Origin of the sequence: Pontibacillus sp. HN14 (genome assembly GCF_021129245.1) — a bacterium.
GTDB lineage: Bacteria > Bacillota > Bacilli > Bacillales > BH030062 > Pontibacillus.
Genome location: NZ_JAJOLR010000001.1, coordinates 1,322,880 through 1,553,565, shown reverse-complemented (window position 1 = coordinate 1,553,565; position 230,686 = coordinate 1,322,880). Strand labels below are relative to the sequence as shown.

Below are 230,686 nucleotides of genomic sequence, written 5' to 3'. Positions count from 1 at the left end.
TTGGAGAACTTTCCATACTCGATTTAGTGGTGTTCATCATGCTTGCTGAAATCGGTGTCTTCTCCATTGAAGAGCCGAAGGATGAATTCATCCATGCTGTCATTCCCATGCTCGTCCTTTTACTTATACAAAGATTAAGTGCATGGTTCTCCCTAAAGAGTCAATGGTTCAGAGAAACCGTTGATGGCAAAGCATCGGTCATTATACAGAATGGCAAAATTGATGAGAATGAAATGAGGAAGCAACGATATAATTTCAATGATTTGCTTCAGCAGTTAAGAGAAAATGGGACCTCCTCTGTTGAGGAAGTTGCTTTTGCCATATTAGAACCATCTGGAAAGCTTTCGATCTTAGAGAAACAAGACAATCCATCTCCCGATATGAACGGATTCCTCATGCCATTTATTACGGACGGAAAAATTCAAGAGGAAAACTTAAAGCGGAATGGAAAAGATGAGAAATGGTTGTTAGAGGAGATCCGTAAGAGAGGGTATCAACATCCTGACCAAATTTCATTGCTTAGTGTTGACCATAAAAATAAATGGTACATCGACGAATACGATGAAAAGAAGTAACATAAAGAGAAGGTGGCTCGAAGGAGCAACCTTCTTTTTTCATGATAAGGAGGGAGAAGAAATGAGCGAATCGTTTAATTGGCATAAAGCCGTTACAAAGAAATGGGATCAAAATGTGGCCTTTTGGAGCGAGAAGAGTCGTTCGATGTGGAATGAAGGGTCCAGGTCTGGAATTATCCCCTTTGTGAAAAGGTACGTGCCAGTTGGGAGCCAAATGGCAGATATCGGCTGTGGAGACGGATACGGAGCCTTCTTACTAAGTGAAGCAGGTTATGATGTGACAGGAGTAGATATTTCTCCGAAGATGATTGAACACGCAAATCAGATAAGCGGTGATCGATTAATCTTTAAACAAGGCGACCTAGCTGAACTTCCGTTTGAACAGCATACATACGACGGTCTAATGGCCATTAATTCTCTAGAGTGGACTGAAGACCCTAAACATGCTTTAGACGAGCTCTACCGTGTGTTAAAGCCAGGGGGGCGACTTTGTATAGCCGTACTTGGACCGACGGCAGGACCCCGTCAAAATAGCTACAGAAGGTTATACGGAGAAGATGTGATCTGCAATACGATGATGCCATGGGAATTTGAACAGCTAGCTAGTGAAACCGGATGGCGGACATTAGATGGGTACGGAGTATTTAAAGAAGGCGTAAAAGAAGATGTCAGCCATATGCCGAAACCTCTTCAGCAAGCACTGACCTTCTTGTGGGTGTTTATGTTAGAAAAACAATAGGCAAGCCTTAGTGCGCTAACGCCCATACAAAAAACCAAGCCAAGAATCACAAAGGTGATTTTTGGCTTGGTTTTTATTTTTACCTAAGTCTTACCGCTTCTTCTGGAAAAACGGAAGTTGTTGCAATTCTTCTTTCGTGATGAAGCGGAAGACGAAGAGGAAGATAATATAGACTACGGTGAAGGCTGTAATCAATAGCAAGAATGGGACAGGGGCCATCGTAGCTTCCTTGAAGAGTTCGTTCATTTTGTAACCTACAAACCATGTGATCCCCATTAGCATGATCATTTTCCCGATATCAACTAGTGGTATACGGAACTGGATCGCTTTCATTAATGTTGCAAGATGTAAGAATGTAACGAGAATAACGCCCACGACAATAGCAAGAGCTACGCCCATAATGCCAAACTCAGGTTGAGTGGCTAAAGAAAGTAAAACGGCAAACTTTACGACTGCACCGATCAGGCTGTTCCACATGGCAGCTTTGGCTAAGTCAAGGGCTTGCAAAGCAGCTTGTAAAGGAGCCTGGAAGTAAAGCATTAAGAAAAACGGCGCCATAATCAGTAAGAACCGAGAAGCATTTCCGTGTCCGTACATAAACGTTAAGATCGGTGTTGCAAAGATGGTTAATATGACAGTAGCGATGGCACCAGAAGCAAAAGACAAGCGAATGGCTTGATGGATTCTATAGTGTATAAGGGTTTGATCCCCTTTAGCTCCGGCTTCACTGATATTTGGCACAAGAGCGACAGATAGAGACTGGGTAATAAATGTCGGTAGCATTAGAAGGGGGAGTGCATACCCGGTTAATTCTCCGTACTGTCTTGTAGCCATGGCCGTTTGAACACCTGCCATAGCTAAGCTTTGAGCGACAAGGATAGGCTCTAAGAAAAAGGAAATCGATCCTACCATGCGACTTCCGGTCGTTGGTAGAGCGATGGACATGAGTTCATTAAAGGTTTCCTTCCCGTTCTTAATATACGTCATAAATTTCCTTCTTACTTTCACTCGTTTTTTCACTTTAAACATATGGAGCATATAAAGAAGTGAACAAAATTCTCCCAAAACCACAGAAATCATCGCGCCGGCTGCTGCATATTCCACACCATATGGGGCTAGCGCTTTCGTAAACAACGCCACAAAGCTAATTCGAACGATTTGTTCAATAACTTGCGAGTATGCTTGTGGCTTCATGTTTTGTCGCCCCTGGAAGTATCCGCGTAGCACAGAGGAAATCGCTACTATTGGAACAATAGGGCTGATGGCAAGGAGTGGATAGAGTGTGCGCTCGTCCGTCAACAAAGTCTGAGATAATAAAGGTGCTAATAAGACCATCCCTGTCGTGAAGATGATGCTCAGAACGCCTGTTACGCCAAGTGAGATAACAAGTATTTTCTTTACTTTCCGTAAATCTCCAATGGCCTCTGCTTCAGCTACTCGTTTCGAGATGGCTACAGGTAACCCGAACTGAGTTAGGGTGATGACCAGAATAAGAGTAGGTATGGCCATCATATAAAGGCCAACACCTTCTTCCCCCATAATACGTGCTACGACGATTCGATTGACAAACCCCAGAAAGCGAGTAATCATGCCTGCTGCGATTAAAATAAGTGTACCTTGTAAAAAGGTTTGCTTGGTCATTCATTACGACCTACCTTCTCAAAGAATTGAAATTCGTATACAATGAATATATGCAGAAAAGGTGGGCAAGCATGACAAGCATTCTTAAATGATTGAAACCATTTCGCTTTCTGGAAAACTGGAGCTTTAACGAGAGGGGCACTACAAATGGAAGAAGGCAAACCGGTAAAGCAGTGGAAGCCGATGATTTACCCTGTTTTACAGAGCAAGAAAGAAGAATTTCATCTGTTAGGCTATAGTAAGGCACATGAAGAAGATATTTGGAAATGCCTTGAGAAGAAAGTGTGGAAAGGGAACCCGGTTTTGCGCTTACATAGAGCAGTTCAGGATGTTTTCCATTTAAGTGTTGGCACCTATATGAGTTATCTAACGGTTCAAGCCTATCAAAGTGATGACCTGCTTGCTCAGATCGAAGCGTTACGAAATCATAACCCGAATGAAGAAGAAAATGAAACGTTGTATTGACAGTCGTTCCCAAAGATTTCTATAATTACAATATTGGAGTTAGGCGATAGGGTCGCCATAATATCTTCTTTATGCTTCGTACATAAAGAAAAGCTCATGTAGTTGTAGAGTGGTAGGTAAGAAGACCACTCTTTTACGCGTGGGAGCACTACACGATATCATAAATCGTCGTTGGAGAAGTCAGAAGGAGGCACTTATACTTATGGTAAAACGCGGTCGTATCGTTGCGTTTTTTCTGCTCCTGCTTATCTTTGCAGGTACAATCGGAACAACGGTACAAGGAATAACAAAGGATATTCGCCTTGGGCTTGATTTACAAGGTGGATTTGAAATTTTGTATCAGGTTACACCTATTGATGAAGACCAAGAGATTGACAGGGATGCTTTAGAAGCAACCGTAGAAACGATTTATCGACGTGTCGATTCACTAGGAATTAGTGAGACAAGCGTCAATATTGAAGGGGAGGACCGAATTCGAGTTCAGCTTGCTGGTATTGAAGACCAGAACAAAGCCCGGGAGCTCATTGGTACCTCTGCTCGTCTGTCGTTCAGAACAGTTGATGACGATGAAATCCGCATTAACGACGAACCTCTTTCACTTGAAATGGATGAAGAGGATAATAATGAACCAGACACAGAAAAAGGAGAAATCTTTAATGGATCAAATCTTGTAGAAGGCAGTGCTCAACAAGAATTTCATCCTGATACGAAGGCTCCGATTGTTACGTTAAAAGTAAAAGATGCGAAAGAGTTCCAAAGTGTAACCAAAAAAGTTTCTCAGTTAGGGAATGATCCATCGACCCCTTACAATGAGAATTCTATGGTCATCTGGATGGACTTTGATGAAGAAGATTCCTTTATAGCTGACTTTAACAATCCAGAAAAACAAGGGTACATTTCAGCCCCACGCGTAAGCGAACCATTACTTACGAAAGAAGTTATGATAACAGGGGACTTTACGGTCGACGGTGCTCAAGAACTTGCTAACATTTTAAATGCTGGTTCACTGCCTGTTGATATGAAAGAGCTTTACTCTACGTCAGTTGGTGCGCAGTTCGGTGAACAAGCATTAAACAAAACGATCTTAGCAGGTGCCATAGGCATTGCACTGATCTTTGTATATATGATGTTCTACTACCGTCTTCCTGGTGTAGTAGCCGTTATTACGCTGTCCACGTACATTTTCTTAATTCTACTTGTCTTTGAATTAATGAACGGGGTCCTAACACTACCTGGAATCGCCGCGCTTGTGCTCGGTGTTGGTATGGCTGTTGACGCCAATATTATTACGTACGAACGCATTAAAGAAGAAATGAAAGCAGGGAAGTCAACTTTATCTGCCTTTAAAGCGGGTAATAGTCGTTCTTTAGCCACCATTCTTGATGCGAATATCACAACAATCTTGGCTGCCATCGTTCTGTTTATCTTTGGTACGAGCTCTGTAAAAGGGTTTGCGACCATGTTGATTATCAGTATTCTGGTTAGTTTCTTAACGGCGGTTTATGGATCTCGCTTAATGCTTGGTCTCTTAGTGAAGAGCCGTGCATTAAACAAAAAGCCAGGACTCTTTGGTATTAAGCCAAGTCAGGTGAAAGACATTGAAAAAGGAGAAGAAGTCGAAGCAAAAGTCTTCGGTCGTTCCTTTGACTTTGTTAAACACCGTAAGAAATTCTTCGGAATCTCTATTGCCCTCATCCTTGCCGGTGCCATTGCTCTAGGGGTGATGGGACTGAACTTAGGTATCGACTTTACTAGTGGTTCTCGCGTACAAGTCTTAGCTGATGAACCTATTAGTGAAGAAGAAGTGAAAGAGGAATTTGAAGGACTGGGTTACACACCGAAGAAAGTGGTTATATCCGGTGAAGATGATGAAATAGGCGTGGCAAGATTTGCGAGCGTCTTAACAGAGTCTGAAATTGCAGACATTAAGAGTCACTTCAATGACCTATATGGAAGCAGTCCAAGTGTCAGCACGGTATCAGACATTGTAGGTAAAGAACTTGTGAAAAATGCGGTATACGCAGTAGCGATTGCGTCGATTGGTATTATCATCTACGTAACCATTCGATTCGAAATTTATTTTGCCTTAACGGCGATTGTTGCTTTACTACACGATGCGTTCTTTATTATAGCGCTGTTTAGCATCACCCAACTCGAGTTTGATATAACAATTATTGCTGCGATTCTTACCATCGTCGGTTATTCCGTAAATGATACAATTGTTACGTTTGACCGTATTCGTGAGAATCTGAAGCTGAAGAAGAAAGTGAAAACATTCTCTGAACTAGCAGAAGTCGTGAATAAGAGTTTAATGGAAACATTAGCTCGTAGTATTAACACCGTCCTGACGGTTGTATTCGCTGCCTTAATGCTTCTACTATTCGGAGCAACAGCCATTACAAACTTCTCATTTGGTCTTGTTGTTGGTTTAATAGCTGGTACGTATTCCTCCCTATTCATCGCAGCTCAGCTGTGGTTAGTATGGAGAGGTAGTATGCTTAAGCGTAAACCGATCGAGTACAAAGAGAAGAAACAAACTGGCGGCCCACAAGTATAAAAGTAAGAGCTCTCCCTACAGGGAGAGCTCTTTTTTACTTGACGGTGTAAGGCCGTTGTGTTTGTTAAGTGCTTGGGGGTGTCTGGGGAACGACTCGCTTTCCATGGCTCTACACGAGGTGGGGTCGTTCGACGTTCGTTAATTAAAGCAAACGGAAACACAACCTCAGCTTAAAGCCTACTGATATGGAGGGGGAGTTTTCAAGAAAGCCTCACTTGGGAATAGAAGAAGAAAGGAAGTGTAAAATAATTGAAAGGTTTTGAGAAAGGAGATGGGTTCTTTGAAGGGACAGAAGAATTTTATTTTGGCATTAGTATTTGCTCTTATTGTTGCAATATTCGCTGTGTTTAATGTCGATGCGGTAGAAGTGAATTACTTATTTGGTACGGGGCAAGCTCCATTGATCCTCATTATTTTAGGGTCCGTTTTAATGGGTGGCTTGATCGCAGGAATTTTTGGGACGGTTCGCAATTATCAGCTTCAACGAGATAATCGGGCTTTAAAAGAAAAGCTGAGACAATTAGGGGAAGATCCTGAACGGGTGACGGCCCGTAAGGCGGAAGAGGATAAGAATCAGGCGATTGAAGAAGAACGTGCTAAATAAAAACCAGGGTAGGATGAAATGAAATCATTTCATCCTACTTTTTTGTGGAAATCATTTTGTTTAAAAGGAGAGTTCCTCCTACCTTTTCCACCTGAAATTCATTTGCTACCCTTACTTGGCTCTTGTATAATGGGTCTGTTAGGGGTGAATCTATGTTACGGAGTAAAGCAAAATGGAATTTAACCCAAGAAGAGGAGCCAGCTCTCCCGATTGATCCATCTTTATCTTTATCTGATTTAACTCAAGAGTTATTAAGAAAAAGAGGGATTGAAACGAAGGAAGCGGCAAAGCTATTTTTATCTCCTCAACTGGAACAATTACATGATCCAATGTTAATGAATGATATGAACAAAGCCGTTGATCGCGTAAAACAGGCGATTGAACAGGAAGAATATATATGGGTGTTCGGCGACTATGACGCGGATGGTGTCAGTTCAACTGCGCTTATGGTTGAAGTCCTTCGTGAAATGGGAGCCTATGTAGAATTTTACATTCCGAATCGATTTACAGAAGGGTATGGCCCGAATGAAGAGGCTTTCCGCAATGCACATGCTGAAGGAATATCACTCATTATCACTGTCGATACAGGTATAGCGGCCAATCATGAAGCGGATGTAGCGAAAGAGCTAGGAATCGATTTGATTATTACAGACCACCATGAGGCTCAAAATGAATTGCCGGATGCTTATGCAATCGTCCACCCGAAGTTAGGTGGAACGTATCCGTTTAAGGAACTAGCAGGAGTTGGCGTAGCATTTAAATTTGCTCATGCTTTACTCGGTGATTTTCCAAAGCACTTGCTAGATTTAGTCGTCATTGGTACGATCGCGGACCTTGTCCCTCTCCATGACGAGAACCGAGTATTAGCTGCACATGGATTGAAAGCTATTTCTAGGTCCATCCGTCCAGGTGTCCAAGCTCTAAAGAAAGTGTGTAGTATTGAAGGGGATATCACGGAAGAAGATATTGGCTTTGCGATTGGGCCTCGTATCAATGCTGTAGGGCGATTACAGGACGCTTTTCCTGCTGTGGATTTATTGTTGACAGAGAGTGACGCTGAAGCAGATGCGTTAGCCAATCAAATCCATGCCCTTAATCAGGAGCGCCAAAAGATTGTCGCTGAGATTGCAGAAGAAGCCGAGCGAATGCTTGATTCTCAGGCTGATGATCTACCTTCTGTCATTGTCGTTGCGAAAGAAGGATGGAATCAGGGGGTCCTTGGGATTGTAGCTTCTCGTCTTGTTAATAAGTACGACCGACCAACGATTGTATTGACTGTTGATCCTGAGACTCAGACAGCCAAAGGTTCTGCCAGAAGCATTGATGCTTTTGATATGTTTACCAATTGTATGGAAGTACGAAGTCAATTCACCCATTTTGGCGGACACGCTCAAGCAGCCGGTATGACGTTGCCATTAGAAAATGTGGAAACGCTAAGAGAAGCGTTGAACGACCTAGCTGATCAAAAGCTTGCTCCTGAAGATTTCAAACAACTTTTAACCATCGATCGATGTGTGAGCCTAGAAGATATTACAATCTCAACTATTGAAGAGATTGCAAAGCTATCTCCGTTTGGAATGGGGAATCCGAAGCCACTCTTCCAATTAGAAGAAACGACCCCTGCTGAGGTCCGTCAGATTGGTAGTAAGCTTAACCATTTAAAAATGCGCTTTAAAGCAAATGGAAATGATCTCGACACGATTGGATTTGGGATGGGGGATCTTTATCCTCGTATTGCCCCTCAATCAGCTGTCACGATTGTAGGAGAGCTCTCTATTAATGAATGGAATGGGAAGAGAAAACCTCAAATTATGATGAAAGATTTAAGTGTGAACGACTGGCAACTCTTTGACCTGCGTGGCAATCGTCATCTCGAGAAGGCAATGCCGAGATTACCATTTGATCATACTGTTGCTATCTTCTTCGGCGAAGCGACAGAAGATCAGGCGTGGGTATTTGATTATTATCCGGTCATTGAATTGAATCACGACCCAGAACTAATTGGTGAACTGCCATTAGATGAAATTGAACATATGGTTCTTATGGACTTACCGAATTCTATGGAGCAGATCAAGTCCGTGATTCAAACGATGTCACCAAATAATATTTATGCCTGTTATCGGACCGATGATGCTGCTTTCTTAAAGACCTTACCAACGCGTGATCATTTTAAATGGTTTTATGGAATGCTGATGAAGAGAAAGAAATTCCATCTTGAAACAGAAGGACCGAAGCTGGCCGATTACAAAGGGTGGTCAAAAGATTCGGTGGAATTTATATCGCACGTGTTTTTTGAGCTAGAATTTGTTAGAATAGATAATGGACTTTTAACGCTGAATCCGAATCCTTCTAAGAAAGATTTGGCTGAATCAGCTTTATATCAACAAAAACACGAACAATTAAAAGTGGAACAAACGTTATATTTCTCATCCTATCCTCAATTAAAGGCTTGGTTTACCGAGCAAATGGATCGAGTTTCGGACGTTAAGGAGGAAATTAGTTAATGGATTATAAACAGTATATTACGGTTGTGGAAGATTGGCCTACAGAAGGCATTAAATTTAAAGATATCACAACCCTAATGGATAACGGCCCTGCATTTAAGTCAGCCATTGATGAAATTGTAGCATATGCAAACACAAGAGAAATCGACATTATCGTTGGACCTGAAGCACGTGGTTTTATTATTGGCTGCCCGGTTTCATATGCAATGGAAGTTGGATTTGCTCCTGTACGTAAGGAAGGGAAACTTCCTCGTGAAACGATTAAGGTCGACTATGGTTTAGAATACGGGAAAGATGTTCTGACCATTCATAAAGATGCGATTAAACCTGGTCAACGCGTTCTAATCACGGATGACCTACTAGCAACAGGTGGTACAATTGAAGCTACAATCAACCTTGTAGAACAGTTAGGTGGAATTGTAGTAGGTTGTGCATTCTTAGTTGAATTAACGTATCTTGATGGCCGTGAGAAGTTAGACGGTTACGATGTTTTAACACTAATGCAATACTAAACGGAAGAAAGAGTGCTCTCAAGATTTGAGGGTACTCTTTTATCATACGAGTACAAATCTAGCGAAATAATAGGTAAAATTTAGAGGATTTCGACATAAAATGAGTCTTTCCTCTTTACAATGTCTTCAGAATTCTCGATAATGAAACACATATATACGCTACGTCTATACCTATGACGAATTTCTAATAATCAGGTGATAGGATGTCTAAAGATAAAATTTTGACAGCTGATGAAGTAGTAGAACAGGCGAGCCAGTATCTGTCTAACGAAGATACTGAATTTGTTCGGCGTGCCTATGAGTTTGCTCAGGAAGCGCATAAAGATCAATACCGTAAATCTGGTGAGCCGTATATTATTCATCCTGTCCAAGTAGCGAGTATCCTTGTTGAACTGCAAATGGATCCTGTAACCATTGCCGGCGGTTTCCTACATGATGTTGTAGAAGATACGAATGTAACCGTTGAAGAATTGAAGGATCGGTTTAATGAAGAAGTAGCGATGCTCGTTGATGGTGTGTCAAAGTTAGGGAAAATTAAATATAAATCAAAAGAAGCACAGCAAGCTGAGAACCATCGCAAAATGTTTGTAGCGATGGCCAAGGATATTCGCGTCATTCTCATCAAATTAGCAGACCGATTGCATAATATGAGAACACTCAAGCATTTACCTCCTGAAAAGCAGCGTCGCATCTCTAATGAAACACTTGAGATCTTCGCACCGCTTGCTCATCGATTGGGGATATCTACGATTAAATGGGAGCTTGAAGATACAGCTCTTCGTTATTTAAATCCTCAACAGTACTATCGTATTGTGCATCTTATGAAGCAGAAGCGTAATGAGCGGGAGTACTATATTGGTGAAGTAATGGATGAAATTCATAACCAACTTGATGAGGTAGATATTACAGCCGAAATATCCGGCCGCCCGAAGCACTTATACAGCATTTACCGGAAGATGGTCCTGCAAAACAAGCAGTTTAATGAGATTTATGATTTATTAGCTGTACGTGTACAGGTTAACAGTATCAAAGATTGTTACGCAGTATTGGGGATTATCCACACATGTTGGAAACCAATGCCAGGTCGCTTCAAGGATTATATTGCTATGCCGAAGCCTAATCTGTATCAATCCTTGCACACAACGGTTATAGGCCCTAAAGGAGATCCTTTAGAAGTTCAGATTCGTACGCATGAAATGCATGATATCGCTGAATACGGAATCGCTGCTCACTGGGCTTATAAAGAAGGATTAAATGTAGAGTCAAATACGCAATCCTTTGATGAACGGTTAACGTGGTTTAGAGAAATATTAGAATGGCAGAATGAAACCCATGATGCTGAAGAGTTCATGGAGTCTCTTAAAGTAGACTTATTCTCAGACATGGTGTACGTCTTTACTCCAAAAGGGGACGTAATTGAACTTCCTTCTGGCTCTGTTCCAATTGATTTCTCTTATAAGATTCATACAGAAGTCGGGAACCAGACGATTGGAGCTAAAGTAAACGGAAAGATGGAGCCTCTGGATTATAAGTTGAAAACAGGGGACATTGTGGAAGTCATGACCTCGAAACATTCTTATGGTCCATCGAAAGACTGGATTAAGATTAGCCAGACGTCTCAGGCTAAGAACAAGATTAAGCAATTCTTCAAAAAGCAACGTCGAGATGAGAACATTGTAAAAGGGAAAGAACTGGTCGAAAAAGAGATCCGTTCTATGGAACTTGAGCCTAAAGAAGTCTTGAATGCAGACAACCTTAATCGCGTTGCGGAGAAGTTTAACTTTACAAATGATGATGACATGTATGCGGCGGTTGGATATCAGGGGATCACTGCAGCTCAAATTGCTACACGTCTAACAGAGAAGATCCGCCGTAAGCAAATTAAGGAGAAGGATCTCGAAGAAACACTTGAGGGTGTACAGAATGATATCAAACGACCTACACATTCGAAGAAAAAGAAAGACTCTGGTGTTCGTGTTAAAGGCGTAGATAACCTTCTTGTACGGCTTTCCCGCTGCTGTAATCCTGTCCCTGGAGACGATATTGTTGGTTATATTACAAAAGGGCGCGGGGTATCCGTTCACCGTTCTGACTGTCCAAATGTTAAAACAGATGATGTCAGAAACAGACTTCTCCCTGTTGAATGGGAAAACACCGGTGAAGATAGTAAGCAATACAGCTTAGACTTAGAGATCTCAGGATATGATCGCCGTGGGCTCTTAAATGAAGTCTTACAAGCCGTTAATGAAACAAAAACGAATATTACGGCTGTAACAGGTAGATCAGATCGAAATAAAATGGCTACCATTCATATGACTATTATGATTCAAAATATTAGTCATTTAAGAAAAGTCGTTGATCGAATTAAACAGATTCCAGATGTTTACACGGTTCGCCGTGTATTGCAGTAAGGAGAGTCAAAATGAAGGCAGTAGTCCAACGTGGTCGAAACGCAAAAGTTACAGTAGAAAATGAAGTTACAGGTGAAATAGACAATGGCCTTGTCATACTGCTTGGCGTGACGCATGAAGATACAGAAGAAGATGCGAAATATTTGGCAGATAAAATTGTAAACCTTCGTATCTTTGAAGATGACCAGGGGAAGATGAACTTATCTTTGAAAGATATCGAAGGGCAAATGCTATCCATTTCTCAATTTACTCTATATGGGGATACCAGAAAGGGTAGGCGCCCAAACTTCATGAATGCTGCAAAACCAGAGCCTGCTAATAAGTTATATGAGACATTTAATGGTTTAGTCAGAGACTTAGGTGTGCCTGTTGAGACAGGAGCATTTGGTGAAATGATGGACGTTCAGCTCACAAACGTAGGGCCTGTTACATTGATTTTAGAAAGCAAAGATCGTTAGGTGTTACCGTTTGAAGGTGAATGTTTTAATAGAAAAAAGTGCTCGAGAGGTAGGCTCTCGAGCACTTTTTTATTCTCCTAAGTAATCGATGATTCCTTGGACAATGCCGTTTGTTACTTTATTTTGAAATTCTTTTGAGTGTACATATTTCTCTTCCTGTTGATTGGATAGAAAACCAAGCTCTAGTAAAAGGGCTGGCTGACGGTTCTCGCGGATCACATGGAAGTCACCGAAGCGAGCTTGTCTATCATGTAAGCCTGTCGCTTTAACCATTGCATTTTGTACCGCTTCTGCAAAGGCTTTGTGCTGATTGTGATAGTAGTAAGTACCGATCCCTGACACGGTTGGGGATTGAGGGAAACTGTTGTAATGAAGAGATAAGAAAGCATCTGCTCCAAGAACGTTCGATTTCGTTGCTCTGGAATTAAGAGCAATGTAAGAGTCATCTGAACGTGTCAGAATGACGTTCGCTCCAGCGAGCTCTAATCGTTCTTTCAAACGTTGAGCTGTCATTAGGGTAAGTTTTTTCTCATAGTTTCCGTCGTGACCAATTGTTCCAACGTCTCGTCCTCCGTGACCAGCGTCTATAACAACGGTCTTGCCTGCGATGCTTTGTTCTTCATCAGACAATTGCTCAATAGTCGATTCACGACTTGCCACAATCCAGTCAGCAACATATGCTGAACCACCATTGTAGGAGATTTCATACCATTTGTTTTCATGGCCAATAACATTAAACTGCTGGCCTTTTGATCCTCTTCCTACAATCGGGTTAGCTGTGGAAGGTCCTTTTCGAATATTTGTTCCGTTATACAGCAACGTCACCGAGTGGGTTTCCTCAGGTTTGGATGCCACTTTTTTGACAAGCCAATTGGCTACCCACCCTGTTTTTCCTGAGCTGTATTTGATCTCGTACCAAGAACCTTTTTCTTGTATGTACGTATACTGTTCGCCTTCTTTTACTTGGCTTACAATTTTGCTACCTAGATTGCCTTCACTTCTCACGTTTAAAATCGGTGTCTTAATGACAATTTCTCCTTTGTCATTCCGATCAGTTGAAGGGGGAGACTCTTTTACTGATTCTTCAGGCTGACTTGTTGTGGCTACAGATTGATCTGTTGTAACAAATTGTTTAGAAACCCACCCGTTCTGATTCTTGTAGGAGAGTTGAACCCATTCCCCTGATGAACCTTTTAAGGGATAAGAATCGCCTTGGTCCATACTTCCAATGACACGGTAAGATGTACCTGCTCCACTTCTTATTCGTAGGTCATTCACAGAAGAGGTGACGTTAGATGAAGATGAAAGATCATCTTGCTCTAATTTAATGAGCCACTTGGCGACCCACCCCTTACTCTCTTCAAGCTGGATTTGTACCCAGTTATCTTTCTCTTGAAGAATAGGGAAGGTGTCCTCTTTATGTACTTCTCCAACTTTCTCATGGCTTAAGCCAGGGCCACTTCTCACATTTAGAGGCTCTACATTAATAACGGCTTTCTGTGCTGCGTTGATATCCGTGCTCAACCATAAAAATGAACCAATCATGATTACAAAGAGCATGGCGGTACTGCGTCGTATAAACAAAGTAATAATGCCTCCTTTTTTTTATAATCGATTACACGAGTATTTATGTTTCTTTCGACATCCTTATAAAAAAACCTTTCCTATCATGAAATTTTTATGCCGCTTTGGGGAAAATAGATAAAAAGCCACAAAGAGGTGTTCATTATGAGGCAAGGACGTAAGCATTTACATTCATCACAGGCAAGCAAGGACATATTTGGGGTTCAATTTCATGACTTCTTAGAGAAAGAACCCCATCTGACTCGAATGGAAATGGCTGAGGAATTCGGGGTTTCTTTGAAGGATGTAAAAAAACTAAAAGAAAGTATCGACCGTGCTTGACATTCGTTATCGTCAACATTATGATAATAAACAATTCCTTTCATACACACATATAGGAAAAAAGTGTTGAAATTATAAGGAACCCGTATTAAAATTCTTATCAGGCTAGTAAAAGTACTTTTTCACATACATTTATATTGATTACCGTTGATGGAAAGAGTAGCTAGGGAAACGTTTAGAGAAGAGAGGAGATACCATTTGGCTGAAAGTATCTCTGTAAATGACCTTAGCGAAAGACATTCCTTAGGTTCCGCATCGAAAGCGATTGTGAGTAGGTGATGGACGTGGCAGGCGTTAACTGTTTAAGCGGAAGCATTTTAATGCTTCAACTAGGGTGGCAACGCGGGTAAGATCTCCCGTCCCTATTCGATACCTATTTGTATCGAATATGGGGCGGGAGTTTTTATTTGCCTAAAGATGTGTGCCGCTGAAAAAAATAATGACAACATTCTATAGGAGGAGTGCACATGAGTCTAAAAGGACCTCGTGGTACCCAGGATATTTTACCTGGAGAAGTAGAAAAATGGCAGTTTGTTGAATCTGTATTATCTGACGTATGTCGTCGTTACAACTATAAAGAAGTGCGTACCCCGATTTTTGAACATACTGAGCTTTTCCAGCGCGGCGTTGGGGATTCAACTGATATTGTTCAAAAGGAAATGTACACGTTTGAGGACCGTGGTGGGCGAAGCTTGACGCTTCGCCCTGAAGGAACAGCTTCTGTTGTACGTTCCTTTGTACAGAATAAGGTCTATGGCTTACCGAATCAGCCTACCAAATACTATTATTTCGGACCGATGTTCCGATATGAGCGCCCTCAACAAGGCCGTATGCGTCAGTTCGTTCAATTTGGAATTGAAGCATTAGGTAGTGATGATCCTGCCATTGACGCTGAGGTCATTGCTCTTGCGATGAATAGTTATCAGGAATTAGGGTTACAATCCCTTAAGTTGGTGCTAAACAGTCTTGGCGACAAAGAAAGTCGTGAGGAGCACCGAAAAGCCTTAATCTCACACTTTGATCCTCACCGTGAAGAACTGTGTGAAGATTGTCAGCTGCGATTGGATCAAAATCCAATGCGCGTTCTTGATTGTAAGAAAGACAGGGATCATCCCGCGATGGCTACAGCACCATCTATTCTTGAATATTTAAATGAGTATTCTCGTACTTACTTTGAAAATGTGAAGAGCTACCTTGATAAAATGGGAATTGCTTATACGATTGACTCAAACTTAGTACGTGGCCTGGATTACTATAACCATACTGCTTTTGAGATTATGAGTGAATCAAAAGGGTTTGGTGCAATTACCACACTAAGCGGTGGTGGACGCTACAATGGACTAGTAGAAGAAGTGGGCGGACCTGAAACGTCTGGTATAGGCTTTGCTATGAGTATTGAGCGTTTGCTAATGGCTTTAGAAGCGGAAGGGGTATCACTTCCTATCGAAGAGAGTTTGGATTGCTATATCGTGGCCCTTGGCGAAGAAGCAGAGAAAGAAGCAGCAGGAATTGTATATCAGCTTCGTAAAGCAGGTATCCAAGTAGACAAAGACTATGCCGGCAAGAAGATTAAAGCCCAGTTTAAATCAGCTGATCGACTTCAAGCTAAATACGTATTAGTTCTTGGTGAGAATGAATTAGCGAATGGGCAAATTAATGTGAAGCGTATGACAACAGGGGATCAGGAAACCATCTCGCTCGCTGATGTGGTTGAACATATGAAGAATGAGTTTAAGGGGGAGCAATCATGAGTGAACATCGTCAGTTAAGTGGTGAAATACGAGAAAGTCATATTGGGGAAACCGTCCTTCTAAAAGGGTGGGTTCAGAAACGACGTGATCTAGGTGGCCTAATCTTTATCGACCTACGTGACCGCTCTGGATTAGTTCAAGTTGTATTTAATCCGGAAGATTCTACAGAGGCAATTGAAACAGCTGATAAAGTACGTACTGAGTATGTGGTTGAGATATCAGGCCAAGTTGTAGCTCGGGATGAAGCAACGATTAACTCTCAGTTAGCAACTGGTAAGGTTGAAGTATTAGCATCTGATATTACCATTTTGAATAAATCTAAGACGCCTCCATTTCAGTTACAGGATGAAACAGATGTAGCAGAGGATCTTCGTCTTAAGTACCGTTATATGGACTTACGTCGTAATCCTCTTCAAGAGACATTCAAGCTTCGTCATAAAACGACACAAGCTATCCGTAATTTCTTAAACAGCGAAGAATTCTTGGAGATGGAAACACCAATGTTAACGAAGAGTACCCCTGAAGGAGCGCGTGACTATTTAGTTCCAAGCCGTGTTCATAAGGGAGAATTCTATGCATTGCCGCAGTCTCCGCAGCTATTTAAACAGCTTATTATGGTGTCAGGCTTTGAGAAGTATTACCAGATTGCACGTTGCTTCCGTGATGAAGACCTACGTGCAGATCGTCAACCAGAATTTACCCAAGTCGATATTGAGACTTCTTTCATGTCTCAAGAAGAAATTCAAAGCATGACAGAGCGTATGATGAAGAAAGTGCTTAAAGAAACAAAAGGTGTAGAAATTGAAACACCGTTTAAACATATGAGCTACGATGAAGCGATGGACCGTTATGGTTCAGATAAGCCAGATACCCGATTTGGTCTTGAGTTAGTAAACCTATCAGAAGTTGTGAAAGACTCTGGTTTTAAAGTATTCAAATCAGCTGTTGAATCTGGTGGCACTGTTAGTGGTATAAATGTGAAAGGGAAAGCAAGTGACTTCTCTCGTAAAGACATTGATAAGCTAACAGAATTTGTGAAGATCTATGATGCGAAAGGTTTAGCGTGGCTGAAAGTAGAAGAAGGTGAGTTAAAAGGTCCAATTGCTAAGTTCTTTAGTGATGAAGAAGGATCGAACCTTCGAACAGCTCTTGCTGCTGAAGATGGCGACCTGCTTCTATTTGTAGCTGATAAAACATCCGTTGTGCACGATAGCCTTGGAGCACTTCGTCAAAAGCTAGGTAAAGAACTTGACCTCATTGATCAAAGCCAATTTAATTTCCTATGGGTAACAGACTGGCCTTTATTCGAATATGATGAGGAGCTTGGACGATACTTCGCAGCACACCATCCATTTACAATGCCTGAGCGTGAAGATATCGATAAGCTAGAAAGCAACCCACAAGAAGTTCGAGCGCAAGCTTATGACCTAGTTCTAAATGGTTATGAACTAGGTGGAGGAAGTCTCCGTATTTATGAAAAAGAAGTTCAGGACCAAATGCTTAAAGTGTTAGGTTTCTCCGAAGAAGAAGCACAGAGCCAGTTTGGTTTCTTATTAGAAGCTTTAGAATTTGGTGCCCCTCCACACGGTGGTATTGCACTTGGCCTGGATCGTCTTGTCATGATCTTAGCGGATCGTTCGAACTTAAGAGATACGATCCTTTTCCCGAAAACAGCTTCTGCATCCGATCTAATGACAGCAGCTCCGGGGCCTGTAAGTCAGGAACAGCTAACAGAACTGCATCTTGAGCTTAATGAGAAAGCAAAGCAAGAACAAGAGGACAAATAGGAAGAAATGTAATCATACTGTAACGTTCCTTTTTGTTGCTAAGATACATTAGGTATGCTATGATTTGATTACAAACTTAACAAACCGATCCTGATGTGTACGTCATCCAACAATCGTTTTGACCGAACATTTTGAACTACGGGAGCTTGAAGTTTCTGTAAGGCATGCAAGCCTTGTTTCACTTACTTAGAGGACGCATAAATTACAGAACAAAGCACCCACTTGCCAAGAGCGGGGTTCAAAACATTGGACTGTGACGGCACGATTGGGATTGGTTTTCTTTTTACATAAGCTTTATAAACCATCCTTAAGGGAAAGCCTTAAGGTTATTTTTATGTTTTCGTAAGCCTTTGATGTGTTTATGGAACTGCTAGAAAAGGAATACTGATCTTATATGATCGTGAAAGAGGAGTGAGCATTGTGCTTCATCAATTTTCAAGAAATCAACTCGCCATCGGACAAGATGGGCTCGACCTAATGAAAGGAGCGACTGTCGCTGTCCTTGGTATTGGTGGTGTTGGCTCTTTTAGTGTAGAGGCCTTAGCGAGAAGCGGAGTAGGTAAATTAATTCTTATTGATAAAGATGATGTGGATATCACGAATATTAATCGTCAAATTCACTCACTAATGTCTACCATAGGTCAATCTAAGGTTGACTTAATGGCTGATCGTGTAAAGGATATTAATCCTGACTGTGAAGTTGTTCGTTTACATATGTTTTATACCGACGAAACGTATGAGCGTTTATTCGAACACGACTTAGATTTTGTTGTCGATGCAAGTGATACCATTTCATTTAAGATTCATCTTATCAAACAGTGTATCGACCGCGATATTAATATTATCTCATCCATGGGTGCAGCGAATAAAATGGATCCTACGAAATTTGAAATCGCCAATATCTTTGACACGAGTTACGATCCGATTGCACGTGTCATTCGCACCAAGTTGCGAAAAGAAGGTTACAAAAAAGGCATTCCGGTTGTATTTTCTAAGGAACAGCCTATAAAAATACGTGAAGATGTTCGTCAAGAAATTACACCAGATAATCCAAACACCAGAAAAGCAGAGCAGCCTCCGTCTTCCAATGCATTTGTGCCTTCTGTTGCTGGATTAATCATGGCCAGTCATGTTGTACAAGAGATCTTAAAACCTATAACGATCGAACGCTATTAAAAAACCCGGCTTAGGCCGGGTTTTCGTTTTATCGAGCAACTTGTTCTAAGTTCCCGTTCTTTTCCATTCGAAAAGCAGGCTTAGAAGAAAATTGTTCGTCTTCATCAAATGCAATCATCTTACGAGCTCGGTCCATGACTTGCATTAGAACTTGATAGTCTTCTTGAATCATAAGGTATTGTTTTTCCATTTTACGCAACTTATTTTGTAGTTGGTTGTTTTCATCTTGTAGTTGTTGGTTCTCTTCTTCAAGTTGCTTGATGTGAGACTTAGAATGACTTGTGTTTTGAGTCTGGCGCTTTAATTCTCTTAATGAACGAATAATGTGATCAAAGGATACTACAGGGGCTTCTTCCTGGTAGACAGCTGCTGTATAATCTTGTGTCTCCATAGCCACGGTTTCGAACTCTTCTTCTTCAACAACGAGTGTAGAAGCAGGGGCAGGTAATTGATGGTCTTCCCGTGCAACTACAGGGGAAGCGGTCGTTGCCACCTTTTGTTGCTTAGCAAGGGCGCGTTTCTTTTCTTTGCGTTGACGCTTAGCTAAGTCAATAGCTTGATCATATTTCTTACGAATCTCTGCATTCCAGCGAAAACCACAGGCTGCAGAGGTACGGTTTAAATGGTCGCCCACTTCATCAAAAGCTCTTAACTGAGTACTTCCTTCACGGATATGACGAAGAACCGTTTCAGCTAATAATAAATCATCTTCATGAGACCAGGCATCTTGTCGAACTTTAACCATATTCAATCTCTCCTTTTCTAATAAACCAATGAAATTACTAGAACTAGTTTGTTAATGTTGTTTCTATTATGGGGAGGAGAGATTGAAAATATACCTGAGTCAATACAAATATTTACTTTTTCTTTTGTTTTTGAATCGTTTCGTATACTTGCGCGAGTCCTTTTTCAAATTTACCGGTCTTTTTCGGTGAATAGTAGAGGGCATTTTTAATAGAATCTGGTAGGTATTGCTGATCTACCCAGCTATTCTCATAGTTATGGGGATATTGATACTCTATACCCCGACCTAACTTTTCGGCTCCTTTATAATGAGCGTCCTTAAGATGGGCAGGAACTTCACCGCTTTTCCCTTTACGAATATCTCCTAAGGCCGCATCTAGTGCCTTATAGGCGGAGTTCGACTTAGGAGAAAGGCATAGTTCAACGATTGCGTTGGCTAACGGAATTCGTGCTTCAGGGAAACCGAGTCGCTCGGCTGCTTCAACTGCAGCCATAGCTCTTGGTCCGGCTTGTGGATTGGCCAGTCCAATATCCTCATACGCGGTCACAACCATTCTTCTTCCAATGCTATCAAGGTCTCCTGCTTCAATCAGTCTGCCTAAATAGTGCAAGGCCGCATTTACATCACTACCACGTATCGATTTCTGAAAAGCTGAGAGAACATCATAATGAGCATCTCCGTCTTTATCATGAGAGAAACTTTTCTTTTGCATGCACTGCTCAGCCGTATCAAGGTCAATTGTAATCTGACCTTTCTCATCTTCCGGGGTTGAAAAAGCTGCTAATTCCAAACCATTTAACGCCGCGCGAAGATCTCCATTTGCGGAATGAGCAAAGTGCTCCATGGCATCCTCTGAGACTTTAATATTTAAATGTCCCAGTCCCTCTGTTTCGTTTGCAATGGATCGGTGAATAGCGTCCTTTACATCTTCAATATCCAATCGCTCAACTTCAAACAAGTGGCAACGACTGCGGATAGCCGGATTAATCGAATGATAAGGATTACTCGTGGTGCAACCAATAAGAGTAATCAGGTTAGATTCTACATGAGGAAGCAGGAAATCTTGTTTCCCTTTATCGAGACGGTGTACTTCATCTAAAATGAGTACCAGTTGCCCAGACATTTTCGCTTCTTCTACAGCTATCTCCATATCTTTCTTCTTATCCACAACAGCATTTAATGTCTTAAAACGTAAATTTAAACTTTTGGCAAGGGCCATAGCCATAGATGTCTTCCCTGTGCCAGGGGGGCCAAAAAGAATCATAGAGGCCAAGCGATTGGCATCTACCATTCTACGAATCATTTTCCCTTCTCCGACCAGGTGTTTCTGTCCAATAATATCGTCAATATGTTTCGGTCGCATACGAAATGCTAACGGTTGTTGGCTCAAAGGGTGACACACTCCTTTACAATCTGAATTTACTCATCTATCAATTGTTCGATATTGTTACTGTATTATTCTTAAAGGGTAAAGATATAGGCGATAAAATGCAAGAAGGTTGCCATTCGTGCTATAATATCTAATGGTGTAAAAATAGGAGTGATAGGCTCTCTATATAGAAAGGATCATGAATTATGACAACAAAGAACAAACGCGCTCATTCATCAAGCTCGGTGAACAAGCAAACATTTACTCAACGTGCAACCCTTATACGTTGGTCTTTTTTTGTTGTAGGGCTTATTATTCTGGCGTTAGGAATTTCTTTGACAATTAAAGCTGATCGTTTTGGAATTGGTCCTTGGGACGTCTTCCATGTTGGTCTTAATGAACAATTTGGTTTAACGGTTGGGTCATGGTCAATCATTGCAGGATTAGTGGTTGTCGGTTTTACGTCAATTGTCACAAAATCATGGCCTCAAATTGGTACAATATTAAATATGCTTCTTATTGGTGTCTTTATTGATATTTTTATTTTCGTTCTTCCTACCCCTGAAACGCTTTTAAGTAACATCGTGGTCTTTTTATTAGGAATTGCGGTTTTAGCTTATGGAATTGGAATTTATGTAGCTCCTGGACTTGGCGCAGGCCCTAGAGATGGTTTGATGCTAGTCATTCGAGATCTAACAGGATGGAAAGTTCAGTGGGTTCGAAATGGCATAGAAGTGACCGTATTCCTATTAGGTTGGATGTTAGGTGGGCCTGTTGGTGTCGGCACAGTAGTCATTGCGTTAGGCCTTGGTACAATCGTTGGGTATTCTTTACCCCAAACTAAGAAATTATTAGACTATATGATACGAAGAGGTGAAGCTCATGAAGATCTCTACAAAGGGACGTTACGGTCTGACCATCATGATCGCACTAGCCAAGAAATACGGTGATGGTCCGATCTCGTTGAAATCAATCGCTCGAGAAAACAACTTATCTGAACACTATTTAGAACAACTTATTGCTCCGCTACGAAATGCGGGATTAGTTAGAAGTGTCCGTGGTGCTTATGGCGGTTACATGTTAACTAGAAATCCGGATCAAATTACTTCAGGTGACGTGATACGAGTCTTAGAAGGACCGATTAGTCCGGTAGAAGGTATTGAAGATGAAGAGCCGGCAAAACAAGCGCTTTGGATGCGGATTCGTGATGCTGTGAAAGATGTTTTAGATACAACAACTTTACACGATCTTGCCCAGCATGATGATTCCGACGAGCAAGAAGCGTATATGTTTTATATTTAAAGATGGAGAGGAGATCTCTAATGAATTCAATTTACTTTGACCATGCCGCAACAACTCCTATGAGAAGGGAAGTTATTGAGGCGATGGTACCCGTTATGGAAGAGACATTCGGAAATCCATCAAGTGTACACGCTTATGGACGAAAAGCTCGTAAGATTTTAGATGATGCACGACGTACAGTTTCTTCTTTCTTAAATGCCAATGAGAAAGATATGATCTTTACGAGTGGCGGTACAGAAGCAGATAATCTTGCTTTAATAGGTGGAGCAAGGGCTAATCAACATGCCGGTAAGCATATTATTACAACATCTATTGAACATCATGCTATATTACATGCAGCTGAATATCTCGAGACTGAAGGTTTCGAAGTAACGTATCTTCCTGTGAATGAATCAGGACGTATTTCTATAGATGATTTTAAACGTGAACTTCGTGAGGATACGATCCTTGTCTCTGTTATGTATGTAAATAATGAAACAGGTGTCATTCAGCCGATTGCTGAAATTGGTGCCCTTCTTGAAGAACACCAGGCATTATTCCATACGGATGCCGTTCAGGCGTTTGGAACCATGCCGATTGATGTAAGCACATTAAATATAGATATGCTTACATTCTCTGGTCACAAGATTAATGGACCTAAAGGGGTAGGGTGCTTATATGCCAAGGAAGGACTTTCTCTTGAAGCAAGACAGCACGGAGGAGAACAGGAACGAAAGCGTCGTCCGGGAACCGAAAATACAGCAGCTGTGGCAGGGCTCGCAAAAGCTGTTGAGCTTTTAGAAGAAGAACAACGCGCTAGACTGACGCAGTACAAGCTCTTTAAGAAGATCTTTATGGATACACTTAAAGAAAACGATGTTTCTTTCGAAGTGAACGGAGATCGTATTAACCTTCCAACTATTGTGAACGTCAGCTTTCAAGGTGCCAACGTCGAAACCCTGTTAACAAATTTCGACCTATCCGGTATTGCTGCGTCTAGTGGTTCTGCATGTACCGCAGGGTCCATAGAACCTTCGCACGTACTAAGTGCCATGTTTGGTGAAGGAAATGAGCGTACACGTAACTCGATTCGATTTAGCTTTGGCCTTCAGAACACAGAAGAAAATGTTCGTGAAGGGGCAGAAAAAGTTGCTTCTATTGTGAAGCGAGTAATAAAGACAACCTAGGGTGGTGACAACTATGAAAGAACCGAAAGACACAAGAGTAGTCGTCGGCATGTCAGGTGGCGTTGACTCATCTGTTGCTGCACTTCTACTGAAAGAACAAGGATATGATGTAGTAGGGATCTTTATGAAGAACTGGGATGATACAGATGAGAATGGTGTCTGTACAGCTACAGAAGATTACGATGACGTGATTCGTGTATGTAACCAGTTAGATATTCCTTACTATGCAGTAAATTTTGAGAAACAATACTGGGATAAAGTATTTACTTACTTCCTGGATGAATATAAAAAAGGCCGTACGCCTAACCCTGACGTAATGTGTAACAAAGAGATTAAGTTTAAAGCGTTTATGGACCACGCGATGTCTCTTGGAGCAGATTATTTAGCTACTGGTCACTATGCGCAAGTTCGCCACAATGGTGAACGCTACGAAATGCTTCGTGGTATTGATGACAATAAGGACCAAACGTATTTCTTAAATCAACTCTCTCAAGACGTCTTATCTAAAGTAATGTTCCCGTTAGGTCACATTGATAAATCCCGTGTTCGAGAAATTGCGAAAGAACACGATTTAGCAACAGCGACGAAAAAGGATTCAACAGGCATTTGTTTTATCGGAGAGCGTAACTTCAAAGAATTCCTTAGCCAATATCTCCCTGCTCAACCTGGAAACATGGAGACGATGGACGGAGAAGTTAAAGGCAAGCATGATGGGCTAATGTATTACACACTTGGCCAACGTCAAGGTTTAGGAATTGGAGGTCCAGGGGGGCCGTGGTTTGTCATTGGTAAAGACGTTAAAGAGAATATTCTTTACGTCGGCGAAGGCTACCACAACGATCATTTATACTCAGACGGTCTTGAAGCGTCTGAACTAAACTGGTCCACTGGTGTCGTACCTACTGAAACGTTCACGTGTACAGCGAAATTTCGCTACCGTCAAAAGGATAGCGGCGTAACCGTTACTCCCCTTGAAGGTGGACGAGTTAAAGTTGTGTTCGACGAACCAGAACGTGCCGTAACTCCAGGACAGGCCGTTGTGTTTTATGATGGTGAAGTTTGCCTGGGCGGAGGAACGATTGACCATATTGAGAAAAATGGTCAATACCTTACGTATGTAGGATAATGCTAAAGGATGTCCCAAAGGGAAACGTTCCCCTTTTATGGGGCATTCTTTTTTTTAGTGACTCTGTTACAATGTGTAGGGAAAGGGATTTGAATGGATATCCTTTAAGAAAAGCATTTATTAAATGTTTGAATTGTTTTAAGCAGTAGGAGGAATTAATGATGGATCATTTAACTCAAGGTATAGAATATATGCAAAATCAGAAATATGAGGAAGCAGCTCAATCTTTCACACAAGCAATTGAAGAGAATCCTACAGAACCGCTAGGATATGTGAACTTCGGAAACTTATTACTCCATATGAACGATCGTGATCGTGCTGAACGTTTCTTTAAGAAAGCCATTGAACTAAACGATGAGGTAGCAACGGCTCATTATGGGTTAGGAAATGTCTATTACGAACAAGAGCGGTTTGATGAAGCGGTTGAGCCGTTCCAAAAAGCCATTCAAAAAGGTCTGGAAGAGAGCGACGCCTATTATATGCTTGGACTGAGTTTATTGTATCAGGAACAATTTAAGTTTGCTTTGGCCTATTTACAACGCGCCACAGAGCTCTCCCCTGAAGACGCTGAAGTCCATTTTCAATACGGCCTTTGCCTTGCTCAGGTCGGAATGATTGATGAAGCGATTCAAACGTTTACAAAGGTGCTTACGTTAAACCACGAGCACAGTGACGCGCACTATAATTTAGGTGTATCCTTTCTTTATAAAGAAGACCCGGAACAAGCGTTAAAACATTTCGGATTGGCTATTGATATACAGCCAGATCACATGCTTGCGGCTAATGCGAAAGCCAAAGTAGAAGAGTTACTAGAGCAAAATCAGGGAGATTAAAGGAGTAGAACCCTTATGGCAATGGAGAAGCAATTAGAAGAAAATTTCGAACCCGAAAAAGGCTTCATCAAAGGGGAACCACTAAGAATGATTTACCATAATGATGAAGAACACTTTTCCATTGCACTGGTTAAAGTCATCGAGACCAATGAGCCTTTTGAGGAAAAAGAAATTGTGTTAAAAGGCCATTTTTCACCATTAGACCAGGGAGAGCACTATACGTTTTATGGAAAGGTGACCAATCACCCGAAATTTGGTGAACAGTACCACGTTGAGCATTACCAAAAAGAAGTGCCAACGAGTAAAGAAGGGATCGTTGGATACCTTTCTAGTGACCTATTTTATGGAATCGGGAAACGTACTGCTGAAAATATTGTTGGCATACTTGGGGAACAAACCATCAGCCGTATCCTGCAAGACCCTTCCGTACTAAAACAAGTCCCAGGTCTGAAGCAAGATAAAGCGGACAGGTTAGTGGCAGATTTAAAGCAACATCAGGGATTTGAGCATATTGTAATTGGTTTGTCTCAATACGGCTTTGGATTGCAAATGGCTCAAAAAATTTATGAAACGTACCAAGACCAAGCGCTTGAAATTCTGCAGGAAGATCCTTATCAATTTGTATTTGATATTCAGGGTTTTGGTTTTAAACGCGCCGATGAAGTGGCTTCACAGAATAATATTGCTTTTGATCACCCGACAAGAATTCAAGCAGCCTGTATGTACGCTTTAAATCAAGGGAGTAGTCATGGGCATGTCTATATGACTTTTGAAGCTTTAGAGGAAGAAGTGTTAAGCATATTACAAGGTTCATCTGGCCTTATTACCAAAGAGATTATTTCCCGAGAAATAGCGCAACTTGTCGAAGATGAGAAAGTACTAGTGGAGCAGGAAAAAGTTTATTTGCCATCGCTTTTCTTTGCAGAAGCCGGTTTCGCCAAACAAATGCACAGAGTTATGCTTTCAGAGCTCGAGGAAGAGTTTACTCAGGCTGAATTAATGAAAGTCGTTGGGGAAATTGAAGACGAAGAAAGCATAAGTTATGGGAAGGAACAGTTTGATGCGATTGAGAAAGCCCTTCATTCCAAAACGATGATTCTAACAGGTGGACCTGGTACTGGAAAAACGACAGTTATTAAAGGGATTGTCAACGCTTACGCCAAATTGAAGCGAAAGTCTCTCAAGCCTGCTGATTATGGAAAAGATGAACCGTTCCCATTCCTTCTGACAGCTCCAACGGGAAGAGCAGCCAAACGCATGAATGAATCAACAGGATTGCCAGCAGTCACCATTCACCGCTTGCTTGGATGGACAGGTGGTGAGTCATTTGATAAAGACCAAAACAATCAACTAAGTGGAAAGATATTAATAATTGATGAATTCTCTATGGTTGATATCTGGCTTGCGAATCAACTGTTTCGGGCCATACCTGATGATATGCAAGTGCTGTTAGTAGGGGATGAAGATCAGCTGCCATCTGTCGGACCAGGGCAAGTTTTATCTGACTTGTTAACGACTGATTACATACCAGCTACACAGCTCAAAGAGGTATATCGGCAAAAGGAAGGCTCGCAAATTATTCGATTGGCACACGACATGAAAAAGGGCAAATGTGACGAAGAATCATTAGCCAAATCTCATGACTTTTCATTCATTACATGCCCTGAACCCCAGGTGTTGCCTGTTATTCAGCAAGTTTATCAAAAGGCGATGGCAAGAGGCCATACTTTAAAAGATATCCAAATACTGGCCCCAATGTATCGGGCTAAGAATGGTATTCATCAGCTTAATCAGGAGATTCAAGCACTCGCCAACCCTCCTTCTAGACAGCGTAGGGAAATAAAGATGAAAGATGACCTCACTTATCGCTCTGGGGATAAAGTTATTCAGCTTGTCAACCAGCCTGAGTCAGGGGTCTACAATGGAGACATAGGTGAAATTGTCGCGATTTACAGAGCTGATGAGACGAAGGAACAAAAAGAGAAGCTTGTTGTGTCCTTTGAAGGCAAGGAAGTGGAGTACTTACGTAAAGATTTGAACCAACTGATGCATGCCTATTGTACATCCATTCACAAGTCTCAAGGAAGCGAATTTCCGATTGTTATTTTACCTGTTGTAAGAGGATACAGTCGAATGCTTCGAAGAAACCTGTTATACACGGCGGTTACACGTAGTAAGCAATCCCTTATTATCTGTGGAGACCAAGAAGCCTTTAAGCGAGGTGTAGACACAGTAGATACCAATCGCCGCTTTACGGATTTGCCTGATAAGATCAAGATTTACATGGAAGCTGAAGTGAAGGATGAAGAGGATCTCGATGAGGAAGAACTTTCCCCTTATGACTTCATGTGATTGGCACATACTATAACTGTTCCACGTTAATAAACGTTGTGGGACATACCATTGGGTGCCAGTAAATTCATCTCTACGTGTATGACTGATCTTTTTACGGGCAATAATGGCAACTAGATACTTACACAAGTAAGGAGTTGCCGTCATGCATTGTCCAAATTGTAAACGAAAAGATATCGGGAAAATTGGTAATAACCAATATTACTGCTGGACCTGCTTCATCGAGCTATCGACGACTAAAGGCAAGGTTCACGTACACCAAGTTGAAGAAGATGGCTCCCTAAGCTCTCTGGATGACTTGTTTGGAGACGAAGAGCAAACAGCCCAATGGTAAATCCATTTACGGGTGGTGAAGCGAATGAACAGGTTCTCTTCTCTAGTAGCACTTGGAGTAGGCGCTGCCGCATTTTACTCCAGATCGAAAAGAGGTCGCAAGAAAGACTTCTCCGATATGTTCTCAAAACGGTCAATGAAGCGTATGCGTAAGAGAGTAAGCAAAGCTTTCCGTTAAATAAAAAAAAGCAGGTCCCGCAACCGCGGGGCCTGCTTTTTTTGTCTGATGTGGAAGGGAGCTGTTTCTCTTTGCTTTAGCGTAAGGTGGTCTGAGCTAGCCCAAGCACTTTTTAGCAACGGACCTTTCCGACTTTACACCGATCAGAAAACCAGTTTATTAAATATGTGTGAGGAGGTATAAAACGTTCTCAAACCAATCACCCTAATATAAACAAGAAAAGGGAGGTGCGACTGTGGAAAATAAGTCCTCGACACTTCAATGGATTTACCGCTCTGTATTGGTTTTACTGGTATTATTAATTGTTTATTTGATTGTTAAGCTCTTCCCCTTTTATGAAACGTTTCTTCAAGTCCTGTTTCGTTTGTTTATTCCGTTTATTGTGTCCTTATTCATTGCTTATTTGCTCCATCCTGTAGTGGAAGGGTTATATCACCGTAATGTACCACGGTGGCTTGCCATTACGTTGATCTATATTTTGTTTTTTGGCGGCATAGGGTATGTGGTATATAAAGCGTATCCGCTATTTCTGAAGCAAATGAAGGGCTTAAGTGAAAGTTTGCCTGGATTTGTTGAAACATATAGACAGTGGATCTATGAGATCTATGAACGTACTTCCTTTTTGCCAGAAAGTGTTCATGATCGTATGGATGTCATGTTAACGAATGTGGAGCAGCTTGGTGAGGATTTTATACTATCTATAGGGAACCGTTTAACAGGGTTGTTTGATGTGTTTATCATTCTGGCGGTCATTCCTGTTTTGGTTTTTTATATGCTGAAAGACTATCCGATTATGTCGACAACTTTATACAAGCTGACGCCCAGGCGTTACCGTAAGGAGGGGCAGGAAGTTTTACATGAGATTGATAAAAGCTTAGGGAGTTATATCCGGGGCCAACTGCTAGTGTGTTTGTTCGTAGGCCTAATTTCTATGCTGGCTCTGTGGTTCATTGGAATGAGGTTCCCCCTTGTCCTTGGTGGAATAATGGGAGTGACCAATATTATCCCGTATTTTGGACCGATCATAGGAGCAGTGCCAGCGGTTGTTATAGCTTTTACGGTATCAACGAAGATGGTTTTGTTTGTGGTGGTGGCTGTATTTGTCGTGCAACTTATAGAAAGTAACTTGCTTTCGCCCTTTATCGTCGGAAAGAGTCTACACATCCATCCGGTCTTAATCATTTTTGCACTTCTTATTGGAGGGGAGATCGGCGGGATTATCGGGATGATTATAGCCGTTCCTGTTCTTACCATTATTCGTGTCCTGATTCATCATACGAAGTTGTTTCGGCAAGAACGTTGACATTTCGCTATTTGTTTTCTATAATTTTGGCATAAACAAGACTAAGAAACGGATACACAATACGTTGAAGGATCGAGTACATAGCAGTCCATCTGCTAGAGAGAAGCTCCCATTTGGCTGAGAGGAGTTTTAGATGAAGGGCTATGGAACGCTAATTCTGAGTGCAGGTAAAAACTGCCGGGTTTCGCTCCGTTACAGTGAAAGTGGAGATCGTTATGATCTCTTCGTAAAGTGATGGATTCTTAAGGAATCCGTAATCAGGGTGGTACCGCGACAACTCTCGTCCCTGCAGGTGATGCAGGACGGGAGTTTTTTTATGTCCAATTGTATGACTCGATCTATACGTCGTTGTATTCGTAATACCAAGGAGGCCCCTTCCATGAAAACATTAACGTCAGCACAGGTACGTCAGATGTTCCTTGATTTCTTTAAAGAAAAAGGACATAGCGTAGAGCCTAGTGCATCTCTCGTTCCACACGAAGACCCAACACTACTTTGGATCAATAGTGGGGTAGCAACTTTAAAGAAATATTTTGACGGTCGAGTGATTCCAGATAACCCGCGTATTGTAAACGCCCAGAAATCAATTCGTACGAATGATATTGAAAACGTAGGGAAAACGGCCCGTCACCATACGTTCTTTGAAATGTTAGGAAACTTCTCCATTGGAGATTATTTTAAGAAAGAAGCGATTGAATACGCTTGGGAATTCTTAACGAGCCCAGACTGGATCGGATTTGATCCTGAGAAATTATCTGTAACCGTACACCCAGAAGACGATGAAGCATTCAACATGTGGAAAGATGATGTTGGGGTACCTGAAGAACGCATCATTCGTCTTGAAGAGAACTTCTGGGACATTGGTGAAGGTCCAAGTGGTCCTAACACAGAGATCTTCTATGATCGTGGTGAAAAATACGGAAACGATCCAAAGGATCCTGAACTGTATCCAGGTGGCGAAAATGAACGTTACCTTGAGATCTGGAACTTGGTGTTCTCTCAGTTTAACCATAATCCAGATGACACGTATACTCCATTACCGAAGAAAAACATTGATACAGGTATGGGACTAGAACGAATTGTATCTGTTATTCAAGATACACCGACAAACTTTGAAACGGATTTATTTAAGTCGGTCATCGAACATACCGAAAAGCTTGCAGACACGACGTACGGCAAAGATGAAGAGAAAGATGTTTCCTTTAAAGTAATTGCAGACCACGTCCGCACAGTAACATTTGCAGTTGGAGACGGTGCTCTTCCTTCTAATGAAGGCCGCGGGTATGTTCTACGTCGTTTGCTTCGTCGCGCTGTCCGTTACGCGAAACAAATAGGCATTCATGAGCCATTTATGTATAAACTCGTAGGGCATGTGGCAGACGTTATGCAAGATTTCTATCCAGAAGTGAAGAAAAAGCAGGACTTCATTGAGACGGTAATGAAGAACGAGGAGGAGCGTTTCCATGAAACTTTAAACGATGGTTTAGCGATCCTTACAACAATCATCAAAGAAGAAACAGCTAAAGGGAAAAACGTCTTCCCAGGTACAGAAGTTTTCCGCCTTTATGACACTTATGGCTTCCCGAAAGAGCTGACAGAAGAGTATGTGCATGAAGCAGGTTTTACCCTTGACGAGGAAGGCTTCCGACAAGAAATGGAACGTCAAAGAGAACGTGCACGTAATGCTCGTCAAAAAGTGGATTCCATGTCTGTACAAGAAGGTGTTCTTGGAGAAGTAACGGTAGCAAGTGAATTTATTGGCTATGACCAGCTTGAAACCTATACAACGATTACAGAGCTTGTGAAGAATAAAGATTTTGCTTCTGAGGCACAAGCTGGCGAAGAAGTATATGTATTTCTTGAGAAAACTCCTTTCTACGCTGAGAGTGGAGGACAGGTTGCTGATAAAGGGTATATTCAAACGGAATCGGCTACCCTTGAAGTGCAAGATGTTCAAAAAGCACCAAACGGACAAAATCTTCACCGTGCTATTGTACAAGAAGGTACGATTCAAAAAGGTGAACAAGTAAAAGCGACGGTTGAGCGCGGCACTCGTTCTCACGTGGTGAAAAACCATACGGCTACACACTTATTACACCAAGCTTTAAAAGATGTGTTAGGAGAGCATGTGAACCAGGCTGGTTCCCTTGTAAGAGGAGACCGTCTACGCTTTGACTTCTCACACTTTGGGTCTGTATCAACAGAGGAAATAGAACAAATTGAAACAGCAGTTAACGAAAAAGTATGGGCTTCTATTCCGGTATCCATCGGCACTCATAGCTTGCAAGAAGCAAAAGACATGGGGGCTATGGCGCTCTTTGGTGAAAAATACGGGGACGAAGTTCGGGTTGTAAAGGTTGGCGATTACTCCATCGAGCTTTGCGGCGGTTGTCATGTTTACAACACAGCTGAAATTGGTCTCTTCAAGATTATTGCTGAGTCAGGCATCGGTGCAGGAACTCGTCGTATCGAAGCGGTAACAGGTAAAGGTGCTTATGAGTATATGAACGGGAAAGAAGTACTGTTAAACCAGGCTGCAGACTTGTTAAAGACAAAACCACATACGGTTCCTGAGCGCATCGAAGGACTTTATCAAGAAATGAAAGAAGTTCAAAGAGAGAAAGAGTCTCTATCAGCGAAATTATCTAACCTTGAAGCATCTTCTATTTTAGATCAATTTGAAGAGGTAGAAGGGGTTTCTCTTCTAGCTAAGCAAGTTGATGTATCTGATATGAACGCGCTTCGTAATATGTTGGATGATTTAAAACAAAAGGTATCTTCAGGCATTATTCTTCTTGCATCTGTTAACAATGGTAAAGTACAGTTAGTTTCTGGTGTCACGAAAGATTTAATGGATCAGGGTTACCACGCTGGTCATTTAATTAAAGAAGTGGCTACACGCTGCGGCGGAGGCGGCGGAGGTCGTCCTGATATGGCACAAGCCGGTGGTAAAAATCCTGATCAGGTAGAAGAAGCCGTTAACTATGCAAAAACCTATGTTCAAAACGTTGCGAATCAAGGATAATAGGGAATAGATCGAAAATATGGGTTGTATTCTCAAAATGAAGCTTACAAGTAAGCGGTATGTGGGTACATCTATAGAGAGGTGATTGTATGAGTTCCATGGATAAAACAATGAAATTCAATTTTCCAGAAGAACCGTTTGATGAAAATGTAAAAGAAGTCTTGCTTTCGGTTCACGAGGCTCTTAAGGAAAAAGGGTATAACCCGATCAATCAGATCGTGGGATATTTATTGTCCGGGGACCCGGCGTACATTCCTCGTCACAAGGATGCACGTAACCTCATTCGCAAAATGGAACGCGATGAACTGATCGAAGAACTAGTGAAATTCTATCTAGAACAACAACAAGAGGGTTAACATGAAAACAATAGCATTAGATGTAGGTGAAAAAACAATAGGACTCGCCGTAAGTGACGCACTAGGCTGGACAGCGCAAGGTTTAACCACCCTGCGCTGGACAGAGGGTGAGTATGAGGATGCGTTCAAACAACTAGAACCATACATGAAAGAGCATGAAGTGAGTAAACTAGTTATTGGACTTCCAAAAAACATGAATGGTACGATTGGTCCAAGAGGAGAAGCCTCTCAAGTATTTGCCGAGAAATCAGAGGCATACTTCAACGTGCCCAGCGTGTTATGGGACGAGCGACTAACAACAATGGCAGCTGAACGCGTTTTGATCGATGCGGATGTTAGTCGTAGTAAACGGAAGAAAGTTATTGATAAAATGGCTGCTGTTATGATTTTACAAAGTTATTTAGATGCTAATTCAAATTGAGGTGTTAATATGGGTTTAGAAGAAAAAGAACGAATTATTATTCCGGATGAAAACGGAGAAGAACATTTATTTGAAGTCTTATTCAGCTTTGATGTAGACCAAACAGGTCACTCTTACATTGCTGTAGTTCCAGCAGAGCAGCAGGAATCAGACGAAGAAGTTGAAGTATTTGCTTTCCGTTATGAAGAAAAAGAAAGTGATGACGACGACCTTGCTCTTTATCAGATCGAATCTGATGAAGAATGGGAAATGGTCGAAGAAGTCCTAAACACATTAGTAGACGAACAAGAATAAAAAAAGAGACCCTTTAAGGGTCTCTTTTTTTGTATCTTAAATGATTACCCATCTCATTTCAGGTTAAATAAACGCATTTTTCATAAACATCCTACAGCTGAACCAAAATCGAAAGATGTAAATTTTCAGCAAATGATAGAAAGACAAAGGGGAATTATAGTATAATATAGCGGATGGAAGGAGGAAATGTCATGTCTTCGTCGAATCATGATGATCCAATGAAAGATAACCAAAAAAAGCGCAGTGCGGAAGCGAAAACTGTTCGTAAAATCGTTGCCATTGTACTCGCTATTGTTATAACGGTAATAGCTGTTGTGGGTATAACTGGATACATATACATCAGCTCTGCTCTTGAACCGGTAGACCCGGATGACACGACAAAAGAAAAAGTTGATATTCCGATCGGTTCGTCCGTGTCTCAGATTGCCTCCATTCTTGAAGAAGAGAATGTCATTAAGGATAGCCGTGTGTTCCGTTTTTATGTAAAGTTTAAGAATGAATCAGGTTTCCAGGCTGGGGAGTACTCGTTTACTCAAGCCATGTCCCTTGATGAACTCGTGAAAGCTTTAAAAACAGGTAAAGTGGTAAAAGATCCATTGTTAACGGTGACCATTCCTGAAGGAAAAACGGTAGCACAAATTGCAGATATTTATTCTAGAAAGACCAGCATTGAGAAAGAAGACTTCATGGATAAAGTAAACGAGGATGCGTACGTAGAATCGTTGATTGACACCCATCCCAATTTATTATCAGAGGTTATTTTAGACCCTGAGATTAGAACACCTCTTGAGGGGTATCTGTTTGCTGCCACGTATGATTTTTATGTGGAAGAACCAACGATTGAACAAATCGTTGAAAAGATGTTATCAAAGACCGAAGAAGTGATTGCACCTTATATTCCTGCTATGAAAGAACAGGGTCTTACAGTACATGAAGCTGTTACAATGGCTTCTCTTGTAGAAAATGAAGCAAAGACTAAAGAAGACCGACAAAAGATAGCAGAAGTGTTTTACAACCGTTTAGAAGAAGGGATGCCTCTTCAAACAGACCCAACTGTGTTGTATGCCTTAGGAGAACATAAGGACCGTGTGTTATATGAAGATTTAGAAGTAGAATCTCCATACAACACGTATCATGTGAATGATTTACCGATTGGACCTATTTCTAACTTCGCTGAGAATGCAGTTGAAGCGACTGTGAATCCAAAAGAATCCAATAATCTATACTTTTTAGCCGCATCAGATGGTACAATTTACTATTCTGAGACGCTAGATGAGCACAACCGCAAGAAAAATAAATATATTAATTAAGATTTGTAGGGATGTGAGGGGAAAACCCCTCGCATTTCCTGCTTTTTTTATGCTAAAATAAGAGGGTTGTAATGAAAGCAGTAAAGAATGATTAATTCTATGTGGGGGATTAAGATATGATCGATCCGAAATTAGAGCACTATTTGATGCAAACTATTGACCAGAAAGAGGAAGACATTGTGGCAATAGAGTCTTACGCAGCTGAGCATCATGTACCGATTATGGAACCCTTAGGGATAGAATTTCTACAGCAAATGATTCGAATTAAACAACCGAAGCGGATATTAGAAATTGGTGCAGCCATTGGGTATTCAGCTATTCAAATGGCAAAAAGCGATCCGGAATGTGAAGTTGTTTCCATTGAACGTGATGAAGAACGATACAATGAAGCAATTCGCAACATAAACAAACTCGGACTAGAAAATCGAGTGCGTATTTTGTTTGGAGATGCCTTTGATTTAGCAGAGGAATTGAAAGCAAAAGGGCCTTATGATGTATTATTTATTGATGCAGCTAAGGGGCAGTACCAAAGGTTTTTTGAATTATTTACACCAGAGCTTGAATCAAATGGCATGGTGATTTCCGATAATGTTTTGTTTAAAGGGTTCGTCGCTGATGATCCGGCTGATGGTTCAAATATTGCCAAAATTGCTCGTAAAATACGCACTTATAATGAGTGGCTCATTCAACACCCTGACTACCAAACAACTATTGTGCCTGTAGGGGACGGAGTAGCGATAAGTGTAAAAAGATAAAACAAGCCAGCGCCAGAACGAACTAGAAGCTTTGCTTTACTAGTTGATATAAATGGCAGTTCTATTGCCTCATACCATAATGCGTACGAACAATCGAAAGGAGAAGCAGCATGAGTGATAAGCCCGTAGTCATAGGTGTTGCTGGAGGAACTGGATCAGGGAAAACGACTGTTACCCGTTCAATTATCCAGCAGTTCACTGACAAAACAATCTTGATGATGGAACAAGATTATTATTATAAAGATCAAAGCCATTTACCTTACGAGGAACGTCTGAAGACCAATTACGATCATCCACTCGCTTTCGATAACGATTTACTCATTGAGCATGTTCAAAAGCTCATAGAGAAAGAATCCATTGAGAAGCCAGTTTATGATTACAAAATGCATACCCGTTCAGATGAAGTGATCCCAGTGGATTCAAAAGACGTCATTATTCTTGAAGGAATTATGGTTCTTGAAGATCCTCGCCTTCGTGACCTGATGGATATTAAAGTATTTGTGGATACAGATGCGGATGTACGTATTGTTCGTCGTCTTTTGCGTGATATTAAAGAAAGAGGAAGAACAATTGATTCGGTTATAGAACAGTACATCAATGTTGTGCGACCGATGCACCTTCAATTCGTTGAACCTACGAAACGATATGCGGACATCATCATTCCAGAAGGTGGCCAAAACCATGTTGCAATTGATTTAATGGCTTCTAAAATCAAGACCATTATCCAAGAAAAGGGAAATTAGAGCATAAATAGATAAAATTGTTGAAAACGTATTAAAAATCTGCCATGATATGTGGTAGTAGTTCTAGAACACCCATTTCTTCTATAAAATAGTAACGATTCGTTTGAGCGCACAGTTCTTGTGCCGCTCATTTTTATATAAGGATTGGGGTATTTCTTTTCGTATTGTATGAAGGAGTGATTGAGGTATGTCTGAAGAAAAAAGTTATTATATGACCGAAGAAGGTTTACAAAAGTTAGAAGACGAACTAAAGTATTTGAAAACGGAAAAGCGTCAGGAAGTAGTAGAACGTATTAAGATTGCCAGAGGGTTCGGAGACCTTTCTGAGAACTCTGAGTATGACGCAGCGAAAGATGAACAAGCATTCGTTGAATCTCGTATTTCTCAAGTAGAAAATATGATCCGTAATGCAGAAATCATCGAAAGCGATTCATCAGACAGTGATGAGGTTGCACTTGGTAAGTCCGTTACTTTCCAAGAACTCCCTGATGGAGACGAGGAAACGTATACCATTGTAGGAAGTGCCGAAGCGGATCCGTTCGAAGGAAAAATCTCAAACGATTCTCCAATGGCCAAAAGTCTTTTAGGACATGTAGTTGGAGAAAAGGTAACTGTTGCTACACCTGGTGGCGAAATAAACGTTAAAATCGTTAGCGTTGAATAGGAATCAAGACAAGCTCATGGGAGGACAACCTCCTTTGAGCTTTTTTTATGGGTAACCGAAGGCATTCACACAGAAGAGTATCGTTCCTCATTCAGGTTTAGTGTTGTTTCTCAATGGAGATAATGATGCCAGAGGTGAGTGGTGTGGAAGCAAAGCGAACTAAGGTCATTGCGGTTTGTTTAATTTTTTTGTTTGGTCTTCTGTTATATAGATTAGCCACAATTCAATTAATTTCAACTGAGCGTTTTGGTAAGGAGAACGTTAACTTACTAGAGGCGAGTGTGGAACAGCGCACTCAGTCTGTATTATTACATAATGGACGGGGAAGTTTGCTTGATCGACATGGTGTACCCGTTACAAATCCAGCTACTTCCGATGTTGTCTTTTTCCCATTCTTAAAGGATATGGATGTTCCTTTAGAAGAAGTCGCGACCATCATTGATGAGCCTTCTTGGAAGATCGAGCAATGGATTCGTGTGAGTGAAGAACCTTTTTATTTGTCGGATCGTTTGGAACGTTCGTTAACAGATGAAGAGTTTAAGACGTTTCAAGAATGGAATTATCCTGGAATGGTTTCTGTAGGTCGGGCCACACCAGGTGACCCAGATATCGCCTCTCATTTCTTAGGGGTCGTTAGAGGGAAAGGGGCTTCAGGCCTCGAAGAAACGTTTGAAGAATTTTTAGCTGCTAAAGATGAGGAGAAACTCCTCTATCATGTTGATGGGAAGGGAGACCCTTTATTTGGCCTAAAGGTGAATTATTTAGGGCTGCAGGACCCCTATTACCCTGTTAGTGTAAAAACGACGCTTGATTTAGATCTCCAGAAGAAAGCTGAAGAGTTGATTGACGCTTCCGGTATGAAGGAAGGCGGTCTTGTCTTGTTAGATGTGGAATCACGAGATGTGTTGGCTTTAGTAAGTCGACCAGATATGAACCCAAAAGATCCAAATAAATATGAAAATAAAATGCTTACAAGCTACTCCCCGGGATCTGTTTTCAAAACCGTGGTCGCAGCAGCCGCTATAGAGAATCCGAATGTTAATACTCGAGAAACTTTTAATTGTGATTTGGGTATAAATGAAGGAGAAGAACCGACGCGTTCTTTAGGAGTGTTAACGTTTGAGGAAAGTTTTGCTCAGAGTTGTAATTATACATTTGCTAAAATAGCAAATGAAATGATGGCTCATGATGAGGACGTGTTAGAAAACTATGCGGCTAAGCTAGGGCTTACAGAGCAAGTTGGATGGAGAGGGGATGTATTTCGCCTGAAAGGTTTTAAACAGTTTGGGCGCGAGGACCGGAATCAAATTTGGGGGCCTGATCCGCAAAAAACAGTTCCTCTCGCGGTTTCACAAACGGCAATCGGTCAGCTTGATGTTCAGATTACTCCTCTTTCCATGGCGAACATGATGGCAACGATTGCAGCTAAAGGCGTAAAAAAAGAAGTTCGCGGGGCAACAGAGATTCTATATCGAAATGGTTCTGAATTTATAAGATTCCCAGAGCATATTGATACAGATAACCGTCTTTCTTCTTATAGTTCGTTGAAATTACAAGAGTTGCTACAAAAGGTTCCCACTTCAGAAGGGACTGCTAGTACATTACAAGGGTTAAAAATTGCCGGAAAATCGGGTACAGCGGAAGTGGAAAATGCTGATGGAGTGAAAGAAAATCAGTCTCACCACTGGTTCGCTGGCTATTTTCCTTATGATACACCCAAGTATGCGATGGTCGTCGTCACACTAAATAGTGCACAGTCTGGGCCAACATACTCTGTTTATAAGGACATGGTTTCTTATCTGTACCAACAAGAAGACATAAAAGAATTGAAAAGAAGGGACCCTGCTTTTTAGTAGGTTCCCTTCATGCATGTAACGGAGTTTGGTGGAAAGAGGTGCGATAACCCGATTTTAGTAAATCACGGATAAAAGTCTCTTTTTCCAAACTTATAATAAACTCAAAAACCACCTGTTCTTCTACGTTGTTTACTTCCATCGTAATCCCATTAAGGAAGTAGATGCACAAACGCTTTTCTTCTTTGCAGTAACCGACCTTGCTGAACCTAGATAAATTCCACGCCTTCTTGTTAAAGCTTGTCACGTTCAATTGCTCCACCACCTTTATTTTCTCTCTTCTTGTATACACTATATTATACATAAAGTGAGTTATTCCTCCATTTCAGCAAAAGTAGTAGACAATCGACAAAAAAACACAAAACCTTTTGTTGGATATATTGGTTCTACCTTCGTGTCATAGTATAATGAATCAAAGGGGGAACTAGGAATGAGTCGAACAAATCGTTATGAAAAGAAGCGAAAAAACACGAAGCTGATGACTGGCTTTAGCGTGTTAGCTGTTGTATTTGTGGTTGTTTTAATCGGTGTTATTGTATGGCCATTTGGAGGCAATGAAGCGAAAGAAGATGGAGATCCAGACACTGCAGAACAGGCTTCAGGTCAAATGGAAGAAACAGATTCTGAGGCTTCTGAAAGTGAAGAAGACACGAATGAAAATGTAGAAGATGAGAATACAGAAGAGGAGTCTGCATCTTCTGAATCAGATGAATCAATAGCTGATGAGGACAAGCAAAAAGATGTAAGCGAGTCTAATGATGAGGGTACAGAAACAGAAACTCAAGATGAAGATGAAGCAAAAGATGAAGAAGAGAAAGAGGAAATGGAATCTGAAGAGGAAACTGTAGCAAGTGATGAGTACATAGATATACCGTCTGTATCAAAGGAAGATAACGTCTTGGAAGTGTACGAAGGTAAATGGGGCGCGATTCGTACCGAACAAGAAGGAAAGCATGTGGCTACGTTTGATGATACAACTAAGGACTGGGAAGAAATGATGGACTCCATTTATCTTGGAGCTGGCGTTTCTGAGGACTCCACATTATGGAGGGTAAACAACGGTGGTAATAACCAAACGGCCGTTGCAACCATTTCAGATCAAACAGGCAAGAAAACGTACCGGGTATACACCGCATGGGTAGAAGGAAAAGGATGGAAGCCTATGAGGGTGGAAGTTTTAAAAGATAATGAATATAAAGCTCAGTATAACGAGCAAGATGACTCAGGCGAAGAAGAGTCTTAGATTAAAGGAGAGAAATCAGCATGACAATTGGTATTATTGGAGCTATGGACGAAGAAGTAGAATTATTAAAGAGTAACATGACCATCCATCAGGAAGAGACCGTTGCGAGTTGCACGTTTTATAGTGGGGAACTAGAAGGGAAAGAAGTTGTCCTTACAAAATCCAATATCGGTAAAGTAAATGCAGGGATGGCTACAACGATCTTGCATGAGCGTTATCAGCCAACACATATCATTAATACAGGTTCAGCTGGAGGTTTCGCCAAAGAACTAAAAGTAGGAGATCTTGTTATCTCTTCTGAGGTACGTCATCATGACGTCGATGTGACAGCCTTTAACTATGAATATGGACAAGTGCCTGACATGCCAGCTGCCTACCTTCCTAGCGAAGAACTCGTTCAGGTTGCAGAAAAGGCTGCAGAAGAGTTAGAAGAGCTCCATACAGTAAGAGGGTTAATAGCAACAGGTGATTCGTTTATGCAGGATGCCAGCCGTGTTGAGTTTGTGCGAGGTAAGTTCCCGCTATTACAAGCTGCGGAGATGGAAGCAGCAGCCATAGCGCAGGTGAGCCATCATTACGGAACTCCGTTTGTTATTATTCGATCTCTGTCTGACATCGCGGGTAAAGAATCGAATGTTTCTTTCGATCAATATTTAGAGACAGCAGGTAAAAACGCTGCTACTCTGATTCAAGGGATGCTTCGTCAGCTGTAATCCCAATAATTTACTAATCACCTCCCTCTTTATCCATGTTATGATGAACAACACAGGGGGAGGTTTTTACATGAATAAAGATGATTTGAAAGCAAGAATGGAAGACTATTCCCGTTTTATTGTAACGCTTTTAATTTTAAGTGTTTATTTTTATCTCGGTACAATTATTACAACGTATTTAACTGAATCGAACTATGAATTACTCATGATGGGACTTACCACGATAAGTATCAGTGCTGCCTTTGTGTATACAATGCGATGGAAGAAATGCAGTCAGAAATTACAAGATCAAGAAACCCAATAAAAACAGATTCAATGATCATTGAATCTGTTTTTTTGTATGGGCTAGCTTCATGTCTAGGCAAATCGATTATAATAGTATCCTCCACCTAGCACCAGTAATAAGATGAGCAATACGACTACTAAACCAAGCCCGTATCCTCCAAAAGGACGATAATATGGGTATGGTACTGGATAGGGGGTGTATGGGTATCCTGCATATCCGCAATACCCCATCGCTATTCACCTCTCTTATAGGTATTTGCTATACCTTATGAAGAGAGTGGTTTTTTTGTGTTATGATCTTAATGATTTTGAGAAGGGTTCTGATGTTCTTTTCTGTAAAACTCGTGAAAGATTTTCATGAGCGCTCTTTTTTCAATTCGCGATACATAGCTTCTTGAAATCCCGAGTGTTTTCGCAATCTCTCTTTGGGTCATTTCCTCTTTCAGTCCTAACCCATACCGTCCAATGATTACTTCTTTTTCTCGCTTATCTAAGATCTGTAAGTATTCCCTGATTTTCTCCACTTCCATATTTAATTGGATCAATTCTACCACATCTGCATTTTCTGCTTTTAAGATATCGATCAGGCTAATCTCATTTCCCTCTTTATCCTGCCCAATCGGATCTTGCAACGAAACATCCTTCTTGGTTTTCTTTAACGCTCTTAAATGCATTAATATTTCGTTTTCAATACAGCGAGCAGCATAGGTGGCAAGTTTCGTCCCTTTTCCTGGAGAGAAACTCTCAATTCCTTTAATTAATCCTATGGTTCCAATAGAGATCAGGTCTTCATTATCCTCTCCGGTGTTCTCAAACTTCTTCACAATGTGAGCAACGAGTCTTAAGTTATGCTCAATCAATCGGTTTCTTGCCTCTTCATCTCCTTCATGCATTTTTTGTAGACATTTGGCTTCTTCGTCTGGTGGAAGGGGTTGCGGGAAGGCATGATTTTTGACATAGGATACAAAGAAAAGGGTGTCTTTGATAAAGAGGGCAAGGGCAGACAGTAAACTAGACAAGCGCATACACCTCCACGTTAACATTTAGGCATTGGCCTATATAGTCACCTTATGCAGTCACGTGGAGAATAGTGTCTGTCCCTTAACAATTGCATACGCTCTTCCACTATAATAACTAGTTCAGGTTCATATTCAATAAAAAACCGTTCAGCTAACTTAGCTGAACGGTTTTTTCGTTATTGGTCGTCTGAATCTACGACTTTTTTGTAGTCATCTTTAATGCTGTGATCCCATAACTGAACGCCGCTACGGTAAGCAGCTCTTGAGATCATGTGACCAGACACAGGAGCTGTTAACAGGACGAATATAATACCTAATATCAATTTCCCGCTAATCATTCCATGTTCAATGTAAAGGAATAAGAAAGCTCCGATCATAATGCCGGCTACTCCAAGAGTAGCTCCTTTTGTGGCAGCGTGAAGCCTTGTGTATACGTCAGGGAACCTAATGATTCCGATAGAGCAGGAAATGATGAAGAAGGTACCTGCTAGCAAAAATACCATAATAACGAGGTCCCAAACGATTTCAATCCATGTCCCGCTCAATGATAACACCCTTTTCCAGGAATTTTGCGATGGCTACAGTACCGATAAACAACAAAATTCCTATTAGTAAAATAACATCGTTTAATTGTGTTGTAACAAGATAGATGGCAATTAATCCGGCCAGGGCCATAAGGTTAATACCGATTGTATCTAGTGCTACTGCACGGTCTGGGTTTGTTGGGCCTACAACAGCTCTGTATAACAAAAGGATAATGGATATGGATGTAACCACAATACAGAATTCGGTTACAATCTCAAGCATCTCTTTTGTCATTTCAACAGTTAGCATCTTATCTTGTCACCTCCTTAATCGCTCGCTCAAATGATTCTTTAATGGAATTAATCTCTGATTCTACGTCTTCAATGTTCATAGCATGAACGTAAATATAAGAATGATCATTGGAAATAGCAATAGAGAGTGTACCCGGCGTTAATGTGATGAGATTTGCTAACAACGTAATTTCCCAGTTGCTCTTAAGATCAACGGGTACGGCAAAGATACCAGGTTCCATATTTAAATTTGGTTTATATACCCATTTCAAAATGGTCACATTTGACAAGATGAGTTCTTTAATAAACAACAAAATCAGCGATATAATTTTGAAAAATCGCTTCATGTAGAATTCATCTGGAATAAAGCGCTGAAGCATAAACAACAACACAATCCCAAATAAGTATCCAGTGAAGAAGCTGCTAAATGTGTACGATTCCTGAAGAAACGTCCACATAATTGCAATAATAATATTTAAAACAATTTGAAAAGGCATGTGGGTTTACTCCTTTAACACGGACTCAATGTACTGAGAAGGATCCAGTAAGGATTGTGCGATCTCCTCAATAATTGGATAAACGGTTTCAGCTCCGACTCCTAAATAAATCGAGAAGAAGACAAGAAAAGCAATAGGCCATGTAAAGCCTCGAGCAACTTTTTTATCAGGTGTAAATGTTTCGTCTTTCTCTCCCCAGAAGCCTTGAATGAAGATGCGAATCATAGAGAAAAGGATAAGTAGACTGGTTAACAGTCCAATAATGACGACTACATATTGATCCTTTTCTAAACCGCCTTGCATTAAAAGAATCTTTCCAATAAATCCGCTAAACGGTGGAATTCCTGCCAGCGTAATACTGGCGATAAAGAAGAGCCAGCCAATAACAGGGTACTGGTGAATGAGTCCATTCATCTTTCTTAAATCACTTGTTCCAGCCAGGGTAGCAATTGCCCCGACAAGAAGGAACAGAGCTCCCTTTACAATCATGTCGTGAATTAAATAGTAAACGGTTCCGGCTATAGATGTTTCAGTAAATAACGCAATACCCATTAACATAAACCCGACAGCAGGAATGATGTTGTAAGCTACGATAAGCTTAATGTTATGAGTGGACAGTGCCCCAATTACGCCAAAGAGCATCGTCAATGCCGCTAACCATAAAAAGAATTGGTGAGTAATATCAACCTCGTGATGGAAGATGATCGTAAATGTACGAAGGATCGAATAAATTCCCACCTTGGTTAATAACGCCCCAAATAGGGCTGATACAACAGGGTTTGGCACGATATATGATTTAGGCAGCCAGTAATAAAGAGGGAAGACAGCTGCCTTGGTTGCAAATACAAAGAACAGTAGAATTCCGATTGTTGTTAAAATCCCTTTTTGTTCTGCTTCTTGAACGCGTTCTGCGACTTGGGCCATATTCACGGTACCCACTACAGAATATAAGAATGATATGACGGTTACGAAAAGCATAGAAGAGAATAGGTTTAATAGTACATATTTCAATGATTCTCTTAATTGAACTTTCTCCCCGCCTAGAACAATCAGACCGTAAGAAGCCATCAGAAGAACTTCAAAGAAAACAAATAGGTTGAATAGGTCACCTGTTAGAAAGGCTCCAGAGACCCCGGTTATGAGTAAGAAGAAGAACGTGTAAAAATAAAACGATTCTTTCTTGTCACTCAGAGATTTCGATGCAAAGAATACGCACGCAACTGCAATGATATTGGTGGTAATGACAAGCAGGATTGCTAGCATGTCTGCAACAAATACAATGCCATAAGGTGCTTTCCATCCACCCAATTCAAGTACGATGGACCCATTCTGGTAGACATCCCATCCGATATAAAGAACGACTACAAGGTTTATGAGTGCCACGATTCTTGAGAATAACCGAACAGTAGTTAATTTCGTATTGAAAAAGGCGACGATAATACCGGCTAATAGTGGTAGTAGGATTGGTAAAACAGCTAAATTACTCATTTTCGTTACCCCTTAACTCGTCCATATTATCAGTTTCATTCGTTTGGGCTGCTCGATAGGCCAGAACGAGCAAAAAGCTTGTCACACCAAAACTAATAACAATAGACGTTAAGATTAATGCCTGTGGTAAAGGATCGACATAGTTCTCGACCCCTTCCACAATAATAGGAGGTTTTCCTCGCTTTAACTTCCCCATTGTTAGAATGAAAAGGTGAGCTCCGTGAGAGATAAGAGCTGTACCAATAACAATGCGAAGCAACTGCTTTTGCAGTAAGTTGTAAATTCCTGTTGCGAACAGAATACCCGCTAACAGGGACGTAATAATTTCCATCTTATTCTTTCGCCCCTTTCTTACGGCGAAGCTTAATCATATTGAAGATTGCAAGTGCTGCAATGCCTAATACGGTAATTTCAAATAATGTATCAAGTCCACGCATGTCGACAAGGATTACGTTAACAACGTTATGACCGCCTCCGAGTTTTACAGACGTTTCAAGGAAATAATCTGAAATTGGCTCGAACCATTTGCTGTTATAGGAGGAGATCCCCACTATAGTCATCATAGCACCAAAGGAAATGGCAATGACCGCATTAATAATGATAGAGCCGGCGGATTCATGACGTTTTCTTAGTTCTGGCAAATGCATAAAGACTAATAAGAATAAAGCGACCGTAACCGTTTCAATAATGAGCTGGGTTAATGCTAAGTCAGGTGCTCGATATAGGACAAATAGAATGGATAATCCATATCCGACAACCCCAAGAATCAGAATAGCTGCAATACGATTATTGGTAAATATGGTGGCTAATGCTGCTAGCACCATCATAATGACGACAAGCATTTCAGGGAAAGTCACATCTGCCAGATTGGTTGCCTCTAATGCTAGTCCATTAGTCATAAGCATTGTACCAACCGTTCCAAGAAGGATGGCTGCTAGTAAGAGACGTACATAACGTCTTAAAGACCCATTCATATATCCATTTGTAATCGTGCTTGAATATTTCTCCGTTCGATCAACCAACCAATCGTAAGCTTTATTCAGACTTAAGATCCCTGGGACTGCTTTATAGACGCCAGCCCAATAAGGTCGGAAGCTAACCAAGAGCGCCCCTAATGCGACTACGATCAAGGACATATGGAGTGCAGGTGAGTCAAAGCCATGCCAGAACTTGATCTGTTTCTCCATCGGCTCTCCCTTTACTGCCTCGGCTACGTGGTCGATTAATGCGCTGTTGAATAACTCAGGAATTAATCCAATTGTAATGACCAAGAGCACTAGGATAATAGGGGAGATGAGCATCCCGATTGGTGCCTCGTGTGGCTTCTGAGGCAAGTCTTTTTCTTTGTATTCTCCCCGGAAAGTGCCGAAGAAAAGGTACATGGAATAGACAAAGGTAAAGATGCTACCAAAAACAGCCAGGTATGGAATGAGCGTAGCCAATGTATGCGCAAGCCCTTCTGCTTCTAAATGAAGTGCGGCATCAAAGAAGAGTTCTTTACTATAAAATCCGTTTAAGAACGGTAAAGGTACCCCTGCCATAGAAAAGGTTCCAAAAACAGCCAGTGTAGCTGTGATTGGCATAAGGGTCATGAGTCCGCCCAATTTGCGGATATCACGCGTCCCTGTTTCGTGGTCAATAATTCCGGCGACCATGAACAAGCTACCTTTAAATGTAGCGTGGTTTAAAATGTGGAAGACAGCAGCAAAGACGGCTACTTTTGTTCCAAATCCAAGCATGGCCATAATCATACCAAGTTGACTAATTGTAGAGAACGCCAAGATCCCTTTCAGGTCTGTTTGACGAACTGCCATATAGGAGCCCCAGCATAATGTCACAATTCCTACTGTGCTAACGATAATAAAGAACCATTCATTCATCGAGAAGATAGGTAAAAAGCGAGCAATTAAAAAGATACCGGCTTTAACCATCGTGGCTGAGTGAAGGTATGCACTAACAGGAGTAGGAGCTTCCATTGCGTCAGGTAGCCAGATATGGAATGGGAACTGTGCGGATTTTGTAAAAGCACCCAAGAAAACGAATCCTAAGATCCACCCGAATTGAGGGCTATTCACAATTGTTTCTTTCTGATCCATCATAGCTTGAATACTCGTGGTATCCGTGACAATGGTTAACAGTAATAGTCCACCCAGTAAACTAAGGCCTCCAAATACGGTAATCAACATTGATTTTAACGCCCCGTACCTTGAGCCCTTCCTGTGATTCCAGTATCCGATTAGAAGAAAGGAAGAAAGGGAAGTAAGTTCCCAAAACGTATAAAGTGCAAATACGTTATCAGAGAATACGACACCGAACATGGCTGCCATAAACATGAGTAAGTACACGTAAAAATGACCTAGTTGCTCACTTTTATGTAAATAGTAGATAGAGTACAGTACAACAAGTGAACCAATACCACTAATGAGCAAACCAAATAGTAAACTAAGGCCGTCTAAATACAAGTCAAAATTGATTTGTAGTGACGGGATCCAAGCGTACGATCGCTCAAAAGGGGAAAATTGTGTACCTACCTGAGTGATAAGGTAAACAAATATACTAAAGGGAATAGGTAGCACAAACCACCCTGTATGAATGGAGTTTTTCCATTTACTCAGGAATGGGATAAACAGTGCTAAAATCAGTGGTAAAAAAATAGCGGTTAACATTCAGTCTAAGTCCTCCCTCGATATGAATAAAAGAATGTACCCTTTTAACATACGGTTTTCAAGATGCTAATATCCACTCCATTGTAATAAAAAAAAGAGGTAAGAAGCAACTTTATACTATTTAAAAAGACTGTGACGATTTTGTGAATATAAAAAAAGCCCATTGCACGTAGCAATAGGCGGCTTGTTTAGCTTGTTCGCTTAATATTCTGAATGATTGATCGACGTTGTAATTCCTCTTCAATGAGCTTAATAAATTCTGCGCTGAGGTTAAGTTCTGTGGCTTTATAGTATGACTCTATGAGTAATTCATCTGATAAATGTTCCATAGCGATCACCAACAAAGTGTTGGCTGACACCTCCCGCGAATAATTTTACTTGCCTATGTAGATTCGTACTTATATGTGATAAGATTATGTTTTGTTTTAGTGTGAACTAAATGTATCATGAATCATATTGCCCCACAACACCATGCATATCCACACCCACCTGTATATAAGTTGTGGGTAAACTGGTAAATTTGTACACAAATAGGATGGGAACGTTGTGTGTTTTGTGTATAGAGTTATCCACAATCGAAATGTTGTAGGAATTTGTCGAACGGTTTTTCTTCTTCTTAAGCAAAAAAGGCATAAAATATGCTTTTCTTTTAATAAAAGTAAACTTTCTTTTGAAAGGGAATGATAAATTTTATATCATGGATAGGTGGTCCAAATGTACGGTAAATAGCAAAAGAAGAGGTGATTAAGAGGTGTTAAAAAAGTTTCTGCCAGATGAACACGTTCAATCTGTATTTGAAATCAAACCTTCAGAGCTAAAGGAACGTGGAATCAAAGGCATTATTACAGACTTGGATAATACGCTGGTTGCTTGGGATCAAGCTGATGCAACCCCAGAAATTATCCAGTGGTTTAAATTAATGAAAGAAAACGATATTCAAGTAACTGTTGTATCCAATAATAATGAAAGTCGTGTAACGTTTTTCTCTGAACCCTTAAATATTCCATTCATTCATAGTGCAAGGAAACCGTTAGGGAAAGCGTTCCGTAAAGCAAAAAGAGAAATGAATTTAAATAAAGAAGAGATTGTGGTCGTAGGGGATCAGCTTTTAACAGATGTGTTAGGCGGTAATCGGGCTGATTTCCACACAGTACTCGTTGTACCTATTGTTCAGACAGATGGATTATGGACAAAGGTGAATCGTAAGATCGAACGACAAATTTTAGGTTGGATGAGAAGTCGTGGAATGCTCAATTGGGAGGATAAAGAATGGAAAAAGTAATTTGTTATGGATGTGGAGCTGAAATTCAAACGGAAGATCCTAAAGCTCCTGGATATGCTCCTCCTTCTGCTCTAGAGCGAGAAGAGGTTATTTGTAAGCGATGCTTTCGTCTGAAACATTATAATGAAGTACAAGACGTAGATTTAACGGATGACGACTTCCTGCGTATGTTAAATCAAATTCGTGATACCGATGGAATGATTGTGAAAGTAATGGATATCTTTGATTTTAACGGAAGTTTCATTCAAGGATTGCCTCGCTTTACTGGAAATAAGCCGATTATATTGGTTGGCAATAAAGTTGACTTACTTCCTAAATCAGTCAATCACAACAAGGTAAAGCAATGGATGAGACGGCTTGCAAAAGAGCAAGGCCTGAAAGTGAACGATGTCTTCCTTGTTTCTGCAAAGACTGGTGAAGGAATGCAAGAAGCATCTGAAGCTATTGAAGAGCATCGTAAGAAGAAAGACGTTTATGTTGTCGGGTGTACGAACGTTGGGAAGTCTACGTTCATTAATCACTTAATACAAGATTCTACAGGGGAAAAAGAAGCCATTACGACGTCTTACTTCCCAGGCACAACGCTTGGCTTTATTGATATACCATTGGATGAGAGATCATCTCTATTTGATACTCCAGGTGTTATTAACCGACATCAGATGGCTCATTATGTCTCAGATAAAGATCTGAAAGTCATTACACCTCAAAAGGAAATTAAGCCGCGTGTTTATCAATTAAATGAAGACCAGACCTTATACTTTGGAGGGCTAGCGCGCCTCGATTTTAACAAAGGGGATAAGCACTCTTTCGTATGCTACTTCTCTAATCAACTGAATATTCACCGTACGAAGCTCGAAAAAGCGGATGAATTATATGAGAATCATTTAGGAGAACTCCTTTCTCCTCCGGACCAGGAAACAAAGTCTCAATTGCCTCCTTTAAAGGCTCACAGTTTTCAAGTAGTAGAAGATAAGACGGACATTGTATTCTCAGGTCTTGGCTGGATTACTGTGCCACATGGTGGCGTGACAGTAACGGCGCATTTACCAGAAGGGGTTCGTGTTTCTCTTCGATCCTCATTAATTTAATAGGTGGAGGGTTTATCTATGGGGTATTTATTTGGCCTCGTCGGCTATCCCGCTAAGCATTCTAAATCTCCTTGGATCCATGAACACTTTCTTCATCAGCATAGTCAACAAGGAGCTTACCGAATTTTCGAGACAAGCCCGGAATTATTAAGGGACCAGCTTCATGCTTTAAAATTGGTAGAAGTAGATGGGTTTAATGTAACTGTTCCTTATAAAGAAGAGATTATCCCTTATCTGGACGAAGTGGATGAATACGCGTCATCTGTTGGGGCAGTTAATACGGTTCATGTCAAAGACGGAAAGTGGATTGGTTACAATACCGATGGAAGAGGGTACGTTCGCTCTCTTCTTGAACAATACCCTGATACTAAATTAAACGAGACGCGTGTTTTGCTCCTTGGAGCAGGCGGGGCTGCCAGAGGAATCTACAGAGCATTAAGTGAGGTTGGTTGTCCTGTCATTGATATTGCGAATCGAACAGCATCACGTGGAGAAGCATTACTCAGCCTTCGCTGTGAAGGAACGCATTCTTCAGTTCTCTCGCTTGCTGAAGCTGAAAATGAGCTCTCAACATATGACCTCATCGTTCAGACAACTTCGGTGGGAATGAGTCCCAACGAGGATAACCAAATTATTTCTTTAAGAAATGTAAGAGATCGTGCTATTGTTAGTGATATTGTATACAAGCCATTTGAGACTTCCTTATTAATAGAAGCCTCAAGTAAAGGCGCTCGTGTTTTACACGGTCATGGTATGCTCATTTATCAGGCAGCATTAGCTTTTGAACAATGGACAGGAATGTCTGTTGAGGCAGACCATATTTTAACTAAATTTGAACAGCAACTGAAAGGTGATACAACATGTTAACTGGAAAACAAAAACGATTTTTACGCTCAAAGGCACACCATCTCAATCCCATATTCCAAGTTGGGAAAACGGGTGTAAATGAAAATATGATTGATCAAATCTCTGACGTATTAGAAAAAAGAGAGTTAATCAAGATCAGCATTCTACAGAACTGCTTTGAAGATAAAGATGAAGTAGCGAAAGAAATTGGTGAAGGAACCGAAGCGGAAATCGTTCAAATTATTGGAAATACGATCGTTATTTACAGAGAATCAGACGAGAACAAACAGATTAAACTACCGTAAAAAAGGAGTTTAGCATGAAAAAAATTGGATTGTTAGGAGGGACATTTGATCCTCCTCATATGGGTCACCTTCTTATAGCAGAAGAGGTGTACCAGCAACTAGGATTGGATGAGGTGTGGTTTATTCCTTCAAATGATCCCCCTCACAAAACAGCAACCGATACATTGGTAAATGATCGTCTTGAGATGACGCAATTAGCAATAGATTCAAATCCCCATTTTAAAGTAAATACCATTGAAATCGAACGATCTGGCATCTCCTATACATTCGATACAGTGAAAACGTTAATCGATGAATTTGAGGATATTCAATTTTACTTTATAATGGGGGGAGACATGGTTGAATACTTGCCCAAATGGCATAGGATTGAAGAGCTCGTTGAGATGATTACCTTTGTAGGTGTTAAGCGGAAAGGGCATGAACTATCCTCTCCATTTCCGATACAAACGATTGACATCCCTGTATTCGAAGTGTCTTCCACTGTAATACGAGAACGCATAGGTGAGGGACGATCAGCACGCTACTTATTACCTGAACTCGTAGAATCTTATATAAAGGAGAGGGGATTGTATGGATCAGAATGAGGCATTAGCTTTACTCAAACCTCACTTGAAACAAGAACGTTATGATCATACCGTTAGAGTGATGGAAACGGCTTTGGAATTAGCAAATCGATACGGGGTTGATGAGAAGAAAGCAGAACTTGCAGCCATCTTTCATGATTATGCGAAATACAGACCTCTCGAAGAAATGAAGAAATGGATTACATCCACTTATCTACCTAAGGATTTATTGCATTATCACCATGAACTATGGCATGGTCCCGTTGGTGCTTTATTGGTGGAGAAAGAAATTGGAATTACAGATGTAGAAATCCTGGATTCTATTCATTATCATACAACAGGACGTACACACATGACTCAACTGGATAAGGTGATCTTTCTTGCTGATTACATTGAACCTGGTCGTAAGTTCCCGGGAATTGATGAAGTGAGAGAAGCGGCTCAGGTGAGTCTTGATTACGGATGTTGGATGGCAACGAAGAATACCATCGGTTTTCTGATGAGTAAGAATCAACCTATTTATCCTGACACCTTTTATGCGTACAACGCTTTAACAAAGGCGAAGAATAACAAACACGAAGGGAAGTAAAAAATGGAAAGTAAGGAACTAATGAAGATTGCCGCACAGGCATGTGAAGATAAACGAGCAGAAGATATTATCGCTATGGATATGCAGAATGTTTCTTTAATTGCAGATTATTTTATTATTTGTCATGGTACAAACGAACGTCAGGTTCAAGCCATTGCAAGAGGGATTAAAGAAGCTGCGGAAGAGCAGGGAATGATTGTTAAACGTATGGAAGGCTTCGAGGAGTCTCGTTGGATTCTAGTCGATTTAGACGATGTAGTTTGTCACATCTTCCATAAAGATGAACGTAACTATTACAACTTAGAACGTTTATGGGGAGATGCGCCTTCATACAGCATGCAGGAAATTACTCCAGGCCAAGACCAGGTGTAATATGAGTTATGGCCGTTTTGCGGAAATTTACGACACCTTAATGGAAGAGGTCCCTTATCAAGACTGGGTACGGTTTACCCAGTCTGCCCTTAAAGTGACAGGTGCGCAAGTAGAAAGTGTCTTAGATCTTGGGGCAGGAACAGGCGAGATCTCTATTCGCTTAGCTCAAAAAGGGTATAACGTGACAGGTGTTGATCTGTCAGAAGACATGCTAACTATTGCGAATCGTAAATCGACAGAACAAAAAGCTTCTGTAGAGTGGTTGAAGCAAGATATATCCTCTTTAGATATGCCTGTCCAATACGACATGGCCATTAGCTATTGTGATGTGATCAATTACATGACAAATGAAGAAGACGTTCAAAACACATTCAAGAATGCCTATGAGGTGATAAAACCAGGTGGCTTGTTTTTGTTTGATGTTCATTCAATAGGGTATATTGATGGGTATCTCAGTGGCCAGACCTTTGGGACTGTTACGGATGAGATCAGTTACATTTGGTTCTGTGATGAAGAGGAAGAAGATCACTCTGTGACCCATGATTTAACTTTCTTTGTGCAAAAAGGCGATTTATATGAGCGATTCGATGAATATCATAGTCAACGAACATTCCCAGTTGCCACCTACGTAACATGGCTCCAGGATTGTGGCTTTAATGTATTAGGAATTCATAGCGATTTCAAAGAAGAAGCAGGCTATGATGAAGAAGAAAACGATCGAATCTTTTTTATCTGTCAAAAATCAACCGGACAAGAGTAAAGACTCTTCTCCGGTTTTTGTATTTTTTAGAGGGATTTTGTTTAATGATGGAGAATGATTACTATAAGAGTCCCATTCTACCAAAGAGGGATTAGTCCGCCTCTTTGTTTTTTTGTTCTTCCAACTCCCATTTATCTTGTTTGTACTTTCGGTGGGTCCTTTGAAATAAATGGTGAAACATTTTACCTGTCTCTGTTTCAAGCACTTCTATTCCTTCTCCAGTAACACCGCCTTTTACACAAACTTTCTCCTGTAATGTAGGTAATGAATAATGTCCTTCCTCGAGTAATTTTCCAAATCCAATGAGCATTTCAGTAACCATGGTTGTAGCTTCTTCTTCAGAAATTTTGGTTTCTTCACATGCGGCATCTATAAATCGTTGCAGTAAATAGCTGAAAAATGCCGGACCGCATGAAACGATATCTGATGAGACGCGCGTAACATTCTCGTGAATTTGTACGGGCCGTGAGTACCTTCTGCAACACTGCTCCACATAAGCCTTCATTAAAGGGGATACTCGTTCTCCAAACGTTAACAAGGTAACCCCTGATTGAGCTCTGTTTGTAATACTCGGAACCCACCGCACTACCTGACAAGGAACTTCGTTTTCAAGGTCTTCCACACTGTATGGACTTGTAATGGAAACTAAGCACTGCTGCTTAGTTAAATATGGCTGTATTTTCTGGAGAAGGGGGTAAATATCCAATGGTTTGACGCAAATAAAAAGCATGTCGACTTGATTTGCGAGTTCAGCCGCTTCTTCGCAAATGGTGATACCTGGATAGCTCGCTTGTAACGTCTTTGCCTTTGAAAGGGTTCGATTTGTTACATAAAGCTGCTCTTGATCAATCATTCCTGAATCGATCCAGGCCTCTGCTAAAATTCTTCCCATGTTCCCCGTGCCAATAATGCCCCACTTCATGTTAGGTCCCCTCCTTTACATGTTAATCTTTTCTTAATAACACTGTTCCGTTACCAAATATATGAGAGAAGGTAGATCGTTTATGATTCGAATCTACAAGTATTTTCTATCGATCGCTGTTTTAGTTGCGTTTGTTTTATGGATGCTATGGCCTCAAGAGCCTCCAACAGATGAGGTTCCAATTTTGCAAAAGGATAAGGAGGAATCAATAAATCTTAATCAACCTCAACAAGAAACTTCTCTCATGTATGTGGATGTAAAAGGAGAGGTGCACAGTCCAGGAGTGTATCAGATGAAAGAAGGGAGTCGTGTTGAAGATGCGATTGATCGTGCTGGTGGCCTGACGGTTCAAGGGGATCCTTTGTCCGTTAATCTTGCCCTCCGCGTGCAAGATGAAATGGTTGTTATTGTTCTGGAGAAAGGGGAGGGGCGTTTATCAGATGAGCGTCTTTCCGATAAAGTATTTGTTAACCAAGCTTCATTAGAAGAGTTAAAAACATTATCAGGAGTTGGGGAAGCCAAGGCGAAGGCCATTTTAGAATACCGGGAAACAAATGGTCCCTTTCAAAATGCAGATCAACTTCTTGACGTTAGTGGAATTGGACAGAAGACATTAGAAGGGTTTATTGAAGATATTCAGCTTCCTTAACTTGATTGACGGAAATAAGGACAAGAAGTACACTGAATGAAAATGAAGATTAGAAAAGGTGGATCGGTATGAATCGTATTTCCTGGGATCAATACTTTATGGCTCAAAGCCATTTATTAGCGCTAAGAAGCACGTGTGAGAGGTTAGCGGTAGGCGCAACGGTGGTGCGTGATAAACGAATGATAGCCGGTGGCTATAATGGAAGCGTCTCTGGAGGCGTTCATTGTATCGATGAAGGGTGTTACGTAATTGATGGTCATTGCGTCAGAACAATCCATGCTGAAATGAATGCTTTACTTCAATGTTCAAAGTTTGGGGTAGCGACAGAAGGGGCGGAGATTTACGTAACGCACTTTCCGTGTTTGCACTGTTGCAAGGCTTTAATTCAAGCTGGTATTCAAACGGTCTATTATGCGAAAGATTATAAAAATCATCCATATGCCATTGAGTTGTTCCGGGATGCTGGTGTACAGACAGTGAAAGTAGAAGTAGAAGAATCATTTGATCCAAGGTCCCTTGAGAAGCTTGAATACATCAATGGCCTGATTGAACGATTATCAAATGCCAGGTCGTCACAAGAAGAAATTAAACGCCTAAAAGAAGAGGCCATGAACCTATTCTCATCTACTCCATCTCAAGCTAACGGACCTAGACTGTGAAAGGAAACGGCTATTGGTTAGCCGGATTTTCAGCTCTTGGTGTTTACCTTGCACCATTGTCATATAGCTGGCTATTTGGATTTATTGGTTTGGGCGGTATCCTCCTATTCCGCCCTGCTAAACCAAAATTCTTAATGGTCTGTCTCATGCTCTATACTACGTGTTCACTCTCCGCTTCTCTCCAACCTGAAACGCCCCCGGCTGTTACCTCCTCAATCGAAATAGAAGGAACGGTTACAACGTCTCCTCTATTTGAAGAAAAGTACACCTCATTTATTATTCAAGACGAAGAAACGAAACAAAAATGGAGTGTTTTCCTTTTTACCTCTATGCCCGCTCATTCTATACAATTTGGTTCGACTTGTTCTTTCACAGGAAAGGTTGAACGCCACGCCATTTCAAGAAACCCGGGTGAATTTGATTATGAATTATTCATGCTTTACAAAGGGATACGAGGGACGATTATCGCTGATGCTTCTACATTAGGGTGTCTGGGATCGGGGTGGTATGCTGGGTTGTTTACTAAACGACAACAAATGCTCGACTATATAGATGATACGTTATCTCCTTATGTATCTTCTTGGGTGAATGCTCTTGTCCTTGGTGATGATCGTTATTTGGATGAGAAAACAGTGGTTCTGTTTCAGAAATGGGGTCTTTCTCATTTACTAGCTATTTCAGGTCTTCACGTCGGGTTATGCATCGCATTCTTCTCCTACCTTTCCCTTCGCTTATCCTTACTTACTAAACGAAAGTTGATCTTCGTACTCATGTTTCTTCTACCCATGTATATCTTCTTAGCAGGCGGTGCGCCGTCAGTTATAAGAGCCGTTTGTATGGCGGAAATTGCCATGTTCTTATCCCTTATTAAACAAAAATGGCCGATGACAGATAGTATCAGTTTTCTCTTTTGCAGTGTTCTTCTTCTTAACCCTTCCCTCATACACCAACTCGGATTCCAGTTTTCATTTCTTGTAACATTTGGGATCCTCGTGTCTCGAAAATGGATCGAGTCATCACAAAATCCTTTTGAGACATTGCTTCGTTTATCCTTGTTGTGTCAACTGATAGTCCTTCCTTTACAAGTTCATTCTTTCTATTTATTTAACCCTCTTTCTCTTTTAGCAAATCTTCTTTTTGTTCCCGTTATGTCCGTATTTCTGCTTCCTTTTTGTTTAGTCTTAGTGGCCTCAATATTTTGCTTACCGTCTTCAATCATTCAAATTTTGGATCATACGTTTCATACAATTACAGCATGGCTCATTAGGATCCTTGAAATGTTGGATGAAACCATGTATGTAAAATGGGTGATTGGTCAACTTTCGTTTATCAGCATTGTCATTTTTGTCGTCATGTTTGTCGGGATGATGGTAGCTTGGGAACGGAGTAATCGTAGGCGCGCCTTTTTATTTGGAATCGGGTTGTCTGTAGCGTTGATGTGCCAAGGAATCGCTCCATACATTCATTCGCCGGGGCGCGTGGCCATGTTAGATGTAGGACAAGGAGATTGTTTTATTATTGAATGGCCTAATCGACAACACATTATGATGATTGATGCTGCTGGTGTGTTAGACGAGGAGAATGATGAAACATTTACAAGGATTATTCAGCCTTATCTTCATGAACGGGGGATACAAAAGGTTGATACGCTGGTGCTTAGTCATGCAGATCAGGATCATATAGGGGCCGCAGAAGAAGTGCTTCAAGCATTTGGGGTGGATACAGTGCTGACTAGTCCATATTTTAAAGGAGAACTGCCTGTTGGTGATGTAATGTGGGAGAAAGTAAAAGGAGGGGATCGATTTGTTATAGAAGAGACAAGGTTTGATGTGTTATACCCGATTAAGGAGTCACAAGATAAAAATGAAAATTCCATAGTAATGAAGTTTGAAATGGGAGGATGGATATGGATGTTCACAGGGGACGTGGGAAAAGAAGGGGAAACGGAGATGGTTCGCCTGAATCCTGAACTGGATGTGGATATTCTAAAAGTTGGGCATCACGGTAGTGACACATCTACTGGAGAGGAGTGGTTAAAAGCTATAACACCTGAAGTGGCTCTCATTTCATCAGGCGTGGATAATCAGTACGGTCACCCACATGATTCGGTGATTAACCGCTTGAATAAGGAAGGAGTGAAGATGATACGGACAGATCAAAAAGGGGCCGTTATTTTTCAATTTTCTAAAGGGACAGGTACCTTCTATAGTCATTTGCCATAGGATATTCTGTACTAAGTAATCTTTCCTTTATATTAAAAAATGTGATCAACGTAAAAAAGAGACTGTTTTGGCAGTCTCTTTCATGGCTTACTCCTTGCTAGTTGCCGATAAGTCGTATCCCTGCGCCAATCGCGAAAATAACAAAGAAAAAGATGAACGAAAACGCGAATCCTTTGGCAGAGTCTACAACGTCGTTCGTTGGTGATTGAACTTCTTTTTTGAACTCGTTCACGTTTAACCCCTCCTATACCAGTTATTAGTATAAACGGTTTCATAAAAAAAATCTACAATGCATGAACATTTCGTTATTATACGGTTCCCTTTGTTGACAAGAGTTAACACCCATAGTTTTTTTCGTTTTGGCTAGGCTATAAGTATCGGTCAAAACATCGTTATCACCCGGCTTTCCTAGGGGCGCGGGTGATGCGTTTATATAGATGACTGGGGGGAATGGGAACCATTTCCCTCTTCTGTTTACTAAAGGAATTTATTACAAATTGATTATGGAATGATTCTACACTTGAAAGCCTTCCGTTTTCCATATACCATACTGTTAGACCCGAATGGAGGAAGGTACGATGGTATATTTTGACGCTCTTAAAGAAATAAAGAAAAAGCAGTTTGAACCAGTTTACCTGCTGTATGGAACAGAGAGCTATTTGATCCAGGATATTCAACAAGCACTTGTGAAACATGCTGTCCCAGATGATGAACAAGATGTAAATTTATCCGTATACGATCTGGATGAAGTTCCGATCCAAGAAGTGATGATGGATGCAGAAACCTTTCCTTTCCTCGGAGAAAGAAAGCTATTGCTATGCAAAAATCCAAGTTTCTTAAAAGCTAAACCAGATAAATTACAAATTGAACATGATGTCTCGGTATTGCAACAATACCTCGAACAACCGGCTGAGTATTCAATTGTTGTATTTATAGCACCATATGAAAAAATTGATGAACGAAAAAAAATCGTGAAGCAAATGAAAAAGTCTGGAAAAGTGATTCCGTGCCAATCTCTAAAGGAACACGAAATGGCCAGCTGGGTGCACAGCTTGGCAAAAGATTTACATATAGACATAGAATCTGCAGCTGTCGACGTTTTTATTCAAGAAAATGGGACAAACCTCATGTCTATTCAGAATGAACTGGAAAAGATGTCTTTGTATGTAGGAGATGGCGGTACGATCACCAAAGAAGTCGCGGATCTGTTAGCTGCCCACAACTCCCAATCATCGGCATTGAAGCTCGTTGATGCTGTGATGAATCAAAATGTTGAAAAGGCCATTTTAATCTATAAAGACTTAGAGAAACAAAATGAAGAACCAATTGCATTACTCGCATTGCTCGCATCTCAATTCCGCCTTATTTATCAAACGAAACTCTTACAGCAAAAAGGGTATACCCAGAATCAAATGACGCAACAAATCAAAGCCCACCCCTTTGCGATAAAAATGGCCCTTGGACGCGCCAGGGGCTTTAACGATAAACAACTAGGAACCATCATGCAGCTACTCACAGACACAGACGCAGCCATGAAACAAGGACGTATGGAGAAGAACCTCGCTTTCGAACTCCTCCTTTACCAACTTGTCCACGTAAAAAAGAAAAGAGCCTAACAAAAAAGCGATCTAAAAAGATCGCTTTTTTTGTTTTGGAATTTTGAACTTTGATCTAAGAAGTGAGAAAAATTTAGGCTGAAGGTCCGTTAAACAAATGATGTGGAGGCTAGATGGGGGATGGCGAGACTCCCGCGGGGTAAGGAGCCTAGGGGAGACCCCACAGAGAGCGATAGCGAACGAGGAGGCTTCCCAGCTCACCGCAGGAAAGCGAGCTGTCCCCCATCTAGCCTCAAGCACTTTTATCGTAACGGACCTCCTCTAAATTTTTACATAAAAAAACGACCCTCTTAGTAGGATCGTTTGTTGGTTGGTCATAAAAACGGAATGACGTATTTACGCTGTAACGGATTTAACGCGACGAGAAAGACGAGCTTTCTGACGGTTACCTTTGTTGCGGTGCATAAGACCTTTGCCTACAGCCTTATCGATCTTTTGTACAGCATCTTTGAAAGCTTCTTTAGCTTCCTCAGTTTTGTTGTTGTCAACTAGGTTGTCAACACGCTTCATTGCAGAACGAACATCAGATTTGAAAGAGTTGTTCTGAGCGCGCTGGTTGTTTTGTGTAATAACACGTTTTCTAGCTTGCTTGATATTAGCCATCTATTTTCACCTCCTGGAGAAATTGAACCTGCTTTAAAAGAGCATTTATTCGAACAAGAGACATTTTATCAGAGCACACAACAGTTTTCAACATAAATATAGGATCATAATCATTTTCACTCATGTATGAAAGAGAAAAGGGACGTGCATCCTAGTAAAAAAACGGAGGGTTTCGCATGTCAGTGAATCTAGATCATTTTCAAGTCCGAACCGATTTAGCTGTTGAAGCTAAAGACATGGCATCACAAAAAGGGAAGCAAGATTCTGAGCATCCTGAAGGGGTACGTGTCCAGGAGAAGAAGGAAGCTGAAGATATAAAAGTTACTTATGTAGAAGTGGATGAAAAAGGATCGGAACAAATCGGAAAAAAGCCTGGTTCTTACATTACGATTGAATCCCAAGGCATTCGTAAACATGATACAAGTCTAATGCATCATACGGCATCGGTAGTTGCTCGAGAGCTAGAGGAGCTGCTAACGAAAAGTAATGTAGCCCCGGATGCCAGATGCCTTGTTGTTGGATTAGGAAATGATGACGTAACCCCTGATGCTTTAGGGCCTATGGTGGTTGATAAGCTGCTTGTTACGAACCATATGTTTGAACTTCAACCTGAAACAGTGGACAAAGGGTTCCGTCCAGTATCTGCTATTACCCCAGGTGTTATGGGCGTAACGGGGTTAGAAACAAGTGATATTATCGTAGGCGTCATTGAGAAAGTAAAACCTGACTTTGTAATCGCTGTGGATGCTTTAGCATCTCGCTCCATTGATCGGGTGAATAGTACAATCCAACTATCAAATACAGGAATCCATCCAGGGTCAGGGGTTGGGAACAAGCGCAAAGAGTTAAGTGAACAAACGCTAGGAATACCTGTTATTTCTTTAGGGATCCCGACTGTTGTCGATGCGGTGACGATTGCAAGTGATACGATTGATTATATGCTTAAGCATTTTGGGAGAGAATGGAACGAAAAGGAGAAACCATCCAAATCGTTGACTCCTGCTGGCATGGACTTTGGTGAGAAAAAAGAGCTTACAGATGAGGATTTACCAAATGAAGACCAACGTAAAGCTGTATTAGGAATGATCGGAGGATTGTCAGATCAGGAGAAAAGAAAGCTTATCCGAGAGGTCTTGACTCCAATTGGGCATAACTTAATGGTCACACCTAAAGAAGTAGATGGGTTTATGAAAGATATGGCTCATGTCGTGGCGAGCGGATTAAATGCAGCTCTTCATGAAGATGTCGAACCAGACACAGAAGATTCTTTTACAAGATAAAAGATAGACAGAGGTTCTACTCTTTCTCTAGTTTTCATAGAGTTTACTAGAGTCAGGAAACAAGAGAAAGGGTGACCTTGCTTTGAGTTCTAAGGGATTACTACTTGTTCATAGAGAACTGAAGAGATGGTATAAACGTAGTGGAATTTATTTAATAGGCTTAGTAGGAGTCTTTCTGTTAATTGGGTTACTTACCTCTATTCAGCCTGCTTATCGCCTGTCTTCTTCTACCCTTCATACCTGGACGAGCCAAATTAGCGGTCCATCCTTTTTACATTTAATGAGTATGGAGAATCGGTTATTTGAAGGGGCATATCCAGAGGATTATGAACACATAAAAATGTCAGAAGGTCTGTTTCAAATGGCCACAAGCATTAAGCCAGATGACCCTCGTTCTTTCTTAGGTAGAGAGTTGCCCGGCTTTTCGGCATATGATGGTCAAATTGTTGTAGCAGGTGAAGGAACAGACTATACGACGATGGCGGTTGAATCTTCTCCACCTATGGAAATATTCGATCAGGAAGAAGAAGGGGTTGTACCAAAAGAAGGTCAATCTCCAGCGCAAGATAGTCCTCCTAAAGACCAAGCCTTGCCAACAACAGGCGATAAAGATGTAGTGTTGATCTACCACACTCATAATCGAGAATCTTATTTCCCTATTCTTCCAGATGGGGCAACAGATGCTTTTCATTCTAAAGCGAATATTACGCTAGTAGGCGATCGATTAGCTGAAAGTTTAAAAGACAATGGAATTGGAGCCAAAGTTGATAAGACGGATATAACGAAGCAATTGAAAGATAAAGGTATGGAATATTATGAATCCTATGATATGTCCAGAGCTGTTGTTCAAGAAGCGATGAGTTCAGAAAGAGAACTGCAATATTATTTTGATCTTCATAGAGATGCAATTGGTAAGGAACATACAACAGCCGAAATAGATGGTAAGACCTATGCCAGAATTTTCTTTATTGTCGGAGGAGAGTACGCTCACTATGAACAAAATTTAAAGCTAGCAAATGAACTTCATGAAAAGATGGAAGAGGCTTATCCTGGATTGAGTCGCGGCGTCATGACAAAGAAGGGCTCCGGGACCAATGGCAAATTCAATCAAGATTTATCTCAGAACGCAATGCTGATTGAGTTTGGTGGTGTGGAAAATACATTAGACGAATTATATCGAAGTGCGGATGCAGTTGGAGAAGTGTTTAGCGATTTTTATTGGCAAGCAGAAGATCAGTAAGGAGATGACCCCTATGGTACGCTTCACAGTGACGTTTCTAATTATGATTGTATTGTTCCTTGGTGGCGTATTAGTCGGAATGAATCAAGCAAGTATCGGAATGATCCAAATGCGAGGCTTTTCTAATGGAACTTTTCAAGAAGCGGTTCAAACGGAAAAGTTAGAAACAGGGGATTATGAAGTCCAGGTCCTTGGTAGAGATTTTCAGCAAGTCTCTGTTCAGGAAAAACAGCAACAGTACCAGGAACATAATGAAGCACGTGGTCTTCAGAAAGTAGCGGTTATGTTAGAAAAAGCGGTCAACTGGGCGTACAATACTGTTATTTATACCATTTATCACTTATTTCAGGTGTTCTTTTAATGCGTCGGCCCCACACGATGTGGGGTCGTTCGTCGTTGGCGGGTGACGCGGCGGTTTTAGTCGAACTTCCTCTTGTGCTTAGTGCGCCTGCGCTTTTCGGTGATGTTCAGCTCCGGGGGCTAGGACCTAGCGTCATAAGCAATCTGACTCCAGTTCGCTACGCGAACTTCTGTCAGCTTACTTATGCGTACGGGGCTGAACAGTCGCCTGCGCTTTTCGTATTGTCTAGCTCCGGCGGGGAGGGCCTAGCGTGATAAGCACCCCGCCTGCGCTTTTCGTATTGTCTAGCTCCGGGGGCTAGGACCTAGCGAGATAAGCAAGCGAACTCCAGTGGCTAATGCCACTTCCGTTCGCTTGCTTATCCGTACGGTCCTAAACAAGCCCCCTGCGCTTTTCGTATTGAAGTATTCCCTCTACATTGCTATAATCAAAGCTAGCTATGGTTTCGGATTAAAGTAGGAGTGATTAATGTGAGTAGCGACAAGATTAAACAAGAGAATGTGCGGAATTTTTCAATTATCGCTCATATCGACCACGGCAAATCAACATTAGCCGATCGTATTTTAGAGAAGACGAAAGCTCTGACGCAGCGGGAAATGAAAGAGCAGTTTCTAGATGCGATGGATTTAGAGCGTGAGCGTGGGATTACGATTAAATTAAACGCCGTTCAATTACGATATAGCTCTCCACATAAGGGAGAGGATTATTTATTCCACCTGATTGATACACCAGGTCACGTCGATTTTACATATGAGGTATCTCGTAGTTTAGCAGCGTGTGAAGGGGTTATCTTAGTCGTAGATGCGGCGCAGGGAATTGAGGCTCAGACATTAGCCAACTTGTATTTGGCATTAGATAATGATTTAGAAATTATTCCTGTTATCAATAAAGTAGACTTGCCAGCGGCTGATCCAGATCGGGTAACGAAGGAACTTGAGGATCTGCTTGGCGTGACGAAAGATGAGGTTATCTTAGCTTCAGCCAAAGCCGGAAAAGGAATTGAAGAGATATTAGAAGCCATTGTAGAACGAATTCCATCTCCGATTGGCGAACCAGAAGATCCATTGAAGGCGTTAATCTTTGACTCCTTGTATGATCCTTATCGTGGAGTTATTGCCTCAATCGCTGTAAAAGAAGGATCTGTTAAAGTGGGTCAGAAGATTCGCATGATGCAGACTGGAAAAGAGTTTGAGGTTAATGAGATAGGCGTATTCAATCCAAAGCCTACTCCTAAGAACGAACTAACTGTAGGGGATGTTGGGTATTTAACAGCGTCTATTAAAAACGTAAGTGATTCACGTGTCGGGGACACCATCACCCGTGTAGACAAACCGGCTGCAGAACCATTACCAGGTTATAAACGTCTGAACCCAATGGTATTCTGTGGAATGTTCCCGGTTGATGCGAATAATTACAACGATTTACGTGAAGCCCTTGAGCGGCTTGAGTTGAATGACTCTTCTCTCCAATATGAGGCTGAGACATCACAAGCGCTAGGATTTGGTTTCCGTTGTGGATTCCTAGGCCTTCTTCATATGGAGATTATCCAAGAGCGAATTGAACGCGAATTTAACATTCAACTGATCACGACAGCTCCAAGTGTTATTTATGAAGTTGAGCTTACGGATGGTGAAACGGTTACCGTTGATAACCCTTCTCTAATGCCTGATCCACAGTCAATTAATGAAGTACGTGAGCCATTTGTAAATGCAACGGTAATGGTACCGAATGACTATGTAGGTTCTGTTATGGAGATTTGTCAGAAGAAGCGCGGATCATTTGTAGATATGCAGTACCTAGATGATAATCGCGTCAATATTACGTATGATATTCCATTATCAGAAATCGTTTATGATTTCTTCGATCAGCTGAAGTCCCAAACAAAAGGGTATGCGTCGTTTGATTACGAATTAGCTGGATATCGTGCGTCTAATCTTGTGAAAATGGATATTTGGTTAAATGGTGATACAATTGACGCTTTATCCTTTATCGTTCACAGAGACTTCGCATTCGACAGAGGTAAGGCCATTACAAGTAAGCTAGTAGAGCTTATTCCGAGACAGCAGTTTGAGGTACCTGTTCAAGCAGCAATCGGAAATAAAATTGTGGCTCGCTCTACCATTAAGGCGATGCGTAAAAACGTACTTGCAAAATGTTACGGCGGAGATATCTCACGTAAGCGTAAACTTCTTGAGAAGCAAAAAGAAGGTAAGAAACGTATGAAGATGGTCGGATCTGTAGAAGTGCCACAAGAAGCCTTTATGGCTGTTTTAGAAATGGATTCTGACGACAAATAAGAGAGAACGATTAAAACCGCAGGAGCTTTTCTTGCGGTTTTTATACTTTCAACTTTGCGACCATATATGTTTAACTGCAGTAGGGAGTAAATGAGCCACCACAGAACTTTTAGTACTCTCTTTGCTTGAACAAAGCTAATTTATTTTAAAGGAACGTGACGATCATGATTACATCAGCCTATATTCATATACCCTTTTGCCACCAGATCTGTCATTATTGCGATTTCACCAAGTTCTTTTATAACCCAGAACTTGCTGATCAGTACTTAGAGGCATTAGAGAACGAAATTGTAACGGCAGTTGGGAAGCAAAAGAAACCAATGAAAACAATTTTTGTAGGAGGAGGAACTCCTACGGCTTTATCTTATGAACAACTTGAGCGTTTGCTAAAGATGATTGCAGAATCCTTTGATGTAGATGCGCCGCTCGAATACACGTTTGAAGCGAATCCAGGTGAATTTGATGAGAAGAAATTGGCTCTGTTAAAGGAATATGGGGTCAATCGAATATCGTTTGGAGTACAGGTGTTTGATGACGAACTACTTGAGAAACTAGGTCGAAACCATCGAGTACAGGATGTGTACGATAGTCTTCGTCTGTTTGAGAAGCAGCAATTTGACAATGTGTCTGTAGATTTAATGTATGGCCTTCCCGGCCAGACGTATGACCAGTTCAAGAAAACGATTGATGAAGCACTTCAGTTGGGTCTGCCCCACTATTCTTCTTATTCGTTGCAAATTGAGCCCAAAACGGTTTTCTATCTTCGACATAAAAAAGGCAAACTCCATAAGCCTGTCGAAGAAGAAGAGGCAAACATGTACGAATTACTCATGAGTGAGATGAACAAAAGTGGTGTATATCAATATGAAATTAGTAACTTTGCCAAACCAGGATATGAAAGCAAGCACAATCTGACATATTGGAACAATGATTACTATTATGGGTTTGGTGCAGGTGCACATGGGTATTTACCAGGGGAGCGCACCGTAAACATCAAGCCATTGAATCAATATACGAAGAAGGCTAAGGAAACGGGTGTCCCTCAACTTTATGTAGAACCTGTGCACCATAAGGAAGAAATGGAGGAGCAAATGTTCCTTGGATTACGTAAAGTTAAAGGAGTTTCTTTAGATGAATTCCAGAGACGCTTCGGCCGTTCCATCCACTCCCTATACTCGGGTGAATTAGATTATTTAAAAAGGAAAAACTGGATAACGGAAGCAGAGGATCATATTGCTCTCACTCCTCAAGGTAGACTCTTTGGGAATGAGGTTTTTGCTCAATTTTTAATTGAAGATGAAAAGCTTCAGTGAAATATCGTTGACAAGGAGCGAGGCATTTGATAATTTATTATTAGATTTAGCACTCGCATTCAATGAGTGCTAACAGAGGTGATCATCATGTTAACAGAGAGACAATTGTTGATATTACAAGTGATAATTGATGATTTCATCCAGTCTGCGCAACCTGTAGGATCAAGAACGATCTCAAAAAAAGAAAGCGTATCTTATAGTTCAGCTACGATTCGAAATGAAATGGCTGATTTGGAGGAGTTAGGATTTCTTGAGAAGACGCACTCCTCCTCAGGAAGAGTTCCTTCTGAAAAAGGGTATCGCTTTTATGTTGATCATTTGATGTCTCCATTTAACTTGTCAGGAAGAGAAATTTCTTTTGTGAAACAAGCTTTTGACAATCAAATGGTTGAATTTGAACAAGTCGTTCAGCAGTCTGCGCGGGTGTTATCCGAGTTGACGAACTATACGTCGATTATTCTTGGACCCGAAGTATACGAGACAAAATTAAAGCAATTACAAATCATTCCCCTATCGCAGATTTCTGCTGTAGCGATTCTTGTAACGGATACAGGTCATGTGGAGCACCGCTCGTTTACAATTCCTGTAGAAATTAAACCAGCTGATCTAGAGAAGATGGTCAACATATTAAATGATAGGCTTAATGGTGTACCGATTATTTATCTTCACCATAAGTTAAATACCGAAATTGCTACCTTACTCAAGAAGCACACAAGTGATTTTGAGAAGGCCTATCAGTATTTGCGAGCCGCTTTATTTGATGAACAACCAGCGAAGCTTTACGTTGGAGGTAAGACCAACATTCTTATGCAGCCGGAATTTAGAGACATTGATAAAGTGAGAACATTGTATTCGATGATTGAAGAAGAAACAGAAATTGCTCACTTACTCCGTCACAATTCAAGTGATATCAAAGTTTCTATTGGAACAGAGAATGAAGTGAGTGCTATGAAAGATCTCAGTATCATTACTGGATCCTACTCCATTGGGGATACGCAACTAGGAACAATCGCTTTGCTTGGTCCTACTCGGATGGAATACTCAAAAGTCATTTCTTTATTGAATTTACTTTCAGACCGTATGACAGAAACATTCCATTCTTGGTATCAAAAAGGTTCAACTGGGGAATAGATGATAAAGGCAATTTAGGACGTCTGTTCTCTTTTTTACTAGAGCTATTTGCTTGCATATAAGGTTGAACGGGCTTTTTATAAAAAATACCCAAAATTGAAGGGTTATCGGTTTAGTTTAGATTCAATTTCTGATATATTCTTAACCGGTGCAAAAGACCGAACGAGTTCTGGAGGAGGTGACAAACATGGACGAAAACAAACAACAAACAGAAGAAGTCGAACAAGAAGAGGTCGTTGAAAATCCTGAACAAGAAATCGTGGAAGAAGACGCTGGTGAAAATGATGAACTAGCTAAACTTCAACAGGAAAAGGATGAAACGTACCAACGTTTGTTACGCTTACAAGCAGATTATGATAATTTCCGTCGTCGAACGCAGAAAGATCGTGAGAACGACCGTAAATATAAATCTCAATCACTAATTGAGGAATTATTACCTGCACTTGATAACTTTGAACGTGCGCTCCAAGTGGAAGCACAGGATGAAAAGTATGCAGAAGGTATGAACATGGTTTATAAACAGCTAAAGAGTGCACTAGAAAAAGAAGGCCTAGAAGAGATTCCAGCTGTTGGGGAGGAATTTGATCCTCATATGCATCAAGCTGTTATGCAAGTAGAAGATGAAAACTATGAATCAAATGTTGTCGTAGAGGAGCTTCAAAAAGGTTATAAACTAAATGACCGCGTGATCCGACCATCAATGGTGAAGGTGAATCAATAAGCTCGCTCTACATATGAAGAAAAAGGAGGAAATTTGTCATGAGTAAAATTATTGGTATCGACTTAGGTACAACAAACTCTTGTGTTGCTGTAATGGAAGGCGGCGAATCTAAGGTAATTCCAAACCCTGAAGGTAGTCGTACAACTCCTTCTGTTGTTGCTTTCAAGAATGGTGAACGTCAGGTTGGTGAAGTAGCAAAGCGCCAGGCGATCACAAATCCTAATACAATCCAGTCTATCAAAAGACACATGGGTACAGACTACAAAGTAGAAATTGAAGGAAAAGAGTACACTCCTCAAGAGATCTCTGCAATCATCCTTCAGTATATCAAGTCTTACGCAGAAGACTATCTTGGTGAAACGGTTGAGAAAGCTGTTATCACAGTTCCAGCTTACTTCAACGATGCTGAGCGCCAAGCTACTAAAGATGCTGGTAAAATCGCAGGTCTTGAAGTAGAGCGTATCATTAACGAGCCAACAGCAGCGGCTCTTGCATACGGAATTGACCAAGAACAAGATCAAACTCTTCTTGTTTATGACCTTGGTGGCGGTACATTTGACGTTTCTATCCTAGACATCGGCGACGGTACATTCGAAGTTGTATCTACTGCTGGTGACAACAAGCTAGGCGGAGATGACTTTGACCAAGTAATCATCGATCACATGGTAGCTGAATTCAAGAAAGAAAACGGCATTGATCTTTCTAAAGATAAAATGGCTCTACAGCGCCTTAAAGATGCTGCAGAAAAAGCGAAGAAAGACCTTTCTGGTGTTGCTCAAACACAAATTTCTCTTCCATTCATCACAGCGGGAGAAGCTGGTCCACTTCACTTAGAAATGAACCTAACTCGTGCGAAATTCGAAGAGCTTTCTTCTAGCTTAGTAGAACGCACAATGGAACCAACTCGTCGTGCTCTTAAAGACGCAAGCATGTCTTCAAGCGACATCGATAAAGTTCTTCTTGTAGGTGGTTCTACTCGTATTCCAGCTGTTGTGGAAGCACTTAAGAAAGAAGTAGGTAAAGATCCTTCTAAAGGCGTAAACCCTGACGAAGTTGTAGCACTTGGTGCTGCTGTTCAAGGTGGCGTACTTCAAGGTGACGTTAAAGACGTTGTCCTTCTAGACGTTACTCCACTATCTCTTGGTATTGAAACAATGGGTGGCGTTACAACGAAATTAATCGAACGTAACACAACAATCCCTACAAGTCAGAAGCAAACGTTCTCTACTGCTGCTGATAACCAAACAGCTGTAGACATCCACGTACTTCAAGGTGAGCGTGAAATGGCACAAGATAACAAAACACTTGGTCGTTTCCAATTAACAGACATCCCACCAGCACCACGTGGTGTACCTCAAATCGAAGTATCCTTCGATATTGACGCAAACGGTATTGTGAACGTACGTGCGAAGGATTTAGGTACAAATAAAGAACAATCCATCACAATCAAATCTTCTTCTGGTCTTTCTGAAGACGAAGTAGAAAAGATGGTTCAAGAAGCAGAAGAAAATGCTGATGCGGACAAGAAGCGCCGTGAAGAAGTTGAGCTTCGTAACGAAGCAGATCAGCTAATCTTTACAACAGACAAGACGATCAAAGATCTTGGCGAATCTGTAACAGAAGAAGATAAAGAAAAAGCTGAATCAGCTAAATCTGAACTTCAAACGGCACTTGAAGGTGAAGACCTTGAACAAATCCGTGAGAAGAAAGATGCTCTTCAAGAGCAAGTACAACAACTTTCTGTAAAAATGTATGAGCAAGCACAACAAGCTCAAGAAGGCGCTGAAGGCCAAAGTGCAGAAGAAGACGTTGTAGACGCAGACTTTGAAGAAGTAAACGAAGACGACAAGAAGTAAATAAAGCATCCAAACCAGGATGATCCAGATAAAAAAAGTCAAAGTCAGGGGGTATCTTGGCTTTGACTTTTTTACTGTATGGATTTTGTTTGTTCGTGTATTGGGAATAATGTGAATGAATTAACTTTGAATCGGTTATGAAACCGTGTTAATATAAACTTTATGTGAGTAGAGAGTCGGGAGAGTGATCTTCAGTGAGTAAACGCGATTATTATGAGGTTTTAGGTGTATCGAAAGATGCTTCTAAAGATGAAATAAAGAAAGCGTATCGTAAATTAGCAAAAAAATATCACCCAGATGTCAGTCAGGAAGACAATGCGGAGGATAAGTTTAAAGAAGCCCAAGAAGCATGGGATGTTCTAGGTGATGAGCAAAAACGTCAACAATACGACCAGTTTGGCCATGCAGGTCCTAACCAGGGTGGTTTCGGAGGATTCGGTGGAGCCGAAGACTTTGGAGGCTTTGGAGACATCTTTGACATGTTCTTCGGTGGTGGAGGACGCCGTCGCGATCCGAATGCCCCTCGTCGAGGCGCCGATCTTCAATATACAATGACGCTCAACTTCGAAGAGGCCATCTTCGGTAAAGAAACAGACGTCCAAATTCCAAAAGAAGAAGAATGTGAAACATGTGATGGATCTGGTGCAAAACCTGGAACGAAGCCGGAAACTTGTCCACACTGTCAAGGTGCCGGACAACTTAATCAAGAACAAAACACTCCATTTGGCCGCGTTGTGAACCGCCGAGTATGTCATCACTGTGAAGGAACAGGTCAAATCATTAAAGATAAGTGTAATACGTGCGGTGGAGATGGAAGAGTTACAAAACGTAAAACAATTCATATTTCTATTCCAGCAGGTATTGACGAAGGTCAGCGTATTCGCGTATCTGGTCAAGGTGAACCTGGTGAAAATGGAGGACCGACTGGAGACTTATATGTTGTCGTTCAAATCCGTCCACACGAGTTCTATAAACGTGAAGGCGACCACATCTTCTGTGAGATGCCTCTAACGTTTACACAAGCGGCGCTTGGTGACGAAATTGAGGTTCCAACCGTACACGGGAACGTCAACCTTAAGATTCCAGCAGGTACTCAGAACGGTAAAACGTTCCGCCTGAAAGAAAAAGGTGCTCCAAATGTTCGCGGCTATGGTCATGGAGACCAGCACGTAAAGATTCGCGTAGTGACACCAACGAAAATGACAGATCGTCAGAAAGAATTACTACGTGAGTTCCATGATATTAGTGGAAACCAGCCAACAGAAGAACAACACGATAACATTTTCCAACGTGTTAAGCGCGCCTTTAAAGGCGAATAAGGAATCCAGAGTAAAGAGAGTTGATCCCATTGAAATGGTCTGAGATATGTATTCATACAACCAATGAAGCCATTGAGCCTATATCGAATATCTTGCATGAAGCAGGGGCTAGTGGGGTAGTAATTGAAGACCCACAAGACTTGTTTAAGGAAAGAGATACGTTTATGGGTGAGATCTATGAATTAAATCCAGATGACTATCCCACAGAAGGTGTGTATGTAAAAGCATACCTTCCTGTGAATAGTTTTTTAGGTGAAACGGTAGAAGAAATTAAGCATGCCATTAACAATTTGATTGAATTCGATATCAACATTGGGCGTAATCACGTGACAATTAGTGAATTGAACGAGGAAGATTGGGCCACCGCATGGAAGAAGTATTATAAGCCTGTTAAGATCTCAGAGAAGGTTACCATTATTCCTACCTGGGAAGAATACGAGCCGGTTTCAAGCGATGAGGTCATTATTGAACTTGACCCGGGTATGGCATTTGGAACAGGCACACATCCTACAACGGTGCTGAGTATTCAGGCGATCGAACAGTACATTCAAGAAAACGATGTAGTCCTAGACGTAGGAGCAGGATCTGGCGTTCTTAGTATTGCCTCTGTCTTATTAGGTGCTAAGCATGTCCATGCCTTTGATCTAGACGATATAGCTGTTAAGAGTACGACCATTAACGCTAAATTAAATAATGTAGAAGACCAGGTTGAATCACAGCAAAATAATCTTCTTCAAGGAGTAGACCTTGAGGCTGATTTGATTGTTTCGAATATCTTAGCTGAGATTATTGTTCAGTTTACGGATGATGCTTTCAATACGTTAAAGTCTGGCGGTTACTTTATTACATCAGGCATTATTATGAATAAGCGTCAATTAGTGAAAGATCAACTTATTGAATCCGGCTTTGAAATTGTAGAAATCAATCAAATGGAAGATTGGACATCTATTATTGCTCGCAAACCATAAAGAAAGCAGGTGCCCATTGTGCAACGTTATTTTGTTCCTTTATCAGGATGGAACGATCAGCATGTCGTCATAACAGGAGAAGATGTTCACCATATCGGAAAAGTTATGCGCATGAAGCCTGAACATCATATATTATGTTGTACACCAGAGGGTGACCTGGCTGAATGTGAGATCACAGAGATCACTTCAGAATCAGTAACATGTAAGATCGTAGAGTGGCTGGAAGAGGATAAAGAGCTTCCGGCTACCGTTACGATTGCTCAAGGGTTACCTAAAGGAGACAAAATGGAGCATGTGATTCAAAAGGGAACAGAGCTTGGCGCATCCAAATTTATCCCTTTTGAAGCAGAGCGTTCCATTGTAAAATGGGATCAAAAGAAATCTCAAAAGAAAATAGCAAGATATCAAAAGATTGCAAAAGAAGCGAGTGAGCAGTCTCATCGAACGATGATTCCGTCAGTCGTTAATGTACACTCTTTAAAAGATTTGTTAGCGCTTCAAGTAGAATATGATTGGGTAATCTTTGCTTATGAAGATGAGGCGAAGAGTCCATCATTCCACTCATTAAAGGAAGTCTTTACGAAGGTTCAAAAAGATGAGCGTATACTTGTGTTGATCGGACCAGAAGGTGGATTCAGTGAACAAGAAGTTCAGAGGTTGAAGGAAGCCGGGGCACTAGCGGTTCGGTTAGGTCCTAGAATTTTAAGAACAGAAACGGCTGCTACATATTTTCTTTCAGCTCTGTCCTATCAATTAGAGGAATTGGGGTGATCCTATGCCATCAGTTGCCTTTCATACATTAGGTTGTAAAGTAAACCATTATGAAACGGAAGCCATTTGGCAATTGTTCAAGGAAGAGGGGTATGAGCGTACAGACTTTGATCGCTCATCCGACGTATACGTCATTAACACGTGTACCGTAACAAACACAGGAGATAAGAAGAGTCGTCAGGTAATCAGACGCGCTATTCGTAAGAATCCAGATGCGGTTATATGTGTGACCGGATGTTACGCACAAACCTCACCAGCTGAAATCATGGACATTCCGGGTGTGGACATTGTTGTGGGCACTCAGGATCGTCGAAAAATGCTTGAATACATTAAACAATATCAAGAAGAGCGTCAACCCATTAATGGTGTAACAAATATTATGAAGACACGTACGTATGAAGAACTTGATGTACCTGCCTTTACGGACCGTACTCGAGCTTCTTTAAAGATTCAAGAAGGCTGTAACAATTTCTGTACGTTCTGTATCATTCCATGGGCGCGAGGGTTAATGCGTTCTCGTGATCCTGAGGAAGTGATCCATCAAGCCCAGCAGCTTGTGGATGCAGGATATAAAGAGATTGTGTTAACGGGTATCCATACAGGTGGTTATGGCGAGGACATGAAAGATTATAATCTCGCTATGCTATTGCGTGAATTAGATAAAAGGGTAAAAGGATTAAAGAGAATCCGCATTTCTTCTATTGAAGGAAGTCAAATAACAGATGATGTTATTGATGTGCTGCGTGAATCGGATAAGATTGTTCGTCACCTTCACATCCCTCTTCAATCCGGCTCGAACACTGTTCTTAAACGTATGCGTCGTAAATACACAACCGAGTTCTACAAAGAGCGTGTGGATCGTATTAAAGAAGCGTTGCCAGGACTTGCTATAACTTCAGACGTGATTGTTGGTTTTCCTGGTGAAACGGAAGAAGAGTTCAATGAAACCTATCGTTTCATTCAAGAAATTGGCTACTCTGAGCTTCACGTCTTCCCTTATTCCAAACGTACAGGTACACCTGCTGCGAGAATGGATGACCAGGTAGATGAAGAAGTGAAAAATGATCGTGTGCACCAACTCATTGAGTTATCGAACCAGCAGGCAAAAGAATATGCCTCTCAATACGATAGTGAAGTTCTAGAAGTGATACCTGAAGAGAAATTCAAGGATGACGAGAACGATAATCGTTACGTTGGTTACACCGACAACTATTTGAAAGTTGTATTTGAAGGCACGGAGGATATGGTAGGAGAAATCGTTCGTGTTAAAATCCTTCAAGCGGGCTATCCTTATAACAAAGGGCAATTTGTCCGTGTGATGGATCGACCAAGTTTAACAGACGAATCGATTGAGTTATCTTCTTAATTAGTAAAGGTCCTTGTTGGCTACACAACAGGGCCTTTTTCTATGTATGAGAAACTGGGGATTCTGAGATAATAAGGTAAGCGTTTTAATAGGGTATAGCATTTTTTTGGACATAATGCTAAGATAAAAGAGGTACGGACAACCCGAGTGAGAAAGGAAGATTATTAATGGATGCTAAATTAGCAAAAATGATTGATCATACACAGCTTAAACCAGATACAGCACAAGAAAAAATAGAGCAGATTTGCCAAGAAGCGAAAGAATATGGTTTCGCCTCTGTTTGTGTGAATCCTTACTGGGTACCATTCTGCTATGAACGTCTTCAAGATACAGATGTGAAGGTTTGTACAGTAATTGGTTTCCCGCTTGGTGCTAACACAAAAGAATTAAAAGCATATGAAACAAAACAAGCTATCGAAAACGGTGCTACTGAAGTAGATATGGTAATCAATATCGGCGCTTTGAAGAGCGGAGACAAAGAAACAGTTCAATCTGACATTGAAGCTGTTGTTCGCGCTACAGAAGGCAAAGCATTAACAAAAGTTATCATTGAAACGTCTCTTCTAACAAACGAAGAAAAAGTTACAGCTTGTCAACTTGCTAAAGAAGCTGGAGCAGATTTCGTGAAGACATCCACTGGTTTCTCTGGTGGCGGCGCAACAGTAGAAGATATTAAACTAATGCGTGAAACCGTAGGCCCTGACATGGGTGTAAAAGCATCTGGTGGCGTTCGCGACCGTGAAGGTGCAGATGCAGTCATTGAAGCCGGAGCAACTCGCATCGGTGCAAGTGCTGGCGTATCCATCGTTTCTGGTGGCCAAGGTACTTCTGATTATTAATTAGAAGGCTTTGTTATAGTTTAGTATTGTTATTTTAAAGGCTTGTTCAATACTCAAAGCTGAGACATTTAAGTGTAGATGGGGCCGTCTTGATTGACTAGTGCTTGGGGTGTCTGGGGAACGACTCGCTTTCCGCGGGCGAGCTGTCGAGCCTCCTCGGGCAAAATTCGTGCCCTGCGGGGTCTCGTCGACCTCTTTCTCCCGCAGGAGTCTCCCCGTTCCCCAGACACCCCTTATCTAAATTTGATGGGACGGCCCTCCAGTTAGATCGTAGAATAGATTCAACTCTATTCACTAATATGGCATGTTTCCGTTCTTCTCAATATGGGAAAGGTGGTTCGGGAAATTGCGAGACTCCTGCGGCAGAAGGAGCCTAGGGGAGACCCCACAGAGAGCGCAAGCGAACGAGGAGGCTTCCCAGCTCGCCGCGGAAAGCGAGTGATTTCCCGAACCACCTTCCGCTCAGACTAACGTTAACGGAAACATTCCCACTTTCCGGTGCTCCACATTAGGGACTTATATGTAACGTGTAAAAATCAACAACCAACTTTAACAGAGCCAATTAAAAAGGTGTCCTCAATGGGGGCACCTTTTTTAATTATTTCACGTAAGCTCCTAGGCTTTATAATTCCCGAACCACCTTACACTAAATTAAAGAGAACGGGAACATTCTCTCACCTCTGCCGCTAGTCCTTATACTTATGAATAAACATAACAAATCTAGTAAAGTGGTGGACGAAAGGTAAGACGATAAGGGAAGACAATACATTAAAGACGACAGATATGTGAGCTAGCTGCTGGGCGGGTTCGTCTGAGAGCCATTGGGATAAAGCCGCAAGTTCATCAATAAATGGAGCAAATAGTAAGACACCGAGTACATTAAGCCAGATATGAGCCATTGCAACAAGGCGTGCTTCTCGGTTGCTGCCTAGAGACGCTACCCAAGCAGTAATACATGTTCCGATATTAGCTCCTAACATAATACCGATCGCCGATGGTAAACTAAACACCCCTTCATTCAAGAAGCTCATAGAGATTCCGGTAGCGGCGGTGGACGATTGTATAATAGCAGTCATGACGGTCCCAATAAGGATGCTTGCATTGGGGAAATCATTCGTGAACACAAGGCTTTCCTCTATGATTGGGAATTGTTTAAGTGGTTCTGCCAAGGACTCGAATCCGTTTAATGCTACAAAAATACACCCTAAGCCAAAGACTATACCCCCGGCTCCAAACCATGTTTGTTTTGGTATAAGCAAAAGTGCAGCTCCAAGAATCAATAGAGGCCATAAGGGGATAGCATTAGAGAAAGTTAACAATTCCGCTGTAACCGTCGTCCCAATATTGGCTCCAAGAATAATTCCTATGGACTGCTTGAAATTTAGCACCCCTACAGCCACTAACCCAATGGCAATAACCATCGTGCAAGAGCTGCTTTGTAATATGCTTGTTACAACGATGCCTGCAATCATTCCTTTAAAAGGGTTATCCGCATAACGCTCAATTAATAATTTCATGTTTCTATAAGATAATTGATACAACCCTATGCGTAAAACCGTCATTCCAAATATAAAGATGGTTAAGAAAACAGTAAATAACGTAATTAAATCAGCCACGGTTGTTCACCTCTATACCATCATATGGACAAGGTATGATTTCATGACTGAAAAGAAGGCTAAACAAAGGCTATGGAGATGTAGAATTATTTGAGCAGGAATGACTCAATTTCTCAAAATTAAACATTCTCCTCTATCCTGGTCGCTCAACTTATGTTAAAGTGGATGATATGACAGAGCAACGACAATATAATTCTCCGAATGATCCTTTAAAAAATAGTTGAATCTGTCTGGAGAATGGTTTATAATTGTCAGAGGCATGTGAGGAAACTATACTCATGTGTTCATTGAAACTGTCTTTTTTGCTTTGGAGGGAGGGTAATAGCATGTCAAACAACACTCGCGTGCGTAAAAACGAGTCTCTTGAAGATGCTCTTCGTCGCTTCAAGCGCAGCGTATCTAAGAATGGTACACTAGCTGAGTATCGTAAGCGTGAACATTACGAGAAGCCTAGCGTCCGTCGTAAGAAGAAATCAGAAGCCGCTAGAAAGCGTAAGTAAGAGGGTGTAAGGTAGATGTCATTACTTGAGCGTCTCAACCAAGATATGAAAGAGGCTTTACGTAACAAAGAGAAAGAACGTTTATCCGTCATACGTATGGTGAAAGCGTCTTTGCAAAATGAAGCTTTAAAACTTGGAAAAGATGAATTGACTGAGGAAGAAGAATTAACTGTTTTATCTCGTGAGATAAAACAAAGAAAAGATTCCCTCCAAGAGTACAAAAGTGCAGGTCGTGACGATCTTGCGCAAAAAGATGAGAGAGATATTGAAATCATTCAATCATATATGCCTGATCAGCTTTCAGAAGAGGAACTAGATGCAATTGTTCAGGAAACGATCAATGAAGTTGGTGTTTCTTCTAAGAAAGATATGGGCAAAGTGATGAGTGCCATTATGCCGAAAGTAAAAGGCAAAGCCGATGGCTCTCTAGTTAACCAATTTGTACAAAAACATTTATCTTAAACACGAACCGCCTTTTTTAAAAAAGGCGGTTTTTTCATGTTTCCAGGTCTTTTCCTAGACTGTAAGAAAGCATAGGCTTGTCATTTTAGGCAAGACTTTTAAGTATGATTGATCTGTTGACGGACCGATCCCTTCTTCGCAATAGCCTCCATTGAATCCGCCGCTTTTCTAACTTAACCCGCAAAGGGAACAATACTACCAAAAAATTTTCACAAAAATGATAAAAAAACCTTTTACATGAAACGTTTAGATGGCCTAACTCGTATATAATAAAAAGAAAGGGGGGGAAGTATGAGAAAGACAACGAGACTTATGATGATGGTTTCGATCTTATTACTGTTTATATCCTCATTTCTTAGTCCGCCTAGTTCAGCTGATGGAAAAGGTGAAACCGTCTATGTCGTCCCGATTACGGAAACGGTAGAAAAGGGGCTTGCTTCGTTCCTTAAAAGAAGTGTGAACGAAGCGAAAGATCGAGATGCAGATCATATTATTTTTGAAGTAAACACTCCGGGTGGACGGGTGGACGCAGCTGCTGAAATTGCGACCTTGTTCCAATCTATCGAAACCCCGAATACGGCTTTTGTTGTACAAGAAGCTTTATCTGCAGGCTCATACATATCATTAAACGCAGATCAGATCTATATGAAACCAAATACGACTATGGGTTCTGCTGGGGTTATTACTTCAGATGGGAACGCAGCGAGTAAAAAAGCTCAGTCTGACTGGGTAAAAAAGATGCGTACCGCTGCAGAATTAAATAATAGAAATCCGTTGTATGCAGAAGCGATGGCTAACCCTGAACTTGACTTACCGAAATACAAAGCAGGTAAAGGGAAATATCTAACTTTAAGTGCAGCAGAGGCTTTGGAAGTTGGATATGCAGAAGGTGTCGTTAGTTCAAGGGAAGAGTTGTTATCAGAATTAGGATTGTCAGATGCTGAAGTGATTACAACCAACCCGACGTTTACTGAGCGACTTGCTCGCTTAATTACTCATCCTGTTGTTGTTCCGATTTTGCTTTCTGTGGCTAGCTTAGGGTTTGTGGCTGAGTTGTATTCTCCTGGTTTTGGGATTGCTGGCTCCATGGGACTACTCGCGCTAGGATTGTTTTTCTATGGTCATATGATTGCAGGCCTTGCTGGGTACGAAGCCATTATTCTATTTGGTTTAGGGGTTGTATGTATAGTTCTTGAGTTCTTTGTCCCGGGTGGGATACTCGGGATCATAGGTACTGGTGGCGTAGTGGGTTCATTGTTTATGTCCACCGATGACGTTGGTCATATGACGATGAGTCTCTTGATTGCTATTATTGTAGCGATTATTGGCTCTGTTATCCTATTCAAGACAATTGGATTTGACAAAGGATTTTTGAGAAACATTGTTTTAAGCGACTCTACTTCCTCTGAGAAAGGATACCTTTCCTCAAATACGAGAAATGAACTAATCGGGAACACAGGAGAGGCTGTTACACCATTACGGCCTGCTGGCACTGGGGTCTTTAACGATGAACGAATTGATATCGTGACCGAAGGAAGTTTTATCAATGCAGGGACTCCAGTCAAAATTGTGAAAGTAGAAGGATCCAGAGTTATTGTTCGAGAAATTAAACAGGAAAATGTATAAGGGGGAATTGATATGTTATCAGAAGGGTTAATACCGATTATATTTATTGCAGTTATCATTATAGCGCTTGCTGTCTTGTTCACGTTTATTCCAATTATGCTTTGGATTAGTGCGTTAGCAGCAGGGGTTCGAATTAGTATCTTTACGCTTATCGGAATGCGTTTACGTCGAGTTGTTCCAAGCCGTGTGATTAATCCGTTAATTAAAGCGCATAAAGCAGGAGTAGATGTAGATACCAACCAGCTTGAGAGTCATTACTTGGCTGGGGGTAATGTGGACCGTGTTGTAAATGCGCTAATTGCTGCGCAACGAGCGAATATCGAATTAAGTTTTGAGCGTTGTGCCGCTATTGATCTCGCTGGTCGTGACGTATTAGAAGCGGTTCAAATGAGTGTAAATCCAAAAGTAATCGAAACACCGTTTATTGCCGGTGTAGCAATGGATGGGATTGAAGTGAAAGCCAAAGCCCGTATCACTGTTCGCGCGAATATTGATCGTTTAGTTGGGGGTGCTGGCGAGGATACTGTAATCGCTCGTGTTGGTGAAGGAATCGTTAGTACCATCGGTAGCTCAAAAGACCACAATCAAGTGTTAGAGAATCCAGACCGCATATCTCAGAACGTATTAAGCAAAGGTCTTGATGCTGGAACGGCTTTTGAAATTTTATCGATTGATATTGCTGATATTGACATTGGTAAAAACATTGGTGCGATCCTTCAAACAGACCAAGCAGAAGCAGACAAAAATATTGCCCAGGCGAAAGCGGAAGAAAGACGTGCTATGGCTGTCGCGCAAGAGCAAGAAATGCGTGCTCGTGTTCAGGAAATGCAAGCGAAAGTGGTGGAAGCGGAAGCAGAAGTACCACTTGCAATGGCTGAAGCCTTGCGCTCAGGTAATATTGGTGTAATGGATTATTATAATCTAAAGAACATTCAAGCCGATACAGACATGCGTGATGTGATTGGAAAGATGAATAATGAGAATGAGGAAGAGGACAACTAAAAGGAAAGTCCTATATAGGAGGACTGATCGCAAATGGGAGATATCATTGATATCATCGTAAACAATATGGGGCTGTTGATCCCTGTTGTGGCTGCCCTCTTTGCTTTTCTCACGAATTTAGGTAAGAACGAGGAAAAAGAAAAGAAGAAGGCTGAGCAACCTCAACCTGTCCAGACGAGCTCGCAGTCTTCACCAGCTCCTTCTCAAGAGCAAGAGAAGGTGAAAGATTTGAAAACCTATGCAGAAGAGCAAAGGGAGCGCTATAAAAGCCTTAAAAGAGATTATAAGGGTAAAGACTCTCAAGTTGATAAACAAGGAAAACAGCCCTATTACAGCGGGAATCAGGAAGGGCACGATGCGATTCCTGATCAACCTACTCAACCCAGTTATAAGAGGGAACAACGAGTTCCATACAAGAAGGATACAACCAATCAACCTTCCATCAAAGTAACCGGTGTTCAAAACCTTTCGAAGAAGAAACTTGCAGAAAGTGTCGTGATGGCTGAAGTATTAGGGAAGCCAAGATCTAGAAATCCATACCGCTCTCCATTAAAAAAATAACCCTTACCGAAAGCACGAAATGTAGTGATACATTTCGTGCTTTTTTCATAGATATGTATGTGAGAGGGGGCACGCTGGAATGAAAAAATGGCAACAACGTATAGGGAATTGGCTATCGCAACAACTTGATTTACCAACTGATGTCATCCTCGAACTACCCAGAATTACGACCATTGGTCAAATTCATGCATATGTGGAGAATCATAAGGGGTTAATTTCTTTTTCGGATGAGGAATTGCGTTTGAAATTGAAGCAGGGGCAGTTGCTAATCAAAGGAAAAGGATTTGTGCTTCGGATGATGCTTCCGGAAGAGATTTTGCTTGAGGGAACCATTCATGAAGTCACATTTATAGATCAAAATGGCTAAAGGTTAGGAGGCACGTATGAAAATCACGCAAGGAGTCTTCTTTACAGGGTACACGACACTAAGGATTGAAGGGAAGTTTCCGGAGTTCTTTCTCAACCGCTGCGTTGAGAATGGAATTTCAGTTTGGAATGTGAAAAAAATAGACGAGTTTACATGTGAAGCCAATGTACGATTAGAAGATGTGGCGAGTCTTAAACGATTACGAAAGCAAATGGATTATAAAATCCGTTTTAAAAAGAGACATGGTCTTCCGTTTATGTTGCGTTCATTGCTTAAGAGAAGGTCACTTGTAGCGGGTTTTTTATTAGGAATGATTGCGATTTTTCTTCTCTCTAATATGGTATGGGGGATTAAGATCGAAGGCGTTACACCAGAAGTAGAGTATAAAATTAAAGAGAATTTAGAAGACTATGGAATTAAAAGAGGGGCGTGGAAATTTACCATTGAAACACCTGGGGAGATGCAACAGAAGCTGTTAGCAGATGTGCCTGAACTGTTATGGGTAGGAGTAACAGAGAAGGGTACTACGTATCATTTAGAAGGTGTGGAAAAGACCATTGTAACGGAACCTGAACAAGGGGGTCCCCAAAGTTTATATGCGCGCAAAAAAGGAATTATCGTTGATATGTATGTTGAAAAAGGAGCACCAGCCGTCGAGCTGAACGATTACGTGGAGTCAGGTGATTTGCTAGTCTCAGGCGCAATCGGGCGAGAAGAAGAGCCTACATTGGTTCACGCCGAAGGAGAAGTGATTGCAGAAACGTGGTATAAAAGTGAAGTCGTTGTGCCTCTTCAAGTGGAGTATGAAGTGACGACAGGTAAAAAAGAAACCCATTATGGTGTGCAACTTGGTGGTTTTAGGGTGCCTGTTTGGGGATTTAAAGAACCTGAGTTTAAAAGGATCCACGAAGAGGAATACAACAAACCGTTCTACTTCTTTAAGTGGAAACTGCCTATTGGTTTCTCTTCTAAGGAAATCTCAGAGGCTGAGCTCTATGAGGAGTTAAGAACAGACGAACAAGCACTGAAAATAGGAATTCAGCAAGCAGAAAAGGAACTAAAACAGAACCTCCCACAAAATTCCAAAATTATCACCCAAAAAGTTTTGCACCGTCAGAAAGAGAATGGTAAAGTTAAATTAATCCTATATTTCAAAGTTCATGAAGATATATCAAAACCTCAACCTATCACTCAAGGAGACTGAAGCATGCAGGAAGATTTACGTACAATCGACATTCAATTAGATAATCCGAATGAAGCGTTAGCCTTATTTGGGACAGGCGATCGCAATCTGAAACAAATGGAGTCTCAATTAAGTGTATCCATTGTTACGAGAGGCGAACATGTCAGTGTATCTGGAAATAAAGATCATGTTCTTTTAGTAGAACAAGTATTTCATGAGTTGCTTAAAATCGTTCGTAAAGGCTTAACGATCTCTGAACGTGATGTTATCTATGCCATCGATCTGGCTAAGAAGAATGAAATTCAACAGTTTGAAACGTTATTTGAAGACGAGATCATTCGAAATGCAAAAGGGAAACCGGTTCGAGTAAAGACATTAGGGCAACGGAACTATGTTTCGGGTATGAAAACACATGACCTGGTCTTTGGAATTGGTCCAGCAGGTACTGGGAAGACCTATCTTGCCGTTGTAATGGCTGTGCAAGCGTTAAAGAATAACGAAGTCAAACGAATCATATTAACAAGACCAGCTGTCGAAGCGGGGGAAAGCCTCGGCTTTTTACCAGGAGATTTAAAGGAAAAGGTCGATCCTTACTTAAGGCCTTTATATGACGCGCTTCATGATTTATTTGGTACAGAACACACGGCAAGGCTTATGGAGAGGGGAACGATCGAAATTGCTCCTTTAGCGTACATGAGAGGCCGGACGTTAGACGATGCCTTTGTTATTTTAGATGAGGCTCAGAATACGACGCCAGAACAAATGAAAATGTTCATCACTCGTCTTGGTTTTGGATCAAAAATGGTCATAACGGGCGATATCACTCAAGTCGATCTACCAAAAGGTGTTACATCAGGATTGAAAACTTCAGAAAAACGGTTGTCTGGTATTAAAGGAATTGCTTTTTCCTATTTAGAACAGTCAGACGTTGTCCGTCACCCATTAGTTCAACGAGTTATTGACGCTTATGAGGACGAAAAGTAAGTAGAAAGACCCTTTTTTAAGGGTCTTCTTTCTATGTTTAGAATAATGGAGGGGAATTGGGTGAGAAACTGGTGGAATCAGTTCATCAAGGGAAATGTGTTTCAGAATTTGTGGGTTACCACGGGGGCATCTTTAGCAATATTGGCTCTGGTCATGTTTTTGCTTGCTTTTTCAAATGTTCAAACCAAGACCTATGATGTGAAAAGGCTAGACACAGCAAAGGATACCATTCTCTCCCCTGTAAATGTAGAAGATAAAGACCGAACTCAAGAAAAACGGGACGAGGCAATGGAATCGGTTGAGGATGTCTACACCATCAGAAACTTTATCACCAATACCCGCATCAATTACATGGAAGAGATCTTTAACGCGGTTAGGGTTGTGGAAAGCCAAAATGATGAAAAAGATAAAGATTCGGAAGCTTTAGAGGAACAAAAGAGTGATGTGGCTAAACTTCAATCCATGCTTTCAGAAGATATCACCAAACAAGTGGATAAAGAGGTCTTAAAGCATTTATTGCAAGCACCTGCTGATCAGAGGAATGTGGCTGAAGAAATGCTTCAAAAAGCTTTAACAGACGTTCTCCGTGCAGGTGTGAGAGAGGAAGGGGTGGAAGAAGCCCGTAAAGAGGTTTTAAACGAACTGCAGTTTAGTAGCTTTGATCCCTCTCTGAAAGAAGCAGTCCAATCTCTGACAGAATTCTTAGTGGTTCGTAATTCATTTATCGATGAGGATAAGAAGATCCAAGCCCAAAACGAAGCAGCAAACGATGTGGAACCGGTCATGATTAGACAAGGTCAGGTGTTAGTCTTTCAAGGGGAGACCATCTCTAATGATGTCTACGAACGCTTAGAGTTAGTAGGGTTACTCGATGGGAAAAACAATTGGTATCCTTATACAGGACTCATCGTCGTCATTATTTTGTCGCTAGGTATCCTTTTCTATGAGTTAAGAAGAATGAAAGAACTGGACCAGTTGGATCATCCGAAGGTACTCGCCGTTCTCTTTATAAGCATTCTTGTCTTTCTTTTGATGAAGGTAGGGAGTCTCTTTCAGACTTCAATTGATGATTTATACTATGCAGTGCCTGTAGCTGCTGGCGCAATGTTATTAAAGCTTCTTATTCATGAGAGAATCGCTGTTTTTTCGAGTGTTTTATTTGCGGTTTTTGGTACAATTTTCTTTAATGATCAAATTCCTGGAACTTTAAATGTAGAAGCCGGTATTTATTTTCTATTTTCCCAGTTAGCTGCGATTATCTTTCTACATAATGTAAAAGATAAGACCTCTATCCTGAAAACGGGATTCGGAGTTACGGTAGTCAATATGCTATTGGTTAGTGCCTTTGTCATGCTGACTTATGAGCCGATTTCTGTTTCAAACTTAGCCATAACGCTAGGGTATGCTGTATTAGCTGCCTTTTTATCATCCGTCCTTACATTTGGGTTATTGCCATTTTTCGAAGCCGGTTTGGGTATGCTATCAGATACGTTGCTCATTACATTGTCTAACCCGAATCACCCTCTTCTCCGAAAGATCTTAACCCAGACGCCTGGGACGTATCACCATAGTGTGATGGTGGCCAATTTGAGTGAGGCCGCATGTGAAGCGGTCGGAGCAAACGGGTTACTCGCTCGGGTTGGCGCTTATTATCATGATTTGGGGAAAACGTCAGAACCTCAGTACTTTATTGAAAATCAGATGGGCATGAAAAATCCCCATGATGAATTAAAGCCTCATAAAAGCGCAGAAATCATTATTAGTCACCCTTATATCGGTGCTGAGATGCTACGGAAACATAAGATGCCTGAGGAAATTATAGCAATTGCTGAACAACATCATGGTACAACCTTGTTGAAATATTTTTATCATAAAGCTAAACAGGGGGATGAAGATGTTCAAGAGGATTTATTTCGTTACCCTGGACCAAAGCCACAGTCCAGTGAAGCAGCCATTGTTTGCATTTGTGATTCGGTAGAAGCTGCTGTGAGGTCTATGAAATCTCCTTCGCCAGAAGATATTGAAAATCTCGTTCACTCAATTATCATTGACCGTCTTCTGGATGGACAATTATCCGATAGTCCTTTAACATTAAAAGACCTAGAGCGTATACAAACAGCGATTTGTGAAACGTTACAAGGTATATTTCATTCAAGAATTCAATATCCAGAAACAAAAGCGGCCGTAAAGGAGGCATAAATATGTACATTGATTTTCACGATGAAACAAACTCAGTAGAAGAGAATTATGTTGATTTAATCCAGCGTATTTTGGACTTCGCCTCAAAAAAGGAAAATGTCACAGATGAAGCTGAGTTATCGGTGTCGTTCGTTGACAATAACGAAATTCAAATTATTAACCGTAACTACCGTCAGAAGGATGAACCGACGGATGTGATTTCGTTTGCGATGCAAGAAGAGGGAGAAGGAGAAATGAAAATCATGGGGGCTGAAATGCCACTTCTTCTTGGAGATATTGTTATATCTGTAGACAGAGCAAAGGAACAGGCTGAGGAATATAACCATTCTTATGAGCGTGAACTTGGCTTTTTAGCTCTTCATGGGTTTTTACACCTGCTTGGGTATGACCACATGAATAAAGAGGATGAAAAGAAAATGTTCACAAGACAAGAGGAAATTTTACATGAGTTCGGGCTCAAACGGAACGAGTAAAAAAAAGCTCATCGGTTTTTCCTTTGCCTTTAACGGTCTATGGAACGTACTTAAAACGGAACGAAACTTTAGAATTCATTTGTCCGTATCAGCTCTTGTGATACTAGCGGGTCTTTTTTTTGGTTTAGTAGCATGGGAGTGGGTTGCGGTCATTACTATAATGGCTATTGTCATTATTTTAGAAATGATTAATTCTGTAATTGAGCGAATTATGGATTTCTTATCGCCAAATTATCACCCCTTGGTAGGGGAAATTAAAGACATATCAGCTGGAGCGGTACTAGTTGCCGCGCTAGCTTCTGTAATTATTGCTTGTATTATATTTCTTCCTAAACTATTCTAAGAAGACCTGGGAACTCTTTTCCGGGTCTTTTTTGTTGTTAATTGTTAAAAATCAAAAGGGGAAACAATAACCTTTTTGTTTTCTTGTAACATCGTAACTGCTTTTGTCGATTACATGAAATGAAGGCGAATTTGTAGTAAAATAGAAAAAAATCAAGATTGATTTAAGGAATAATCATCAAAGCATGGAGGATACAACATGGAATCAGATTTCAAATCAGGATTTATATCCATTATCGGACGACCAAACGTAGGAAAATCCACATTTATGAATCGGGTTATTGGCCAGAAGATTGCCATAATGAGTGATAAGGCACAAACAACTCGTAACAAAATTCAAGGGGTTTACACACAAGATGACGCCCAATTGGTATTTATAGATACGCCAGGGATCCATAAACCAAAACATAAATTAGGCAGCTTTATGGTGAATGTCGCTGAACAAAGCTTAAACGAAGTAGACTTAGTATTATTTATGGTGAATGCGAAGGAAGGCTTTGGACGTGGTGATGAATTTATTATCAATATGCTTCAAAAAGTAAAGCAACCTGTCTTCTTGATTGTGAATAAATTAGATCAGGTTCACCCGGACGAATTAATTAAACTAATTGATGAGTATCGAACAAAGTATGACTTCGCTGAGATTGTACCGATCTCTGCCCTTGAAGGCAATAACGTTGATAACCTATTGAAGTTAATGGTTGAGAAGATGCCTGAAGGACCACAATTCTATCCGGAAGATATGATTACAGACCACCCAGAGCGCTTTGTAATCAGTGAGTTAATTCGCGAGAAGGCGCTACATTTAACTCGTGAAGAAGTTCCTCACTCCATTGCGGTAGTCATTGAGGGAATTGAAGAGCGAGAAAACGAAAAATTGAACGTGCAAGCTTCCATTATTGTTGAACGCTCTAGTCAAAAAGGAATCATTATTGGAAAACAAGGTTCGATGTTGAAGGAAATTGGACAGAGAGCTCGTAAAGATATTGAAGCTTTACTAGGAACTAAAATTTATTTAGAGCTTTTTGTGAAGGTTCAAAAAGACTGGCGTAATCGTACAAATCACTTGCAAGAGTATGGTTACAGAGAAGACGAATATTAATTTGGAAAATATTAAGTCACATGAGTGCCGGCGTTTACGGTCAATCTAAGATTAATCATACATTTTCTTAATCCAATAGAAAGGTGGGGGTTTCTTGTGCTCGACTTTACATGGAAGGTCTTTAGTCAAACAGGAAACATTGAAACCTATTTATTAATGAAAGAAATGGAAACTACAGATAGTGAAGGTTCTCCAGTTAGAGAACACAGTGAAGATTATGCAGAATTTGATCGACAGTTGTAGAGAAAGAAGATAGGTGAGTTATATTGTTAGAAAAGGTAGAGGGGATTGTAATCAGAACAGGTGACTACGGGGAAACGAACAAAATTGTCACCTTGTTCACGCGGGAAAAAGGTAAAATTGCTGTAATGGCAAGAGGGGCTAAAAAGCCTAAAAGTCGATTAACAGCAATTACCCAACCGTTTGTATATGCTTCCTTCTTGGTGCAAATGGGCTCTAACATGGGGACCTTGCAGCAAGGAGAGGTATTGTATTCCTTGCGAGCCATTCGAGAAGATATCGTTAAGACAGCGTATGCTTCTTATATGGCAGAACTGACTGATAAGCTACAGGAACAAAACAAGCCTGACCCGTTTTTGTTTCAACAGCTGTTACAAACATTTATTTGGATTACAGAAGATAAAGATTTAGATATTCTAATGTTCATGTATGAAATGAAGATGTTTCGTAAAGGCGGCTTTGCGCCTGAAGTTCATCGTTGTGTGAACTGCGGGTCTGAAGTAGAGCCTTTTTCTTTTTCTGTACAAGAAGGTGGGACGTTGTGTACGAGGTGCCGACACATAGACCCCCATTCTTACGGTCTCTCACCAAACCTCTTGAAACTTTTACGAATATGCCTTGGAGTAGACGTAACGAGGGTTGGCAATATATCTGTAAAACAAGAAAATAAGGAACGACTCAAGCAAATCATAACCGAATATTATGATCGCTATGGTGGCTATTATTTAAAGTCGAAGAAGTTCTTAAATCAATTAGATTGGCTGAAAGAGTAGCGGAATAGTTGACATTTCAAGGACTGTTCAGTATTCTTGCAAAGCGCATAACGGATCACATAAGAGGAAACTCGTCTTTATACCTTGATTGGGTATGGGGGCGAGGTTTTTTCACTTATGACGGAGAAGTTGTACAAAAATGATGGTGTTTATGTTGCTTATTTTGAAGTGAACGGTGAAATAAGAGAGGACTGTTCTTCCAACTATGGCTAAAATGAGATATAATATTTTAAATAGTATGACACATAGTAAGAGGTGGTGAAACGATGGACTTAACACAACGCCAGGAACATATTATAGAAATTGTTAAAGAAAACGGTCCGATTACAGGGGAGAATATAGCAGAGCGTTTAAGTTTGACACGAGCAACCCTGCGACCGGATTTAGCCATTCTGACCATGGCGGGATACTTAGATGCAAGACCGAGAGTAGGGTATTTTTATACTGGCAAAACTGGCTCAGAACTATTAACTGAAAAACTAAAAAAGTTTAAAGTTCAAGACTTTCAATCGATTCCTGTTGTCGTTCATGAAAACGTCTCTGTATACGACGCAATCTGTACGATGTTTCTAGAAGATGTCGGAACCCTTTTTGTAGTAAATGATCATGCAAAATTAGTAGGTGTGTTATCACGTAAGGATTTATTGCGTGCAAGTATCGGAAATCAAGATTTACGGGAAATTCCCGTTCATATTATAATGACAAGGATGCCGAATGTTACGCTTTGTTATAAAGAAGACCTATTGCTAGAAGCAGGTCAAATGCTAATCGATAAACAAATTGATGCGCTTCCGGTTGTTAAGAATGACGCAGAAGGCTATGAAGTTATTGGTCGTTTAACGAAAACGAACTTAACGAAAGCACTAGTTGAACTAGGACGTGATGAACGTATATAAGGCGTGAGGAGGTAGTAGGATGGGTAAACCAATTGTTTATGTCGTATCAGACTCTGTAGGAGAGACAGCTGAACTAGTTGTTAAAGCATCGATTAGTCAGTTTAATAACAGTGAATTTGAAATTCAACGTATTCCATATATTGAGGATAAAGCCACTCTAAAAGAGGCTGTCCTTCAGGCAAAAGATCATCAAGCAATGATTGGCTTCACATTAGTCATCCCTGAATTTAGAGAGTACTTATTACAAGAAGCGAAAGAGCATGATGTGATCGCTATTGATATTATTGGTCCTTTTATAGACCAAATTGAAAAGCATTATGGAAAGAAGCCGCGCCTAGAACCAGGGCTAGTTCACAAGTTGGATGAAGATTACTTTAAGAGGGTAGAGGCCATTGAATTTGCAGTGAAATATGACGACGGGAGAGACCCTAGAGGGATTCTGAAAGCAGATGTCGTGTTAATAGGCGTTTCAAGAACTTCGAAGACACCACTTTCTCAGTACTTAGCACATAAACGCTTGAAAGTAGCCAATGTCCCTATTGTTCCAGAGGTGGACCCACCTGAAGAACTCTTTAAAGTGAATCCTTCAAAATGTATAGGTCTTAAGATTAGTGCAGAAAAGCTTAATGATATTCGCAGAGAGCGCTTGAAAGCATTAGGATTGGATGATCAGGCGACCTATGCTAATATGGAACGCATCCACCACGAGCTTAGCCATTTTAATTCCGTAGTGGACCGCATTCAATGTGATGTAATTGATGTTTCAAACAAAGCCGTTGAAGAAACAGCTAATACGATTCTCAATCGAATTCACTCAAAGTCTTAAAATAAAACACAGGTGCTGCACCTGTGTTTTGTCATGTGGATGTGAAAGTTTCGTGTAAAATTATACTCATATTCTATAAAAAAATCGTGGTAATTCAATCTTTATTGTATTATAATTGTATTTTGTGAAAAAATGTTTCTATGGTTTGCATAATGGAATAGTGGGGAATGGATGCTATGTCCCGTCATTTGAATAGAAGTAGCGACTTTTCAGAAAGTTAAAACTTATATTCTTTGAGAAGGATTCCTGACAGGAATGTAGAATACTTGACTATAGCCGGCATCCTTTTATGGGTTTGTCGAACATGACCTGGTAGGAGAGCATCGATCTCTAGGGAAAGAAAGCATGATTAATGGTCTCTTAGGGTAGGGCTTTTAGCGTATCGCCTTAAGTCCTATACACAATAAGATTTTTTAAGGGTTCTCTCAAAAAAATCTTGTCGAATTTTGAAGGGTTTTTATACTTCTTCTAGAATAAAAAGTAAACATGGTGATTGTATGTCTAATCGCATTCCAGAAAGTGTCATTGAGGAAATTCGCAATTCAAACGACATCGTTGACGTTGTCGGTGAATATGTGCAACTGACAAAGAAGAGTCGAAATTACTTTGGGCTTTGTCCATTCCATAATGAGAAAACTCCTTCTTTTTCCGTTTCTTCCGATAAGCAAATTTTTCATTGCTTTGGATGCGGAAAGGGTGGGAATGTTCTTACCTTTATTCGGGAGATTGAAGGTGTTTCTTTTCAGGAAGCCATTCGAATTCTCGCTGATAAAAGTGGCCATCAAGTGCCAGACCAAGAAAATAGCGATCGAGAGGAAACTGATCCAAAGCATCAGGAGAATCAGACGCTACTTGAAGCGCATGGATGGTTAACTAAATTGTACCATCATTTGTTGAGACATACAAAAGAAGGTAAAGATGGATATGAACATCTTGTAGAAAGGGGCTTAACTGATGAAGTGATTGATGCTTTTCAGTTAGGTTTTGCTCCTAACTCGAAAGAATTTACAATGAAATTCTTAGAGAATAAAGGTTTCCATCCTCAAACGATGGTTAAAGGAGGCTTGCTCTCATATCGAGAAGATGGTCATTACGGTGACCGCTTTAGAGGTAGAGTCATTTTTCCCATTCGAAACCATCAAGGAAAGACAGTTGCATTTAGTGGACGTAGTGTAAATGGCGGCGATCCTAAATATTTGAATAGCCCAGAGACGGATTTATTCCAAAAAGGGAAGTTACTTTATAATTTTGATTTAGCTCGCGCTGAGATACGAAAGCAAAATGAGGTTGTCTTATTTGAAGGACAAATGGATGTTATATCTGCGTACCAAGGTGGTATTAAACATGGCATAGCCACATTAGGGACAGCTCTTACAGAGCCACAGGCGAAACTGATTCGTCGTTATGTGGAGCGGGTTATTGTATGTTATGATGCCGACCGAGCTGGTCAGGATGCATCATACAAGGCAGCTACCATACTAAAGAAAGTAGGCTGTGATGTACGAGTAGCCCAAATGAAAGATGGTTCAGACCCTGATGATTATATACGGTCATACGGAAGTGAAAGCTTTCGAAAGCATGTGTTAGAAGCTGCTGTTACGTATACAGGTTTTATGATCAACCATTTAAAACAGGGGTTTAATCTGAATAATGAAGGAGATCGTATTCAATACATCGAACGTGTTTTAGATGAGATCTCTAAAATCAGTAAACCACTGGAGCGGGATCACTATCTTAGAGAGCTTGCAGGTGAATATGACCTTTCTTTAGAAGTGTTAGAACAAGAAATCATAAATCGCCGAAAAAAGCAAGGACTTGATAAGGATAAGAATCCTGAGACTAGCTATACTAATAATTACAAAGAAACTTCTAGAAAAAAACAGAAATTGCTTCCAGCATTTCATAATGCTGAGCGGCAATTGATCTATTATATGTTGCATGATGCTTCTGTGTCTTATAAAGTCCAAGAACATATAGGTGGAGCTTTTAATTTGAATGAACATCAAGTCATTGTGACATATCTTTACGCTTACTATGAAGAAGGGTATGAAGCGAATCCGGGTCAATTTATAGAACAATTACCGGATGCCTCCCTGCAAAGTTTAGTAAGTGAAATTGCTATGTTAAAGCTTCAGCCTGATCTCAGTGATGCAGAAGTCAATGATTATATTCGTGTCATTTCAAATAAAAGAAGTGAGCAGGAAAGCATTTCATCTCTTGAGCTGGAACAAAAAGAAGCGGAGCGCCAAAATGATCCAGTGAAAGCTGCCCAAATTGCGATGAGAATCATTGAGATGAAAAAGCAGTTAAGATCCCAATAGTTTGGTTTAGAAGGAAGTTTGGAAGGAGGGGGACTCATGGCAGAGCAAAAACAGCCATCAAGTTCAAAATCAACAGAGAATGAGCTAACCCTAGAACAAGCGAAGGAACAGGTGCTTGAATTAGGGAAAAAGCGTGGTATTTTAGCTTATGAAGAAGTAGCTGAGCGTTTATCCAGTTATGAGCTAGATTCAGAAGCCATGGATGAATTTTATGAATATCTAAGTGACCAGGGCGTTGAAATTATTGGAGACTCTGAAGCAGATCCAAGCATGAAGCAATTGGACAAAGAAGAAGAGTTTGATTTAAACGACTTAAGTGTCCCGCCTGGTGTTAAGATTAATGATCCTGTACGTATGTATCTAAAAGAAATTGGGCGTGTGGACCTATTATCTGCTGAAGAAGAAATTAACTTAGCCCAGCGAATTGAAAACGGAGACGAAGAAGCAAAGCGACGTCTGGCTGAAGCAAACCTTCGTTTAGTTGTTAGTATCGCAAAACGGTATGTTGGACGGGGCATGTTGTTCCTTGATTTAATTCAAGAAGGAAACATGGGTCTGATTAAAGCTGTTGAGAAGTTCGATTATCGTAAAGGTTACAAATTTAGTACGTATGCAACGTGGTGGATTCGTCAGGCCATCACTCGTGCTATAGCAGACCAAGCGCGTACAATTCGTATTCCGGTTCACATGGTGGAGACGATTAACAAGTTAATCCGTGTACAACGTCAATTACTTCAAGACCTTGGACGTGAGCCAATTCCTGAAGAAATTGCTGAAGAGATGGAGCTTACTCCAGACAAAGTACGTGAGATCTTGAAGATTGCTCAAGAGCCCGTTTCATTAGAAACACCAATTGGTGAAGAGGACGACTCTCATTTAGGTGATTTTATTGAAGACCAGGAGGCAACATCTCCTTCCGACCACGCAGCTTATGAGTTACTAAAAGAACAATTGGAAGATGTACTTGACACATTAACAGACCGTGAGGAAAACGTTCTTCGTTTACGTTTTGGACTTGACGATGGACGTACTCGCACACTTGAAGAAGTAGGGAAAGTATTTGGCGTAACGCGTGAGCGTATTCGTCAAATTGAAGCGAAAGCACTTCGTAAACTTCGCCACCCTAGTCGTAGCAAACGATTAAAAGACTTCTTGGAATAGAGTATATTTAATGCTATACACTCAGTCATTGTGTACCCCATCTGAGGTGCACAGTGGCTGTGTATTTTTTATCCTTGAATCTCAAGGGGTGAAGCTTATTGGATGACACTCGTAAACAAGTGGTTGTAGATGAAATACGATACTGGAAAAATCATCAGCTGCTCCCGAAAGAATATTGCGACTTTTTACTAGCTTTATATACGGAAGGAGAAGATGATTCGTCGTCAGAAAAGAAAGCGTTTCCGTTAAAGGCATGGTTGACGTCGATTCTTGTCATGATTCTGTTAGCACTTCTTCCGATTTCATTTCTTGTCATTTATTTTACTGAAATATCCATGCTAATGCAAACAGGTTTACATTTGATTTTTTTAATTATGACTGCCGTCGGTTATTCGTATTTTAAAAAGACAAATTCCATTTATGTACATATTTCCATTATTGTTTTCTTATTATTGTTCTTGATCATTTCTGTTTATTTAGTAAAAGAAAGTGCTCAAGTAGTGAGCTTGCTTCATATAACGATTTTATTTAACTGTTTATTATGGATTTTATTAGGTGTTTGGAAAAAAGTGTTTTACCTAATCGCATCAGGTGTTATAGGCATTGTGATGTGGTTGTTATTTATCTTTTTTTAGATTTAACATCTTTTTCCCTTTTCTATAGTAGCGTTTTCAAGTAAAATATATGTAGTTTGTCCTAACCGTGGAAATGGGGATTACATAAGGAGGAAATAAGCATGAAACGAAACCCAGTTATGCCTTATGCTTTAATTGCTGTACTTGGTATAACCCTTATGATTATTATTGGTTTTGTGGGATTAAACCAAATGGATCAAGCGGGGGAAGGTAAAGAAGGCGAAGGGGAGAAAACAGCTGAAGAAGGCGGTAGTGGTGATGCCGGGGCAGCTGATCCTGAAGCCATCTACTCTCAGACGTGTGCAGGGTGTCATGGTCAAGACTTATCTGGTCAGGTAGGTCCTAACCTTCAGACCGTAGGAAGTAAACTTTCCAAAGAAGATATCAAGGGGATCATTCAGAATGGCCGTGGCGGTATGCCAGCGCAGAATTTGAATGCTGAAAAGACAGAAGCTGTCGCGAAATGGCTATCTGAAAAGAAATAATGAGAAAAAGCTTCCTGCATAAGCAGGGAGCTTTTCTTTTTTTTTCTTCCCTCTTTCATGATTGATTGCAATACAACATTGTCTCATTTTATCCTTAGGCTTGAATAACCACACTTCGCCTAAGAGAGAGACAATTTGATGGGGTACTCGAAAATCCCTTGTACTTTTTGTCTGAGGTGTGGTAAGACTAATATTAGATTTTAGTAAAGTGGTGAGAGAAATGAAACAAACGGAATTATCGAGAAGGCTAAAGGCAGTAGCATCATTTATATATAGTGGGGTCACTTTTGCAGACATTGGTTCTGACCATGCTTATTTGCCTGCTTACGTTTGTGAACGTAATCCTTTAGTCCGTGCTATTGCGGGAGAGGTCAATGAAGGGCCTTTCCAATCGGCAAAGGGCCATATTGATAAACAACAATTAAACGAGCAAGTAAGTGTGAGAAAGGGCAATGGTCTTGCTGTTTTAGAACAAGATGAAGCGGAACTTGTTACCATAGCAGGGATGGGAGGTAAGTTAATTCGTACCATTCTAGAAGAAGGGAAGGAGAAGTTAGGGAAAGTAGAGCGAATTGTAGCCCAGCCAAATGTAGATGCTCAAGTTGTTCGTAATTGGTTCTTACATAATGGATATGAGCTTACAGAAGAGACCATTCTAGAAGAAGATGGACATATCTACGAAGTGTTAGTAGGAGACCGCACGAGTGATCCTGAGAAGCCTTATGGTGAGGAACGTGAGAAGGATCTGTTCTTTGGTCCATTCTTACGACAAGAGAAGACAGCGCCGTTTATTTTGAAGTGGCAAGGGGAAGCAAATAAACTACAGTTTGTTTTAAGTCAGATGGAACGAGCGAAGAATCCTGATGAAGATAAAGTGAGAGAATTCGAAACTCAATTAAGTTGGATTAAGGAGGAGATTGCAAGTGAGTAAAGTAGCCACTGGTCAAGATATTATCAAATGGTTCGAGGAATGGAGTCCAAAGCAACTTGCTTTCGATGGAGATCCGATTGGTTTACATGTGGGTACACTAAATAAAAAAGTAAATAAGGTCATGGTTACCCTCGATGTATTAGAAAATGTAGTTGATGAAGCCATTGAGCAAGGGGTAGATTTAATAATTGCCCATCACCCTTTGCTATTCAAACCATTAAAGCAGATCAACCCTGACCATGAGAAGGGGCGTATTGTACAGAAGCTTATCAAGCATGATATTACGGTTTATGCTGCTCATACCAATTTGGATATAGCATGGGGTGGTGTGAACGATGCAATGTGTGAGGCCTTAGGTGTGAAAGTAAAAGATGTATTAATTGAAACAGAAAGAGAGTCCCTTTATAAGCTTGTCGTCTTCGTACCGGAAACGCATGAAGAGGAGGTTCGAGAAGCGCTTGGTAATGCCGGAGCAGGGCATATAGGGGAGTATAGTCATTGTACGTTCCAAACACCAGGTATAGGGGCTTTTAAGCCTGAAGATGGCACGAATCCTTACATAGGTACAAGAGGAGAACTAGAGAAAGTCGAAGAGGTCCGTATGGAAACCATCGTGCCCCGTTCGATCTTAAATAAAGTTCTTCAATCAATGGAACAAGCTCATCCATATGAAGAAGTTGCTTATGACATCTACCCTCTAGAACTCCAAGGTGAAAAACGAGGCCTTGGGCGGATGGCGGAACTAGAGGAAGCTATGACCCTGGAATCATTCGCAGAACGAGTGAAAAAGGCCTTCGATGTCCCTTCATTACGTTTTGTGGGGGATAAGGATAAACGAGTGAAGAAAGTGGCCGTCCTGGGCGGGGATGGTAATAAATATATTTCTGCAGCGAAACGCAAAGGAGCAGATGTATTTGTGACTGGCGACCTTTATTTCCATGTCGCTCATGACGCTCTTGGCATGGGGTTAAATGTCATTGACCCTGGACATCATGTTGAAAAAGTGATGAAGAAGGCTGTTTATGATTACTTAAAGAATGCGTTTGAACAAAAGCAAGTAGCAACTGAAGTTATAATTTCAAAAGCTCATACAGAGCCATTTCAATTTATGTAGGGGAGCATTGCCATATGCCTTGGATTAAACCAGCTAAGCAAACAGAGATAAGAGAGCACGAAGCTTTAAAAAATATGGAGCAACCAATGCCTTTATTTAATAGACTTATCGCTAACAGCCCATCATTATTGGAGGCATTTTCTCCTATACAACAAGCCGTAAAAGAAACGTTTCTGACAGAAATACAAAGAGAATCTCTCATTACGTTTGTGTCTATGCGTAATGGGTGTGATTATTGTACAAAGAGTCATGGTCAGTTATTGGAGGAGCTTACGGATGATGAAGATATTCTGTCAAAGCTCTCTGGTTTTGAAGAGGGATATTTCGATGAATCCTTAACCCGAATGCTACGGTATGCGCTAAAATTAACTGCAAAACCGGTCCAGGTAAATAAAGAAGATGTATTAGCTTTGAAAGAGATTGGTTTATCTGAAACGCAAATTGTAGAAGTCAATCATGTAATTGCCTACACAAGTTACACAAACCAAATTTCAATAGGGCTAGGATTGTAATTAAAAAAGGATGCCTGAAGAGGCATCCTTTTTGACTAGGCTTTTTTCGTTTTAACTTTAGGCAAGATTTTTCTTTGCTCTACTTTAGAAGTGCGTTCCCACGTTTCTTCATTGTTTGGATCAAAGTTCTCAATAAAGCGAATGACCTCTTTAACTAAAGGAGTTGGCGTTGAAGCACCTGCAGTGATTGCAACCTTCTCCACTCCTTCTAGCCATGGAAGTTCAATTTCACTTACGTCAGCAATTCTATAAGCCGTTGTTCCTGCCTTCTCTTCTGACACTTGTTGAAGACGACATGAGTTGTTACTTCGAGGGTCTCCTACTACAAGAGTAAGATCAGCATCTCCGGCTTGCTCAGCCACCGCTTCTTGACGGACTTGAGTAGCCATGCAGATCTCTTGGTGAATTTCTGTTTGAGGATATTTCTCTTTAACCTTCTCCATAATATCGTAGACATCCCATTGACTCATCGTTGTTTGATTCGTTACAAGGATTTTATCACTTGAAAGGCTCAAGTTATCTATATCTTCTTCATTTTGAATAAGGTGCACATGACCTGGTGCAACACCAACAGCCCCCTCAGGTTCTGGGTGCCCTTTCTTACCGATATAAACAATTTCGTAATTCTCGGCAACCATTTCACGGATTAAGTCATGTGTGCGTGTGACATCAGGGCATGTAGCGTCTAAAGCGGTTAGCCCTTTCTCTTCTGCCCTCTTTTTCACCTCAGGTGATACACCATGGGCTGTGAAAATGACAGTCCCTTCATGAATATCTTCTAATAAGTCTAAACGATTCTTACCATCTAACGTTACAACGCCTTCATTCTCAAAAGCTTCTGTTACATGCTGATTGTGTACAATCATACCTAAAATATATAAAGGACGAGGTAAGTTTGGATCCTTTGAGGCGTTACGAGCTATGACCATAGCGTCAACTACTCCATAGCAATAGCCTCTTGGAGCTATTTTAATGACTTCCATCTTTGTTCCCCCTCTTACTCCTCTTGAGTTCGAAAATATCATATCTCCCTCATATTATAAAGGGAAATAGGGCAGAATACAAAGTTAGACAACTTACTTAAAAGACAAGGCTGTAAAAATCCTTACGTTTCGTCCTTTTAAAGATGGTATAATTAAAGGAACTCTACTATAATTGAGAAAGCAACAGCGTATCGAAAAGGAGTACGAATATGACAGATCAAACATTTAAATCAATGGCTCTTCATGAAGAGATGATTGATATGGTGGATCAATTAGGTTTCCATGAACCTACACCGATCCAGAAAAAAGTAATTCCCTCTGTTTTAAGAGGAGAAAGTCTAATTGGACAATCTCATACAGGTTCAGGGAAAACCCATTCTTATTTAATCCCTTTACTAAATGGCATAGATGTTTCGCGTAAAGAAGTACAAACCGTAATCACAGCTCCTACACGGGAGTTAGCAAACCAAATTTACGATGAAGTACGCAAGATGTTAAAGCTTTTGGGTCATGGTGATGCTTTAAAAGCTAAGCTATTAATAGGTGGAACAGACAAGCAGAAGACAATTGAAAAGCTAAAAGAGCAGCCTCAGATTGTCGTGGGGACACCAGGACGAATCCTTGATATGGTAAAAGAAGAAGCGCTAGACGTTTACAAAGCCTCTTCATTTGTAATCGATGAAACCGACTTGATGTTTGATTTAGGTTTCATTGAAGACGTGGACCAAATTCTGGTTCGTATGCAAGCGGACTTGCAATTACTCGTATTCTCAGCAACTATTCCGGTTAAGTTAAAGCCGTTCTTGAAGAAATACCTTGAGAACCCAACGTATATTCAAGCCGATGAAGCTAAGCCTTCACCTGAAAAAATGGAACACCGTCTGATTCCTCTTCGTCATCGAGATAAAGCCGATATGATTATGAGTATTACGAAGCTCATTCATCCTTATCTGGCAATTATATTTGCCAATAAGAAAGAAAGAGCCAATGAATTAGCTCAAGAGCTATTGGACAAAGGTTTAGAAGTTGGCGTCATTCATGGCGGACTGACACCACGCGAAAGAAAACGTGTTGTTAAAGATATCAAAAACCTTCGTTACCAATATATCGTCGCTACAGACTTAGCTGCTCGTGGTATTGACATTCAAGGGGTCAGCCATGTTATAAATGCGGACCTACCAAAAGAAGAAGAGTTCTATATCCACCGTGTTGGTCGTACAGCGCGCGCAGGCTTAGAAGGGACAGCTATTAACCTTTATACAGAGACGGATGAATCCCTTATTAAGAAGCTTGAGTCATCTGGGTTAACGTTTGATAGCTATGATATAAAAAATGGGGAGTTCGTTCCTATTAAAGATCGTAATCAGCGATCAACTCGTAAGCTAGATGAGAATGACACGGATAAAGAAGCATGGAAGCGCGTCAAGCGTCCGAAAAAAGTTAAGCCTGGTTATAAGAAGAAAATGAAGTATAAGCAGGAAGAAATTAAAAAGAAATTAAATAAACAACAAGCAAGGCAGAGAAATAAGAGAAAATAACTTATAAAAAGCATCAAATTGCACATGCAATTTGATGCTTTTTTTGTCTTGATTGATCCACGTTTACGCTCGCCTCACACTTGAAAAAGCTAACGGAAATATAAAAATATCCCGATATAGGTTTAAAGTCATGAGATAAAGGATAGTTACAATACATGCCGTTCAAAATAAAAAAACCATCACTTTGTGTGAATAACAAAGTCATGGTTTCCTTTTCTTATGATTGAAGTAAGTCTGAACGCCAATCTGTAAAGGTTTGGTTTCGTAAGTTTTCTATTTCATATTGATAAGGAGGTTTCTTGTTCTTTTTGTCTTCTCCTACATAAGGCGTTTCTAGAATTTTAGGACGGTCGTTTAGTTGCGGGTGGTGAACGATATAATTTAATGCGTCAAACCCAATATGCCCATACCCGATGTTCTCATGACGGTCTTTTCCTGCACCGCGTTCATTTTTGCTGTCATTGATGTGGAGAACTTTTAAGCGGTCAAGTCCAATTGTTTTATCGAAATGGTTCAGTACACCGTCGAAATCGTGAACGATGTCGTAGCCTGCGTCATGTGTATGACAAGTATCAAAGCAAACAGATAAATGTTCGTTGTGCTTTACGCCATCTATAATTTTGGCGATTTGTTCAAAGTTACGTCCGATCTCGCTGCCTTTACCTGCCATCGTTTCAAGGGCGATCTGGCAATTGGTATTTGGGTGATTTTCAAATACTTCATTTAAACCTTTAATAATCTGGTTAAGGCCGACTTCTTCACCCTGGCTAACGTGAGAACCGGGGTGTAAAACGATTTGAGAAGCCTTCTGCAGTGATTCAACTCGTTCGATTTCGTTTGATAAGAAATCCACACCCAGCTCATAGACGTGAGGTTTCACCGTATTGCCGATGTTAATTATATAAGCAGCATGAACGATAAGTTCTTCTATATCGTGTTGGTTCATATGTTCAATTCCTGCATCTATATTTAACTCTTCAATAGCTTTACGACGAGTATTTTGTGGCGCACCTGTGTAAATCATAAATGTGTTAGCGCCGTAGGAGGCAGCTTCTTCACTTGCTCCAAGAAGCATCTTTTTTCCGCTCATAGACACATGAGATCCTAGCTTCAACATAGTTGGTCAGCTCCTTATTATACGTATATGCAATAAGTATTCGTAACTTCTCCTACTATAAATAAATTGGAGCTATTGGTCAAATAGAAGCCAAAAAGAAAACGCCCCGTCTAAACGTGGCGCTAAAACCAGTGTGAAAGTCCGTTTTCCTTAATCATTTCCTGAAAGATTTTATTGACCTTTTGTGCTGTTTTGGGATCAGTGATTTGAGCTAACTTTTTTAAAGCTTTCATACGGTCCTTTTCATCCAATGGGTTAAGATTTGAACTTTTTAGGAAGGACACGATTTCAGTGGCTTGAGCTTTTGTAAGGGGGACGTTAAACTGTCGACTTTGTTCTAAAAGGTCATGGACAGATAAGTTTTGGATTTTTTGTTTAACAACCTGTGAGATCATTTTTTTCAAGACATCACCTCATTTGTTCACTTCTTTACATAGTAGCCTATGAGTGAAGTTAGAAGAATGTGTTAAAAAGGTGGAGGGTTTTGGTTATTGAGTATTTTTATTGCATTTGATTCGGACTACCGTTAGTATAGTCTAGGTCCTTTCGACCCATAGGCGTTTAGAGAGAAATTTTTGAAAAAGAGGAGGGGATTTTGTGGATCGTGCAAGACCTTACGTACAGCTCCTTTTGGTTTGTTTATATATTACGTTATTTTTTATTGTGGTTATGTATTTTTATGGTGAACAGACAAAAGCGCTGCAAACAGAAAACGAAGGCCTGCAAAAACAGGTCAATGACTTAGAATCCCGAAATTCATACTTAAATGAAATGCCGACAGAATTTAAAGAGAAGAATGGTTATGATATGTGGCCAGGCCTTGAAAAAACGGCCGATCGAATGGTTTCAGAGAGTGGGGGAGAATTCAAAAAATCCTGGGCTCTTTATTTAGCAAGAGAAGCAAACCGCTATGATATGAATCCTTATCTTGTATATGAATTGCTAAAAGTAGAGACCGGAGGCACGTTTGATCCAACGCTTGTAGGTCCTGAGACGAAATATGGACATGCTTACGGCATGGCTCAGTTTATGACAAACACAGCTCCTTGGATCGCTGATATGGGCGATTTACCTTATAAAAAAGAACTGCTATTTGATCCGTATTATTCCATGCAATTATCTTTAATTTATCTTGATTATCTTCACCATGAATATGGAAACTGGAATGAAGCCCTAACTGCTTATCATCGTGGTATGGGAGGGTTAGAACAATATAAGAAGGAAAATGGCCACGCCAAGAGCTGGTATGCGGTGGAGATTCAACAAAAAACCAAAACGCATGATGCTGTTGCAGTCGCACCTTAATAGATAAGAGTCCCTTTTAGGGACTCTTTTTTGATGAGGTAAAGAAGCTTGAAGAATGTACCATCATAGTTCACTCGCATTTCTCACAAGATAAGAGAGCACCTCTACAGAAAGCGAGGGATGTATCATGGAACATGAAGATAAGCGTGAAAAAGAACTTGATGATATAGAACACACAGAAGAAGCGCCTCGTTACGGCGATGAACAAGAAAGTGAAATGAAGAAGATTGACGATGGTCAATCATACGATGAAGCCTACAATGAGGTAGAGGTAGCAGACGGCGGTGTATACGCAGGGACTGGAGATGTGGAATTCGCTCAGGAAGCTGCGGTTGATGCAAAAACTGTTCGAGAGCCAATCAAATCCAATGAGAGAGAATCTGACATGGACAATGATGTGCATGCGGGTATGGGTTGGTTAGCGGTTGTGCTTTCTGTGGTGTCTTTCTTTATCTTACCAGTGATTCTTGGCGCAGCAGGAATCATTGTAGGATTTATGGCTAGACGAAGAGGGGCTGAAACCCTCGGAAATACAGCTATTGTAGCTGGTGCTATATCCGTAGTCCTTACGTTAGTATTCGCTCCGTTTTAAAATAAAAAAGCTGGCCCTGGGCCAGCTTTTTTAATGCTTTATTTTACTTCAGCTTCAGCAGCTTCTTTTGCTTTTTCAGCAAAATATTCTTCCGCAATGCGATCGACTTCTTTCTTTAGTTCCTCGACCATTGTTTCTTCTGGAACTTTTCGAATGATCTCTCCGTGACGGAATAGTAATCCTTCACCGCGTGCACCGGCAATCCCGATATCAGCCTCTCGGGCTTCTCCAGGTCCGTTAACGGCACAACCAAGAACGGCAACTTTAATTGGTGCTTTAATGGTTGAAATGTATTCTTCAACTTCATTTGCAATTGAAATTAGATCAATTTCAATACGCCCGCATGTAGGGCAAGAGATAAGTGTAGCAGCATTATCTGCAAGTGCGAATGATTTAAGCAGTTCGCGACCAACTTTTACTTCCTCTACTGGGTCTGCACTTAATGAAATGCGCATTGTGCTTCCGATTCCTTTGTTAAGGATGGCACCAAGACCTGCAGAACTCTTAACGGTACCTGCGAATTGAGTTCCTGACTCTGTAATACCAAGGTGTAATGGATAAGAGATCTGTTCAGCGGCCTTTTCGTATGCATCAATGGCTAAGCGAACGTCAGAGGCTTTCAGCGATACAATAATATCGTGGAAGTCCAACTCCTCTAATATTTGAATGTGATGTAAGGCACTTTCAACCATGCCTTCAGCAGTTGGGAAACCATATTTCTGCAGAATACGTTTCTCAAGTGACCCTGCGTTTACGCCAATACGAATAGGTACGCCTTTAGCTTTCGCTGCGTTAACAACAGCTTCAACTTTCCAGCGTTTCCCGATGTTACCAGGGTTAATGCGGATTTTGTCAGCTCCACCTTCAATTGCTTTTAGGGCTAATTTATAGTCAAAGTGAATGTCGACTACAAGTGGAATATTAATGCGTTTCTTTATTTCAGAAATCGCGTCTGCTGCTCGCTCATCTGGGCAAGCAACGCGGACGACTTGGCAGCCAGCTTCTTCTAGTCGTTCAATTTCAGCTACTGTAGCTTCAACATCATGTGTTTTAGTTGTTGTCATAGACTGAATAACGACTTTATTACTTCCACCAATCACAAGGTCGCCTACGCGTACAGGGCGCGTATCTTTTCTGTGTGTAATAGGCATATAATCGCTCCTTTTTACAAATGCGATAATTCATAATTATTAAGATACCACACTCATTATAAGGGCAAACGAAAAAAATATGAAGTCACGAGTCTTCAAATTTACAAAGGTTTTTCGTTTTTGTGGTAATAAGGGAATAAGTAGACCTTGTTCATCTTAATACTATTCGGATCTTGGCCATCATTCAGAGCTTCAAAATCAGTTAGCATTTGTTGAATTGTAACAGGCGGTCCATCCTCATTCAACTTCTCCATAATAGACAAGACCGTGTCCCCGGCTGACACTTTGTGCTCAATGACGCGAAAACGCTCTTGACCTCCTGTTGGGGTGAGGGGTTTAGTGTTCGTTTCGTTTTCAATTGTTTGATGATCTTCTGCCTTGGAAATAAGTTCTTTAGGAAAGGTTCCTGTCGTAAGGTCATGTCCAATACTAACAAAAAATAGAATCATTGTAATAATGAAAAGCATTTTCTTCAGAATCGGATTCATATCGCTCATCTCCCTTTTTGCCTGTAATACTAGTTCTACAAACATGTGGAATTTCATTCTTTTTGAAACAAAATAATATAATGAAACGTATACCTATATTAAATAAGAGAAAAAGGGGTGGGCGGAAGTGATTGCGATTGAAATGGCTTGGCTTGCTTTAGTCATTACTGGACTTGGTACCTTATTTTTATTTGGGGAACTATTAGTAAACATGCGGGGGATATTTGGTGTCGTTGGCATTGCTTTTATTACCTTTTATTTCCTAACTCATTTAGACCCTAGTATGTTTATCGTTATGATGATTGTCTATTTTATTAGTCTTTCGTTAATTATATTAGACGCTAAAGTTATAAATGATGGCACACTCACGACAGTAGGGAGCATCAGTATGCTGTTAGTGGTAGGTATGAGTGCGCCTGACTGGGTAACTGGTGCTTATGGCGTTTGCGGAGTTCTAATCGGTGCCATAGGTTCTTTGTTATTCTTGAGAGTCTTTCCAAAGAGGGATCTTTGGACCAAGATTACACTTGTGGATAAGCTCTCATCTGAAGCGGGATACAATTCTATGAATGAGACTTATGCTTCTTTAGTGGGCAAGAGTGGGATTACCTTAACTCAGCTTAGGCCAGTAGGAACCATTAAGATAGAAGAACAGGAATATAGTGCGGTATCGAATGGGCATTGGATAGATAAAGATGAAGAGATCATTGTCGATCAGGTGGACGGGACCAGAATCCTGGTAAGAAAGTCATGAATTTTACGTATTCTTACGTGCATCTTTACACCACGTTAATATTTCGCATTCATACTTTTGGATGAATAAGAAATATTTTCTTGCGGGGTGTCAAAAGTGTCATTATTATCTTTCTTCAATAAAGTACCACGATTCCAAAAGAAACGTCGCTTTAAAAGTGCACGTAAGCCGCGTTTATCTCTCTCTTTTCAAGCTAGAGTTTCGATCGTAATTTGTGTGCTGTTTATTGGTTCGATTTCACTCGTTAGTTGGCTTTCCTATTCGAAGGCAAAAGAAAGCCAACTTGAATTGGTTCGTGAACGTTTAGAGCGCGAAGTGGATGTAACGAGAGAGAATGCCGAGAATATGATGTTTGCCTTAGTAGGGGAAGAAGACGTTTTTAAAGAACGGATGAATGAGTATATATCTTCTCAGAAATCTGAATTAGTCCAAGATGGTTTCTCTGCTTCTACAAATTTAATTACCAAAGAAGGTGTGATCTCCTATCCATATCAAGGTAAGGAAGCGTCTTTTAAGGAGAGTTTGATCGAAGATATTAAGAAAGAGGAAGATGGTTCACGTATTGCCACGTGGAAAGAAGAAGAATACATGTTTGCTTACGGGTCGGTACAAGAGCTGAAAGGGGTTTTCCTAATTGGTGTACCGGTAGCGGATTATATGTATTCTGTTCACCAGCTGGCTAAATATTCGCTCACGGCTGGCGTCTTATGCTTAATTGGCATTTTCGTATTCGTCCTCTTTTTCATGAGGCAAATGTTTAAGCCATTAATCGCACTTCAACAAGTCATGCGTAAAGCGAGAGATGGGGAGTTTACACCACCAGATACGGTTAATTCAACGATACCCGAGATTCGCTCGTTATCAAAAAGTTATCAAGAACTAATCCATACAATTACAGAAATGCTCCATAACATTCAAACGGCGGTTCATCATTTAGGGGGAACGAATAATGAGTTGTCAGCTTCTTCAGAACAGTTAGCTCTATCCCAGTCGGATATGAAAGAAGAATTACATAAAGTGATAAAAGGTACAGAGGGAACCGAGGGGGCGTTTGAAGAACAGAAAGATGTCTTCGAGAAGCTGAAACATTCCCTTCATGTTTTGTTGGAATCTTTTAATGAAATGTATGAGGATCAGGAAAGTATTAATGTTTCGATTGATGAAGGAAATAAAGGGGTAACGTCCATTATGAAAACATTAGATACTTATCATGACGGGTTTAAGCAAATGACTTCTAAAATAAATGAATTTGAAGCACATTCCATGAACATAGGTGAAGCTGGGAAAATGATTCAAGATATTGCGGAACGCACAAAGCTATTGGCGTTAAATGCAACGATAGAAGCAGCACGTGCTGGTGAAGAAGGTAAAGGGTTCGCTGTAGTTGCTCATGAAGTAAGGAAGCTTGCAGATAGCTCAAAAGAAGCAGCTGTCGAGATAAACGATAAGATGAACGAAACGTTGGAGATTAGTCAGTATTTAACAACTGAATTTCATGAGATGTATGATCAACTTACAAATCATTTAGAACATGCTCATGATTCTAAATCATCCTTTGATCAAATTTCTTCTTACATTGAATCGTTCAATGGAAAATTGAACCATTCTAAAATTCAGGTGTCGAAAGCTGAGGAGATGCTGCCTAAAATGGAGGTAGTGTTTACCGCATTTCATCAAACGACTCAAGAAACTTTATCTTCAGCTAAACAATTAGTAGAAGCGGCAGATTTACAAGAAAGTCAAATGAACGAAACGAATGAGGTTCGAGATCAATTAGTATCCGTGTCTCAAGAACTTGGGGCCATAGCCGAAAGGAAACATCAAGCAAGTTAAAAAAGCTCCGAAGTCTTTAAGACTTCGGAGCTTTTATGTGGTTCTTGCTTTAGGCTTTGGGATTGCCTGGAGGATGATGTATAACATAACCGTAGAAAAGGCCATGTATAAAACGTAATCTCCAGAAAGCACAAGACCTAAGTTTTCTACAATAGCTAATACCAATGTAGGGATCGTAATGGCATAGGCTGACAATGCCCATGTATGTCTGTATTGAATGTTTTTTCGTTTTAAGTATGTATTAAGCCCAAGTCCTATAAAGGCAAGGATAGACACATCCATAAACTTAATGCTCGTACTAATGACATACAAGATGAGAAGTTCAACAGGTAATGGGAGTGTTCCAATAGCTTCTGTCGAACGTGTGTCGAAAATCATTCCTAATAAAACAGGAATCATCGTTAGTAATGTAAGGAAAAATACATATCCTATCGGTTTTCCAACCTTTAACATCCTGAACGCGGATACACGCTTAAATGAGTAAAGGCTGTACAAAAATTGTTGTGATAATTTCATGTTTTTACCACCTATTTGTTGTTTATCACTTCTATCATAGCTAAACTGAAAGAGTGGAAGCAATACAAAATGGTAAGAAAACTGAAAAAAAGACAAGGTTTTTTTACCGAATGTTAAGCTAATGTAAATTTTGAATAGATTCTTATGAAATGCCTTTACAAAACGTTTACCTTTAATTAATAATGGTTGAGGGTTTTAAAAAACTACACAAATAGACAAAAATCTTGGATGAGGGGAGCATTATTTGTGGAAGGTATTAATGTTCAAGAGATGATCTTTCAATTTGTTGGTGGTTTAGGAATCTTCCTATTCGGACTTAAATACATGGGAGACGGTCTTCAGAAATCTGCTGGTGATCGCCTTCGAGATATTCTAGACAAATTCACCACGAATCCGTTTATGGGTGTACTAGCTGGTATGCTTGTAACGATGTTAATACAGAGTAGTTCAGGTACAACTGTACTAACTGTTGGACTAGTTAACGCTGGATTTATGACGTTGCGTCAGGCTATCGGAGTCATTATGGGTGCCAATATCGGTACAACGGTTACCGCATTCATTATTGGTATCGAATTAAAAGAATATGGTTTACCGATCTTGGCTGTAGGTGCCCTACTTCTATTCTTCTTCAAGAGTAAGAAGATCACTTACCTTGGTCAGACGCTATTTGGCTTTGGTGCTTTATTCTATGGGTTGAAACTGATGAGTAATGGAATGAAACCATTAAGAGGTCTTGAGGCGTTTCAAGACTTAACGGTAAGTATGAGTGACCAGCCAATCCTTGGTGTTGTCATTGGTACGTTGTTCACTGTAGTCGTACAGAGTTCAAGTGCAACCATTGGTGTGTTACAAGGCTTGTTTGAACAAGGTGCAATCGATATTGATGCAGCCATTCCTGTATTGTTTGGTGACAATATCGGTACAACGATTACGGCTGTACTTGCTGCTATTGGCGCAAGTGTGGCGGCGAAGCGTGCAGCTTTCACTCACGTTATCTTCAACGTAGTTGGTACAACGATTTTCTTAATCCTATTAAAAGTCTATATTCCATTTATTGAATACCTTAGAGATTTAATTGGATTAAACGAAGCCATGACGATTGCGTTCGCACACGGGATCTTTAACTTCTCAAACATGCTAGTACAGTTCCCGTTCATTGGTGCTTTAGCGTATATTGTGACGAAGCTTATTCCTGGAGAGGACACAGCTGTAGATCAGAAACCAAAGCATCTCGACCCGATCTTTATTGAACAGTCTCCATCCCTTGCTTTAGATCAGGCGAAAGAAGAAGTAATGAGAATGGGTGACTTTGCGTATAAAGGACTGGAAGAGACAAGTCACTATCTAAATAATCATCAGCGGAAGCACGCTGATATGGCCCTTCAGTATGAAGAAGCCCTTAACAATTTAGACCGGAACATTACAGAGTATTTAGTGAGCTTATCAAGCTACTCATTAACGGAATTAGAAAGTCATAAACACTCTGCCCTTATAGATTCTGTTCGTGATATTGAACGTATTGGTGACCACTTTGAAAACCTTGTAGAACTTGTAGATTATAAGATTTCAAATAAAGTTCATCTAACAGAACAAGCGCAAGAAGATTTAAATGATATGATTAATTTAACCTTAATTACAGTTAAACAAGCTATGAAGGCCCTTGAAACAATGGACCGTGAAGAAGCGTTAGCTGTTGTTCAAAAGGAAAATCAAATTGATCAATATGAGCGTTCTTACCGTAAGAAGCATATCCTTCGTATGAATGAAGGAGTATGTACCGGACCGGCTGGTATCGTATTTGTTGATATTATTAGTAACCTAGAACGAATCGGTGACCACGCTGTAAATATTGCAGAAGAAGTATTAGGTGGCAAGCAAAACTAATATCTCTTAACAAGCCCAGAGCAGTTGCTCTGGGCTTGTTTTATGTGTAGATCTGGTTTGGGAGCAGCGGAGGATTACTGGGAATCGAAGTTGAGATGTTTCCGTTCGCATGATAAGTCTAAGGTGGGGTGAAAGGAAACGTGTCATTTTTGGTGAAGTGTTTTGGGCCTGAGAATGCTCGAGCCTACATCAAAGTAACGCTACACGTACAGACAAAAAATAATTTGCGAGCGCTCCATATAAGGTCTGGATTGAATAAATTTAAGATTTTTATCAAAAAACCCTTGTACAAACATAGGGGACCGTGCTATATTATTCGTGTTGCTTCATTACGAGGCAAAAAAGTTGTTGACACTCTCAACAACACATGATATATTATATTGTGTCGTTAAAATGACGCATTACTTTATTCCAACGTAGCTCAGTGGTAGAGCTATCGGCTGTTAACCGATCGGTCGCAGGTTCGAATCCTGCCGTTGGAGCCATTTGGCGGTGTAGCTCAGCTGGCGAGAGCGTACGGTTCATACCCGTGAGGTCGGGGGTTCGATCCCCTCCGCCGCTACCATACATAATTTTGTTTGCAGATCAGATTATGAATCTATCTTATAGAAACAATCAGGAATAAACATCTTAAGAATCATGGCGGTTGTGGCGAAGTGGTTAACGCACCGGATTGTGGCTCCGGCATTCGTGGGTTCGATCCCCATCAATCGCCCCATAAGATTGGACCCTTAGCTCAGCTGGTTAGAGCTATCGGCTCATAACCGATCGGTCGCAGGTTCGAGTCCTGCAGGGTCCACCAATCTTAGCCATTATTTTTCTCACGGAGGAGTACCCAAGTTCGGCTGAAGGGAGCGGTCTTGAAAACCGCCAGGGGGTTAACGCCCCGCGGGGGTTCGAATCCCTCCTCCTCCGCCATTTTTATTTAATAGAACGGAAGTCAGGCAACGTTCTTTTTTGTGGCTCGGTAGCTCAGTCGGTAGAGCAACGGACTGAAAATCCGTGTGTCGGCGGTTCGATTCCGTCCCGAGCCACCATTTACATAAGTTTGAACCTAAACAAGCAAATATGCTTGTCTTTTTTTTTGCTCTCTTAGAGCAAGTTTTTATGTTTTAAATTTGAACAAACGGATATTATATCTATGTGCGTGTTAAAGCTTATTTCTGATGCATAATATTTGCAGATGATTTAGACCTTTGATACGCTTACAATGTAGCCTTTCTTGACCGGAATGGAATTGGAAGGATTTACATACTATTTAAAGGAGGAGATTCAAAATGGCTAAATTTGAATTACCAGAATTACCTTACGCTTATGATGCTCTTGAACCTCATATTGACAAGGAAACAATGAACATCCACCACACTAAACACCACGCAGGCTATGTTAACAAGCTTAACAATGCTTTAGAAGGCCATGCTGATCTTCAAGATAAATCACTTGATGCATTGATCGCTGACTTAAATGCTGTACCAGAAGAGATCCGCACAGCGGTTCGTCGTAATGGTGGCGGTCATTCTAACCACTCTCTATTTTGGACAATCATGTCTCCAAATGGTGGCGGTGAGCCAACAGGTGAACTAGCAGAAGCAATTAACAGTAAATTTGGTAGCTATGATGAATTTAAAGAAAAATTCGCAGCTACAGCAGCTGGCCGTTTCGGTTCTGGCTGGGCATGGTTAGTTGTAGACAATGGTGAAATTGAATTAATGGACACATTAAACCAAGATTCACCAATCATGGAAGGTAAAACACCAATCCTTGGTCTTGATGTTTGGGAGCACGCGTACTACCTTAACTATCAGAACCGTCGCCCTGACTACATTGCTGCATTCTGGAATGTAGTAAACTGGGACGAAGTTGCGAAGCGCTACGCTGCAGCTAAATAATTACCATTCACGATTTTAAAACCTAAGTCCCTTTAAAGGGGGCTTAGGTTTTTTATATGCTTTCCCACCCTCGTGATCGTTCCCCCTCATTTTATTTCCTTGCGACAATAAAAGAAACATTCTCTCACCTTTGTGTGGATCATGGTATAAGTGCTTCCTATTTGATAAGACTAATGACAGGTAGGAGGCGTTTAGATATGAAGAAAGGATTAAACGCAGTTTTAGGAGAAGTTGAAGTTAACCGGGATTTAATTCTTTTATTGTCGATTGGAGGGCTTTACGCTTTAGGCATTTTTCTCTCCAATACATTTGTCAATATCTACTTGTGGAAACAATCAGGGGAATATGTGGCCATCGCCCTTTACAATTTATCCATTTATATTATGCAGCCGTTAACGTTTATCCTTGCAGGAAGATGGGCTAAACGGATGGATCGGGTCATTGTGTTGCGCCTTGGAGTTATATTCCTGTCTTTGTTTTTCTTGACGGTTTTGTTCTTTGGTGAACAAGCGGCAAGCTATAAAATTGTGTTAGGTTCTGTCCTTGGCATTGGATATGGCTTTTATTGGCTAGCATTTAATGTGCTAACATTTGAAATTACAGAACCTGATACCAGAGATTTCTTTAATGGATTTTTAGGATTGCTTCAGTCGTTTGGGGGAATGGTCGGTCCAATTTTAGCGGGATTTATTATTTCCAGGCTTACTTCTAATACAGGTTATACCGTGATCTTTACTATATCGTTAAGCTTGTTTGTGCTTGCGGTAGTCTGTAGCTTTTTCTTGAAAAGGAGATCGGCTAAAGGGGATTTCACTTTTCGGAGGATTATTCATGAACGAAAGCGGGATCAGAATTGGAATAAAATTTTATATGCCCATACCTTTCAAGGGTTAAGAGAGGGGACTTTCCTCTTTGTGATCTCCATCTGGGTCTTTATTACAACGCAAAGTGAGCTAGCATTAGGCACATTCAATTTAGTTTATTCTGGTTTTGCCTTTTTGTTCTATTACTTAGCTACACGTTTTATTAAGCCGAAAAGGCGTAAAGGATCAATATTTGTTGGAGGTCTCACGCTATACCTGTCCCTCTATTTGATTTTGATCCACCTGAGCTACCCTACACTTTTAATCTATGCTGCGATCATTGGGATTGCGTACCCAATATTGTTTGTGCCTTATATTTCGTTAACTTACGATGTAATCGGGAAAGCCTGGCACGCAGGGGAGATGAGAATTGAATATATTGTAGTTAGAGAATTGTTCTTGAACTTAGGGAGAGTCCTATCCATTGCGATCTTCTTAACAGGTGTTCATTTCTTCTCTCCCGAAACAATTATTCCGTATATATTAATGCTTGTTGGGGCAGGTCATTTCGTTATTTATTTCTTTATTAAGGATGTAACGTTTACTTCTGATACACGAGAAGAGTCCGTCTTTGTAAAGAATAAGCTAGCAGATAACGACAACCGATAAACAGTGCTTCAGTTATATAGTGAAAATTAGCCAAAAATGCTATAATAGCCTCAAACTGTTTATTAGAGGAGGAGAGACTTATGGGGAAAAAGAACAAGAAAAAGAAGTCTCATCTTCCCTTTCGTTTAAATGTGTTATTCTTTATTATCTTTCTTATGTTTTCTGGTGTTGTGTTAAAGCTGGGCATGGTCCAGATCTTACATGGTGCTGAAGCGCAAGAAGAGATTAATCGTACTACAAACGATATTACAAAGACACCGGTACCGAGAGGGAAGATGTATGATCGTTTTGGCAATATAATCGTGGACAATTCACCACTTTATGCCATTACATACACACCACCAAAGTCAACAAATCAGGCGAAGCATTTAGAAATTGCGCGTAAGCTTGCGCCCATGATTGAGAAAAACACGAAGAAAGTAACCTTGCGTGATAAAAAAGATTACTGGATTCTTGTTAACAATGAGAATAATGAGGCAATAAAAGAACGGCTAACAGTAGAAGAGCAGACCTATACAAAGGAAGAAGAAGAAACAGACGCAAAAACTCCTTATGAGATACTATTAGACCGTATTGATCCTGAAAAAGACCTCCAATTCTCTGATGAAGAGCTTGAGATTATTGCAATCAAACGAGAACTCGATAGTGCTTATTCTCTATCTCCTCATATCATAAAGAATGAAGGCGTGACATTAAAAGAGTACGCTACTGTAGCCGAAAACTTAGATGAACTGCCTGGTATTAATGTAAGTACAGACTGGGAAAGAGACTATCCTTTTGGAGGGACATTCCGTAACTACTTAGGAAGTGTAAGTATGGCTGGTGTCCCAAAAGACGAGAAAGACTACTTCATGTCTCGTGGCTATAGTTTAAATGACCGTGTAGGCACCAGCGGATTAGAAGAGCGCTATGAAATGGTGTTAAAAGGTCAAAAGGAACAAATTGAACACACTGTAAACAGTGATCAGGAAGTCATTAACTCAGAAGTCATCCAACAAGGCACGCGAGGCAATGATCTTGTCTTAACGGTCGATATGGAATTGCAGAAAAGGTTAGATGAAATCGTCCAGAAACACTTAAAAGAAGCCATTACCCGCTATCCTGGTAAGAACAGTAATATGAGTGAAGCCATGGTTGTTATGTTGGAGCCAGATACTGGTGAAATTTTGGCTGTTTCAGGTCAAAAATATAATCGTGGAGAAAACGGGGAGAAACCTTATTTCCAAGACTTCTCCTTAGGGGCCATTACCCAGCAGTATGCACCAGGTTCTACAGTTAAGGGCGCGACTGTGTTAGCGGGGTATGACTCCGGTGTCATTAATTATGGAACACTCATAAATGATAATATTGCGATTGAACTTAAAAGTACAAAAGCCAAAGATTCTTACAAAGACTTAGGGACAATTAATGAAATCCAAGCTCTTGAGAAGTCCTCTAACGTATATATGTTCCATATTGCGATGAGGATTGCCGGGAACCCGACTTACGTACGGAATGCACCAATGAAGTTTAATGATGGAAGTTTCCAAGTCATGCGAGACTATTACAGTCAATTCGGCCTTGGTGTTAAAACAGGAATTGATATGCCGGCTGATACTGAATCCGCTGGTTTACAAGGTGAAGATTTCCAAGCAGGTAATATTATGGACTTAGCCATTGGACAGTATGATACTTATACAACGATGCAATTGGCTCAATATGTATCGACCATTGCAAATGATGGGTATCGAATCCAGCCACGTCTTGTGAAAGAAGTGCACGAACCAGACGTCCAGAATAAAGAGCTTGGACCGGTTATTGAATCCTATAGCCCGAATGTGTTGAATAAGATCTCCATGTCCCAAACGGATATTGACCGCGTTCAACGAGGATTTGAGCGTGTTTATCAATCAAATGGTACAGCGTATTATAACTTCGGTAAGGAAGTGGATTACTCTGTAGCAGGTAAGACAGGAACGGCTCAAGCGAGGGTTTATGATATTTCGCGAGATGAATACGGTAATGCAATAGATGTAACGGGTTTTACACCCGTGGAGAACCTGACCCTGGTTGGATACTCTCCGGCTGATGATCCGGAAGTAGCCTTTGCAGTCGTTGTGCCAAACACAGGGGTCATGAACGGGCAATACCCTATTAATACTCACATTGGTCGTGACGCGATGAATGCCTATTATGATTTAAAAGAAAACCGCGCAGAAGCAATGAAAGAAAAGAAATCAGAAGACGAAATGGAAGATGAAGCAACTGAAGAATAAAAGATAGAGAAAAGAGAGGGTTATGCTTATGCATAACCCTCTTTTTTTTGTAGAAACTAAAGAATACCTCAAGTGGAAAACCCCGTAATACCAGGAAGTTTGCGAAGTCTATACATGAAAAATGATCAATTTACACAACCTTAACATTTCATTCATACGCCGTTAAAACTCTATCTGTAGTATAAGCATTGTGAGTTGATCAAGCCCACTTGAACAACAAAATTCAACATTTAATTTAGGGGGAAAAAAGAAATGAAAAGTTTCAAGCATTTAGCACTAATCTTCACACTTATCCTTGCTCTTGGAGCTCTTGCAGCTTGCGGAAGCAGCGAAGGCGAAGATGAAGACACTTCAAATGGTGATACTCAATCTGAAACAGACGGTGGAGAAGCACTTTCCGGTAATGTGAAACAGGCAGGTTCTTCTACTGTTTACCCTATGGCCCTATACATTCAAGAGCGTTACGCATCTAAAGAAAGCGATGTTAACGTAACATTACAATCCATCGGTTCTGGTGGCGGATTCGAAAAGTCTACTAAAGGCGAAATCGATCTTTCAAACGCTTCTCGTCCGATTAAAGAAGAAGAAAAGAAAAAAGCTGAAGAAAACGATGTTAACCTACATGAACTTACACTTGCATATGACGGTCTTACAGTAGCTGTTAGTTCTGAAAACGACTTTGTTGACAACCTTACAGTAGATCAACTGAAAAAGATCTTCCTTGACAGTTCTGACGCTAAGAAATGGTCTGACATCAATCCTGAATGGCCAGACGAAACCATTAAAATCTTCGCTCCAGGTCATGACTCTGGTACATTCGACTACTTCAACGAAGTAATTCTTGAAGATAATGCAATGCGTGAAGATGGAGATGTTCAAACTTCTGAAGATGACAATACACTTGTTCGCGGCATTAAAAACAGTGAATACGCAATCGGCTTCTTCGGTTATGCTTACTACCTTCAAAACGAAGATTCTCTTAAAGCTTTAGGTATTCAAAATGGTGAAGATGCTGAACCAGTAAAACCAAACCATGATACGATCCAAAGCGGAGAGTATGCACCACTTTCTCGCCCACTATTCACATATGTTGTGGAAAGTGCATTAGAGAAACCTCAGGTATATGATTACACAATCTATACACTTGAGAATGCAGGAGACGCTGCTAAAGAAGTTGGATATGTCGCTCTTCCAGAAGAAAAATATCAAGAGCAAATTGATAAAGTTAAAGAACTAGCTGGAAAATAAGTAGTAGCAAACTTCTTGGATAATTGGTTCTGTGTGAGGTGAGGGGACGGGTTGAAAGTTGTTCCCCTCACTTTGCTATGTTCCAGATGAAAGGGGATTTCATAAATGGTTTCATCTAAAAAGAATCACGATGAGCTTTCTGTAAAGGAAAGGATTGCTAAGAATAAACAATCCAATAGCTCGACCATGTTTGTGGAAAAATTAGTGCCTAAACTATTGTTACTCTGTGCTACGCTATCTGTACTTGTGACATTAGGAATACTTTATACGTTATTATCTGAAACATTTACTTTCTTTAATCAAGTAAGTGTTGTTGAATTCTTTACAACGACCTATTGGAATCCGTGGCGTGATTCATATGGAATTTTGTCTTTAATTAGTGGTACGTTATTAATTACAATAACAGCCATGATTATTGCGATCCCATTAGGTGTTGCTTCAGCTATATTCTTGAGTGAATATGCATCTGATAAAGTTAGAAGAATGCTTAAGCCAATTCTTGAAGTACTGGCTGGAATTCCTACAGTGGTATATGGCTTCTTTGCTTTAACCTTTGTTACGCCAATGTTGGACAAAATTATTCCAGACCTATCTTTCTTTAACGCACTAAGTGCAGGTATTGTTGTAGGTGTCATGATCGTCCCAATGGTTGCTTCTCTTACGGAGGATGCAATGGGGGCTGTGCCAAACACATTACGTGAAGGAGCAATGGCTCTTGGATCAACAAGACTTGAAACAACAATTAAGGTTGTTATACCAGCTGCTTTATCTGGTATTGTCGCTTCTTTCGCACTTGCTATGTCTCGTGCCATTGGAGAAACAATGATCGTGGCCATTGCAGCAGGTGCTACACCGAAGTTTACGCTAGATCCAACGCAGTCGATTCAGACGATGACAGGGTACATTGTTCAAGTCTCTACAGGAGATGTTTCATTCGGCTCGACTATTTACTATAGTATCTATGCAGTCGGAACAACCCTATTTGTCTTCACGTTAATTATGAACCTTCTTGCACAATATATTAGTCGACGATTTAGAGAGGAGTACTAATATGGCTTTAGTAAATAAAGAAACAGTGTCTAATAAAATGAATAGTCGTATCTTAAAGAATAAGATTGCAAAGGTAATCTTCTTCATTGCTACGATTATTGGATTATTATTCTTAGGGGCTTTAGCTTATCGGATATTGACTCAAGGACTCGGTAGCTTAGATATGGATTTCTTAACGGGCTTCACCTCACAAAGTCCAGATCGTGCAGGGATTAAAGCCGGGGTCATTGGCTCCTTATGGTTAATGTCAGTAACGGCTCCTGTAACTCTTGTGATCGGGGTAGCCACTGCCATTTATTTAGAGGAATACGCTAAACGAGGAAAGTTTACGCGATTCATCCAAATTAACTTGCAGAACCTGGCCGGAGTACCGTCCATTGTTTTTGGTTTATTAGGTCTTACAATTTTCGTTTATATCTTTAAAACGGGGGAAATTATTCTTGCTGGTGGTTTGACGTTAGGCCTTCTTGTTCTTCCTGTAATCGTCGTTGCAGCACAAGAATCGATTCGTTCTGTTCCGAATGAATTACGTGAAGCTTCTTATGGGATGGGTGCTACGAAATGGCAAACTGTTAGACGCATTGTTTTACCAGCAGCGATCCCTGGTATCCTAACTGGTGGAATTCTTGCTCTTTCCCGTGCGATTGGTGAAACCGCACCCTTGTTACTTGTAGGAGCAGCAACAGCAATCTTTACACTTCCAAGTAGCATTTTTGATCCTTATACAGCCATGCCGATTCAAATTTATAGCTGGACAAAAGCTCCACAACCTGAATTTGAGTATGTGGCTTCAGCCGGAATTATCGTACTACTAGTGATCTTATTGCTCTTAAACTCTATTGCTGTATTTATTCGAAACAAATTCTCTAAACGTTTATAAACCTTTATAGAATCAGCGGATTATCGAAGGAGGCATTTGTCGTTATGGCAGATACAAAAAGCTCAGTATTTAATGTGAAAGATTTAAACTTATGGTACGGGGATAACCAAGCCCTTTATGATATAAATATGGATATTAAAGAAAACGACGTTACAGCTATTATTGGACCATCTGGTTGCGGTAAGTCTACGTATGTTAAAACGTTAAATCGTATGGTTGAGACCGTTCCTGTTGTAAAAACATCTGGTGAGATTGAATACCGTGGAAAGAACATTTTCGAAAAAAACTATTTAGTAGAAGACCTTCGTACGAAAGTGGGAATGGTATTCCAAAAACCGAACCCGTTTCCTAAATCCATCTACGAAAATATCGTATACGGACCTAAAATTCACGGAATTAAAGATAAAAAGACACTCGATCAAATTGTAGAGAAGAGTCTAAAAGGGGCGGCCCTTTGGGATGAAGTAAAAGACCGTCTTCATGAAAATGCGTACGGTTTGTCTGGTGGACAGCAACAGCGTGTTTGTATTGCTCGTTGTTTAGCTATTGAACCTGATGTCATTTTAATGGATGAGCCTACTTCTGCTCTTGACCCGATTTCTACATTGAAGGTAGAAGAATTGATTCAGGAACTGAAGAAGGATTACAGTATCGTAATCGTTACGCACAATATGCAACAAGCGGCACGTATTTCTGATAAAACAGCTTTCTTCTTGAGCGGTGAACTTGTAGAATATACAGATACAAACACATTGTTCCAGAATCCGTCCGATAAACGCACAGAAGATTACATTACCGGACGTTTCGGCTAAGCAGAAGTTGATGATCGGAAATCGAAAGGGGTAAATGGGTATGATAAGAGGTCAGTTTCACGAAGATATGGATCAATTAAAGTATAGTATTAAGAAGTTAGCTGTAGGAACCGTGCAAGCATTTGAAGAAGCTCTTGATGCACTGTACAATCAAGACATTGATAAGGCGAAGAAGATTATTGAAGAAGATGATCAACTAGACCGTAAAGAACTTGAAATTAATGAACAGGCTATCCTGCTTATCGCAAAGCAGCAACCTGTTGCAACGGACCTTCGCAGGATGATTGTCGCGATTAAGGTTTCTTCTGATCTTGAACGTATGGCCGATCACGCAGTGAATGTTAGTAAAAGTGCCATTCACTTAGGTGAAGATCATGATATCACCATTCCTCCGGCTTTACGAGATATGTTTGGGGTAGCCAAGGAAATGGTGGATACAGCTACGAAAGCTTTTGAGAACGAAGACATTTCACTAGCGCGTGTGCTTGCAGAAATGGATGACAAAGTTGATGAAATGTATGGCCAAATAACAAGAGAAATGCTAGAGCTTACAGCTAATAACCCGCAGAAGATCCAGCATATTATGCAAATGGCTTACGTTGCTCGTTATATTGAACGCTTTGCGGATCATATTACGAACATCGGGGAGTATATTTTCTACCTTGTTAAAGGTCAAACCTTTGACCTAAATGAATAATAGCTAGAATCAAAAAGGCGGAATCAATCATGATTCCGCTTTTTTGTATGCAAATTTCCGTCCAACACCCCTCCACTTTAAAACTCCATACGTTTCTTAAGGAGCGTTCTTAAACATACACTAGTTAAGAAGTTTGTGCCGATTCGAGATTGCCTTTACACAAAATATATCCTTAAAATTATAATGCGATTTAATAATTATTTATTGTAAAACAATAAATAATACTATATAATCAACATCATAAAAACGATTGCCAAAACGACCGTCCCTGGAGGAATAGGTAAGTAGAGGCTTAGTAAAGGAGAGAAGAGGCATGAGGGCACTGAAACAACTCACTTTTTTTGGAGGGGAACAAGCCTGGTCTTGCATTTTCCCAGTGGTTATTTTCGTATCGTTGGCTGTTACGCAAATGATCTCTCTCCCTATCTTGCCAAGGTATGATTGGTTATTGATCATCTTTCTTCTTATGCAGTGGTGGATGGTTCGTTCTGGACTTGAGACAAGAGATGAGTTAAAAGTTATCACCCTGTTTCACTTAATCGGATTAGCTCTAGAGCTGTTTAAAGTACACATGGGATCCTGGTCTTATCCGGAAGCGGGATATTCGAAGGTGTTTGGGGTTCCTTTGTATAGTGGATTTATGTACGCAAGTGTCGCTAGTTATCTTTGTCAGGCATGGAGAAGGTTAGACGTACATTTAGTGAAATGGCCGCCATTATGGCTCGTTGTCCCCTTGGCTTCTGCCATTTACTTAAACTTCTTCACTCACCATTACTGGATTGATATTCGTTGGTGGTTATCAGCGCTTGTAATCATTGTCTTTTGGAAATCATCCGTGAGCTACCGTATCAATGATGCCCGTTACAGAATGCCTCTTGCTTTGTCTTTCGTCCTTATTGGCTTTTTTATTTGGATTGCTGAAAATATTGCCACATTTTTTGGGGCTTGGGAATATCCCAATCAACGAGAGGCATGGAGTCTTGTGCATCTCGGGAAAGTGAGTTCATGGCTTTTACTTGTGATTGTGAGTTTTCTTATAGTAGCTACGTTAAAACAAGTTAAAGGAAGAAACGCGATTCAAATAAAAGCTAATCAGACTCTGATCGATAATGATTAGGTGATGAATCTTAAAGAGGATGAAAGAATGTTTCCATTAGTTATTAAATAGAATCGTAAAATAGCCTTTCATTGTAAGTATCCAATGAAAGGCTATTTTAGTTATCGCGTAATAATCCTCGCGATCTCCTGGAAGGACATCTGATTTACGACTGTATATTCACCGATCTGTATGTAGCGGCTGAATTCGTTGTCCACTAAGTATGCTCTGAAGCCTTCAGCATCCTCGATGATTCCATTCTGTGCTAGTACCTGGCTAATGTCTTCTGGAACCATGCCTTCTTCAATGGATAGTGTATAAGCTTTCACGGATCCTTCTTCATCACCGGTTGGTTTAGATGTCTCTTCTTTATCTTCTTGCTTTTGTTGTTCATCTGAATCTGCATTTTGTTCAGGTGAAGCCTTTTCTGTTAACTGAGTGTACTCATTTTCAGTTAAGATGGTATACCCCTTTTCCTCTAATAAGGAGGCTGCCTCTTCTTTTGTAGGAGCTGTTTCTTTAGCTTGGCTAGGATCTTGTTGTGAATAGGCAAAAGCTAGTAAGGCAGTTGCTGTTAATAGACCTAGTGCGAATGCTCTTAGCGTATATTTCATGAATGTACACCTCGCTGCTTCTCTGTGGAATATTGCCTTAATGTGACGAAGATATCTTCTTCTTTCATAGAGGTTTTATCAGCGATTTCTTTTGTAGTAAACCCTTCCTGGTACAGGTCTAGTACTTTTTGTCCCATCAAGTTTGATTCGGACTCGTCAGCGGGGGTAGGAGTAGGTTCCTGATAAAAGCGTTCAGGCGCTTCATCAATGAGAAGTTCTTCTTCTAAAACACGCATTTTCTTCTTCAATTGATACGTTTCTTGAATCGCATTTAACGAGATCTCTTCCATCTGTTCTTCTAACTCTTGTATTCGACTCTTTGCAAAGAAAGAGAGGATGTACAGGACAAGTGCTACCGAAAATAGTGTTAAAAACACGTAAATCATTTCTTCACCTCATTTCATTTCTTTACTAGTTATATCATACTAGAAAGCGTGAGAAAACCGACCTTATACTCGTTTTACAATGAATTTCTATAAGCGTCGCCACAAGTAGAGTTGTAGAAATTCTTCCGACATTCAATAAATGAGCAAAACAGCCTTGAAAGAATAGGCATGATTTGATACTATAAATAAGTCTGATAAAGTATGTAAATACATTAAACAGAGTAAAGAATGGTATTTGGAGGGATAAACGATGCGTGTAAACATTACACTTGCTTGCACTGAAACTGGTGACCGCAACTATATTAGCACTAAAAACAAGCGTACAAACCCTGAGCGCTTAGAATTAATGAAATATTGCCCACGCTTGAAGAAACACACTCTTCATCGTGAAACGAAGTAAACAGTAGGACTCGCTCCTACTGTTTTTTTTATAATGTTTTGTTGAAGAGTTTCTTGTTGTTATTTTAATGTGCGAAGCTGAGACATTTTAATAAGGAGAGGGGCTGTTCACGTTTAATGAGAGATAGGGGTGTCTGGGGAACGACTCGCTTTCCACGGGCGAGGTGTCGAGCCTCCTCAATCGCTACGCTCATTCCGGGGTCTCGTCTACCTCTTTCTCCCGTAGGAGTCTCCCCGTCCCCCAGACACCCCTTATTAATATTAGGAGAAACAGCCCCAACCAGAGGAAGCGTGGAATTTTATCAACACCCTACTAGCTTATGCGATATGTTTACGTTTTATATACATATGGCAAAGGTGGTTCGGGAAATTGCGAGACTCCTGCGGCAAGAGGAGCCTAGGGGAGACCCCGCAGAGAGCGGCAGCGAACGAGGAGGCTTCCCAGCTCGCCGCGGAAAGCGAGTGATTTCCCGAACCACCTTACGCACAGGCTAACGTAAACGGAAACTTTCTCTCTTATCAAGCCTTTCACATAAGTGGACATATATGGAACACATTGTGAATCCCCCACTTTAGTAGAAATTCTTATAATGGATCCTATAAAAAAGAAAGAGGTGTTTGGTTGAAAACGAAATCAGAATGGCGTACATATGGTAAAGACTTATTGAAGAATATGAGTACGGAAGAAAAGAAGCAAAAAGAGCAGGAGATCTATTTGGCTCTTTTAAATAGCAAGTTATGGGATCAAGCTTCGACCGTTGGGTGTACGATCTCTCAAGCTCACGAAGTCGATACGGCTCCCATTATTGATTTGGCGTGGAAAGAGGGGAAAAAGGTTGTGGTGCCTAAGTGCACCCCTAAAGAAAGTCGTTTAGACTTTCATCAGCTCACATCCTATGATCAGTTAGAGACGGTTTATTTTGGCCTTCAGGAGCCTGTTCCGACGCTTTGCCCGGTCAGTGAACCGAACTCGATTGATCTTATGCTTGTGCCAGGGCTGGTCTTTGATCTTGAAGGATATCGTATAGGTTATGGCGGTGGGTATTATGATCGTTACCTCGCTACTTATGCGAATGAAACGGTTGCTTTAGCTACGGAAGCTCAGGTTGTATCTAGTGTCCCTCATGAAGAATATGATGTCCCGGTACGGAACCTTGTCACGGAAAAAGGGTTTCGCTTATAAAGGCGAGGACAATTGTAACAATATCTTAACAATGAAAGCGCTATCGGTGGTTTTGGGGCTTTGTGCATTCATGTACAATATAGGTAGATAGGAAAGTATTTCATTCAGAGAAGGGATGATGGAGAGTGGAAAGAGTTAATCGAATTGCACTAATCGGAACAGGATTTGTAGGATCAAGTTATGCCTTCGCTTTATTGAATCAAGGTGTAGGGGACGAGCTTGTCTTAATCGATGTAAATAAGGAAAAATCTGAAGGAGATGCGATGGACCTTAACCACGGACTAGCCTTTGCCCCTTCCTATACGAAAATATGGTATGGAGACTATAGTGACTGTGCTTCTGCTGATCTTGTTGTTATAACTGCCGGCGCAAATCAAAAGCCAGGTGAAACTCGATTAGATCTGGTGGAGAAAAATTCTGCTATATTTAAATCTATTGTAGATCAAGTTATGGGTTCAGGTTTCGATGGAATTTTCCTTGTTGCGACGAATCCGGTAGATATCCTGACCTATATGACATGGAAATTCTCAGGCCTGCCAAAGCATCGTGTCATCGGATCCGGAACGATTTTAGACACGGCCAGACTTCGTTATTCTCTAGGAGAATACTTTAATGTGGATTCCCGTAATGTGCATGCTTATATCATGGGAGAGCACGGAGATTCTGAGTTGCCAGCATGGAGCCATGCGAATATAGGCGGACGTACGGTCTTTGATCGAATTAAAGATAACCCTGAGAAATATAGCGAAAGAGATCTAACCCCGTTATTTGAAGGTGTAAGAGATGCTGCCTACCATATTATACAACGTAAAGGGGCTACGTATTACGGGATTGCGATGGGGCTCGTTCGATTAACGAAAGCCATTCTTCATAATGAGAATTCAATCTTAACTGTTTCTGCTTATTTGAACGGGGAATATGATGAGAAAGATATTTACATTGGCGTGCCAGCTATTGTGAATCGTTCAGGAGTGCGAGAAATCCTTCAGATCGACTTAGATGAATTAGAAGAAGCGCAATTTGCGAATTCAGCAAAGGTGTTAAGGGATACACTTAACCCGGTTTTAGAAAAGTATAATAAAGAATAAAATCGTTTTTCCATCCGCATACTAAGCCTATCAACTAGTGAATAGGTGGGTTATGATGAGAGTGATCATGTGGTTATTCTTCTTAATAGCTGGAATGTATGCGTTAAATCGTTATAAATATCGCATATTAAATGGTGTATTAGCGTATGATTTATTAAGAAAAGTTGCGGTCCGTGTAAGCATGCGGATGCCTTATTTAAGAGAAAAAATCTTACCGCAGATCTTAGGAAGATCAACCTTTTAGAAAACGTTCAGTCGTCATGTACGACTGAACGTTTTTTTTCAAGTCTTCGGCTGCTTTTGGTATGATAAAAGAAAGGAGAGAGGCAGATGTATTTAGAGGATATTTATTATTTCTGGAAGATGACCTACACTTTCATTTCTCGGTATGAATATGAAGTGATTCACATTGACCACGAACGAAGGGAAGTGTGGCTTGAGCAGACTAAAGGAACCATAACGAAAATCATTCGATTAAAGCAACAAACCTTTGATTGGTCTAATCATCTTAAGCGGGATCAGGATGACGTAGCTGAGAAAGTGAAGCGATTATCTAAATCCCTTGTTGGGAGAGATATAAGGGTTCATTTAGTATACATCTCACAATTTCCGCCGGTAGATGAGTGGGAACAAAAACCAATACATATAAATAATGGCCGAAAGTCGGTTCGTATCATGACCTATTTTGTGCCACAACATGATCGGGAAAGACATCTTGGTGAGGTTTATGAAGCTCTATACATCAAAGATCCCCCATTTTCTCCTGAAAGTGAAGAAGAGATGGAAAGTAACGTACCTCAATTGAGAAGAGCGGTTGATCAAGCCATAGAACAAAACATAAAAAGTCAGCAAGCTGTTCTAAGTCGTGGCAAACCAATCTTCACCTATTTGTTGATTGCCTTAAACGTTATTATGTACTTTGTATTAGAGATCAATGGAGGGAGTCAAGACACCAATACGCTCATCAAGTATGGAGCTAAATTTAACCCTTTCATTTTGGACGGGGAATGGTGGAGAATCGCAAGTTCTATGTTTCTTCATATCGGTATATTTCACATCTTACTCAATATGTTGGCCCTTTATTACCTGGGGAATGCTGTTGAGCGAATGTTTGGAAGTGCCCGCTTTTTAGTAATTTATTTCGTCAGTGGGATCGTAGGTGGACTGGCAAGCTTTGCTCTTTCCCAAAACGTTGCTGCCGGTGCATCTGGAGCAATCTATGGTCTGTTTGGCGCCCTTCTTTTCTTTGGGTTAATTTATAAGAAGCTATTCTTTAAAACGATGGGGAGTAATATAATAGGTATCCTCCTGATTAATATCGTTATTAGCTTTACCATCCCTCAAGTGGATATTGGGGCACATCTCGGAGGGTTAGTCGGCGGCTTTTTAGCTTCTTCTTTGGTACACTTTCCTAAGAAACGAAACTTACTCACACAAACGGCGAGTTTTATAGGGGTGTTAGTGACCGGAGGCCTCCTCTTTTATGCAGGCATGCAGACAAACGAGACCTATGAACCTCATACCGAAATCGTTCTCGCTTCATACTATCAACAAGAAGGCTCTTTTCAGGATGCCTATGAAGTAGCAGATGAAGCGATTGAAGAACATGGGAATAAGGATAGCATCCTCTATTTCATTCGTTCTTACGGGCATATTCAACAAGATCGAACTGATCAGGCGCTTACTGATTTAAAGCGTTCTGTTGAATTAAATGATCAAAATGATCCTGCTTGGTATAACCTTGCTGTCCTTTATGCGAGGCAAGGGGAAAGAGACCTTGCTATAGAGGCTGTTCAAAAAGCTATAGACATTAACCCGGAGGCTGAGGATTATAAAGACCTGTTAAATCAGTTAGAAGCATCCGGATAATACTGCAAGAGTTTTTCTTTCTTTCCTTGTGCATTTTCGTACAACACTAGCAGGTGTTTTCCATCTTTATCAGCTAATATTAATGGAACATAGCTTGATTCATTTGTTGGGTCAGATGAAGCAGTGAAATCAAGAATATAATCTTTATAAAGTCCTTCCCATAGTTGGCCGATGACTTGTTGAGTTTGTTCAACGTCTAAACCTGGGAGGGGCTTTGTTTTATACTGCGGTAAAGAAGTGAGTGGAATGCGCACGTATTGTTCAATTGGGATTGAGAAGTGTGTAATTAATTGGTTCCATCTGTAGGCTAACTGCTGCTCTGTAGCGCGGTCGAGCGTTTCTTTCCAATCTTTTTGTTGCTGATTCTGCGGCTCTGTAAAAGACTCAAGCGGTGTGAGGGGTGAATCAATGACATAAAGCTCGCTTTGGGTCATGTCTTGAATACTCTTAATGCGATCATCTGGATAGTGAACTTCTCCGTGATGATAAGTAATTGCCTGGTAGTGGCCGCTATCCTCTCCTTGCACTTTCTCTTCTTGAACAAGGTCCTGTCCATTTTCTTTCCATTTTCCAAGCACGCCTTTTAGTCTGCCGTCCTCATAGAGTAGTGAAATGTCCTGTCGGAGGTAAACAGGCTCTTTCAAGCTTGAATTGGTGGTCCAATGAATTTCATATTCATCACGATCGCTTTCTGAAAGCATTTCTAGTGACGTGCTTGTATCCTCTAGAGAGATGCTTTCATCAAGGGGAAAATACTTCACTACGTTTTGCACGTCTTTTTGTGACCACTGAAACACAATAAAAAAGCCTAAAGCGTGGCTGATTAATAGAATCGGAATGAGTTTCTTCATCATACAAGTCCCCTTTTCTTTTGGACATCCTGTGTCATTCATATGTATGATAGAAGATAGAAAGTTATGAAAATGAAAAGGGGAGATCATTTTGAAACACACGCAAGCCATTACAGGTATAGTAGAACAACTCGTAAACATTCCAAGTCCTTCAGGGTTTACAGACGCATGTATTGACCATTGTGCTGCCTTCTTTGAGGATATGAAGATTCCGGCTTATAAGACTCAAAAAGGGGCCCTCATTGCAACGATAGAAGGAGAAGACACGTCCAAACACCGTTTATTGACAGCTCACGTTGACACGCTTGGTGCTATGGTCAAGGAAATTAAGTCGGATGGAACCTTGAAGCTATCCATGATTGGTGGATTTAAATGGAATAGTGTCGAAGGAGAATACTGTGAAATTCATACGGCTAGTGGGGCCACTTATTCAGGTACAATTCTAATGCACCAAACCTCTGTCCATGTTTATAAAGATAGTGGGGACAAAAAGCGAGACAAAGAGAATATTGAAGTGCGCGTTGATGCTGAAGTACATAATGCTGAAGATACAAAGAATCTTGGCGTCCAAGTTGGGGACTTTGTATCATTTGATCCTCGTTTTCAAACGACGGATAACGGCTTTATTAAATCGCGTCATTTGGATGATAAAGCTAGTGTAGCTATACTCATGCACCTCGTTCATTCGCTGAAGGAAGAAGGAATTGTATTACCATATACAACACACTTCTATATTTCTAACAATGAAGAAATTGGATATGGGGGGAATGCAAGTATCCCGGCTGAGACATCAGAATATTTAGCTGTCGATATGGGAGCTATTGGAGATGGTCAAACAACGACCGAATATGTGGCTTCGATTTGTGCGAAGGATTCCTCTGGCCCTTATCATTATGGGTTACGCCAACACCTCGTTCAACTAGCAGAACACAATGATATCGGGTATGAAATTGACATCTACCCGTACTATGGTTCAGATGCTTCAGCTGCGATACGAGCGGGAGCCGATGTAAAGCATGGCTTAATAGGTCCTGGTATTGATGCCTCTCATGCTTACGAGCGGACGCATGTTTCTTCGCTAGAACATACATTTAATTTACTGTGGGCATATGTTCAATCAGAACTCGTCGATTAATTTGTGTATGCTTATAAAGGTTTGTGCACAAAATGAGGTTAGACCTTTATAAAGCTAGGTGATGAAATGGAAAAGCAGCCGATGTTTAACAACTATGATGATAATATTCAATATATGAAGGAGAGGCTGGGCGTTGATAAAAGCTTTGACGTGATTCAGCTTGATCTGGAGTATGCCGGGAGAAGAATGGCCCTCTTTATGATTGACGGTTTTGTTAAAGATGAGATTCTTCATTATTTAATGAAGCTCTTATCCCAGCTTGAACCGGAACAATTAGAGCCAAATCCCTTTGAGAAGTTGTTGCGTACACACCTCCCGTACGTCGAACTTGGTCATAAAACAGATCTAAATGAAGCGACGGATTGGGTGCTTGCTGGTCCAACAGCTTTAGTTGTAGAAGGCATTGACGATAAGATTATTATGATTGATGCCAGGACATACCCTGTACGTGGTCCTCAGGAGCCTGATATTGAACGTGTGGTGAGGGGCTCAAGGGATGGGTATGTGGAAACAATTATCTTTAACACCGCTTTAACAAGAAGACGAGTGCGGGATCGTTCATTGCGTATGGAATATTTACAGATTGGACGCCGTTCAAAGACAGATGTCTGCCTGTGCTATTTAGAAGACGTTGCTGACATGGATAAAGTCCAACACTTAAAAGATACCTTGCAGATGATTGATACCGATGGATTACCAATGGCTGAGAAGACCGTTGAGGAATTCTTAAGTGGCAGACACTGGAGCCCTTACCCGACGATTCGATATACGGAGAGACCCGATACAGCAGCGGCTCACATATATGAAGGCCATATACTTATAATGATCGATGGCTCGCCAAGTGTCATGATTACACCGGCTACATTTTGGCATCACTTACAGCACGCTGAGGAGTATAGGCAAAAGCCTTCCGTTGGGGCCTATTTACGTTTTGTTCGTTTCTTCGCTGTTCTCGCATCGTTATTTGTTTTACCTTTATATTATCTATTTTCAATTGATACGACCTTATTGCCTGAACATTTAAAGTATATTGGCCCTACAGAATTAGGAGTCTTGCCACTTATTGTCCAATTTTTAATTGCGGAGATTGGGATTGATACGTTAAGGATGGCTGCTATTCATACGCCATCAGCATTGGCTACAGCCCTTGGCTTAGTAGCGGCTATTTTAATCGGGCAAGTTGCCATTCAGGTAGGATTGTTTTCAAATGAAGTTGTTCTCTACCTGGCTGCAGCCGTAATCGGTACGTATTGTACACCAAGCTATGAACTCAGTCTGGCCAATCGTTTAACGAGGCTTGGGCTCTTAGTTGTCACAGCGCTATTTGAAGTAAAAGGGTTTGTGATTGGCACGACGATTTGGATTTTGTATTTAGCAAGTTTGAATACATTTAAAACGGCTTATCTTTGGCCATTTTTACCTTTCTCGTACCGAGCGTTTCGTGATGTAATTTTACGCTCACCAATGCCGCTCAAAAATCGACGCCCTGCTTTTCTGCATCCACAGGACCCTGACCGTTAATGGTCAGGGTTTCTTTATGTTGTGGTAACTCGTAAGGATTCCTTATTTCTTTTATAGGAAGCGCTTGCTATAATAAAAGTGGTGATGAATATGAAGTCCATTTATGATATACAAAAATTATTAATGAAATATGGAACTGTAATTTATATTGGAGATCGATTAGCTGATTTGGAATTAATGGAAATGGAAATGCGAGAATTATACAAGTCGCAGTTTGTATCCGACCAGGATTTTCAAATGGCGATGCTCCTACTTCGTCAAGAAATGACTAAAGTTCGAAAAGCCAGAGGTGAAGGGTGAGGACATGGAACAACAAAACGTAATTGGAATCGATATCGGAGGCACAACTGTTAAATTGGCTTTCGTTACATATGATGGGGAAATTATTCATAAGTGGGAGATCCCGACTGTGGTAGAAGGCGGACCTGAAGGAATGGTAGAAGATATAGCCACATCCATCCGGAATGAACAGCGAAAGTTAGATTTGTCCCATGAAGATTTTAAGGGGATTGGTGCAGGTGCCCCAGGATATATTAGCTTAGAAGAAGGGATCGTTTATGAAGCCGTAAATATCGGTGGTTGGAAAGATGTACCTTTAAGTAAGCTCTTAGGGGAGGCAACGGGCTACAATGTTCGAATCGAAAACGATGCCAATCTAGCTGCGCTTGGAGAGTATTGGAAAGGTGCAGGAGACAAGGCTGAAGACTTACTTGCCTATACACTAGGTACCGGCGTTGGCGGTGGCATTATTGCAAATGGTGAACTGCTGCACGGGGCAAATGGAACGGTTGCAGAGCTTGGTCATATGACAGTGATAGCCAACGGAGGTAGACATTGTAATTGTGGGCGCACAGGTTGTCTTGAAACGGAAGCTTCTGCTACAGGCATTGCTCGTTCTGCTCTCGATGGAATTGAACAAGGTCGTAGCACATCCTTAAAAGAACAGTATGATCAATCTGGAGAAATATCAGCGAGAGATGTCTTTGAAGCTGCAGCAGACGGAGACGAGTTAGCAAAAGAAATTATTGATCATGTTACAAATGTATTAGGGCTAGCGATCTCTAATATGGCCATTGCCATTAACCCTTCTAAGATCGTAATCGGGGGAGGAGTTTCAAAAGCCGGAGACCAACTATTAGAGCCACTACGCTCGAAGTTTGATAGATTTACTTTACAGCGTACCGGAAGCGCTGTAGAATTTGTAATAGCATCTCTCGGTAACGATGCAGGTGTCATAGGTGCCGCTTACTTGGCACGCCAATAAATGAGACAAGAGAATTCCAATGAATCCTGTAACCATTTGTTACAGGATTTTACTGTGTATGAAGAGAAAATGTTAGAGAAATTGAACAAATTCTATTTGTCGTGTAGGGATGTTTTATTCATATCCGTCTATTTGTGTGAATACCTTTTAAATTGTATGTAAAAAATTAGTTAATCATATTTGAAACTTTTATGGTATCATAACCGTCATATAGACTAGTGGTTGTTTAGAATACTGTAGAAAGTGGAATTTAAATGTATTAGGTATTCATTCGAATGAAATGAGAACTCAACAATAGAATATTTAAAGAACGAGGAGGAAAGGAATATGTTGCAAAGGAAGTCACTTCCATTATATCTGGTTGCTGCTTTGCTTTTTGGTGTTAAAACATATTTTGTATATCGTTTTATTTTTGATCTCTCTATTGAGAACTTCCTACAAGAGATCATTTTAATTATTAATCCATTTGCAACAGCTGTATTATTCTTTACATTTGTTGTATTACTGAAGCCAGAAAGACAAATCAAGTATATTAAGCACTTATCACTCTTAATGACTCTTGTCCTATACTTTAATGTCCTATACTACCGGTCGTTTACAGATTTCTTAACCATACCGGTATTGTTCCAAACGAACAATGTGGGTGATTTAGGGTCTAGTATATTGGGGTTAGTTTACGCTACTGACCTATTATTATTCGTTGATGTAGCTATTGTTTACTATCTGAGTAAGCGTGTAGCGGTGGACGCGCAACCACGCTTTAAGGGAATGAAATTTAAAGCAGCTGGTATTGCGATTGTGCTCGTTATGACAAACTTTGTCCTTGCAGAAATTGAACGTCCGATGTTGTTCCAGCGCACGTTTGACCGTGAATACTTAGTGAAGAATATCGGTGTGTTTAACTATCATATTTATGATGTAGCGCTTCACTCCAAAACAAAAGCGCAGCGCGTTTTAGCAGATGGAAGTGAAATGAGTGACATTCGTGACTATGTTCAAAATGAAGTGAAAAGTAAACAAGAATCCGAGCTTGAAGGAATCGCGGAAGGGAAAAATGTCATTTATATCTCTGCCGAATCTTTACAGAGCTTTGTGATCAATAAGAAGATTAACGGAAAAGAGATCACACCATTTTTAAACGATCTCATTGATGATAGCTATTACTTTGAAAACTTCTATCACCAAACCGAACAAGGGAAGACTTCAGACTCTGAGTTTGTAGTAGAGAACTCGCTATACCCCCTTGGTCGAGGAGCCGTTTTCTTTACTCATTCGCAAAATGAGTTTAATGCTGTGCCTGAGATCGTGGGCGAAAATGGATACCATTCAGCCGTTTATCACGCAAACAACAAAAGTTTCTGGAACCGTGACGTCATGTATGATTCATTAGAATATGATCAATTCTTTGGTGAAGAAAGCTTCGATGTTACACCAGAGAATACAATTGGGTGGGGCTTAGATGATAAAGCATTCTTCGACCAGGGAGTCGATAAGCTTAAAGATTTAGAAGAGCCTTATTATGCGAAGTTCATTACACTTACGAACCATTTTCCTTTTGAACTTCCTGAGGAAGACCAGCATATTGACAAATATGATTCTAGTTCTAAAACACTCAATCAGTACTTTACTACAGTGCGTTATATGGATGAATCGATCGAGAAGTTCTTCCAAAAGCTAAAAGATGAAGGGCTTTATAAAGATAGCATCATCGTTATTTACGGGGATCACTATGGTATTAGTGAATACCACAATAATGCGATGTCTCAGTTCCTGGGGAAAGAAATTACCCCTTATGAACATACACAGCTTCAACGTGTACCATTCTTTATTCATATTCCAGGGCATGAAGGAAATAAAGTCATCTCTAAACCTAGTGGCCAGATGGATGTGAAGCCAACCATCTTAAGTATGTTAGGAATTGATACGGGCGGAGATATCGAATTTGGTACAGATCTCTTTACTGATGATGTTGATCCTTTCGTTGTATTAAGAGATGGAAGCTTTATTACAGAGGACTACTTGTATGCAAGCGGCCATTGCTATGACCGTGAATCAGGTGAAGAGCTAGAAGGGGATTCTTGTGAACCTCTACAGAAAAAGGCTCAACAAGAACTTGATTACTCAGACCAAATTGTTTATGGTGACCTATTCCGCTTTTACGATTTTCAAAACGGAACGGTAGCCGATGAAAAAGATAAAGAAGATAAAAACTAACGAATAAGGTACTTCTGCACATGCAGAAGTACCTTTTTTATAGTGAGGCTTCATTCTAATAGGGGTGGTAGAATAAAGTAAGAAGAGGTTAGGGTTCTCTAATCATGCCTTCAATCTTATTAGGATTCAGAAGATGATAGGACTTGAGTAATAAATAGGCTTAGATTCTAAAGAGGGGGAGAATGATGAGGTATCCTTATGATTCTAAGGCGTTAGAAGAAGAAATAGGTGAGGTAACTAAGTACGCCACCTTTGTCACCAAGGAAATAATCGGCTACTCGGTGCTTGGTCAACCCATTTATGAATTAACAATTGGAAAAGGGCCTGCATCTATTCATTGGAATGGATCCTTTCATGCCAATGAATGGATGACAAGTGCGGTTTTAATGGATGTAGTCAGACAATATGTGAAAGCAATTAACCATGATGGTGTCTTTGGTGAGGTGAAAGCAAGAGAGCTGTTTTCACAAACAAGGCTCTCCGTAGTTCCTATGGTGAATCCTGATGGTGTAGACCTTGTGATGCATGGCCCGCCGCATGGAAGCGACCCTAGTGAGTTCGCAAAAATGAATGGAATCAATCAAACATTTACACCCTGGAAAGGGAATATCAGAGGGGTGGATTTAAATAATCAATTTCCTGCAAGATGGGAATGGGAGAGAGCAAGAAAGCCTAAACAACCTTCTTTCAGGGATTATCCTGGAGAACAACCATTGACTGAACCTGAGGCACAGGCGATGGTTATGCTTACAAAAAAACGGGATTTCGATCGGGTGTTAGCCTTTCATTCTCAAGGAGAAGTCGTTTACTGGGGATATCAGGGTATGGAGCCTGTTCAATCCTCTAAAACGGTAGATGCCTTTTATAAAAAGAGTGGTTACTTGCCTGTTCGAACGATTGAAAGCTTTGCAGGTTATAAAGATTGGTTTATACAAGAGTATAAGAGAGAGGGATACACCGTTGAAATAGGGCGAGGCATCAATCCTCTTCCTCTTTCATCATTTCCTGTCCATTTGGAAAAAGTAAAAGAAATTTGTGCGGTAAGTCTGGCAGTGCCTCTTGAATAAGACTACCTAGACTGTTATTCATTGCTTTCCCCTTGTGGGAATGTCATACTTTTCTTGATTATGAAACAACCTCTTGAAGTACGGCGAATGCTATAACCTCATGAGGATCTTATAAACGATCGTCATGAGGTTATACTAGAGGGGAGATCCCAGTCTTCTATTACATGTTCACCAGGTGGGAGGCTTTACTTAATGGAAGGTTGTGGATTTTTAGAACGAAAAGAGTCTATGGTTTGGTGAGCGGGTCAGGAGGATGAACACTTTTGGAACAGGAACCGTTGTTTATATTTAAAAACGTAAATAAGTCCCCTTTAAAGCAGTTGGATTTTAAAGTGAAAAAAGGGGAGAATGTGATGCTTTTTGGACCTTCCGGTGCTGGAAAGAGTACGCTCCTCCACCTTTTTAACCGGTTAAGTGACCCTGAAGAAGGGTCGATACAGTATTTAGGGAAGAACCTTCAGGATTATGGAATTATTGAGCTGCGGAAACAAGTTGGGCTTGTTATGCAAGCTCCGAATCTTTTTCCGGGGACTGTTCTTGATAACTTGAAGTTTGGTCCCTCCTTACACGGAGAGTGGAAAGACTCGAATGCGAAATCGTTACTAGAAGCAGTTCAACTCCCACTAGACTATTTGAACCGGGCGATAGATCAACTATCCGGGGGAGAACAGCAGAGGGTTTCGCTTGCCCGAACACTAGCGAATAAACCATCTGTCTTGCTTCTTGACGAGCCGACTAGTGCGTTGGACCAGCACACAACGGAGGAAATAGAACAAGTGTTAGAAGGGTTAGCCGTTGAGCAAGGAGTTACGTTAATTATGGTGACCCACCATTTAGATCAGGCAAAGCGGTTGGGGAGCCGAGGGATTTTTCTTGCAGACGGAGAAATCGTAGAAGAAGGCAATATCGAAGACCTTCTATCAAATCCAAAAACAGAAGAACTAACATCGTTTATGTCTTAAAGAGGCTTAAATGGGAAGGGATCATCCATGTCACCAGAGATATCAAATCAATCACTACTTTTTTTAGTTGTATTTGTCCTTGTTCCTTTAACATTATCCTACTACTATCAATTGGGTTTGAATAAAGGGATTATTTGGTCATCCATCAGGGGGACGATTCAGTTATTTGCCATTGGTTACTTGCTGACTTTTTTATTTGACCTGCCAGCCTATATTGGAATCCCTTTTATGCTTTCGGTGATGATTACGGTTGCTAGTTTTCACGCTCGAAAGAAAGGAAAGGGGTTACCGTCTGTTCTGGGCGTTATTTTTATTGGTTTAATTGTTATTGAAGTGGGTGTGCTTGGACTGTGGCTATTATTTGATATGATTGAATTTACGCCAAATGAAGTCATTCCAATGAGTGGCATGGTCATTGGCAATAGTATGATTGCGATGGGATTAGCACTAGAGAGGTTAAAAAGTGAGTTTAAAGAAAATGAGGGGAGACTTACGGCTGCTTTATCCCTTGGGGCTGAGCCTAAAGAAGCCTCTCAGATTATTATTCAGAGGACCCTTGGAGCTTCTCTGATCCCGAATGTGGATAAGTTAAAAACGATTGGGCTTGTTCAATTACCGGGTATGATGACGGGATTAATTCTTGGCGGGGTAAGTCCAATTATGGCGATTAAGTATCAGCTAGTCATCTCACTTAGCATTTTCTCGGCTGTTTCGTTGAGTGCTATTTATATTACGCTGATGATGTATAAGTACTTCTTTACAAATAAAATGCAGCTGAAACATATGGAGATAGACCAATAAAAAAACCCTGCAAGAGGCAGGGTTTTTTTGCCGTATTAGGTCCTTTAGCTTTAATGACCTCCGCCACCGGAATTGGTGAACTGAGAAATAATCGTCATAATGGAAAAGAATCCAAACACCAAAGTAGAAATACCAGCAAAAGCTACAGCAAATAGATTGTTCGTTTTTAATTCGCGGAATACTGCAAGAGCACATAGAATTGTTACGACAAGCAACATAATAGCTAATACCATATTCCTTAACCCCCTTTGATCGAATCGATCGTCTTAGACGACGCGCTTAATTACTACTATAATAGTATGTAACGTAGCTTATCTCCTCATACATTCTAAACGACTTTAGCGTGTTTGTCGAGATGTTACATGCAGTTTATGAAAACTTTTTCAGGAGGAATGAACATGAACGTTGAACAGTTGCCACTAGGGCCTTTAGGCACAAATTGTTATATCATTGAACAAGAAAAGAAAGCGCTTATTATTGACCCTGGCAGTGAGGGAGAGAAGCTTATCCGAATGATAGAACGTAGAGAGATTTCTCCGGTTGCCATTCTATTAACGCACGCTCATTTTGATCACATCGGAGCAGTAGATGAAGTGCGTGATCATTTCAGTATTCCGGTGTATGTACATAAAGAAGAGGAAGACTGGCTAGGGAAGCCAGAATTAAATGGATCGAAATTCTTCCAGATGGGGCAGGTGACAGCGCGAGACGCGGATCATTTAATCGAACTCGGCACAATAAATATGGATGGTTTTACATTCGAAGTTCGCCATACACCAGGACACTCGCCAGGAAGCGTTTCATTTTGGTTTAAAGAACAATCCTTCGTCATCGCAGGTGACACGTTATTTCAAGGAGGAATTGGACGTACAGATCTACCTGGGGGAGATATGAAAACACTTCAAGAAAGTATAGAAGACCAACTATTATCTCTTGGTGATGACACGAAAGTCTATCCGGGGCATGGTGGTAGAACGACGGTTGGAGAAGAGAAAGTTATGAACCCATTTTTATAAGACATATAAAAAAACGGCATCGTAGCGATGCCGTTTTTTTAGTGTCCGAAACTTGGGTGTAATAAGAATGAAGAATAATAAGTGAAACCGATAAAGAAAATGGTTAAATAAGCGCCAAATATGTACATATACATGCGCTCTGAAAGTTTTAAATAACTTAATGTAACGAAAAAGACTGTTTGCACCAAGAATAGAACTGTAGCATCGTACATCTCGCCAACATAGAACATAACCGTAAAGATCCCTGTCCAGAATGCGAGAACGCGAAACATCCGGTCCATATTGTATCCCCCTCCTTTATCCCAAAGGTGACTTATCATGGTAATTATAAACGACTCTTGCTTTATTGTAAATAAATGAAATGAAACCCCTATCATAACGCTGCTTTATAAGAACAAGTAGCGCATCCTTCCATCATATTATGCACTTCTTTTAAGTGAATATTCGTAAATAAAGCTCTCATCATTCCTTCTAAAAAGAAACCATGCATCGTGCAAACGAGTTGAGGGTTTTCTTTGGCGAGATCCTTAAATGGACAATTTGATAATGAAAAAAAGATTGTCTCTTTATGTTTAACATACTCGAAATTCGGGAACATGCCTATGATAATTGCCGAATCTTGCAACCAGCTGATTTTCTCTTCAATAGATAAACGTTCAGGATTTTGGTTACCGAAACTTTGTTTAAACAACGATTTTCCGTATTTAAAACCAGTTGAATAAAGGACTCGTTCTCCTTCCATACCCAATTCCATTAAAGATTCAAGCGCAATTCTGGCCAATAGGTGGTAGTCCCGATATGGAAACTGCAAGCTAACGTCGTTTTCTGATAAATGATAGAGACGACTCGGTCTACCTCCTTTACCTGTTTTCTGAGTACTTGAAACCAAAAGTTGCACATCCTCAAGCTTTGTTAAATGCAAACGGGCCACATTTGGATGAATGCCAAATTCAGATGCAATATCAGTCACAGAAACAGCTTGGTTATGTTTCGTTATAAACTGATAAATTGAATATCGGGTAGCGTCTGCAAGAACATTTGTCACTTTTAATGTATGATCCATAGAAATCCCCTCCATTTATAAGCTATCCACTTTCATTATAGAATAAAATGGCTTTACGGCGGGGTTAAACCATCATTTGTAAATAAATGTACAAATTTTTTAAAAAAATTTAAGTTAAATAAGTGTACAATCGTTATACAACGGTTATACAATAGGTATAACAAAACTAAACAGAAAAAGAAAAAAGGGAGAGGTTATCACATGAGTGATTTGAAATTTTATACGTACCCAAGCTGTACATCTTGTCGTCGAACAAAAGCCTGGTTAAAAGATCAGGAAGTCCCTTTTAGTGAGCGCCACATATTTAGAGAAACTCCTACTTATGAAGAACTTTTACAGATTTTAAGCCTTACAACAGAAGGCATTGATGAAATTCTTGCCACAAGAGGAAAGACGTATAAATCCTTAAATGTAGACGTGGACGATTTAAGTGTTTCTGAGTTCATTTCTTTAGTCATGAAAGAACCGAAACTGTTAAGACGTCCAATTTTAACAGATGGTAAGAAATTAGTAGTTGGCTATAACGAGGATGGATTGAAGAGTATTACAAAAGTAAAGCAAATAGCGCCTTTAACGAAGATTTCATAAGAAAAAGCCACTTCATTCTCATGAAATAGCTTAGACATAGACTGGGCTAGCTGGATTCGAACCAGCGCGTAACGGTACCAAAAACCGCTGCCTTACCGCTTGGCTATAGCCCAATGGCCTTACAACCATTATGATGCCACAATAGAAGAAGATTATACATGAAACCCCTATTATTTTAATAGGGGTCTTTTTGGCTTTTCAGATAGTGCTGGGTAATGATTTTGCTATATCCTTCATCAGTTCTTATTTCATACGTAATCGATCGATCATCCTCTGAGCTAAGGTTGTACAAGACTTGTACTTCACCGTCTGTATATTTGTACAACTCCTGTGTGAATACAAGATCGCTTTTCGGTTCATGTTTTTTTACATCGTTCTGAGCACGATGAAAGAGCGTCTCAATTTTAAGCTGTTCGATATAATTGTCTGTCATATGGATTCGGTTCACAAATGACAAAAGAGACGAACTGATTAGGAGGAGGGTGAAGAGGATGATGGTTAACAAGAGGGGGAAGGTAAACCCATGTTGGTTGTTGATAGAGTCGGAATTGTTTCTCGAGCTGCTCACCTCCTAGAAGCTCAACCTGTATGGTAATGAAAGAAAAGGATGATTGAGCTTTGAAATGTTTTACTTCAAAAAGAAGTCTTTCTTGCCCAGAGTCATTCACTTGTCTAATCATGTTCGACCCGCTTTGTTTAATGGTCACTACTTTCCCGCTGTAATGAACGAACTGAACTCCATTTTCAATCACGTGGATTTTCTCTGTGTTATAAACTTCTTCTTGGATAAACAAGAAGAACTGCTGCATCTTAGTATCCTCCACAAAACTTGTTTGGTGAGTGGTAGTAAGTACTTGCATAAGCGTTGGGAGCAAGAGTGTGATGGTTAGGGAAATGAGTAAAGCAAAGAGAGCTTCAATAATCGTGAATCCTTTACTATCTTTTAGGAGGGATATAAAAGCAAAGATGGTCCTCTCCTCCTTTTGACGGAGTTTGCCAGGCTATACATCCCATTAACTCAGTTGCTTGCTCTTCTAACGTAATAGTCCCTCTTACTCCGTTTACAGTGATCTCCTTCTCCCTGAGAGCAGACGAGTCTTTAAGCCGTGTTAATTCGTTATGGAGGGAGAGGGCCATGTTTCGCTTTGTTTCTAACTCATATTGTTTAGATAATACAATTTGCAGAACAGGAAATAGCGTTAAAGTGAGGAGGAGAAGTAAACTAAGGCTGTACAAAGCATCTAATAGTAGAAATCCTTTATTGTTCTGTAACATAGAAACGTGCCTTCCCAAAAGGAAATGTAATCAAGAAGGTGCTGTGGGGAGACTTGAAAGCAAACTTCCCTGGGTGAACCGTTTGTCCGTCAAACTTAAATTCAATAGGGTCTTCTAGCGTCCACATCTTAATCGACCAACGCGAGGGAACAGACCTTGATAGGAGAACTTTTGTATACCCCTCCGTAAAAATCCGATACTCCCCTTGTGATTCAAAAAAGACAAGCTCGTACCTTTTTTGCTTCGTCATCGTTTCTTGCTGCATAAAGAGAACATCCTCGTAAAACTGCTTCAAAAAGAGGTCTTCCTGGGCCCTGACGAACAATCGGTCTGTTAATAGAATTGTGCAGCTTAACAGCACACCGAAGATACTTAGCGTGATCATCATTTCAATCAACGTAAAACCCTCATCCTTTTTATTCATTACTTCCTGGCGTAACCGTTCCGTCTGTCTCTAGGGTAAGCGTTTCTCCTCCTGGGCAAGTCGATTGCTGCAGGTACCCATCTGTGACAAGAGTTTCAAGATCTGTTGGCATGGCTTTATTTTCAATTTTATAAGCTTGGACCTGCGTTTCAGCCAGCTTCACCATAGCTTCGCATCCTTTGGCTTCAACCATGGAATTATTTGAAGCGAGGTTTGGTATGGTCACAAGCAGCAGGGTGGAGATAATCATGAGGACAATGAGCATTTCGATTAATGTAAACCCTTTTTGGTTCTTCATTAGATCCATCCTTTCCTACATCGTTTTCATCCATTCAAAAATTGGCATCATGATCGAGGAGTAAATAAACAGAATACTAATACCGAGTAAGAGGAACATAACAGGTTGTATGAACGAGAGAAACTTGCTTGCTTTTTGTTCAATCTCCTCGATGATCCATTCTGAATAAACGATCAAATCATCTGAGAGCTTTCCTTCATTCTGGCTCTGGTGAATCAGAGTAGCCAGATCTTCTTTCAAAAATGAACATGTTCGAATGCTTGATGATAAAGAGCTTCCGTTCTCTAATTCTTGATAAAGAGTGTTCGTTTCTAAATGAAGAATCGGAAAATGGGGAGAGGTGGATAAAAGAGAAAGGCTCTTTCTTACAGACACCCCTGATTGAAGAAGGCAACCGAAGTGATAGGTGAACAAAAATGTGGTTTGTAACGTAATGATGTCCCTTATGAGAGGGAGACGTTCATATAGACGGGAGAGTTGTGTTGGTCTTAGCTTGTGTTTAGCCCACATCCAGATACCGGCCGCACCTGCAGTTATAGGAAAGAGCCAAATCAAGAGGCTTGTGAAGAGGTTCAACCCTTTGATCAGTTGTGTAATCTTGGCGGATTCATAATTCATTGAAGCATAAAGTTGCAAAAAAGTAGGAAGGAGAAATTGCTTCGTAAAAACCATAAGCCCAATGAAGAGAAAAAATAATACGAGTGGATAGCGAATCAGTGTAACGAACTTCTTTTGGTAAGTTTGTTGTTTAAGGAGAAGGTTACTCCCTTTAATCAAAGCATCTTCAATTTTGTTATCCATTTTCGCGACGTGCAAAAAGGAGACGACATATTTAGAAAACCCGAGTTCTTCTAACGCGTCTTCTAAAGATACGCCTTCTAGCAGGTGGTGTTTCAACCGTTTTATAGGTGGGTGCAAGCTTGAATCAAAAGATAAGATTTCGAGAGAGTGCTGCAGAGAATATCCTCTGCTCAGTAGGTGAGATAGTCGTTGTAACAATCGAATCTGGATCTTCATCTTAATAGAGGAAGGTCGGACTCCTGACACCCATCTACGTGTATTAGGTAGTAAATCCGAGAGCATAAGCTTTCCTCCTTAAATAAGAAAAGGAATGATAAGAAACGGATTCGTGAGGGGAATGTCCATTTAAGGCAGCTTGTAACCGGGGGCCGTCAAGCATTTCAACAATGGCAGCACGACTTTGTCTGAGAGGGTTTGAGGTTGCAATAGGAAGCAACTGTTGGGAGGCGATGGCAATTAACGTTTGCTCTAAGTCCGTTCTGGAGATCCCCATTTCTAATAGACGATAAATCGTGCCATATGCATCTCTGGCATGAAGGGTCGTTAGAACAAGATGACCTGTATGAGCGGCGTGGAAGGCAAACTGAGCGGTCTTTTCATCTCGAATCTCTCCGAGCATTAAAATATCCGGGTCATGACGGAGGGCGGCTTTTAATCCGGCGTAGTAATCCATCCCTGCTTTTTCGTTGACTTGAACTTGTAAGATATCGTGGAGCTTTTGCTCAATCGGGTCTTCTAGGGTAATGGTTTGGTAGGATTGTTCTTTTAGTAACGTTTGAAGTAATGCGTAGAGGGTGGTCGTCTTCCCGCTCCCGGTTGGCCCTGTGAAAAGGATAATTCCGGTTTGCTGGCCGATCCATTTTCTGAGATGAGTCGTTTGTGATGGAAATAAGAACAGAGACTCGAGCGGCAGGTCTTCTTTTTGAGGGAGAATGCGGATGGCAAGACTTTCTGTCTCATCAAGGGGGAGAGTAGAAAGGCGTAGATCATACGAATGGGTGCCATTTACATACTGGGATTTCCCGTCTTGGGGCGTAAGGGTTTCTCCGATGTCCATACCTGATGTGAACTTAAAGTAAGAAAGTAGTGGCGCGTACTGCTGGCGTGAGAGAGAGGAGGAAAAGGTGCGATAACCATCGATTCTGAAATAAATATGAACCGAATCACCTTCCGGGCAAAAGTGAATATCAGAGGAACGCTTACTGGTCGCGCTAGATAAAATCTCTTCAGACTGCTGGGTGACAAAATTCAATCCATGAAACACCTCCTATACTGGTTTGATTAAGGTTTCGACAAGAATAGGGGGAATCCTTCTTTTTTTTGAACTTTTTTGGGGAGGGGACATATTGGCTTCTTCTAAAGAACATTTTCATTCTAAAAACCAACAGTTAATGGAAATTGAAAAATTGCGTTTAACTTTAATGAAGTTTTGGTTATAATAAGAACAGATGTTCGTATAATGGAATGTAGGAGGGATGACAAATGGAAGGATTACTTATAAAGGCGAAAGAAACCCGGAGCATTCTTGAAATGATTTATTTATCGAAAGAAGGTCAACTTTCTCAAAGGAGAATCAGAATAATGAATGTAGATGAAGAATGGATCTTGGCTTATTGCTATAACAAGAAAAAGGTGAGGAAGTTTAATCGGAGTAGCATCCTTTCCATTGGTCCTCTCCGGAAGAAGGTGGGATAAAATGGCTGACGACCGATTGCGAGATAGAGGGACTATTAAGTGGACTTCTATGATGCTTCCGGAACATGTGAAAATGCTGAAGGAAGTGTGGAAAGAGGATGAACGAGTTGAAAGAGGAATGTTGGCAGAAGACCAGGCTGCTGAAATTGACTTTAAGTTGCACCGGGCTTGGAACGATCATCTCACAGTGGAGATTAAATACCATAATGGGTTTGATTACAACCAAAAGAAAGTGAAAATCAAAAGTGTGGATCGAATCAATAAGCGTTTGAACGTTGTAGATCAATCGACAAAACATACCTATACGATTCGTTTACGTGATGTGACGGAAGTATTTATCGTTTGATTAAAAAAAGATCATCAATGTGATGATCTTTTTTTAGGCAGAGAGGATTTTTGAACACTCGAAGCTGAATCTGTCGTTACCCTTGTTTCTTGTGATAAGATAAATGAAACAAGAATAAGGAGCGGATCATATGGACCGGGAAGTATTACATGAACGAGTATATGCGTTGAAGTATGCGCTAGAACAAGGTGGCGTTGACCTTGGGGAGGCTCAACAAGAGATCTTAAAGGACCTTATGCAAGTGAAAACAGAAAAAGACGGAATGGTGGATCCAAACTCTGTGTCCCCTCGTTTAATGACGTTAATTCAGGCTACGTTAGATCAGCCGATGCACTAAAAGGAGGAACAGAGTTGGTAAACATTTACCTAATTGGCTTTATGGGAAGTGGGAAATCAAGCGTTGGGATTGTTCTATCTGAGCACCTAAAAATGCCCTTCATTGATTTAGATCAGACCATAGTAGACCGGGCCGGCAAATCGATTCCGGAGATTTTCGCTGAAGGGGGAGAATCCTCTTTCCGAGAATATGAAGCTGAGGCATTAAGAAGTGTAGAAACGGAAGGTGCGGTAATCGCAACAGGTGGTGGGATTATCGAAACGATGGAGAACCGTTCTGTTATGAAACGATCAGGTACCACAGTTTATTTACATACAGATTTCGCCTCTATTATTGAGCGTCTCAAAGAGGATCCTAATCGGCCCCTTTGGAACCAGGATCATTCTAAAAGGCAGGCTTTATATGAGAAACGTCTGCCTATCTACAAAGAATGGGCTGACGTAACCATCACGACGAATGATCGCACGATTCATGAAATCGTGCATCAAGTAGAACCTCTTATAAAATAGGACTTTTTCGGTAATACTACTGACATACACCCGATGAGAGGTGAGTGACTATGTCAGGAAATGACTATGTAAAATTTATGACGCAAGAAATTGTGAAGTACATGGATTTACCCGAAGAAGAACGAAAAAAACGAAAAGAACAAAAGAAACAGCAAGAAGCAGCCTTAAGCTCAAAATGGTTTGGGGTGCTCCCTTTTGCTCTTAAGTTTATGTTTAACAAGAAACAGCATTAATGTTCCCCATTGCATAAGAAGTCGTATGTTCCTTTAGTAGAACATACGACTTTTTTATGTTGTTTGTTATAAAAGAGGAGGTTATGGGCGTCCTTTAATCATGGAAGCAGATGTGGAGTGGGTCATGTAAAGAATCCCTGCGTTGATAACATCTACTTTAACCGTTGGCTCGTATCGTTGTTGCAGCGCATCTTGTTCCCTTGCGAGTCGTTCTCTTGTTTCTGCTTTCTTTTGAGCAGATTCCTTCTCCTCTTCTCCCTCATCTTCGTAAAGATCATTCTTATAAAAATGGTCAAGCAATTGCTGTTCCTCTTGTAATAATCGCAAAGCTTCTTCCCCAAAGGATAGGTCTTGCTTCATAACGTTCCCGTGTATATAAGCTTCGATTCGCTTTAAAGCACTTGGAAGCTTGATAATTGGTGACAATGTGAAACAGTAATCTGGAATGGTAGGGGAAAGCGTAACAGAATCTAACCGGTCCATAAACTCAGGGATTATCGTTCCGTTAATTAATTGAAGGCCTAACGAGACAATTTCCTGACGTTTTTGCGTTCCTTTGAAATGAATGGAAGCGTTCAGGATCAGCCAGGGAGTAAGGCTTGTTTGTTGTATAGTTTCCACTTGTTCATATTGCCTGGTTAGTTGCCCTTTGTTTCGTAACATTTTAAACATCTGATGAATACGAGGAGATCCGAAATGTACCCACTCTCCTTTGTCTTCCCGGCGATTAGGATTGGTGATAAACGTTACTTGCATCGGAATTCCTTTCCCGTTCACTCGTTTAACGTAATTCCAATAGAAGGGGCGATTCATGAGTACTTCATCTTGTTCTTCTGTTAACTGAACTTTCATCACACCATCATGATCCTCTATGATGGAGCATTCATTAGCAGTGAAATACCGGTGTAAGAAGTTATGAAGCGCCTGTTGTTCCATCCATTTCCACCTCCTGGTCTTGTTCCATCGCGTAGGATATCACGGATGATAAGTTGTTAAGCTTAACTTTCATTTCTCCATCAGAAGCGGAGTTTGTAAAGATAGACTGAATTTCATCTTCTAAGTTATCAAGCTCTAGCTTCTGTAAGATCGCATCGAGGTTTCCGACGACTCTCTGGAATAGATGGATCTTCTCGTAAAGAAGAGACAGAACATGTTCTTCAATGGTGTCCCGGATCGCGAAGTTATAAATGTTCACATCCTCTTTCTGGCCAAACCTGTGAATCCGTCCAATTCGCTGTTCAAGACGCATTGGATTCCAAGGTAAATCGTAGTTAATCATGTTGTTACAAAACTGCAGGTTGATCCCTTCACCACCCGCCTCTGTCGCGATTAAGACTTGGGCATGATTTTGGAAGAGTTGCTTCATCCAATCCTTCTTACTTCGCTTGAAACCACCTCTAAATGGCACGGAAGTAATGCCATGTTGCTTCAAGTACCACTGCAGGTAGTATTGCGATGCTCTGTATTCGGTGAAGATAATGAATTTCTGATCCGTCTTTGAGATTAAATCGACCACTTTTTGTGCTTTTGCGTGATGAGGCATTTTCTCAATATAGCCAATCATCTCTTGAAGTTGTTCTGCTCGTGAAGGATGAATATCCTCATTCTTCAACATGCTTTGTATAGAAAGGAAGCACGCTTCCCGACTTGAGCACAATTCTCGTAACAAAACGATATTTGAGAAAGCCATCCCGCCGCTTGTGACTTCCGACAGCTTCTCATAGGCTTTCTTTTCTTCTTCGGTGAAATCAATGTAAATCGTTTCAACTTTCCGTTTCGTCCAGTCGACACCGGTCTCATCTCGGCGGTTGCGGACCATTACTTTTTTGACGAGCTCTTTCAAGTGCTCGTCATTCGAGAGTTGGTTTCGATTTCGTCCAAAGCGTTTTGTGAAATCTTCATAGTTTCCTAAATGACCTGGTTTTAAAATGGAAACCAGGTTAAAGATGTCGACGAGATGGTTCTGAACAGGTGTGGCGGTTAACAGGAGACAATATTTTTTCTTAAGAGATCTGACGAATTCATAGTTTTTTGTTTTATGATTTTTTAACTTGTGTGCCTCATCAATAATAATGAGATCATATTCTGTTTCTAGTATTTTCTCACGATGGGGCGCTCGTTTGGCTGTATCAATGGAAGATACTACAACATCATAGTCCCAAATAGCTGATTTTCGTTGAGCGGCTGCAGGGATATAAAATTTTGAATTCATCTCTTGTACCCACTGGTTCACAAGGGATGCGGGGGCTAGAATAAGGACTTTCTTCACAAGTCCCCGAATCATGTACTCTTTTAGAATTAACCCGGCTTCAATGGTTTTACCAAGGCCTACTTCGTCTGCGAGAATCGCTCGCCCATTCATTTCTTCCACGACTTGTTCTGCACAGCTTAGCTGATGGGGGAGAAATTCGACGTGAGGCAGGTAAGTTGGTGATTGAAGGCCTTTAAATTCAGGGGTAGCGACATGTTTCGATGTTTCGTAAGCCATCTGAAACAATTCCCATGAGGCAAAAGGGCCTTCTGATTGCAAATTGGTTGCTACCATTGGATCAATTGAAGTGTCAATCTGGATCGATGGATTCATGCATAACCCTTCCTTTAAAAAGCAATAAATTTTTGTGCACAGTGTAAAAACCGTGTGATATAATGACAGTGAATTTGTAAACTAGTGTTTACTATTCCGTAACGTTTATGAATTAGTATGAACCATTTATGAAAATATTATTATGGCGAATGATTACAAGAGGAGAGACCGCGGATTTCAGGCGGCGCCGAAGGAGCAAACAGCAATGTGAATCTCTCAGGCAAAAAGACTCTTGTAGGACGCACCTCTGGAGAGTGCCTATAGAAGGCCACCCAAGAAGAAAGCAGCAAGTAAACTGCGAAACTTTCTGGTGAATGGACAGGGAATGACACGAATTGTGCCTTCTCTGTTTTTTTATGTTTAATTTTCAGAAAAATAGCGCAAGTTCGAACGATTATGTACATAGGGGGTAATGAAATGGCTGATTTAAAACGTACGCCACTCCATCCGCATTATGGGGATTGGGGAGCGAAGACCGTTGATTTTGGTGGATGGGATTTACCGGTTCAATTTTCATCGATTAAAGAAGAGCATCACGCTACGAGAAAGCATGCGGGTTTATTTGATGTCTCTCATATGGGTGAAATAGTGGTAGAAGGTAGAGAATCGGAAGCCTATTTGCAAAAGATGCTTACAAATGACGTCACGAAACTCACGCCGAACCGAGCGCAATATACATTTTTGTGTTATGAAGACGGTGGAACAGTCGACGATTTGATTGTTTATAAATTGAAAGAACAATCCTATTTACTCGTTGTGAATGCAGCCAATACAGAGAAAGACTTTAATTGGCTTCAGGAGAACTTGACAGAAGAGGCAACCCTTCATAATGTGTCTGATCAGTATGTGCAGCTTGCGATTCAAGGCCCGAAGGCTGAAGGGATTTTGCAGCGATTAACAGATCAAGACCTCTCTGAAATCAAATTCTTCCGCTTCTTACAAGATGTTTCCTTTCATGGAGTAGAACACGATGCGATCGTGTCAAGAACAGGTTATACAGGGGAAGATGGATTTGAAATTTATATCCATCCAGATTCAGGTGGGGCCCTTTGGAGAGCGATTCTTGAAGAAGGGAAAGAGGATGGTTTACTACCGGTTGGTCTAGGCGCCAGAGATACGCTTCGCTTTGAAGCGAAGCTTCCTTTATACGGACAGGAATTAAGCGCGGATATTACGCCAATTGAAGCGGGACTTGGATTTGCTGTTAAAGTCGATAAAGACGGTGACTTTATCGGGAAAGCGACCCTGAAAAAACAAAAAGAAGAGGGTACAGACCGGAAACTAATTGGCTTAGAGATGATCGACAAAGGCATCCCTCGTCATGGGTATAAAGTGTTTGACGGGGGCGAGGAAGTTGGATTTGTTACAACCGGTACTCAATCTCCAACACTTGAGAAGAATATTGGCCTTGCGGTCGTTCCATTAAACTATACAGAGCCTGGCACTGAACTACTTGTTCAGGTGCGTAAACGATTCTTAAAGGCAAAGGTTATTCCAACGCCATTTTATAAAAGGTAAGCATAAGGGAGAGGGAGGTTTTACGATGACATTTCGGTATTTACCAATGACAGATCAAGATAAGCGTTCCATGTTAGAGGCCATTGGCGTTGAGTCAACAGATGCATTATTTAATGATATTCCTGAAAAAGTGCGATTTGAAGGAGACTTAAACATTAAGCCAGCTGCAAGTGAGCCTGCGTTAATAAAAGAGCTTTCCAAACTAGCAGGGGAAAATGTGAATACGAAAGAGTACACGTCGTTCTTAGGTGCAGGTGTCTATGATCATTACATTCCTTCTATTGTAGATCATGTACTTTCTCGCTCAGAGTTCTATACAGCTTATACCCCGTATCAGCCGGAAATCTCCCAGGGAGAACTGCAAGCCATTTTCGAATTTCAGACGATGATCTCTGAATTAACGGGAATGGAAGTATCTAACTCGTCCATGTATGATGGGGGTACGGCGCTTGCGGAAGCGGTCACCCTAAGTGCAGGGCAGACAAGAAAGAAGAAAGTGCTCGTATCTAAAGCGGTACACCCTCATTCTTTAGAGGTCATTCATTCCTACGCTACGGGACAAAACATTGAAGTGGTCGAGATTGAAACAAGAGACGGTCTGACAAACCTAGCGATGTTAAGGGATGAACTAGATGAAGAAACAGCTGGGGTAGTCATCCAGTATCCAAATTTCTTTGGTCAAATTGAGCCTCTTGAAGACGTTCAGGAGATTTTAAAGGATTCAAAGGCTATGTTCGTAGTCTCGAGTAATCCTCTTGCTCTTGGGTATCTGACACCTCCAGGGGAATTTGGTGCGGATATTGTTGTAGGGGATACGCAAGTGTTTGGAATCCCTGCCCAGTTCGGCGGGCCTCACTGTGGTTATTTCGCTACGACGAAGAAGTTAATGCGGAAAGTTCCAGGTCGCCTCGTGGGCCAAACGAAAGATGAAGAGGGGCGAAGAGGGTTTGTATTAACATTGCAAGCTCGTGAACAACATATCAGAAGAGATAAAGCAACATCGAATATTTGTTCCAATCAAGCTCTTAATGCATTAGGTACATCTGTTGCTCTTAGTGCCCTCGGTAAAAAAGGCACGAAGGAAATGGCCTACCAAAATATGCAGAAGGCTCGCTATGCAAAGAAAGCGTTCGAGGAGGCCGGATTCCAGGTCTTGTATTCCAATGCTTTCTTTAATGAATTTGTACTCCAAGTTCAAGGGTCCGTAACTACATTAAATGAAAAGCTGCAGGATAAGGGAATGATTGGTGGTCTTGATCTTGAAAGGATCTTCCCGGAATTAGGAGGCCACATGCTAGTGGCGGTGACTGAAATGCGCACAAAGGATGAGATTGATCGATTTGTGCAGGAATTGGGGGATGTATATGCGTAACGAAGATTTTCCGCTTATCTTTGAACACAGCCAAGAAGGACGTGTAGGGTATAGTTTACCGGAGTTAGATGTACCAGAGGTGGACCTTGGGGTTGATGTTCCGTACGTACGCGACGCTCAGCCTGATCTCCCGGAAGTAAGTGAGTTGCAGATTATGCGTCACTACACTGCTCTCTCCAAGCGAAACCACGGAGTAGACTCCGGATTTTATCCATTAGGGTCTTGTACGATGAAGTACAATCCTAAAATGAATGAAGACGTTGCGCGGATGCCAGGCTTTAGCCACATTCATCCTCTGCAGGCGCCAGAATCGGTCCAAGGTGCACTCGGCTTAATGTACGACCTTCAGACTTCTCTTGAGGCGATTACCGGTATGGATCAAGTGACACTTCAACCTGCCGCAGGAGCTCACGGGGAGTGGACGGGACTCATGATGATTCGTGCTTATCATGAGGCAAATGGGGACTACAACCGTACGAAGGTAATCGTTCCTGACTCAGCCCACGGAACCAACCCTGCGTCCGCAACGGTAGCTGGCTTTGAAGCAATCACGGTAAAATCCAACGAACGAGGCCTGGTGGATTTAGAGGATCTAAAACGCGTCGTTGATGAAAACACGGCGGCCCTTATGCTTACAAACCCGAATACGCTTGGTCTGTTTGAAGAAGAGATCATAGAGATGGCTGAGATCATTCACGAAGCCGGCGGCAAATTGTATTATGACGGAGCAAACTTAAATGCCATACTCGGATATGCTCGCCCTGGAGACATGGGATTTGACGTTGTTCACTTGAACTTACACAAAACATTTACTGGTCCTCACGGTGGAGGCGGCCCTGGTTCAGGTCCGGTAGGTGTAAAAAGCGATCTTGCGCCTTACTTACCGAAACCGATTGTTACAAAAGTACAGGAGCGTTATGTATTTGATGATAACCGTCCCGATTCAATTGGACGCGTGAAACCTTACTTCGGGAACTTTGGGATCAATGTGCGTGCTTACACCTACATCCGTACAATGGGAGCCAAAGGTCTGAAACAAGTAAGTGAATATGCGGTGTTAAATGCAAACTATATGATGAGAGAACTTGAGAAAGACTTTGACCTGCCGTTCTCTCAGCATTGTAAACATGAATTCGTACTATCAGGGAAACGTCAGAAAAAGCTCGGTGTAAGAACACTTGATATGGCCAAACGACTTCTTGACTTTGGCTACCACCCACCTACCATCTACTTCCCGCTAAATGTAGAAGAAGCAATGATGGTTGAGCCAACTGAGACAGAATCTAAGGAAACGCTCGATGAATTTATCGAAGCCATGAGACAAATTCATAAAGAAGCAGAAGACAATCCTGAAATTGTCCAAGAAGCACCACATACCACAATTGTAGGACGAATGGATGAAACAACGGCTGCTCGTAAACCTGTTCTGCGTTATATGAAGTAACGGGACAAAGAAAAGACTCCTCAAGTTTGAGGAGTCTTTTTTATATACGTCCAGTCCAAACGGTGCTAGCCGGGCGCTTTAGATTTTTACTTAACTAGATTTGACCTTACCGTCCCATTTCTTAAAGCCGCCTTCTAGCTGGTTAAGATCACTATAGCCCTTCTTATGAAGAAGAGAAGCGGCACGTGCGGCACGTGAGCCGTTCTGGCAGTATAAATAAACGGGTTTGTCAGGGCGAACTTCTTGTAAACGTTGCTTCAATTGAGTTACGGGTATATTGCGAGCCCCTAAAATGTGGCCTGATTTAAATTCGTTTGGTTCACGTACATCAATAAGTTGTGCCTTACGGTATCCTTGTCTGAATTCTTCAGCGGATAGTGTTTTCAAATAACGACGCTGGGCCATATATTTAATGACGCCATAGCCGATAATGACAACAAGTAAGCCTAATAGTATCCATAATCCGGTCATTAATCTTCCCCCTATAGTTCTATCTTCTTTCTCTATTATAGAGCGCTTTTAAATAAGATTCAAAGTTTTTTTCGACAAGGGGAATTCCCTTGAGCAAAATTTCTACACTGACAGTATAACGTGGATGTCAAGTCTTTGGCTAGGCAGCGCCAACCAGGAAGAGTGGAGTTTTAAGAGTTCTTTCAACATTCACGGTTTTATATCATACGCTTTTATTTTTTGTGAAAAATAGAGGGGATCGAGGAGGAAAGGTGGGTGGAGATTGTAGCAATTTTTGTAGAATCTTCAGAATGAAAAGAGGAATAAAAAGTTTTGGAAGTTTATTCCTTGGTATAGAGGGGAGTAAAGAAGGTGGGGAGAGCAATCTTCAAAAAAATACGTTGTATCCAGAAATTCATCTTTTATCTTGGTCATTCTTTTATTTGCTTCAGATTTTAGCGAATTTTGCGATTGACAAAGTTTTAATAGAATGATCAAAACACAATATATGGGTGTTTCAGTTCGTTGTCGAACACTATATATTGTTTCGGGAGTCTATTTTGTGGTATCTTATATGTATTAGTTGAACGACGGGCTTTTAAGAGTTATCATCTAGATTATGTCGAGTTCAACCGACACTTTTTTATGGTAGAGGAGAGGTATGCTCATGCAAACCGCAAAAGAAACAATGAATCAAATCAACATAGAACAACTAAATAAAGATATCGGTTTATTCTCTCAGGTCCATCCGGTGACAGAGGATATGAACATTACCCATTCTGGTGTGTCCCGTTTGGTCATGTTAGACCGATATGCCTTTAAAGATACTGAGAAAGTTACATTATCAAAAGGTGACTTTGTTGTATTAACCGTTAAGGATGATCCAAAATTTCCGGCTCGGGGTCTTGGCTACATTGTATCGATCGATTGGCAAGAAGCTAAAGCAGAAATTAAAGTAGAGCCTGAGTTCCAAAGTGTCCTTGAGAAACCAGAAGAAGTCGAGAGTGGGATCATAACACGTAAGCTAGATGTTATTGATAAGCCTCTTGAAGTCTTCTATGAACAGATTGCAAAGCGTAATGCAACTGGCCTAGCTGCTGTGGAAACAGAGGAAGCCAAACGACAAGAATCATTTGAACAGTTTTATAATGAGCTTTCTAATCTAAACTTCATTCCGGCAGGACGTGTTCTCTACGGGGCAGGATCTGAAACGGATGTAACGTACTTCAACTGTTACGTAATGCCATTTATTCAGGATTCTCGTGAAGGCATCTCCGATCACCGCAAACAGGTTATGGAGATTATGAGCCGCGGAGGCGGTGTTGGAACGAACGGTTCAACACTACGTCCTCGTAACGCTCTTGCAAGAGGGGTAAACGGAAAGTCCTCAGGCTCTGTTTCCTGGTTGGATGACATTGCGAAACTGACTCACCTTGTTGAGCAGGGTGGCTCAAGACGTGGTGCTCAAATGATAATGTTAGCAGATTGGCACCCTGATATCGTCGAGTTCATCATCTCGAAAATGCAGAATCCACGAATCCTGCGTTTCTTAATCGAGAATGTAGACGATGAAGTCATCAAGCAACAAGCAAAAGCGAAATTGAAATTCACCCCTCTATCAGCAACAGAACGTGACATGTATCAAAGCATTGTTAACTTTACAAACGTCGAAGGAAAAGGCGGCTTTACAGATGCTGCTATTGCAGATGCAGAAGAGAAGTTAGAACTTGGTGGTAATTATGATGTGCACAACTCAGAATTCCTGACAGGTGCTAATATCTCTGTATGTTTAACAAATGATTTCATGGACGCTGTTGAGAACGATGAGATGTACGAGCTCCGCTTCCCAGATGTGGAGAGTTATACAGAAGAAGAAATGAAAGCTTACAATGAAGAATGGCACGAATCTGGTGACGTTCGTGAATGGGCAGATAAAGGGTATAAAGTTCGCACATACCGCCGTATGAAAGCGAAGGACCTATGGAATTTAATCAATATCTGCGCAACCTATTCCGCAGAACCAGGCATTTTCTTTATTGATAACGCCAATGACAAGACCAATGCAACAAGTTATGGACACAAGGTAGTAGCGACGAATCCATGTGGTGAACAACCTCTTGCACCATATTCTGTCTGTAACCTTGCAGCTGTTAACCTTGCTTCTGTGGCAGATAAAGAAGCAAAAGCTGTCGACTTTGAGAAGTTAAGAAAGACGGTTCAAACAGGGGTACGTATGCAAGACAACGTAATTGATGCTACTCCGTACTTCTTAGAAGAGAATAAGAAACAAGCACTAGGTGAGCGTCGTATTGGTCTAGGTGTAATGGGTCTGCACGACTTATTAATCTATACAGAAACGGCCTACGGCTCTGAAGAGGGGAACAAGTTAGTGGATGAGATCTTTGAAACGATCGCTACTACAGCTTACCGTACTTCTATTGAGCTTGCGAAAGAAAAAGGAAGCTTCCCGTTCTTAGAAGGACAAACTGAAGAAGAAACGAAAGAGCTTCGCATGAAGTTCATTAATACAGGATACATGCAAGGTATGCCTGAAGATATTCGCCAGGGTATTTTAGAGTACGGCATTCGTAACTCTCACCTGTTAACCGTAGCCCCAACAGGCTCTACGGGTACAATGGTCGGGGTTTCAACTGGACTTGAGCCATACTTCTCCTTCTCTTACTTCCGAAGTGGACGCCTTGGTAAGTTTATTGAAGTGAAAGCGGAAATCTTAGAAGAGTACCTTCGTCAGCACCCAGAACAAGATCCAAACAATTTACCAGATTGGTTCGTAACAGCAATGGAACTTGAGCCAGAAGCGCATGCTGACGTACAGTGTGTCATTCAGCGCTGGGTCGATAGCTCGATTTCTAAAACCGTTAACGCTCCTAAGGGATACGCTGTCGAGCAGGTTGAGCAAGTATATCAACGTCTATATCGCGGTGGAGCCAAAGGTGGAACGGTTTATGTAGATGGAAGCCGTGACGCGCAGGTTCTTACCCTTAAAGCAGAAGATAACTCATTTGAAGAACAACAAGAACTATTTGAAGATGACCGGAAAGTCGTTTTAATGGACACGGTTCATGAGCTTGATAAGACCGACGTAACCATTGGTTCTGAAGTCGGCAACACTTGTCCGGTTTGCCGTGAAGGTAAAATCCAAGACGCTGGTGGCTGTAACACATGTACAAACTGTGGTGCGCAGCTGAAGTGTGGACTATAAGTAAATGAAACAAAAGCACGTGGGAGGATCAGACTCTCACGTGCTTTTTCTATAGGAATACATTCATTACCAGCAATACCTCACAAGAGTTGGTGATACTAAGGCATAAAGGAGTGAACTGCATGAAACCATTTATGCCTAAACTTGTATATGTAGAGCCAAGAGCGATGGAATACCAGTTAGCTCAGGACCTTTATCAGAAGTTCAAAGATCAGGGAATAGAAATTCGCGAAACCACTTCCCACAACCAGGTTCGGGGAATCCCAGGTGACAATGAACTAAGACAATACGCCAACGCGAAGAATACGTTTGTTTTAGGGGTTCGGAAGACATTGAAATTTGATACTTCAAAACCTTCCGCTGAATACGCCATCCCATTAGCGACAGGATGCATGGGACACTGTCATTATTGTTATCTGCAGACGACCTTAGGTAAGAAACCATACATTAGAACATATGTAAATTTAGATGAGATCTTTGACCAGGCACACCAATACATTCTAGAACGTGACGAGCCAACTCGTTTTGAAGCAGCCTGTACATCCGATATTGTAGGGATCGACCATCTGACCCACTCATTAAAGAAGACGATTGAATTTATGGGAGATCAGAAGAAGGGGCGCCTTCGATTCGTTACGAAATATCACCACGTTGACCATTTATTAGATGCAGAACACAATGGTCACACCCGATTCCGCTTCAGCATAAATGCGGACTATGTCATTAAGAACTTTGAACCTGGGACTTCACCATTAGACAAACGATTAGAAGCGGCCAGGAAAGTTGCAGATGCGGGATATCCCCTTGGGTTCATTGTAGCACCGATTTATTTATACGATGACACGTGGAAAGAAGGCTATCATAAAATGTTTGCTCACCTTCATGAGCAGTTAAAAGGGTCCTCCGTAGATGAGGAAGATCTAACTTTTGAGCTCATTCAGCACCGTTTCACGAAACCGGCTAAACGCGTCATCCTCCAGCGCTATCCAAAGTCTAAGCTTGAAATGGATGAAGAAGAGCGAAAGTACAAATGGGGACGTTACGGCATTGGTAAATACGTTTATCCAACCGAGACACAAGAAGACATTAAGAAGACGATGGAAGCCTACATTAACGAATATTTTCCGAAAAGTAAGATCAGTTATTTCACGTAAGACAATCTTGTCATCGAGAAGAATCTAGTGTATCATTTTTAACAGTAGGCTGAGGCAGAATTGGAGGATTTTTATGCCAACACCAAGTATGGAAGATTATATTGAACAAATATATATGCTAATAGAGGATAAAGGCTATGCACGAGTTTCAGATATCGCTGAAAATCTTCAAGTCCATCCTTCATCTGTTACGAAAATGGTACAAAAGCTAGACCGAGATCAGTATCTGAATTACGAAAAATATAGAGGACTTGTGCTAACCTCTAAAGGGAAAAAAGTTGGCAAGCGACTCGTGTATCGTCACGAATTATTAGAGCAATTCTTACAGATTATAGGCGTGAACAAAGAAAATATATACGAAGATGTAGAGGGAATTGAACACCATATGAGCTGGAATTCCATCGACCGTATCGGTGACCTGGTTCAATTCTTCGAAGAAAACCCTCAATGCATTGAACAATTGCGACTCGTTCAACAACAAAATGAAGAACAAGCGAAAGAAGACTAAACACCTGATGATTCAGGTGTTTTTTTATGCTTTAAGAGCGTCTTTTTAGAGGAGCGGAGTGTAGAAACTGAGTGTGGTGTGTAGAAAGCTGGCTTGGAGTGTATAAATAGGGGGGAGTGGTGTTTAAAGCCGAATAGGAGTGAAGAAAAACTTGAGGTGTATGAAGATACTTATCATAGGAGTGTAGAAACTAGCAATTGAATGTAGAAATGGGGTATGGAGTGTCTAAAGCGGAGTCTGAATGTTCAAAGTCCGCTCGCACTGTAGAAAGCCAGAAGCGATATGAAGAAACAAAGCCAAGAATTGTAGAAACCCGGCTCTTGAACACAGAAACCAGCTCCCAAATGTCTAAAACCAATCAACTAAACTGGATACAAAATGGTTTCTGGTCTAGGACAGGTTTTATATGATTATAGATAATCATAAAGGGGGAAGGAGGGCGTCTTATGAAGATTGATGGCGTGTTCTCAGGGGGCGGGGTTAAAGCCATTGCCTTTATTGGAGCGATAGAAGCTGTCGAGAAAAAAGGCTATCAATTTGAACGAGTTGCGGGCACTTCTGCCGGTGCTATTATGGCGTCGTTTCTCGCGGCCGGGTATAAGAGTGAACAAATCCATCAGTTATTTAAAGAATTACAATTAAAGAAGCTTTTGGATCCTCCGACATTTGGTGATTGGTTTCCGTTCTCAAACTGGCTCTTTCTTTATTTTCGGATGGGTTTATATAAAGGGAAACGATTAGAAGATTGGATTTATGAAGTGCTAGGAAAAAAGGGCATCTATACGTTCCGTGACTTACCGAAGGGATCTTTGAAAGTAATTGCCTCCGATTTAACGCTAGGAAGAATTGTCGTTATTCCTGATGATTTAGAACGGGTTTACGGCATATCACCGAATGAATTTACAGTGGCGAAAGCAGTGCGAATGAGTGCAGGGCTTCCCTACTTTTTTATGCCAGAACCAATGGTTGGAAAAGGCCACCAAAAAAGCCTGATAGTCGATGGGGGTCTTTTGAGTAATTTTCCGATTTGGGTGTTTACCTCTAATTTAGAAAGGCGGATGAGGCCGATCCTTGGGATGAAGCTCAGTAAGGGCAATGATCACATCCCGGCTCGTAAGATTAAAAATGCAATTGAGATGTTTCAAGCATTGTTTGTCACGATGAAACAAGCGCATGATGCGAGGTACATTCATAAAGAGGATGCGGTTGATATTATTTTTATCCCGGTAGAAGACGTGGAGACGACAGATTTTGATTTAAATGAAGGTTCCATTGATAAATTGATTGCCGTTGGAGAGAAACATGCAACTACATTCTTAAGACATTGGAGCGGATAATAAAAAATCGAGCTTCCCTTAGAAGGAAGCTCGATTTTTCTTTTTGCTTTTATTTCCCTCAATGACCCGTAGGTGAGGGATTTCTTTTCTTGGTTTTGGATTCTTACTAGCCATTTTTGATTTAATGGTAGAAGGCTTCATTTTTTTCGCGATGCTAGAAGAGGTCGTCGGTTGTTTGTATTTTCGTTTCGATTGGCGGGCTGCCTTTCGGTATTGTTTCATTTCATTCGAGGTCCCACCGTTCCGTCTTGAGAAAATGAAGTAGACAATTCCAATGATGACTGCTGCAAATAAGACTGTGACGAGAATATCCATTAAAAAGCTAGTTGTATCCGTAAATAATCGAACACCTATGCCAATTAAAGCTAACGCCATAATAAAATAAGTAAGAGGTTTAATAATTTTATGAGCCAACTGGTTTTCCTCCCTTCAGCATTCAATCCCTAATTATGAGATGACCTTACTACCATGTATACCACTTTTAGATGCATTCTTATCATTTTCAAGCACTTTTTTGAAAGAATGAATCGCTACATCCACTTGATCATCCTTTGGTTCCTTTGTTGTGAGAAGCTGTAGCCATAATCCAGGATAGCCGAGCACCTTAAGTCCTGGAATGTTTCGTACTTTATTAGTTAGCTGTAGCACTTCAAAGGAAACCCCGATTACAAATGGTAATAAAATAATACGGTTTGCCATGCGCCACCACATTGGTTCTGTAGCTACAAATGGTAAAAGATAAAACAGAATCCCTACAAATACAGTGAATAATATGAAACTTGATCCACATCGGTAGTGAAGGCGGGATTGACTTTGAACGTTTTCGATAGTTAATTCTTTCCCGTTTTCGTACGCATTAATCACCTTATGCTCAGCCCCGTGATATTCGAATACTCGTTTAATCATTGGAGTGAGGGAGATAAGATAAATATATGCAAGTAGAAAGATAAATTTGAATAACCCTTCTAAGAGCACTTGTCCGGTTTTACCTGGGACAGCAAAGCGGAATAATTCTGCAATAATTGCAGGAGTTAATGTGAAGATTAGTTTACCAAATAAAAATGATAAAACACCGACAGCTCCAACCCCAAGAATCATTGCGAGTTTAGAAGAATCTTCTTCTTTTTTGATGGATTCATCATCTTTTGGGTCAACGTCATATCGTTCACTAGAAAAGTTTAGATGTTTCGTCCCATTCGCGCTTGCCTGTACTAACGCGACAAGACCTCTTAAGAATGGAATTTTCTTTAAACGCTTCTCTATTTTAGATTCTTTCCGTTCTAGCTCAAAATATTCAATGGAATCGTCTTTTCGCCGAATCGCCGTGACGTAACTCGTCTGACCGGCAAACATGACCCCTTCCATTACGGCCTGGCCTCCGTAAACTGGTTTCGTTTGTTCGCTCATTGCCACACCATCCTCTTGATGATTTTCTATTTCCTTCATTTTACTAGAAAATGGCGTTCACCTCTAGTCTTGTTAAATAAAAGCATGGAATTATTCGAAAATGGTCATGCTAAGACCGAGGTGATGGAGATGTCTGAACAAGATCAAAAAGATCAAAAAGATCAACAACAACAAAAACAAGAAGGAAAGCAAAACCCTCAGTTGGAGCAAAACCAAAAAGAAAAACCGATGTCTGTTATAAGTAAAGCATTAGTGACGGGGTTTATTGGTGGTGTTTTATGGAGTTTCATCGGGACAGTAGCGTACTTCTTTAACTTTTCAACTGTTTCTGCAGGTAGCTTCGTAATTCGCTCCTTCGTTCAAAATGAGTGGAGTAGTAGATGGCTGGGAGAGCTTATTGCTATTCTTGCTGTTGGGCTCATCTCACTCTTAATCGCTATTTTGTATTTTGGTCTATTAAAAAACACTAAAGGACTCTGGCCATCTATGGCCTTTGGAGCTGCATTGTGGTTTATTGTATTTTTCTTGTTCCAGCCCGTTTTTTCAGCTGTACCATCTTTAGGGGATTTAGATAGTGATACGATCGTCACAAGTTTATGTTTATTTATTTTATATGGAGCATTTATAGGATATTCCATTTCATACGATTATCAACAAAACAATCAACCCAGCTAAATCGCTCCCAATTGTAGGGGGGTCTGTGTTATCCTAAAAAGTGTCGGAATATTTCCCTTAATTCAAGAGGAAGGGAGATCACTAGATGGACAAAATTCTTTTATTAAATGGACCCAACTTAAATTTATTAGGCACGCGGGAACCAGGTGTTTACGGGAAAGGTACCCTTGGTGACATCGAAACAACCTTACGAACAATGGTTGAAGGGAATGGATGGGCGTTTGATTCCTTCCAATCGAATCATGAAGGGGAATTAATTGATCGTATTCACGAAGCTATAGGACAAGATGTGGGGATTATCTTTAATCCAGGAGCTTATACGCATACAAGTATAGCGCTTCGAGATGCGATTGCAGGAGCAAACCTCCCTGTGATTGAAGTACATATATCAAATGTTCACAAACGGGAGGAGTTTCGCCACACATCTCTCTTGGCACCAGTTTGTTACGGGCAGATCGTAGGGCTTGGTTCATTTGGCTACAAGTTAGCTGCACAAACATTTTTAGAACAATTTTAGGGGGAGGATTTACATGGATACATTGAAGCGTTTAAGAAGCAGTATTGAAGAACAGGGCTTGGACGGCTTTTTAATTACAAGTGAACAGAACCGTCGTTACGTAACTGGATTTACAGGATCAGCCGGAGTCGTGCTTGTAACAGCGAATGAAGCACTGTTTATTACGGATTTCCGTTATACAGAGCAGGCTGCAGAGCAAACAAGTGGATTTGCGATTGTGGAACATAAGGCACCTATTCACGAAGAGGTAGCTCAGCAAGCGAAAGAATTAGGCGTGAAAAAACTAGGATTTGAAAAACAACACGTGACGTATAGTTTATTTGAGCAATATCAATCTGTTCTAGAAGCGGAATTTGTTCCGACAGCAAGCATCGTAGAAAAATTACGCTTGATTAAGACTGAGGATGAGATTAAGATATTAAAGGAAGCAACTAAGATAGCAGATGCAGCATTTGAGCATATCCTGTCCTACATAAAGCCAGGAGTTAAAGAAATCGACGTATCCAATGAATTGGAGTTCTTTATGCGCAAACAAGGCGCGACTTCATCTTCATTTGATATTATTGTAGCCTCCGGTTATCGCTCTGCGCTACCACACGGAGTGGCTTCTGAGAAAGAGATTCAATCTGGTGAATTAGTCACGTTAGACTTTGGTGCTTTATATAAAGGATATTGTTCTGATATTACACGAACAGTTGCTGTTGGTGAGATTAGTGATGAACTGAAAAAGATCTATGACACGGTTTTACAAGCGCAGCTGCGTGGAATGGATGGAATAAAAGCCGGCATTACTGGTAAAGAAGCTGACGACTTGACTCGTGATTATATTAAAGAACAAGGGTATGGACAATACTTCGGCCATTCTACCGGTCACGGAGTTGGACTAGATGTTCATGAAGGACCTAGTTTATCATTCCGAAACGACAAGCAAAAGCTTGAACCTGGAATGGTTGTAACAGTTGAACCAGGCATTTACGTTCCAAATGTAGGTGGCTGTAGAATTGAAGATGATACAGTTGTAACCGAGACAGGTAATGAGCGTTTATCTCACTCTTCAAAAGAGTTAATTACGCTTTAAGCTTATTTAGGGAGGAAATTCAATTATGATTTCAGTTAACGATTTTAAGACAGGTCTTACAGTTGAAGTAGACAATGGGATCTGGCAAGTAATAGACTTCCAACACGTTAAGCCAGGTAAAGGAGCAGCATTCGTACGCTCTAAACTTCGTAACTTACGTACTGGTGCGATTCAAGAGAAAACGTTCCGCGCAGGTGAAAAAGTTCAAAAAGCACACATTGAGAACCGTAAAATGCAATACCTTTACTCTGCAGATAACGTTCATACATTTATGGACACAGACACGTACGACCAAGTCGAACTTCAAACGAAACAGATCGAAAACGAATTGAACTACCTGAAAGAGAACATGGAAATCCAAGTTCGTTTCTATCAAGGTGAAACAATTGGTGTTGAATTACCGAAAAACGTTGACCTTCAGGTTACCGAAACAGAACCTGGTATCAAAGGAGACACGGCAAGCGGTGGTACAAAACCAGCAACGCTTGAAACGGGCCTTAGTGTACAGGTGCCATTCTTCATTAATGAAGGCGACGTCCTTACGATCAGCACAGATGATGGTAAATACGTTTCCCGTTCAAATAACTAAGAATGATTCTAAGCTCTCTGACTCAGTCAGGGAGCTTTTTTACTAGAAAAGTGATCGCTATGTTTAGCATTAGGGACAAAACAAATAACTACTTGCTATTAAACGCCTAAGGTGCAATCCTTAGGCGTTTTTTATGTGGGAAAAAAAGCGTATTTGTTTTAGAGTTTCTACTATTTTTATGCAAAACGCCTCTGTTACTAGAGCGCTCTCTCATTTTTCTATCTTTGGTCATAAATCAGATGGACACGCATAGATTTACAGTAAACAAGTGCAAAGATTGTGAGGGAGAGCTATGAAAGAGATTTTGCGACTTTTCCCGTCCTACATTCAATCAGAACTGCAGCAAATCGGGGAAGACGGCTGGGGACGTCTGCAAGAGATTCGCTTCCGGATCACGAAGCCATTAGAGCTCATCTATGATGATGGAAGCAGACTGATTCCGACGATCATTCCAAGTGAGCAAGACGGAAATTACTTATTAAATCAGCTTGGAGAATACTCGATTTATCGTTTGGAGGACGAGCTGAGAGAGGGATACATTACGATCCCAGGGGGACATAGGGTAGGGTTGGCGGGGAAAGTCAACACGGAAAAAGGGGTAGTGAAGGCCATTCGTCACATTGCTTCCTTTAATATCCGAATCGCAAAAGAAAAAATCGGTGTAGCTCAATCTCTCGTGGAAGAACTTTATGACAAGGAGTATACGAATACCCTTCTCATAGGGCCTCCTCAAACAGGGAAAACCACGCTTCTAAGAGATATGGCAAGAATTATGAGTCAAGGGACGGACCTTATTTCTTCAAAGAAGGTTGGGATCATTGACGAACGCTCAGAAATTGCCGGGAGTATCCACGGGGTCCCCCAACATCATCTTGGTTTAAGAACGGACGTGATGGATGCTTGTCCGAAAGCTGAAGGAATGATGATGATGATTCGTTCAATGTCTCCGGAGATTCTAATTGTTGATGAAATTGGTAGTCAGGCAGATGTAGACGCTCTTCTTGAAGCCTTATACGCAGGGGTAACGGTTATATCGACTGTTCATGGGGATCAATATGAAGCCGTTCAGAAGAGACCTTCACTTACCCCGTTATTTCAACAAGGAGTGTTTGAACGATTCGTCATTCTTGAACGTAAAACAAAGCCAGGTTTTGTTCGAACACTCCTTGATGGAAAAGGTCAGCGGCTTTCACCAAAGAAAAGGGGTGTGTCACATGAAGTGGATCGGAGCGCTTATCCTGCTGTGCGCTACAACGTGGGGAGGGTTTGAATTTGCCAGAAGGCTGACAGAAAGGCCAAAACAAATTCGTCAGCTGAAAAATGCGCTACAAGTACTAGAAGCAGAAATCCTTTATGGGCATTCTCCTGTCATAGAAGCATGTGAGAAAGTGGCCCGTCAAATTCCAGAACCAATGGCTTGGTTTTTCTATGAATTCAGCGATCAACTTAAGGAAAGCAGTGCTTCTCTTTATGACGTTTGGGAACAGCGAATCCAGTCATTCTGGCCTCTTAGTGCATTAGGAGAAGGCGAAAAAGAGATTATGAAGCAATTTGGACAAACTCTCGGCCAACATGATTTCACAGGCCAACAAAAGCATATACGCTTGGCCATATCGCATTTAGAGAGAGAGTTAAAAGAAGCAGAAGAACAGCAACAAAAATATAGCAAGATGGTCAAGAGTCTCGGCTTTTTAACAGGATTACTCATTATATTGTTATTCATGTAAAGGCGAAAGGAGTAAACAACATGATTGGAGAGGCCTATATTCTATTCCAGATTGCTGGAGTGGGGATTGTTGTCGCTATGATTCACACGGTTTTGAAACAGATGGGAAAAGAGGACATTGCCCATTGGGCTACGTTAGTTGGATTTATAATCGTGCTCTTTATTGTAATGGATGGCCTTCAAGATTTGTTCCAGCAAATCAAATCTGTCTTCTTATTCCAAGGTTAAGGGTGATGACATGGAGATTATCCAGATCGTATCCTTTGCCCTCGTAGCAAGTGTGTTGACGATCATTGTAAAAGAACAAAAGTCCTCTATTGCATTTTTTCTGATTCTATTTACAGGTATTATTATCTTTCTTATTCTAATCCGCGAGATTGCACAAGTATTTACGTTGCTTGAATATATCGCTCAAAAAGCCAACGTGAACGGCATGTACGTGGAGACGATTCTTAAGATTATAGGAATTGCTTATGTGGCTGAATTCGGTGCTCAGATTACCAGGGACGCAGGTCTTGGTTCAGTAGCATCTAAGATTGAGTTAGCAGGTAAAGTATTTATTCTGGTCCTTGCTATTCCAATACTAACCGCTGTTATTGAAACTATACTAGGTTTCCTTCCAGCTTAATGGATTCAAGAAGGAGGTGGCTTTGAGCGTTGATGAAAGTGTTCCGGCAGTTAATTGTTGTCCTTTTCCTTGCCCTTTGGATTCTCGTCTTCTTATCAGAGCCTGTCCACGCTCAGTCGCCTCCTGTTGAGGGGACGAGCCCTACACTCGATCCGGTTACGTTCACAGAAATTCAGTCATATTGGAATCAAGTTGTGGACGAATATGGTGGCTACTTGCCAGGCATCCGAAAAGGAAGCTTCGTCGAATTCATGCAGAACAGAGACTCCCTCTCGATCAAAGATTGGGTAACTGGTCTTTTGAAATATTTATTTTATGAATTCCTAATCAACGGAAAGCTTTTAGGAACGTTAATCTTTTTGACGCTATTTTGCATGATTCTTCAGTCCCTTCAAAATGCATTCGAGAATCAGACGGTCAGTAAAGTCGCCTATGCTGTCGTTTACCTGGTACTGATCGTTTTAGCGCTGAACAGTTTTCACCTGGCCGTCTCCTATGCAAAAGGTGCGGTGGAAATGATGAGTAGTTTTATGATCGCGCTTTTACCACTCATGCTTGGGCTTATGGCAACGTTTGGGAATTTATTATCCGTCTCGTTCTTCCATCCAGTTATCGTTTTTTTAATTCATACAAGTGGACTCCTTGTTTCCAATATTGTGCTGCCGCTTTTATTTCTGTCTGCTCTACTCATGATTGTGAGTACAATCAATGAACAATATAAAGTGACGCAACTCGCTCAGTTATTGAGGAATACAAGCTTAGGACTTTTAGGTGCATTTCTAACCATCTTTCTAGGAGTCATTTCAGTGCAAGGAGCTACCTCAGCTATTCAGGACGGGGTCGCTATGAAGACTGCTAAATTTGTTACGGGGAACTTTGTCCCAGTCGTCGGGCGCATGTTCACAGATGCAACCGATACCGTGCTTAGCGCATCTCTATTACTAAAGAATACAGTGGGGATTGTAGGGGTGCTTATCATTCTTGCTCTTGCCTTATTTCCAGCTGTGAAAGTGTTAGCTGTAGCGCTTATTTATAAACTGGCCGCTGCTATCTTACAGCCGATTGGGGGAGGCCCGGTGATTGCTTCGATGGAAACGATAAGCAAGCATATCTTGTTTGTTTTTGCAGCCCTTCTGGTTGTTACGTTTATGTTCTTTCTGGCCATTGTCATCTTAGTGGCAGCCAGTAACTTAACCATGATGGTTCGTTAGGAGGTGGGCAAGTGGCGTTTATAACAGAATGGGTCACACAGATTATTCTTTTCTTACTATTAGCATTAGTGACAGATCTCTTACTCCCTGCATCCTCCTTTCGAAAATACATCAAACTCGTAGTGGGGCTCCTTCTTATTCTTGTCTTTTTACAGCCTGTTTTTAAATTATTCGATGTTGATATGGATCAATTCTTTACACGAGAAATGAACAGGTGGAATGATCAGGCAGAAGTTGAATCTATGAAAAATTCGATTGAAGAGAAGAAAAAAGAAATACAAGCCTCACAACGTGCATATATTTTAGAACAGATGGCTGTCCAGCTAGAAAACGAAGTGAAGGAGGAGCTGATGAATGACCATAACGTAGAGATTCAAAACTTTTCCTTCCAATTTAAAACCGATGCAGAAGTGAATTTAGAGGGGTTAAAGTCACTCAACATTACCCTTGCAGAGACAAATAAGCAAGAAGCAGGGAGTGATGAGGTTGAAGAAATTGTGATTGATCTAAATCAGCAGCCAAAAGATCAAGAAGGTGAGCAATCTCTAGATGCTGTCAGATCGTATTTATCTTCAGCATGGGACATACCTGAGGATCAGCTCATCTTACAGTGGGAAGGAGGGGTTCAATGAAGAAAAATCCGTTAACTAACATCTTTTCATTGCTGAAGCTGAAGTCAGCCGATGGTGGGAAGCCTACTAAACTAGCTTACGTGGTACTTGTTGGTTTGCTAGGGTTACTCATCTTACTAGTTGGTGACTTTTTCACTAACGATGAAGCCAGAAGCGAAGGGATTTCGCCTCCTATCCAAACCGAGAGTGTGCAACCTGCCGAAAAGGAAACGTTTGGTCAGAAGAAGGACGAGGCAGATATGCTGATGTCAGATGTGGAAACTTACTACGAGAAAGAGCTAAAAGGGCTCCTCGAGAAGATTCAAGGTGTTTCAGAGGTAGAAGTAATGGTGAATCTGGAGTCAACAGAAGCAAAGGTCTATGAAAAAAATACAACCGTGAGCAAGCAACACACGACAGAGAATGATAAGAGTGGTGGCGAGCGTAACATTGAAGATTTCACAGAGGATGAACAAATCGTTGTCACAAGACAAGGCGACCAAGAAGTTCCGCTCCTGATCCGGACGGATAAACCATCTGTTCGAGGCGTTGGAGTCGTAGCCAAGGGTGCTGACCATATGAAAGTGAAAGAGTGGATTGTTGAAACAGTTTCACGAACACTTGATGTTCCTACACATCGAATTTCGGTAATGCCGAAAAAATAAGGGAGGAATGAAAGAATGATGTTAAAAAAACAAACGGTTTGGTTGCTAACGATGTTGAGCTTGATGATTGTGCTGAGTGTGTATTATATGACTTCACCACCAGAAGGGGAGCTCGCGTACATGGGGGATGAAGAAAACGCAGACCAACAAACGGCAGGAACACCAAGTGAAGGCGATGCAACAACTCAAGAAGGAGAAGATGGTTCCCTCACATCAAGCCTTTCGTCTGATCAATACTTCTCTTCCATGCAATTAGATATTATGGACAGCCGCTCTAAGAAAATTGAAGAACTAGAAAACATTATGGCTTCTAGTGAAGTTTCTGCTGAAGAAGTGAATGATGCCAAAAATGAGATTGATAAGATTCGAGAACTAAGTACGAAAGAATCGGTCGCTCAACAATCCATCCAAGCAAAAGCAGAATATCCGGATGTATTTGTTCGCGCAGAGGATGATAAAGTATTAGTGAAAGTAAAAGCAAACGAGATGTCTAAACAAGACGTCAGTCAAATTCATCAAATTGTATATGATGAATTCGGACCAGTTCCGGTTGTAGTAGAATACATTCCAAACGAAAAGTAAACAGACAGCTTTCGCACTCTAACGGTGTGCGAAAGCTGTTTTTTTATAGTTATTTTTTTTATTTAGAGAAGAGGAAAAGCCCGTTCTAATCGAGAAAAGAACTAGTAAGCGCTTTCTGGTAGGTTGAAGTTTTACTACTCTTTGTCGTAAAATATTAAGAGGTGTTATTAGTACCAGTTAATAATATGCATTTCAAATATAGAAGGGGTGCGCAGAATATGTTAAAAGTACAAGAAATTCGTGAACTCATTAAATTAATCGATGAATCAACAATCGATGAGTTTACATATGAAAGCAATGGAACAACAGTAACTATGAAGAAAAATACAGGAGAGGTTGTTGAACGCCCGGCCGCTCAACCAGTTGCTGCACAGCAACCAGCCCAGCCTGCGCCACAACCGCAACCGGAACCAACTCAAGCAGCTGAGGAACCTAAGCCAGAACCTCAAACAGAGGCAAAGGCAGATTATGATCATGAGATTGTTTCCCCAATGGTGGGAACTTTTTACGAAGCATCTTCACCAGACGCTGGTCCTTTCGTTAAAACAGGAGACGTTGTAACGAAGGACTCTGTAGTTTGTATTGTGGAAGCCATGAAGCTCTTCAACGAGATTGAAGCTGAAGTTAATGGTAAAATTGTAGAAGTACTCGTAGAAAATGGTCAGCTTGTTGAATATGGTCAGCCATTATTCCGAGTGAAATCCGAATAAGGGGATGGAACTGTGATCAAGAAAATCTTAATCGCGAACCGTGGAGAGATCGCCGTTCGGATTATTCGAGCTTGTAAAGAGATGGACATTGAAACGGTGGCCGTCTATTCTGAAGCGGATAAAGAATCTCTACACGTTCAACTAGCAGATGAAGCGTATTGCATTGGACCAACCATGAGTAGTGAAAGCTACTTGAATTTCACAAATATTATGAGCGTCGCCACATTAACCGAATCAGAAGCCATTCATCCGGGTTACGGATTCTTGTCCGAGAACCCAGATTTCGCTGAAATCTGTGATGAATGCAACATTACATTCATCGGACCAAGCGCTCAGGCTATTCGTAAAATGGGAACAAAAGACGTCGCTCGAGAAACGATGAAAGAAGCGGGTGTACCAGTCGTTCCCGGCTCTGAAGGTTTAATTCGTGATGAAGAACACGGCCTTCAAGTAGCTGAGCAAATCGGTTACCCAGTTATCATTAAAGCAACCGCTGGCGGCGGCGGAAAAGGAATCCGTGTCGCTCGTGACGAAGAAGAACTCAAAAAAGGGATTCGCGTCACGCAAAATGAAGCGGAAAAAGCATTCGGTAATCCTGGTGTCTATTTAGAAAAGTATATTGAAGACTTCCGTCACGTTGAAATTCAAATACTTGCAGACAACCATGGAAATGCCATTCACCTTGGTGAACGGGACTGCTCTGTTCAACGTCGCCTGCAAAAATTAATAGAAGAAACACCATCTCCGGCACTTGGGCCAGACCTACGTGCTGAAATGGGAGAAGCAGCTGTAAAAGCAGCCTTAGCTGTTAATTACTCAGGCGCAGGTACGGTGGAATTCATCTTCGACCAGAACAACAACAGCTTCTACTTCATGGAGATGAACACGCGTATTCAAGTGGAACACCCTGTTACAGAAATGGTGACAGGCGTTGATTTAATCAAAGAAATGATTCATGTGGCCAATAATGAACCTCTTCAATTCTCTCAAGATCAAATTGAATTTGAGGGTCATTCCATTGAATGTCGTATTAACGCGGAGAACCCGTTCAAGAACTTTATGCCATCACCAGGACGAATTGAAATGTATCTTCCTCCAGGTGGCTTCGGTGTCCGTGTAGATTCATCGGCGTATCCAGGCTGGATGATTCCTCCGTATTATGATTCAATGATTGCGAAGTTGATCACTTATGGAAATACACGAGAAGAAGCAATGGATCGTATGAAACGTGCCCTTGATGAGTTCGTTATCGAAGGAGTTCATACAACAATTCCGTTCCACCGTCGCATGATGGAACACGAAGTCTTCCGCGGAGGAGATTTTAATACGAAATTCCTTGAAACCTATACTATAATGGAAGAGGAATAACACAAAGGAGTGACCAAGATGAGTGAAAATCATTTATTAAATGTTGGAGAGGACTCCAGCTTAGGTAAAGTGGAAATTGCTCCAGAGGTTATTGAAGTTATTGCCGGTATCGCTGCATCAGAAGTCGAAGGTGTTGCATCCATGCGCGGTAACTTTGCAAGTGGCGTAGCCGAACGTCTTGGCGGAAAGAAGAATCACGGGAAAGGAATCAAAGTTGAACTGTCAGACGAAGGCATCGTCATTGATATCTACGTCGTCATGGACTTTGGAATCTCCATCCCACAAACAGCCCAGCAGATCCAAGACAGCACGCGCCAAGCCCTTAAAAATATGACCGCCCTAGAAATTAAAGAAATCAACGTTCACATCGTAGGGATCCAAATGGAACCAACAAAAGAGGACGAAGAAGAAGAGATCCCTGGCGTGTAAAGGGAACTTTGAACCACAGAGAAGACGACTTGTCTTCTTTGTGGTTTTTTTGTTTTGTGGGGCGGAGTGTCGAAATCGGGGATGGAGTGAAGAGAGACGGGGCGGAGTGTGGAAAGAGCCTGGGGACTGAAGAAAGCGCCACCCGAGTGTAGAAAGCCGGATCGGAGTGTCCAAACCACCGCCGTACTGCGAAAAGAGTGAGGAGCAGTGAAGAAAGCCCGGCTTGGAGTGTAGAAAGAGCTTTTGGCATGTAGAAAGTGGGATCGGAGTGTAGAAACAGCCTGCGCAGTGAAGAAAGCGCGACCGTACTGTCGAAAGCCGGCCATCAGTGTCCAAACCCCCGCCGGACTGCAGAAAGAGTAAGGAGCAGTGAAGAAAGCCCGGCTCGGAGTGTAGAAAGAGCTGTTGGCATGAAGAAAGCCGGATCGGAGTGTAGAAACAGCCTGCGCAGTGAAGAAAGCGCGACCGTACTGTCGAAAGCCGGCCATCAGTGTCCAAACCCCCGCCGGACTGCAGAAAGAGTAAGGAGCAGTGAAGAAAGCCCGGCTCGGAGTGTAGAAAGAGCTGTTGGCATGAAGAAAGCCGGATCGGAGTGTAGAAACAGCCTGCGCAGTGAAGAAAGCGCGACCGTACTGTCGAAAGCCGGCCATCAGTGTCCAAATCCCCGCCGGACTGCAGAAAAAGTAAGGAGCAGTGAAGAAATCCCGCATCGTAGTGCATAAACCAAAGATGCAATGTCTAAAACGAAACCCAAATGCAGTAACAAAACTAGTTCCGCTAATCAATGCTCGAGCCCCCTCCTAAAACACCGATTACAAATTTTATAAAAAATAAAGGAAACCCGAACATTTAGTCGAATAATGCTGTAATGTAATTTATTTAAGAGCAATGAAAGGAGTTTTACATGATCGTAAAAAAGAGAACCATCCCCTTCATACTTAGACAAGAAGAAGTGTTAGAAAAAAGATTACCTTATCGTCATCCGAAAAAATCTGCCGTAATGAAGAGCATTAGTAAAAGAAGAGCTGGCTATTGGGGAGAGCAAGAACTCGATTATCCTCTAAGTTATCTTGATGATCGCCAGTACCACATCTTTCATGATTTACGGATCGTGGATGGAGATAAAGTATTCCAGATAGATACCCTCCTTGTTACAAATCGCGTCGCCATCATATTAGAAGTGAAGAATATTTCAGGAATTATTCAATTTGATCCTACTTTCAGTCAGTTAATTCGAAAAGGCGAAACACGCGAAGAAAGGCTGCCTAATCCTCTTGTGCAAGTCGGACGTCAGCGCAGGCACCTATCTAAATGGTTTTCCTCACATCACATCGCATTACCGATTAAATACTGCGTTGTCTTCACACACCCTTCCGCTGTTATAAAATCCTCTGAGCTCAACCCTCATCAGCACGCCATCACCCAAGTAGAAAATTTGTTTGATCATATTGTAAATTTGGAATCTCAATTTAATACACCCACCACCCTTCCAGGAAATATGAATCAGATGATCCTTGATGCCCATACCCCTTTATCGCCTACAAATATATTGGATAAGTATTCGATATCTTACGACGAGTTACAAAAAGGAGTCGAGTGTCCAAAGTGTAAAAGCTTCCATATGAATTGGCTAAGGAAGAGGTGGAGGTGCTCAACTTGTCATTACTATTCGCGTGACTCACACAAGCAGGCAATAGTTGATTATTTCTTATTAGGTTTTCCATACATGAATAATGCAATCTTTAGAGACTTTGTGCGACGTGATGACAGCAGGGCGGCTAGTTATTTCCTTAGTAAGATGGACTTTCAAACCTCAGGTCACAAACGATCCCTCCGCTACCATTCTCCTCACCTATAGCCCATACGGATACCCCTCCTGAGATTTGGGTATGCTGTTCCTATAAATCCCCGCGCGCCGACAAGAATGTGATTTGGCTTTTAATCGCTGAGGTTCTATTATTTATAGCATTTCTGATTATTACGTGTTATCATTCTTAACGGAAAGAAACATAAAGGAGAATGAATGATGAATCGTCATACAGCAAGAGAAAAGGCGTTTCAGGCGCTTTTTCAAATGGACATAAATGAAATGGACGCTAATGAAGCGATCGAGAATATTTTAGAGGAAGAAGATGGCCAAGTTCATGATGCGTTTTTGGATCAACTTGTTTTTGGTGTGAAAGAAAACCAGGAAACAATTGATCAGCAGATTTCGAACCATCTTGAGAAATGGTCCTTTAATCGTATTGCATCTGTTGAGAAAACGATTATGCGTATAGCCGTGTATGAAATGAACTATCAAGAAGATATCCCTGAAAAGGTCTCCATTAATGAAGCAATTGAGTTAGCTAAAACATTTGGCGATGACAAATCAGGAAGTTTTGTGAACGGTGTATTGAAGAAAATGATTGATTAATTGTGAGAGGGTGGATTCCATGACTGCAGAAATTATTTATGGACGAGAATTAGCAGAAGATATTCGAGAGCGGATGACTAAAGAGGTTGCTGATCTTAAAGAGATGGGAGTCGTTCCTGGGTTAACAGTCGTAATCGTTGGAAACGATCCCGCTTCTTTATCCTATGTAAGAGGTAAAGACAAAGCCTCCAAAAAAGTTGGTCTGGAATCGAACTTAATCGAGCTTCCTGAACAAGTTTCACAACAAGAATTGTTAGATTTGGTGGATCGCCTGAACCATGATCCTAAAGTACATGGGGTTCTTGTACAACTTCCATTACCAGATCATATCAATGAAGACGAAATCATTGAAGCCATTTCTCCAAGTAAAGACGTTGATGGGTTCCATCCTATAAGCATCGGTCGCATGATGGCTGGGAAGGAAACTTTTTTACCTTGTACACCGTTAGGAATTTTAACAATGTTTAAGGAAAAAGAGATTAGCCTTGAAGGAAAACACGTAGTGGTACTCGGCCGCAGTCGCATTGTCGGAAAGCCGATTGGGCAAATGCTTCTAAATGAAAATGCGACCGTTACATATTGCCATTCCCGCACGAAGAACCTCAAAGAATTTACTCAAAGTGCAGACATTCTAATAGTAGCTGTCGGAAAGCCATCTTTCATTTCCGGAGAAGACATTAAAGATGGTGCTGTTGTCATTGATGTAGGTGTGAACCGTGTTGAAGATGGCAGTTTGACAGGTGACGTTGATTTTGAATCAGCCCTTGAGAAAGCTTCTTATATTACCCCCGTCCCACGTGGTGTAGGACCTATGACGATTACGATGCTTCTTCAAAATACAATCAAAGCAGCCAAGCAGTTCAATCATATCCCTCAAAGGAGTTCTTAACCGTGCAAGATCAATATTTGACGGTGTCCGCCTTAACAAAATACATTAAACGTAAGTTCGAAACAGACCCCCATTTAACTGATATTTGGTTAAAGGGGGAAATTTCTAACTTCAAACATCACAGTCGAGGACACATGTATTTGACGATTAAAGATAACAAATCCAGAGTCAATGCAGTGATGTTTGCGGGGAACAATCGGCGTTTGAAGTTCAAGCCTGAGGATGGGATGAATGTTCTGATTAAGGGTGAAATTGGGGTATATGAGCCTCATGGTCAGTACCAGCTTTATATTCAACATATGGAGCCAGACGGATTAGGCGCTCTTTACCTTGCTTATGAGGAGCTAAAGAAAAAGCTTTCAAAAGAAGGCCTCTTTGAGGATTCTAGAAAGTTGCCTCTTCCGCCTTATCCAGAATCTATTGCTGTCATTACTTCCCCGACCGGTGCTGCAGTGCGCGATATTTTAACTACGATAGAAAGGCGTTATCCTCTTGTAAACGTAACGGTATTCCCTGTTCTCGTTCAAGGGAAAAGCGCCGCTCCATCTATTTCCCAGGCAATCAAACAAGTAAATGAAATCGGTGATTATGATGTCATTATAGCGGGGCGAGGTGGAGGTTCTATTGAAGAACTATGGGCCTTTAATGAAGAAGTAGTAGCAAGAGCCATTGCCGAATCAACGATTCCTATTATATCAGCGGTCGGGCATGAAACAGACTTTACAATTAGTGACTTTGTAGCGGATTACAGAGCCCCAACACCAACAGGTGCGGCTGAAGTAGCGGTACCTTCTCAGGCAGAGGTGTTAGAGCGTGTGAATTCCATGAGAAGTCGTCTTAGTCGAGCCCTACAGGTCCAGCACCGTCAGGGAAGAGATCAACTAACCCGTCTCCAGAAGTCGTATGCGTTTCGATATCCAGAACAACTCATGAGGCAGAAAGAGCAGGACTTAGACCGCTTATCAGAGCGCTTGAAAAAATCCTCTACAATGCTTCAAGAACGTAGAAGACAAGACTTTAACGTCTATATGAACCGTCTTCGGCAACAGCACCCTGAGCGCTCGCTAGACGTAGCGAAACAAACGTTTATTCAATTGACTAAGCGTATGAACCGAGCCATGCAGCAGGAAAAGCGAGCGAAAGATAACCAGTATGTACAAATGTTAAATAAATTATCATTACTAAATCCTCTTGAAATCATGAAAAGAGGATATGCCATTCCTTTTGATCAGGAAGGTAGTGTCGTGAAATCAATCGGTGATGTTCAACCTGGAGATCCTCTGCAGGTTAAAGTGCAAGATGGGGTTTTAGATTGCCAAGTATGGGGAATGGAAAAGGAGGAAGACCATGAGTGAAAAAGAGCAAGCACAACAAGAAGAATTGAGTTTTGAAGAAGCTATGAAGCAGCTTGAGCAGATCGTAGAAAAGTTAGAAGAGGGAGATGTCCCTTTAGAGAAAGCTATTACTTATTATCAGGATGGCATGAAGCTTTCTAAGGTTTGCAACGACAAACTGAATAATGTTGAAAAACAGATGCAACAAATTATGAATGATCAGGGAGAATTTGAGTCTTTCTCAGTGGAGGAGGAAGAATAAGGTGCATATGCTAGGGACCTTTTTGGAGAATAAGCGCTCTAAGTTAAACCAGCAGATGGAGCAACAGATCTATTCTATGCAAATTCCTGAAAAACTGAGAGAGTCCATCCTATACTCCATTGAAGCAGGGGGCAAGCGAATTCGCCCTGTTTTATTATTGGCTGCCAATGAAGCGTTTGGTGGTATGGAAGATCGAGCGCTCGCTCCTGCTTGTGCGGTAGAGATGATTCATACGTATTCTCTTATCCATGATGATCTTCCTGCGATGGACGATGATGACGTGAGAAGAGGAAAGCCTACGAATCATATGCAGTTTGATGAAGCAACAGCTATATTAGCTGGGGACGGATTACTAACGGCAGCCTTTCACGTTATTACAGCTAATGACCATCTGACAGACCGTGAAAAAGTATTCCTAACACGTGAATTATCGAAGGCCAGTGGTGCTGAAGGAATGGTAGCTGGTCAGATGCTTGATATGGAGGCAGAAGAGAAAACACTCTCCCTTGAAGAGCTAGAAGCCATACACCGTCACAAAACCGGTGAATTGCTACGATTCTCAGCTGTAGCAGGCGCCTTTATTGGAGGGGCCAATCCGACACAATTACGCCAAATTGAGACATACGCAAACTATATAGGTTTGTTATTTCAAGTCCAGGATGACATTTTAGATGTTATTGGCGAAGAAGGCGAGATCGGGAAGCCAGTAGGTAGTGATGTAACAAATCATAAAAGTACATATCCTCAATTGTTAGGTCTTGAAGGAGCGATCGAGCACAAACAGAAGTACGCAGAGCGAGCAAGGGCTGCTCTTAAGGAAGCTGGCGTCGATAGTTCCCTTTTAGAGGATCTGATTGATTACATTAGCGATCGAAAGAATTAATTGTCAGTACATGTGGATTGAGGGATTGGAATGAATGTGGTATATTAGAAATACAAACAGGATGGTGCAGTATTCTAGTCGGCCCTCCGTTCCTGAAGGCGGGCCTAAAAATCCGCCAAAGGGCACATCGATGAAGTTCCTTGTGTTGGCTTGAGGCGCCCAGCCTTGGGTCGATGCTGGGAGTTAAGGTTGCGGGGCGATCCACAATGGCATGTGGGCGTTGACCCTGCTTCCGCGGAGGCCCATATTTGTAGGAGGCTGTTCTCAAACGTCTGCTATGAAATGGGGTATGAACCTGTGAGATTGTTTTGGGAAGAACGGTCCACAGCGTAGCCTGCCTTGAGTGGCTCTGAGGGGATTATGGCTTTTGAGCGAAAGATAGATGGCCACTATTCGATCGCTTACCCGACCATATGAAATCAGCGCTGCAAAAGAGGCTAAGGAGCGGCCAAAGGCTGTCGAGGAAATCTCCTAGACTGTTCCATGACACCTGAAAGGGATTATAGTGCGGACTAAGTGGCAATCCAGTCTAGCAATCGGTGACGGTGCTAAGGTGAGTTTAAAGGGGAACCGCCGATGTGGCAACACATGGTACTCGCTTGGGAAAACCTACTGGACCTAAGCCGCAGTTTTTATCTTTTAGGTGACCATCCTGACCTTCATACATATACGTGAATGAACTTAAAATATAGAGGTTAATCCATGAAGACACAACTAAAAAATTCTTTAAAATTTAGCTTGGGGATCGCCGTTATCACGTTTGTGTTAGCGGCTATTTTTACAGTTATCTCCAATTATATATTAGATGATGTGTACTATCTGTTAGGGATCATTATCGTTTTCGTTATTGTATCAATTGGAGTACTCTTCGATATGCTAGGTATAGCGGCAACGGCTGCAGATGAAGTTCCTTTTCATGCTATGGCAGCTGAAAAAGTAAACGGTTCCAAAGAGGCGATTCTTATTGTCAGAAATGCGGACCGTTTCGCGAGCTTCTGTAATGACGTAATCGGAGATATCGCTGGCGTTATAAGTGGAACAGCTGCAACGATGGTTGTTTTGCGCTTAACGTTTATTCTTGGACATTCAGAGGATTCGACTACCAACTTGGTCATCTCAGTGATTTTTACAAGTATAGTAGCAGCGGTAACTGTTGGGGGCAAGGCGCTAGGGAAGTATTTTGCGATTCGCGCGTCAACTGATATCATTTTCTTCGCAGCTCGAATTATTTCACTTGTGGAAAGAAAGTTAAACATTACTATTTTACCGAGGGGTAAAAAATCCTCTAGAAAATCATGATGAAGGCGAGTGATCCCGAATGGATCTTAATACTATCAAGGACCCATCCTTCTTAAAAGAATATTCTAATGAAGATCTCGAAAAGTTTGCGGCTTCTGTCCGTAACTTTCTCATTGAAAAATTATCTGTAACGGGTGGACATTTAGGTGCTAATTTAGGGGTTGTGGAGCTTACTTTGGCTCTACATAAGCTTTATGACAGTCCTAAAGATAAAATATTATTCGATGTGGGACATCAATCCTATATTCATAAAATCTTAACGGGTCGAACAGGCCAATTTGATACATTACGTCAATATCAAGGGTTATGTGGTTTCCCGAAACGATGTGAAAGTGAGCATGATGTTTGGGAAACAGGGCATAGCTCTACATCTCTTTCTGCGGCAATGGGTATGGCCATTGCTCGAGATTTAAAGGGTGAAGACCATTCAATCCTCCCGATTATTGGAGATGGCGCTCTTACGGGTGGTATGGCTCTAGAAGCTTTAAACCATATTGGTGATGAGAAGAAGAACGTTACTGTAATCTTAAATGACAATGAAATGTCGATTGCTCAGAATGTAGGCGCCCTTCATAATGTATTAGGGCGTATGAGAAGTGCTCGTAAATATCACTGGGTCAAAGATGAAATGGAATGGGTGTTAAAGCGTATTCCAGCAGTAGGCGGGAAGCTTGCGAATGCAGCTGAACGATTGAAAGATAGCATGAAATACTTCATGCTACCTGGGATGTTCTTTGAGGAGCTCGGTTTTACGTATTATGGACCTGTAGACGGCCATAACTTTGAAGATTTAATGGAGAACCTACAGTATGCTAAAAAGACTGAAGGACCAGTCCTTGTCCACGTTATGACTCAGAAAGGGAAAGGTTATCATCCTGCTGAGAGTGATCAAAAGGATAAGTGGCATGGAGTAGGACCTTATAAGATTGAATCCGGAGAGAAAATTAAGCCAACGGATGCACCGCCTGCGTGGAGTGAAGTCATTAGTGAGACACTCAGGAAGAAAGCGCGAACGGACAACCGTATTGCTGCCATTACCCCAGCTATGATTCTTGGATCAAAGCTTGAGAAATTCGGAGAAGAATTTCCTGATCGACTATTTGATGTGGGGATAGCAGAACAACATGCGACGACAGTGGCTGCCGGAATCGCAACACAAGGTATGAAGCCGTTCCTTGCCATTTATTCTACCTTTATGCAACGTGGCTATGATCAATTGGTACACGACGTGTGTCGTCAAAATCTAAACGTAACGTTTGGTATTGACCGTGCAGGTTTAGTCGGAGCTGACGGTGAAACGCACCAGGGTGTGTTTGATATCGCCTTTCTACGGCACCTTCCGAATATGACCATTATGATGCCGAAAGATGAGAATGAAGGTCAGCATATGGTTCATACCGCGTTTGAATATGACGATGGTCCGATTGCTGTTCGTTATCCAAGAGGAAATGGACTAGGCGTAGAAATGGATGAGGAGCTTAAGGCGCTTCCGATTGGATCCTGGGAGGTACTTCAAGAAGGTACAGACGCAGCGATTCTTACATTTGGAACCACCATTCCTATGGCTCTTAAGGCGAGCGAAGAACTAAGAAAGCAAGGTATTTCAGTTAAGGTCATTAATGCAAGGTTTATTAAGCCGATGGATGAAGCGATGCTCCATGACTTAATGAAGCGTTCCATGCCTATACTTACAATTGAAGAAGCTGTTTTAAAAGGCGGCTTCGGTAGTGGAGTGTTAGAATTCGCAGAAGAACAACAATACTACAATCAGGTAATCCACCGCATGGGTGTTCCTGATCGCTTTATTGAGCATGGTAGCGTAAAAGAACTTTATCAAGAAATTGGCCTTACATCTGAAAATATCGTTACAAATATAAAAAAAATATTACCAGAACAAAAGCAAAGGGCTTGAAGCAATGACGAAAAAAGTAAGACTTGATACACTTCTTGTGGAACGAGGACTAATCGAGACACGAGAGAAAGCAAAACGAACAATAATGGCTGGTTTAGTCTTCTCAGAAACCATAAAATTAGATAAGCCTGGAGTTAAAGTGGATGAATCTATCCCTCTCCATGTAAAAGGGAAAGCTATTCCGTACGTGAGTAGGGGAGGCCTTAAGTTAGAAAAGGCTCTGCAGGATTTCGACCTTACCGTTCAGGATAAAATTTTAATTGACATTGGTTCTTCCACAGGTGGTTTTACGGATTGTGCTTTACAAAATGGGGCCAAGCAAAGTTATGCGATTGATGTAGGGTATAATCAGTTAGCTTGGTCTTTGCGCAACGATGAGCGGGTCACGGTCATGGAGCGTACTAACTTCCGTTATGTAACCTCTGAGGACCTTACAGAAGGCGCGCCAAATGTAGCATCCATTGATGTCTCCTTCATTTCACTTAAATTGATTTTACCTGTGCTTGGGACGCTGCTAGAAGAAGGTGGCGATGTGGTTGCACTCATTAAGCCGCAATTCGAGGCAGGGCGTGAACAAGTTGGAAAGAAGGGGATTGTCCGTGATCCCAAGGTTCATAAAATGGTGCTCTTCGATATGTTAGAATTTTCTTCTAAGACAGGATATGTCGTAGAAGAGGTGACTTATTCCCCTATTACCGGTGGGGATGGAAATATCGAGTTCTTAGCTCATTTACGTTGGATGGGTGAAGCAAAGGGTATGATTCGCCCTAGTGTCGATGTGGAACAGATCGTGCGTGAAGCCCACAACGCCCATTAATTTGTGAATAGATTATCATCAAATGGGGCTACGTTGTGTGGTCCCATTTTGAACGTTTATGAGATGTTCACCGCATCGTGACTGATCGAATGGATTGATCCTTCCCTGAATCGGGAAAGAAGAGAGGGAGATATGATGAATAAGGGGCAACGACATATTAAGATCAGGGAATTAATTGCTGAGAAAGACATTGAAACCCAAGATGACCTGGTCGATCGTTTGAAAAGCCTTGGTTACAATGTGACTCAGGCTACTGTATCGCGGGATATTAAAGAACTGCATTTAGTAAAAGTCCCAATGGTGGATGGTCGATATAAATACAGCCTTCCGGCGGATCAGCGGTTTAATCCGCTTGAGAAGTTAAAAAGGCTAATGATAGATGCATTTGTTCGAATTGATACCGCTGGGCATTTTATAGTAATGAAAACCTTGCCAGGGAATGCGAATGCCGTTGGCGCGCTCGTTGACAACCTGGAGTGGGATGAAATCCTAGGGACGATTTGCGGAGATGACACGTGTTTAATTATCTGCCGCACAGAGGAGGACTCTAAACAAATTCGAGATCGTTTTCTTGATATGCTTTAATCATTTTGGAAAAGTTGAGGTGCTAGCTTGTGTTAGCTGAATTATCCATAAAAGATTTTGCTATAATCGATGAAGTTTCCATTCAATTTAGAGAAGGCTTAACCGTGCTGACTGGAGAGACAGGTGCAGGGAAGTCCATTATCATTGATGCTATTCAACTGCTTACAGGAGGTCGAGGTTCTGCTGAATTTGTTCGCTATGGGACGAAGAAAGCTGAAATTGAAGGCTTATTCTTTCTTGATCATGATCGCCATCAGGCCTATAGTAAAGCTGAATTATTCGGTGTAGATATCGCAGAAGATGGAATGCTTGTACTAAATCGTACCATTAGTGCCAATGGGAAGAGTATTTGTCGCGTCAACGGAAAGCTTGTAACGCTTGCAATCTTGCGGGAATTTGGCCAGACTCTAATTGATATACATACCCAGCACGAGACGCAATCCTTAATGGATGTGGATCGACATATAGAATTATTGGACTTATTCGACCGGGAACAAATTGGACAAGCAAAATTAGACTATTTGGAGTTATACAAGGAGTTCGACGCTTTAAAAAAACGATATAAAGAATTAAGTGAGAACGAACAAGAAATGGCACAACGTCTTGATTTGTTAGAATTCCAATACAATGAATTAGATCAGGCTAATTTAAAGCCTGGAGAAGATGATGAACTCGGAGAACAACGCAACCGTTTAATGAATCACGAAAAAATTTATAAAGGGCTTAATGATGGATATAACGCCCTGTATGGTGAACAGAAAGCTTTGGATTGGTTATCCCTTGCATTGTCCTCTCTTGAGAACGCTAGGGCTTATGATGATGAAATTGCGAAGAAAGCAGAAGAGTTAGCAAATCATTACTACATGGTAGAAGAGTTGGCTCATGGGGTTCGGAATCAACTTGATGGGTTAGAGTTTAGTGAAGAAGAGCTCGATTCCATTGAATCAAGATTGAATGAAATCAATCGCTTAAAGAAAAAATACGGTCAAAGTGTAAACGACATGTTAGAGTATGCAGCAACAGTGGAAGAAGAGATTGATCAGATCAAAAATAAGGACACCCATGTATCTAAATTAGAACAATCCATTCAAGAAAAAGCAGAAGATATCGCACTAGAAGCAAAACAGCTTCATGAAGTTCGCGAACAGGCAGCTTCCGCATTAACGGATGCCATTCAAGAAGAATTAAAAGACCTTCATTTAGAGAAGGCGGCTTTCGGTGTGGATTTCTCGAGTTCTGAAGGTTCAGCACAGGACCCGGTAATCGACGGTAAACCTGTGAAAATTGGGCAGAATGGTTATGATTTGGTGAAGTTTATGATTACCACAAATCCTGGGGAACCATTAAAAGATATCCATAAAGTGGCAAGTGGCGGTGAATTATCTCGTATTATGCTTGCATTAAAACGGATTTTCTCAAAACACCAGGGTGTCACGAGTGTGATCTTTGATGAGGTAGACACTGGAGTGAGTGGACGTGTCGCTCAGGCAATAGCTGAGAAAATACACGGTATTTCTTCTTCATCTCAAGTGCTCTGTATTTCTCATTTACCTCAAGTGGCAGCGATGGCGGATACACATTTGTACATTCGTAAAGAAGTGGAAAATGATCGTACTAAAACCATCGTAGAGGAATTAGATGTTTCAAATAAAGTAGAAGAATTGAGCCGCATGATCAGTGGTGCTGAGATGACTGAAACCACAAAAGATCACGCTACAGAATTGCTTGATCTCGCTGAAAAATTCAAGAAGCAACATGTGTAAAACTGCCGATCCGGCAGTTTTTCTTTTTTATCATGAATAATATGAGTAAATCTGGTCACGGTAAATAAGAGAGGAATGAACGAATTCTATACGTAATTTTGATATGAAATAGAGGAAAGAATCACTTGTTTTTCTCATGTTTGTAGGGTTTAAAACGAAGCCTTGAAGGCCACATTATAAGTACAGAAATAAAAATAAAATGAAGAAGCAATGGGTTGGGAGCAAGGAGAGTGAACGATTTGAAAGCAACCGAAATTTTCCGTAAGACACTTGGAATCCTGCTCCTTGTCGCTATTGTTAGCGTACCGTTTTTCAAACCTGCTCAAACGTATTTTTCGATCCCAGATCAGGTAACCATCTTTAAGAATCAACACTCAGGAACCATTCCTACATTAGCTTCTGCTGAAACAAAAGTAAAAGCAGGCGACACTGTTCTCAGACAAGATGGTAACGCGCTTATAGGGAACGAAGTTGGTGACAGTTCTGTCCTTTATGAGGTGGCCGGACTACCGATTAAAAAGGTAGATGTAAATGTGTTGGATGATTTTAAGGTGATACCAGGTGGTCAATCAATTGGTGTGAAATTACACACACTTGGAGTTTTAATTGTGGGTCATCACCTTGTTGAAACATCGTCAGGTAAAGTTTCTCCTGGAGAGGACGCGAAGATCAAGGTAGGAGACATCTTACTCAAAATTAATGGAAAAGACATTAAGCAAATGAGTGATGTAGCGCCATTCGTGAAGAAAGCTGGCGAAAATCAAGAGGCAATGAAGTTAACGATGAAACGCAATGATGAGACGTTCGAGACTGATTTGACACCTAAATATGATCAAAAAGATTCTAAATACCGTATAGGTTTGTATATAAGGGATTCAGCTGCAGGAATAGGGACGATGACGTTTTACCATCCAGATTCTAAGAAATATGGCGCTCTTGGCCATGTGATATCAGACATGGATACGAGAAAGCCAATTGAAATTCATGAAGGAACCATCGTACGATCGAATGTTACGTCAATTGATAAAGGAAGCAATGGCGTACCAGGAGAGAAACATGCCCGGTTCTCAGCTAAAGAGAACAGAATTGGGTCTATAACACGAAACAGTCCGTTTGGGATTTTTGGCGAATTAGATAAGCAAGTAGACAATGGTTTACGCGATGAGCCGATGCCAATCGCTCTGTCTCATCAGGTTAAAGAAGGCCCTGCTAAGATTTTAACCGTCTTAGAAGGGGAGAAAGTTGAAGAATTTGACGTGGAAATTGTAAGCACCGTTCCACAAAAGTTTCCTGCAACTAAAGGGATGATTGTCAAAATAACGGATCCTAAATTGTTGAAGGTGACAGGCGGTATTGTTCAAGGAATGAGTGGAAGCCCAATTATCCAAGATGGAAAAGTCGTAGGCGCGGTTACTCATGTATTTGTCAACGATCCTACATCAGGTTATGGGGTTCACATTGAATGGATGCTTCACGAAGCAGGTATTGATATTTATAAATCGAAATCACAGCAAAAAGCAAGTTAAAGACAGGGAATCATTTGATCCTGTCTTTTTTTTATTGTATTTATCCATAAATTCGCAAAAGTATACGTTTTTCATATATCTATCTTCATTGCCATTTTTAGGAACGATGTTATAATAAGATGTAAAGATAATTCGACAAATGGAAACGACTTTGCTAATGATGTGGAATTTTATCGAAAAAGCGAGAATATTAAAGAAAATCGAAGGAAATCGAAAAAAACATAATATTTTTACTCAAAAAAGAGGATATTTCCAGCTGGTGTCGAAATTTAACTGTGGGAAAAGCGGGAGCAATAGAATTTAAGGAGGAAATTTCGTGGAAAAAATTAAAGTTTGCTTAGCGGATGACAACAGAGAACTCTTAAATATGCTGGAAGATTACTTTGACGAACAGACAGATATTGAGGTCATTGGTACAGCATATAATGGCCAAGAATGTTTAGAAATGTTAGAGGATATGGATCCGGATGTTCTTATTTTAGATATTATTATGCCTCATGTTGACGGTTTAGCGGTCTTACGTCGTATGAAGGAATTAGATAAGCAGAAACTTCCGAACGTTATTATGCTTACTGCATTTGGTCAGGAAGAGACAACGAAAAAAGCTGTTGACTTAGGTGCTTCTTACTTTATTTTAAAACCGTTTGATCTAGATAATTTACGTGATCATATTCGTCAGGTATATGGGCTTGCACCAAACTTTGAAAGCTCTAGTCGTTCAATGCGTGAGCGAAAACCAGAGAAAAAGCTGAATCTTGATGCAAGTATTACGAATATCATTCATGAAATTGGTGTTCCTGCTCATATCAAAGGATATATGTATCTTCGTGAAGCCATTTCAATGGTGTATAATGACATTGAGTTGCTCGGTTCCATCACGAAAGTTCTTTATCCGGATATTGCAAAGAAATACAATACGACAGCATCTCGTGTCGAGCGTGCGATCCGTCATGCCATTGAGGTGGCGTGGAGCCGCGGTAACATCGATTCCATTTCCTCCTTATTCGGTTACACGGTTTCCATGACGAAAGCGAAACCTACGAACAGTGAGTTCATTGCGATGGTGGCTGATAAATTACGCTTAGAGCACATGGCAGTGTAGTACGAAAGACCTTATTACAATTTTAATATAAAACTTGAATGAAACGTCTCTTCTCCTTAATGAGAAGGGCGTTTTTTGTTTATAAATAATGTAATAAAATGTTTTAATTTTACAAAAAGTATATCCAATTCAAGGTATTTTTGTGGTATAGTAAACCTATATGTTTAAAAGGATGGGTCCTTATATGGCGGTACATACACCGAGTGATTATATACAAATAGAAGAAGAAAATGAAACCGTTTACTTGCGTGTGTTGCAAAAAGGCGGAACGTTTAAGGATTTAGAATGGATGTTAACTGATCATCCACGGGTTCAAATCACGAAATTTCAACAAGCAAAAGAGGCGCTTGAACAAGAAGGTGGACGAGCGGAAATCGGGGTCATCAAACCTGCGGTGATTGTAAAGACCGATCGTTCAAAAATGAAAGCAACCCTTGTGTGGAATGTGACTGAGCAAGAATGGAAAGAGAATGCAAGTAAATGGGGACAAGAAGCGATAGTAGCGCTACGAAAAGCTGGCGTAGTTGAATCACCTGATTTACCTGCCATCTATTCATCGTTCTATGATAAGACAGCCGTTGTAGCAAGGGGGATTGAGCCTAGAGATGGAGAAGACTCTGTTGTATCCTACGTCGAATTGGCTTCTAGAAAGCCTACGATTAAATCGAATGGAGAAGCAGACTTTTACGATATGAATTTTGTGAATGAAGTGAAAAGTGGAGACTGGTTAGGAGAGAAGCTATCGGCAACGATCGGCACTCCTGGGAAGAACCTTTATGGTGATGTAATCCTTCAAACGAGTGGTAAAGAATTCCCTCTCTTATATGATGAAGAGACGGTGGAGCTTGTTCAAGAAGAGAATAAGCATGTGTTACGCGCTAAATGTGCAGGGGTAGTTGAACGGGTCAACGGTAAAATTCACGTGTCCAATCACTTAATGATCCCAGGGGATGTAGGGCCTGGCACAGGTCATATTGAATTTGATGGAAGTGTTACGGTTCAAGGTACCATTCAAGAAGGATATAAAGTTATAGCTACGAAAGATGTTGCTGTCTTAGGGGATATCGGTTTATATAATGTTCCGCTTGTTTGTGCGGAGACTGGAGATATCTACATCAAAGGTGGTATTTTTGCGAATACCACTGTAGAAGCAGGCGGCAATATCTATGTCAGACATGCCAATGAATCAAGTTTAAAAGCAAAAAGAGATATACGTGTTGGATATTATTCCATTGGAAGTCTCCTGCAATCTGAGAACGTTCTGCTCGATGATCCGAAAGGGAAAATTGTTGGGGGAAGGGTAGAAGCGTTGGCTCGTGTGCAGGCAGGGATTATTGGGAACAAAATGGAGCGGTCTACTCACATTTCTATAGCAGGCTTTAACCGTGAGGAAAGGGAAGCTGAGCTTAAAGATTTGTTAGCAAAGTATAAGTCTCTCCTTACGACAATTGATCAAGTAAAGAAAGAAGTCTCGACCTTAGAAGGAATTAAAGGTCGTTTAACTGAGCAACAACTTAGCCAATACCAGGAAACGTATAAGTATTATGAGCGCTTATTAGAAAGAGGAAATGAATTAGAGAGTAAACGTCAAGCTACAATGGCTCTTCTAACGACTAGGGGAGAAGGCCAGCTCTCCATTGCTACAGAAGCATTTCCGGAGACTTTTGTGGAGATTAAACAGATGGCTAAGAAAGTAGATCGAATGGTGAAAGGAACCTTTTATGCAGAGGGGAAAGACCTACATTACGAAGGGGAGAATGAGTAATTTACCAGTCTTTACCGCTTTATCGCAATACCGTATTAATGAATTAAAAAAATTCTAAAAATCATCTTACTTCTTCTTTTAATTCGTGATAAGATTAAAAATTATATAAAAAATATGCTCTGTACACCTATCTGGTTATCATACAGGTGAATTCATTCCTTTAAGCGAGAGTGTTCTTAGAGCTAAAACCTAGAAGAAGTGGTGAAGCAAAATGAAAGTGGCAAAATTCGGAGGTAGTTCTGTAGCCAGTGCAGAACAGTTAAAAAAAGTAGCATCTATTATTACATCAGACCCACAAAGAAAATGTGTTGTGGTTTCGGCTCCAGGGAAACGCCATTCAGGTGACACGAAAGTGACAGATCTTCTTATACAGTTAGCAGAGAGAAGTTATAACGGAGAAGATTATGAAACGGTTTTATCGTTAGTGTTAGATCGCTTCGATGAAATCTTGGCTGAACTTTCATTATCGAAAGAAGTGCTAGGGCAAGTGGAGGACCAACTTCGTTCCATCGTAACGGGTGAAACCATTTATACACACCGAATGGATGCTTTAAAAGCAGCGGGTGAGGATACGTTAGCTAAAGTGCTAAGTCAGTACTTAACATCTCTCGGGCATAAAGCATCTTATGTTCATCCGAAAGAAGCAGGTATTATTGTGAGCAATGAACCAGGTCGTGCTCAGGTTCTTGAAGAGAGTTATGAGCGACTTTATGAACTCCGTAAACGTGATGAAATTTTAGTTATCCCTGGATTTTTTGGATATACCATTGATGATCAGTTAATGGCATTTCCTCGGGGAGGCTCTGATATAACAGGTTCCATTGTAGCTGCAGGCATTCAAGCTTCGCTGTATGAGAACTTTACAGATGTAGATTCTGTATATTGTGTTAATCCGAATATCGTACCGAATCCAAAAGAAATTGTAGAGCTAACGTATAAAGAAATGCGTGAACTTTCTTATGCTGGATTTTCTGTGTTTCATGATGAAGCGCTGATTCCTGCTTTCAAGGCCCGTATTCCAGTAAGTATAAAGAATACCAATCACCCTGATCGTAAAGGAACGATCATTTCTGCTGAGCGTACGAGTACAAACGGTAAGCCTGTAGTAGGTATTGCTAGTGACGAAGGCTTTTTAAGTTTGTATGTAAGTAAATACTTAATGAACCGTGAAAAAGGATTTGGACGGCACTTATTAGAAATTTTAGAAGAAGAGGATATTTCTTTTGAGCATGCACCATCTGGAATAGATGATATGTCTGTGATTATGCGAAGTGATCAGTTAACTCCTGAGAAAGAAGCGGTCATCGTTAAACGAATTGAAGAAGAGCTTAGAGTTGATATGGTCACGATTGAACGGGATCTGGCTATGATAATGATTGTTGGAGAGGGAATGGATAGTACGATTGGTGTTTCAAGTAAAGCGGCGCAAGCTTTTGCTTCTGCGTCTGTTAATATTGAGATGATTAACCAGGGTTCTTCTGAGGTTTCTATGATGTTTGGAATTAAAGCAGATCGCCTCGAAGATGCTGTGCGCTCTCTTTATCAGGCTTTCTTTGAAGAAGAATAAGATAATAGCTACAAATTGAAAAGAGCTTGGGGGTCCCAAGCTCTTTTTGTTTGTCATTCTTTTTTGTAGTAGAGAGTGTTCTATTTCCCTTCGGCCCAATTCATGCCTTCTTCTACTGTTTTTATACCGAATTCTTCTATATCATGCAGTATTCTTTGAAACAGTTCAGCAGTCATAATCGCATCGTTTAATGCATGGTGTCTTTCTAACTGAGTAATGCCAAACGAGTTGATCATTGAATCAAGTTGATGCTTATGACGCGGGTACATGTTCTTCACAAGTTTTTGAGCATCAATGGAAGGAGGTGTGTCGATTGGAAGTTTCCATCGTTTGAGCATGGTTTGCAAGAACTTCATATCAAAGGCAGCAGGGTAAGCCACAAGAATGCTGTCTTTACTAAACTCCATGAATGCATCATAGGCTTCTATGAATGTTTTGCCCCCGCGAAGGTCGTGCCGAGTCATGCCTGTCAAGTTTAGTGTTCGTTGGTGAACCGGACGTATGGGGCGGACATATTCATGGAAACGTTCGTAAGAAACATGATTCGTGCCTTGGATTCGAATGGCCCCAATCGATATGATTTCATGGCCTAGTTCAGGTAATAATCCTGTCGTTTCTAGGTCGAAAATCGTAAAAGGAGCTTCTTGAATCGGTTTCTTAAGCAACTCTTCATTGTGCTCTCGGTTCAAGAGCTTTTCGTACAGTTCTTGATATTTCTGTGTGTTTAAATACGGGCGTAACTTATAAGCATACATATGTTTCTCAAAAAGAATATATTTCAAGATCTCAAGGTCCATTGGTAGCACGTTATACCACCCGATTTCGGTTGTAACTTAGCTCAAGAACTTGTTGTAAGCGTTTGGCAATCAGAAGAGATTCCCGTAACGTTTTCTTTTCCTCTTTCGTTAAAGACATAACGCTTATATCATTATTTAACGTTTCTTGTAACTGAATTTGTTGTAAGTTTCGCTTTAACCGGAAGCTCAACAAACGGTGAAGAGCGAGCTTGGCATTTTCAGTATCTCTTGGGTGGAAGCGCTCGTATTTTCGTAGTGTTTCTAAACGCTTTATCGTATTTACATCATCAATACCGTATTTCACTGTATAAATCCGAACAGCATTCACAATTTGCATAATAGCGCCCTTTTTTAAATTCAATACTTTGGAACGACCTGTCCCGTGTATGCGGCCAAATGGTTGAATAGGTACGCGGAAACGAAGCGTATCCTTCATAAGAAGCTGCTGAAGGGTCAAGGATCGCTGGATTTTCTTCGTGACAAATTCTCTTAAATCATACGCCAAAGAGAAATCACCAACAATGGGTCTGAAATCCATAAAGATCGTAAAGTCTCTGATTTCCTCAGCGTCCATCTTCTCAAGCCATTCTTGAATGGAAGTATGCCATTCATTTAACGATTTGCGCCATTTCTTTTCTTTAGCCATGATGCCTCCGGAACAAAGTGGGAATCCGCAGGTTTCTAACATGTAATTCACTTTTTCAGAGAAAATCTTAAAGAATGTTTCAATTTCGTCTTTATTTTCAAGGTGTTCATAATCGTCAAGGATCATCCCGTTATCTTGGTCTGTGCTGAATGCCTGCTCTTTTCTTCCCTCGCTTCCCATAACAATGAAACAGTAGTTGATCGGAGGTGTGCCATAGCCTTCTTCAACCATATCTTCTTCTGCGAGGTGTAATATTTGTTTATGCAACTCGTCATTGTAGCTTGAGATTAACTCGCAAATGTCGTAAGCAAACATGTTGTCGTCCAATAATTGGGAAACGAATTGCTGAAAAGCTCGATTGTAGCGAGGGGATAAACTCGTTAGTTCCTCTAATGACTTGGCTTTTCCAATTTGATAACGCAAATCAAAATAAATAGAATTCTGCATTTTTAAGAAAGAGGTTTGTCGTAAAAGACCAACAACCTGCTGGCGATGAAGAACTGGAATAATCGCTGCTGGATTATGTTTTAAATAAGACAATGCATCATAAATGAAGTCCTGGTCATTAACGGCATAAGGATCTTCATTTAAATAGTCTTCTATTCGACCATCAAAGTCTTCTTGTAAATAAGCAAGAATTAAATCCTGATAGTTAAAAACACCAATTAGTTCCTGCTCATCTCCGCAAACGATTAATCCGCCTGCTTTTTCATCTTTCATCATTTTAACGGCTTCTGCCACGGAAGCGTTTCGATGGATGACGGTTGGGGTCTCTGAGTACGATACAGCCCGTTGTTTAAACAAATCGCGATCATAGCTTGAATCGTCCAGTTCACTCGTCTTGTATTTTACCTCGTGATACAAGCTTTTCATTAGATTGCTTATACCTTCTAGTACGATATTTGAAAAGGCTTGATTCTCAGACATAATTTCTACGAATCGTTCCCTCTTGAATCGAATAGCTTTTGTTTCTTCAATGGCCTGGACACTAAATTTCATTTCCCCGCTTGTAAGCATCATCATGATCCCAACAAGGTCCCCGGGATAATAATATCGTATGGAAAGTTGCTTTCCATTTGATCTATGAAGAATGTTCTTAGCTAATCCATTCAGTACGAAGTAAATATCGCTTTCTTCTTCTTTTTCATCTTCATGAAAGATGAATTGGTTCTTTTTATATGAATTTACAGTAGCTCCAGTAAAAACCCGCTCGTATTGTGCTTCGGTGAGCATGGTAAATGGATACTGCTGTTTAAAAACTTCTACATATTTCTCCAATATTCGCCCTCCTTGTATTTAAATTCACTTATTTGAGTATACCAAATTGTATACATCTTGTAGAATGTAACGCGTTGTGTTAAGAAAGTTAACATCATTTTATTGCAATGGCTAAATGGAGCATGTAGAATAGGTACATCCTTCTGGTCTGTTCGTCTTTTTTTAGAGGGGAACGATGCAAGAAAAAAACCGCCCTTTTGCCAGGCGGTTTTTATGGTGGACATCCTTTATTTTTTGAATCGTCCTTGTGTCTTTCCTAACTTCTTGTCCCGGTAAAGGATAAAGCCACCTATAAATGCAAGGCCCCCTAGGAACGCGATTAGTCCGAATGCGAATTGTACCCAAACTTGTAGTAAAAGAGGGTGCACAATCCCAAATAAGCTGTCACGCATTAGCTTGAACCCTAATACAGCTAATGCACCAGGGATGAATAAGATCAACATTGCCGTAAACCGTGCCATTAGTGTGTTCTCCCCTTTTCGTTCTTTCCCATTGTAGTATATCAGAGAGTGGCGACTCTTCCTAGCCTCGTCACGCTTGCTAAAATGTGCACATTCACCTAATATGAAAGTATGCAAATAATTGCAAGGTGTTGATGCGTATGAAAAGAGTGTTGGTAGTAGGGGCAGGTAAAGGTGGGACGGCCCTTTTAACCCTCTTAAGTGGAACGGAAATGATGGAGATTGTCGCGGTTGTGGATACAGAAGCGTCAGCTCCGGGGATGCGATTAGCCGAAGAGAAGAAGATCCCGACGGGTACAGACTGGAAGGATTATATTAACGAGGATATTGATATTGTTATTGAGGCGACCGGAAGTGAAGTTGTGTTTGAGGAGTTGCTTCAGGCGAGGTCGAAGAAAACGGTTGTTATTCCTGGGTCTGTGGCTTACATAACATCCGAGTTGCTAGAAGAAAAGAATGAGTTGTTGTCTGAGCTCAAGCAGCAGACTCAAAAGCAAGAGCTTATTTTAAGTGCCATACATGATGGCATGATCGTGATTGATCGTACGGAAACCGTCACGTTTATGAATAGAAGTGCAGAACGCATTCTAGGTACGACGAGGAAAGAAGCGGTGAATAAACCGATTCAAGAAATTATTCCTACGTCGAGGTTGTCTCACATTCTGAGAGTAAGGCGTAAAGAAGTGAATCAAAAGCTTGAACTTGAAAATGGCCGAAAGATTATTACGACGAGGATTCCTATTATAGGTTCTAATCAAGAAGTGTTAGGAGCTTTTGCGGTTTTCAATGATATAACGGAAGTTGTGGACCTAGCAGAGGAGGTCACGGATCTAAAAGAAGTGAAAACCATGCTAGAAGCGATTATCCAGTCATCGGAAGAAGCAATCTCTGTGGTGGATGAAAATGGAATGGGGATCATGATTAATCCTGCTTATACACGTATTACAGGACTCACAGAAAAGGAGATCGTCGGAAAGCCTGCGACGGCTGATATCTCAGAGGGTGAGAGCATGCACATGCGCGTTCTACAGACGAGACGAGCGGTGCGAGGTGTGCGGATGAGCGTGGGTCCTGCTAATAAGGAAGTGCTTGTTAATGTGGCTCCGGTTATTGTTGATGGAAAGCTGAAAGGAAGCGTTGGGGTTTTGCATGACGTTTCTGAAATTCAATCCCTGACGACTGAGCTGAGGAAGGCCAGACAAATTATACGAAGTCTTGAGGCGAAATATACCTTTGATGACATCATTGGTGATTCTCCTGAGATGACGCTTGCTTTAGAGCAGGCGAAAGTTGGGGCAAAAACACCTGCTACGGTTCTGCTTCGTGGCGAATCTGGTACAGGGAAAGAGTTGTTTGCTCATGCGATTCATAATGAAAGTAATCGTCGGCATAATAAATTTATTCGAGTCAATTGTGCTGCGATTGCTGAATCGATATTAGAAAGTGAATTGTTTGGGTATGAAGAGGGGGCTTTTTCAGGAGCGAAACGTGGTGGTAAACGTGGGTATTTTGAAGAGGCGAATCACGGGAGTATCTTTCTGGATGAAATTGGAGAATTATCCCTCCCGATGCAGGCTAAGTTATTGCGGGTTCTGCAAGAGAATGAAATTGTACGTGTTGGGGGAACGAAGCCTGTATCCATAGATGTTCGTGTCATTGCAGCAACAAACGTAAAGATGGAGAAGGCCATTATGGATAAAAGCTTTAGAGAAGATCTCTTTTACCGTTTGAACCGTTTGCCGATTTTTATCCCGCCGCTCAGAGAAAGAAAGGTTGATATCTCTTCCTTGGTCCACCATTTAATCCACAAGATCAACCAGGATTATGGGCGGAACGTGAATGAGATTTCTAGGGAAGCTCTTCGTTACCTGGAGAACTATAATTGGCCGGGGAATGTAAGGGAGCTTGAGAATATCGTAGGGAGAGCTATGATTTACATGAGCATGAATGAGGAAGAGGTGCAGCTGTCTCATTTGCCCGAGCTCTTTGAACATCCGAAGTATCCCTCTTTAAAGAGTGTCCCCTCTGAGGAGTGGGAAGGGCAAACTTTGCAATCATCTCTTGAGGAATATGAGAGGAAGGTCATTGAAGACGCTTTTAGATCATGTGAAGGTAATAAAACCAAAACAGCTAAAGTTCTTGGTATTTCTATCCGGAATTTGTATTATAAGCTTGATAAGTTCGGCATTGACAAATCTAGCATGCAAGATTTTTCATAGTACGCAATATATTGCAGGTTAAATCACGGATAAAAAAGCGTTTTCAAAACAATAAAGTTGGCATGCTTTTTGCATAAGTAGTAATGTGAGAGTAATGGGAAGGTGAGTTTTTATGAAATTGCAGGACATACTCGAAAAAGTCGATCAACAATCAAAAAAGAGGGTAGCCGTTGCCCAGGCGGCTGACAAGGAAGTATTAACAGCAGTAAAACATGCAATTGAACATGACCTTGCAAATTTTTTACTAGTGGGAGAAGAAAGTGAGATTCAACGCATAGCTGAAGCGGTTGAATTAGATCTTTCGGATAAACGGATTGAACTGAAGCACGTATCCGACCAAAGTTTGACAGCGACAGAAGCGGTTAAATCAGTTTCAGAAGGGTACGCTGATGTAGTTATGAAAGGTCAGATTGATACGAAGCTTGTATTAAAAGCCGTCCTGAACAAGGATTATGGTTTACGAGCAGGAAAGGTTTTATCTCACGTTGCCGTTTTTGAAGTACCAAATCGAGAAAGATTTGTACTCTTAACCGATTCAGGAATGAACATAACGCCAACACTAGAAGAGAAAGCACAGATTATTTCCAATGCTGTGGAGGTAGCGAATGGTCTTGGGATCGAGTTACCTAAAGTAGCACCGCTCGCAGCTGTGGAAGTTGTGAATCCTACTATGCCTGCCACTGTTGATGCGGCAGCTTTAACTCAAATGCAAAAAAGAGGGCAAATTAAAGGTTGTATAGTAGATGGACCGCTTGCGTTTGATAATGCGGTATCCATTGAAGCGGCGAACCAAAAAGGAATTCAATCAGAAGTGGCTGGCCAGGCAGATATCTTACTGGTTCCTGCGATTGAAGTCGCCAATGCATTGTATAAATCATTTGTTTACTTTGCTGGGGCAAAGGTCGCTGGAGTGATCAGTGGTGCTAAAGCGCCGATTGTTCTTACTTCGCGCTCAGATACGGCGGAGAGTAAATTATATTCATTAGCGCTTGCGCTATTAACATCAAAGGAAAATTAGAGGGGGAAATGAACCATGGAAATTTTTAAATATATGAAAGAATACGATTATGAGCAATTACTATTTTGTCAAGACGAAGCTTCAGGGTTAAAAGCGATTATTGCGATTCACGATACAACGCTTGGACCTGCCCTTGGAGGTACACGCATGTGGACATATGCGTCAGAAGAAGAAGCAATTGAAGATGCTCTTCGTTTAGCAAAAGGGATGACGTACAAAAACGCAGCAGCAGGACTTGGCCTTGGCGGCGGTAAAACGGTTATAATTGGTGATCCGAAAACCGAAAAGAATGAAGAAATGTTCCGTGCATTTGGTCGCTATATTCAAGGACTGAATGGCCGTTACATTACTGCAGAGGATGTAGGTACGACTGTATATGATATGGATACAATCCATGAAGAAACGGACTATGTTACAGGAATCTCGCCTGCCTTTGGTTCTTCTGGTGATCCATCTCCAGTAACAGCTTATGGTGTATACCGCGGTATGCAAGCTGCTGCAATGGAAGCCTTTGGTTCTCCTTCATTAGAAGGGAAAGTAATAGCTGTTCAAGGTGTCGGTAACGTTTCTTATAAACTTTGCAAACACCTTCACGAAGAAGGGGCTCAACTCATTGTTACAGATATTAATAAAGAATCTGTAGCTCGCGCAGTGGAGGACTTCGGTGCAAAAGCTGTAGAACCAGATGAGATTTACGGAGTAGATTGTGATATTTATGCTCCATGTGCACTAGGAGCTACAATTAATGATGACACGATTCCTCAATTAAAAGCTAAAGTAATTGCGGGAGCGGCGAATAATCAGCTGAAAGAAGCGCGTCACGGTGATCAGATTCACGAAATGGGCATTGTGTATGCTCCGGATTACGTCATCAATGCTGGTGGAGTTATTAACGTTGCTGACGAGCTGTATGGCTACAATCAAGAACGTGCGCTTAAGAAAGTAAAAGGGTTATATGACAATGTTATGGAAGTATTCAACATTGCCCGACGTGATAACATTCCAACCTACAAAGCAGCTGATCGCATGGCAGAAGAGCGTATTGAGAAGCGCCGCAAAACACAAAGCAAATTTATACAAAATCCTCATCATATCTTAAGCAGACGCTAAGAAGATAGAAGTATTAATGGAGTGGAGGGGAAACACCTTGCAACAGTCGTATCGCATTCTTGTCATCAACCCAGGATCGACCTCAACTAAAATCGGTGTATTTAACGATGACCAGTGTATCTTCGAAGAGACGATTCGTCATACAGCTGAAGAGACCTCTCAATTTCCGCGCATCATTGATCAATTTGATTTCAGGAAAAAGACTATACTAGATGCCCTTCATCACGAGGGCATCAGTAGTTCAAAATTAGATGCTATATGTGGAAGAGGAGGCCTGCTTCGACCAATCGAAGGAGGCACTTATGAAGTCAACGATGAGATGCTGAATGATTTGAAAATGGGTTATAACGGGGAACATGCATCAAACCTTGGTGGAATTATCGCCCATGAGATTGCTGAAAGCCTAAATATCCCTGCCTATATTGTCGACCCTGTTGTCGTAGATGAAATGGAAGAAGTAGCGAGAATTTCAGGCGTACCTGAGATTCCAAGAAAGAGTATTTTCCATGCTTTAAATCAAAAAGCAGTAGCTCGCCGTGTGGCAGCAGAACTTGGACGTCCTTATGAGGAATTAAATATGATTGTCACTCATATGGGGGGCGGAATTACGGTTGGAGCCCACCATAAAGGAAGAGTAATTGATGTGAACAATGGATTACACGGAGATGGTCCATTCTCGCCTGAGCGCGCTGGTACCGTTCCGGCAGGTGATCTTGTATCCCTTTGTTTCTCAGGAGAGTATTACAGAGAAGAGATTATGAAGAAGCTAGTTGGCCAAGGTGGGATTATGGCTTACCTTGAAACCAATGATGCACGTGATGTAGAGAAGCGAATTGAAGCAGGTGACGATGAAGCGCGGCTTGTTTTTGATGCAATGGCTTATCAGGTTGCGAAAGAAATTGGTTCGATGAGTGCTGTCTTAGGTGGAAAAGTTGATGCTATTGCACTTACAGGTGGGCTTGCTTATGGTAAAACGTTTGTGTCGATGATTACAGAGAGAGTAAATTGGATCGCTGATTGTTTGATCTATCCTGGTGAAAATGAATTACAAGCTCTGACTGAAGGGACACTCCGGGTCTTACGTCATGAAGAGCAACCAAAACACTATCCGAACCCTATTCGGTGAAAGGGGCGAGTTCATTGGCGAATGAATATGATTTAGTCGTACTTGGAGGAGGAACTGGCGGTTATGTCGCCGCAGTTCGAGCTTCTCAATTAGGCTTAAAAACAGCTATTGTTGAAAGTGGTAAATTAGGTGGGACATGTCTTCATAAAGGGTGTATCCCGTCGAAAGCTTTACTCCGAAGTGCAGAAGTTTTTAAGCAAACGAAGCAAGCGGATACCTTCGGTGTTGAAACAGAAACGCCAACCTTGAATTTCTTTAAAGTACAAGAACGTAAACAATCCATTATTGATACGCTACATACTGGAGTACAGGGGTTAATGAAAAAAGGGAAAATAGATGTTTATGAAGGGTATGGACGTATACTCGGGCCAAGCATCTTCTCTCCTTCTGCTGGAACGATTTCGGTAGAAATGAACAACGGAGATGAGAACCAAATGCTCATCCCCAAAAACGTTTTAGTAGCTACAGGATCAAGCCCACGCACACTCCCTGGCCTTGAGGTGGATGAGAACTATGTCATGACATCGGATGAAGCATTAAGTATGGAAGAGCTCCCGGAATCCATCGTCATTGTAGGTGGAGGCGTTATAGGGATAGAATGGGCTTCTATGCTAGCAGACTTTGGCGTTGAAGTAACCGTGCTTGAATACACAGATCGCATACTCCCTACAGAAGATAAGGACATTTCAAAGGAAATGGCCCGTCTGATGAAGAAAAAAGGTGTCAAGATCGTGACAGGAGCTAAAGTTCTTGGCGACACCTTAAAGAAGGGTGAAGGGATTGAGGTCCAGGCTGAACATAAAGGAGAAACTAAGACCTTTGCAGCTACTCGTATGCTAGTGTCTGTAGGTCGCTCTCCAAATGTGAATAACATTGGACTTGAGAACACGGACATTGTTGTTGAAAACGGAGCCATTCAAACGAACAAATTCTATCAAACGAAAGAATCTCATATATACGCTATCGGAGACGTCATCGGTGGAATGCAATTAGCACATGTAGCTTCTCATGAAGGCATAATAGCTGTTGAACATATGGCAGATCAAGATCCAATGCCTATGGATATGGAGCAAGTGCCATCTTGTATCTATTCAAATCCAGAAGCAGCAAGTGTAGGTCTGACAGAAGATCAAGCAAAAGAAAAAGGGTATACTGTCAAGGTTGGTAAGTTTCCGTTTAAAGCAGTCGGAAAAGCTCTCGTTTACGGCAACTCAGATGGTTTTGTGAAAATGATAGCGGACGAGGAAACGGATGACCTTTTAGGCGTTCATATGATCGGCCCTCATGTAACAGATATGATTTCAGAGGCTGGTCTTGCCAAAGTATTAGATGCAACTCCTTGGGAAGTTGCTCATAGCATTCATCCTCATCCAACCCTTTCGGAAGTGATGGGTGAAGCGGCATTAGCCGTTGATGGAAAACAAATTCACGGATAATAAGGAGGGATTTTTGTGACTGAGAACCGTCACCAAAAACTAGGCCTTTCAGATGATGAAGTATTAGATATGTATCGAACGATGCTCTTAGCACGTCGAATTGATGAAAGAATGTGGTTGTTAAACCGTTCAGGTAAAATTCCGTTCGTTATCTCTTGTCAGGGGCAAGAAGCCGCACAAGTAGGAGCTTCTTATGCACTAAATCGTGACGAGGACTATGTAGCCCCGTATTACCGGGACATGGGTGTTGTTTTATCCTTCGGTATGACTGCCAAAGACTTAATGCTATCTGGTTTCGCTAAAGCTGAAGACCCGAACTCAGGTGGCCGTCAAATGCCAGGTCACTTTGGACAGAAGAAGAATCGTATTATTACAGGCTCATCACCGGTTACAACACAAGTCCCGCATGCAGTAGGATTTGCCCTAGCCGCAAAGATGGAAAAGAAAAATTTTGTTTCCTTAGTTACCTTAGGTGAAGGTTCATCAAACCAAGGTGATTTCCATGAAGGTCTTAATTTTGCAGGCGTTCATAAGCTTCCTGTTATTGTCATGGTCGAGAACAATAAATATGCGATTTCAGTGCCGTTAGAAAAGCAATTGGCTTGCGAGAAAGTATCAGATCGTGCTGTGGGCTATGGCATGCCTGGTTATACAGTGGATGGGAATGACCCATTAGCCGTCTATGAAGCTGTGAAAGGCGCAGCGGATCGTGCGCGTAATGGTGAAGGACCGACTCTAATCGAAACGGTATCTTATCGTTTGACGCCACACTCAAGTGATGACGATGACCGTACGTATCGTGAGCGTGAAGAAGTTGAAGAAGCAAAGAAAAAAGACGCGTTGATCACGTTTAAAGCCTACTTACAAGAAGTAGGAGTTTTAACAGAAGAGAAAGACAAAGAATTAGAAGATGAAATGAAATCTCTTATCAATGAGGCTACAGATTATGCAGAACAGGCACCATATGCTGAAGCTGAAAGCGCATTGAAATACGTTTACGCTGAGGACGAGTAAGGAGGGGAAACGAATATGCCAGTAATGTCTTATATTCAAGCCGTTACACAAGCGTTGCATGAGGAAATGGAACGCGATGAAAAAGTATTTGTGTTAGGAGAAGATGTTGGGAAACGTGGAGGTGTATTCCGCGCAACAGATGGTCTATACGATAAGTTCGGAGAGGCACGCGTAATCGATACGCCTCTTGCTGAGTCCGCCATTGCAGGTGTTGGGATCGGGGCAGCTATGTACGGGATGCGCCCTGTTGCTGAAATGCAATTTGCTGATTTTATTATGCCTGCTGTAAACCAAATTATCTCTGAGGCAGCGAAAACACGATATCGCTCTAATAACGATTGGAATGTTCCAATGACCATTCGTGCTCCTTATGGTGGCGGTGTTCACGGAGCATTGTATCACTCACAATCTGTTGAAGCTGTATTTGCGAATCAGCCAGGATTGAAAATTGTTATGCCATCTACTCCTTATGATGTGAAGGGGTTATTAAAAGCAGCTATTCGTGATGATGACCCTGTTCTATTCTTTGAACATAAACGGGCGTATCGTTTAATTAAAGGTGAAGTCCCAGAAGACGATTACACGCTTCCGATTGGGAAGGCGGATATAAAACGCGAAGGATCAGATATCACCGTTATTACGTACGGATTATGTGTCCACTTTGCTCTTCAAGCAGCAGAGAAGCTCGCTGAAGAGGGAATTGATGCACATATCTTAGATCTTCGCACGGTGTATCCGTTAGATCAAGAAGCCATTATTGAAGCTGCGAAGAAAACTGGAAAAGTGCTCTTAATAACTGAAGATAATAAAGAGGGAAGCATTATTGGAGAGGTGTCTGCGATCGTTTCAGAGAATTGTTTATTCGATCTTGATGCCCCAGTAAAACGTCTGGCAGGTCCAGATGTACCGTCTATGCCATACTCACCACCAATGGAGAAATACTTTATGATGAACCCAGATAAAGTGGAAAAAGCAATGCGTGATCTTGCTGAATTCTAGTATGAAGGAGGGGCTTTCAGTTGGCTAAAGAAAAGATTAATATGCCTCAGCTCGGGGAGAGTGTAACAGAAGGAACCATTAGTTCTTGGCTTGTTTCAGTAGGAGACACAGTAGAGAAGTATGACCCGATCGCTGAAGTCATGACAGATAAAGTGAATGCAGAAGTGCCATCGTCCTATAGCGGAAAAATTGTTGAACTTGTTGCAGATGAAGGCGAGACAATTGAAGTAGGAAATTTAATTTGCTACATCGAAACAGAGGGTGATGGTGCAGAAGAAGAAGAAAAGAAAAAACCTGAAGCGCCGGTTGAGAAAGATGGGGTTGGTACATCAGATGACGATGCCGATCAACCAATGAAGAAACGGTATTCACCTGCTGTTATGCGTATGGCACAGGAAAATGACATTGACTTAAATCAAGTTCAAGGTTCTGGCCGTGGAGGACGTATTACACGGAAAGATATTGAGAAAGTCATTGCTTCAGGGGATCTTCCAAAAGAAGCGCCTAAGGAAGAGAAACAAGCAGAAGAACCGAAATCTGCTCCTAAAGAGAAGGAAGCTCCTGTTGTGCAGCAACCGCCTAAACCATCTGCTGGACCTCAGCCAACAGCAAACGAGGGAGATGTTGAGATCCCTGTAACGGGTGTTCGAAAAGCAATTGCCCAAAACATGGTCAAATCCAAAACTGAAATTCCTCATGCTTGGATGATGGTTGAAGTGGACGTCACAAACCTTGTAGAGTATAGAAACGCTGTGAAAGAAGACTTCAAGAACAAAGAAGGCTTTGGTCTCACATTCTTCTCATTCTTTGTTAAAGCAGTAGCTCAAGCGTTAAAAGAATATCCGCAGCTGAATAGCACATGGGCAGGCGATAAGATTATTCAACGAAAAGCGATTAACCTGAACATTGCTGTTGCGAAAGAGAACGAATTGTTTGTTCCTGTTATTAAAAATGCTGATGATAAAAGCATTAAAGGAATTGCGAAAGATATCACGGACCTTGCAACAAAAGCACGGAATGGTAAGTTAACCAATGATGATATGCAAGGTGGTACATTTACGGTTAATAATACAGGCTCATTTGGTTCTGTTCAGTCTATGGGAGTAATCAATCACCCACAGGCGGCCATTCTTCAAGTAGAATCAATTGTGAAGAAGCCGGTCTTTATGAACGGTATGTTCGCAGCGCGTGATATGGTCAACTTATGTTTATCTCTTGATCATCGTGTGTTAGACGGTCTCGTAGCAGGTAACTTCCTTGCCCGCGTAAAAGAGATACTAGAAAATATGACAAAAGATAATACATCTGTTTATTAAACAAAAAAACCCCTCTGAGCGCATAGCTCAGAGGGGTTTGATTTATATTCACAAAAACGAACAGGGATGTACCGGTAACAGAAATCTTATTTACAATTTCAGATTCATTTTTTTAAAAGAGAGCGACTTAAAGGGAAGATCCCAAGACTCTGGACGATGAGTGAGATCAGCACGACTGAAAAAGAAAGGGACAGAAGGTAATCCGCCTCTCCGCTGCCGCTTTCTGCTTGTAAGGCCAAAATGAGAACGACGGACATTGTTCCTCTAATACCTGACCAGCTCATGATTGTAATTTCCTTTGCATTTATATCTTTCCTCCATGCTGGGAATATTTTGATGGTTCCGAATAGGACAAGATACCGAATCAGTAGGGAGGCTATAAAGATTACGATCGATAATATCCAATAGTTAAACGCTAAATAACTAGCAGCTTCAATTCCGATCAATAAAAAGACGATGGATAGAATAGTTGGTTCTACAATATCCCAAAAGCCATCTAATGATTCCCGGTAATGATCTTCTTTGTTCGTATGCTCAAATTCCCAACTCAACATAATCCCTGCTCCCACTGTTGCCAGAACGCCTGATACTCCAATGTGCTCAGCTACAAGGAAAATACCGTAAGCCAGAATGATACTTAGCATGACCTGGTACTCCTTGTGGTGAGTAAAGTGCACAGCTTTACTCACTGCCCAACCACAAAAGATTCCAAGCAATGCACCACCTAGCGAGACCAGAAGAAATTCATTTATAAACGAGGAAACGGAAAGTTCCTCTTGATGAAGATACATACCTGATAGGAACGTAAACAGTACAATGCTCGTTCCATCATTAATCATGGATTCTCCTTCCACTACATCAGCAACCTTAGGGTTGTCAGCAGACTGTTTGAGAATAGAGACGACGGATACTGGATCTGTAGGTGTTAAAATGGACGCTATGACCATCGCGCCAATGAATGATAGGGGGAGGAAGAACCCTCCTATAGAATAGATGACCAATCCAAATAGAACGGCTGTTATAAGTAGACCGACTGTACTTAAAGCTCCGATTAGTCCGCCGTGCTCTCTTAGGGCCTTTGGAGGATACCGATAAGCGGATGTGAAAAGTAGAGCGGGTAAGAAAATATCATAGAGAGTCGTTTCTGTAATCGCAATTGAGTCAAAATAAGGCACAAACGAGAGGCTGATCCCGATGAGCACTAATACAGGTGGCACAGGAATGTTTTCTTGTTTTTTATCAAGGCTGAAAACGATGTAGCCAATTAATAATAGAAGAATGATGTGAGTTGCATTCATATGTAGACCCCCAAACAATAGATATAAATCATTTCCCACTATACTACCCTTTCAATCTTTCAAGATGGGCAAAATATTCTAGTTTACGCTTCCCTTATAGGGGAATGGGTAAAAGTCGAATCCTTTACTTAGGAGAAGTGAAAAATGAGTCAGTTTTTAACCTTTGGATTATTTATTTTATCAGCTATATTAGCTTATTTTGTAGCCAGCCGTCTTGCGATGTTTGGGGACGGGTTAAGCGAAAAAAACAAAACATCCTCTTCCTTTATGGGTATCTTAATTGGTGCTGCTATTTCTTTGCCAGAATTGACGGCAAGTGTGACAGCGATTTCGATTGATAGTCCTGACTTAGCAATAGGAAATCTTTTAGGAAGTAACCTATTCAATTTACTGGCGTTAGCCGTATTGGATATTATTTATCGAAAGACACAGATTATGGGGAAAACGGATGTAGGAAGTAAATTATACAGCTATCTTGTAATACTTATGACGCTTGTTGTGATAGCGGGATTAGTTATAAAAGTACCTGCACAAATTTATCACATCGGCCTTTTTTCCATTATCCTGGTATTGGTCTATATTATTGGGGTGCGTTGGATTAATCAAAAAACTGAAGAAAAGGTACAAAGGAGAAGTCGAAAGAATGAGAAATATGGCCATTATACGTATAAGCAAATCGTAGTGCGATTTACGTTGTGTGCTGTAGCGATCATGATAGTAGGGTCCGTATTAACGATAACAGCAGACAAGATCGCCGACATAACAGGATTAGGTTCTTCTTTCGTGGGTTCTTTCCTCGTTGGCGCTAGTACTTCACTTCCCGATGCTGTCAGTGTTATTACAGCTCTGAAATTAAGGAATTACAGTATGGGTGTTAGTTCATTGCTAGGAAGTAATGCATTTAATATTATGCTTCTTTCCTTTACGGATGTGATCTATTTCGATAATAATTTGTTTGCTCACGCTAGCCCTTCTAATATCGTGACAAGTGCTTCTTCCATTGTAGTTGTCTTCGTAATTCTTTACAGCATTACGAGAAAGAAAGAGCGGTCAACCTCCTTATATGTGGTTCCGCCGCTCTTAATTATTGGTCTTTATGTGGTAGCTACGTTTATGGTTTATCAAATGAAATAAAAAAAGAGGTCTGCTCAAGTTGAGTAGACCTCTTTTTATGGGGTGAATGGAAGCTTTCGGCCGACATCCTGATAGTGTTCGACTAAAACGGAAACATCCACGTTAAAGGTTGCTTTACTGAAAACTGAATTCCAATTGTCTTTTAATTTATACCATTCCTTTGGGTACTTTATTCGAAAGGGCTCCATAAATTCATAATAATCAACTCCGTGTTCTTGCTGGGCTTTTTGAAGAGATTCTACAACAATAGAATATAGTTTTTCTTCAATAGCCTTCTCTTGTTGTTCCACATAACCTTGGTTGAACTGGTTGGATTGATAGCTCCAGTCTTCTCCTAGTTTACCCTGGTAAGAAAGACGAATGTCATAAGTGAGTTGCCCGTTCCTGTAAGTGGGGGTAACCTTGCTTTTCATCTTTTTTATTTCATAGGTGAAGGGATGTTTTTGATCATGGTCTACTCCGTATACCTCGATCACTCCACCTTGGGATTTCTCAGTAATCCAGTTATAGGTTCTGGTTTCGTTTTTTGTGAGAATGCCCACCATTTTTTTAGAAGTAGCATCAACGATGGCTCCGCCGTTTAAATAGATGGCATTCTCCTTTAAAGAAGCCAATGGGATGATAAAACTCTTCTCATGAGAGAAATACTTAGACATATCTCCAAGAGAAAGGGATGGAGCCATTTCCGCCGTTTTTGTAGTGTAGTTCTGAGTTAATTTATCTAAGTATATGGATGGTACTTTATCTTCTTCTGGAGCTATAGTAAACAGGTCTCTAGCCTTCTCGTCCGATAGAAAAACTTGGACACTTCTTCTTATTTCGTGATCTCTGTAAAAGAAATAGGTTAACTTTAAGAGATCAGTCTTTTCTGCTAGTTCCTTACTAATCACGACAGATTTCAAATGATAGTAATAGGGAGGGCGGCTAACAAATTTAGATTGCTCCCGGATTGTTTGTAAAATAGATGGCGCGGTTACAGTCTCGTTTACATAAGGCTTGTTGCCTGATGTTCCACTTTTTACTTGTGAAGAGATGGACTGAGGTAAGACATACTGGTTGGTTACGGTCAGCATGTGAGATTGCTCTGAGTCCTCTGGCTGATCGATGGCAACCCCTGTCACAATACCTAGTTCTTCAATCTCTCTATGGTCCCAACAACCAGTGAGAATAAGAAGTGCACCTATTAGAATCATGCATACTCTCATTGTCTCTGCCTCCTTATCAGCGAGATCAACAAGAGGAGAAGCGGAATGACAATGCCAAATAAAATCATACTATATCCGATCCAAATTCCCATCGTAAACATTTCGTTTATGTCTTTTGGGGTCATCGCTAAGATATAGATGATCGGGATAACAGTAAAAACGGCCGTTTCCCTTTTTATATGAAAAACTTTCTTCATTCCGAGGGCAGCTAAATAAACCACAACCGACATTGTTGTAAAGATAGACAAAATCCAAAGAGGTATAAAAAACGTTTCAAACCGTTCAAAAAAGAAGTTTCGAATTTCTATTGATTTAGCAAGCTCCATTAAAGGATAAACAAGGGTTTTGGTTTCTCCAACACCCATGATGCCACCTACCATAATGACGATAAGTGTATACATGAAGGTTGGGATTGCAATTCCGTAAACAACCGCTTTTTTAACTTGGTTGGGGTTCTTCATGTGAGCTTGAACGTATAAAATGATTTCAATCCCAACGAAAGATAAGATGGAAGCGCTCAGTCCTTTCACAATGGGGGTGAATCCCTCGAAGAAAGGACGTAGGTGGTTCACTTCAAATTGGTTGGCGCTTAGAATCATAATAAGGAGGGTGAAGAATATAATTGCAGGGAAATAGAGCTCAAATAAACGAAATACCGCTGATAATCCACCCAATACTAAGTATACGGCTGTACCGATAAAGATTAGAATCGTAAAGGATACGGGAGTGCGGTCTAAAATAAACATTTGTATAAGCTCCGCCATAGCTCGTGCTTCAAATGCAGCAAAGGCTAAGTAATATATTGTAGTGAGAAACGTGATGATACCTCCGGCCCAGGTTCCGACGATTAGACGATTATATTCGAAATAAGTGGCCCCAGGATATCGATTGTTTAGTGTGACTAACAAAAAGGTAACCCCTATTGCTAAAGCTCCTGTTATAAGGACACTGACCCATCCTGAAGCAATACCGGCAGCTGTGAATACTTCTCGAGGTAACGTAATCATGCCTACCCCGAGTACAGTCAGGCAAATCCCTACCGTCACTTGATTTTGAGAGAGGCCTGCTGTATTCAACACTGACTTCATGAATCATCCTCCTCCCTTAGTTTTTTGTCCCCATCCTTTTCTTATCTTCAGGGTTTAGCATCTCTGGCCGATAAATAAGACGTTTTGTCCGGGTTCGTATAAACATATCCTTCCAACCGCTAGGGGTGTATGGAACGAGTGGTTCCAAATAATAAACGCCGAAACTTTTTAACCGGATAAGGTGAATCGATAATAGGATAAGGGCAATGACGATCCCATATAACCCAAGTAGAGCTGCTGAGACCATAAGGGGGAATCGAAGTATTCGTAACGATACCCCTACATAGTATTGAGGCAGTGCGAAAGAAGAAATCGCTGTAAGAGCAACCACAATTACCATCATTGGGCTTACAAGACCTGCTGAGACGGCAGATTCGCCTATAACAAGACCTCCAACAATTCCAACGGCTTGTCCAACTGGATTAGGCAGCCGTATCCCTGCTTCCCTTAAGATTTCAATCGTCACTTCCATTAAGAGAGCTTCTACAATGGAAGGAAACGGAACCCCTTCCCGACTTCCGGCTAATGAAATAACGAGATCAGTAGGAATAAGACCCTGGTGATAGGAGATCAACGCAACGTAAAGGGCCGGAAGACATAAGGCAATGATTGCTGCCCCAATTCGTAAGATACGTATAAGAGAAGAATAGATCCATCGTTCATAATAGTCTTCAGCACTCTGGTAAAAAGAATTGATGGTAAGCGGTGCAATTAACACAAATGGTGTATGATCTACGATAATCGCGACTCTTCCTTCTGCTAAAGAGCCAGCAACGGTATCTGGCCTTTCTGTAACTTGCACTTGAGGGAAGGGAGACAAGGAGTTCTCCTCAATTAACTGTTCGATCACCCCTGATTCTTGCACGCTGTCTATGTCAATTTTATTGAGCCTGTTCTTCACATCTTCTACAATAGAAGGGTTTGTTAATCCATTAATAGACATGACAACAACATCTGTCTTAGACCGTTCTCCAACTTTAAAATAATCTAACTGTAAGTCAGGATCTTTTAACCTCTTTCGAACAAGACCTATATTCAGAAGGAGCGTCTCTACGAAACCATCTCTCGGCCCTCGTACTACCGATTCAGATGAGGGAGGTTGGATCGTTCGTTGAGGCATTTTCCTTGAATTTAAGATGATGCCGTCGCCGAAGGAATGAGAAAGAATAAGTGTGTTTCCAAGGAGTAAATTGGATATACACTGATGAAGTGTGTCTACAATAGCGGACTCACTAATGGTTAAGACTTCTTTGCGCATGATTTCCGGGCTCAAATCAGATAGGAAGGTTGTTTCGCTTAAACTTCTTACCGCCTTTAGCTGTTCATGTATAACAAGGGTCTCCGTTAACTCCTCAATAAATAAAAAAGCACCCTCATATTTGTAAGGCTCACATGTAAACTGGACGATTTTTAAGTCAAAACTATTTCCTAGTAAGGATTGTAGGGTTTTGATATCGTTTGATAATTCTCCGGTGAGTCGCTCTTCTTGAAGGGGAGATTCTTCAGACGAAACCGAAGCGTTGTCTGTATTCCGATTCGTATGTTGGAAGAGTAATCGATTCAGATACTTTCTCATAGATGACTCCTTTTACTCTTTTTGTAGCCAAATGACAAAGCGCCTGATGGTAAATGGGACCCCCCAGGCGAATAAAGCACCTATTAAAACGGATATACTTGGTAAATGATCAACAATGATTTTCATCTTTATCACCTTTTGTTTATTATGAGATATTTTGGTGATGGATTATGCATCCGATTTAGAACTTGTTCTATAAATGATGAGGAGTGAACGAAATGGAAATCATGATGGATTCCCTAAAGGTTATGGGAAGAATTGTTACGATATTGCCTCTCATGTTAGCGATTGGGTTATATATGGGGAAGCGATCAATTGGAGAACTTCCTGTAATTGATTTTTTAACGGTTCTTGTGCTTGGATCAGTTGTGGGTGCTGATATTGCGGACCCAAACATTCAACACATTCACACTGTCGTGGCAATCGTTGTAATTGCGATTCTTCAAAAGGTGATTGTGTTCATAAAATTAAAGAAGAGAAAGATTGGAAAATGGTTAACATTTGAACCTACCATTGTGATATATAAGGGGGAGTGGAAGCGAACAAACCTAAAGCGGATACAGTACTCTATTGATAACGTATTGCAAATGCTGAGAGAGCAGGGAGTCTTCCAAACTTCAGAAGTGGAACTAGCAATAGTAGAACCAAATGGACGTCTATCGGTAAAACGAAAACCGTTAATGGAACCTCCAACCCGTGAAGAGTTACATATAATGAGGACAGGAAATGACTACGAGGTACCTGTTATTTTAGATGGTGTGATTCAAATGGACATCCTCAGGAGAATGGGGAAAGAGAAGGAATGGATCCGGAAACAATTAAATCAGCAGAACATCCCCCATGAAAGTCGGGTGTTCTATGGGGCGATGACTTCCCGCGGGGTTTGTATGTTTTCATTAAAAGACTCAAAGGTAGACGATCTTCCTCCTATAGAACATTAGTTAATGAAGGGTTCTCACTCTAATTACTGGCGAAGCGATCGAGTAGAAAAAGAGAGTGAACCTGATCAGGTTCACTCTCACAAGAATAGAACGATAAATAGTTGTAAATAAATTTGTACCATAAAGTAAAAAGCAATGGCGTATTTGTAATTGAACAATAGACCATTTTTAATGATACTTAGGCGATTCACGGAACTCAATATAATCGATGGGAGTATGAGTGGGGAAAGCATAATGGAAATGACGCTTCCAGACGTGATCCCAAGGACGATAATCTCAGGTGGATAAGGTAAATCCACGCCCTGCAAGATTCCTGACACTAATACAATAACCGTCAAAGGACCAAGACCAATAAAGCCCAGAATAATCACTACAAATGGTAAGACCCATAAGAAGTTCAGGAATGGTACGGCATCTGTAAGGTAGAAGATTCCATCAACTATATACTTCCCATATCCTGATTGATTTACGGAGTTAATCAAAAAGCCAGCTGCCAAAAGAATAGAGAACTGCTGTCCTTTATTAGGGATATCTTTACGTACATAGGTTTTGGCATTTTTGAGGATGGCTCCTGGTTTCCTGCGAATAAAAAAGTAGAGCAGTACCCAAAATACGATGACGATTGGAATAATTAAGAGCAGTTCGGCAGACCACAACGCATTAAGAAGGAAAATGGATCCGAATAATGAGATGAATAAAAAGGCGAATTCGTAAACATCACGGTTTCCTTTTGTTTCATCTTTTTTATTCTCTGCGATCTTCCTCAACTCTTCTTGTATTCCTGCAGTTAAATCAACTCCGTAATGGCGCTCTTGATAATAAGAGAAAAGGACGGATAAGAAAATGCCAGCAAGAGAAAGGACAAAACCTTGTAAGATTGATAAGGATAAAGAAGCTCCAAGTGCATCGACTGCAAAGATGAAGCTTGGTATGCTTACCACCCACATCGTTGTAAGAGAAAAAGCTCTTAACATGGCAGTTCCTTTATAATTCTCCCAGGCCTCGCCTTTTTGGTTACTAAGGAAGTCGTTTACCATCCCATACACCATCGGAATCGATCCGAACAAAAGGAAATAAGAGATAATTTGGGTGATAACCATCATCCCAAAGTAAAATTTACGACTCGTATTCAGAAGGTTTTGGGCAAAGTTTATAACAGACTCAATATAAGGCTTCTCCTCTAATACCCAACTAATCATAGGTACAATGAGTAAAAGCGCGATAAGTCCGCTCATAACGCCAAATCCTGATATGATCCCATCGATTAAGGATGTCCCTGCTGTAAAATGAATAATAAGAGCGATACTCAAAAGTAACAAGGAAATGGATGCCTGCTTAACAGGCAAGAAGAAATACCCCAACATAAACGCTGCCAATCCGGCCAGTGAGAGTAAGGTCGAGGGTAGTTCGCCACCAATGAAATAGACAAAAAAGTGCATAATGGCATATAAACTAATAAAGAGTGTATAGCCTCTTTTAGCGAAATGTATCATTATGAAAGCTCCAATCTAACTCCGAAGTTCTAGCTTTCATATCGTAACACAAGAACCTAAAAATATCCCCCAAAGTGCATTGTAAAGGCTTTCGTCAAGCTTGCGTCCCTGCTTTAGAGAGAAAAAGCGTGTCAGACACCCTTCATTGCTTTAGTGCGGAGAAGGGTGTCTGACACCAAGTAAGTCTTTAACGCGATAAAGGGTTTACATGTAAAGGTTGGCGAGGAAGATTCCGAGTGTTTCTTGATAGATTTCGTCAAATTGGGTAAGGGGTAGAGGGCTTATGCCTTTTCCAAGTTCAATGGTATAGCCAGGTCTTTGGTATTCTTGAATATACCAATCCCTATAACCTGCGTAGCTGTCTACTTCTCTAATAGGTCGGTACCCGCTTACGCGTGCAAATTCCTCCACAATGACTTCAGCTTCAGGTGGTTCTAAGTTTTCATACCCCCAGAAAATAACTTCACCTTGAGTGTGAAAGGTTAGGATGCGGGCAAAGTCTCGAGCATAGGTCAAATCCGCCATAGCAATGGATTCGGGTTCTGATAATGGAGATGGGCCAGGGTAATTGAAGGGGGAGGGTTGTTGTTCTTTCCGCTCTGCTTCAATTTCCCAATTGGCAGGGTAGTTATTGTTCAGATCAACACCTCGAATATTAGCCTTCCACGTAGAGAAATCAGTATTTCCTCCGTTAATGTCCAATACGTTAGACCGGTAAGGCTCCTCTTCAGGTAAGCCTTTAATGACTAAGTTCACCCCATCAGGATCGACCATCGGTACGGTGGATAACGAAGTAAGGTCGTAGAAGGGGAGCATGTTCAGTCCGCGTATCTGTCCGAAATTTGTTAGAGATACGAGATATTCATTTAAGAACCGCATTATAATTGGAGTTGTAATCCATTCATTTGCATGAAAGGAGCCATTCATATGAAGGCGTTTAGAGCCTCTCCCAATTCTAAGTTCTGGGAGTGTTTTCCCCATAACAGAGCTTCCGATTGATTCGTTGATCACAAATGGGTAGATCGCTACAAGCTGGTTAATGTCTTCGATCATTTTCTCATACGTATAATTTTCTTTGCCATTTACGACTCGCCAGGTAACTCGCACAGGTACCCGAATGACCTGACCAATCTGAAGTGTGGTTGGAGTCACACCAGGGTTCGTTACTAAAATCGCATCTACCGGTAAGCCACTTTGCTGGGCGATCAACCACAGGGAATCCCCCCTTGAAATCGAGACATTTGTTGTTACAAAGCCAGGAATCTTAATAGACTGACCTATAAAAAGCTGACTAGGATTGATTTCACGATTAGAGTCCACAATCAGCTGAAAAGGAAGAGAAAACAATTGGCTATAGTACCAGAGAGAATCCCCTTGTCGCACCGTTACATCCATACGAAAACCTCCTTAGGCAAACATCATTACAGTGTATGAGAATAATCTTTTCAAAAGAAGTTTTTATAAATAGAAGGAAAAAGAAGACGTATAGTGGCAAGCTCGAAAACGTAATATGGGAAGGAAAGTAGGTGATTCAACTGAGACTTTCCTTCTTTTATTCTTTAAAAGGGTTGGCTTTCTTTAGTTCTATGATTATTTCACTAGTCTTCTTCTATAGCGAGCAAATGATCCTTTCTGTTCCTTTTCATATGATTCTTGTAAGCTTTCTATATTTTGTAGTACCATCGCTGTTTTTATATAGTTTAACTCCGTTCATCCCACAAAAAATGGCCTGGACTTCTCTTGTGTCATTAGTTTTATTCTCCATTATACTTACCCTTCAACATGCTGCTTTTTTCACTGGTATGGAAATCTTTTCGGGGCCAATAGTCCATTGGATCCTTTTAGGATTATCTATAGATGCATGGCGTCCTTTCTTTATTGGACTCTCAAAACCTAACCCTCACTACATGAAATGGAGCTTATTGGCTGTAACCCCTGCTTGCGGTATACTGATTCTAGTGGCCTTATTTATTCCAGAAACTTCTTTTGCAACGGCTTATTGTCTCCCTGAAGGAGTTCCACTATCAGCTCTCGATACGGTTTTATTTCATCCTAAAGTAGACCTTATCGGATCATCTCTTTTCATGATGGTGACTCATAAATGTACGTTATATGTAACGAATAAAGGGGAGGTTGAATGATAATCTTTCCTAGAAATGCGACAAGTATAAAATGCTTGTCGCTTATTTAATGCTTTTGGGTTATATGGAGGAAAGCAGAATAAGACGTGTGAGGATTTGATTATATTTAAAATTTTCTGATAAATATATTGACAGTTATCTATTTTAACTGTATGTTTGTTGTAAATAGTATTACAGAAGTTTTGGATATCGATAAAATTTCGTCATATAATCAAATAGACATATTTGATGTTTTTTTAAAAGTTTATTGTAAGCGCTTTTATAAAGTGAGAATGCCTTTTAAATGTAATTGGTTCAGAAGGTATAAAGCGCTCTTTTCATCACCTATGTGACGCAAACGTAACGATAAAGGAGGATTTGAAATGACAACGATAACAGCTTTTGAACGATTGTCCGATGAAGAAAAGCATGCTCACTTCATGGAAAGAATTGAAGCGGGAGAGAAAATCGAAGCAGAAGACTGGATGCCGGAAGAATACAGAATGACGTTGATCAAATTAATTTCCATGCACGGTATTAGTGAAATAATGGGGGCTCTACCAGAGAAAGAATGGGTACCGAAGGCCCCGACACTAAGAAGAAAGCTTGGGATTATGGCGAAAGTACAAGATGAAATGGGACACGGGCAGCTCCTATTACGAGTAGCAGAAGACCTAATGAAGCCGTATGGGAAAAACCGTGAGGACATTATGCAGGACTTATTCTCAGGTCGTCTTAAATTCCATAACGTATTCCATATGCCAGCTCCTACATGGGGGGATGCAGGTCTGATTGGTTGGCTAGTAGATGGAGCCGCCATAATCACTCAAACCAATATGTTGAAAGCATCCTACGGACCATATGCCCGAGCATTGCAACGAATTTGTGCAGAAGAAGTCTTCCATGCGCAGCACGGGGAAGCTATTATTATGGCGCTTGCTGAAGGGACAGAAGAACAAAAAGCGCTTATACAAGATTCCTTAAATCGCTGGTGGGACTCCCTTCTTATGTTCTTTGGACCTGCTGCAGCTGAGACGACAGGATCATCAAAGCAAGACACAACGATGAAATACAAGATTCGAACCAAAACCAACGAACAGTTAAGACAAGACTTTTTCACGAAATATATTCCGCGTGTATTGTCGCTCGGTCTTGAGTTACCAGATCCGACCATGCATTACGATAAAGAGAAGGAACTATGGATTTATAAGCAGCCCGACTGGAATGAATTTAAAGAAATCGTCCGAAATAACGGACCAAAGTCGAAAGAACGCCTTCGCTTACGCCAACTTTCTTATGAGAACAATGCATGGGTACGTGAGGCGTTAAGCCCATCTAATGAAGCGATATAAGAAGGAGGAAATGAAGTGGGGGACCTAGGAAGAGAATTTTATCAAGAATTTGAAGTCTTCAGTAAACGAACATTTAAATCACCATTTCAACATCAGTTTAGTCTTCTGGCTCCAAATCATGAACTGGCAGTAGTGATGGCGCAGGAAAACTTTATGCGTCGTGAGCCAGTAGTTGATATTTGGGTTGTGAAGCGCTCAGACATACGGATGTTTAACCAGGAAGAGCGCGAGGCGTTACAACGTTTGGATAACAAAGAATATCGCAATACGAAGGGGTACGGCTACTTAAAGAAAAAGTGGCGAGATAAGGAGCAAGGCATGTTAGATGAGAAGGAAATTCTTTCGTGGGGAGGGGATGACAAGTGATGAAAACATTGGAGGATGTGAAAGCGAATGGGCATGAAGAAGCTCTAAGAGAACTTCTGTTCCAATTGGCCGATGATGATTTTATTGTGGCTTACAGAGGGTCAGAATGGCTTGGACTTGCCCCTCATATTGAAGAAGATGTTGCCTTTTCATCCATCAGTCAGGATACGATGGGGCATGCGACGATGTATTATCAATTGCTTGAAGACCTTGATGCAGGAATTGCCAACGACCTTGCCCATGGAAGAATGCCAGAAGAAAGACGCAATGCGATTCTATTAGAAGAAGTAAATGGACCTGGTCATTATTTAGAGGAGCCTCGTTATGACTGGGCATTCGCAGTAGTTCGTCATTACTTCTATACACAAGCTAAAAAGATTCGCACAGATTCCTTGCAGCAATCGTCTTACGAGCCCCTTTCTCATGTAGCGATTAAGGTTAATACAGAACTTTACTACCACCTTATGCACTGGAAGACTTGGTTTAAGCAACTTATTACGATTCCAGGTGAAGCGCAAGAAAGAATGCTTGAAGCGGTGTCAAAAGTGCTTGAAGATATGGACGGCGTTTTAACGCTTGGACCACAAGCTGAACAAATGGCGCAAGCAGGGCTGATTGAAGGGGAGGCGCTACTTAGAAAGCGCTGGATGAATGAGATTGAGTCTATGATGGATTCGTGTAATATCCAAGTGAATCTTGAACCTCAAATGAAACGAGGAGATGGGCGAGCTCTTACTCATACAGAAGATCTGAACACTGCAATTGAAACGCTCAGCGCAGTTTATCGACAAGACCCTGCAGCAATCTGGTAAACCATATCATCAAGAGGGGGGAAGTCTATGACACTAGTATTACAATCAGTGGAAAAGTCGTTAGAAAACGTGAAAGATCCTGAGATTGATTCTGTAAGCATTATCGATTTAGGTATGGTGGAGCACGTGGAGGTAGCTGATCATAACGCTTATGTTGCTTTACTGCCAACGTTTATGGGGTGTCCAGCTCTTGAGATTATTGAGAAAAATGTAAGAGAAGAGCTCTTAAAAGTTGAAGGAATCCAAACGGTTCAAGTGAAGTTCATCTATAGTCCGCCATGGACTTCTGATCGGATTACGGAACAAGGCAGAGAACGACTAAAAGAGTTCGGCATTGCACCTCCACCTACTCAAGTGGAAACAACAGGTGAATGGCACGTGGATTGTCCTTATTGCGGATCAACGTATACGACAATGGACAACATCTTCGGCCCAACCGCTTGCAGAAGCATTCTTTACTGCAAATCTTGCAAAAACCCATTTGAAGCGATGAAGCCAGTCTCAACAATGTAAGGAAAAAAGTAAAAGGAGTGGGAAACATGGTTAAGATGATCGCGTTATACAAACACCCGGAAGATAAGGAAGCATTTGATGAGCATTATTGGAATACACACAGTCCCATTACAGCAAAAATCCCTGGTCTGCGTGACATGAAAGTAACAAAGATCGTTGGCAGTCCGATGGGTGGAGAAGGCAAATACTATCTAATGTGTGAAATGTACTATGACAGCCATGAAGCATTGAAGGAAGCTATGAAAACGGATGAAGCGAAAGCCTCTGGAAAAGACGTAATGGGCTTTGCGGGAGAATTAGTAACCATGATGATAGGTGAGGAAGTCGATGCGTAATCTTCAGTTCCTTGAGGCTACAGTAATAGATGGCGTAGCGCTTATTGAATTGAATCGGCCAGAGGTGTTAAACGCGATTAACCGCCCAATGGTAAGTGAACTCGTTGAAGTCATGACCTCTTATGACCGGGATCCTGAAATTGGTGCAATGGTTTTAACAGGGAAAGGAAGAGCCTTTGCGGCGGGCGCTGATATCAATGAAATGGCAGGGGACTCCCCGATTGATTTAGAACTGTTAGATCAGTTCTCAGAATGGGATCGGCTGTTAGCTTTAAAGAAACCTGTTATTGGTGCTGTAAATGGCTTTGCCCTCGGTGGTGGATTTGAGCTAGCGCTAGCGTGTGATCTTTTGTTTACAACAGATTCAGCTCAATTTGGATTCCCTGAGGTGAACCTTGGGGTGATGCCAGGAGCAGGTGGGACGCAACAATTAACGAAAATTATGGGGAAAAGAAAAGCATTAGAGTGGCTCCTCACAGGGGAAAAAATGTCGGCGCAGGAAGCCCTTCACTTTGGAATTGTGAATCGCTTAATTGCACCAGAACTTTTATTAGAAGAAACAATGAAATTCGCTAAAACCGTAGCGAAGCAGCCTCCAATAGCTGTTCGATTGATTAAAGAAGCAGTCGATAAAGCGGTAGATTATCCTCTTGATGAGGGGATGAAGTTTGAACGAAAAAACTTTTATTTATTATTTTCATCTGAGGATCAAAAAGAGGGCATGAATGCGTTCATGGAGAAACGAAGTCCTCAATTTAGAGGGAAGTAGGTGAAAGAATGGGCGATACCATTCTTTATGAAGTTCAAAACGGCGTTGCAACGATTACCCTCAATCGGCCTGATAAACTAAATGCCTTTACGCATGAATTAAACCATGATGTGAGAAAAGCGGTTAAGCAAGCTTCGTCAGATGAGGATGTTCGTACGATTGTCATCACTGGTGCCGGTCGTGCATTTTGTTCGGGTCAAGATTTAAGTGGAGTCGATGACTCGATGGATCACGGGGAGGTCTTGCGAAATAGTTATGGCCCGATGGTGAAAGAAATTGATCGTTGTGAAAAGCCGATAATTGCCGCTGTAAATGGGGTAGCAGCTGGGGCGGGATTTAGTCTTGCGTTAGCGTGTGATTTTCGATTAGCTTCTGAAAAAGCAAGCTTCATAGAAGCATTTATACACGTCGGACTCATACCAGATGCAGGGAACCTTTTTAACCTACCAAAGATCGTCGGTCATGCCAAAGCATTAGAATTAGCGATTCTAGGTGAGAAAATCTCTGCTCAACAAGCGCAAGAGCTTCATCTAGTTACAAAAGTTATACCCCTAGAGGAATGGGAAATAAGCGTAACCTCATTTGCTGAGCGTTTAGCGTCTATGCCAACGAAGGCAATCGGATTAATTAAACGATCTTTAAAGGCAAGCTGGCAAATGGAGCTTCATGATTATCTTGAAAGAGAAGCATACGGGCAGCGAATTGCAGGCCTGACGAAAGATCATCACGAAGGTGTTCAAGCCTTTCTAGACAAACGAAAACCTGAATTCCAAGGTCAATAACATAAAAGGAGTGGATCAAATGGCAACTGCACAAGAAACTAAAATGGAACAAATGGCAATGAAACGTGATCACTACTCAATGATTATTAACGGTGAACGGGTTGATTCAACATCAGGTGAAACCTTTACTACATATAACCCTGCTACAGGCGAGCCGTTAGCAACTGTGGCTAAAGCAACGACTGAAGATGCTGAACGTGCTGTTGAGGCAGCTCGAAATGCTTTTGATTATGGGAAGTGGAAGAAGTTCCCTGTTGGGAAACGTTCTAGAACCCTTAACAAAATTGCTGGTATTATGCGTTCACGTTTCAATGAACTTGTAGAACTTGAAGTGTTAAATAGCGGAAAAACCATTGCAGCTGCTCAGGGCCAGGTTATGCAAGCAATCGAAGATTTTGAATTTTATGCTGGTGCTATTGTCGGTCATAAAGGCGAAGTAAATCCGGTTCCGGGTCAGTTCCACAACTATACCGAGAAAGAACCAGTAGGTGTGTGTGCTCAGATTATTCCTTGGAACTATCCGATGATGATGGCTGCTTGGAAGATTGCTCCGGCGATTGCAGCTGGATGTAGCGTTATTGTGAAACCCGCTTCTTTAACGCCATTAACAGCACTTGTTATGGCTGAGATCTGTACGGAAGCTGGAGTCCCTGAAGGGGTAGTAAACGTACTTCCTGGATCTGGTTCTGAAATTGGCAACTTCCTTGTTGAGCATAAAGGCATCGATAAAGTTGCGTTCACCGGATCTACTCCAATTGGGAAAGACATTATGGGGAAAGCTTCTCAAACTCTTAAGCGCGTCACGCTTGAACTTGGTGGGAAATCGCCTAATATCGTGTTTAATGATGCGGATCTAGATGCAGCCGTTGACGGTTCGTTATTTGGAATCTTCTATAATACTGGTCAATCTTGTGAAGCTCGTTCACGTATGTACATTCACGAAGATATTTATGATGAGTTCATGGAGAAATTCGTAGCTAAAACGAAGCGCCTTGCTTTAGGGAACCCAATGGACAAAGGAACACACATTGGCTCTATTATTAGCCGTGACCAGGTCGAAAGTATTGATGGGTATGTTCAATCAGCGAAAGAAGACGGAGCGACCATTCTAGCTGGTGGACAAGAAGCAAAAGTTGAAGGGTTTGAAAATGGTCACTGGTATGAACCAACTGTTATCGCTGATGTTACGCATGATATGAAAGCAGTAAAGGAAGAAATTTTCGGACCGGTCGTGGTCGCGATGAAATTTAGCGACGAGAAAGAAGTTCTGAAGTTAGCAAACGATAGTGAATATGGTCTTGGGTCTGCGATTTGGACGAAAGACCATGGCAAAGCTACACGTGTTGCCAATGGCATTAAAGCCGGCATAGTGATGGTGAATTGTCCTTTCTCTGCTTTTCCAGGAACACCATTTGGAGGGTATAAGCAGTCTGGCTTTGGCCGAGAGTTGAGCACCGAAACACTTGATCTTTATACGGAAACGAAGAGCATTCTTTCCTACTACGGCAACCGTCCGTTAAATCCACTCGGTGTAGAATAAGGTTCAAGAATGCGAGCGCATAGATTAATGCGTATCGCATTCTTTTCTTTTATCAATGACCAATAAAAAATGCTAGGAGGTCTACATAATGGTTAAATCAGTAGTTGTTGTAGGTTCAGGTGTGATGGGGCGCGGCATTGCGTACGTCAGTGCGTGTGGAGGATTTCAGACAACACTTGTTGATATACAAGAGGAACAGCTAGAGGCTGCTAAAGGTGAGTTGGATACGATCTTTCAAAAAGGTGTTAAGCGTGGGAAATTAAGTCAAGATGAGAGTGATGAAGCAAGAGCCCACCTTCATTTCTCTGCCTCTTTAGAAGAAGCGGCTTCTGGAGCGGACCTTTTGATTGAGGCTGTACCTGAGAAGGCCGAGATTAAACGAAAGGTTTTCGAAACAGCTGATGCCTATGCCACAAAGAGTTGTTATTTTGCAACGAATACAAGCACAATGAGTCCAACTGAAATCGCTTCTTTTACAAATAGGCCAACAAGAGTAATCGCCATGCATTTCTTTAACCCTGTTCACAAAATGCCCCTTGTTGAAATTATAAGAGGACTTGAAACTTCAGATGAAACAGCTGAAGTCATTCAAGGTGTCGCTCAGCGGATGGGGAAAGAAACAGTAGTCGTGAATGAATTCCCCGGATTTGTTACAAGTCGGATAAGTGCCCTTGTCGGAAATGAAGCCTTTTATATGTTGCAAGAAGGGGTAGGGAGTCCTGAAGAAATCGATAAAGCCATTAAATTAGGTTTAAATTACCCGATGGGACCTTTTGAACTTGGAGATCTCGTCGGCCTTGATGCCCGTTTAAATAATTTGAAGTATTTACACGAAAAGTTAGGGGAGAAATATCGTCCGGCTCCGCTTCTTGAGCAATACGTTAGCGCCGGACGACTGGGACGTAAAACCGGACGCGGTGTGTATGATTACTCAAAGGATGGTGAGCTTGTATGACAGAGGTGGTCATAGTAGATGCCGTCCGGACACCGATAGGAAGATATAAAGGAGCATTGAAGGACATACGTCCCGATGATCTTGGTGCGATTGTCATTAAGGCGCTTCTTGAACGGAACAAAAGGTTAGATACAAAAGGCATTGAAGAAGTAGTATTTGGAAACGCAAATGGAGCAGGGGAAGAGAATCGGAATGTAGCTCGCATGTCGGCTTTACTTGCTGGCCTTCCTGTAGAGGTAGGGGGGACTACGCTAAACCGGTTGTGTGGTTCGGGTCTCGATGCTGTAAACTATGCAGCACGTGCCATTTTGGCGGGTGAGGGTGACATTTTCATTGCTGGTGGAACAGAAAGCATGACCAGAGCCCCATATGTAATGGGGAAACCAGAAACTTCATACGCACGTGGCAATCGTGAAATGTTTGATACCACAATCGGTTGGCGATTTGTTAACTCACGTCTTGCTGAGCAATATGGGACAGATAGTATGCCTGAAACCGCTGAAAACGTCGCTAAAGAATTCGGCGTTACCCGAGAAGAGCAGGATGCGTTCGCATTTTCGAGCCAGCAAAAGGCAAAAGAGGCTATGGAGTCAGGGCGGTTTCAGCAAGAAATCGTACCGGTAGCTTATCATGATCGAAAAGGCAACGAGATCGTAGTGGATACAGATGAGCACCCACGTCCGACGACTACGCTGGAGAAACTAAACTCCCTTAAGCCGCTCTTTCCAAATGGTACGATTACAGCAGGGAATGCCTCTGGTATCAATGATGGTGCTTCTGCTCTTCTGCTCATGAGTGCTGAGAAAGCCAAAGAACTTGGGCTTAAACCTCTGGTTAAATATAGGGTCTCCGCCACAGCAGGTCTTGAGCCACGTATTATGGGCCTAGGGCCGATCTATGCAACTAAAAAAGCATTGAGCCGGGCTGGCCTAACTTCTTCTGATATTGGTTTAGTAGAATTAAATGAAGCCTTTGCCTCTCAGTCACTTGAGTGTATGAAGCAACTGGAGTTATTGCCTGAACGAGTCAATGTAAATGGCGGTGCCATCGCGTTTGGTCATCCTCTTGGGGCAAGCGGAGCACGAATTCTAACAACACTTATTCATGAAATGAAAAAGACAAATGCAGAACTCGGTCTCGCCACGATGTGTGTAGGAGTAGGCCAGGGAATTGCGACGATTGTAGAGAATGTATAAGGAGGGATCGGTATGAGCGGAATCAAATGTGAGATCAAAGACCATATCGCATACGTCACACTAGCGAGGCCGGATGCGCTAAATTGCTTTAACTTTGCGATGTTACACCAACTTGGAGAAGTGGTAGAATCCTTACATGTAGATCCAAAAGCACGGGTAATCATCTTTACAGGAGAAGGGGAGAAAGCCTTTAGTGCAGGGGCGGACTTAAAAGAGCGGAGGACTCTCACGGAAGCTGAAGTACGCCGAAATGTGAAAAAGATTGGCGATGTTTTTCAATCAATCGCTGACCTTCCTCAGCCTACCATTGCGGCGATTAACGGATATGCATTCGGTGGAGGATTTGAGCTTATGCTTGCCTGTGACTTCCGGTATGCTGTAGCAGATACCAAAATGGGATTAACAGAAACAAGTTGGGGCATCATTCCAGGAGCTGGAGGAACGCAGCGTCTTCCGCGCCTTATTGGAGATATGAAGGCAAAAGAGTTAATCCTAACGGCCAAAAAGTTAACCTCACAAGAGGCCTATGAATATGGACTTTTAATGGAGGTTGTAGAGCGGGAACATTTAATCGGTCGTTGTGAACGTTTAGCCTCTTTACTCCTTTCTAATGGGCCAGTAGCAGTCCAACAAGCGAAGTATGCTATTAATAAAGGGGCAGAAGTTGATCTTGGGACTGGGCTCGCCATTGAGTCGAAGGCCTATGAAATAACCATTCCTACTTCAGATCGCTTAGAAGCTTTAGAGGCTTTTCGTGACAAACGTGCTCCTCACTTTACAGGTAAGTAATCTGTGAAAGATCTTAAGAGTCAATTGTCCTCAATTTATGTGCCTTTTTCCATATTCATGATATAATCGTGATAGTTTTCTGAATTCAATGAAATAAGAGAGATAAAGGGTGTTACGGGGATGAATACTAGGTCAATGATCTTTACCTTATATGGGGATTATATACGACACTACGGGAATAAAATCTGGATTGGCAGCTTAATTCGTTTGCTGAAAGAATTTGGTCATAATGAGCAGGCGGTTCGAGCGGCCATTTCTCGAATGAGTAAACAAGGATGGCTTGAGGGGGAAAAGCAAGGGAATAAAAGTTATTACTCCCTTACAGAGATTGGTTTAAAACGAATGGAAGAAGCGGGAAATCGTATCTTCAAATTAAATCCTGAAACTTGGGACGGCAAATGGAGGATGCTTTTCTACACCATTCCGGAAGAAAAACGGAATTTAAGAGACGAGCTACGGAAAGAACTCGTGTGGAGTGGTTTTGGCACAATGACCAACAGCCTGTGGATCTCGCCTAATCAGTTAGAAGATAAGGTGTATGCTCTTATCAAGAAATATGAAATCGAAGAGTATGTCGACTTTTTCGTTGCTTCTTACGATGGCCCTCATGAGAATTGGCGTCTTGTTGAGAATAGCTGGGACATCCAACAGATTAATGAGAAATACAATGAGTTTATTGCCCATTACAGCCAGAAGTTCATTATTGATAAGAACAAAATTAAAAGTGGGGCTATGAGTGATGCTGAATGCTTTGTGGAACGAACGAAGCTTGTCCACGAATATAGGAAGTTTTTATTTATCGATCCTGGTTTACCAGAAGAACTCTTACCTCAGAAGTGGTTTGGAAGTTATGCGGGATCGCTTTTCAGTGATTACTATAAGGAGCTAGCTGAACCAGCGAATCGATTCTTCGAACAAGTCTTTGCTGACGGGAATGAAATGACGTTAAAGGATAAAGAATACGACGTTCTGTCCCATCCGCTTATGCTTGATAAAGAGTAAAAGAAACACAGCTTTCTCTAGAAAGCTGTGTTTCTTTTAGCTTATGATTGGCTACTTTACCATTTTAGCTTACATAATCGATCAACCGACCCTCATAAACGAGTTCAAGTTCTTCACTATTCCGAAAGTCATCCGGGGTGACAAGAGCAGGGAGTTTATCCCATAGTTTAATACCTGAACGATTGAGAACTTCTGCAACAAATTGTGAGCAGAAATAGGAATTGCTAAATTCAACAGGTTCTTTCATAGACACGCCGATTAAACCTAAAATGTTATACAAGAATTTATGGTTATTTCGTTGGAAGACTTCGAGGACTCGTTTCATTTTTTCTTTCTCTCGGTCCGTAACCTCCAATCGATAGATTACGCACATTGTATTTTGATATTTACTGAAAGTCCCCCTCGCAATATCCTCTTTTACGAAACCGCCATGAAGTGGGTTTTTAGGGTTCTTGCGACCAAAACTATACATATCTTCTAATTGGGGGTCAAAAGAAAGCGAGGCATGATTGTAAGGGGCTCTGGTGTATTTTTTGATGAGGGTAGTAAAGAGTGTTCCTGTATCTGAAAGCATAATATAAACATAGTTTGCTTGACTCATTGTACGATTCCCCTTTCTTTACATTTCCTTTCTTTTCATTATATAGGAAATTATTTAAAATAGATGTAGTTTGTGTGTATAGATAGGAGGATTCTATGCTAGAAACAATCATTACGCTTTCGGTTGTATTTGTTGGTTTGTGTGCAGCTACCATAGTGCTATATGGACTTAAGAAGAAACAGCCAAATAAAGATTTCTCAGGAATTTGGTTTCGTGTAAAAACATGGTGGGGAATGTTTGTTATTTTTTGTTTCGCCACGTTGTTTACCCCTATTGTGTCCTTGTTCTCCATCATGGTTCTTTGCTTTTACTCATTGAAAGAGTATTTTTCCATGATGAAAACAAGAAAATCAGATCGTCGCCTTTTCTTATGGTCTTACCTAATGATCCCCCTTCAATTTCTTTGGATTTATATAGGGTGGTATGGAATGTTTATCGTTTTTATTCCTATTTATGTATTCTTATTCTTACCTGTACCCCGAATAATAGGGAAAGGAACATTAGGATTCTTACGTTCTGTTAGTTTTACACAATGGGGCATGATGCTGATGGTTTTTGGTTTAAGTCATTTGGCGTTTTATTCGTCGGCCTCTCCTGAGTATGGTCCAAATCTTGTCCTTTACCTGATCGTGCTTACTCAAATAAATGATGTAATACACGCGATGGTTTCCATGTACTTTGGTCGGCATAAAGTGGTGCCAACTGCAAACCCTAACATATCTTGGGAAGGATTTGTTGGGGCATTCCTTATAACCATATTGGCGTCTTATCTGCTCTATCCTTACTTTACTCCTTTTGGTTTGACGTATGGCATTTTAGCAGGAGTATTAATTAGTGTAACGGGGTACTTTGGAAGCTTGACGGTATCTGTTTTAAAACGGGACTTACTTATTGGAGATCAAGGGAAGTTTGAGACCCTTCAAGGAAAGTACTTGAGTCGAATTGATAGTTTAACCTATACAGCCCCCGTATTCTTTCATGTTACGAGGTATTTGTTTGAATTTATGTAGCGATCGAGTGAAGTAAAGGAATGTAAAAGAGAGGAGGAGTTTGTAAGTTAATAGAACATTCTCAAATGAATTGAGACATCGAAAAAGGCAGAAGGTATACCTTCTGCCTTAAGCATCTTGTGTTTCACGTGCATCTTGATTGTCGGTGGAATCGTTTTGGATCTCTTTATATCTGCGCTTTTGTCTGTATCCATAAGTGATATTTCGAACGAGCTCATCGTTCTCGAGTCCGGCACCAATAGCACCTGCGAGTGTCGCTACTGAAGTGGCAAGCCAAGATAATTTAACGTAATCCATCATGCCTGCCTCGTCTTTTAATCCAGCTTCAGCCGCAAATAACTCGGCAGGAACAAAAACCCTGACGGCTAAGAAGAATAGAATGCCCAACATGGCATAGTAAAGCAATACAGCCATACTTAAGGTAATGACCGTAACGAGATTATAGACTCTTCTTAAATTGTGCTTACTCCTCTGAGAGGGCTTTTCCCATAAGTTATGAGCAAGGATGATCCAAATAATCATACTTGATACAGCGGTTAACATAAGTCCTATAAATCGGACAGACTGAAAGGCAGCACTTAATTGCCACAGAGTCGGAAAGATTAACCCGTATGTACCCGTAGCAAAAGCCACCGCTACCACGCTTTTAAATGAAGGGAAAATGGTCCACGGGCGATTCGCATAAACCATACCCATTAATACACGTAACCGTCCGTTTATTTTAGGAATAACAATGAAACGAAGCGAATCATCCTCATCATCAGGAGTTATTTTGCGAATGGGGGAGAAGAGCTTTGGAAGTTTCTTCTTGCGTCTGTGTTCTTTGTTTGTATTATATTGATAGTAATGAAGTTCACTAATGGTTTCAAGAACGACTTCACGGAGTCGTCTTTTCATTGGAACGGAACCGAAAGCAGGTAAAGAAATTTGAGAGACGCCTCGACTTTTGTTGATATCTGCCAAGACGATGTTTCCTTCCTCAAAGATAGGCAAATCTGTTAGGCAAATGGCATAATCCCATTCATTTTTTTTCTTCCGAATTTCCGTTTCTTCAATAATTTCATTAGCGGTTTCGGCTGCACCTGTTAATGGATCAATGATGACGTCAATTTCCCATTCTAAGGATGAATCAATTTGTTCCACTAATAGATCTGGGAGAATCTCCGCTAAACTTTTGGCCATTTTCTCTGGTAACTCAGGGGCGGGCACTAAACCCACTGTAATGTCACTCACTTCAAAACTCTCCTCCTTTCGTTTATATTAAAGTTAACAATATATATCTTCCACTCACACTTTCTTTTAAAACTGGTTTTATATAGAAATAATATGTTAGAAAAATAAATGCAATGATACGTTATAGAAACATGAGAATTTTTGTGCTGCTTATAAGTGCTCTTACCCGGAGTGAAGTTTGGCATTTATTCGGAAAGGGGCACGGCTCTTATGAACAAACCCATAAATTTATTTTTGCGATCTGTTGACGAATAGGGACTTCGATGCTATAGTAGTAGTTAATTATTCTTGTTCGGATTTATAATGAAAGAAAAAGTTACTACCAAGTACTTTCGTCTGGAATGAATTTTTGAGAGCAATAATAGTAATACAATGTGGACAAGATCCACGCAGGAGGCAACAAACATGTTACAAGGTACAGTAAAATGGTTCAACGCAGAAAAAGGTTTCGGATTTATTGAAGTAGAAGGTCAAGACGATGTATTCGTTCACTTCTCTGCTATTCAAGAAGAAGGTTTCAAAACTTTAGAAGAAGGCCAAGCCGTTTCTTTCGAAGTTGTTGAAGGCGACCGTGGCCCACAAGCTGCAAACGTTCAAAAGTAATTGAACTTGCCTAAAGAAGCTCTCCAACTGGAGGGCTTTTTTTTTTATATAATGAATGAGTAGTGGCAAAAAGCATCAATATAAAGAGACAAGATTACCAGGAGGCGACTAATAATGAAAGCAGTACAAGTAGTTGGGTATGGAGATGTAGATCAATTAGAGGTTAGGGAAGTGGAACGACCAACTCCGAAGGCTGATGAGGTTCTTGTGAAAGTTATGGCCTGTGGGATTAATAATACAGAAATATGGATGAGAGAAGGGGCTTATGGTACTGGATCTAAGTCAGGATGGCGTCCAGAAGGTGTGCAATTCCCAAGAACCCCGGGGTCAGATATCACCGGGGAGGTTGTAGAAGTTGGGGGAGATGTGAATCCTTCCATGAAAGGGAAATCCGTTGTTCTTTTCCCGTTTACGTCTAGTGGAGAGGAAGGGACTGAACACTATTCTGAAGATATGTCCTTCATTGGCTCCGAATATGATGGAGGTTATGCTGAATATGTGGTATGGCCAGCTGAATTATGTTTTGACATGCCGCTAGCCGATTATGTGGATAGTGCTGTATTTTCTGTAAGTGGAATGACAGCTTGGCATATGGTTGAGCAAATCCAACCGAACGATTCAGAGACAATTATGGTGACAGGTGCAAATGGTGGCGTTGGCTCATTAAATGTACAAATTGCATCCCGTGTGTTTGGAGCGAAGGTCATTGCGGTTGTGGGTGACTTAGCTCTTGAAGATAAAATGAAAGAACTTGGGGCAACTCATGTTGTATCTTATAAATCTGATAGCCTGGCCGAGGATATCCTTGAAGCAAATGGAGGCCCAATCGATTCTGTTCTTGATGTGGTAGGGGATCCGTTATTTAACACTTCTCTCCACGTATTAAAAAAAGGCGGAAAGTTTTGTACGTCAGGTTCTGCAGGTGGCCAAAAGACTGAACTTGATCTTAGAACGTTATACTTAAAGCACCTTACGTTTTACGGTTCTGTATTAGGGACAAGGGAAGAGTTTAAGCGTATGCTTCAAGCAATTTCTGAAGGGAAGGTTCAACCGGTTCTTGACCGGACATTCCCACTCAGTGAAGCTAAAGAAGCTCAAACCTACTTTAAACAATCGGGTAAAGTTGGAAAAATTGTTCTACTACCTGAGCATTCTTAATAAGGCATAAAGAACCTAGATAAATGTAACATTATTAGTGAATAGAATCCCCTCTGGAATAGAGGGGATTTTTTGGTTTATATACTTTACGCATATCATGATTCCTTTTGTTAGGTCTATTCCCGATCTTATCGAATGATTATGTATACACTTACGTATACATAATTAGTTAGATAAGTTTGGGTTATCAGAAAGGGGAAGAGTCGATGAGTAAAGACAAAAGGGGAAAGGAAAAACAAGTAAGAAAGCCAAATTTTCTTATTCTAATGGTGGACCAAGAGCGCTATCCATCTGTATATGAGACAGATGAAATGAAGAAGTGGCGTAAAGAATCGCTGGTAGCGCAAGAGCTTCTTAAAGAAAATGGAATGGAATTTCAACGTCATTACGCAGGGAGCACAGCTTGTTCACCCAGTCGAACGACATTGTATACAGGTCAATATCCTTCGTTACATGGTGTAACACAAACAAGCGGAGCAGCTAAAACATCTTATGATCCAGATATGTTTTGGCTTGATCCAAACTCAGTTCCGACATTTGGTCATTACTTTAGAGCGGCGGGTTACAAGACGTACTGGAAAGGCAAGTGGCACGCTTCTGAAGAAGATATTCTAATACCAGGAACCAAAAATGCATACGCGAGCTATTCTCAAACCGGTGTACCTGTACCAGAAAAGGTGAAAAGATATCTTCTTAGTGATCGTTTAAATCAGTATGGATTCTCAGGGTGGATAGGCCCAGAACCTCATGGCAGTTCACCTCGTAATACGGGTTCTTCGGCTGCGATTGGAGTAGAGGGAAGAGATCAAATATACGCAGATGAAGCAGTGGAACTCATTCAATCTCTTGATAAAGATCGAGATCAGTGTCCTTGGCTAGTCATGTGTTCTTTTGTGAACCCGCATGATATCGCTGTTTATGGAGAGTTAACAGAGCTCAGTCCACTGTTTAACTTTCAAATTGACCCAACACTGCCCGACATCCCTAAAGCGCCGACGAGTAATGAATCTCTTAATACAAAACCCGACGCACAAAAGAGCTATAAACGTACCTATCCTAAAGCATTGCAGCCTCTCAGGGATGATTTGTTTTATCGCCAACTTTATTATTCTTTGCAGAAGAAAGCAGATAACGAAATGTTAAAAGTATTTCAAGCTCTTCAGCAATCATCGTTTTATGAAGACACGATCGTCTTGTTTCTCTCTGATCATGGAGAATTATTAGGAGCTCATGGGGGCCTTTATCAGAAATGGTACAACACGTATGAGGAGTCTATTCATGTGCCGCTCATTATTCATAGTCCTAAACTTTTTTCAGATCGTGAACAAACCGACATGATTACTAGTCATGTGGATGTATTACCTACTCTATTGGGGCTTGCTGGAGTGGATCCTGAAAGAATCCAGCGGGAATTAGTGAAAAGCCACACAGAAGTTCACCCATTAGTAGGAAGAGATTTGTCACCCTTGTTAAAAGGGAAGACCCAGTTTTTCCGATCAAATGAACCAGTGTATTTTATGTCTGATGATGATGTGACGAGAGGGCTCAATCAAGTGAGTGCTGCAGGTGACCCTTACGAATCAGTGGTCCAACCTAACCATATAGAATCTATTATTACAACACTTTCAACCGGTAAAGACAGGACGGAAGAGGTGTGGAAGCTATCGAGGTATTATGATAATCCTCAGTTTTGGAGTAATCCCGGCGTGGAAGATCAAACGCTTCGACAAGACCGGAATAGCTACACAGATTGCCATGTAGAAGTTGACTTATGTATAACGGAAACGAAAGATCAACCTGTA

General features: G+C 41.1%; 235 protein-coding genes, 7 tRNA genes, 1 other RNA gene, 2 riboswitches and 1 other annotated feature (2 of these 246 only partly in view). Of the genes, 189 read left to right on the top strand and 54 right to left on the bottom strand.

The window, feature by feature from the left end; all coding sequences use genetic code 11:
• Together LQ226_RS08075 and LQ226_RS08070 are read left to right on the top strand one after the other, a co-directional pair.
• Positions 1–575 carry the 3' portion of a DUF421 domain-containing protein gene (locus LQ226_RS08075; protein ID WP_436663197.1) on the top strand. Its footprint begins 94 nt before the window's first position, so only the last 575 of its 669 coding nucleotides appear in the window; the start codon falls outside the window, past its left edge; the stop codon is at positions 573–575.
• Positions 576–636: 61 nt separating this feature from the next.
• Entirely contained in the window at positions 637–1,314 is a 678-nt protein-coding gene (locus tag LQ226_RS08070) for a class I SAM-dependent methyltransferase (RefSeq protein WP_231417314.1), read from the top strand.
• 90 nt (positions 1,315–1,404) lie between these two features.
• Here the strand turns inward: LQ226_RS08070 and spoVB are convergent, their stop codons facing one another.
• Positions 1,405–2,955, bottom strand: a complete 1,551-nt coding sequence (gene spoVB / locus LQ226_RS08065) for a stage V sporulation protein B (RefSeq protein WP_231417313.1) — start codon at positions 2,953–2,955, stop codon at positions 1,405–1,407.
• Between the two features lie 147 nt (positions 2,956–3,102).
• Between spoVB and LQ226_RS08060 the strand changes: the two genes are divergently transcribed.
• The 7 genes from LQ226_RS08060 (at position 3,103) to dtd (ending at position 12,466) form a co-directional block, all read left to right on the top strand.
• Positions 3,103–3,420: a post-transcriptional regulator gene (locus LQ226_RS08060; protein WP_231417312.1), complete on the top strand. Its 318-nt coding sequence runs from the start codon at positions 3,103–3,105 to the stop codon at positions 3,418–3,420.
• A 202-nt stretch (positions 3,421–3,622) separates the two neighbouring features.
• Entirely contained in the window at positions 3,623–5,977 is a 2,355-nt protein-coding gene (secD, locus tag LQ226_RS08055) for a protein translocase subunit SecD (RefSeq protein WP_231417311.1), read from the top strand.
• A 304-nt stretch (positions 5,978–6,281) separates the two neighbouring features.
• Positions 6,282–6,581, top strand: a complete 300-nt coding sequence (locus LQ226_RS08050; RefSeq protein WP_354665911.1) for a LapA family protein — start codon at positions 6,282–6,284, stop codon at positions 6,579–6,581.
• Between the two features lie 152 nt (positions 6,582–6,733).
• A complete protein-coding gene (gene recJ, locus LQ226_RS08045; RefSeq protein WP_231417309.1) occupies positions 6,734–9,085 on the top strand; it encodes a single-stranded-DNA-specific exonuclease RecJ in 2,352 nt (783 codons plus the stop codon).
• Positions 9,085–9,597, top strand: coding sequence for an adenine phosphoribosyltransferase (locus LQ226_RS08040; protein ID WP_231417308.1), 513 nt, complete (start codon positions 9,085–9,087; stop codon positions 9,595–9,597). Before recJ ends, LQ226_RS08040 begins: the two co-directional genes overlap by 1 nt.
• A 203-nt stretch (positions 9,598–9,800) precedes the next feature.
• Complete coding sequence (locus LQ226_RS08035; protein ID WP_231417307.1) at positions 9,801–12,008, top strand: RelA/SpoT family protein; 2,208 nt, start codon at positions 9,801–9,803, stop codon at positions 12,006–12,008.
• 11 nt (positions 12,009–12,019) lie between these two features.
• Positions 12,020–12,466: a D-aminoacyl-tRNA deacylase gene (dtd, locus tag LQ226_RS08030; RefSeq protein WP_231417306.1), complete on the top strand. Its 447-nt coding sequence runs from the start codon at positions 12,020–12,022 to the stop codon at positions 12,464–12,466.
• A 69-nt stretch (positions 12,467–12,535) separates the two neighbouring features.
• On the opposite strand, the gene LQ226_RS08025 is transcribed toward dtd, so the two are convergent.
• Positions 12,536–14,050: an N-acetylmuramoyl-L-alanine amidase family protein gene (locus LQ226_RS08025; protein WP_231417305.1), complete on the bottom strand. Its 1,515-nt coding sequence runs from the start codon at positions 14,048–14,050 to the stop codon at positions 12,536–12,538.
• A gap of 144 nt (positions 14,051–14,194) precedes the next feature.
• Here LQ226_RS08025 and LQ226_RS08020 point away from each other — a divergent pair, with 144 nt between their 5' ends.
• The 5 genes from LQ226_RS08020 (at position 14,195) to LQ226_RS08000 (ending at position 19,085) form a co-directional block, all read left to right on the top strand.
• Complete coding sequence (locus tag LQ226_RS08020; RefSeq protein WP_231417304.1) at positions 14,195–14,371, top strand: RNA polymerase subunit sigma-70; 177 nt, start codon at positions 14,195–14,197, stop codon at positions 14,369–14,371.
• A 138-nt stretch (positions 14,372–14,509) separates the two neighbouring features.
• Positions 14,510–14,738 (top strand) — a binding site (T-box leader).
• Positions 14,739–14,838: 100 nt separating this feature from the next.
• Positions 14,839–16,122 (top strand): histidine--tRNA ligase, encoded by a 1,284-nt coding sequence (gene hisS / locus LQ226_RS08015; protein WP_231417303.1) that lies wholly within the window; start codon positions 14,839–14,841, stop codon positions 16,120–16,122.
• Positions 16,119–17,909: an aspartate--tRNA ligase gene (gene aspS, locus LQ226_RS08010; protein WP_231417302.1), complete on the top strand. Its 1,791-nt coding sequence runs from the start codon at positions 16,119–16,121 to the stop codon at positions 17,907–17,909. The genes hisS and aspS overlap by 4 nt, the downstream gene beginning before the upstream one ends.
• A gap of 84 nt (positions 17,910–17,993) precedes the next feature.
• A non-coding RNA gene (gene ssrS, locus LQ226_RS08005) (6S RNA) lies at positions 17,994–18,185 on the top strand.
• A 144-nt stretch (positions 18,186–18,329) separates the two neighbouring features.
• The gene (locus LQ226_RS08000; protein WP_231417301.1) at positions 18,330–19,085 is read left to right on the top strand and encodes a tRNA threonylcarbamoyladenosine dehydratase; all 756 of its coding nucleotides are present in this window, start codon (positions 18,330–18,332) and stop codon (positions 19,083–19,085) included.
• Positions 19,086–19,113: 28 nt separating this feature from the next.
• Here LQ226_RS08000 and LQ226_RS07995 read toward each other — a convergent pair whose 3' ends face one another.
• Both LQ226_RS07995 and LQ226_RS07990 read right to left on the bottom strand, forming a co-directional pair.
• Positions 19,114–19,830: an RsfA family transcriptional regulator gene (locus tag LQ226_RS07995; RefSeq protein ID WP_231417300.1), complete on the bottom strand. Its 717-nt coding sequence runs from the start codon at positions 19,828–19,830 to the stop codon at positions 19,114–19,116.
• A gap of 112 nt (positions 19,831–19,942) precedes the next feature.
• Positions 19,943–21,220 carry a replication-associated recombination protein A gene (locus LQ226_RS07990; RefSeq protein WP_231417299.1) on the bottom strand — a complete coding sequence of 426 codons (1,278 nt, stop codon included), beginning with the start codon at positions 21,218–21,220 and terminating at the stop codon, positions 19,943–19,945.
• A gap of 185 nt (positions 21,221–21,405) precedes the next feature.
• On the opposite strand from LQ226_RS07990, the gene LQ226_RS07985 reads away from it, so the two are divergent.
• The 18 genes from LQ226_RS07985 to LQ226_RS21130 all read left to right on the top strand — a co-directional run bounded on the left by LQ226_RS07985 (position 21,406) and on the right by LQ226_RS21130 (position 39,213).
• A complete protein-coding gene (locus LQ226_RS07985; RefSeq protein WP_231417298.1) occupies positions 21,406–22,149 on the top strand; it encodes a YczE/YyaS/YitT family protein in 744 nt (247 codons plus the stop codon).
• Positions 22,082–22,501 (top strand): cysteine metabolism transcriptional regulator CymR, encoded by a 420-nt coding sequence (gene cymR / locus LQ226_RS07980; protein ID WP_188651362.1) that lies wholly within the window; start codon positions 22,082–22,084, stop codon positions 22,499–22,501. Before LQ226_RS07985 ends, cymR begins: the two co-directional genes overlap by 68 nt.
• A 20-nt stretch (positions 22,502–22,521) precedes the next feature.
• Entirely contained in the window at positions 22,522–23,667 is a 1,146-nt protein-coding gene (locus LQ226_RS07975; protein ID WP_231417297.1) for a cysteine desulfurase family protein, read from the top strand.
• A 13-nt stretch (positions 23,668–23,680) separates the two neighbouring features.
• Positions 23,681–24,793 carry a tRNA 2-thiouridine(34) synthase MnmA gene (gene mnmA / locus LQ226_RS07970; protein WP_231417296.1) on the top strand — a complete coding sequence of 371 codons (1,113 nt, stop codon included), beginning with the start codon at positions 23,681–23,683 and terminating at the stop codon, positions 24,791–24,793.
• A gap of 158 nt (positions 24,794–24,951) precedes the next feature.
• Positions 24,952–25,626: a tetratricopeptide repeat protein gene (locus LQ226_RS07965; RefSeq protein WP_354665910.1), complete on the top strand. Its 675-nt coding sequence runs from the start codon at positions 24,952–24,954 to the stop codon at positions 25,624–25,626.
• Between the two features lie 15 nt (positions 25,627–25,641).
• Complete coding sequence (gene recD2, locus LQ226_RS07960; RefSeq protein ID WP_354665909.1) at positions 25,642–27,978, top strand: SF1B family DNA helicase RecD2; 2,337 nt, start codon at positions 25,642–25,644, stop codon at positions 27,976–27,978.
• A 145-nt stretch (positions 27,979–28,123) separates the two neighbouring features.
• The gene (locus LQ226_RS07955; RefSeq protein ID WP_036785611.1) at positions 28,124–28,312 is read left to right on the top strand and encodes a hypothetical protein; all 189 of its coding nucleotides are present in this window, start codon (positions 28,124–28,126) and stop codon (positions 28,310–28,312) included.
• Between the two features lie 24 nt (positions 28,313–28,336).
• On the top strand, positions 28,337–28,489 hold the full coding sequence (locus LQ226_RS07950) for a YrzQ family protein (RefSeq protein ID WP_084599619.1): 153 nt from the start codon (positions 28,337–28,339) through the stop codon (positions 28,487–28,489).
• 235 nt (positions 28,490–28,724) lie between these two features.
• Positions 28,725–29,792, top strand: a complete 1,068-nt coding sequence (locus tag LQ226_RS07945; RefSeq protein WP_231417295.1) for an AI-2E family transporter — start codon at positions 28,725–28,727, stop codon at positions 29,790–29,792.
• A gap of 379 nt (positions 29,793–30,171) precedes the next feature.
• Positions 30,172–32,817, top strand: coding sequence for an alanine--tRNA ligase (gene alaS, locus LQ226_RS07940; protein WP_231417294.1), 2,646 nt, complete (start codon positions 30,172–30,174; stop codon positions 32,815–32,817).
• Positions 32,818–32,906: 89 nt separating this feature from the next.
• Positions 32,907–33,173: an IreB family regulatory phosphoprotein gene (locus LQ226_RS07935; RefSeq protein ID WP_231417293.1), complete on the top strand. Its 267-nt coding sequence runs from the start codon at positions 32,907–32,909 to the stop codon at positions 33,171–33,173.
• A 1-nt stretch (position 33,174) separates the two neighbouring features.
• Positions 33,175–33,594, top strand: coding sequence for a Holliday junction resolvase RuvX (gene ruvX, locus LQ226_RS07930; protein ID WP_231417292.1), 420 nt, complete (start codon positions 33,175–33,177; stop codon positions 33,592–33,594).
• Between the two features lie 9 nt (positions 33,595–33,603).
• Entirely contained in the window at positions 33,604–33,888 is a 285-nt protein-coding gene (locus tag LQ226_RS07925; protein WP_231417291.1) for a DUF1292 domain-containing protein, read from the top strand.
• 191 nt (positions 33,889–34,079) lie between these two features.
• Entirely contained in the window at positions 34,080–35,198 is a 1,119-nt protein-coding gene (gene mltG / locus LQ226_RS07920; protein ID WP_231417290.1) for an endolytic transglycosylase MltG, read from the top strand.
• A 116-nt stretch (positions 35,199–35,314) separates the two neighbouring features.
• A complete protein-coding gene (locus tag LQ226_RS07915; protein WP_231417289.1) occupies positions 35,315–35,953 on the top strand; it encodes an O-methyltransferase in 639 nt (212 codons plus the stop codon).
• A gap of 110 nt (positions 35,954–36,063) precedes the next feature.
• Complete coding sequence (gene udk, locus LQ226_RS07910) at positions 36,064–36,696, top strand: uridine kinase (RefSeq protein WP_231417288.1); 633 nt, start codon at positions 36,064–36,066, stop codon at positions 36,694–36,696.
• Positions 36,697–36,883: 187 nt separating this feature from the next.
• Entirely contained in the window at positions 36,884–37,360 is a 477-nt protein-coding gene (gene greA / locus LQ226_RS07905; protein WP_231417287.1) for a transcription elongation factor GreA, read from the top strand.
• Between the two features lie 143 nt (positions 37,361–37,503).
• Positions 37,504–39,213, top strand: a complete 1,710-nt coding sequence (locus LQ226_RS21130; protein ID WP_231417286.1) for a peptidoglycan D,D-transpeptidase FtsI family protein — start codon at positions 37,504–37,506, stop codon at positions 39,211–39,213.
• A 10-nt stretch (positions 39,214–39,223) separates the two neighbouring features.
• Here the strand turns inward: LQ226_RS21130 and LQ226_RS07895 are convergent, their stop codons facing one another.
• On the bottom strand, positions 39,224–39,517 hold the full coding sequence (locus LQ226_RS07895; protein WP_231417285.1) for a hypothetical protein: 294 nt from the start codon (positions 39,515–39,517) through the stop codon (positions 39,224–39,226).
• A gap of 126 nt (positions 39,518–39,643) precedes the next feature.
• Here LQ226_RS07895 and LQ226_RS07890 point away from each other — a divergent pair, with 126 nt between their 5' ends.
• The 3 genes from LQ226_RS07890 (at position 39,644) to LQ226_RS07880 (ending at position 41,473) form a co-directional block, all read left to right on the top strand.
• Positions 39,644–40,456 carry a YrrS family protein gene (locus tag LQ226_RS07890; RefSeq protein ID WP_231417284.1) on the top strand — a complete coding sequence of 271 codons (813 nt, stop codon included), beginning with the start codon at positions 39,644–39,646 and terminating at the stop codon, positions 40,454–40,456.
• A 20-nt stretch (positions 40,457–40,476) separates the two neighbouring features.
• Positions 40,477–41,169, top strand: coding sequence for a 5'-methylthioadenosine/S-adenosylhomocysteine nucleosidase (gene mtnN / locus LQ226_RS07885; RefSeq protein ID WP_231417283.1), 693 nt, complete (start codon positions 40,477–40,479; stop codon positions 41,167–41,169).
• A gap of 70 nt (positions 41,170–41,239) precedes the next feature.
• Positions 41,240–41,473, top strand: coding sequence for a YrhC family protein (locus LQ226_RS07880; RefSeq protein WP_231417282.1), 234 nt, complete (start codon positions 41,240–41,242; stop codon positions 41,471–41,473).
• A gap of 53 nt (positions 41,474–41,526) precedes the next feature.
• On the opposite strand, the gene LQ226_RS07875 is transcribed toward LQ226_RS07880, so the two are convergent.
• From LQ226_RS07875 to sda, 9 genes are all read right to left on the bottom strand, one after another.
• The gene (locus LQ226_RS07875; protein WP_231417281.1) at positions 41,527–41,685 is read right to left on the bottom strand and encodes a hypothetical protein; all 159 of its coding nucleotides are present in this window, start codon (positions 41,683–41,685) and stop codon (positions 41,527–41,529) included.
• A gap of 68 nt (positions 41,686–41,753) precedes the next feature.
• A complete protein-coding gene (sigK, locus tag LQ226_RS07870; RefSeq protein ID WP_231417280.1) occupies positions 41,754–42,473 on the bottom strand; it encodes an RNA polymerase sporulation sigma factor SigK in 720 nt (239 codons plus the stop codon).
• A 176-nt stretch (positions 42,474–42,649) separates the two neighbouring features.
• Positions 42,650–43,018, bottom strand: coding sequence for a monovalent cation/H(+) antiporter subunit G (mnhG, locus tag LQ226_RS07865; RefSeq protein WP_231417279.1), 369 nt, complete (start codon positions 43,016–43,018; stop codon positions 42,650–42,652).
• Complete coding sequence (locus LQ226_RS07860; protein WP_370635479.1) at positions 42,999–43,292, bottom strand: Na(+)/H(+) antiporter subunit F1; 294 nt, start codon at positions 43,290–43,292, stop codon at positions 42,999–43,001. Before LQ226_RS07860 ends, mnhG begins: the two co-directional genes overlap by 20 nt.
• A gap of 16 nt (positions 43,293–43,308) precedes the next feature.
• Positions 43,309–43,785: a Na+/H+ antiporter subunit E gene (locus LQ226_RS07855; RefSeq protein ID WP_231417277.1), complete on the bottom strand. Its 477-nt coding sequence runs from the start codon at positions 43,783–43,785 to the stop codon at positions 43,309–43,311.
• 6 nt (positions 43,786–43,791) lie between these two features.
• Entirely contained in the window at positions 43,792–45,273 is a 1,482-nt protein-coding gene (locus tag LQ226_RS07850; RefSeq protein WP_231417276.1) for a Na+/H+ antiporter subunit D, read from the bottom strand.
• The gene (locus LQ226_RS07845; protein ID WP_231417275.1) at positions 45,266–45,604 is read right to left on the bottom strand and encodes a Na(+)/H(+) antiporter subunit C; all 339 of its coding nucleotides are present in this window, start codon (positions 45,602–45,604) and stop codon (positions 45,266–45,268) included. Before LQ226_RS07845 ends, LQ226_RS07850 begins: the two co-directional genes overlap by 8 nt.
• Position 45,605: 1 nt before the next feature.
• Positions 45,606–47,939, bottom strand: a complete 2,334-nt coding sequence (locus LQ226_RS07840) for a Na+/H+ antiporter subunit A (RefSeq protein ID WP_231417274.1) — start codon at positions 47,937–47,939, stop codon at positions 45,606–45,608.
• Positions 47,940–48,127: 188 nt separating this feature from the next.
• Positions 48,128–48,268 carry a sporulation histidine kinase inhibitor Sda gene (gene sda, locus LQ226_RS07835; RefSeq protein ID WP_084599643.1) on the bottom strand — a complete coding sequence of 47 codons (141 nt, stop codon included), beginning with the start codon at positions 48,266–48,268 and terminating at the stop codon, positions 48,128–48,130.
• A gap of 422 nt (positions 48,269–48,690) precedes the next feature.
• On the opposite strand from sda, the gene LQ226_RS07830 reads away from it, so the two are divergent.
• Genes LQ226_RS07830 through LQ226_RS07795 form a run of 8 tightly spaced genes read left to right on the top strand, consistent with a single transcriptional unit; the run spans position 48,691 to position 53,744 of the window.
• Positions 48,691–49,221, top strand: a complete 531-nt coding sequence (locus LQ226_RS07830; protein WP_231417273.1) for a YqeG family HAD IIIA-type phosphatase — start codon at positions 48,691–48,693, stop codon at positions 49,219–49,221.
• A complete protein-coding gene (gene yqeH, locus LQ226_RS07825) occupies positions 49,209–50,309 on the top strand; it encodes a ribosome biogenesis GTPase YqeH (RefSeq protein WP_231417272.1) in 1,101 nt (366 codons plus the stop codon). Before LQ226_RS07830 ends, yqeH begins: the two co-directional genes overlap by 13 nt.
• A gap of 18 nt (positions 50,310–50,327) precedes the next feature.
• Entirely contained in the window at positions 50,328–51,176 is an 849-nt protein-coding gene (gene aroE, locus LQ226_RS07820; RefSeq protein WP_231417271.1) for a shikimate dehydrogenase, read from the top strand.
• Positions 51,170–51,460, top strand: a complete 291-nt coding sequence (yhbY, locus tag LQ226_RS07815) for a ribosome assembly RNA-binding protein YhbY (RefSeq protein WP_231417270.1) — start codon at positions 51,170–51,172, stop codon at positions 51,458–51,460. The genes aroE and yhbY overlap by 7 nt, the downstream gene beginning before the upstream one ends.
• 14 nt (positions 51,461–51,474) lie before the next feature.
• The gene (locus tag LQ226_RS07810) at positions 51,475–52,044 is read left to right on the top strand and encodes a nicotinate-nucleotide adenylyltransferase (RefSeq protein WP_231417269.1); all 570 of its coding nucleotides are present in this window, start codon (positions 51,475–51,477) and stop codon (positions 52,042–52,044) included.
• Positions 52,031–52,612, top strand: a complete 582-nt coding sequence (gene yqeK / locus LQ226_RS07805) for a bis(5'-nucleosyl)-tetraphosphatase (symmetrical) YqeK (RefSeq protein ID WP_231417268.1) — start codon at positions 52,031–52,033, stop codon at positions 52,610–52,612. Before LQ226_RS07810 ends, yqeK begins: the two co-directional genes overlap by 14 nt.
• Before the next feature lie 3 nt (positions 52,613–52,615).
• Positions 52,616–52,984 (top strand): ribosome silencing factor, encoded by a 369-nt coding sequence (gene rsfS, locus LQ226_RS07800; RefSeq protein ID WP_231417267.1) that lies wholly within the window; start codon positions 52,616–52,618, stop codon positions 52,982–52,984.
• A 1-nt stretch (position 52,985) separates the two neighbouring features.
• On the top strand, positions 52,986–53,744 hold the full coding sequence (locus LQ226_RS07795) for a class I SAM-dependent DNA methyltransferase (RefSeq protein WP_231417266.1): 759 nt from the start codon (positions 52,986–52,988) through the stop codon (positions 53,742–53,744).
• A gap of 91 nt (positions 53,745–53,835) precedes the next feature.
• On the opposite strand, the gene comER is transcribed toward LQ226_RS07795, so the two are convergent.
• On the bottom strand, positions 53,836–54,666 hold the full coding sequence (gene comER, locus LQ226_RS07790) for a late competence protein ComER (protein WP_231417265.1): 831 nt from the start codon (positions 54,664–54,666) through the stop codon (positions 53,836–53,838).
• A gap of 82 nt (positions 54,667–54,748) precedes the next feature.
• On the opposite strand from comER, the gene LQ226_RS07785 reads away from it, so the two are divergent.
• The 3 genes from LQ226_RS07785 to LQ226_RS07775 all read left to right on the top strand — a co-directional run bounded on the left by LQ226_RS07785 (position 54,749) and on the right by LQ226_RS07775 (position 58,196).
• Positions 54,749–55,315: a helix-hairpin-helix domain-containing protein gene (locus LQ226_RS07785; protein ID WP_231417264.1), complete on the top strand. Its 567-nt coding sequence runs from the start codon at positions 54,749–54,751 to the stop codon at positions 55,313–55,315.
• Positions 55,316–55,383: 68 nt separating this feature from the next.
• Positions 55,384–55,974, top strand: a complete 591-nt coding sequence (locus tag LQ226_RS07780) for a ComE operon protein 2 (RefSeq protein ID WP_231417263.1) — start codon at positions 55,384–55,386, stop codon at positions 55,972–55,974.
• Positions 55,971–58,196, top strand: coding sequence for a DNA internalization-related competence protein ComEC/Rec2 (locus LQ226_RS07775; protein ID WP_231417262.1), 2,226 nt, complete (start codon positions 55,971–55,973; stop codon positions 58,194–58,196). Before LQ226_RS07780 ends, LQ226_RS07775 begins: the two co-directional genes overlap by 4 nt.
• A gap of 97 nt (positions 58,197–58,293) precedes the next feature.
• On the opposite strand, the gene LQ226_RS07770 is transcribed toward LQ226_RS07775, so the two are convergent.
• On the bottom strand, positions 58,294–58,428 hold the full coding sequence (locus tag LQ226_RS07770) for a YqzM family protein (protein WP_231417261.1): 135 nt from the start codon (positions 58,426–58,428) through the stop codon (positions 58,294–58,296).
• Between the two features lie 346 nt (positions 58,429–58,774).
• On the opposite strand from LQ226_RS07770, the gene holA reads away from it, so the two are divergent.
• Positions 58,775–59,812, top strand: coding sequence for a DNA polymerase III subunit delta (holA, locus tag LQ226_RS07765; RefSeq protein ID WP_231417260.1), 1,038 nt, complete (start codon positions 58,775–58,777; stop codon positions 59,810–59,812).
• Positions 59,813–60,148: 336 nt separating this feature from the next.
• Here holA and rpsT read toward each other — a convergent pair whose 3' ends face one another.
• Positions 60,149–60,415, bottom strand: coding sequence for a 30S ribosomal protein S20 (rpsT, locus tag LQ226_RS07760; protein WP_036785716.1), 267 nt, complete (start codon positions 60,413–60,415; stop codon positions 60,149–60,151).
• A gap of 176 nt (positions 60,416–60,591) precedes the next feature.
• On the opposite strand from rpsT, the gene gpr reads away from it, so the two are divergent.
• The 13 genes from gpr (at position 60,592) to deoC (ending at position 75,877) form a co-directional block, all read left to right on the top strand.
• A complete protein-coding gene (gene gpr, locus LQ226_RS07755; protein ID WP_231417259.1) occupies positions 60,592–61,695 on the top strand; it encodes a GPR endopeptidase in 1,104 nt (367 codons plus the stop codon).
• An 82-nt stretch (positions 61,696–61,777) separates the two neighbouring features.
• Positions 61,778–62,935, top strand: coding sequence for a stage II sporulation protein P (gene spoIIP, locus LQ226_RS07750; protein WP_231417258.1), 1,158 nt, complete (start codon positions 61,778–61,780; stop codon positions 62,933–62,935).
• Positions 62,936–62,948: 13 nt separating this feature from the next.
• The gene (locus LQ226_RS07745) at positions 62,949–63,296 is read left to right on the top strand and encodes a DUF3679 domain-containing protein (protein WP_231417257.1); all 348 of its coding nucleotides are present in this window, start codon (positions 62,949–62,951) and stop codon (positions 63,294–63,296) included.
• 470 nt (positions 63,297–63,766) lie between these two features.
• A complete protein-coding gene (lepA, locus tag LQ226_RS07740) occupies positions 63,767–65,593 on the top strand; it encodes a translation elongation factor 4 (RefSeq protein ID WP_284526537.1) in 1,827 nt (608 codons plus the stop codon).
• Between the two features lie 164 nt (positions 65,594–65,757).
• Positions 65,758–66,906, top strand: coding sequence for a radical SAM family heme chaperone HemW (gene hemW / locus LQ226_RS07735; protein WP_231417256.1), 1,149 nt, complete (start codon positions 65,758–65,760; stop codon positions 66,904–66,906).
• A gap of 87 nt (positions 66,907–66,993) precedes the next feature.
• Positions 66,994–68,037 carry a heat-inducible transcriptional repressor HrcA gene (hrcA, locus tag LQ226_RS07730; protein ID WP_231417255.1) on the top strand — a complete coding sequence of 348 codons (1,044 nt, stop codon included), beginning with the start codon at positions 66,994–66,996 and terminating at the stop codon, positions 68,035–68,037.
• A gap of 148 nt (positions 68,038–68,185) precedes the next feature.
• Positions 68,186–68,758: a nucleotide exchange factor GrpE gene (gene grpE / locus LQ226_RS07725; RefSeq protein WP_284526536.1), complete on the top strand. Its 573-nt coding sequence runs from the start codon at positions 68,186–68,188 to the stop codon at positions 68,756–68,758.
• Positions 68,759–68,796: 38 nt separating this feature from the next.
• Positions 68,797–70,614: a molecular chaperone DnaK gene (gene dnaK / locus LQ226_RS07720; protein WP_231417253.1), complete on the top strand. Its 1,818-nt coding sequence runs from the start codon at positions 68,797–68,799 to the stop codon at positions 70,612–70,614.
• 194 nt (positions 70,615–70,808) lie between these two features.
• Entirely contained in the window at positions 70,809–71,933 is a 1,125-nt protein-coding gene (dnaJ, locus tag LQ226_RS07715) for a molecular chaperone DnaJ (protein WP_231417252.1), read from the top strand.
• A gap of 29 nt (positions 71,934–71,962) precedes the next feature.
• Positions 71,963–72,901 (top strand): 50S ribosomal protein L11 methyltransferase, encoded by a 939-nt coding sequence (prmA, locus tag LQ226_RS07710; RefSeq protein ID WP_231417251.1) that lies wholly within the window; start codon positions 71,963–71,965, stop codon positions 72,899–72,901.
• Positions 72,902–72,919: 18 nt separating this feature from the next.
• A complete protein-coding gene (locus LQ226_RS07705; protein WP_231417250.1) occupies positions 72,920–73,672 on the top strand; it encodes a 16S rRNA (uracil(1498)-N(3))-methyltransferase in 753 nt (250 codons plus the stop codon).
• Between the two features lie 4 nt (positions 73,673–73,676).
• Positions 73,677–75,038, top strand: coding sequence for a tRNA (N(6)-L-threonylcarbamoyladenosine(37)-C(2))-methylthiotransferase MtaB (gene mtaB / locus LQ226_RS07700; RefSeq protein WP_231417249.1), 1,362 nt, complete (start codon positions 73,677–73,679; stop codon positions 75,036–75,038).
• A gap of 167 nt (positions 75,039–75,205) precedes the next feature.
• Positions 75,206–75,877: a deoxyribose-phosphate aldolase gene (gene deoC, locus LQ226_RS07695; RefSeq protein ID WP_231417248.1), complete on the top strand. Its 672-nt coding sequence runs from the start codon at positions 75,206–75,208 to the stop codon at positions 75,875–75,877.
• Between the two features lie 686 nt (positions 75,878–76,563).
• On the opposite strand, the gene LQ226_RS07690 is transcribed toward deoC, so the two are convergent.
• Positions 76,564–77,493 (bottom strand): Na/Pi symporter, encoded by a 930-nt coding sequence (locus LQ226_RS07690; protein WP_231417247.1) that lies wholly within the window; start codon positions 77,491–77,493, stop codon positions 76,564–76,566.
• Between the two features lie 326 nt (positions 77,494–77,819).
• On the opposite strand from LQ226_RS07690, the gene rpsU reads away from it, so the two are divergent.
• The 23 genes from rpsU to LQ226_RS07575 all read left to right on the top strand — a co-directional run bounded on the left by rpsU (position 77,820) and on the right by LQ226_RS07575 (position 98,188).
• Positions 77,820–77,993 carry a 30S ribosomal protein S21 gene (gene rpsU, locus LQ226_RS07685; RefSeq protein ID WP_036785757.1) on the top strand — a complete coding sequence of 58 codons (174 nt, stop codon included), beginning with the start codon at positions 77,820–77,822 and terminating at the stop codon, positions 77,991–77,993.
• Between the two features lie 15 nt (positions 77,994–78,008).
• Complete coding sequence (locus tag LQ226_RS07680; RefSeq protein ID WP_231417246.1) at positions 78,009–78,455, top strand: GatB/YqeY domain-containing protein; 447 nt, start codon at positions 78,009–78,011, stop codon at positions 78,453–78,455.
• Positions 78,456–78,746: 291 nt separating this feature from the next.
• Positions 78,747–80,081, top strand: coding sequence for an NfeD family protein (locus LQ226_RS07675; protein ID WP_231417245.1), 1,335 nt, complete (start codon positions 78,747–78,749; stop codon positions 80,079–80,081).
• A 12-nt stretch (positions 80,082–80,093) separates the two neighbouring features.
• Positions 80,094–81,083 carry a flotillin-like protein FloA gene (floA, locus tag LQ226_RS07670; RefSeq protein WP_231417244.1) on the top strand — a complete coding sequence of 330 codons (990 nt, stop codon included), beginning with the start codon at positions 80,094–80,096 and terminating at the stop codon, positions 81,081–81,083.
• A 33-nt stretch (positions 81,084–81,116) separates the two neighbouring features.
• Positions 81,117–81,644, top strand: coding sequence for a hypothetical protein (locus LQ226_RS07665; RefSeq protein ID WP_231417243.1), 528 nt, complete (start codon positions 81,117–81,119; stop codon positions 81,642–81,644).
• A 79-nt stretch (positions 81,645–81,723) separates the two neighbouring features.
• A complete protein-coding gene (gene yqfC / locus LQ226_RS07660) occupies positions 81,724–82,011 on the top strand; it encodes a sporulation protein YqfC (protein ID WP_188651467.1) in 288 nt (95 codons plus the stop codon).
• Between the two features lie 16 nt (positions 82,012–82,027).
• The gene (yqfD, locus tag LQ226_RS07655; RefSeq protein WP_231417242.1) at positions 82,028–83,215 is read left to right on the top strand and encodes a sporulation protein YqfD; all 1,188 of its coding nucleotides are present in this window, start codon (positions 82,028–82,030) and stop codon (positions 83,213–83,215) included.
• 3 nt (positions 83,216–83,218) lie between these two features.
• Complete coding sequence (locus LQ226_RS07650; RefSeq protein ID WP_231417241.1) at positions 83,219–84,178, top strand: PhoH family protein; 960 nt, start codon at positions 83,219–83,221, stop codon at positions 84,176–84,178.
• A gap of 60 nt (positions 84,179–84,238) precedes the next feature.
• On the top strand, positions 84,239–86,377 hold the full coding sequence (locus tag LQ226_RS07645) for an HD family phosphohydrolase (RefSeq protein ID WP_231417240.1): 2,139 nt from the start codon (positions 84,239–84,241) through the stop codon (positions 86,375–86,377).
• Between the two features lie 2 nt (positions 86,378–86,379).
• On the top strand, positions 86,380–86,850 hold the full coding sequence (ybeY, locus tag LQ226_RS07640) for an rRNA maturation RNase YbeY (RefSeq protein ID WP_231417239.1): 471 nt from the start codon (positions 86,380–86,382) through the stop codon (positions 86,848–86,850).
• Positions 86,822–87,193: a diacylglycerol kinase family protein gene (locus tag LQ226_RS07635; protein ID WP_231417238.1), complete on the top strand. Its 372-nt coding sequence runs from the start codon at positions 86,822–86,824 to the stop codon at positions 87,191–87,193. The genes ybeY and LQ226_RS07635 overlap by 29 nt, the downstream gene beginning before the upstream one ends.
• Positions 87,194–87,391: 198 nt before the next feature.
• A complete protein-coding gene (era, locus tag LQ226_RS07630) occupies positions 87,392–88,294 on the top strand; it encodes a GTPase Era (protein ID WP_231417237.1) in 903 nt (300 codons plus the stop codon).
• Positions 88,295–88,390: 96 nt separating this feature from the next.
• On the top strand, positions 88,391–88,537 hold the full coding sequence (locus LQ226_RS07625; RefSeq protein ID WP_231417236.1) for a YqzL family protein: 147 nt from the start codon (positions 88,391–88,393) through the stop codon (positions 88,535–88,537).
• Between the two features lie 23 nt (positions 88,538–88,560).
• Positions 88,561–89,307 (top strand): DNA repair protein RecO, encoded by a 747-nt coding sequence (gene recO, locus LQ226_RS07620; RefSeq protein WP_231417235.1) that lies wholly within the window; start codon positions 88,561–88,563, stop codon positions 89,305–89,307.
• A gap of 266 nt (positions 89,308–89,573) precedes the next feature.
• Entirely contained in the window at positions 89,574–90,203 is a 630-nt protein-coding gene (gene ccpN / locus LQ226_RS07615) for a transcriptional regulator CcpN (protein ID WP_231417234.1), read from the top strand.
• 19 nt (positions 90,204–90,222) lie between these two features.
• Positions 90,223–91,029: a pyruvate, water dikinase regulatory protein gene (locus LQ226_RS07610; protein WP_231417233.1), complete on the top strand. Its 807-nt coding sequence runs from the start codon at positions 90,223–90,225 to the stop codon at positions 91,027–91,029.
• A gap of 497 nt (positions 91,030–91,526) precedes the next feature.
• Positions 91,527–93,350, top strand: a complete 1,824-nt coding sequence (dnaG, locus tag LQ226_RS07605) for a DNA primase (protein WP_231417232.1) — start codon at positions 91,527–91,529, stop codon at positions 93,348–93,350.
• Positions 93,351–93,386: 36 nt separating this feature from the next.
• Positions 93,387–94,511 carry an RNA polymerase sigma factor RpoD gene (gene rpoD / locus LQ226_RS07600; RefSeq protein WP_188651484.1) on the top strand — a complete coding sequence of 375 codons (1,125 nt, stop codon included), beginning with the start codon at positions 93,387–93,389 and terminating at the stop codon, positions 94,509–94,511.
• Positions 94,512–94,609: 98 nt separating this feature from the next.
• Positions 94,610–95,146, top strand: coding sequence for a hypothetical protein (locus LQ226_RS07595; protein WP_231417231.1), 537 nt, complete (start codon positions 94,610–94,612; stop codon positions 95,144–95,146).
• Positions 95,147–95,247: 101 nt separating this feature from the next.
• Positions 95,248–95,631, top strand: a complete 384-nt coding sequence (gene cccA, locus LQ226_RS07590; RefSeq protein WP_231417230.1) for a cytochrome c550 — start codon at positions 95,248–95,250, stop codon at positions 95,629–95,631.
• Positions 95,632–95,851: 220 nt separating this feature from the next.
• The gene (locus LQ226_RS07585; protein ID WP_231417229.1) at positions 95,852–96,562 is read left to right on the top strand and encodes a tRNA (adenine(22)-N(1))-methyltransferase; all 711 of its coding nucleotides are present in this window, start codon (positions 95,852–95,854) and stop codon (positions 96,560–96,562) included.
• Complete coding sequence (locus LQ226_RS07580; RefSeq protein WP_231417228.1) at positions 96,555–97,676, top strand: Nif3-like dinuclear metal center hexameric protein; 1,122 nt, start codon at positions 96,555–96,557, stop codon at positions 97,674–97,676. Before LQ226_RS07585 ends, LQ226_RS07580 begins: the two co-directional genes overlap by 8 nt.
• 14 nt (positions 97,677–97,690) lie before the next feature.
• Entirely contained in the window at positions 97,691–98,188 is a 498-nt protein-coding gene (locus LQ226_RS07575) for a peroxidase-related enzyme (RefSeq protein WP_231417227.1), read from the top strand.
• A 35-nt stretch (positions 98,189–98,223) separates the two neighbouring features.
• Here the strand turns inward: LQ226_RS07575 and LQ226_RS07570 are convergent, their stop codons facing one another.
• A complete protein-coding gene (locus LQ226_RS07570) occupies positions 98,224–99,171 on the bottom strand; it encodes a 4-hydroxy-3-methylbut-2-enyl diphosphate reductase (protein WP_231417226.1) in 948 nt (315 codons plus the stop codon).
• A gap of 209 nt (positions 99,172–99,380) precedes the next feature.
• Here LQ226_RS07570 and LQ226_RS07565 point away from each other — a divergent pair, with 209 nt between their 5' ends.
• Positions 99,381–100,709, top strand: coding sequence for a DEAD/DEAH box helicase (locus LQ226_RS07565; RefSeq protein WP_231417225.1), 1,329 nt, complete (start codon positions 99,381–99,383; stop codon positions 100,707–100,709).
• A gap of 217 nt (positions 100,710–100,926) precedes the next feature.
• Here the strand turns inward: LQ226_RS07565 and LQ226_RS07560 are convergent, their stop codons facing one another.
• Complete coding sequence (locus LQ226_RS07560; RefSeq protein WP_231417224.1) at positions 100,927–101,826, bottom strand: deoxyribonuclease IV; 900 nt, start codon at positions 101,824–101,826, stop codon at positions 100,927–100,929.
• Positions 101,827–101,948: 122 nt separating this feature from the next.
• Positions 101,949–102,221, bottom strand: a complete 273-nt coding sequence (locus LQ226_RS07555; protein ID WP_231417601.1) for a DUF2624 domain-containing protein — start codon at positions 102,219–102,221, stop codon at positions 101,949–101,951.
• A 202-nt stretch (positions 102,222–102,423) separates the two neighbouring features.
• Between LQ226_RS07555 and LQ226_RS07550 the strand changes: the two genes are divergently transcribed.
• On the top strand, positions 102,424–103,131 hold the full coding sequence (locus LQ226_RS07550; protein WP_231417223.1) for a lytic transglycosylase domain-containing protein: 708 nt from the start codon (positions 102,424–102,426) through the stop codon (positions 103,129–103,131).
• Between the two features lie 127 nt (positions 103,132–103,258).
• On the top strand, positions 103,259–103,723 hold the full coding sequence (locus LQ226_RS07545) for a DUF4190 domain-containing protein (protein ID WP_231417222.1): 465 nt from the start codon (positions 103,259–103,261) through the stop codon (positions 103,721–103,723).
• Positions 103,724–103,761: 38 nt separating this feature from the next.
• Here the strand turns inward: LQ226_RS07545 and ispG are convergent, their stop codons facing one another.
• Positions 103,762–104,874 carry a flavodoxin-dependent (E)-4-hydroxy-3-methylbut-2-enyl-diphosphate synthase gene (ispG, locus tag LQ226_RS07540; RefSeq protein ID WP_255687851.1) on the bottom strand — a complete coding sequence of 371 codons (1,113 nt, stop codon included), beginning with the start codon at positions 104,872–104,874 and terminating at the stop codon, positions 103,762–103,764.
• Between the two features lie 101 nt (positions 104,875–104,975).
• Positions 104,976–105,407 (bottom strand): hypothetical protein, encoded by a 432-nt coding sequence (locus LQ226_RS07535; RefSeq protein WP_231417221.1) that lies wholly within the window; start codon positions 105,405–105,407, stop codon positions 104,976–104,978.
• 82 nt (positions 105,408–105,489) lie between these two features.
• Here LQ226_RS07535 and LQ226_RS07530 point away from each other — a divergent pair, with 82 nt between their 5' ends.
• Positions 105,490–106,116: an NfeD family protein gene (locus tag LQ226_RS07530; RefSeq protein ID WP_231417220.1), complete on the top strand. Its 627-nt coding sequence runs from the start codon at positions 105,490–105,492 to the stop codon at positions 106,114–106,116.
• Between the two features lie 96 nt (positions 106,117–106,212).
• Positions 106,213–107,949, top strand: a complete 1,737-nt coding sequence (locus tag LQ226_RS21125) for a methyl-accepting chemotaxis protein (protein WP_231417219.1) — start codon at positions 106,213–106,215, stop codon at positions 107,947–107,949.
• Positions 107,950–107,982: 33 nt separating this feature from the next.
• Here LQ226_RS21125 and LQ226_RS07520 read toward each other — a convergent pair whose 3' ends face one another.
• Positions 107,983–108,465, bottom strand: a complete 483-nt coding sequence (locus LQ226_RS07520; RefSeq protein WP_231417218.1) for a DUF1189 family protein — start codon at positions 108,463–108,465, stop codon at positions 107,983–107,985.
• Positions 108,466–108,693: 228 nt separating this feature from the next.
• Between LQ226_RS07520 and LQ226_RS07515 the strand changes: the two genes are divergently transcribed.
• The 16 genes from LQ226_RS07515 to LQ226_RS07440 all read left to right on the top strand — a co-directional run bounded on the left by LQ226_RS07515 (position 108,694) and on the right by LQ226_RS07440 (position 121,769).
• Positions 108,694–110,349: a Na/Pi cotransporter family protein gene (locus LQ226_RS07515; protein WP_231417217.1), complete on the top strand. Its 1,656-nt coding sequence runs from the start codon at positions 108,694–108,696 to the stop codon at positions 110,347–110,349.
• Between the two features lie 410 nt (positions 110,350–110,759).
• Positions 110,760–110,834, top strand: a tRNA-Asn gene (locus LQ226_RS07510).
• A gap of 3 nt (positions 110,835–110,837) precedes the next feature.
• Positions 110,838–110,914, top strand: a tRNA-Met gene (locus LQ226_RS07505).
• A gap of 77 nt (positions 110,915–110,991) precedes the next feature.
• A tRNA-His gene (locus tag LQ226_RS07500) sits at positions 110,992–111,067 on the top strand.
• A gap of 7 nt (positions 111,068–111,074) precedes the next feature.
• A tRNA-Ile gene (locus LQ226_RS07495) sits at positions 111,075–111,151 on the top strand.
• 23 nt (positions 111,152–111,174) lie between these two features.
• Positions 111,175–111,267: transfer RNA gene (locus LQ226_RS07490), tRNA-Ser, on the top strand.
• Between the two features lie 43 nt (positions 111,268–111,310).
• Positions 111,311–111,386: transfer RNA gene (locus LQ226_RS07485), tRNA-Phe, on the top strand.
• Positions 111,387–111,626: 240 nt separating this feature from the next.
• Entirely contained in the window at positions 111,627–112,238 is a 612-nt protein-coding gene (locus LQ226_RS07480; RefSeq protein WP_231417216.1) for a superoxide dismutase, read from the top strand.
• A gap of 197 nt (positions 112,239–112,435) precedes the next feature.
• On the top strand, positions 112,436–113,710 hold the full coding sequence (locus tag LQ226_RS07475) for an MFS transporter (RefSeq protein WP_231417215.1): 1,275 nt from the start codon (positions 112,436–112,438) through the stop codon (positions 113,708–113,710).
• Between the two features lie 80 nt (positions 113,711–113,790).
• Positions 113,791–115,965 carry a peptidoglycan D,D-transpeptidase FtsI family protein gene (locus LQ226_RS07470; RefSeq protein WP_231417214.1) on the top strand — a complete coding sequence of 725 codons (2,175 nt, stop codon included), beginning with the start codon at positions 113,791–113,793 and terminating at the stop codon, positions 115,963–115,965.
• 252 nt (positions 115,966–116,217) lie between these two features.
• Positions 116,218–117,213 carry a PstS family phosphate ABC transporter substrate-binding protein gene (locus LQ226_RS07465; protein ID WP_231417213.1) on the top strand — a complete coding sequence of 332 codons (996 nt, stop codon included), beginning with the start codon at positions 116,218–116,220 and terminating at the stop codon, positions 117,211–117,213.
• Between the two features lie 105 nt (positions 117,214–117,318).
• Positions 117,319–118,263 (top strand): phosphate ABC transporter permease subunit PstC, encoded by a 945-nt coding sequence (gene pstC / locus LQ226_RS07460; RefSeq protein WP_231417212.1) that lies wholly within the window; start codon positions 117,319–117,321, stop codon positions 118,261–118,263.
• 1 nt (position 118,264) lies between these two features.
• On the top strand, positions 118,265–119,143 hold the full coding sequence (gene pstA, locus LQ226_RS07455; RefSeq protein ID WP_231417211.1) for a phosphate ABC transporter permease PstA: 879 nt from the start codon (positions 118,265–118,267) through the stop codon (positions 119,141–119,143).
• Between the two features lie 44 nt (positions 119,144–119,187).
• Positions 119,188–119,955 (top strand): phosphate ABC transporter ATP-binding protein PstB, encoded by a 768-nt coding sequence (gene pstB / locus LQ226_RS07450; protein ID WP_231417210.1) that lies wholly within the window; start codon positions 119,188–119,190, stop codon positions 119,953–119,955.
• Positions 119,956–119,995: 40 nt separating this feature from the next.
• Positions 119,996–120,652, top strand: coding sequence for a phosphate signaling complex protein PhoU (gene phoU, locus LQ226_RS07445; protein WP_231417209.1), 657 nt, complete (start codon positions 119,996–119,998; stop codon positions 120,650–120,652).
• A 313-nt stretch (positions 120,653–120,965) separates the two neighbouring features.
• Positions 120,966–121,769, top strand: a complete 804-nt coding sequence (locus tag LQ226_RS07440; protein ID WP_231417208.1) for a DUF817 domain-containing protein — start codon at positions 120,966–120,968, stop codon at positions 121,767–121,769.
• A 101-nt stretch (positions 121,770–121,870) separates the two neighbouring features.
• Here the strand turns inward: LQ226_RS07440 and LQ226_RS07435 are convergent, their stop codons facing one another.
• Both LQ226_RS07435 and LQ226_RS07430 read right to left on the bottom strand, forming a co-directional pair.
• Positions 121,871–122,362 carry an MltG/YceG/YrrL family protein gene (locus tag LQ226_RS07435; RefSeq protein WP_231417207.1) on the bottom strand — a complete coding sequence of 164 codons (492 nt, stop codon included), beginning with the start codon at positions 122,360–122,362 and terminating at the stop codon, positions 121,871–121,873.
• On the bottom strand, positions 122,359–122,748 hold the full coding sequence (locus tag LQ226_RS07430; RefSeq protein ID WP_231417206.1) for a hypothetical protein: 390 nt from the start codon (positions 122,746–122,748) through the stop codon (positions 122,359–122,361). Before LQ226_RS07430 ends, LQ226_RS07435 begins: the two co-directional genes overlap by 4 nt.
• Before the next feature lie 250 nt (positions 122,749–122,998).
• Here LQ226_RS07430 and rpmG point away from each other — a divergent pair, with 250 nt between their 5' ends.
• From rpmG to LQ226_RS07405, 5 genes are all read left to right on the top strand, one after another.
• Positions 122,999–123,148, top strand: coding sequence for a 50S ribosomal protein L33 (gene rpmG, locus LQ226_RS07425; protein WP_029271012.1), 150 nt, complete (start codon positions 122,999–123,001; stop codon positions 123,146–123,148).
• A gap of 621 nt (positions 123,149–123,769) precedes the next feature.
• The gene (locus LQ226_RS07420; protein ID WP_231417205.1) at positions 123,770–124,330 is read left to right on the top strand and encodes a 5-formyltetrahydrofolate cyclo-ligase; all 561 of its coding nucleotides are present in this window, start codon (positions 123,770–123,772) and stop codon (positions 124,328–124,330) included.
• Positions 124,331–124,455: 125 nt separating this feature from the next.
• Positions 124,456–125,418 carry an L-lactate dehydrogenase gene (locus LQ226_RS07415; RefSeq protein ID WP_231417204.1) on the top strand — a complete coding sequence of 321 codons (963 nt, stop codon included), beginning with the start codon at positions 124,456–124,458 and terminating at the stop codon, positions 125,416–125,418.
• A gap of 37 nt (positions 125,419–125,455) precedes the next feature.
• The gene (locus LQ226_RS07410) at positions 125,456–125,662 is read left to right on the top strand and encodes a hypothetical protein (RefSeq protein ID WP_231417203.1); all 207 of its coding nucleotides are present in this window, start codon (positions 125,456–125,458) and stop codon (positions 125,660–125,662) included.
• Positions 125,663–125,748: 86 nt separating this feature from the next.
• Positions 125,749–127,287, top strand: a complete 1,539-nt coding sequence (locus LQ226_RS07405) for a rhomboid family intramembrane serine protease (protein ID WP_231417202.1) — start codon at positions 125,749–125,751, stop codon at positions 127,285–127,287.
• Here LQ226_RS07405 and LQ226_RS07400 read toward each other — a convergent pair.
• A complete protein-coding gene (locus LQ226_RS07400; RefSeq protein WP_231417201.1) occupies positions 127,266–128,141 on the bottom strand; it encodes a hypothetical protein in 876 nt (291 codons plus the stop codon). The genes LQ226_RS07405 and LQ226_RS07400 overlap by 22 nt on opposite strands.
• Before the next feature lie 85 nt (positions 128,142–128,226).
• Between LQ226_RS07400 and LQ226_RS07395 the strand changes: the two genes are divergently transcribed.
• The 8 genes from LQ226_RS07395 (at position 128,227) to LQ226_RS07360 (ending at position 137,102) form a co-directional block, all read left to right on the top strand.
• Positions 128,227–129,273, top strand: a complete 1,047-nt coding sequence (locus tag LQ226_RS07395; protein ID WP_370635478.1) for a M42 family metallopeptidase — start codon at positions 128,227–128,229, stop codon at positions 129,271–129,273.
• A gap of 66 nt (positions 129,274–129,339) precedes the next feature.
• Complete coding sequence (locus LQ226_RS07390; RefSeq protein WP_231417199.1) at positions 129,340–130,794, top strand: spore germination protein; 1,455 nt, start codon at positions 129,340–129,342, stop codon at positions 130,792–130,794.
• Positions 130,795–130,884: 90 nt separating this feature from the next.
• Positions 130,885–131,094, top strand: a complete 210-nt coding sequence (locus tag LQ226_RS07385; RefSeq protein WP_231417198.1) for a YqgQ family protein — start codon at positions 130,885–130,887, stop codon at positions 131,092–131,094.
• A 4-nt stretch (positions 131,095–131,098) separates the two neighbouring features.
• On the top strand, positions 131,099–132,058 hold the full coding sequence (locus LQ226_RS07380; RefSeq protein WP_231417197.1) for an ROK family glucokinase: 960 nt from the start codon (positions 131,099–131,101) through the stop codon (positions 132,056–132,058).
• 327 nt (positions 132,059–132,385) lie between these two features.
• The gene (locus LQ226_RS07375) at positions 132,386–134,272 is read left to right on the top strand and encodes an LTA synthase family protein (RefSeq protein WP_231417196.1); all 1,887 of its coding nucleotides are present in this window, start codon (positions 132,386–132,388) and stop codon (positions 134,270–134,272) included.
• Positions 134,273–134,454: 182 nt separating this feature from the next.
• Positions 134,455–135,339 carry a M14 family metallopeptidase gene (locus LQ226_RS07370; RefSeq protein WP_231417195.1) on the top strand — a complete coding sequence of 295 codons (885 nt, stop codon included), beginning with the start codon at positions 134,455–134,457 and terminating at the stop codon, positions 135,337–135,339.
• 263 nt (positions 135,340–135,602) lie between these two features.
• Positions 135,603–136,301 carry an ABC transporter ATP-binding protein gene (locus LQ226_RS07365; RefSeq protein WP_231417194.1) on the top strand — a complete coding sequence of 233 codons (699 nt, stop codon included), beginning with the start codon at positions 135,603–135,605 and terminating at the stop codon, positions 136,299–136,301.
• 27 nt (positions 136,302–136,328) lie between these two features.
• Complete coding sequence (locus tag LQ226_RS07360) at positions 136,329–137,102, top strand: ABC transporter permease (RefSeq protein ID WP_231417193.1); 774 nt, start codon at positions 136,329–136,331, stop codon at positions 137,100–137,102.
• A 50-nt stretch (positions 137,103–137,152) separates the two neighbouring features.
• On the opposite strand, the gene LQ226_RS07355 is transcribed toward LQ226_RS07360, so the two are convergent.
• Positions 137,153–137,335, bottom strand: a complete 183-nt coding sequence (locus LQ226_RS07355) for a DUF2759 domain-containing protein (RefSeq protein ID WP_231417192.1) — start codon at positions 137,333–137,335, stop codon at positions 137,153–137,155.
• Between the two features lie 165 nt (positions 137,336–137,500).
• Here LQ226_RS07355 and LQ226_RS07350 point away from each other — a divergent pair, with 165 nt between their 5' ends.
• Positions 137,501–138,118 carry an MBL fold metallo-hydrolase gene (locus tag LQ226_RS07350; protein WP_231417191.1) on the top strand — a complete coding sequence of 206 codons (618 nt, stop codon included), beginning with the start codon at positions 137,501–137,503 and terminating at the stop codon, positions 138,116–138,118.
• A gap of 38 nt (positions 138,119–138,156) precedes the next feature.
• On the opposite strand, the gene LQ226_RS07345 is transcribed toward LQ226_RS07350, so the two are convergent.
• Both LQ226_RS07345 and LQ226_RS07340 read right to left on the bottom strand, forming a co-directional pair.
• Positions 138,157–138,399 carry a DUF2626 domain-containing protein gene (locus LQ226_RS07345; protein WP_231417190.1) on the bottom strand — a complete coding sequence of 81 codons (243 nt, stop codon included), beginning with the start codon at positions 138,397–138,399 and terminating at the stop codon, positions 138,157–138,159.
• Between the two features lie 92 nt (positions 138,400–138,491).
• On the bottom strand, positions 138,492–139,181 hold the full coding sequence (locus LQ226_RS07340; protein WP_231417189.1) for a helix-turn-helix transcriptional regulator: 690 nt from the start codon (positions 139,179–139,181) through the stop codon (positions 138,492–138,494).
• Between the two features lie 201 nt (positions 139,182–139,382).
• On the opposite strand from LQ226_RS07340, the gene LQ226_RS07335 reads away from it, so the two are divergent.
• Entirely contained in the window at positions 139,383–139,769 is a 387-nt protein-coding gene (locus LQ226_RS07335) for a Spx/MgsR family RNA polymerase-binding regulatory protein (protein ID WP_231417188.1), read from the top strand.
• A 41-nt stretch (positions 139,770–139,810) separates the two neighbouring features.
• Here the strand turns inward: LQ226_RS07335 and LQ226_RS07330 are convergent.
• The 8 genes from LQ226_RS07330 to comGA form a co-directional block, all read right to left on the bottom strand.
• Positions 139,811–139,882: transfer RNA gene (locus LQ226_RS07330), tRNA-Gln, on the bottom strand.
• A 62-nt stretch (positions 139,883–139,944) separates the two neighbouring features.
• The gene (locus LQ226_RS07325) at positions 139,945–140,202 is read right to left on the bottom strand and encodes a hypothetical protein (protein WP_231417187.1); all 258 of its coding nucleotides are present in this window, start codon (positions 140,200–140,202) and stop codon (positions 139,945–139,947) included.
• Positions 140,174–140,629, bottom strand: coding sequence for a competence type IV pilus minor pilin ComGF (locus LQ226_RS07320; RefSeq protein WP_370635455.1), 456 nt, complete (start codon positions 140,627–140,629; stop codon positions 140,174–140,176). Before LQ226_RS07320 ends, LQ226_RS07325 begins: the two co-directional genes overlap by 29 nt.
• Before the next feature lie 76 nt (positions 140,630–140,705).
• Positions 140,706–141,044 carry a hypothetical protein gene (locus tag LQ226_RS07315; RefSeq protein ID WP_231417185.1) on the bottom strand — a complete coding sequence of 113 codons (339 nt, stop codon included), beginning with the start codon at positions 141,042–141,044 and terminating at the stop codon, positions 140,706–140,708.
• A complete protein-coding gene (gene comGD / locus LQ226_RS07310) occupies positions 141,028–141,468 on the bottom strand; it encodes a competence type IV pilus minor pilin ComGD (RefSeq protein ID WP_255687788.1) in 441 nt (146 codons plus the stop codon). The genes LQ226_RS07315 and comGD overlap by 17 nt, the downstream gene beginning before the upstream one ends.
• Complete coding sequence (comGC, locus tag LQ226_RS07305; RefSeq protein ID WP_231417183.1) at positions 141,461–141,766, bottom strand: competence type IV pilus major pilin ComGC; 306 nt, start codon at positions 141,764–141,766, stop codon at positions 141,461–141,463. Before comGC ends, comGD begins: the two co-directional genes overlap by 8 nt.
• Before the next feature lie 15 nt (positions 141,767–141,781).
• Positions 141,782–142,849, bottom strand: a complete 1,068-nt coding sequence (gene comGB, locus LQ226_RS07300; RefSeq protein ID WP_231417182.1) for a competence type IV pilus assembly protein ComGB — start codon at positions 142,847–142,849, stop codon at positions 141,782–141,784.
• Entirely contained in the window at positions 142,827–143,819 is a 993-nt protein-coding gene (gene comGA, locus LQ226_RS07295; RefSeq protein ID WP_231417181.1) for a competence type IV pilus ATPase ComGA, read from the bottom strand. The genes comGB and comGA overlap by 23 nt, the downstream gene beginning before the upstream one ends.
• Before the next feature lie 230 nt (positions 143,820–144,049).
• On the opposite strand from comGA, the gene LQ226_RS07290 reads away from it, so the two are divergent.
• The 5 genes from LQ226_RS07290 (at position 144,050) to LQ226_RS07270 (ending at position 145,687) form a co-directional block, all read left to right on the top strand.
• On the top strand, positions 144,050–144,262 hold the full coding sequence (locus LQ226_RS07290; RefSeq protein ID WP_231417180.1) for a hypothetical protein: 213 nt from the start codon (positions 144,050–144,052) through the stop codon (positions 144,260–144,262).
• 1 nt (position 144,263) lies between these two features.
• Positions 144,264–144,608, top strand: a complete 345-nt coding sequence (locus LQ226_RS07285; RefSeq protein ID WP_231417179.1) for a YolD-like family protein — start codon at positions 144,264–144,266, stop codon at positions 144,606–144,608.
• Positions 144,609–144,738: 130 nt separating this feature from the next.
• Positions 144,739–144,945, top strand: coding sequence for a hypothetical protein (locus LQ226_RS07280; RefSeq protein WP_231417178.1), 207 nt, complete (start codon positions 144,739–144,741; stop codon positions 144,943–144,945).
• A gap of 14 nt (positions 144,946–144,959) precedes the next feature.
• The gene (locus tag LQ226_RS07275; protein WP_231417177.1) at positions 144,960–145,454 is read left to right on the top strand and encodes a shikimate kinase; all 495 of its coding nucleotides are present in this window, start codon (positions 144,960–144,962) and stop codon (positions 145,452–145,454) included.
• A gap of 50 nt (positions 145,455–145,504) precedes the next feature.
• Positions 145,505–145,687 carry a YqzE family protein gene (locus LQ226_RS07270; protein ID WP_231417176.1) on the top strand — a complete coding sequence of 61 codons (183 nt, stop codon included), beginning with the start codon at positions 145,505–145,507 and terminating at the stop codon, positions 145,685–145,687.
• 81 nt (positions 145,688–145,768) lie between these two features.
• Here the strand turns inward: LQ226_RS07270 and LQ226_RS07265 are convergent, their stop codons facing one another.
• The gene (locus LQ226_RS07265; protein WP_231417175.1) at positions 145,769–146,623 is read right to left on the bottom strand and encodes a YqhG family protein; all 855 of its coding nucleotides are present in this window, start codon (positions 146,621–146,623) and stop codon (positions 145,769–145,771) included.
• Positions 146,601–148,271 (bottom strand): DEAD/DEAH box helicase, encoded by a 1,671-nt coding sequence (locus tag LQ226_RS07260; protein WP_231417174.1) that lies wholly within the window; start codon positions 148,269–148,271, stop codon positions 146,601–146,603. The genes LQ226_RS07265 and LQ226_RS07260 overlap by 23 nt, the downstream gene beginning before the upstream one ends.
• A 149-nt stretch (positions 148,272–148,420) precedes the next feature.
• A riboswitch (glycine riboswitch) is annotated at positions 148,421–148,513 on the top strand.
• 3 nt (positions 148,514–148,516) lie between these two features.
• Positions 148,517–148,595, top strand: a riboswitch (glycine riboswitch).
• Positions 148,596–148,688: 93 nt separating this feature from the next.
• On the opposite strand from LQ226_RS07260, the gene gcvT reads away from it, so the two are divergent.
• From gcvT to gcvPB, 3 genes are read left to right on the top strand one after another with little or no spacing between them, the layout of a single operon-like run.
• The gene (gcvT, locus tag LQ226_RS07255) at positions 148,689–149,789 is read left to right on the top strand and encodes a glycine cleavage system aminomethyltransferase GcvT (RefSeq protein WP_231417173.1); all 1,101 of its coding nucleotides are present in this window, start codon (positions 148,689–148,691) and stop codon (positions 149,787–149,789) included.
• A gap of 25 nt (positions 149,790–149,814) precedes the next feature.
• Positions 149,815–151,161: an aminomethyl-transferring glycine dehydrogenase subunit GcvPA gene (gene gcvPA / locus LQ226_RS07250; protein ID WP_231417172.1), complete on the top strand. Its 1,347-nt coding sequence runs from the start codon at positions 149,815–149,817 to the stop codon at positions 151,159–151,161.
• A complete protein-coding gene (gcvPB, locus tag LQ226_RS07245; protein ID WP_231417171.1) occupies positions 151,154–152,605 on the top strand; it encodes an aminomethyl-transferring glycine dehydrogenase subunit GcvPB in 1,452 nt (483 codons plus the stop codon). The genes gcvPA and gcvPB overlap by 8 nt, the downstream gene beginning before the upstream one ends.
• A gap of 90 nt (positions 152,606–152,695) precedes the next feature.
• Here gcvPB and LQ226_RS07240 read toward each other — a convergent pair whose 3' ends face one another.
• Positions 152,696–153,076: a rhodanese-like domain-containing protein gene (locus LQ226_RS07240; protein WP_231417170.1), complete on the bottom strand. Its 381-nt coding sequence runs from the start codon at positions 153,074–153,076 to the stop codon at positions 152,696–152,698.
• 290 nt (positions 153,077–153,366) lie between these two features.
• Between LQ226_RS07240 and LQ226_RS07235 the strand changes: the two genes are divergently transcribed.
• The 5 genes from LQ226_RS07235 (at position 153,367) to LQ226_RS07215 (ending at position 159,277) form a co-directional block, all read left to right on the top strand.
• Entirely contained in the window at positions 153,367–153,549 is a 183-nt protein-coding gene (locus tag LQ226_RS07235; protein WP_231417169.1) for a hypothetical protein, read from the top strand.
• Between the two features lie 173 nt (positions 153,550–153,722).
• The gene (locus LQ226_RS07230) at positions 153,723–156,278 is read left to right on the top strand and encodes a vitamin B12-dependent ribonucleotide reductase (protein WP_231417168.1); all 2,556 of its coding nucleotides are present in this window, start codon (positions 153,723–153,725) and stop codon (positions 156,276–156,278) included.
• 122 nt (positions 156,279–156,400) lie between these two features.
• Complete coding sequence (gene splB, locus LQ226_RS07225; protein WP_231417167.1) at positions 156,401–157,432, top strand: spore photoproduct lyase; 1,032 nt, start codon at positions 156,401–156,403, stop codon at positions 157,430–157,432.
• 73 nt (positions 157,433–157,505) lie between these two features.
• A complete protein-coding gene (gene mntR / locus LQ226_RS07220; protein WP_188655315.1) occupies positions 157,506–157,940 on the top strand; it encodes a transcriptional regulator MntR in 435 nt (144 codons plus the stop codon).
• 446 nt (positions 157,941–158,386) lie between these two features.
• On the top strand, positions 158,387–159,277 hold the full coding sequence (locus tag LQ226_RS07215) for a patatin-like phospholipase family protein (RefSeq protein ID WP_231417166.1): 891 nt from the start codon (positions 158,387–158,389) through the stop codon (positions 159,275–159,277).
• 18 nt (positions 159,278–159,295) lie between these two features.
• Here the strand turns inward: LQ226_RS07215 and LQ226_RS07210 are convergent, their stop codons facing one another.
• Positions 159,296–159,691, bottom strand: a complete 396-nt coding sequence (locus LQ226_RS07210; protein WP_231417165.1) for an SA1362 family protein — start codon at positions 159,689–159,691, stop codon at positions 159,296–159,298.
• 33 nt (positions 159,692–159,724) lie between these two features.
• Positions 159,725–160,684, bottom strand: coding sequence for a DUF1385 domain-containing protein (locus tag LQ226_RS07205; protein ID WP_231417164.1), 960 nt, complete (start codon positions 160,682–160,684; stop codon positions 159,725–159,727).
• A gap of 84 nt (positions 160,685–160,768) precedes the next feature.
• On the opposite strand from LQ226_RS07205, the gene LQ226_RS07200 reads away from it, so the two are divergent.
• The 30 genes from LQ226_RS07200 to LQ226_RS07055 all read left to right on the top strand — a co-directional run bounded on the left by LQ226_RS07200 (position 160,769) and on the right by LQ226_RS07055 (position 189,593).
• Positions 160,769–161,359 (top strand): YqhR family membrane protein, encoded by a 591-nt coding sequence (locus tag LQ226_RS07200; protein ID WP_231417163.1) that lies wholly within the window; start codon positions 160,769–160,771, stop codon positions 161,357–161,359.
• Positions 161,360–161,444: 85 nt separating this feature from the next.
• Positions 161,445–161,876 (top strand): type II 3-dehydroquinate dehydratase, encoded by a 432-nt coding sequence (gene aroQ, locus LQ226_RS07195; RefSeq protein ID WP_231417162.1) that lies wholly within the window; start codon positions 161,445–161,447, stop codon positions 161,874–161,876.
• 13 nt (positions 161,877–161,889) lie between these two features.
• Positions 161,890–162,954, top strand: a complete 1,065-nt coding sequence (locus LQ226_RS07190; protein ID WP_231417161.1) for a M24 family metallopeptidase — start codon at positions 161,890–161,892, stop codon at positions 162,952–162,954.
• A gap of 25 nt (positions 162,955–162,979) precedes the next feature.
• On the top strand, positions 162,980–163,543 hold the full coding sequence (efp, locus tag LQ226_RS07185; protein ID WP_231417160.1) for an elongation factor P: 564 nt from the start codon (positions 162,980–162,982) through the stop codon (positions 163,541–163,543).
• 292 nt (positions 163,544–163,835) lie between these two features.
• A complete protein-coding gene (gene spoIIIAA, locus LQ226_RS07180) occupies positions 163,836–164,813 on the top strand; it encodes a stage III sporulation protein AA (RefSeq protein WP_231417159.1) in 978 nt (325 codons plus the stop codon).
• The gene (gene spoIIIAB / locus LQ226_RS07175; protein WP_231417158.1) at positions 164,758–165,270 is read left to right on the top strand and encodes a stage III sporulation protein SpoIIIAB; all 513 of its coding nucleotides are present in this window, start codon (positions 164,758–164,760) and stop codon (positions 165,268–165,270) included. Before spoIIIAA ends, spoIIIAB begins: the two co-directional genes overlap by 56 nt.
• 20 nt (positions 165,271–165,290) lie before the next feature.
• The gene (gene spoIIIAC / locus LQ226_RS07170) at positions 165,291–165,497 is read left to right on the top strand and encodes a stage III sporulation protein AC (protein ID WP_231417157.1); all 207 of its coding nucleotides are present in this window, start codon (positions 165,291–165,293) and stop codon (positions 165,495–165,497) included.
• Between the two features lie 10 nt (positions 165,498–165,507).
• On the top strand, positions 165,508–165,897 hold the full coding sequence (spoIIIAD, locus tag LQ226_RS07165) for a stage III sporulation protein AD (protein WP_231417156.1): 390 nt from the start codon (positions 165,508–165,510) through the stop codon (positions 165,895–165,897).
• Positions 165,898–165,929: 32 nt separating this feature from the next.
• Entirely contained in the window at positions 165,930–167,108 is a 1,179-nt protein-coding gene (gene spoIIIAE / locus LQ226_RS07160) for a stage III sporulation protein AE (protein ID WP_231417599.1), read from the top strand.
• 11 nt (positions 167,109–167,119) lie between these two features.
• A complete protein-coding gene (gene spoIIIAF, locus LQ226_RS07155; RefSeq protein WP_231417155.1) occupies positions 167,120–167,740 on the top strand; it encodes a stage III sporulation protein AF in 621 nt (206 codons plus the stop codon).
• Positions 167,737–168,384, top strand: a complete 648-nt coding sequence (gene spoIIIAG, locus LQ226_RS07150; protein ID WP_231417154.1) for a stage III sporulation protein AG — start codon at positions 167,737–167,739, stop codon at positions 168,382–168,384. The genes spoIIIAF and spoIIIAG overlap by 4 nt, the downstream gene beginning before the upstream one ends.
• 15 nt (positions 168,385–168,399) lie before the next feature.
• The gene (locus LQ226_RS07145; RefSeq protein ID WP_231417153.1) at positions 168,400–168,966 is read left to right on the top strand and encodes a SpoIIIAH-like family protein; all 567 of its coding nucleotides are present in this window, start codon (positions 168,400–168,402) and stop codon (positions 168,964–168,966) included.
• A gap of 218 nt (positions 168,967–169,184) precedes the next feature.
• Complete coding sequence (gene accB / locus LQ226_RS07140; protein WP_231417152.1) at positions 169,185–169,676, top strand: acetyl-CoA carboxylase biotin carboxyl carrier protein; 492 nt, start codon at positions 169,185–169,187, stop codon at positions 169,674–169,676.
• 12 nt (positions 169,677–169,688) lie between these two features.
• Positions 169,689–171,044, top strand: coding sequence for an acetyl-CoA carboxylase biotin carboxylase subunit (accC, locus tag LQ226_RS07135; protein WP_231417151.1), 1,356 nt, complete (start codon positions 169,689–169,691; stop codon positions 171,042–171,044).
• Between the two features lie 18 nt (positions 171,045–171,062).
• Positions 171,063–171,473: an Asp23/Gls24 family envelope stress response protein gene (locus LQ226_RS07130; protein ID WP_231417150.1), complete on the top strand. Its 411-nt coding sequence runs from the start codon at positions 171,063–171,065 to the stop codon at positions 171,471–171,473.
• A 904-nt stretch (positions 171,474–172,377) separates the two neighbouring features.
• Positions 172,378–173,331 carry a nuclease-related domain-containing protein gene (locus tag LQ226_RS07125; RefSeq protein ID WP_231417149.1) on the top strand — a complete coding sequence of 318 codons (954 nt, stop codon included), beginning with the start codon at positions 172,378–172,380 and terminating at the stop codon, positions 173,329–173,331.
• A gap of 168 nt (positions 173,332–173,499) precedes the next feature.
• Entirely contained in the window at positions 173,500–173,889 is a 390-nt protein-coding gene (gene nusB, locus LQ226_RS07120; protein ID WP_231417598.1) for a transcription antitermination factor NusB, read from the top strand.
• Positions 173,890–173,908: 19 nt separating this feature from the next.
• Positions 173,909–174,778: a bifunctional methylenetetrahydrofolate dehydrogenase/methenyltetrahydrofolate cyclohydrolase FolD gene (gene folD / locus LQ226_RS07115; protein ID WP_231417148.1), complete on the top strand. Its 870-nt coding sequence runs from the start codon at positions 173,909–173,911 to the stop codon at positions 174,776–174,778.
• A gap of 2 nt (positions 174,779–174,780) precedes the next feature.
• Positions 174,781–176,133 (top strand): exodeoxyribonuclease VII large subunit, encoded by a 1,353-nt coding sequence (gene xseA, locus LQ226_RS07110; protein ID WP_231417147.1) that lies wholly within the window; start codon positions 174,781–174,783, stop codon positions 176,131–176,133.
• On the top strand, positions 176,126–176,374 hold the full coding sequence (locus LQ226_RS07105) for an exodeoxyribonuclease VII small subunit (RefSeq protein WP_231417146.1): 249 nt from the start codon (positions 176,126–176,128) through the stop codon (positions 176,372–176,374). Before xseA ends, LQ226_RS07105 begins: the two co-directional genes overlap by 8 nt.
• Positions 176,375–176,381: 7 nt before the next feature.
• On the top strand, positions 176,382–177,257 hold the full coding sequence (locus LQ226_RS07100; RefSeq protein ID WP_231417597.1) for a polyprenyl synthetase family protein: 876 nt from the start codon (positions 176,382–176,384) through the stop codon (positions 177,255–177,257).
• Positions 177,258–177,959: 702 nt separating this feature from the next.
• The gene (locus LQ226_RS07095; protein WP_231417145.1) at positions 177,960–178,556 is read left to right on the top strand and encodes a hypothetical protein; all 597 of its coding nucleotides are present in this window, start codon (positions 177,960–177,962) and stop codon (positions 178,554–178,556) included.
• A 19-nt stretch (positions 178,557–178,575) separates the two neighbouring features.
• A complete protein-coding gene (gene dxs / locus LQ226_RS07090) occupies positions 178,576–180,468 on the top strand; it encodes a 1-deoxy-D-xylulose-5-phosphate synthase (RefSeq protein WP_231417144.1) in 1,893 nt (630 codons plus the stop codon).
• Between the two features lie 4 nt (positions 180,469–180,472).
• Complete coding sequence (locus tag LQ226_RS07085; RefSeq protein WP_231417143.1) at positions 180,473–181,285, top strand: TlyA family RNA methyltransferase; 813 nt, start codon at positions 180,473–180,475, stop codon at positions 181,283–181,285.
• 135 nt (positions 181,286–181,420) lie between these two features.
• Positions 181,421–181,870, top strand: coding sequence for a transcriptional regulator AhrC/ArgR (gene ahrC, locus LQ226_RS07080; protein WP_231417596.1), 450 nt, complete (start codon positions 181,421–181,423; stop codon positions 181,868–181,870).
• Positions 181,871–181,899: 29 nt separating this feature from the next.
• Positions 181,900–183,633: a DNA repair protein RecN gene (recN, locus tag LQ226_RS07075; RefSeq protein ID WP_231417142.1), complete on the top strand. Its 1,734-nt coding sequence runs from the start codon at positions 181,900–181,902 to the stop codon at positions 183,631–183,633.
• A 239-nt stretch (positions 183,634–183,872) separates the two neighbouring features.
• Positions 183,873–185,159, top strand: coding sequence for a SpoIVB peptidase (gene spoIVB / locus LQ226_RS07070; protein WP_231417141.1), 1,287 nt, complete (start codon positions 183,873–183,875; stop codon positions 185,157–185,159).
• Positions 185,160–185,475: 316 nt separating this feature from the next.
• On the top strand, positions 185,476–186,261 hold the full coding sequence (gene spo0A / locus LQ226_RS07065) for a sporulation transcription factor Spo0A (protein ID WP_231417140.1): 786 nt from the start codon (positions 185,476–185,478) through the stop codon (positions 186,259–186,261).
• A 184-nt stretch (positions 186,262–186,445) separates the two neighbouring features.
• A complete protein-coding gene (locus LQ226_RS07060) occupies positions 186,446–188,026 on the top strand; it encodes a FapA family protein (RefSeq protein ID WP_231417139.1) in 1,581 nt (526 codons plus the stop codon).
• 211 nt (positions 188,027–188,237) lie between these two features.
• A complete protein-coding gene (locus LQ226_RS07055) occupies positions 188,238–189,593 on the top strand; it encodes an aspartate kinase (RefSeq protein ID WP_231417138.1) in 1,356 nt (451 codons plus the stop codon).
• A gap of 80 nt (positions 189,594–189,673) precedes the next feature.
• On the opposite strand, the gene LQ226_RS07050 is transcribed toward LQ226_RS07055, so the two are convergent.
• The 3 genes from LQ226_RS07050 to LQ226_RS07040 form a co-directional block, all read right to left on the bottom strand.
• Positions 189,674–190,390: a 3'-5' exonuclease gene (locus tag LQ226_RS07050; RefSeq protein ID WP_231417595.1), complete on the bottom strand. Its 717-nt coding sequence runs from the start codon at positions 190,388–190,390 to the stop codon at positions 189,674–189,676.
• A gap of 10 nt (positions 190,391–190,400) precedes the next feature.
• Entirely contained in the window at positions 190,401–192,314 is a 1,914-nt protein-coding gene (locus LQ226_RS07045) for a DUF294 nucleotidyltransferase-like domain-containing protein (RefSeq protein ID WP_231417137.1), read from the bottom strand.
• A 227-nt stretch (positions 192,315–192,541) separates the two neighbouring features.
• Complete coding sequence (locus tag LQ226_RS07040; protein WP_231417136.1) at positions 192,542–192,775, bottom strand: DUF2627 domain-containing protein; 234 nt, start codon at positions 192,773–192,775, stop codon at positions 192,542–192,544.
• 140 nt (positions 192,776–192,915) lie between these two features.
• Here LQ226_RS07040 and LQ226_RS07035 point away from each other — a divergent pair, with 140 nt between their 5' ends.
• From LQ226_RS07035 to LQ226_RS07000, 8 genes are all read left to right on the top strand, one after another.
• Positions 192,916–194,994: a sigma 54-interacting transcriptional regulator gene (locus tag LQ226_RS07035; RefSeq protein WP_231417135.1), complete on the top strand. Its 2,079-nt coding sequence runs from the start codon at positions 192,916–192,918 to the stop codon at positions 194,992–194,994.
• A gap of 112 nt (positions 194,995–195,106) precedes the next feature.
• Positions 195,107–196,012 carry a phosphate butyryltransferase gene (gene yqiS, locus LQ226_RS07030; RefSeq protein WP_231417134.1) on the top strand — a complete coding sequence of 302 codons (906 nt, stop codon included), beginning with the start codon at positions 195,107–195,109 and terminating at the stop codon, positions 196,010–196,012.
• Positions 196,013–196,027: 15 nt separating this feature from the next.
• Positions 196,028–197,122, top strand: a complete 1,095-nt coding sequence (gene bcd / locus LQ226_RS07025) for a Leu/Phe/Val dehydrogenase (protein ID WP_231417133.1) — start codon at positions 196,028–196,030, stop codon at positions 197,120–197,122.
• Positions 197,123–197,138: 16 nt separating this feature from the next.
• Entirely contained in the window at positions 197,139–198,248 is a 1,110-nt protein-coding gene (buk, locus tag LQ226_RS07020; protein ID WP_231417132.1) for a butyrate kinase, read from the top strand.
• 14 nt (positions 198,249–198,262) lie between these two features.
• On the top strand, positions 198,263–199,684 hold the full coding sequence (gene lpdA / locus LQ226_RS07015; RefSeq protein ID WP_231417131.1) for a dihydrolipoyl dehydrogenase: 1,422 nt from the start codon (positions 198,263–198,265) through the stop codon (positions 199,682–199,684).
• Between the two features lie 69 nt (positions 199,685–199,753).
• A complete protein-coding gene (locus LQ226_RS07010) occupies positions 199,754–200,698 on the top strand; it encodes a thiamine pyrophosphate-dependent dehydrogenase E1 component subunit alpha (protein ID WP_231417594.1) in 945 nt (314 codons plus the stop codon).
• A gap of 15 nt (positions 200,699–200,713) precedes the next feature.
• Entirely contained in the window at positions 200,714–201,697 is a 984-nt protein-coding gene (locus tag LQ226_RS07005) for an alpha-ketoacid dehydrogenase subunit beta (RefSeq protein WP_231417130.1), read from the top strand.
• Between the two features lie 20 nt (positions 201,698–201,717).
• Positions 201,718–203,013 (top strand): dihydrolipoamide acetyltransferase family protein, encoded by a 1,296-nt coding sequence (locus tag LQ226_RS07000; RefSeq protein ID WP_231417129.1) that lies wholly within the window; start codon positions 201,718–201,720, stop codon positions 203,011–203,013.
• A gap of 104 nt (positions 203,014–203,117) precedes the next feature.
• Here LQ226_RS07000 and LQ226_RS06995 read toward each other — a convergent pair whose 3' ends face one another.
• Positions 203,118–204,311: a cation:proton antiporter gene (locus LQ226_RS06995; RefSeq protein WP_231417128.1), complete on the bottom strand. Its 1,194-nt coding sequence runs from the start codon at positions 204,309–204,311 to the stop codon at positions 203,118–203,120.
• Between the two features lie 144 nt (positions 204,312–204,455).
• On the opposite strand from LQ226_RS06995, the gene LQ226_RS06990 reads away from it, so the two are divergent.
• Positions 204,456–205,445 (top strand): sodium:calcium antiporter, encoded by a 990-nt coding sequence (locus LQ226_RS06990; protein WP_231417127.1) that lies wholly within the window; start codon positions 204,456–204,458, stop codon positions 205,443–205,445.
• A 35-nt stretch (positions 205,446–205,480) separates the two neighbouring features.
• Here LQ226_RS06990 and LQ226_RS06985 read toward each other — a convergent pair whose 3' ends face one another.
• From LQ226_RS06985 to LQ226_RS06975, 3 genes are read right to left on the bottom strand one after another with little or no spacing between them, the layout of a single operon-like run.
• Positions 205,481–206,650 carry a Ger(x)C family spore germination protein gene (locus tag LQ226_RS06985; RefSeq protein WP_231417126.1) on the bottom strand — a complete coding sequence of 390 codons (1,170 nt, stop codon included), beginning with the start codon at positions 206,648–206,650 and terminating at the stop codon, positions 205,481–205,483.
• The gene (locus LQ226_RS06980) at positions 206,647–207,738 is read right to left on the bottom strand and encodes a GerAB/ArcD/ProY family transporter (RefSeq protein WP_231417125.1); all 1,092 of its coding nucleotides are present in this window, start codon (positions 207,736–207,738) and stop codon (positions 206,647–206,649) included. The genes LQ226_RS06985 and LQ226_RS06980 overlap by 4 nt, the downstream gene beginning before the upstream one ends.
• Before the next feature lie 16 nt (positions 207,739–207,754).
• Complete coding sequence (locus LQ226_RS06975; RefSeq protein WP_231417124.1) at positions 207,755–209,314, bottom strand: spore germination protein; 1,560 nt, start codon at positions 209,312–209,314, stop codon at positions 207,755–207,757.
• A gap of 218 nt (positions 209,315–209,532) precedes the next feature.
• Between LQ226_RS06975 and LQ226_RS06970 the strand changes: the two genes are divergently transcribed.
• Positions 209,533–210,255 (top strand): DUF421 domain-containing protein, encoded by a 723-nt coding sequence (locus tag LQ226_RS06970; RefSeq protein WP_231417123.1) that lies wholly within the window; start codon positions 209,533–209,535, stop codon positions 210,253–210,255.
• 77 nt (positions 210,256–210,332) lie between these two features.
• Here LQ226_RS06970 and LQ226_RS06965 read toward each other — a convergent pair whose 3' ends face one another.
• Complete coding sequence (locus LQ226_RS06965; protein WP_231417122.1) at positions 210,333–211,694, bottom strand: hypothetical protein; 1,362 nt, start codon at positions 211,692–211,694, stop codon at positions 210,333–210,335.
• A 258-nt stretch (positions 211,695–211,952) separates the two neighbouring features.
• Positions 211,953–213,143, bottom strand: coding sequence for a M14 family metallopeptidase (locus LQ226_RS06960; protein ID WP_231417121.1), 1,191 nt, complete (start codon positions 213,141–213,143; stop codon positions 211,953–211,955).
• Between the two features lie 191 nt (positions 213,144–213,334).
• Here LQ226_RS06960 and LQ226_RS06955 point away from each other — a divergent pair, with 191 nt between their 5' ends.
• The 13 genes from LQ226_RS06955 to paaX all read left to right on the top strand — a co-directional run bounded on the left by LQ226_RS06955 (position 213,335) and on the right by paaX (position 224,279).
• On the top strand, positions 213,335–213,889 hold the full coding sequence (locus tag LQ226_RS06955; protein WP_231417120.1) for a hypothetical protein: 555 nt from the start codon (positions 213,335–213,337) through the stop codon (positions 213,887–213,889).
• Positions 213,890–214,251: 362 nt separating this feature from the next.
• Entirely contained in the window at positions 214,252–215,220 is a 969-nt protein-coding gene (gene paaA, locus LQ226_RS06950; protein WP_231417119.1) for a 1,2-phenylacetyl-CoA epoxidase subunit PaaA, read from the top strand.
• A 15-nt stretch (positions 215,221–215,235) separates the two neighbouring features.
• Complete coding sequence (gene paaB / locus LQ226_RS06945) at positions 215,236–215,586, top strand: 1,2-phenylacetyl-CoA epoxidase subunit PaaB (RefSeq protein WP_231417118.1); 351 nt, start codon at positions 215,236–215,238, stop codon at positions 215,584–215,586.
• Complete coding sequence (gene paaC, locus LQ226_RS06940) at positions 215,586–216,398, top strand: 1,2-phenylacetyl-CoA epoxidase subunit PaaC (protein WP_231417593.1); 813 nt, start codon at positions 215,586–215,588, stop codon at positions 216,396–216,398. Before paaB ends, paaC begins: the two co-directional genes overlap by 1 nt.
• A 27-nt stretch (positions 216,399–216,425) precedes the next feature.
• Positions 216,426–216,911, top strand: coding sequence for a 1,2-phenylacetyl-CoA epoxidase subunit PaaD (paaD, locus tag LQ226_RS06935; RefSeq protein WP_231417117.1), 486 nt, complete (start codon positions 216,426–216,428; stop codon positions 216,909–216,911).
• Positions 216,912–216,937: 26 nt separating this feature from the next.
• Entirely contained in the window at positions 216,938–217,246 is a 309-nt protein-coding gene (locus LQ226_RS06930; RefSeq protein WP_207527652.1) for an EthD family reductase, read from the top strand.
• Positions 217,239–218,015 carry an enoyl-CoA hydratase/isomerase family protein gene (locus LQ226_RS06925; protein ID WP_231417116.1) on the top strand — a complete coding sequence of 259 codons (777 nt, stop codon included), beginning with the start codon at positions 217,239–217,241 and terminating at the stop codon, positions 218,013–218,015. The genes LQ226_RS06930 and LQ226_RS06925 overlap by 8 nt, the downstream gene beginning before the upstream one ends.
• An 8-nt stretch (positions 218,016–218,023) precedes the next feature.
• Complete coding sequence (locus LQ226_RS06920) at positions 218,024–218,797, top strand: enoyl-CoA hydratase-related protein (RefSeq protein ID WP_231417115.1); 774 nt, start codon at positions 218,024–218,026, stop codon at positions 218,795–218,797.
• A 19-nt stretch (positions 218,798–218,816) separates the two neighbouring features.
• On the top strand, positions 218,817–220,337 hold the full coding sequence (locus LQ226_RS06915; RefSeq protein ID WP_231417114.1) for an aldehyde dehydrogenase family protein: 1,521 nt from the start codon (positions 218,817–218,819) through the stop codon (positions 220,335–220,337).
• An 88-nt stretch (positions 220,338–220,425) separates the two neighbouring features.
• Complete coding sequence (locus LQ226_RS06910) at positions 220,426–221,292, top strand: 3-hydroxyacyl-CoA dehydrogenase (protein ID WP_231417113.1); 867 nt, start codon at positions 220,426–220,428, stop codon at positions 221,290–221,292.
• Positions 221,289–222,488, top strand: coding sequence for a thiolase family protein (locus tag LQ226_RS06905; protein WP_231417112.1), 1,200 nt, complete (start codon positions 221,289–221,291; stop codon positions 222,486–222,488). Before LQ226_RS06910 ends, LQ226_RS06905 begins: the two co-directional genes overlap by 4 nt.
• Positions 222,489–222,500: 12 nt before the next feature.
• A complete protein-coding gene (locus tag LQ226_RS06900; RefSeq protein ID WP_231417111.1) occupies positions 222,501–223,277 on the top strand; it encodes an enoyl-CoA hydratase-related protein in 777 nt (258 codons plus the stop codon).
• Between the two features lie 120 nt (positions 223,278–223,397).
• On the top strand, positions 223,398–224,279 hold the full coding sequence (gene paaX, locus LQ226_RS06895; RefSeq protein ID WP_231417110.1) for a phenylacetic acid degradation operon negative regulatory protein PaaX: 882 nt from the start codon (positions 223,398–223,400) through the stop codon (positions 224,277–224,279).
• A 64-nt stretch (positions 224,280–224,343) separates the two neighbouring features.
• Here paaX and LQ226_RS06890 read toward each other — a convergent pair whose 3' ends face one another.
• On the bottom strand, positions 224,344–224,880 hold the full coding sequence (locus tag LQ226_RS06890; protein WP_231417109.1) for a C40 family peptidase: 537 nt from the start codon (positions 224,878–224,880) through the stop codon (positions 224,344–224,346).
• Between the two features lie 95 nt (positions 224,881–224,975).
• On the opposite strand from LQ226_RS06890, the gene LQ226_RS06885 reads away from it, so the two are divergent.
• Positions 224,976–225,890 (top strand): phosphatidate cytidylyltransferase, encoded by a 915-nt coding sequence (locus tag LQ226_RS06885; RefSeq protein WP_231417108.1) that lies wholly within the window; start codon positions 224,976–224,978, stop codon positions 225,888–225,890.
• A gap of 108 nt (positions 225,891–225,998) precedes the next feature.
• Here the strand turns inward: LQ226_RS06885 and LQ226_RS06880 are convergent, their stop codons facing one another.
• Positions 225,999–227,123 (bottom strand): hypothetical protein, encoded by a 1,125-nt coding sequence (locus tag LQ226_RS06880; RefSeq protein WP_231417107.1) that lies wholly within the window; start codon positions 227,121–227,123, stop codon positions 225,999–226,001.
• A gap of 405 nt (positions 227,124–227,528) precedes the next feature.
• Here LQ226_RS06880 and LQ226_RS06875 point away from each other — a divergent pair, with 405 nt between their 5' ends.
• From LQ226_RS06875 to LQ226_RS06865, 3 genes are all read left to right on the top strand, one after another.
• Positions 227,529–227,726, top strand: a complete 198-nt coding sequence (locus LQ226_RS06875; RefSeq protein ID WP_036781972.1) for a cold-shock protein — start codon at positions 227,529–227,531, stop codon at positions 227,724–227,726.
• Positions 227,727–227,840: 114 nt separating this feature from the next.
• On the top strand, positions 227,841–228,884 hold the full coding sequence (locus LQ226_RS06870; RefSeq protein WP_231417106.1) for a zinc-binding dehydrogenase: 1,044 nt from the start codon (positions 227,841–227,843) through the stop codon (positions 228,882–228,884).
• Positions 228,885–229,090: 206 nt separating this feature from the next.
• On the top strand, positions 229,091–230,686 hold the 5' portion of the coding sequence (locus LQ226_RS06865) for a sulfatase family protein (protein WP_231417105.1). 198 nt of this gene lie beyond the right edge of the window; 1,596 of the gene's 1,794 nt are visible here — the first part of the coding sequence; its start codon is at positions 229,091–229,093; its stop codon lies beyond the right edge, outside the window.

Excerpts from the sequence above, each read along its gene's own strand:
- LQ226_RS07060 (WP_231417139.1), top strand. The coding sequence starts at position 186,446 with ATGGCGGTACATACACCGAGTGATTATATACAAATAGAAGAAGAAAAT.
- LQ226_RS06955 (WP_231417120.1), top strand. The coding sequence starts at position 213,335 with ATGATTATTTCACTAGTCTTCTTCTATAGCGAGCAAATGATCCTTTCT.
- LQ226_RS08070 (WP_231417314.1), top strand. The coding sequence starts at position 637 with ATGAGCGAATCGTTTAATTGGCATAAAGCCGTTACAAAGAAATGGGAT.
- LQ226_RS08035 (WP_231417307.1), top strand. The coding sequence starts at position 9,801 with ATGTCTAAAGATAAAATTTTGACAGCTGATGAAGTAGTAGAACAGGCG.
- splB (WP_231417167.1), top strand. The coding sequence starts at position 156,401 with ATGAAACCATTTATGCCTAAACTTGTATATGTAGAGCCAAGAGCGATG.
- gpr (WP_231417259.1), top strand. The coding sequence starts at position 60,592 with ATGTCAGTGAATCTAGATCATTTTCAAGTCCGAACCGATTTAGCTGTT.
- LQ226_RS07585 (WP_231417229.1), top strand. The coding sequence starts at position 95,852 with ATGAAACAAACGGAATTATCGAGAAGGCTAAAGGCAGTAGCATCATTT.
- LQ226_RS07545 (WP_231417222.1), top strand. The coding sequence starts at position 103,259 with ATGGAACATGAAGATAAGCGTGAAAAAGAACTTGATGATATAGAACAC.
- LQ226_RS07265 (WP_231417175.1), bottom strand. The coding sequence starts at position 146,623 with ATGGAACAACAGGCGCTTCATAACTTCTTACACCGGTATTTCACTGCT.
- LQ226_RS07100 (WP_231417597.1), top strand. The coding sequence starts at position 176,382 with ATGCTAGGGACCTTTTTGGAGAATAAGCGCTCTAAGTTAAACCAGCAG.
- LQ226_RS06890 (WP_231417109.1), bottom strand. The coding sequence starts at position 224,880 with ATGAGTCAAGCAAACTATGTTTATATTATGCTTTCAGATACAGGAACA.
- comGD (WP_255687788.1), bottom strand. The coding sequence starts at position 141,468 with ATGAATAAAAAGGATGAGGGTTTTACGTTGATTGAAATGATGATCACG.
- yqfC (WP_188651467.1), top strand. The coding sequence starts at position 81,724 with ATGAAAAAATGGCAACAACGTATAGGGAATTGGCTATCGCAACAACTT.
- spoVB (WP_231417313.1), bottom strand. The coding sequence starts at position 2,955 with ATGACCAAGCAAACCTTTTTACAAGGTACACTTATTTTAATCGCAGCA.
- mtnN (WP_231417283.1), top strand. The coding sequence starts at position 40,477 with ATGACAATTGGTATTATTGGAGCTATGGACGAAGAAGTAGAATTATTA.
- LQ226_RS06995 (WP_231417128.1), bottom strand. The coding sequence starts at position 204,311 with ATGAATGCAACTCACATCATTCTTCTATTATTAATTGGCTACATCGTT.
- mntR (WP_188655315.1), top strand. The coding sequence starts at position 157,506 with ATGCCAACACCAAGTATGGAAGATTATATTGAACAAATATATATGCTA.
- comER (WP_231417265.1), bottom strand. The coding sequence starts at position 54,666 with ATGAAGTGGGGCATTATTGGCACGGGGAACATGGGAAGAATTTTAGCA.
- LQ226_RS07470 (WP_231417214.1), top strand. The coding sequence starts at position 113,791 with ATGGGGAAAAAGAACAAGAAAAAGAAGTCTCATCTTCCCTTTCGTTTA.
- LQ226_RS07315 (WP_231417185.1), bottom strand. The coding sequence starts at position 141,044 with ATGTTACAGAACAATAAAGGATTTCTACTATTAGATGCTTTGTACAGC.
- LQ226_RS07145 (WP_231417153.1), top strand. The coding sequence starts at position 168,400 with ATGATGTTAAAAAAACAAACGGTTTGGTTGCTAACGATGTTGAGCTTG.
- cymR (WP_188651362.1), top strand. The coding sequence starts at position 22,082 with ATGAAGATCTCTACAAAGGGACGTTACGGTCTGACCATCATGATCGCA.
- spoIIIAA (WP_231417159.1), top strand. The coding sequence starts at position 163,836 with ATGAAAGAGATTTTGCGACTTTTCCCGTCCTACATTCAATCAGAACTG.
- LQ226_RS07570 (WP_231417226.1), bottom strand. The coding sequence starts at position 99,171 with ATGGAAGTCATTAAAATAGCTCCAAGAGGCTATTGCTATGGAGTAGTT.
- ybeY (WP_231417239.1), top strand. The coding sequence starts at position 86,380 with ATGTACATTGATTTTCACGATGAAACAAACTCAGTAGAAGAGAATTAT.
- LQ226_RS07375 (WP_231417196.1), top strand. The coding sequence starts at position 132,386 with ATGTTGCAAAGGAAGTCACTTCCATTATATCTGGTTGCTGCTTTGCTT.
- recJ (WP_231417309.1), top strand. The coding sequence starts at position 6,734 with ATGTTACGGAGTAAAGCAAAATGGAATTTAACCCAAGAAGAGGAGCCA.
- yhbY (WP_231417270.1), top strand. The coding sequence starts at position 51,170 with ATGTTAACTGGAAAACAAAAACGATTTTTACGCTCAAAGGCACACCAT.
- LQ226_RS07565 (WP_231417225.1), top strand. The coding sequence starts at position 99,381 with ATGACAGATCAAACATTTAAATCAATGGCTCTTCATGAAGAGATGATT.
- LQ226_RS06910 (WP_231417113.1), top strand. The coding sequence starts at position 220,426 with ATGGTTAAATCAGTAGTTGTTGTAGGTTCAGGTGTGATGGGGCGCGGC.
- LQ226_RS07890 (WP_231417284.1), top strand. The coding sequence starts at position 39,644 with ATGAGTCGAACAAATCGTTATGAAAAGAAGCGAAAAAACACGAAGCTG.
- LQ226_RS06975 (WP_231417124.1), bottom strand. The coding sequence starts at position 209,314 with ATGAGAAAGTATCTGAATCGATTACTCTTCCAACATACGAATCGGAAT.
- LQ226_RS07290 (WP_231417180.1), top strand. The coding sequence starts at position 144,050 with ATGGAAGGATTACTTATAAAGGCGAAAGAAACCCGGAGCATTCTTGAA.
- LQ226_RS06905 (WP_231417112.1), top strand. The coding sequence starts at position 221,289 with ATGACAGAGGTGGTCATAGTAGATGCCGTCCGGACACCGATAGGAAGA.
- LQ226_RS07400 (WP_231417201.1), bottom strand. The coding sequence starts at position 128,141 with ATGATGAAGAAACTCATTCCGATTCTATTAATCAGCCACGCTTTAGGC.
- LQ226_RS07335 (WP_231417188.1), top strand. The coding sequence starts at position 139,383 with ATGAGTGATTTGAAATTTTATACGTACCCAAGCTGTACATCTTGTCGT.
- LQ226_RS07845 (WP_231417275.1), bottom strand. The coding sequence starts at position 45,604 with ATGGAAATTATTACGTCCCTGTTAGCGGGTATTCTGTTCGCAACAGGA.
- LQ226_RS07665 (WP_231417243.1), top strand. The coding sequence starts at position 81,117 with ATGGGAGATATCATTGATATCATCGTAAACAATATGGGGCTGTTGATC.
- aroE (WP_231417271.1), top strand. The coding sequence starts at position 50,328 with ATGGGGTATTTATTTGGCCTCGTCGGCTATCCCGCTAAGCATTCTAAA.
- folD (WP_231417148.1), top strand. The coding sequence starts at position 173,909 with ATGACTGCAGAAATTATTTATGGACGAGAATTAGCAGAAGATATTCGA.
- LQ226_RS07285 (WP_231417179.1), top strand. The coding sequence starts at position 144,264 with ATGGCTGACGACCGATTGCGAGATAGAGGGACTATTAAGTGGACTTCT.
- LQ226_RS07795 (WP_231417266.1), top strand. The coding sequence starts at position 52,986 with ATGAGTTATGGCCGTTTTGCGGAAATTTACGACACCTTAATGGAAGAG.
- LQ226_RS07985 (WP_231417298.1), top strand. The coding sequence starts at position 21,406 with ATGACAACAAAGAACAAACGCGCTCATTCATCAAGCTCGGTGAACAAG.
- yqeK (WP_231417268.1), top strand. The coding sequence starts at position 52,031 with ATGGATCAGAATGAGGCATTAGCTTTACTCAAACCTCACTTGAAACAA.
- LQ226_RS06885 (WP_231417108.1), top strand. The coding sequence starts at position 224,976 with ATGCTAGAAACAATCATTACGCTTTCGGTTGTATTTGTTGGTTTGTGT.
- LQ226_RS07855 (WP_231417277.1), bottom strand. The coding sequence starts at position 43,785 with ATGCCTTTTCAAATTGTTTTAAATATTATTATTGCAATTATGTGGACG.
- spoIIIAD (WP_231417156.1), top strand. The coding sequence starts at position 165,508 with ATGGAGATTATCCAGATCGTATCCTTTGCCCTCGTAGCAAGTGTGTTG.
- LQ226_RS07515 (WP_231417217.1), top strand. The coding sequence starts at position 108,694 with ATGAGGGGAGCATTATTTGTGGAAGGTATTAATGTTCAAGAGATGATC.
- rpsU (WP_036785757.1), top strand. The coding sequence starts at position 77,820 with ATGTCAAACAACACTCGCGTGCGTAAAAACGAGTCTCTTGAAGATGCT.
- pstC (WP_231417212.1), top strand. The coding sequence starts at position 117,319 with ATGGTTTCATCTAAAAAGAATCACGATGAGCTTTCTGTAAAGGAAAGG.
- aroQ (WP_231417162.1), top strand. The coding sequence starts at position 161,445 with ATGGACAAAATTCTTTTATTAAATGGACCCAACTTAAATTTATTAGGC.
- LQ226_RS07915 (WP_231417289.1), top strand. The coding sequence starts at position 35,315 with ATGATCGATCCGAAATTAGAGCACTATTTGATGCAAACTATTGACCAG.
- LQ226_RS07880 (WP_231417282.1), top strand. The coding sequence starts at position 41,240 with ATGAATAAAGATGATTTGAAAGCAAGAATGGAAGACTATTCCCGTTTT.
- LQ226_RS07235 (WP_231417169.1), top strand. The coding sequence starts at position 153,367 with ATGAAAAGAGGAATAAAAAGTTTTGGAAGTTTATTCCTTGGTATAGAG.
- LQ226_RS07925 (WP_231417291.1), top strand. The coding sequence starts at position 33,604 with ATGGGTTTAGAAGAAAAAGAACGAATTATTATTCCGGATGAAAACGGA.
- LQ226_RS07130 (WP_231417150.1), top strand. The coding sequence starts at position 171,063 with ATGAGTGAAAATCATTTATTAAATGTTGGAGAGGACTCCAGCTTAGGT.
- sda (WP_084599643.1), bottom strand. The coding sequence starts at position 48,268 with ATGGAACATTTATCAGATGAATTACTCATAGAGTCATACTATAAAGCC.
- LQ226_RS07370 (WP_231417195.1), top strand. The coding sequence starts at position 134,455 with ATGATGAGGTATCCTTATGATTCTAAGGCGTTAGAAGAAGAAATAGGT.
- dxs (WP_231417144.1), top strand. The coding sequence starts at position 178,576 with ATGGATCTTAATACTATCAAGGACCCATCCTTCTTAAAAGAATATTCT.
- yqeH (WP_231417272.1), top strand. The coding sequence starts at position 49,209 with ATGGAAAAAGTAATTTGTTATGGATGTGGAGCTGAAATTCAAACGGAA.
- LQ226_RS07280 (WP_231417178.1), top strand. The coding sequence starts at position 144,739 with ATGGACCGGGAAGTATTACATGAACGAGTATATGCGTTGAAGTATGCG.
- ccpN (WP_231417234.1), top strand. The coding sequence starts at position 89,574 with ATGGACTTAACACAACGCCAGGAACATATTATAGAAATTGTTAAAGAA.
- LQ226_RS07040 (WP_231417136.1), bottom strand. The coding sequence starts at position 192,775 with ATGGCACGGTTTACGGCAATGTTGATCTTATTCATCCCTGGTGCATTA.
- dnaG (WP_231417232.1), top strand. The coding sequence starts at position 91,527 with ATGTCTAATCGCATTCCAGAAAGTGTCATTGAGGAAATTCGCAATTCA.
- LQ226_RS08020 (WP_231417304.1), top strand. The coding sequence starts at position 14,195 with ATGAGGCAAGGACGTAAGCATTTACATTCATCACAGGCAAGCAAGGAC.
- spoIIIAC (WP_231417157.1), top strand. The coding sequence starts at position 165,291 with ATGATTGGAGAGGCCTATATTCTATTCCAGATTGCTGGAGTGGGGATT.
- spoIIIAG (WP_231417154.1), top strand. The coding sequence starts at position 167,737 with ATGAAGAAAAATCCGTTAACTAACATCTTTTCATTGCTGAAGCTGAAG.
- paaX (WP_231417110.1), top strand. The coding sequence starts at position 223,398 with ATGAATACTAGGTCAATGATCTTTACCTTATATGGGGATTATATACGA.
- LQ226_RS07325 (WP_231417187.1), bottom strand. The coding sequence starts at position 140,202 with ATGACAGACAATTATATCGAACAGCTTAAAATTGAGACGCTCTTTCAT.
- LQ226_RS07575 (WP_231417227.1), top strand. The coding sequence starts at position 97,691 with ATGCCTTGGATTAAACCAGCTAAGCAAACAGAGATAAGAGAGCACGAA.
- phoU (WP_231417209.1), top strand. The coding sequence starts at position 119,996 with ATGATAAGAGGTCAGTTTCACGAAGATATGGATCAATTAAAGTATAGT.
- comGC (WP_231417183.1), bottom strand. The coding sequence starts at position 141,766 with ATGAAGAACCAAAAAGGGTTTACATTAATCGAAATGCTCATTGTCCTC.
- accB (WP_231417152.1), top strand. The coding sequence starts at position 169,185 with ATGTTAAAAGTACAAGAAATTCGTGAACTCATTAAATTAATCGATGAA.
- LQ226_RS06965 (WP_231417122.1), bottom strand. The coding sequence starts at position 211,694 with ATGCACTTTTTTGTCTATTTCATTGGTGGCGAACTACCCTCGACCTTA.
- mtaB (WP_231417249.1), top strand. The coding sequence starts at position 73,677 with ATGCCATCAGTTGCCTTTCATACATTAGGTTGTAAAGTAAACCATTAT.
- LQ226_RS06875 (WP_036781972.1), top strand. The coding sequence starts at position 227,529 with ATGTTACAAGGTACAGTAAAATGGTTCAACGCAGAAAAAGGTTTCGGA.
- LQ226_RS07780 (WP_231417263.1), top strand. The coding sequence starts at position 55,384 with ATGAATCGTATTTCCTGGGATCAATACTTTATGGCTCAAAGCCATTTA.
- LQ226_RS07005 (WP_231417130.1), top strand. The coding sequence starts at position 200,714 with ATGCCAGTAATGTCTTATATTCAAGCCGTTACACAAGCGTTGCATGAG.
- rpmG (WP_029271012.1), top strand. The coding sequence starts at position 122,999 with ATGCGTGTAAACATTACACTTGCTTGCACTGAAACTGGTGACCGCAAC.
- LQ226_RS07430 (WP_231417206.1), bottom strand. The coding sequence starts at position 122,748 with ATGATTTACGTGTTTTTAACACTATTTTCGGTAGCACTTGTCCTGTAC.
- LQ226_RS07560 (WP_231417224.1), bottom strand. The coding sequence starts at position 101,826 with ATGTTGAAGCTAGGATCTCATGTGTCTATGAGCGGAAAAAAGATGCTT.
- hisS (WP_231417303.1), top strand. The coding sequence starts at position 14,839 with ATGAGTCTAAAAGGACCTCGTGGTACCCAGGATATTTTACCTGGAGAA.
- LQ226_RS07860 (WP_370635479.1), bottom strand. The coding sequence starts at position 43,292 with ATGACAAAAGAGATGCTTGAGATTGTAACCGAATTCTGTATTGTGGTT.
- gcvPB (WP_231417171.1), top strand. The coding sequence starts at position 151,154 with ATGCGTAACGAAGATTTTCCGCTTATCTTTGAACACAGCCAAGAAGGA.
- LQ226_RS07055 (WP_231417138.1), top strand. The coding sequence starts at position 188,238 with ATGAAAGTGGCAAAATTCGGAGGTAGTTCTGTAGCCAGTGCAGAACAG.
- rpsT (WP_036785716.1), bottom strand. The coding sequence starts at position 60,415 with ATGGCTAATATCAAGCAAGCTAGAAAACGTGTTATTACACAAAACAAC.
- LQ226_RS07125 (WP_231417149.1), top strand. The coding sequence starts at position 172,378 with ATGATCGTAAAAAAGAGAACCATCCCCTTCATACTTAGACAAGAAGAA.
- ahrC (WP_231417596.1), top strand. The coding sequence starts at position 181,421 with ATGAATAAGGGGCAACGACATATTAAGATCAGGGAATTAATTGCTGAG.
- LQ226_RS07520 (WP_231417218.1), bottom strand. The coding sequence starts at position 108,465 with ATGAAATTATCACAACAATTTTTGTACAGCCTTTACTCATTTAAGCGT.
- alaS (WP_231417294.1), top strand. The coding sequence starts at position 30,172 with ATGAAAACATTAACGTCAGCACAGGTACGTCAGATGTTCCTTGATTTC.
- LQ226_RS07475 (WP_231417215.1), top strand. The coding sequence starts at position 112,436 with ATGAAGAAAGGATTAAACGCAGTTTTAGGAGAAGTTGAAGTTAACCGG.
- LQ226_RS06990 (WP_231417127.1), top strand. The coding sequence starts at position 204,456 with ATGAGTCAGTTTTTAACCTTTGGATTATTTATTTTATCAGCTATATTA.
- LQ226_RS07345 (WP_231417190.1), bottom strand. The coding sequence starts at position 138,399 with ATGGACCGGATGTTTCGCGTTCTCGCATTCTGGACAGGGATCTTTACG.
- greA (WP_231417287.1), top strand. The coding sequence starts at position 36,884 with ATGTCTGAAGAAAAAAGTTATTATATGACCGAAGAAGGTTTACAAAAG.
- LQ226_RS07435 (WP_231417207.1), bottom strand. The coding sequence starts at position 122,362 with ATGAAATATACGCTAAGAGCATTCGCACTAGGTCTATTAACAGCAACT.
- LQ226_RS07810 (WP_231417269.1), top strand. The coding sequence starts at position 51,475 with ATGAAAAAAATTGGATTGTTAGGAGGGACATTTGATCCTCCTCATATG.
- LQ226_RS07360 (WP_231417193.1), top strand. The coding sequence starts at position 136,329 with ATGTCACCAGAGATATCAAATCAATCACTACTTTTTTTAGTTGTATTT.
- LQ226_RS07850 (WP_231417276.1), bottom strand. The coding sequence starts at position 45,273 with ATGAGTAATTTAGCTGTTTTACCAATCCTACTACCACTATTAGCCGGT.
- LQ226_RS07230 (WP_231417168.1), top strand. The coding sequence starts at position 153,723 with ATGCAAACCGCAAAAGAAACAATGAATCAAATCAACATAGAACAACTA.
- LQ226_RS07465 (WP_231417213.1), top strand. The coding sequence starts at position 116,218 with ATGAAAAGTTTCAAGCATTTAGCACTAATCTTCACACTTATCCTTGCT.
- LQ226_RS07895 (WP_231417285.1), bottom strand. The coding sequence starts at position 39,517 with ATGTATAATATAGTGTATACAAGAAGAGAGAAAATAAAGGTGGTGGAG.
- gcvT (WP_231417173.1), top strand. The coding sequence starts at position 148,689 with ATGGCTGATTTAAAACGTACGCCACTCCATCCGCATTATGGGGATTGG.
- bcd (WP_231417133.1), top strand. The coding sequence starts at position 196,028 with ATGGAAATTTTTAAATATATGAAAGAATACGATTATGAGCAATTACTA.
- mnmA (WP_231417296.1), top strand. The coding sequence starts at position 23,681 with ATGAAAGAACCGAAAGACACAAGAGTAGTCGTCGGCATGTCAGGTGGC.
- yqiS (WP_231417134.1), top strand. The coding sequence starts at position 195,107 with ATGAAATTGCAGGACATACTCGAAAAAGTCGATCAACAATCAAAAAAG.
- hrcA (WP_231417255.1), top strand. The coding sequence starts at position 66,994 with ATGTTAACAGAGAGACAATTGTTGATATTACAAGTGATAATTGATGAT.
- LQ226_RS07200 (WP_231417163.1), top strand. The coding sequence starts at position 160,769 with ATGGAATTATTCGAAAATGGTCATGCTAAGACCGAGGTGATGGAGATG.
- nusB (WP_231417598.1), top strand. The coding sequence starts at position 173,500 with ATGAATCGTCATACAGCAAGAGAAAAGGCGTTTCAGGCGCTTTTTCAA.
- LQ226_RS07995 (WP_231417300.1), bottom strand. The coding sequence starts at position 19,830 with ATGGTTAAAGTTCGACAAGATGCCTGGTCTCATGAAGATGATTTATTA.
- aspS (WP_231417302.1), top strand. The coding sequence starts at position 16,119 with ATGAGTGAACATCGTCAGTTAAGTGGTGAAATACGAGAAAGTCATATT.
- LQ226_RS07270 (WP_231417176.1), top strand. The coding sequence starts at position 145,505 with ATGTCAGGAAATGACTATGTAAAATTTATGACGCAAGAAATTGTGAAG.
- LQ226_RS07035 (WP_231417135.1), top strand. The coding sequence starts at position 192,916 with ATGAAAAGAGTGTTGGTAGTAGGGGCAGGTAAAGGTGGGACGGCCCTT.
- LQ226_RS07205 (WP_231417164.1), bottom strand. The coding sequence starts at position 160,684 with ATGAGCGAACAAACGAAACCAGTTTACGGAGGCCAGGCCGTAATGGAA.
- LQ226_RS06980 (WP_231417125.1), bottom strand. The coding sequence starts at position 207,738 with ATGAAGTCAGTGTTGAATACAGCAGGCCTCTCTCAAAATCAAGTGACG.
- LQ226_RS07785 (WP_231417264.1), top strand. The coding sequence starts at position 54,749 with ATGATTCGAATCTACAAGTATTTTCTATCGATCGCTGTTTTAGTTGCG.
- LQ226_RS07480 (WP_231417216.1), top strand. The coding sequence starts at position 111,627 with ATGGCTAAATTTGAATTACCAGAATTACCTTACGCTTATGATGCTCTT.
- LQ226_RS07190 (WP_231417161.1), top strand. The coding sequence starts at position 161,890 with ATGGATACATTGAAGCGTTTAAGAAGCAGTATTGAAGAACAGGGCTTG.
- secD (WP_231417311.1), top strand. The coding sequence starts at position 3,623 with ATGGTAAAACGCGGTCGTATCGTTGCGTTTTTTCTGCTCCTGCTTATC.
- pstB (WP_231417210.1), top strand. The coding sequence starts at position 119,188 with ATGGCAGATACAAAAAGCTCAGTATTTAATGTGAAAGATTTAAACTTA.
- spoIIIAE (WP_231417599.1), top strand. The coding sequence starts at position 165,930 with ATGAAAGTGTTCCGGCAGTTAATTGTTGTCCTTTTCCTTGCCCTTTGG.
- LQ226_RS07095 (WP_231417145.1), top strand. The coding sequence starts at position 177,960 with ATGAAGACACAACTAAAAAATTCTTTAAAATTTAGCTTGGGGATCGCC.
- LQ226_RS07965 (WP_354665910.1), top strand. The coding sequence starts at position 24,952 with ATGATGGATCATTTAACTCAAGGTATAGAATATATGCAAAATCAGAAA.
- cccA (WP_231417230.1), top strand. The coding sequence starts at position 95,248 with ATGAAACGAAACCCAGTTATGCCTTATGCTTTAATTGCTGTACTTGGT.
- LQ226_RS06985 (WP_231417126.1), bottom strand. The coding sequence starts at position 206,650 with ATGAGAGTATGCATGATTCTAATAGGTGCACTTCTTATTCTCACTGGT.
- LQ226_RS07240 (WP_231417170.1), bottom strand. The coding sequence starts at position 153,076 with ATGACCGGATTATGGATACTATTAGGCTTACTTGTTGTCATTATCGGC.
- comGB (WP_231417182.1), bottom strand. The coding sequence starts at position 142,849 with ATGCTCTCGGATTTACTACCTAATACACGTAGATGGGTGTCAGGAGTC.
- LQ226_RS07010 (WP_231417594.1), top strand. The coding sequence starts at position 199,754 with ATGTATCGAACGATGCTCTTAGCACGTCGAATTGATGAAAGAATGTGG.
- LQ226_RS07535 (WP_231417221.1), bottom strand. The coding sequence starts at position 105,407 with ATGTTTGTAGAACTAGTATTACAGGCAAAAAGGGAGATGAGCGATATG.
- LQ226_RS06920 (WP_231417115.1), top strand. The coding sequence starts at position 218,024 with ATGGGCGATACCATTCTTTATGAAGTTCAAAACGGCGTTGCAACGATT.
- LQ226_RS07975 (WP_231417297.1), top strand. The coding sequence starts at position 22,522 with ATGAATTCAATTTACTTTGACCATGCCGCAACAACTCCTATGAGAAGG.
- LQ226_RS07390 (WP_231417199.1), top strand. The coding sequence starts at position 129,340 with ATGGAAAAGCAGCCGATGTTTAACAACTATGATGATAATATTCAATAT.
- dnaK (WP_231417253.1), top strand. The coding sequence starts at position 68,797 with ATGAGTAAAATTATTGGTATCGACTTAGGTACAACAAACTCTTGTGTT.
- spoIIIAB (WP_231417158.1), top strand. The coding sequence starts at position 164,758 with ATGAAGTGGATCGGAGCGCTTATCCTGCTGTGCGCTACAACGTGGGGA.
- LQ226_RS06970 (WP_231417123.1), top strand. The coding sequence starts at position 209,533 with ATGGAAATCATGATGGATTCCCTAAAGGTTATGGGAAGAATTGTTACG.
- udk (WP_231417288.1), top strand. The coding sequence starts at position 36,064 with ATGAGTGATAAGCCCGTAGTCATAGGTGTTGCTGGAGGAACTGGATCA.
- LQ226_RS07215 (WP_231417166.1), top strand. The coding sequence starts at position 158,387 with ATGAAGATTGATGGCGTGTTCTCAGGGGGCGGGGTTAAAGCCATTGCC.
- LQ226_RS07050 (WP_231417595.1), bottom strand. The coding sequence starts at position 190,390 with ATGGACCTTGAGATCTTGAAATATATTCTTTTTGAGAAACATATGTAT.
- LQ226_RS07405 (WP_231417202.1), top strand. The coding sequence starts at position 125,749 with ATGTATTTAGAGGATATTTATTATTTCTGGAAGATGACCTACACTTTC.
- LQ226_RS08060 (WP_231417312.1), top strand. The coding sequence starts at position 3,103 with ATGGAAGAAGGCAAACCGGTAAAGCAGTGGAAGCCGATGATTTACCCT.
- LQ226_RS07105 (WP_231417146.1), top strand. The coding sequence starts at position 176,126 with ATGAGTGAAAAAGAGCAAGCACAACAAGAAGAATTGAGTTTTGAAGAA.
- LQ226_RS06925 (WP_231417116.1), top strand. The coding sequence starts at position 217,239 with ATGCGTAATCTTCAGTTCCTTGAGGCTACAGTAATAGATGGCGTAGCG.
- LQ226_RS07320 (WP_370635455.1), bottom strand. The coding sequence starts at position 140,629 with ATGCAAGTACTTACTACCACTCACCAAACAAGTTTTGTGGAGGATACT.
- LQ226_RS07935 (WP_231417293.1), top strand. The coding sequence starts at position 32,907 with ATGAGTTCCATGGATAAAACAATGAAATTCAATTTTCCAGAAGAACCG.
- LQ226_RS07610 (WP_231417233.1), top strand. The coding sequence starts at position 90,223 with ATGGGTAAACCAATTGTTTATGTCGTATCAGACTCTGTAGGAGAGACA.
- efp (WP_231417160.1), top strand. The coding sequence starts at position 162,980 with ATGATTTCAGTTAACGATTTTAAGACAGGTCTTACAGTTGAAGTAGAC.
- paaA (WP_231417119.1), top strand. The coding sequence starts at position 214,252 with ATGACAACGATAACAGCTTTTGAACGATTGTCCGATGAAGAAAAGCAT.
- LQ226_RS06870 (WP_231417106.1), top strand. The coding sequence starts at position 227,841 with ATGAAAGCAGTACAAGTAGTTGGGTATGGAGATGTAGATCAATTAGAG.
- mltG (WP_231417290.1), top strand. The coding sequence starts at position 34,080 with ATGTCTTCGTCGAATCATGATGATCCAATGAAAGATAACCAAAAAAAG.
- ispG (WP_255687851.1), bottom strand. The coding sequence starts at position 104,874 with ATGCCTATTACACACAGAAAAGATACGCGCCCTGTACGCGTAGGCGAC.
- era (WP_231417237.1), top strand. The coding sequence starts at position 87,392 with ATGGAATCAGATTTCAAATCAGGATTTATATCCATTATCGGACGACCA.
- recD2 (WP_354665909.1), top strand. The coding sequence starts at position 25,642 with ATGGCAATGGAGAAGCAATTAGAAGAAAATTTCGAACCCGAAAAAGGC.
- gcvPA (WP_231417172.1), top strand. The coding sequence starts at position 149,815 with ATGACATTTCGGTATTTACCAATGACAGATCAAGATAAGCGTTCCATG.
- hemW (WP_231417256.1), top strand. The coding sequence starts at position 65,758 with ATGATTACATCAGCCTATATTCATATACCCTTTTGCCACCAGATCTGT.
- yqfD (WP_231417242.1), top strand. The coding sequence starts at position 82,028 with ATGAAAATCACGCAAGGAGTCTTCTTTACAGGGTACACGACACTAAGG.
- LQ226_RS06960 (WP_231417121.1), bottom strand. The coding sequence starts at position 213,143 with ATGGATGTAACGGTGCGACAAGGGGATTCTCTCTGGTACTATAGCCAA.
- LQ226_RS07950 (WP_084599619.1), top strand. The coding sequence starts at position 28,337 with ATGAACAGGTTCTCTTCTCTAGTAGCACTTGGAGTAGGCGCTGCCGCA.
- LQ226_RS07385 (WP_231417198.1), top strand. The coding sequence starts at position 130,885 with ATGAAGTCCATTTATGATATACAAAAATTATTAATGAAATATGGAACT.
- LQ226_RS07350 (WP_231417191.1), top strand. The coding sequence starts at position 137,501 with ATGAACGTTGAACAGTTGCCACTAGGGCCTTTAGGCACAAATTGTTAT.
- ruvX (WP_231417292.1), top strand. The coding sequence starts at position 33,175 with ATGAAAACAATAGCATTAGATGTAGGTGAAAAAACAATAGGACTCGCC.
- rsfS (WP_231417267.1), top strand. The coding sequence starts at position 52,616 with ATGGAAAGTAAGGAACTAATGAAGATTGCCGCACAGGCATGTGAAGAT.
- LQ226_RS06930 (WP_207527652.1), top strand. The coding sequence starts at position 216,938 with ATGGTTAAGATGATCGCGTTATACAAACACCCGGAAGATAAGGAAGCA.
- LQ226_RS07680 (WP_231417246.1), top strand. The coding sequence starts at position 78,009 with ATGTCATTACTTGAGCGTCTCAACCAAGATATGAAAGAGGCTTTACGT.
- dtd (WP_231417306.1), top strand. The coding sequence starts at position 12,020 with ATGAAGGCAGTAGTCCAACGTGGTCGAAACGCAAAAGTTACAGTAGAA.
- LQ226_RS07840 (WP_231417274.1), bottom strand. The coding sequence starts at position 47,939 with ATGTTAACCGCTATTTTTTTACCACTGATTTTAGCACTGTTTATCCCA.
- LQ226_RS07555 (WP_231417601.1), bottom strand. The coding sequence starts at position 102,221 with ATGATCTCACAGGTTGTTAAACAAAAAATCCAAAACTTATCTGTCCAT.
- buk (WP_231417132.1), top strand. The coding sequence starts at position 197,139 with ATGGAGTGGAGGGGAAACACCTTGCAACAGTCGTATCGCATTCTTGTC.
- LQ226_RS08040 (WP_231417308.1), top strand. The coding sequence starts at position 9,085 with ATGGATTATAAACAGTATATTACGGTTGTGGAAGATTGGCCTACAGAA.
- pstA (WP_231417211.1), top strand. The coding sequence starts at position 118,265 with ATGGCTTTAGTAAATAAAGAAACAGTGTCTAATAAAATGAATAGTCGT.
- LQ226_RS06900 (WP_231417111.1), top strand. The coding sequence starts at position 222,501 with ATGAGCGGAATCAAATGTGAGATCAAAGACCATATCGCATACGTCACA.
- paaC (WP_231417593.1), top strand. The coding sequence starts at position 215,586 with ATGAAAACATTGGAGGATGTGAAAGCGAATGGGCATGAAGAAGCTCTA.
- LQ226_RS07650 (WP_231417241.1), top strand. The coding sequence starts at position 83,219 with ATGCAGGAAGATTTACGTACAATCGACATTCAATTAGATAATCCGAAT.
- LQ226_RS07440 (WP_231417208.1), top strand. The coding sequence starts at position 120,966 with ATGAGGGCACTGAAACAACTCACTTTTTTTGGAGGGGAACAAGCCTGG.
- rpoD (WP_188651484.1), top strand. The coding sequence starts at position 93,387 with ATGGCAGAGCAAAAACAGCCATCAAGTTCAAAATCAACAGAGAATGAG.
- LQ226_RS07675 (WP_231417245.1), top strand. The coding sequence starts at position 78,747 with ATGAGAAAGACAACGAGACTTATGATGATGGTTTCGATCTTATTACTG.
- paaD (WP_231417117.1), top strand. The coding sequence starts at position 216,426 with ATGACACTAGTATTACAATCAGTGGAAAAGTCGTTAGAAAACGTGAAA.
- LQ226_RS07260 (WP_231417174.1), bottom strand. The coding sequence starts at position 148,271 with ATGAATCCATCGATCCAGATTGACACTTCAATTGATCCAATGGTAGCA.
- LQ226_RS07955 (WP_036785611.1), top strand. The coding sequence starts at position 28,124 with ATGCATTGTCCAAATTGTAAACGAAAAGATATCGGGAAAATTGGTAAT.
- LQ226_RS07355 (WP_231417192.1), bottom strand. The coding sequence starts at position 137,335 with ATGGTATTAGCTATTATGTTGCTTGTCGTAACAATTCTATGTGCTCTT.
- LQ226_RS07340 (WP_231417189.1), bottom strand. The coding sequence starts at position 139,181 with ATGGATCATACATTAAAAGTGACAAATGTTCTTGCAGACGCTACCCGA.
- holA (WP_231417260.1), top strand. The coding sequence starts at position 58,775 with ATGGTATATTTTGACGCTCTTAAAGAAATAAAGAAAAAGCAGTTTGAA.
- LQ226_RS07380 (WP_231417197.1), top strand. The coding sequence starts at position 131,099 with ATGGAACAACAAAACGTAATTGGAATCGATATCGGAGGCACAACTGTT.
- deoC (WP_231417248.1), top strand. The coding sequence starts at position 75,206 with ATGGATGCTAAATTAGCAAAAATGATTGATCATACACAGCTTAAACCA.
- LQ226_RS07635 (WP_231417238.1), top strand. The coding sequence starts at position 86,822 with ATGAGTTCGGGCTCAAACGGAACGAGTAAAAAAAAGCTCATCGGTTTT.
- LQ226_RS07745 (WP_231417257.1), top strand. The coding sequence starts at position 62,949 with ATGGTACGCTTCACAGTGACGTTTCTAATTATGATTGTATTGTTCCTT.
- LQ226_RS07085 (WP_231417143.1), top strand. The coding sequence starts at position 180,473 with ATGACGAAAAAAGTAAGACTTGATACACTTCTTGTGGAACGAGGACTA.
- LQ226_RS06915 (WP_231417114.1), top strand. The coding sequence starts at position 218,817 with ATGGCAACTGCACAAGAAACTAAAATGGAACAAATGGCAATGAAACGT.
- floA (WP_231417244.1), top strand. The coding sequence starts at position 80,094 with ATGTTATCAGAAGGGTTAATACCGATTATATTTATTGCAGTTATCATT.
- LQ226_RS07875 (WP_231417281.1), bottom strand. The coding sequence starts at position 41,685 with ATGGGGTATTGCGGATATGCAGGATACCCATACACCCCCTATCCAGTA.